The sequence below is a fragment of the Bordetella holmesii genome (assembly GCF_020735985.1).
GTDB classification, from domain to species: domain Bacteria; phylum Pseudomonadota; class Gammaproteobacteria; order Burkholderiales; family Burkholderiaceae_B; genus Bordetella; species Bordetella holmesii.
Map to the genome: position 1 here is coordinate 2,102,542 of NZ_CP085973.1, position 230,686 is coordinate 2,333,227.

At 61.9% G+C, this 230,686-nt stretch carries 193 protein-coding genes, 5 tRNA genes and 23 pseudogenes (2 of these 221 running past the window's edge); 95 read left to right on the forward strand and 126 right to left on the reverse strand.

The genetic code is table 11. The annotated features are described in order from the left end of the window. The 4 genes from cyoB to LK440_RS10125 all read right to left on the reverse strand — a co-directional run. Positions 1–705 carry the 5' portion of a cytochrome o ubiquinol oxidase subunit I gene (cyoB, locus tag LK440_RS10110; protein ID WP_005013059.1) on the reverse strand. It extends 1,272 nt beyond the left edge of the window, so only the first 705 of its 1,977 coding nucleotides appear in the window; the start codon lies at positions 703–705; its stop codon lies off the left edge, out of view. 3 nt (positions 706–708) lie between these two features. Beyond that, positions 709–1,617: a ubiquinol oxidase subunit II gene (gene cyoA, locus LK440_RS10115; protein WP_005013057.1), complete on the reverse strand. Its 909-nt coding sequence runs from the start codon at positions 1,615–1,617 to the stop codon at positions 709–711. A 265-nt stretch (positions 1,618–1,882) separates the two neighbouring features. Beyond that, the gene (locus LK440_RS10120) at positions 1,883–2,440 is read right to left on the reverse strand and encodes a response regulator transcription factor (protein WP_005013056.1); all 558 of its coding nucleotides are present in this window, start codon (positions 2,438–2,440) and stop codon (positions 1,883–1,885) included. Beyond that, positions 2,437–3,471: a sensor histidine kinase gene (locus LK440_RS10125; protein ID WP_005019158.1), complete on the reverse strand. Its 1,035-nt coding sequence runs from the start codon at positions 3,469–3,471 to the stop codon at positions 2,437–2,439. Before LK440_RS10125 ends, LK440_RS10120 begins: the two co-directional genes overlap by 4 nt. Before the next feature lie 203 nt (positions 3,472–3,674). Between LK440_RS10125 and LK440_RS10130 the strand changes: the two genes are divergently transcribed. Then, on the forward strand, positions 3,675–4,268 hold the full coding sequence (locus LK440_RS10130) for a DUF2325 domain-containing protein (RefSeq protein WP_005013053.1): 594 nt from the start codon (positions 3,675–3,677) through the stop codon (positions 4,266–4,268). Positions 4,269–4,402: 134 nt separating this feature from the next. Here LK440_RS10130 and LK440_RS10135 read toward each other — a convergent pair whose 3' ends face one another. After that, entirely contained in the window at positions 4,403–4,618 is a 216-nt protein-coding gene (locus tag LK440_RS10135; protein WP_005013050.1) for a hypothetical protein, read from the reverse strand. A 231-nt stretch (positions 4,619–4,849) separates the two neighbouring features. Here LK440_RS10135 and LK440_RS10140 point away from each other — a divergent pair, with 231 nt between their 5' ends. Together LK440_RS10140 and LK440_RS10145 are read left to right on the forward strand one after the other, a co-directional pair. Beyond that, complete coding sequence (locus tag LK440_RS10140) at positions 4,850–5,401, forward strand: Dps family protein (RefSeq protein WP_005013048.1); 552 nt, start codon at positions 4,850–4,852, stop codon at positions 5,399–5,401. A gap of 139 nt (positions 5,402–5,540) precedes the next feature. Further along, positions 5,541–6,302, forward strand: a complete 762-nt coding sequence (locus LK440_RS10145) for a 3-oxoacyl-ACP reductase (protein ID WP_005013046.1) — start codon at positions 5,541–5,543, stop codon at positions 6,300–6,302. Here the strand turns inward: LK440_RS10145 and LK440_RS10150 are convergent. Both LK440_RS10150 and LK440_RS10155 read right to left on the reverse strand, forming a co-directional pair. Further along, on the reverse strand, positions 6,299–6,772 hold the full coding sequence (locus tag LK440_RS10150; protein ID WP_227944725.1) for a hypothetical protein: 474 nt from the start codon (positions 6,770–6,772) through the stop codon (positions 6,299–6,301). The genes LK440_RS10145 and LK440_RS10150 overlap by 4 nt on opposite strands. A gap of 65 nt (positions 6,773–6,837) precedes the next feature. Beyond that, positions 6,838–7,785, reverse strand: a complete 948-nt coding sequence (locus tag LK440_RS10155; RefSeq protein WP_227944726.1) for an LrgB family protein — start codon at positions 7,783–7,785, stop codon at positions 6,838–6,840. A 124-nt stretch (positions 7,786–7,909) separates the two neighbouring features. Between LK440_RS10155 and LK440_RS10160 the strand changes: the two are divergent. The 3 genes and pseudogenes from LK440_RS10160 (at position 7,910) to LK440_RS10170 (ending at position 10,741) form a co-directional block, all read left to right on the forward strand. Beyond that, positions 7,910–8,803 (forward strand): annotated as a pseudogene (locus LK440_RS10160) (LysR family transcriptional regulator). Positions 8,804–8,835: 32 nt separating this feature from the next. Continuing rightward, positions 8,836–10,206 carry a GntT/GntP/DsdX family permease gene (locus LK440_RS10165; RefSeq protein ID WP_005013040.1) on the forward strand — a complete coding sequence of 457 codons (1,371 nt, stop codon included), beginning with the start codon at positions 8,836–8,838 and terminating at the stop codon, positions 10,204–10,206. A gap of 100 nt (positions 10,207–10,306) precedes the next feature. Next, positions 10,307–10,741 carry a GNAT family N-acetyltransferase gene (locus LK440_RS10170; RefSeq protein WP_005013038.1) on the forward strand — a complete coding sequence of 145 codons (435 nt, stop codon included), beginning with the start codon at positions 10,307–10,309 and terminating at the stop codon, positions 10,739–10,741. On the opposite strand, the gene LK440_RS10175 is transcribed toward LK440_RS10170, so the two are convergent. The 7 genes from LK440_RS10175 to LK440_RS10205 all read right to left on the reverse strand — a co-directional run bounded on the left by LK440_RS10175 (position 10,738) and on the right by LK440_RS10205 (position 21,002). Continuing rightward, a complete protein-coding gene (locus tag LK440_RS10175; protein WP_005013037.1) occupies positions 10,738–12,423 on the reverse strand; it encodes an ABC transporter ATP-binding protein in 1,686 nt (561 codons plus the stop codon). The two genes, LK440_RS10170 and LK440_RS10175, sit on opposite strands and share 4 nt — an antisense overlap. Beyond that, positions 12,420–13,874, reverse strand: coding sequence for an ABC transporter permease (locus LK440_RS10180; protein WP_025341383.1), 1,455 nt, complete (start codon positions 13,872–13,874; stop codon positions 12,420–12,422). Before LK440_RS10180 ends, LK440_RS10175 begins: the two co-directional genes overlap by 4 nt. A 5-nt stretch (positions 13,875–13,879) precedes the next feature. Next, positions 13,880–14,857 carry an ABC transporter permease gene (locus LK440_RS10185; protein WP_005013033.1) on the reverse strand — a complete coding sequence of 326 codons (978 nt, stop codon included), beginning with the start codon at positions 14,855–14,857 and terminating at the stop codon, positions 13,880–13,882. Beyond that, on the reverse strand, positions 14,854–17,043 hold the full coding sequence (locus tag LK440_RS10190; protein WP_370510765.1) for an ABC transporter substrate-binding protein: 2,190 nt from the start codon (positions 17,041–17,043) through the stop codon (positions 14,854–14,856). Before LK440_RS10190 ends, LK440_RS10185 begins: the two co-directional genes overlap by 4 nt. A gap of 152 nt (positions 17,044–17,195) precedes the next feature. Continuing rightward, the gene (locus LK440_RS10195; RefSeq protein ID WP_169510535.1) at positions 17,196–17,774 is read right to left on the reverse strand and encodes a thermonuclease family protein; all 579 of its coding nucleotides are present in this window, start codon (positions 17,772–17,774) and stop codon (positions 17,196–17,198) included. Positions 17,775–17,849: 75 nt separating this feature from the next. Continuing rightward, on the reverse strand, positions 17,850–18,854 hold the full coding sequence (locus LK440_RS10200; RefSeq protein ID WP_017685630.1) for a magnesium and cobalt transport protein CorA: 1,005 nt from the start codon (positions 18,852–18,854) through the stop codon (positions 17,850–17,852). A gap of 54 nt (positions 18,855–18,908) precedes the next feature. Next, positions 18,909–21,002 (reverse strand): ATP-dependent helicase, encoded by a 2,094-nt coding sequence (locus LK440_RS10205; RefSeq protein WP_005013017.1) that lies wholly within the window; start codon positions 21,000–21,002, stop codon positions 18,909–18,911. A gap of 45 nt (positions 21,003–21,047) precedes the next feature. On the opposite strand from LK440_RS10205, the gene LK440_RS10210 reads away from it, so the two are divergent. Beyond that, complete coding sequence (locus LK440_RS10210) at positions 21,048–21,938, forward strand: DUF72 domain-containing protein (RefSeq protein WP_005013013.1); 891 nt, start codon at positions 21,048–21,050, stop codon at positions 21,936–21,938. 63 nt (positions 21,939–22,001) lie between these two features. Here LK440_RS10210 and pdxR read toward each other — a convergent pair. Beyond that, a pseudogene (gene pdxR, locus LK440_RS10215) lies at positions 22,002–23,501 on the reverse strand (MocR-like pyridoxine biosynthesis transcription factor PdxR). Positions 23,502–23,643: 142 nt separating this feature from the next. On the opposite strand from pdxR, the gene LK440_RS10220 reads away from it, so the two are divergent. From LK440_RS10220 to LK440_RS10230, 3 genes are all read left to right on the forward strand, one after another. Then, on the forward strand, positions 23,644–24,909 hold the full coding sequence (locus LK440_RS10220) for a 4-aminobutyrate--2-oxoglutarate transaminase (protein ID WP_005013011.1): 1,266 nt from the start codon (positions 23,644–23,646) through the stop codon (positions 24,907–24,909). 70 nt (positions 24,910–24,979) lie between these two features. Beyond that, positions 24,980–26,443: an NAD-dependent succinate-semialdehyde dehydrogenase gene (locus tag LK440_RS10225; protein WP_005013009.1), complete on the forward strand. Its 1,464-nt coding sequence runs from the start codon at positions 24,980–24,982 to the stop codon at positions 26,441–26,443. 175 nt (positions 26,444–26,618) lie between these two features. Next, positions 26,619–27,494 (forward strand): inositol monophosphatase family protein, encoded by an 876-nt coding sequence (locus tag LK440_RS10230; protein WP_005013007.1) that lies wholly within the window; start codon positions 26,619–26,621, stop codon positions 27,492–27,494. Here LK440_RS10230 and LK440_RS10235 read toward each other — a convergent pair. The 3 genes from LK440_RS10235 to epsC form a co-directional block, all read right to left on the reverse strand. Further along, positions 27,478–28,311, reverse strand: coding sequence for an NAD-dependent protein deacetylase (locus LK440_RS10235; RefSeq protein ID WP_005013005.1), 834 nt, complete (start codon positions 28,309–28,311; stop codon positions 27,478–27,480). The two genes, LK440_RS10230 and LK440_RS10235, sit on opposite strands and share 17 nt — an antisense overlap. Positions 28,312–28,343: 32 nt before the next feature. Then, positions 28,344–29,294: an IS481-like element IS481 family transposase gene (locus tag LK440_RS10240; RefSeq protein WP_005013004.1), complete on the reverse strand. Its 951-nt coding sequence runs from the start codon at positions 29,292–29,294 to the stop codon at positions 28,344–28,346. 98 nt (positions 29,295–29,392) lie between these two features. Further along, positions 29,393–30,337 carry a serine O-acetyltransferase EpsC gene (gene epsC / locus LK440_RS10245; RefSeq protein WP_005013002.1) on the reverse strand — a complete coding sequence of 315 codons (945 nt, stop codon included), beginning with the start codon at positions 30,335–30,337 and terminating at the stop codon, positions 29,393–29,395. Between the two features lie 379 nt (positions 30,338–30,716). On the opposite strand from epsC, the gene LK440_RS10250 reads away from it, so the two are divergent. The 10 genes from LK440_RS10250 to LK440_RS10295 all read left to right on the forward strand — a co-directional run bounded on the left by LK440_RS10250 (position 30,717) and on the right by LK440_RS10295 (position 44,753). Further along, positions 30,717–31,385, forward strand: coding sequence for a TetR/AcrR family transcriptional regulator (locus LK440_RS10250; protein ID WP_017685824.1), 669 nt, complete (start codon positions 30,717–30,719; stop codon positions 31,383–31,385). Positions 31,386–31,455: 70 nt separating this feature from the next. Further along, the gene (locus LK440_RS10255) at positions 31,456–33,741 is read left to right on the forward strand and encodes an acyl-CoA dehydrogenase (RefSeq protein WP_101557918.1); all 2,286 of its coding nucleotides are present in this window, start codon (positions 31,456–31,458) and stop codon (positions 33,739–33,741) included. 10 nt (positions 33,742–33,751) lie between these two features. Beyond that, the gene (locus LK440_RS10260; RefSeq protein WP_005012998.1) at positions 33,752–35,044 is read left to right on the forward strand and encodes an acetyl-CoA C-acetyltransferase; all 1,293 of its coding nucleotides are present in this window, start codon (positions 33,752–33,754) and stop codon (positions 35,042–35,044) included. After that, positions 35,041–36,999 (forward strand): 3-hydroxyacyl-CoA dehydrogenase NAD-binding domain-containing protein, encoded by a 1,959-nt coding sequence (locus LK440_RS10265; RefSeq protein WP_005012991.1) that lies wholly within the window; start codon positions 35,041–35,043, stop codon positions 36,997–36,999. The genes LK440_RS10260 and LK440_RS10265 overlap by 4 nt, the downstream gene beginning before the upstream one ends. A 21-nt stretch (positions 37,000–37,020) precedes the next feature. Beyond that, positions 37,021–38,313, forward strand: coding sequence for an OmpP1/FadL family transporter (locus tag LK440_RS10270; protein WP_005012988.1), 1,293 nt, complete (start codon positions 37,021–37,023; stop codon positions 38,311–38,313). 59 nt (positions 38,314–38,372) lie between these two features. Further along, on the forward strand, positions 38,373–40,757 hold the full coding sequence (locus LK440_RS10275; protein ID WP_005012986.1) for a 3-hydroxyacyl-CoA dehydrogenase/enoyl-CoA hydratase family protein: 2,385 nt from the start codon (positions 38,373–38,375) through the stop codon (positions 40,755–40,757). Positions 40,758–40,766: 9 nt separating this feature from the next. Continuing rightward, complete coding sequence (locus LK440_RS10280; protein ID WP_005012984.1) at positions 40,767–41,960, forward strand: acetyl-CoA C-acyltransferase; 1,194 nt, start codon at positions 40,767–40,769, stop codon at positions 41,958–41,960. Continuing rightward, on the forward strand, positions 41,961–42,575 hold the full coding sequence (locus tag LK440_RS10285) for a PaaI family thioesterase (protein WP_005012980.1): 615 nt from the start codon (positions 41,961–41,963) through the stop codon (positions 42,573–42,575). It abuts the gene before it with no gap. Continuing rightward, positions 42,572–43,081 (forward strand): chalcone isomerase family protein, encoded by a 510-nt coding sequence (locus tag LK440_RS10290; RefSeq protein WP_005012977.1) that lies wholly within the window; start codon positions 42,572–42,574, stop codon positions 43,079–43,081. Before LK440_RS10285 ends, LK440_RS10290 begins: the two co-directional genes overlap by 4 nt. A 7-nt stretch (positions 43,082–43,088) precedes the next feature. After that, positions 43,089–44,753 (forward strand): long-chain-fatty-acid--CoA ligase, encoded by a 1,665-nt coding sequence (locus LK440_RS10295; RefSeq protein ID WP_005012976.1) that lies wholly within the window; start codon positions 43,089–43,091, stop codon positions 44,751–44,753. 7 nt (positions 44,754–44,760) lie between these two features. On the opposite strand, the gene LK440_RS10300 is transcribed toward LK440_RS10295, so the two are convergent. Then, on the reverse strand, positions 44,761–45,981 hold the full coding sequence (locus tag LK440_RS10300; RefSeq protein WP_005011985.1) for an ISL3 family transposase: 1,221 nt from the start codon (positions 45,979–45,981) through the stop codon (positions 44,761–44,763). An 83-nt stretch (positions 45,982–46,064) separates the two neighbouring features. Between LK440_RS10300 and LK440_RS10305 the strand changes: the two are divergent. Continuing rightward, positions 46,065–46,598 (forward strand): annotated as a pseudogene (locus LK440_RS10305) (3-hydroxyacyl-CoA dehydrogenase family protein); the annotation flags it as partial. Next, on the forward strand, positions 46,595–47,428 hold the full coding sequence (locus LK440_RS10310; protein WP_005019139.1) for a BKACE family enzyme: 834 nt from the start codon (positions 46,595–46,597) through the stop codon (positions 47,426–47,428). The pseudogene LK440_RS10305 and the gene LK440_RS10310, both read left to right, overlap by 4 nt. Before the next feature lie 7 nt (positions 47,429–47,435). Here LK440_RS10310 and LK440_RS10315 read toward each other — a convergent pair whose 3' ends face one another. From LK440_RS10315 to hmpA, 3 genes are all read right to left on the reverse strand, one after another. After that, positions 47,436–48,683 carry a D-amino acid dehydrogenase gene (locus LK440_RS10315; RefSeq protein ID WP_005012970.1) on the reverse strand — a complete coding sequence of 416 codons (1,248 nt, stop codon included), beginning with the start codon at positions 48,681–48,683 and terminating at the stop codon, positions 47,436–47,438. Between the two features lie 122 nt (positions 48,684–48,805). Next, a complete protein-coding gene (locus LK440_RS10320; RefSeq protein WP_005012967.1) occupies positions 48,806–49,243 on the reverse strand; it encodes an Rrf2 family transcriptional regulator in 438 nt (145 codons plus the stop codon). A gap of 21 nt (positions 49,244–49,264) precedes the next feature. Continuing rightward, positions 49,265–50,491 carry an NO-inducible flavohemoprotein gene (gene hmpA / locus LK440_RS10325; RefSeq protein WP_005012964.1) on the reverse strand — a complete coding sequence of 409 codons (1,227 nt, stop codon included), beginning with the start codon at positions 50,489–50,491 and terminating at the stop codon, positions 49,265–49,267. A gap of 138 nt (positions 50,492–50,629) precedes the next feature. On the opposite strand from hmpA, the gene LK440_RS10330 reads away from it, so the two are divergent. After that, positions 50,630–51,091 (forward strand): GatB/YqeY domain-containing protein, encoded by a 462-nt coding sequence (locus LK440_RS10330; RefSeq protein ID WP_005012947.1) that lies wholly within the window; start codon positions 50,630–50,632, stop codon positions 51,089–51,091. 11 nt (positions 51,092–51,102) lie between these two features. Here the strand turns inward: LK440_RS10330 and LK440_RS10335 are convergent. Then, a pseudogene (locus LK440_RS10335) lies at positions 51,103–51,744 on the reverse strand (DinB/UmuC family translesion DNA polymerase); the annotation flags it as partial. An 81-nt stretch (positions 51,745–51,825) separates the two neighbouring features. Between LK440_RS10335 and LK440_RS10340 the strand changes: the two are divergent. Then, entirely contained in the window at positions 51,826–53,046 is a 1,221-nt protein-coding gene (locus tag LK440_RS10340) for an ISL3 family transposase (RefSeq protein ID WP_005011985.1), read from the forward strand. On the opposite strand, the pseudogene LK440_RS10345 reads toward LK440_RS10340, so the two are convergent. Continuing rightward, positions 53,014–53,499: pseudogene (locus tag LK440_RS10345) on the reverse strand (DNA polymerase IV); the annotation flags it as partial. The gene LK440_RS10340 and the pseudogene LK440_RS10345 overlap by 33 nt on opposite strands. 174 nt (positions 53,500–53,673) lie before the next feature. Between LK440_RS10345 and LK440_RS10350 the strand changes: the two are divergent. Further along, positions 53,674–54,102 (forward strand): PaaI family thioesterase, encoded by a 429-nt coding sequence (locus tag LK440_RS10350; RefSeq protein WP_005012942.1) that lies wholly within the window; start codon positions 53,674–53,676, stop codon positions 54,100–54,102. Positions 54,103–54,130: 28 nt separating this feature from the next. On the opposite strand, the gene LK440_RS10355 is transcribed toward LK440_RS10350, so the two are convergent. Then, the gene (locus LK440_RS10355) at positions 54,131–54,577 is read right to left on the reverse strand and encodes a BPTD_2524 family lipoprotein (RefSeq protein WP_005012941.1); all 447 of its coding nucleotides are present in this window, start codon (positions 54,575–54,577) and stop codon (positions 54,131–54,133) included. A 132-nt stretch (positions 54,578–54,709) separates the two neighbouring features. On the opposite strand from LK440_RS10355, the gene LK440_RS10360 reads away from it, so the two are divergent. Both LK440_RS10360 and LK440_RS10365 read left to right on the forward strand, forming a co-directional pair. Then, a complete protein-coding gene (locus LK440_RS10360; RefSeq protein WP_005012939.1) occupies positions 54,710–56,626 on the forward strand; it encodes a S9 family peptidase in 1,917 nt (638 codons plus the stop codon). Positions 56,627–56,797: 171 nt separating this feature from the next. Continuing rightward, on the forward strand, positions 56,798–59,320 hold the full coding sequence (locus tag LK440_RS10365; protein ID WP_005012937.1) for a penicillin-binding protein 1A: 2,523 nt from the start codon (positions 56,798–56,800) through the stop codon (positions 59,318–59,320). Here LK440_RS10365 and LK440_RS10370 read toward each other — a convergent pair. Continuing rightward, the gene (locus tag LK440_RS10370; RefSeq protein ID WP_005012934.1) at positions 59,315–59,968 is read right to left on the reverse strand and encodes a metallophosphoesterase; all 654 of its coding nucleotides are present in this window, start codon (positions 59,966–59,968) and stop codon (positions 59,315–59,317) included. The two genes, LK440_RS10365 and LK440_RS10370, sit on opposite strands and share 6 nt — an antisense overlap. Positions 59,969–60,145: 177 nt before the next feature. On the opposite strand from LK440_RS10370, the gene LK440_RS10375 reads away from it, so the two are divergent. Then, positions 60,146–61,321, forward strand: coding sequence for a PepSY-associated TM helix domain-containing protein (locus tag LK440_RS10375; RefSeq protein ID WP_005012933.1), 1,176 nt, complete (start codon positions 60,146–60,148; stop codon positions 61,319–61,321). Next, on the forward strand, positions 61,318–61,524 hold the full coding sequence (locus tag LK440_RS10380; protein ID WP_005012931.1) for a hypothetical protein: 207 nt from the start codon (positions 61,318–61,320) through the stop codon (positions 61,522–61,524). The genes LK440_RS10375 and LK440_RS10380 overlap by 4 nt, the downstream gene beginning before the upstream one ends. Before the next feature lie 46 nt (positions 61,525–61,570). Here the strand turns inward: LK440_RS10380 and LK440_RS10385 are convergent, their stop codons facing one another. The 4 genes and pseudogenes from LK440_RS10385 to LK440_RS10400 all read right to left on the reverse strand — a co-directional run. Then, a complete protein-coding gene (locus LK440_RS10385; RefSeq protein WP_005012930.1) occupies positions 61,571–62,557 on the reverse strand; it encodes an aldo/keto reductase in 987 nt (328 codons plus the stop codon). A gap of 4 nt (positions 62,558–62,561) precedes the next feature. Then, positions 62,562–63,023: pseudogene (locus LK440_RS10390) on the reverse strand (aldo/keto reductase); the annotation flags it as partial. A 17-nt stretch (positions 63,024–63,040) separates the two neighbouring features. Beyond that, a protein-coding gene (locus LK440_RS10395) for an IS3 family transposase (RefSeq protein WP_370510763.1) occupies positions 63,041–64,161 on the reverse strand; the annotation gives its coding sequence in 2 pieces (ribosomal slippage) (positions 63,041–63,909 and positions 63,909–64,161; 1,122 coding nt in all). Between the two features lie 50 nt (positions 64,162–64,211). Continuing rightward, positions 64,212–64,586 (reverse strand): annotated as a pseudogene (locus tag LK440_RS10400) (aldo/keto reductase); the annotation flags it as partial. Between the two features lie 122 nt (positions 64,587–64,708). On the opposite strand from LK440_RS10400, the gene LK440_RS10405 reads away from it, so the two are divergent. Next, positions 64,709–66,508, forward strand: coding sequence for an ABCB family ABC transporter ATP-binding protein/permease (locus LK440_RS10405; protein WP_005012922.1), 1,800 nt, complete (start codon positions 64,709–64,711; stop codon positions 66,506–66,508). Positions 66,509–66,561: 53 nt separating this feature from the next. After that, complete coding sequence (locus tag LK440_RS10410; protein WP_005012921.1) at positions 66,562–66,927, forward strand: Rieske (2Fe-2S) protein; 366 nt, start codon at positions 66,562–66,564, stop codon at positions 66,925–66,927. 6 nt (positions 66,928–66,933) lie between these two features. On the opposite strand, the gene LK440_RS17965 is transcribed toward LK440_RS10410, so the two are convergent. From LK440_RS17965 to LK440_RS10435, 6 genes are all read right to left on the reverse strand, one after another. After that, a complete protein-coding gene (locus LK440_RS17965) occupies positions 66,934–67,149 on the reverse strand; it encodes a hypothetical protein (RefSeq protein ID WP_005012919.1) in 216 nt (71 codons plus the stop codon). A gap of 90 nt (positions 67,150–67,239) precedes the next feature. Beyond that, a complete protein-coding gene (locus tag LK440_RS10415) occupies positions 67,240–68,322 on the reverse strand; it encodes an AGE family epimerase/isomerase (RefSeq protein ID WP_005012916.1) in 1,083 nt (360 codons plus the stop codon). 127 nt (positions 68,323–68,449) lie between these two features. Next, on the reverse strand, positions 68,450–68,662 hold the full coding sequence (locus tag LK440_RS10420; RefSeq protein WP_005012915.1) for a hypothetical protein: 213 nt from the start codon (positions 68,660–68,662) through the stop codon (positions 68,450–68,452). A 147-nt stretch (positions 68,663–68,809) separates the two neighbouring features. Next, positions 68,810–69,052 (reverse strand): hypothetical protein, encoded by a 243-nt coding sequence (locus tag LK440_RS10425; RefSeq protein WP_005012914.1) that lies wholly within the window; start codon positions 69,050–69,052, stop codon positions 68,810–68,812. Positions 69,053–69,740: 688 nt separating this feature from the next. Beyond that, positions 69,741–70,025: a CsbD family protein gene (locus tag LK440_RS10430; protein ID WP_005012910.1), complete on the reverse strand. Its 285-nt coding sequence runs from the start codon at positions 70,023–70,025 to the stop codon at positions 69,741–69,743. 47 nt (positions 70,026–70,072) lie between these two features. Then, the gene (locus tag LK440_RS10435; protein WP_005012903.1) at positions 70,073–70,666 is read right to left on the reverse strand and encodes a BPSL1445 family SYLF domain-containing lipoprotein; all 594 of its coding nucleotides are present in this window, start codon (positions 70,664–70,666) and stop codon (positions 70,073–70,075) included. Between the two features lie 291 nt (positions 70,667–70,957). On the opposite strand from LK440_RS10435, the gene LK440_RS10440 reads away from it, so the two are divergent. Continuing rightward, positions 70,958–71,428: an Lrp/AsnC family transcriptional regulator gene (locus LK440_RS10440; RefSeq protein WP_005012901.1), complete on the forward strand. Its 471-nt coding sequence runs from the start codon at positions 70,958–70,960 to the stop codon at positions 71,426–71,428. On the opposite strand, the gene LK440_RS10445 is transcribed toward LK440_RS10440, so the two are convergent. Continuing rightward, positions 71,425–71,877: a low affinity iron permease family protein gene (locus LK440_RS10445; protein WP_005012900.1), complete on the reverse strand. Its 453-nt coding sequence runs from the start codon at positions 71,875–71,877 to the stop codon at positions 71,425–71,427. The genes LK440_RS10440 and LK440_RS10445 overlap by 4 nt on opposite strands. A 93-nt stretch (positions 71,878–71,970) precedes the next feature. Between LK440_RS10445 and LK440_RS10450 the strand changes: the two genes are divergently transcribed. The 3 genes from LK440_RS10450 to LK440_RS10460 all read left to right on the forward strand — a co-directional run bounded on the left by LK440_RS10450 (position 71,971) and on the right by LK440_RS10460 (position 74,717). Continuing rightward, entirely contained in the window at positions 71,971–72,249 is a 279-nt protein-coding gene (locus tag LK440_RS10450) for a hypothetical protein (RefSeq protein WP_005012896.1), read from the forward strand. Between the two features lie 129 nt (positions 72,250–72,378). Continuing rightward, on the forward strand, positions 72,379–72,627 hold the full coding sequence (locus LK440_RS10455) for a hypothetical protein (protein WP_005012894.1): 249 nt from the start codon (positions 72,379–72,381) through the stop codon (positions 72,625–72,627). A 128-nt stretch (positions 72,628–72,755) separates the two neighbouring features. Then, positions 72,756–74,717, forward strand: coding sequence for a BCCT family transporter (locus LK440_RS10460; RefSeq protein WP_005012893.1), 1,962 nt, complete (start codon positions 72,756–72,758; stop codon positions 74,715–74,717). A 34-nt stretch (positions 74,718–74,751) separates the two neighbouring features. On the opposite strand, the gene LK440_RS10465 is transcribed toward LK440_RS10460, so the two are convergent. The 11 genes and pseudogenes from LK440_RS10465 to LK440_RS10510 all read right to left on the reverse strand — a co-directional run bounded on the left by LK440_RS10465 (position 74,752) and on the right by LK440_RS10510 (position 81,574). After that, on the reverse strand, positions 74,752–75,498 hold the full coding sequence (locus LK440_RS10465) for a DNA/RNA non-specific endonuclease (RefSeq protein WP_005012891.1): 747 nt from the start codon (positions 75,496–75,498) through the stop codon (positions 74,752–74,754). A gap of 395 nt (positions 75,499–75,893) precedes the next feature. Next, positions 75,894–76,103, reverse strand: a complete 210-nt coding sequence (locus LK440_RS10470) for a cold-shock protein (RefSeq protein ID WP_005012888.1) — start codon at positions 76,101–76,103, stop codon at positions 75,894–75,896. Between the two features lie 448 nt (positions 76,104–76,551). Further along, a complete protein-coding gene (locus tag LK440_RS10475; RefSeq protein WP_250637135.1) occupies positions 76,552–77,136 on the reverse strand; it encodes an amidohydrolase family protein in 585 nt (194 codons plus the stop codon). A 94-nt stretch (positions 77,137–77,230) separates the two neighbouring features. After that, positions 77,231–77,419: pseudogene (locus LK440_RS17970) on the reverse strand (amidohydrolase family protein); the annotation flags it as partial. Positions 77,420–77,421: 2 nt separating this feature from the next. Beyond that, complete coding sequence (locus LK440_RS10480) at positions 77,422–77,619, reverse strand: hypothetical protein (protein ID WP_032826432.1); 198 nt, start codon at positions 77,617–77,619, stop codon at positions 77,422–77,424. Next, positions 77,616–77,951, reverse strand: coding sequence for an isocitrate/isopropylmalate family dehydrogenase (locus LK440_RS10485; protein WP_017685461.1), 336 nt, complete (start codon positions 77,949–77,951; stop codon positions 77,616–77,618). The genes LK440_RS10480 and LK440_RS10485 overlap by 4 nt, the downstream gene beginning before the upstream one ends. Before the next feature lie 32 nt (positions 77,952–77,983). Then, a complete protein-coding gene (locus LK440_RS10490) occupies positions 77,984–78,988 on the reverse strand; it encodes a Bug family tripartite tricarboxylate transporter substrate binding protein (RefSeq protein ID WP_005012887.1) in 1,005 nt (334 codons plus the stop codon). 30 nt (positions 78,989–79,018) lie between these two features. Then, the gene (locus tag LK440_RS10495; RefSeq protein ID WP_005012885.1) at positions 79,019–80,008 is read right to left on the reverse strand and encodes a tripartite tricarboxylate transporter substrate binding protein; all 990 of its coding nucleotides are present in this window, start codon (positions 80,006–80,008) and stop codon (positions 79,019–79,021) included. Positions 80,009–80,035: 27 nt separating this feature from the next. Continuing rightward, positions 80,036–80,668 carry a GntR family transcriptional regulator gene (locus LK440_RS10500; protein WP_370510749.1) on the reverse strand — a complete coding sequence of 211 codons (633 nt, stop codon included), beginning with the start codon at positions 80,666–80,668 and terminating at the stop codon, positions 80,036–80,038. A 397-nt stretch (positions 80,669–81,065) separates the two neighbouring features. Continuing rightward, complete coding sequence (locus LK440_RS10505; RefSeq protein WP_005012882.1) at positions 81,066–81,320, reverse strand: hypothetical protein; 255 nt, start codon at positions 81,318–81,320, stop codon at positions 81,066–81,068. 177 nt (positions 81,321–81,497) lie between these two features. Then, positions 81,498–81,574: transfer RNA gene (locus LK440_RS10510), tRNA-Pro, on the reverse strand. 127 nt (positions 81,575–81,701) lie between these two features. On the opposite strand from LK440_RS10510, the gene LK440_RS10515 reads away from it, so the two are divergent. From LK440_RS10515 to LK440_RS17890, 3 genes are read left to right on the forward strand one after another with little or no spacing between them, the layout of a single operon-like run. After that, positions 81,702–82,430 (forward strand): D-alanyl-lipoteichoic acid biosynthesis protein DltD, encoded by a 729-nt coding sequence (locus tag LK440_RS10515; protein ID WP_017685460.1) that lies wholly within the window; start codon positions 81,702–81,704, stop codon positions 82,428–82,430. Between the two features lie 30 nt (positions 82,431–82,460). Then, positions 82,461–83,027 carry a D-alanyl-lipoteichoic acid biosynthesis protein DltD gene (locus tag LK440_RS10520; protein WP_017685459.1) on the forward strand — a complete coding sequence of 189 codons (567 nt, stop codon included), beginning with the start codon at positions 82,461–82,463 and terminating at the stop codon, positions 83,025–83,027. Beyond that, the gene (locus LK440_RS17890) at positions 83,024–83,149 is read left to right on the forward strand and encodes a hypothetical protein (RefSeq protein ID WP_005012879.1); all 126 of its coding nucleotides are present in this window, start codon (positions 83,024–83,026) and stop codon (positions 83,147–83,149) included. Before LK440_RS10520 ends, LK440_RS17890 begins: the two co-directional genes overlap by 4 nt. 100 nt (positions 83,150–83,249) lie before the next feature. Here LK440_RS17890 and LK440_RS10525 read toward each other — a convergent pair whose 3' ends face one another. The 10 genes from LK440_RS10525 to LK440_RS10570 all read right to left on the reverse strand — a co-directional run bounded on the left by LK440_RS10525 (position 83,250) and on the right by LK440_RS10570 (position 93,061). Beyond that, positions 83,250–83,648 (reverse strand): MerR family transcriptional regulator, encoded by a 399-nt coding sequence (locus LK440_RS10525; RefSeq protein ID WP_005012873.1) that lies wholly within the window; start codon positions 83,646–83,648, stop codon positions 83,250–83,252. A 57-nt stretch (positions 83,649–83,705) separates the two neighbouring features. Beyond that, positions 83,706–84,047: an integration host factor subunit alpha gene (locus LK440_RS10530; RefSeq protein WP_005012872.1), complete on the reverse strand. Its 342-nt coding sequence runs from the start codon at positions 84,045–84,047 to the stop codon at positions 83,706–83,708. Positions 84,048–84,064: 17 nt separating this feature from the next. Beyond that, positions 84,065–86,482, reverse strand: coding sequence for a phenylalanine--tRNA ligase subunit beta (pheT, locus tag LK440_RS10535; protein WP_005012871.1), 2,418 nt, complete (start codon positions 86,480–86,482; stop codon positions 84,065–84,067). 12 nt (positions 86,483–86,494) lie between these two features. Then, entirely contained in the window at positions 86,495–87,517 is a 1,023-nt protein-coding gene (pheS, locus tag LK440_RS10540; protein ID WP_005012870.1) for a phenylalanine--tRNA ligase subunit alpha, read from the reverse strand. A 72-nt stretch (positions 87,518–87,589) separates the two neighbouring features. Beyond that, the gene (gene rplT, locus LK440_RS10545; RefSeq protein ID WP_005012869.1) at positions 87,590–87,949 is read right to left on the reverse strand and encodes a 50S ribosomal protein L20; all 360 of its coding nucleotides are present in this window, start codon (positions 87,947–87,949) and stop codon (positions 87,590–87,592) included. Positions 87,950–87,964: 15 nt separating this feature from the next. Next, on the reverse strand, positions 87,965–88,162 hold the full coding sequence (rpmI, locus tag LK440_RS10550; RefSeq protein ID WP_005012868.1) for a 50S ribosomal protein L35: 198 nt from the start codon (positions 88,160–88,162) through the stop codon (positions 87,965–87,967). Between the two features lie 420 nt (positions 88,163–88,582). Then, positions 88,583–90,082 carry a YifB family Mg chelatase-like AAA ATPase gene (locus tag LK440_RS10555; RefSeq protein WP_005012866.1) on the reverse strand — a complete coding sequence of 500 codons (1,500 nt, stop codon included), beginning with the start codon at positions 90,080–90,082 and terminating at the stop codon, positions 88,583–88,585. A gap of 121 nt (positions 90,083–90,203) precedes the next feature. Beyond that, complete coding sequence (locus tag LK440_RS10560) at positions 90,204–90,467, reverse strand: accessory factor UbiK family protein (RefSeq protein WP_005012863.1); 264 nt, start codon at positions 90,465–90,467, stop codon at positions 90,204–90,206. Positions 90,468–90,526: 59 nt separating this feature from the next. Beyond that, positions 90,527–91,747 carry an ISL3 family transposase gene (locus tag LK440_RS10565; protein WP_005012861.1) on the reverse strand — a complete coding sequence of 407 codons (1,221 nt, stop codon included), beginning with the start codon at positions 91,745–91,747 and terminating at the stop codon, positions 90,527–90,529. A 93-nt stretch (positions 91,748–91,840) separates the two neighbouring features. Further along, positions 91,841–93,061, reverse strand: a complete 1,221-nt coding sequence (locus tag LK440_RS10570) for an ISL3 family transposase (protein WP_005011985.1) — start codon at positions 93,059–93,061, stop codon at positions 91,841–91,843. Between the two features lie 566 nt (positions 93,062–93,627). On the opposite strand from LK440_RS10570, the gene LK440_RS10575 reads away from it, so the two are divergent. The 3 genes from LK440_RS10575 (at position 93,628) to amt (ending at position 96,450) form a co-directional block, all read left to right on the forward strand. After that, the gene (locus tag LK440_RS10575) at positions 93,628–94,578 is read left to right on the forward strand and encodes an IS481-like element IS481 family transposase (protein WP_005012067.1); all 951 of its coding nucleotides are present in this window, start codon (positions 93,628–93,630) and stop codon (positions 94,576–94,578) included. Positions 94,579–94,825: 247 nt separating this feature from the next. Then, a complete protein-coding gene (locus tag LK440_RS10580) occupies positions 94,826–95,164 on the forward strand; it encodes a P-II family nitrogen regulator (RefSeq protein WP_005012854.1) in 339 nt (112 codons plus the stop codon). A gap of 47 nt (positions 95,165–95,211) precedes the next feature. After that, positions 95,212–96,450 (forward strand): ammonium transporter, encoded by a 1,239-nt coding sequence (amt, locus tag LK440_RS10585; protein ID WP_005012853.1) that lies wholly within the window; start codon positions 95,212–95,214, stop codon positions 96,448–96,450. Positions 96,451–96,826: 376 nt separating this feature from the next. Here amt and LK440_RS10590 read toward each other — a convergent pair whose 3' ends face one another. From LK440_RS10590 to clpS, 13 genes and pseudogenes are all read right to left on the reverse strand, one after another. Then, positions 96,827–97,558, reverse strand: a complete 732-nt coding sequence (locus LK440_RS10590) for an ABC transporter ATP-binding protein (RefSeq protein WP_005012851.1) — start codon at positions 97,556–97,558, stop codon at positions 96,827–96,829. Continuing rightward, entirely contained in the window at positions 97,555–98,361 is an 807-nt protein-coding gene (locus LK440_RS10595; protein ID WP_005012850.1) for an ABC transporter ATP-binding protein, read from the reverse strand. The genes LK440_RS10590 and LK440_RS10595 overlap by 4 nt, the downstream gene beginning before the upstream one ends. Next, positions 98,358–99,434, reverse strand: a complete 1,077-nt coding sequence (locus LK440_RS10600) for an ABC transporter permease subunit (protein WP_005012848.1) — start codon at positions 99,432–99,434, stop codon at positions 98,358–98,360. Before LK440_RS10600 ends, LK440_RS10595 begins: the two co-directional genes overlap by 4 nt. Further along, positions 99,431–100,525 carry a branched-chain amino acid ABC transporter permease gene (locus tag LK440_RS10605; protein WP_406564572.1) on the reverse strand — a complete coding sequence of 365 codons (1,095 nt, stop codon included), beginning with the start codon at positions 100,523–100,525 and terminating at the stop codon, positions 99,431–99,433. The genes LK440_RS10600 and LK440_RS10605 overlap by 4 nt, the downstream gene beginning before the upstream one ends. Next, positions 100,479–101,624: a branched-chain amino acid ABC transporter substrate-binding protein gene (locus LK440_RS10610; protein ID WP_005012844.1), complete on the reverse strand. Its 1,146-nt coding sequence runs from the start codon at positions 101,622–101,624 to the stop codon at positions 100,479–100,481. Before LK440_RS10610 ends, LK440_RS10605 begins: the two co-directional genes overlap by 47 nt. A 225-nt stretch (positions 101,625–101,849) precedes the next feature. Next, positions 101,850–105,656 carry a trifunctional transcriptional regulator/proline dehydrogenase/L-glutamate gamma-semialdehyde dehydrogenase gene (putA, locus tag LK440_RS10615; RefSeq protein WP_005012843.1) on the reverse strand — a complete coding sequence of 1,269 codons (3,807 nt, stop codon included), beginning with the start codon at positions 105,654–105,656 and terminating at the stop codon, positions 101,850–101,852. Between the two features lie 132 nt (positions 105,657–105,788). Beyond that, on the reverse strand, positions 105,789–106,454 hold the full coding sequence (locus LK440_RS10620; protein WP_005012841.1) for a PqiC family protein: 666 nt from the start codon (positions 106,452–106,454) through the stop codon (positions 105,789–105,791). A gap of 2 nt (positions 106,455–106,456) precedes the next feature. Then, the gene (locus LK440_RS10625; protein ID WP_005012840.1) at positions 106,457–108,124 is read right to left on the reverse strand and encodes a PqiB family protein; all 1,668 of its coding nucleotides are present in this window, start codon (positions 108,122–108,124) and stop codon (positions 106,457–106,459) included. Positions 108,125–108,150: 26 nt separating this feature from the next. Then, a pseudogene (locus LK440_RS10630) lies at positions 108,151–109,455 on the reverse strand (paraquat-inducible protein A). A gap of 22 nt (positions 109,456–109,477) precedes the next feature. Further along, the gene (gene clpA, locus LK440_RS10635) at positions 109,478–111,787 is read right to left on the reverse strand and encodes an ATP-dependent Clp protease ATP-binding subunit ClpA (RefSeq protein ID WP_005012839.1); all 2,310 of its coding nucleotides are present in this window, start codon (positions 111,785–111,787) and stop codon (positions 109,478–109,480) included. Between the two features lie 53 nt (positions 111,788–111,840). Further along, positions 111,841–114,036, reverse strand: a complete 2,196-nt coding sequence (gene pbpC / locus LK440_RS10640) for a penicillin-binding protein 1C (RefSeq protein ID WP_101558028.1) — start codon at positions 114,034–114,036, stop codon at positions 111,841–111,843. Then, positions 113,994–119,095 (reverse strand): annotated as a pseudogene (locus LK440_RS10645) (alpha-2-macroglobulin family protein). The gene pbpC and the pseudogene LK440_RS10645 overlap by 43 nt, the downstream one beginning before the upstream one ends. 104 nt (positions 119,096–119,199) lie before the next feature. Then, a complete protein-coding gene (gene clpS / locus LK440_RS10650; RefSeq protein WP_005012835.1) occupies positions 119,200–119,514 on the reverse strand; it encodes an ATP-dependent Clp protease adapter ClpS in 315 nt (104 codons plus the stop codon). A gap of 224 nt (positions 119,515–119,738) precedes the next feature. On the opposite strand from clpS, the gene LK440_RS10655 reads away from it, so the two are divergent. Continuing rightward, complete coding sequence (locus LK440_RS10655) at positions 119,739–119,984, forward strand: cold-shock protein (RefSeq protein WP_005012834.1); 246 nt, start codon at positions 119,739–119,741, stop codon at positions 119,982–119,984. Between the two features lie 132 nt (positions 119,985–120,116). Then, positions 120,117–120,566 (forward strand): DUF192 domain-containing protein, encoded by a 450-nt coding sequence (locus tag LK440_RS10660; RefSeq protein ID WP_005012833.1) that lies wholly within the window; start codon positions 120,117–120,119, stop codon positions 120,564–120,566. Between the two features lie 63 nt (positions 120,567–120,629). Here the strand turns inward: LK440_RS10660 and pcaF are convergent, their stop codons facing one another. Beyond that, positions 120,630–121,835, reverse strand: a complete 1,206-nt coding sequence (gene pcaF / locus LK440_RS10665) for a 3-oxoadipyl-CoA thiolase (RefSeq protein ID WP_005019101.1) — start codon at positions 121,833–121,835, stop codon at positions 120,630–120,632. Positions 121,836–121,938: 103 nt separating this feature from the next. Beyond that, a complete protein-coding gene (locus tag LK440_RS10670; protein WP_032826976.1) occupies positions 121,939–123,240 on the reverse strand; it encodes a chloride channel protein in 1,302 nt (433 codons plus the stop codon). Positions 123,241–123,267: 27 nt separating this feature from the next. Here LK440_RS10670 and LK440_RS10675 point away from each other — a divergent pair. Next, a protein-coding gene (locus tag LK440_RS10675) for an IS3 family transposase (RefSeq protein ID WP_101557886.1) occupies positions 123,268–124,388 on the forward strand; the annotation gives its coding sequence in 2 pieces (ribosomal slippage) (positions 123,268–123,520 and positions 123,520–124,388; 1,122 coding nt in all). Positions 124,389–124,512: 124 nt separating this feature from the next. On the opposite strand, the gene sodB is transcribed toward LK440_RS10675, so the two are convergent. Both sodB and xseA read right to left on the reverse strand, forming a co-directional pair. Beyond that, positions 124,513–125,091: a superoxide dismutase [Fe] gene (gene sodB / locus LK440_RS10680; RefSeq protein ID WP_005012829.1), complete on the reverse strand. Its 579-nt coding sequence runs from the start codon at positions 125,089–125,091 to the stop codon at positions 124,513–124,515. 93 nt (positions 125,092–125,184) lie between these two features. Beyond that, entirely contained in the window at positions 125,185–126,543 is a 1,359-nt protein-coding gene (gene xseA, locus LK440_RS10685) for an exodeoxyribonuclease VII large subunit (protein ID WP_005012828.1), read from the reverse strand. A gap of 340 nt (positions 126,544–126,883) precedes the next feature. On the opposite strand from xseA, the gene LK440_RS10690 reads away from it, so the two are divergent. From LK440_RS10690 to rpsT, 17 genes and pseudogenes are all read left to right on the forward strand, one after another. Then, entirely contained in the window at positions 126,884–127,480 is a 597-nt protein-coding gene (locus LK440_RS10690; RefSeq protein ID WP_025341375.1) for a MotA/TolQ/ExbB proton channel family protein, read from the forward strand. Next, a complete protein-coding gene (locus LK440_RS10695; protein ID WP_005012826.1) occupies positions 127,477–127,890 on the forward strand; it encodes an ExbD/TolR family protein in 414 nt (137 codons plus the stop codon). The genes LK440_RS10690 and LK440_RS10695 overlap by 4 nt, the downstream gene beginning before the upstream one ends. Further along, positions 127,887–128,921, forward strand: a complete 1,035-nt coding sequence (lpxK, locus tag LK440_RS10700; RefSeq protein WP_005012823.1) for a tetraacyldisaccharide 4'-kinase — start codon at positions 127,887–127,889, stop codon at positions 128,919–128,921. Before LK440_RS10695 ends, lpxK begins: the two co-directional genes overlap by 4 nt. A gap of 25 nt (positions 128,922–128,946) precedes the next feature. After that, on the forward strand, positions 128,947–129,126 hold the full coding sequence (locus LK440_RS10705; protein ID WP_005012822.1) for a Trm112 family protein: 180 nt from the start codon (positions 128,947–128,949) through the stop codon (positions 129,124–129,126). Between the two features lie 14 nt (positions 129,127–129,140). Further along, on the forward strand, positions 129,141–129,905 hold the full coding sequence (kdsB, locus tag LK440_RS10710) for a 3-deoxy-manno-octulosonate cytidylyltransferase (protein ID WP_005012820.1): 765 nt from the start codon (positions 129,141–129,143) through the stop codon (positions 129,903–129,905). 153 nt (positions 129,906–130,058) lie between these two features. Then, a complete protein-coding gene (adk, locus tag LK440_RS10715; RefSeq protein WP_005019095.1) occupies positions 130,059–130,715 on the forward strand; it encodes an adenylate kinase in 657 nt (218 codons plus the stop codon). A gap of 96 nt (positions 130,716–130,811) precedes the next feature. After that, the gene (locus tag LK440_RS10720) at positions 130,812–131,570 is read left to right on the forward strand and encodes a 3-hydroxyacyl-CoA dehydrogenase (protein ID WP_005012817.1); all 759 of its coding nucleotides are present in this window, start codon (positions 130,812–130,814) and stop codon (positions 131,568–131,570) included. Between the two features lie 59 nt (positions 131,571–131,629). Continuing rightward, positions 131,630–133,189 (forward strand): murein biosynthesis integral membrane protein MurJ, encoded by a 1,560-nt coding sequence (murJ, locus tag LK440_RS10725; protein WP_005012815.1) that lies wholly within the window; start codon positions 131,630–131,632, stop codon positions 133,187–133,189. 245 nt (positions 133,190–133,434) lie between these two features. Continuing rightward, a complete protein-coding gene (locus tag LK440_RS10730; RefSeq protein ID WP_227944727.1) occupies positions 133,435–134,211 on the forward strand; it encodes a gluconate 2-dehydrogenase subunit 3 family protein in 777 nt (258 codons plus the stop codon). A gap of 8 nt (positions 134,212–134,219) precedes the next feature. Next, the gene (locus LK440_RS10735) at positions 134,220–136,001 is read left to right on the forward strand and encodes a GMC family oxidoreductase (protein WP_005012813.1); all 1,782 of its coding nucleotides are present in this window, start codon (positions 134,220–134,222) and stop codon (positions 135,999–136,001) included. Between the two features lie 23 nt (positions 136,002–136,024). After that, entirely contained in the window at positions 136,025–136,402 is a 378-nt protein-coding gene (locus LK440_RS10740) for a c-type cytochrome (protein WP_005012812.1), read from the forward strand. A 145-nt stretch (positions 136,403–136,547) separates the two neighbouring features. Then, positions 136,548–137,747 carry an ISL3 family transposase gene (locus LK440_RS10745; protein ID WP_005012811.1) on the forward strand — a complete coding sequence of 400 codons (1,200 nt, stop codon included), beginning with the start codon at positions 136,548–136,550 and terminating at the stop codon, positions 137,745–137,747. 57 nt (positions 137,748–137,804) lie between these two features. Continuing rightward, positions 137,805–138,927, forward strand: a pseudogene (locus LK440_RS10750) (IS3 family transposase). 7 nt (positions 138,928–138,934) lie between these two features. After that, positions 138,935–139,420 (forward strand): annotated as a pseudogene (locus LK440_RS10755) (FecR family protein); the annotation flags it as partial. A 99-nt stretch (positions 139,421–139,519) separates the two neighbouring features. Continuing rightward, complete coding sequence (locus LK440_RS10760; RefSeq protein ID WP_005012808.1) at positions 139,520–140,470, forward strand: IS481-like element IS481 family transposase; 951 nt, start codon at positions 139,520–139,522, stop codon at positions 140,468–140,470. A gap of 53 nt (positions 140,471–140,523) precedes the next feature. Then, the gene (locus LK440_RS10765) at positions 140,524–140,670 is read left to right on the forward strand and encodes a hypothetical protein (protein ID WP_005012807.1); all 147 of its coding nucleotides are present in this window, start codon (positions 140,524–140,526) and stop codon (positions 140,668–140,670) included. 201 nt (positions 140,671–140,871) lie between these two features. Next, positions 140,872–141,135 carry a 30S ribosomal protein S20 gene (rpsT, locus tag LK440_RS10770; protein ID WP_005012806.1) on the forward strand — a complete coding sequence of 88 codons (264 nt, stop codon included), beginning with the start codon at positions 140,872–140,874 and terminating at the stop codon, positions 141,133–141,135. Between the two features lie 125 nt (positions 141,136–141,260). Here rpsT and garL read toward each other — a convergent pair whose 3' ends face one another. The 4 genes and pseudogenes from garL to LK440_RS10790 form a co-directional block, all read right to left on the reverse strand. Continuing rightward, positions 141,261–142,031, reverse strand: a complete 771-nt coding sequence (gene garL, locus LK440_RS10775) for a 2-dehydro-3-deoxyglucarate aldolase (protein ID WP_005012805.1) — start codon at positions 142,029–142,031, stop codon at positions 141,261–141,263. A 42-nt stretch (positions 142,032–142,073) separates the two neighbouring features. After that, positions 142,074–143,069, reverse strand: coding sequence for a Bug family tripartite tricarboxylate transporter substrate binding protein (locus tag LK440_RS10780; RefSeq protein ID WP_005012804.1), 996 nt, complete (start codon positions 143,067–143,069; stop codon positions 142,074–142,076). A gap of 93 nt (positions 143,070–143,162) precedes the next feature. Next, positions 143,163–144,904, reverse strand: a pseudogene (gene araD, locus LK440_RS10785) (L-arabinonate dehydratase). After that, entirely contained in the window at positions 144,901–145,182 is a 282-nt protein-coding gene (locus tag LK440_RS10790) for an Ldh family oxidoreductase (protein WP_005012803.1), read from the reverse strand. Before LK440_RS10790 ends, araD begins: the two are co-directional and overlap by 4 nt. A 75-nt stretch (positions 145,183–145,257) precedes the next feature. Here LK440_RS10790 and LK440_RS10795 point away from each other — a divergent pair, with 75 nt between their 5' ends. Then, a complete protein-coding gene (locus LK440_RS10795) occupies positions 145,258–146,478 on the forward strand; it encodes an ISL3 family transposase (protein WP_005011985.1) in 1,221 nt (406 codons plus the stop codon). 3 nt (positions 146,479–146,481) lie between these two features. On the opposite strand, the pseudogene LK440_RS10800 reads toward LK440_RS10795, so the two are convergent. The 3 genes and pseudogenes from LK440_RS10800 to LK440_RS10810 all read right to left on the reverse strand — a co-directional run. Beyond that, positions 146,482–147,261: pseudogene (locus tag LK440_RS10800) on the reverse strand (Ldh family oxidoreductase); the annotation flags it as partial. A 132-nt stretch (positions 147,262–147,393) separates the two neighbouring features. After that, positions 147,394–148,128 carry a FadR/GntR family transcriptional regulator gene (locus LK440_RS10805; protein WP_005012801.1) on the reverse strand — a complete coding sequence of 245 codons (735 nt, stop codon included), beginning with the start codon at positions 148,126–148,128 and terminating at the stop codon, positions 147,394–147,396. Between the two features lie 32 nt (positions 148,129–148,160). Next, positions 148,161–149,094: pseudogene (locus tag LK440_RS10810) on the reverse strand (dihydrodipicolinate synthase family protein). Positions 149,095–149,328: 234 nt separating this feature from the next. On the opposite strand from LK440_RS10810, the pseudogene LK440_RS10815 reads away from it, so the two are divergent. Next, positions 149,329–150,281: pseudogene (locus LK440_RS10815) on the forward strand (2-hydroxyacid dehydrogenase). Positions 150,282–150,327: 46 nt separating this feature from the next. Here LK440_RS10815 and LK440_RS10820 read toward each other — a convergent pair. After that, positions 150,328–150,618 carry a DUF3579 domain-containing protein gene (locus LK440_RS10820; protein ID WP_005012796.1) on the reverse strand — a complete coding sequence of 97 codons (291 nt, stop codon included), beginning with the start codon at positions 150,616–150,618 and terminating at the stop codon, positions 150,328–150,330. Between the two features lie 158 nt (positions 150,619–150,776). On the opposite strand from LK440_RS10820, the gene LK440_RS10825 reads away from it, so the two are divergent. From LK440_RS10825 to argG, 3 genes are all read left to right on the forward strand, one after another. Beyond that, the gene (locus tag LK440_RS10825; protein ID WP_005012795.1) at positions 150,777–151,958 is read left to right on the forward strand and encodes an aspartate aminotransferase family protein; all 1,182 of its coding nucleotides are present in this window, start codon (positions 150,777–150,779) and stop codon (positions 151,956–151,958) included. A 55-nt stretch (positions 151,959–152,013) separates the two neighbouring features. Continuing rightward, entirely contained in the window at positions 152,014–152,955 is a 942-nt protein-coding gene (gene argF / locus LK440_RS10830; RefSeq protein WP_005012790.1) for an ornithine carbamoyltransferase, read from the forward strand. A gap of 109 nt (positions 152,956–153,064) precedes the next feature. Continuing rightward, positions 153,065–154,402 (forward strand): argininosuccinate synthase, encoded by a 1,338-nt coding sequence (argG, locus tag LK440_RS10835; protein ID WP_005012789.1) that lies wholly within the window; start codon positions 153,065–153,067, stop codon positions 154,400–154,402. 103 nt (positions 154,403–154,505) lie between these two features. On the opposite strand, the gene LK440_RS10840 is transcribed toward argG, so the two are convergent. The 14 genes from LK440_RS10840 to rnr form a co-directional block, all read right to left on the reverse strand. After that, positions 154,506–155,626, reverse strand: a protein-coding gene (locus LK440_RS10840; RefSeq protein ID WP_101557886.1) for an IS3 family transposase whose coding sequence is annotated in 2 segments (ribosomal slippage) — positions 154,506–155,374 and positions 155,374–155,626 — 1,122 coding nt in all. Because the reading frame shifts where the segments join, the coding sequence is not laid out codon by codon here. Positions 155,627–155,649: 23 nt separating this feature from the next. Continuing rightward, complete coding sequence (locus LK440_RS10845; protein ID WP_005012786.1) at positions 155,650–156,435, reverse strand: acyltransferase; 786 nt, start codon at positions 156,433–156,435, stop codon at positions 155,650–155,652. 300 nt (positions 156,436–156,735) lie between these two features. Then, positions 156,736–157,923: an FkbM family methyltransferase gene (locus LK440_RS10850; protein WP_005012784.1), complete on the reverse strand. Its 1,188-nt coding sequence runs from the start codon at positions 157,921–157,923 to the stop codon at positions 156,736–156,738. Positions 157,924–158,059: 136 nt separating this feature from the next. Continuing rightward, on the reverse strand, positions 158,060–159,940 hold the full coding sequence (locus LK440_RS10855) for a potassium transporter Kup (RefSeq protein ID WP_025341374.1): 1,881 nt from the start codon (positions 159,938–159,940) through the stop codon (positions 158,060–158,062). Next, positions 159,924–161,045, reverse strand: a complete 1,122-nt coding sequence (locus tag LK440_RS10860) for a sensor histidine kinase (RefSeq protein ID WP_100225809.1) — start codon at positions 161,043–161,045, stop codon at positions 159,924–159,926. The genes LK440_RS10855 and LK440_RS10860 overlap by 17 nt, the downstream gene beginning before the upstream one ends. Before the next feature lie 55 nt (positions 161,046–161,100). Then, a complete protein-coding gene (locus LK440_RS10865; RefSeq protein ID WP_005012777.1) occupies positions 161,101–161,772 on the reverse strand; it encodes a response regulator transcription factor in 672 nt (223 codons plus the stop codon). 116 nt (positions 161,773–161,888) lie between these two features. Continuing rightward, the gene (locus LK440_RS10870) at positions 161,889–162,398 is read right to left on the reverse strand and encodes an ExbD/TolR family protein (protein WP_005012775.1); all 510 of its coding nucleotides are present in this window, start codon (positions 162,396–162,398) and stop codon (positions 161,889–161,891) included. Next, positions 162,398–163,315, reverse strand: coding sequence for a MotA/TolQ/ExbB proton channel family protein (locus LK440_RS10875; protein ID WP_005012772.1), 918 nt, complete (start codon positions 163,313–163,315; stop codon positions 162,398–162,400). The genes LK440_RS10870 and LK440_RS10875 overlap by 1 nt, the downstream gene beginning before the upstream one ends. 21 nt (positions 163,316–163,336) lie before the next feature. Further along, on the reverse strand, positions 163,337–164,122 hold the full coding sequence (locus LK440_RS10880) for an energy transducer TonB (protein ID WP_025341373.1): 786 nt from the start codon (positions 164,120–164,122) through the stop codon (positions 163,337–163,339). Between the two features lie 334 nt (positions 164,123–164,456). After that, positions 164,457–164,532, reverse strand: a tRNA-Val gene (locus LK440_RS10885). 116 nt (positions 164,533–164,648) lie between these two features. After that, positions 164,649–164,921, reverse strand: coding sequence for an HU family DNA-binding protein (locus LK440_RS10890; RefSeq protein ID WP_005012769.1), 273 nt, complete (start codon positions 164,919–164,921; stop codon positions 164,649–164,651). A gap of 322 nt (positions 164,922–165,243) precedes the next feature. Continuing rightward, complete coding sequence (locus LK440_RS10895; RefSeq protein WP_005019089.1) at positions 165,244–166,488, reverse strand: cystathionine gamma-synthase family protein; 1,245 nt, start codon at positions 166,486–166,488, stop codon at positions 165,244–165,246. 46 nt (positions 166,489–166,534) lie between these two features. After that, entirely contained in the window at positions 166,535–167,272 is a 738-nt protein-coding gene (gene rlmB / locus LK440_RS10900) for a 23S rRNA (guanosine(2251)-2'-O)-methyltransferase RlmB (protein ID WP_005012762.1), read from the reverse strand. A gap of 107 nt (positions 167,273–167,379) precedes the next feature. Beyond that, positions 167,380–169,854, reverse strand: coding sequence for a ribonuclease R (rnr, locus tag LK440_RS10905; protein ID WP_025341372.1), 2,475 nt, complete (start codon positions 169,852–169,854; stop codon positions 167,380–167,382). Positions 169,855–169,983: 129 nt separating this feature from the next. Between rnr and LK440_RS10910 the strand changes: the two genes are divergently transcribed. Further along, a tRNA-Leu gene (locus LK440_RS10910) sits at positions 169,984–170,068 on the forward strand. Positions 170,069–170,207: 139 nt separating this feature from the next. Here LK440_RS10910 and LK440_RS10915 read toward each other — a convergent pair. Continuing rightward, positions 170,208–170,828: a tRNA-uridine aminocarboxypropyltransferase gene (locus LK440_RS10915; protein WP_026087875.1), complete on the reverse strand. Its 621-nt coding sequence runs from the start codon at positions 170,826–170,828 to the stop codon at positions 170,208–170,210. A gap of 153 nt (positions 170,829–170,981) precedes the next feature. Here LK440_RS10915 and LK440_RS10920 point away from each other — a divergent pair. Then, positions 170,982–171,066 (forward strand) — tRNA-Leu (locus LK440_RS10920). A gap of 142 nt (positions 171,067–171,208) precedes the next feature. Here the strand turns inward: LK440_RS10920 and LK440_RS10925 are convergent. Next, positions 171,209–171,667 (reverse strand): GNAT family N-acetyltransferase, encoded by a 459-nt coding sequence (locus tag LK440_RS10925; RefSeq protein WP_005012755.1) that lies wholly within the window; start codon positions 171,665–171,667, stop codon positions 171,209–171,211. Between the two features lie 109 nt (positions 171,668–171,776). Between LK440_RS10925 and LK440_RS10930 the strand changes: the two genes are divergently transcribed. From LK440_RS10930 to LK440_RS10945, 4 genes are all read left to right on the forward strand, one after another. After that, entirely contained in the window at positions 171,777–172,718 is a 942-nt protein-coding gene (locus LK440_RS10930; RefSeq protein WP_005012753.1) for an AEC family transporter, read from the forward strand. Positions 172,719–172,721: 3 nt separating this feature from the next. Continuing rightward, positions 172,722–174,005, forward strand: coding sequence for an arsenic transporter (locus LK440_RS10935; protein ID WP_005012751.1), 1,284 nt, complete (start codon positions 172,722–172,724; stop codon positions 174,003–174,005). A 117-nt stretch (positions 174,006–174,122) separates the two neighbouring features. Next, on the forward strand, positions 174,123–175,343 hold the full coding sequence (locus LK440_RS10940; protein WP_005012749.1) for a YeeE/YedE family protein: 1,221 nt from the start codon (positions 174,123–174,125) through the stop codon (positions 175,341–175,343). A gap of 148 nt (positions 175,344–175,491) precedes the next feature. Beyond that, complete coding sequence (locus tag LK440_RS10945; protein ID WP_005012747.1) at positions 175,492–177,150, forward strand: FMN-binding glutamate synthase family protein; 1,659 nt, start codon at positions 175,492–175,494, stop codon at positions 177,148–177,150. Here the strand turns inward: LK440_RS10945 and cls are convergent. The 3 genes and pseudogenes from cls to LK440_RS10960 all read right to left on the reverse strand — a co-directional run bounded on the left by cls (position 177,147) and on the right by LK440_RS10960 (position 179,841). Beyond that, positions 177,147–178,523 (reverse strand): annotated as a pseudogene (gene cls / locus LK440_RS10950) (cardiolipin synthase). The gene LK440_RS10945 and the pseudogene cls sit on opposite strands and share 4 nt — an antisense overlap. Beyond that, positions 178,511–178,819 carry a hypothetical protein gene (locus LK440_RS10955; protein WP_227944728.1) on the reverse strand — a complete coding sequence of 103 codons (309 nt, stop codon included), beginning with the start codon at positions 178,817–178,819 and terminating at the stop codon, positions 178,511–178,513. Before LK440_RS10955 ends, cls begins: the two are co-directional and overlap by 13 nt. A gap of 70 nt (positions 178,820–178,889) precedes the next feature. Continuing rightward, positions 178,890–179,841, reverse strand: a pseudogene (locus LK440_RS10960) (IS481-like element IS481 family transposase). A 546-nt stretch (positions 179,842–180,387) separates the two neighbouring features. Between LK440_RS10960 and egtD the strand changes: the two are divergent. The 3 genes from egtD (at position 180,388) to LK440_RS10975 (ending at position 182,922) form a co-directional block, all read left to right on the forward strand. Continuing rightward, positions 180,388–181,401 (forward strand): L-histidine N(alpha)-methyltransferase, encoded by a 1,014-nt coding sequence (gene egtD, locus LK440_RS10965; RefSeq protein ID WP_005019086.1) that lies wholly within the window; start codon positions 180,388–180,390, stop codon positions 181,399–181,401. Positions 181,402–181,413: 12 nt separating this feature from the next. Further along, positions 181,414–182,730 (forward strand): ergothioneine biosynthesis protein EgtB, encoded by a 1,317-nt coding sequence (gene egtB / locus LK440_RS10970; protein ID WP_005012730.1) that lies wholly within the window; start codon positions 181,414–181,416, stop codon positions 182,728–182,730. A 115-nt stretch (positions 182,731–182,845) separates the two neighbouring features. Further along, positions 182,846–182,922: transfer RNA gene (locus tag LK440_RS10975), tRNA-Met, on the forward strand. Positions 182,923–183,048: 126 nt separating this feature from the next. Here LK440_RS10975 and LK440_RS10980 read toward each other — a convergent pair. Together LK440_RS10980 and LK440_RS10985 are read right to left on the reverse strand one after the other, a co-directional pair. Next, positions 183,049–183,225, reverse strand: coding sequence for an integrase core domain-containing protein (locus LK440_RS10980; RefSeq protein WP_005012728.1), 177 nt, complete (start codon positions 183,223–183,225; stop codon positions 183,049–183,051). A 92-nt stretch (positions 183,226–183,317) separates the two neighbouring features. Next, positions 183,318–183,899 (reverse strand): annotated as a pseudogene (locus LK440_RS10985) (IS30 family transposase); the annotation flags it as partial. Between the two features lie 66 nt (positions 183,900–183,965). Here LK440_RS10985 and LK440_RS10990 point away from each other — a divergent pair. The 3 genes from LK440_RS10990 (at position 183,966) to LK440_RS11000 (ending at position 186,774) form a co-directional block, all read left to right on the forward strand. Beyond that, positions 183,966–185,086 (forward strand): IS3 family transposase gene (locus tag LK440_RS10990; RefSeq protein WP_101557886.1). Its coding sequence is split into 2 segments (ribosomal slippage): positions 183,966–184,218 and positions 184,218–185,086, totalling 1,122 coding nucleotides; the frame shifts between segments, so codons are not numbered across the junction. Between the two features lie 17 nt (positions 185,087–185,103). Next, positions 185,104–185,301: a hypothetical protein gene (locus LK440_RS10995; RefSeq protein ID WP_005012717.1), complete on the forward strand. Its 198-nt coding sequence runs from the start codon at positions 185,104–185,106 to the stop codon at positions 185,299–185,301. Between the two features lie 114 nt (positions 185,302–185,415). After that, positions 185,416–186,774: a GGDEF domain-containing protein gene (locus LK440_RS11000; RefSeq protein WP_005012715.1), complete on the forward strand. Its 1,359-nt coding sequence runs from the start codon at positions 185,416–185,418 to the stop codon at positions 186,772–186,774. Between the two features lie 30 nt (positions 186,775–186,804). Here LK440_RS11000 and speG read toward each other — a convergent pair. From speG to LK440_RS11015, 3 genes and pseudogenes are all read right to left on the reverse strand, one after another. Continuing rightward, positions 186,805–187,392: pseudogene (speG, locus tag LK440_RS11005) on the reverse strand (spermidine N1-acetyltransferase). 56 nt (positions 187,393–187,448) lie between these two features. Continuing rightward, positions 187,449–188,555, reverse strand: a complete 1,107-nt coding sequence (locus tag LK440_RS11010) for an AI-2E family transporter (RefSeq protein WP_005012713.1) — start codon at positions 188,553–188,555, stop codon at positions 187,449–187,451. Further along, positions 188,552–189,340 carry a DUF3053 family protein gene (locus LK440_RS11015; protein WP_005012711.1) on the reverse strand — a complete coding sequence of 263 codons (789 nt, stop codon included), beginning with the start codon at positions 189,338–189,340 and terminating at the stop codon, positions 188,552–188,554. The genes LK440_RS11010 and LK440_RS11015 overlap by 4 nt, the downstream gene beginning before the upstream one ends. A 710-nt stretch (positions 189,341–190,050) precedes the next feature. Here LK440_RS11015 and LK440_RS11020 point away from each other — a divergent pair. Beyond that, complete coding sequence (locus LK440_RS11020; RefSeq protein ID WP_005012709.1) at positions 190,051–190,332, forward strand: hypothetical protein; 282 nt, start codon at positions 190,051–190,053, stop codon at positions 190,330–190,332. Between the two features lie 168 nt (positions 190,333–190,500). Here the strand turns inward: LK440_RS11020 and LK440_RS11025 are convergent. Further along, positions 190,501–191,621, reverse strand: a protein-coding gene (locus tag LK440_RS11025; RefSeq protein WP_101557886.1) for an IS3 family transposase whose coding sequence is annotated in 2 segments (ribosomal slippage) — positions 190,501–191,369 and positions 191,369–191,621 — 1,122 coding nt in all. Because the reading frame shifts where the segments join, the coding sequence is not laid out codon by codon here. A gap of 81 nt (positions 191,622–191,702) precedes the next feature. Here LK440_RS11025 and LK440_RS11030 point away from each other — a divergent pair. Then, on the forward strand, positions 191,703–192,320 hold the full coding sequence (locus LK440_RS11030; protein ID WP_005012706.1) for a cytochrome b/b6 domain-containing protein: 618 nt from the start codon (positions 191,703–191,705) through the stop codon (positions 192,318–192,320). Positions 192,321–192,386: 66 nt separating this feature from the next. Here LK440_RS11030 and LK440_RS11035 read toward each other — a convergent pair whose 3' ends face one another. Further along, the gene (locus LK440_RS11035; RefSeq protein WP_005012704.1) at positions 192,387–192,830 is read right to left on the reverse strand and encodes a c-type cytochrome; all 444 of its coding nucleotides are present in this window, start codon (positions 192,828–192,830) and stop codon (positions 192,387–192,389) included. A gap of 61 nt (positions 192,831–192,891) precedes the next feature. Continuing rightward, entirely contained in the window at positions 192,892–194,268 is a 1,377-nt protein-coding gene (gene purB / locus LK440_RS11040; protein ID WP_005012700.1) for an adenylosuccinate lyase, read from the reverse strand. A gap of 137 nt (positions 194,269–194,405) precedes the next feature. Between purB and LK440_RS11045 the strand changes: the two genes are divergently transcribed. Further along, positions 194,406–195,014 carry a glutathione S-transferase N-terminal domain-containing protein gene (locus tag LK440_RS11045; RefSeq protein ID WP_005012698.1) on the forward strand — a complete coding sequence of 203 codons (609 nt, stop codon included), beginning with the start codon at positions 194,406–194,408 and terminating at the stop codon, positions 195,012–195,014. Between the two features lie 75 nt (positions 195,015–195,089). On the opposite strand, the gene LK440_RS11050 is transcribed toward LK440_RS11045, so the two are convergent. The 3 genes from LK440_RS11050 to gcvA all read right to left on the reverse strand — a co-directional run bounded on the left by LK440_RS11050 (position 195,090) and on the right by gcvA (position 198,034). Further along, positions 195,090–195,899, reverse strand: coding sequence for a sulfite exporter TauE/SafE family protein (locus LK440_RS11050; protein ID WP_242697855.1), 810 nt, complete (start codon positions 195,897–195,899; stop codon positions 195,090–195,092). Between the two features lie 93 nt (positions 195,900–195,992). Next, positions 195,993–197,105, reverse strand: a complete 1,113-nt coding sequence (mnmA, locus tag LK440_RS11055) for a tRNA 2-thiouridine(34) synthase MnmA (RefSeq protein WP_005012692.1) — start codon at positions 197,103–197,105, stop codon at positions 195,993–195,995. Between the two features lie 8 nt (positions 197,106–197,113). Continuing rightward, positions 197,114–198,034 (reverse strand): transcriptional regulator GcvA, encoded by a 921-nt coding sequence (gcvA, locus tag LK440_RS11060; RefSeq protein WP_005012689.1) that lies wholly within the window; start codon positions 198,032–198,034, stop codon positions 197,114–197,116. A gap of 146 nt (positions 198,035–198,180) precedes the next feature. Here gcvA and LK440_RS11065 point away from each other — a divergent pair, with 146 nt between their 5' ends. Together LK440_RS11065 and LK440_RS11070 are read left to right on the forward strand one after the other, a co-directional pair. Beyond that, positions 198,181–199,161, forward strand: coding sequence for a Bug family tripartite tricarboxylate transporter substrate binding protein (locus LK440_RS11065; RefSeq protein ID WP_005012688.1), 981 nt, complete (start codon positions 198,181–198,183; stop codon positions 199,159–199,161). Between the two features lie 60 nt (positions 199,162–199,221). Next, entirely contained in the window at positions 199,222–200,088 is an 867-nt protein-coding gene (locus LK440_RS11070; RefSeq protein WP_005012685.1) for an N-formylglutamate amidohydrolase, read from the forward strand. Positions 200,089–200,187: 99 nt separating this feature from the next. Here LK440_RS11070 and LK440_RS11075 read toward each other — a convergent pair whose 3' ends face one another. Further along, the gene (locus LK440_RS11075; protein ID WP_005012682.1) at positions 200,188–201,408 is read right to left on the reverse strand and encodes an ISL3 family transposase; all 1,221 of its coding nucleotides are present in this window, start codon (positions 201,406–201,408) and stop codon (positions 200,188–200,190) included. Positions 201,409–201,590: 182 nt separating this feature from the next. On the opposite strand from LK440_RS11075, the pseudogene LK440_RS11080 reads away from it, so the two are divergent. The 3 genes and pseudogenes from LK440_RS11080 (at position 201,591) to LK440_RS11090 (ending at position 204,466) form a co-directional block, all read left to right on the forward strand. After that, positions 201,591–202,708: pseudogene (locus LK440_RS11080) on the forward strand (Re/Si-specific NAD(P)(+) transhydrogenase subunit alpha). A 1-nt stretch (position 202,709) separates the two neighbouring features. After that, entirely contained in the window at positions 202,710–203,024 is a 315-nt protein-coding gene (locus LK440_RS11085; protein ID WP_005012678.1) for an NAD(P) transhydrogenase subunit alpha, read from the forward strand. Next, positions 203,021–204,466 (forward strand): NAD(P)(+) transhydrogenase (Re/Si-specific) subunit beta, encoded by a 1,446-nt coding sequence (locus LK440_RS11090; protein ID WP_005012676.1) that lies wholly within the window; start codon positions 203,021–203,023, stop codon positions 204,464–204,466. The genes LK440_RS11085 and LK440_RS11090 overlap by 4 nt, the downstream gene beginning before the upstream one ends. Here LK440_RS11090 and glcF read toward each other — a convergent pair. The 3 genes from glcF to LK440_RS11105 are packed head-to-tail and all read right to left on the reverse strand — an operon-like array spanning position 204,463 to position 208,280. Continuing rightward, positions 204,463–205,713, reverse strand: a complete 1,251-nt coding sequence (gene glcF / locus LK440_RS11095) for a glycolate oxidase subunit GlcF (protein ID WP_005012675.1) — start codon at positions 205,711–205,713, stop codon at positions 204,463–204,465. The genes LK440_RS11090 and glcF overlap by 4 nt on opposite strands. Positions 205,714–205,717: 4 nt before the next feature. Beyond that, on the reverse strand, positions 205,718–206,821 hold the full coding sequence (gene glcE / locus LK440_RS11100) for a glycolate oxidase subunit GlcE (protein WP_005012673.1): 1,104 nt from the start codon (positions 206,819–206,821) through the stop codon (positions 205,718–205,720). A gap of 13 nt (positions 206,822–206,834) precedes the next feature. Then, positions 206,835–208,280 carry an FAD-linked oxidase C-terminal domain-containing protein gene (locus LK440_RS11105; protein ID WP_050557405.1) on the reverse strand — a complete coding sequence of 482 codons (1,446 nt, stop codon included), beginning with the start codon at positions 208,278–208,280 and terminating at the stop codon, positions 206,835–206,837. 27 nt (positions 208,281–208,307) lie between these two features. Between LK440_RS11105 and LK440_RS11110 the strand changes: the two genes are divergently transcribed. Then, positions 208,308–209,428 (forward strand): IS3 family transposase gene (locus LK440_RS11110; protein WP_101557886.1). Its coding sequence is split into 2 segments (ribosomal slippage): positions 208,308–208,560 and positions 208,560–209,428, totalling 1,122 coding nucleotides; the frame shifts between segments, so codons are not numbered across the junction. A 230-nt stretch (positions 209,429–209,658) separates the two neighbouring features. Here LK440_RS11110 and LK440_RS11115 read toward each other — a convergent pair. From LK440_RS11115 to tldD, 4 genes and pseudogenes are all read right to left on the reverse strand, one after another. Then, positions 209,659–211,068: pseudogene (locus tag LK440_RS11115) on the reverse strand (FAD-binding oxidoreductase). A gap of 117 nt (positions 211,069–211,185) precedes the next feature. Continuing rightward, positions 211,186–212,406: an ISL3 family transposase gene (locus LK440_RS11120; RefSeq protein ID WP_005012670.1), complete on the reverse strand. Its 1,221-nt coding sequence runs from the start codon at positions 212,404–212,406 to the stop codon at positions 211,186–211,188. 84 nt (positions 212,407–212,490) lie between these two features. After that, positions 212,491–213,564 (reverse strand): 3-deoxy-7-phosphoheptulonate synthase AroG, encoded by a 1,074-nt coding sequence (gene aroG / locus LK440_RS11125; RefSeq protein WP_005012669.1) that lies wholly within the window; start codon positions 213,562–213,564, stop codon positions 212,491–212,493. A 262-nt stretch (positions 213,565–213,826) separates the two neighbouring features. Continuing rightward, entirely contained in the window at positions 213,827–215,287 is a 1,461-nt protein-coding gene (gene tldD / locus LK440_RS11130; RefSeq protein WP_005012668.1) for a metalloprotease TldD, read from the reverse strand. A gap of 566 nt (positions 215,288–215,853) precedes the next feature. On the opposite strand from tldD, the gene LK440_RS11135 reads away from it, so the two are divergent. Then, positions 215,854–216,216 carry an H-NS histone family protein gene (locus tag LK440_RS11135; protein WP_005012666.1) on the forward strand — a complete coding sequence of 121 codons (363 nt, stop codon included), beginning with the start codon at positions 215,854–215,856 and terminating at the stop codon, positions 216,214–216,216. A 62-nt stretch (positions 216,217–216,278) separates the two neighbouring features. Here the strand turns inward: LK440_RS11135 and LK440_RS11140 are convergent, their stop codons facing one another. Continuing rightward, positions 216,279–216,932, reverse strand: a complete 654-nt coding sequence (locus LK440_RS11140) for a DUF4136 domain-containing protein (RefSeq protein WP_005012664.1) — start codon at positions 216,930–216,932, stop codon at positions 216,279–216,281. Between the two features lie 139 nt (positions 216,933–217,071). Here LK440_RS11140 and pepN point away from each other — a divergent pair, with 139 nt between their 5' ends. Together pepN and LK440_RS11150 are read left to right on the forward strand one after the other, a co-directional pair. Beyond that, on the forward strand, positions 217,072–219,777 hold the full coding sequence (gene pepN, locus LK440_RS11145) for an aminopeptidase N (RefSeq protein ID WP_005012663.1): 2,706 nt from the start codon (positions 217,072–217,074) through the stop codon (positions 219,775–219,777). Positions 219,778–219,785: 8 nt separating this feature from the next. Further along, a complete protein-coding gene (locus LK440_RS11150) occupies positions 219,786–220,805 on the forward strand; it encodes a class 1 fructose-bisphosphatase (RefSeq protein WP_005012662.1) in 1,020 nt (339 codons plus the stop codon). Positions 220,806–220,939: 134 nt separating this feature from the next. Here LK440_RS11150 and LK440_RS11155 read toward each other — a convergent pair. From LK440_RS11155 to alaC, 4 genes are all read right to left on the reverse strand, one after another. Further along, positions 220,940–222,060 (reverse strand): IS3 family transposase gene (locus LK440_RS11155; RefSeq protein ID WP_370510777.1). Its coding sequence is split into 2 segments (ribosomal slippage): positions 220,940–221,820 and positions 221,820–222,060, totalling 1,122 coding nucleotides; the frame shifts between segments, so codons are not numbered across the junction. A 193-nt stretch (positions 222,061–222,253) separates the two neighbouring features. After that, positions 222,254–223,663: a threonine synthase gene (gene thrC, locus LK440_RS11160; RefSeq protein ID WP_005012661.1), complete on the reverse strand. Its 1,410-nt coding sequence runs from the start codon at positions 223,661–223,663 to the stop codon at positions 222,254–222,256. Then, positions 223,660–224,964, reverse strand: a complete 1,305-nt coding sequence (locus tag LK440_RS11165) for a homoserine dehydrogenase (protein ID WP_005012660.1) — start codon at positions 224,962–224,964, stop codon at positions 223,660–223,662. Before LK440_RS11165 ends, thrC begins: the two co-directional genes overlap by 4 nt. After that, on the reverse strand, positions 224,961–226,148 hold the full coding sequence (gene alaC / locus LK440_RS11170) for an alanine transaminase (RefSeq protein WP_005012659.1): 1,188 nt from the start codon (positions 226,146–226,148) through the stop codon (positions 224,961–224,963). The genes LK440_RS11165 and alaC overlap by 4 nt, the downstream gene beginning before the upstream one ends. A gap of 225 nt (positions 226,149–226,373) precedes the next feature. Here alaC and LK440_RS11175 point away from each other — a divergent pair, with 225 nt between their 5' ends. The 5 genes and pseudogenes from LK440_RS11175 to LK440_RS11195 form a co-directional block, all read left to right on the forward strand. After that, positions 226,374–226,835 (forward strand): Mth938-like domain-containing protein, encoded by a 462-nt coding sequence (locus LK440_RS11175; RefSeq protein ID WP_005012658.1) that lies wholly within the window; start codon positions 226,374–226,376, stop codon positions 226,833–226,835. Beyond that, a complete protein-coding gene (locus LK440_RS11180) occupies positions 226,832–227,296 on the forward strand; it encodes a peroxiredoxin (RefSeq protein WP_005012657.1) in 465 nt (154 codons plus the stop codon). The genes LK440_RS11175 and LK440_RS11180 overlap by 4 nt, the downstream gene beginning before the upstream one ends. 48 nt (positions 227,297–227,344) lie before the next feature. After that, positions 227,345–229,000 (forward strand): PhoH family protein, encoded by a 1,656-nt coding sequence (locus LK440_RS11185; RefSeq protein WP_005012656.1) that lies wholly within the window; start codon positions 227,345–227,347, stop codon positions 228,998–229,000. 124 nt (positions 229,001–229,124) lie between these two features. Next, positions 229,125–230,102: a 4-hydroxythreonine-4-phosphate dehydrogenase PdxA gene (gene pdxA, locus LK440_RS11190; RefSeq protein ID WP_005012655.1), complete on the forward strand. Its 978-nt coding sequence runs from the start codon at positions 229,125–229,127 to the stop codon at positions 230,100–230,102. A gap of 87 nt (positions 230,103–230,189) precedes the next feature. Then, positions 230,190–230,686 (forward strand): annotated as a pseudogene (locus LK440_RS11195) (bile acid:sodium symporter family protein); its annotated part runs 325 nt beyond the window's last position; the annotation flags it as partial.

A 230,686-nucleotide genomic window follows, 5' to 3' on the forward strand; every position in this document is an offset into this window, starting at 1 on the left:
GGTAACCAGGGCCGTCCAGGTGAACACCGGCATCTTCATCAGGTTCATGCCCGGCGCACGCATGCGCAGGATGGTGACCACGAAGTTGATGCCGCTTAGCGTCGTGCCCAAGCCGGATATCTGCAGTGCCCAGATGTAGTAATCCACCCCCACGCTCGGGCTGTAATCCAGACCCGACAACGGCGGATACGCCAGCCAGCCGGTCGCGGCGAATTCGCCCACGAACAGCGACATCATGATCAGCACAACGCCAGCGGAGAACAGCCAGAAGCTCAGCGAGTTCAGAAAGGGATAGGCCACGTCGCGCGCGCCGATCTGCAGCGGCACGATGAGGTTCATCAGGCCCGTAATAAAGGGCATCGCCATGAAGAAAATCATGATGACGCCGTGGGCGGTGAAGATCTGATCGTAGTGATGCGGCGGCAGAAAGCCGGTCGAGTCGCCCGAGGCGACCGCTAGTTGGGTGCGCATCATGATGGCGTCGGCAAAGCCGCGCAGCAGCATGATCAGGGCGACGATGATGTACATCACGCCAATGCGCTTGTGATCCACGGTGGTAAACCACTCGGTCCACAGATACTTCCACTTGCCCAGATAGGTTATCGCGCCCAGGAGCGCGAGGCCTCCCAGGGCGACAGCGGCCAGCGTAACCATGACGATAGGTTCATGGTACGGAACGGCCTCCAGAGTGAGTTTTCCGAACATCAATTACTCCGCAACAGCGATCAGATTCTTCGAGGCGGGCGTACACGTCGCAGGGTCGACACCGGCCATCTTGCTCATTTGGTTGTGCACGATGTAATCGAACATGCCGACAGGCACATCCGAGTACAGCGCCACCGGGTTGTGCTCGCTCGGCTTGATCAGCGCGGCATAGACCTCAGGCGTGAGCGCCTGGTTGGCGGCCTTGGCCTTCTGGATCCAGTCGTCGAAACCTTGCTGCGACATGGCCAGCGCACGGAAACGCATACCCGAGAAGCCACCGCCGCTGTAGTTCGCCGACAGGCCGGCGTAGTCGCCTTCCTCGAACGCGTTCAGGTGCAGCTTGGTCTCCATGCCCGCCATCGAGTAGATCTGGCTGCCCAGTTGCGGAATGAAGAAGGAATTCATCACCGACTGCGACGTGATGCGGAAGTTAACCGGGGTATTGACCGGGAAGGCGATCTGATTGACCGTGGCAATGCCGTATTCCGGGTAGATGAACAGCCACTTCCAGTCCAGCGACACCACCTCGATGGTCACCGGCTTGGCCGTCGACTCAAGCGGGCGATAGGGATCCAGCTCGTGCGAGGACTTCCAGGTCAGCACCGCCAGAATGACGATGATGATGCACGGGATCGTCCAGACCACGACTTCGATGCGGGTCGAGTGCGACCACTTCGGAAGGTACTCGGCGTTCGTGTTGGAGGCCCGGTACTTCCATGCGAAGTAGAGCGTCAAGAAAATGACGGGCACCACGATCAACAGCATCAAGCCGAGTGCGGTGAGGAGCAGGGTTTTTTCCTGGGCGCCGATGTCTCCCTTGGGAGAGAGAATTTCCATCGTGCAGCCGCCAAGCAGCAGGACAGCGCCGACAGCGAGCGTGCGCGCGATAGTCGCAAGGTGGGGGTGTTTCACGTACAGCCTTGGGATGGATGGAGAAAAGGTTTGACAGTCCGAGGTCAGACCGCAATACGCGGAATTTCACACAGAACCAGAACAGACTTGGACTTTAGCCAGTGCAGCGCCCACTGGGGGTGCGACAAAATGACGCAGGCTGAACGGCGTCAGGCTGGAATGTGCGGGCTTCAGGCTTATCAGCAGGGTCTGATGGCCGGTATCGCCGCCAGCAGGGGCTGCGACAATATGACGCAGCCAAAATTTGCCTCGTGGTGCGGATCCGCTACTCGATCATGGAATCGCGCTCCGGACCGGGCTTTTTCATGAGCTTGCGCTGCAGAGAGCGCCGGTGCATGCCCAACAGGCGGGCGGCGGCCGACACATTGCCACCCGTCTCATGCAAGGCCTGCTGGATGTGCTCCCATTCTAGGCGGTGCAACGGGGTCATGGTCGCTTCAATCGTAACCGTTTCCGGCTTCATCAGACCCAGCGTTCTCAATATCATGGGGGCGGTGGCCGGTTTCGGCAAGTAGTCGTCTGCGCCGCGCTTGATCGCCTCGACGGCCGTGGCCACACTGGCGTAACCCGTCACCAACAGGATGCGCATATCTTCGCGCAGGGCGCGCAAGGGACGGATCAAGGTAAGACCGGAGTCTTCGCCCAGGCGCAGATCGACCAGAGCGAACGCCGGCCGCACCTCCTCGGCTACGCGCAGCGCCTCGGCAATGTTACAGGCCACATGGGTTTGCAGTCCGCGGCGTGCCAGGCTGCGCTGCAACGTCTTTACATAGAGTTCGTCGTCGTCGATCAGCAGACCGACCGGGGAGTTGGATTCCGTCATAGTGGTGATGTCGTCCCGCCCAAAGGCAGATGGAAGCTGATGCGGGCACCGCCACCCTCGGCAGCAGAAATGGCCATTTCACCTCCTAATTGTTCCACCGTGGCATGCGAAAGCGCCAGGCCCACACCCAGCCCCCCCGGTTTGTCGCTATTGAAAAGCGCCGGCAGCACGGTGTGATCCGGATCGAAGCCGCGTCCATGGTCACGCACCTCGCCGCGCAACGCACCGCCGAGAAACTCCAGGTGCAAATCCACGCGTGGATCGCCCGCCTCCTCGCCCGCATCGGCCGCATTGTTCAGCAGCGCCTGCAAAAGGTGCGCGATGGAGGGCTCCACACGCAAGGACTCAGGCAGGCTGCCGGTGCGGCGCAGGTCGATAGTAGGCCGGATAAGACGCCACTGCCCCACTACGCGCACCAGATCGACCTCCGTGGGCACGGCCAGATTGCGAATGCGCTCACGGCACAACGCGAGTAGTTCGCGCAGCGTATCGATGTCGGCGCGCTGGTCCGGGTCGTCCTGCAGCTCTTCGCGCACCTCGTCGACCAGCAGCGTCATGGTGGCCAGCGGCGTGTTCAACTCATGCGCCATCGCTGCCGCATGGGTGGCCAGCGCGACGATACCCTCGTTGCGGGTGAAACGTTCGCGCAACAAGGCCAGCTCACGCTCCTGCGCTCGCATATCGGTGGCCAGGCGGGTCGAAAAATACAGCACCACACCTGCCGAAATCAGAAAATTCGCGCCCAGGCCCCAGAGCAGCAACAAATAAGTATTGTGGCTGCTGGCCAGGGGCTGCCCGAATACGGCCGCAGCGGTGTAACCCGCCAGACTGGCCAAGGCCGCAGCAAACGCCCAGCCGCCTGGCAGCACGAAAGCCGCCAGCGCCCCGACGCCGGCCCACAAGGGCTCCAGCGGCAAGGGCAAGCCCAACAAGCTGCTGGCCACCAGCACGGTAATGGCCTGCCCACCGATGGCTAACCAACGCAGGCTGCACAAGGTGCGCAGGAAAGAAATGGCGGAACTACCAGGCATGGGCAAGAAAAACCGCGAGGGCGGGATGAGATCAGGAAATGCCCCTGACCGAAGCCAAACCCCTAATTGTAGGAGGAATCTCCCTGGGATGCTCGGGCAGAGTCCGCCGCGCAGACGTATAAACTCAGGTCAACAAATAATAATGATTATCAATTATACTTTTGATCTGCGCGAATTCCGCCGCGTTCGTTCCAGGAGGCCGCATGACCACGCTATCCGACACTGAGCAGCTTCGCTCCGAGCACGCTGCCCTGCTGCAAGCCTACGGCCGCATCCAGGCCGATTGCTCCGTGCGCCTGCGCCGCCAGGCCGAACGTATCGACCACCTTGAAAATGCCCTGTTCCAGACCCGTCTAGCGGTCATTCTGCGCGACACGCGCATGGCCTGGGCCGAGGCGGATCAGCAGGCGTTGCGCGAGGCCGCGCAACTGCCGCGGCGCAAAACCCTGGCGCGACAAGTCGAACAACTCATGGAAAGAGTCCGCACACTGGCCCGCCAGCGCAACGGTGCAGGCACCCGGGCCGTGCTTTGTGTGGGCGGCGACGGCAACACCGCTGGCCTGGCCCGGCAACTGGTGGAAAGCACCGGCGGGCGGTTTCTCACCCATGAGGGCGAAGAAGAGGCCCTGGAGGCCAGTCTGCACGCAGCGGATCTGGTCATCTGCCAGACTGGCTGCATCAGTCACGACGCCTACTGGCGGGTACGTGACCACTGCAAGCGTACGGGCAAACAATGCGTTCTGGTGGACAGCCCCGAGGCCGTCATTCAGCCGCCGGCTTCACGCAAGCCGGGCTAAAACACGGCGTCTGGCAGACGCCAGTGCTTCGCCTCGGTCATGAGGCAGCCGCAGCACCGTGGGCGCGACGGACTGCTGCACTGCGCGGCACAAAACGGGTCGGGGGCTCAGGCAAGCATGAACCCCCCAAGGTCTTACTCGAAACGCGGCTCTTCGTCGAATTCCTGCGACAGGCGACGCAGCGCGCCCTTGAGCGCTAGCGCCTCGGTAGGATAGGGGGCATCGGCCACATCCAACGTCGGAAAACCATACACTTTTACGCGGGGCACGAAGCCGGCCGTTTCTTCGCTCATCTCGACATCGAAATTGCGGTCGCCCACCCAGCCGCTACGCACGATTTTCCATTCCATACCTGTCACTCCCGAATGCCGGCGGCGCCTGGCCGCACGAGGTTGGTTCAACGTATGCCATCCTCGCCCATCCGCACACGCAATGCAACCTCGCGGCATTGCGCCATGTCATGTCCTCGCACGATCACGGGTTGGCAAAGCAGGCCATGGGGTTTACGCTAGAGGCGAGCCGGCATGATTCACATCGCCGGAACTGACTCGGACATACCCTCAAAAAAGGAGTTGCTTGCTATGGTCAAGAAACTGGATCCGAAACAGAAGAGCGCCGCGGCACAACGCCGCAAGCGCCCCCTAGCCACCCCGACTGATCTGGCCGCGGCCGCGACCCGCGACATCTCTGCGGCCCTGAACCAGCTGCTGGCTGACGTCTTCGCCCTCTACCTCAAAACCAAGAACTTCCACTGGCACGTCAGCGGCCCGCACTTCCGTGACTACCATCTGATGCTCGACGAGCAAGGCGACGAACTGTTTGCCATGACCGACGCGCTGGCAGAACGCGTGCGCAAGATCGGTGGCACCACGCTGCGCTCCATCGGCCACATCGCCCGCATGCAACGCGTGCTGGATAACGATGCCGATTACGTCCAGCCGCTGGACATGCTGGCCGAGCTGCGCGATGACAACAAGACGCTGGCTGCGGCCCTGCGCGAAGCGCATGACGTGACCGACGAATACCACGACATCGCCAGTTCCAGTCTGCTCGAAAACTGGATCGACGAGACGGAAAAGCGTACCTGGTTCCTGTTCGAAGCCAGCCGCCAGGCCGACAGCACCGGGCATTAAGCCAGCGGTGGTCTGACTGCCCGACTGCCCCGGTGTGTCCGGGGCAGTTTCGTTTCCGCCCTGGTGCCGGCGCACGCCGCGCACTGTCGCGATGGCGGCCTCCTGCAGCAGGCATAATGCCCGCGTACAGGAGATTCATATGGACCTATCCGCACAAACCGTTCTGGTCACTGGCGCAGGCCGCGGTCTGGGTGCCGCGATCGCGCGTGCCCTCGCACAGGCCGGCGCCCGCGTCATCATCAACTATCGCCGCAGCCAGCGCCAGGCCCAGGCGTTGGCTGAAGAACTCGGCCCCCTTTCCATCGCGCTGCAGGCTGACGTCACGGATGCCGCCCAGGTACGCGCGATGCTGGCCGCGGCGGCCGACCACACGGGCCAGCCCGTCCTGTCGGTGGTCAACAATGCGCTGGCCGATTTCCGCTTTGATGGCGATGCCCGCCCCCTGCTGGGCGATATCACCTGGGACCGCTTTGAGGGTCAACTCAGCGGTGCCGTCAAAGGGGCACTGAACACCATGCAGGCCGCGCTGCCCGCCATGCGGCAGGCCGGGTTTGGACGCATCGTCAACATTGGCACCAACCTGGTACAGAACCCGGTCGTGCCGTACCACGACTACACGGCTTCCAAGGCTGCCTTGCTGTCGCTGACCCGCACCGCCGCGCAGGATCTTGGCCCCGATGGCATTACGGTCAATATGGTCTCAGGCGGACTGCTGCAAACCACCGATGCCAGCTCATCGACACCCGAAGCCGTCTTCGAGCTGATCGCCAGCCTGACCCCCTTGCGCCGTGTCACCACGCCGGCCGAATTTGCCGACGCGGTTCTGTTTTTCTTGTCGCCGTGGTCGCGCGCGGTGACGGGCCAGAATCTCGTGGTCGACAGCGGCCTGGTCAAGGACTAACCCGCACTGGCGCGTTTTTGCGCGCCGAGCAAGGCATCGGCCACATATTGGCTCAGCAGTGGCGCAGACAGCTGCATCATCGCCGCGCCAACCTGATTGGCCGCGCTTTGCATTTTGGCGGCCTCGGGCGCGGCATCGCCTTTTTCGGCTACCGAGTGCAGTTCGGCTGCCGTGAAGAACTGGCTATAGGCCTGGGCGAGGTTTTCTTCCCACTGGACGCGATAGGTAGGCGCCGCACGCTTGAGCTCTTCTTCGAGCAACATGTGGGCTTTATCAGCGCCCAGATGCTGAACCAAGCCGGCATACGTTTGCGTGCGCAACGCCGCGGCCATGCCCATGGGCAGCAAGGCCACGCCGAGGTCTTGGCGCGCCACCATCTCACGCGCGGCGTCCAACGGACCGGCCGCCTGCGCCGGGCCAGCCATGGTCCAGATCATGGCCAGCCCCCGCATCCCGTTTGCGATTTTCATGATGCCCTCCCCGGCAGTAGTCAAAGCCACTGTACACCCGGCACGAGCGCTCGGGTAGCAAGCGCTCAGCTGGCCAGCAGGTAGGCCACACCGGGAGTGATCAAGACATTGGACAGGCCCGCCAGCACCATCACCAACCCGGCAATCGAGCCCTCTTCGGCGGCCAGCTCGCGCGCCTTGGCCGCGCCGGCGCCGTGCGCGCCCATGCCAAAGAGCGCTCCGCGCGCCAGCGATGAGCGCAAGGGCAACCAACGGTGCAGGGTCTGTCCCATGAGCGCGCCCAATACGCCCGTGACAATGACGAACACCGCCGTCAGATCAGGGACTCCCCCAAGCTTGGACGACAGGGTCATGGCAAATGGCGTGGCGACAGAGCGCGGCACCAGACTCATGCGCACCTCGGCCGGCAGGTCCAGCCAACTGGCCAGCAGCCAGGCGCTGACCCCGGCGATGGTGCTACCCACCGTCACCCCCACCAACAGAATCGGCCAATAACGGCGAATGAGTGCGCGCTCCTGATACAGCGGCAAGGCAAAGGAAACAATGACTGGACTGAGCATGGCCATCAGCCAATGGCTGCCACGCATATAGTCGGCATAACCGGCGTGCAGACACAGCGCCAACGCCAGTAGCAAGGCCGGCGCCATGACCAAGGTGGAGCTCCACCAATAGCCGCGGCGGCGATATACCGCACGTGCGCAGACATAAGCCATGACCGTGGCCAACGGCCAGAACACCAGGGCGACGACATCAGCAAGCACGGCGGGAACGAAAAACAGCAGCATTTCGGCCAGAAGCCAGCTCGCGCCCCGGCGGATGTGATTCACGCGCATAACGCCGCTGGCCAGCAGCAGCAACACCATGGTCAAGCCGAGCACGCTGCCCGGAACGGGCAAATTGCCCCATTGCGCCAACGCCTGCCCAGCCCAGGCAAAGCTGGCGATCACCCCGATCTGCATCAATCGGCTGCGCCTCAGATAGCTGCGTCCGAGGGTCCAACTACGAGAAAACATGACAACACTCCCAATGCGCACTTCTCTGTCGACGGAAGCTTGGGCGCTGTAGATGTTGTACGCCTTTCCATGACATAGATAAAATGAATTCATTTCATCTGCACTATTCAAAATTGGAATATCCATGGACTTGCGTGCCCTGCGGGCGTTTTGTGAAGTCGTGCGACAAGGCGGCTTTTCTCAAGCCGCACGTACCATCCACGCTACGCAACCGACCGTCAGCAAAGCCGTGCGGCAACTGGAAGAAGAGATCGGCATGCCCTTGCTGGACCGCCAACGCCATCCTCCCCGCCTGACCCAGGCCGGGGATGTGGTGTTTCGGCGGCCTCAGGCAATGCTGGCGCAGCGCGACGACCTGGTCGCCGAGCTCGAGGAACTCCGCGGCCTGAAGCGGGGCATCTTGCGCCTGGGTCTGCCCACCCTGGGCAGCAGTGTGCTGTTTGCGCCGCTGTTCGCGCGGTTTCGCAGCCGGTATCCGGGCATCGAAATCAGCCTGGCCGAGCACGGCAGCAGGCGTCTGGAAGACATGGTGCTAAGCGGCGATATCGAATTGGGTGCAACGCTCACGCCTGTGCCGGACGCATTCGAGTAGCAGCCCGTCGCGCGCGAGCCCCTCATGGTCCTCATGCCGCCGGACCATCCGATGGCGCGATCGCGCCGCTTGCGGTTGGCCGAATTGCGCGAGACCCCCTTTCTGATGTTCGAAAGCGGGTTTGCTCTCAACCACGTGCTGATCTCGGCTTGCGAACGCGTCGGCTATACCCCGACCACGGCAGCGCGCAGTGGTCAGATCGATTTCATTGTGGCGCTGGTCGCCTCCGGCCTGGGCATCGGCTTTCTGCCTCGCCTGGTGGCCGAGCAGCGCCAGCAACCCGGCGTGCGGCTGGTGGAGCTCGATGATCGCGATGCCGTATGGGAAATGGCCTTGATCTGGCGCCGCGGCGGTTATCTCTCCCATGCGGCGCTCGCCTGGCTGGAGCTCAACCGTGACATCTATCCGTCAGCAAGCCTGAAGTAGGATAGAAAGAGCAAGAGAGACCGAGGACCCGCATGACTTCCATTGCTCAAGCCGCTTGGACGGCTTACGACACCCAGCTCGTCACCTACTGTGTTGTGGCCCTGCTGGCCATCGTGGTACTGATTAGCGCTCTGAGAATCGCACCATTTCTGGCCATTCTGCTTGGCGCCTTCGGGGTCGGCCTGGCCGTCGGCCTGCCGCTGGACAAACTGGGCCATAGCTTCAGCCAAGGCGCTGGCGGCATTCTGAGCGATGCCGGCCTGATCATCGCCCTGGGGGCAATGTTGGGGGCGCTGCTGGCCGAATCCGGTGGGGCGGACCGCATCGTCAACTCGCTGTTGGACAAGGCGCAGGGCCGGGCATTGCCCTGGGTGATGGCGGGCGTGGCCATGATCGTCGGTCTGCCGCTGTTCTTCGAGGTCGGGCTGGTGATGGTGGTGCCCATCATCTTTGTCATGGCTCGTCGCTCCGGCTTGCCGATTCTGGCGGTGGGCATCCCAGCCTTGGCGGGCATGACGACGCTGCACGCGCTGGTGCCCCCCCACCCCGGCCCGCTGATCGCGATCAGCGTCTTGCACGCCGACCTGGGCATGACCATGGCGCTGGGCCTGTTGACCGCCATTCCTGCCGTCATCCTCGCAGGCCCGATCTATGCCCGGTGGCTGGCACCACGCATGCCGGTCGCCGAGCCCGAGGAACTGGGCCAGCTGTTTACCAACAGCCGTGATGCGAACCGCCTGCCCAGCTTCGGCGTATCCCTCTTCATCATTCTGCTTCCGGTGGCGCTGATGCTGGGCCGCACGGTCGCGCGCATCAGCCTGACCAAGGACAGCTTGCCCTATGACGTGCTGGACTTCCTGGGCGAACCCATCGTGGCCTTGTCGGTGGCGGTACTGGCGGCCATTGTCCTGCTGGGCTGGGCACAAGGTACGAGCCGCGACGCCGTCGGCAAGACTCTGCGCCGCGCCTTGCCTCCGATCGCCGGACTGCTGCTCACGATCGGGGCAGGCGGCGGGCTGAAGCAGGTGCTTCTGAGCGCCGGCATGAGTGACACCATCAGCAAGATTGCCACCCAGAGCCAAATGCCCTTGCTTCTGCTGGCCTGGATCGTTGCCGTGGCGCTGCGCCAGGCCACCGGCTCGGCCACGGTCGCCACGACCACGACCGCTGGCATCATTGCACCACTGGCAGTCGGCCTGTCGACCACCCACGGCGCGCTGCTGGCACTGTCGATCGGCGCGGGCTCCGTCTTTTTCTGCCACGTCAACGATGCCGGATTCTGGATGGTCAAGGAGTATTTCGGCCTGACACTGAAACAGACCTTCGCGGTCTGGTCTGCCTTGCAGACCATTGTTTCGGTGGTTGGCCTGGCAGTGACGTTCGGGCTGTGGCAATTGCTCTGAGGCCGGAAATCGGCTGAAACAGTGCGCAAGGCCCGCCCTCGCCTGCCGTGCCGGGATTTGGCTATGCTGCACAGGTCGATGACACTGGAGGCAGCCGGCCATGATGCTGCACACCCCCATTGCCCGGGAATCCGATTTCGAGGGCCTGGCCATGCTCAGGCTCGCGGCCATACGTGCCAGCCTGCAAGCCCTGGGACGCTTTGATCCGCAGCGCTCCCACCAACGGCTACGCGCCGGCTTCATCCCGGCACTCACCCGGCACATCCTGGTCGACGGCGTACGCGCTGGCTTCTACATTCTCAATGATCGGCAGCCCGTCTGGCGGCTGACGCACTTCTACCTCGCCCCCGATTACAGTGGCCACGGAATAGGCTCACGTCTGCTGGCAGAACTTTGCGCGCGCGCGCGCACTCTGCGAGCCAGCATCGAATTGGCTGCACTGAAGGGCAGCCGTTCCAACGCGTTTTATCTGGCCCACGGCTTTGAAAAAATCGGCGAATCCCAATGGGATGTGGAGTACCGCTACCTGCCTTAACCGCCCTGAACCGGACCGAACACCAGCCTGGGGACCGCCTCGAGCAGCCGCTGGGTCAATTCGTGACCCGGCCGCTGCAACACCGTGGCAGCCTCATCGATCTCGACGATGCGCCCGCCTGCCATGACAGCAATGCGATCTGCCAGGTACTCGACGACTCCGAAGTTGTGAGTGATGAACAGATAGGCAATGCCGAGCTCGGCCTGGAGTTCGCGCAACAGGTCAAGGATCTGCGCCTGAACCGAGACATCCAGCGCGGACGTCGGTTCGTCGCAGATCAGCACACGCGGCTCCACGGCCAGCGCCCGCGCGATGGCGATGCGCTGCCGCTGTCCGCCAGAGAACTCGTGCGGGTAGCGCCGTACCGTGTCTGCAGGCAGGCCAACGCGTTGCAGCAGATCCTGGGCTCGGGCCTGCCACTGCGCGGCAGAAAGCTCCGGATGCAGCGACGCCACGCCTTCGTCGAGAATGTCGCCCACGCGCATACGCGGATCCAGCGAGGCATATGGATCCTGAAACACGATCTGGATCTCGCGCCGCAACGCTTGCATGGTCCGGCGGTCGGCAGTCAGCAGGTCTCGACCCGCCAGCAAAGCGCGGCCGGTGACGCGCGCGCCATCGATCAGCCGCAACAACGCCTTGCCGGTCGTGGTCTTGCCGCAACCCGACTCCCCCAGAAGCGCCAGCGTTTCGCCTTCCCGCAGCGAGAAGCTGACGCCGTCGGCCGCCTTGATCCATGACACCGGGCGGCGCAACACTCCCTCGCGCACCGGATAGTGCACCCGCAAATCCTGCACATCGAGCACGACCTGCCCGGGCGAAGCCGGCGATGGCCGGTTTGGCGCAGCGCCCAGCGCTGAGCCGACGGGCCGCACGGCCGACAGCGGGCGTCCGCGCTTCTCAAAGGTAGGAATAGCCTCGAACAACTGGCGCGCGTAAGGATGACGGGGAGCAGCGAAAAAGGTCGCGGCGTCGCCCGCCTCCACGATCTCTCCGCCGCGCATCAGAGCGACGTGATGCGCGGTCTGCCGCACGATGGCCAGGTCGTGCGTGATCAACAACACGGCCATGCCGATTTCGCGCTGGATATCGGCCAGTAACTCCAGCACCTGGGCCTGCACCGTCACATCCAAAGCTGTCGTGGGCTCGTCGGCGATCAGCAACCGGGGCTCGGCGGCCAGCGCAATAGCGATCATGATGCGCTGCTTCTGGCCGCCGGAAAACTGAAACGGATAGTCGTCGATGCGCCTGTCGGGTTCAGGGATGCCCACCCGCGTGAGCCACTCGATGGCTCGTCGTCTTGCGGCTGCCCCGCGCAAGGCCGTGTGCGCGATGAGGGTTTCGACGATCTGCTGCCCGATGCGCATGACCGGGTTAAGACTGGTGGCGGGCTCCTGGAAAATGATGCCGATCTGCCCGCCGCGCACATCGCGCATCTGACGCTCGCTCAGGCGGTTCAGATCCTGGGCCTGGAGATTGACTTGGCCACCCACGATGCGCCCCGCATCAGGCAGCAAACGCAGAAGAGCCAGCGCGGTCATGCTCTTGCCGCTGCCCGACTCACCCACCAGCGCGAATGTCTCGCCTCGCTCGATGGCAAAACTCAGGCGCTTGACGACGTGCGCCAGCCTGTCTTCGGAGGCGACGGCCACCTCCAGATCTTGAACATGAAGCAAGCTCATGGGGTGCCTCCGCTGACCGGCTTGAGTTTGAAACGGAAACGCCGGCTGCGAGGATCGAACGCGTCTCGCACGCCATCGGCAAACAAGTTGGCCGCCAGCACCAGCGCCAACAGAAAGACGAAGGCCGTCAGAAGATTCCACCAAATCATGGGGTCTCGCGACATCTCCAGTCGGGCCCCATCGATCATCGACCCAAAGGAGCTCATGCTCGGGTCGACGCCAATCCCGAGATACGAGAGCACGGCCTCATAAAGCACAAGCCCCGAAAACTCCAGCACGGCGGTGATCAACACAATGTGCATCACGTTAGGCAGCAGATGCCGCGCCATGATCCGCCAGTGCGATACACCGAATGCCCGTGCCGCCTGGATGTACTCCTGCTCGCGCAGCTTGAGCGTCTCGGCGCGCAGCAAGCGGCACAGTGCCGACCAGCCGGTCAGGCCGAGAATCATGCAAAGCAGAAACAGCCGGGCATCGGCACGCGCGGCCGACGTATTGAAGTACTCGGCGTGGTTTTCTATGTAGACCTGCATCATGAGCGAGCAGGCCGCCACCAGCAGCACGCCAGGAATCGAGGTCAACGTCGTATAGATGTACTGAATGACGTCATCGACCTTGCCTTTGAAATACCCCGCGGCAAGACCAAACACGATAGCCGGAGGCAGCATCGCCAGCGTGGTGAGCGTGCCTATCACCAGCGCAGTGCGTATGCTCTTGAGAGCCTGCCAGAGCACGTCATTGCCCGTGCGATCCGTACCCAGCACATGATATCCGGTAGACAGTGCGCCAATCGTCCCGGCCAGTACAACGATGCAGGCCAGCGTCATCAGCATGGCACGCCAGGGCACGACACTATTGCCGCGCAAGAGATCCGCAGCCCCCACCCTTGCGGCGCCGGTGCGCCGGCCCAGCCAGAAGGCCAGCGCACCGGCCAACAGCAGGGACACCGCCAGCCCGGCACCCAAGCCGCGCGCCAGCCGCAAGCGGATATCTGGCCACGACTCTGTTGCCGGATCCTGCAAATGCGCACCGCCATGCCGCAGCCGCGGGAAACCGCGGCTGACCGCCCCATCTTCGGCCACCATGCTCTCTTTGGAAAACTGATGCGACGCCAGGGGCGCGGAATAGGTTTTTTCCGGCTTGGCCAGCACCGATGGCGCCAACAGGCTATCGAGCAGCGACGTCACCACCGGCGCATAGGTCGGTGATGTCGCCGCCGTGGCGGCGGGCGCCGGCGGCAGGCGCAACTGAAAGTGCACCGAATCCAGCAGGCCGACGACGACAAAGCATGACAACACCACGGCCGAGCACATGGCCGGCGCATCGGCCGCCACTCTGCGCCAGGTCGCACGCAAAGCGGGGCTGCGCCGCACCCGGTATACATAGGCCAACACAGCCAGCACCATCAGATACAGAGCAACATCCGTCCAGAGGAATACGAAACGTGGCATGGCGGTCACTCGAATCGCACGCGGGGGTCGGCCAGCGTATAGGATATGTCGGCCAGAATGAGGCCGAGAATATAGAGCGCAGAGCCCAGAAACACCATGGCGCGCACGATGGAGAAGTCCTGCGCGCTGATGGCATCAATGGTGTAGCTGCCCAATCCGGGAATGCCGAAGAAGGACTCAGCGATCAGGCTGCCCATGAACAGCAGCGGAATGGCCGACACCGTGCTGGTCAGAATCGGCAACAAGGCATTGCGCAGCACATGTCGAAACAACACGACCGACTCCTTGAGCCCCTTGGCTCTTGCGGTACGCACATAGTCCTTGCCGATTTCCTCGAGAAAAATACTGCGATAGAAACGCGCCTCGGGCCCGAGGCGCGAGACAACCGCCACCAGGACCGGCAATGCCAGAAACTTGATACTGTCCAACCCGCCCGCATAGCCCGAATACGGCACGAGCTGCCAGAGTTTGGCAAACAGCCACTGCCCGGCAATGATGTAGAACAGGCTCGATATCGACAGAAGCACCACGCACAAGACCACACCCCAGAAGTCCAGCCGTGTCGCACGGAAAAACACCAGCGTCAGCGAAAACACGATACTGGCGAACAACCCGAGAAAGAACGACGGCAGCGCCAGCGCCAGGCTCGGCCACATGCGCGTTTTGATCTCTCGGCCGATGTCGCGGCCGGCGTCTGAAGCACCGAAATCCATGGTCAGCAGCGGCACGGAACGCTGATAGAACACCGTGTCGGTAAAGCGCTGCGCGCCGGCTTGCTGGTTATTGACGAACAGCGGCTTGTCGTAGCCGCGGTCAGCCTTCCATTTCTCGATGGCGTCCTGACTTGTCCGCTGCCCGCCGATCGCCAGCCGGGCCATGTCGTCAGGGGTGTTTACGGCGAAAAACAGCAGGAAGGTAAAGAGGTTGACACCGATGAGTATCAGCACCCCGTAGAGCAACCGGCGCAGCACATAACTGGTCATGATTGTCGCTCCCGGGTGCCGAAGGCCGTCTGGCGCTCGCGCCGCTTAAGGGTGATGTAGGAAGGGATAATGGCCAGGGCCAGAAGGAGTACCAGGACACCTAGCGGCCACCAGTGCGGAGAATTCCACTGGTCGGTCTTCTGGACTCGCAAGGCCGGATCGACCTTCATGTACTGCAAGGTATTGCGCACCATCTGCGTCGGTTTGGCGTTGCCCACCCATTGCTGGTAGGCGCCGCCCGACATGGGGAAGAACCCGAACATCCAGACGGCATCCCGCCGGACCACCTCGACCATGCGGGCAATGATGGCTTCTTTTTCAGGCCCGTCATCGAGGAATTTCATTTGCTCGAACAGGCGGTCGAACTCCGGGTTTTCGTAGTTGGCCGCGTTTTCTCCGCCGTTTTTGGCCTTGGCATTGGGCCCGTAGAGCAGAAACAGGAAGTTCTCCGCATCGGGATAGTCGGCGTTCCAGCCCCAGAGAAAAAGCTGGGCGCTGCCACGCCGCATCTTGTCCTGGAAACGGTTGTAGTCGGTAGAACGGATATCCATCTGAATGCCGATCTTGCCCAATTGCCGCCGCATCCAGTCGAATTGCGGGTTTGAGCCGGCGCCACTCATGGCATCGTAGTAAAGCACCAGCGGCGCCCCCGTCTCGGCGTTGCGTCCGTCCGGATAGCCGGCCTCCGCCAACAACCGGCGCGCCACGTCCAGTGATTTGCGCACCGGCTTGCCATCGACCAGATCGTAAACCTTGGGGTTATAGCCCTGCGGCAGCGGCTGGTATCCCAACACGCCCGGCGGCACCGGGCCATACGCCACGGCGGCCTGGCCGTTTTCAAAGATGTTGATGTACTCCTCCCAGTCAAAGGCAATGCTGATGGCCTGGCGCAGCTTGCGATTGCGCTCGGCCTGCTGGGGCGTGTCGCCCTTGCCTACGACCGGATCCAGCCAGTTAAAGCCCATATACCAGTTGGACGTCTCGACCGTGGTCGGCAGCCGGATGCCGCGTTCGCGGTACAGCGCGGCCTTGTCCTGAGAGTCTCCCGCGGCCACCAACATGGAAACCCCATACTCGCCGCGCTCGACCTGGGGCACATCGTAATAGCCCTGCAGAAACTTGCCGCTAAGCGGCAGGGCCTCTTTTTCGACGCTGAACACCACCTTGTCGATGAAGGGGGTGGGTTTGCCGCAATCGGCCAGCAACCCCGCTTCCTTGTCTCCGGGCTCGCCGTCGCAAGGATAGGCTTCGCCATGAAAATTGGGATTGCGGGCCAGCACGTGACGCCAATTGGGACGCGACTCGACCAGCATGTAGGGGCCCGTGCCCACCGGCCAGGTGTTGAGCGACAGGTCATGCTCGGCCATGCCGGGCTGGCTGTAGAAACGATCCGCCTCCCAGGGCACAGGTGCGGTAAACGTCATGGCCAGCCAATACTTGAACTGAGGGTACTTGCCCTTGACCCGTATGCGCAGCGTGTGATCATCAAGCGCCTGAACGCCATCGAAGCCGTCGGCCGGGCGTAGATCCAGCCAGGGAAGATCATGCTTGCCGGCCGCCAGTCCCTGGCGCTGCGCGCGATCGCGTTCGCGCAGGTGGTCGCCGTACTGCTGCATACCGACGACGTACTCCGCCATCAGCGAGTAGATGGGCGAGACGACTCTCGGGCTGGCCAGCCGGCGAAAGGCGTAGACGTAATCATGGGCCGTCAGCTCGCGGCTGCCTGTCTGCGCGAAGTCGGGAATGTAGAACTTGTCATCCAGCTCGCCTGCCGCCAGAGGATAGTAGGCGTAGCTGCCATCCTCCTTGCGCGCGAAAGACGGATGGGGCTGATAACGGATACCCGGGCGCAGCTTGATGTCATAAACACTTTCGGCGACACGATCGCCTGGCGTGTCATCCGGCAACGGCTGTCCTTGAGCATCCAGATAGACCGGATGCGAGATCTCGCTGGCCGCACGCGGGATAAGCTCGTAGGGCCGCTTGAGGTAGTGATACCCGTAGAGCGGCTCATAGATGTTATAGGTGTACGGCGTCTCGTCGGTCGAGTAGGAACTGGCCGGATCGAGATACTTCGGCGATCGCTTGACGAAGGCCGTATACAGCGTATTGTCGGCAAGCGCTCCGGACAGATAGGGGCTGTTGATCGGGCTTTCGCGCGAACAGCCCGCCAGAACGGCCACCATCGTGAAGAGGGCCAGCCCTCCGCGCAGCAAGCTGCCTGATATGCGTTGCAATGTCATCAAAACGTATCCCGTTTTCTGCGCCAGAAGAATAGCAAACACGGATCAAATACCCTACCAAGACCGGGCCGCTTTTCCCTGGCCGCTAGTCTTGGTCAGCAGCGCTTTTCTTTCCAGCAGTCGTAACGCCATTTCCAGGGTTCCATGGCACCTCCCTCGGCCCACAGGCCCAGGCGCGCCTCGCGCGCCCGGCGCTGCAGTTCGGGCATGGCCTTATCCCGGAGGTAATCCCCGCGCCTGGCGGTATAGGCCCAGGCGTTGCCCGCGGCGACCTGCTCCCGATTGACCGAGCGACCGTCGGGCAGCATCAGCGCGCATAGGTCGCGGCCGTATTGATCTTTCTCGTAACACTGCGCCGTCAGGTTCTTGCCCGTCACTAGGGCGGCGAGGTGCTGCCGCGAAGCTTCGGCATAAGGCTGCCCCGGTTCGTCGCGTCCATGACCGGCTTCAGGCGCATCGATGCTGTCGAGCCGGATACGCCGTTGGCCGCCGGCCGACCGCAGCGTGACCGTATCGCCATCGGCCACACTGACTACCGTGCCGTGTATCTCATAGCTGGCCACCGGCAACCCTGCCCCGGCACCCGCAGGGCCCGGCGTGGCAGGACGGCTGTGATCCACCTGGAACCAGGCCACCACCGCTCCCACCGCCAAGGCCGCAGCGAGGCTGGCCATGCGCCGCCCCAGCCGGCGCGCGGCGCGATTGGAAAAGCCGGTGTGGGGCAAGGCTACCTCGCTCGATGAGCCGGCTCAGAGCCAGCCTGACTTTCGGAACCGCCAATACAGAACGGCGCAAATTGTAACTATCACGCTCAAAGTGATTGGATAGCCCCAGTGGGCTTTGAGTTCCGGCATGTATTCAAAATTCATGCCGTAGATGCCGGCCACGGCAGTCGGCACCGCCAGAATGGCCGCCCATGACGTCAATTTCCGGGTCGTGTCGTTCTGTTGGCCTTGCCCGATCATGAGGCTGGCTTCGAAAGCGAAGGCCAATGCTTCGCGCAAGGCATTGATGAGCTCATCGACACGCACGACCCGGTCGGCAACCTCCGCGAAATAAGGTCTGGCCTGTGCATCGATGGCCGACATTTCGACCCGCGCCAGACGCCGGCAGATCTCGGCCATGGGCGCGATGGCGTTGTGGATACGCAAGAGATCTCGCCGCTGCCGATACAGCTTGCGGATGTCGGCGTCCTTGGCGCCTCGTATGAGCAGCTTCTGTTCGGCATGCTCGACCACGCTCTCGAGCTGGCCGGCTGCCGCCACATAGCGATCCACCAGCAGGTCGAGCAGTTCGGAGGTGATGTAGTCGCTGCCGCGTTTGAGCAAGTCCGGGGCGGACTCCAGCCGCTCTCGCAGCGTGCTGTGCGTGGACAACGCGCTGCGACGCACGGTGACCAGAAACCCCTCACCCACCAGATACTGGGTTTCGCCGAACACAGGCCGGCCGGCATCGATCTCCACGGTAATGGCCACGATGAGAACCATATTTCCGTAGTCGATGATCTTGGGCCGCCGATGCGTCTCGATCATTTTTTCGCGATTTTTGACGCTGGCGCCAAGTGCGTCGACCACCTGAGTGATGCACTCCACCGTCGGGTTGCGCAGCCCTATCCAGAGCATGCCCTTGTCGCCACCGACGTAGTCGCCCACCTCGGCAATGGGCACTTCGCGTGAGCGCCGGCCATTGATATAGGCGACCGATGCGACGACCTGGTTGACGGGCGGCTCGGCGGCCGTGGACTCCTGAGCCATGCGCTCTCCCTTGTGACCGAAGGCCGGCAACGCCCGGCCATCGGGCATGATAGCTCAGGAGAACAGCTTGCGTAGACGTTGACCGACGTCGATCACAGGAGCGCCCGAAGCGGCCTGCAGGCCCGCCGAACGTCCGAAGGGAAGCTCGGGCGGCTTGGGCAGATGCTCAAAAAGAGGCATGAGCGCATCGGGCAGAAACCGTGTGCGGGCAGCATACACATGTCGGTCGCCCAGTCCGCTTTGTTGATGCACATAAAACCGCTGCGGCACAATGACCTGCAGCCGCTCCTGCGCCCGGGTCATGGCCACATACAGCAGCCGCCGCTCTTCCTCGATTTCGTCGCTGCTGTCGGTAGCCATATCGGAAGGAATGCAACCGTCGACGGCATTGAGTACGTAGACCGTCTTCCATTCCTGGCCCTTGGCCGAGTGAATAGTGGAAAGAATCATGTAATCCTCATCCCGCAAAGGCGTCCCCGACTCGCCGCTGGTGGCGGAGGGAGGATCCAACGTCAGCTCGGTCAGAAACCGCTCGCGCGAAGGATAGCCGCCGGCCAGACGCGCCAGTTGCTCCAGATCGGTCTTGCGCACGGCGGCATCGTCATACAGCGTCTCTAGCAAAGGCGCATACCAGGTCAGAGCCAATTCCACGTCCGCCGGCCAGCGCACCTGGGACGCACGCAACTCGCCCAGGACACGGACAAGCCCGTCCCATTGCGGCCCGGCCACAGGGGGCTTGAAGGCCTGCAGACACGCTTGAGGATCCGCCGCAGCGGCCATGGCATCCATCAATTTTCCGGCCGTGGCCGGGCCGATACCGGCGACTAATTGCGCCACACGAAAGCCGGCCAGGCGCGAACGGGGGTTCTCGGCCCAGCGCAACACCGACATCAGATCCTTGATGTGCGCGGCCTCCAGAAAGCGTAACCCCCCGAACTTCACGAACGGAATGTTGCGCCGGGTCAATTCGAGTTCGAGCGCAGCGCTGTGGCTGGCTGTGCGGAAAAGCGCGGCCTGCGACGTCAGCCGGGCGCCCTCTTCCCGTTGCGCCAACACCTGGTCGGCGATCCAGCGCGCCTGCCCCGCCTCATCGCTGACGTTGACCAGTTGCGGCTTCTGCTGCGAGGCCCGGTCGGTCCACAATGCCTTGGCATAGCGCTCTTTGGCCTGGGCGATCATCGCGTTGGAAGCATCCAGTATGGGCTGAGTGCTGCGGTAATTGCGCTCCAGGGTCACCACATGCGCCTGGAACTGCTGCGGAAAATCCAGAATATTGCGCACGGTCGCTGCCCGAAAGGCGTAGATGGATTGCGCATCGTCGCCGACCACGGTCAGGCCACGCCCATCGGGTTTGAGGGCGTGCAGAATTCCGGCCTGCAGGCGATTGGTATCCTGGTACTCGTCGACCAGCACATGATCGAAACGCCCCGACAGGTCCGCGGCAATGCCGGGGTCGGCCATCATCTCGGCCCAATAAAGCAGCAGATCGTCGTAATCCAGAATCTGCTGGTCCTGCTTGGCGGCCATATACGCCTGAAACAGCCGTTTGAGTTCTGCTTCCCATTGGGCGCACCACGGAAACGTACTGGCCAGTACGTCGGCCAGCGGCTCCTGGCTGTTTACGACCCGGGAGTAGATGCTCAGGCAGGTGCCTTTCAGGGGAAAACGCGTCTGCGTGGCGGTCAGTCCCAACTCGTGACGCAGCAAGCCTATGAGGTCCTCGGCGTCGCCCCGGTCATGAACCGTGAAGGACTCGGACAGCCCGATACGATGGGCACAGTCGCGCAACAGGCGCGCACCGATGCTGTGAAAGGTTCCGGCCCACGGCAGCGACGCAGGCTGCTGGGCAGACCCCATGCGCAATACCTTGCGCAACACAGAGCCGACCCGGCGGTCCATTTCCTGTGCGGCACGGCGCGAAAACGTCAGCAGCAACAGGCGCTGTGGATCGGCGCCGTTGAGCAACAGGTGGGCGACGCGGTGCGCCAGGGTATTGGTTTTTCCGGAACCGGCGCCGGCAATCACGAGCAACGCTTGCCCGGGCGCAGCACCGGCGGCCACCCCAAAGGTGGCAGCCTCGCGCTGTTGCGCATTGAGTTCGGCCAGCGGATCGGTGGGGCAAGAAGAGTTGGAACTGTCGGACGCCATAGTCAAAACACTGTATATTTATCCAGAATATACCGCGTTCACCACATGAGTACCCTTATTGGCACGGCCTCCTGGACCGACCCTACCTTGTTGGCCTGCGGCCGGTTCTATCCGCCCCAGGCGCGAAACCCTGAATCACGGCTGCGCTTTTATGCCACACGCTTTGGCCTGGTCGAGGCCGACGCTGCCTACTACGCATTACCCAGCGCGAGCGTGACGCAACGCTGGGCCGAGCGCACGCCGCCCGGCTTCGTCTTCAACATCAAGGCTTTCCGGCTTTTTACCGGCCACCAGACACCCAAACGCGCCCTGCCGGCCGCGTTGCTGCGCGACATGGGCTGGGACCCCCACGATCCTCGGCCGTGTTTCGACAACGAGGTCGCGCCCGAATGGCGCGACGAACTATGGCGGCAGTATCTGATCGCGCTAGAGCCCTTGCGCATGGCCGGCAAACTGGGCCTGGTGCACTGCCAGTTTCCGCCCTGGATTCAGGCGGGCAAGCGGGCAATGGCGCAGATCGAGACGTGCGCGCGCCACCTCGACGAACTCGACGCTTCCATCGAGTTGCGGCACCGAAGCTGGTTTGCCGACCCCGCGGCCACCCGCTGCACGCTGGACATGCTGCGCGAGCGGCGCCTGATCCACACCGTGGCCGACACGCCGCAAGGCTTGGACAACAGCGTGCCCGCGGTGTGGGCAAGCACGAATACAGATCTGGCTTTGGTCCGGCTGCATGGCCGCAATGCACAGACCTGGAATGCCGCGGGCAAAGCCTCTTCCAGCCGCTTTCAATATGAGTACAGCGAAGCCGAGCTCAGCGAGCTGGCTGACGGCATCGCGCGCCTGCAGGCCCGCCGCGTGCATGTCGTGCTCAACACCAACTACCAGGATCAGGGCGTCAATAACGCAGCCAGGCTGTTGCGCGCACTGCGTTAAGGCTTGCGGCACTGGCGGGCCCGCAGACGTGCCAGGCTCGCCATCAGTGATCGCTGCGACGGCTCAACGCCGGCCTCGCCGCGCCACTTCGGCCAGGCTGTCCAGAATTACCTCGAATTTACGGGCAATCTGGCTTTCGGGCACACAGGCGTAACCCAGCAACAGGCCCTGCCGCGCAGGCTCGGTTCCAGTGTAGTAACGCGACAGGGGGCGGGTCAGCACGCCCCGCGCACGCGCTACGTCCACCACGACGGTGTCATCCAGATCGTCCGGCAGCGTCAGCACCAGATGCAAGCCGGCATCGCTGGAATCGCGGTGCAGCCAGCCGGCGCCAAGTCGGCGTTCGATGAGATTGGTCAATATGGCGCGGCGACGGCCATACAGCATGCGCATGCGGCGGATATGTGCCGAATAATGGCCATCGGCAATGAACGTCGCAAGCGCGGCGTGCATCATCAGATGCCCTTCGCGATACAGTTCCGCGTGCCCCGCTTGAAACGGTGCTGCCAGATTCTTGGGTAACACCAGGTAGCCCACCCGCAGGCCGGGATACAGCGTCTTGCTGAACGTGCCCAGATAAATGACCGGCGCGTCAGGCTCGAGCCCCTGCAGTGAAGAAATGGGCCGGCCCGAAAAGCGGAACTCGCTGTCGTAATCATCTTCGATGATCCAGCTGCCCCAGCGCCTGGCAAGCGCCAACAGTTGACGGCGGCGAGCCAGCGACATGACCGTGCCGAGCGGATACTAGTGCGAAGGTGTTACAAAAATGAATCGCGGGGGTGTGCCCACCTCCTCGGCCGCGGCGGGCAGCAACATGCCCTCTTCATCGACGGGCTGCGGCTCGACACGGATGCCGTTGGCGCTGAGCACTGTCCGTGCGCCCCAATAACCCGGGTTCTCGATCCAGGCAATGTCGCCACTGGCGCCAAGCATGCGGGTAGCCAGATCGATGGCCTGATGGGACCCCTCCGTGATGATGATCTGCTCGGGATCGCAATCGACGGAGCGGGTCAGCCCCAGATGCTCGGCCAGCGCCTCGCGCAACGCCGGCAGGCCGCCGCCATAGGAGTAAGTCAGCAACTCTGGCGCAGGATTGCGCCAGAGTGCGCTCTGAATCCGGCCGAACTTGCGATGGGGAAACTCCTTGACATCCGGCACCCCGGGCATGAACGCTCCCCATTGAAAGGGCGACGCGGAGGCTCGATCCACGATATGCGCGCCTCAGTCGGACAACACGGGACCGGATGGACCATTGGCTTGATGCCGCCGCGATCGTCCTGTGGCCAGATGGGCATCGGGCACACTTGCCGTTACAAAAGTGCCATTGCCTTGTCGGCTGCGGGTATAGCCTTCGGCCTGCAACTGCGCGTATACATGAACCACGGTATTGCGGGCGATACTCAGCTCGGCTGCCAAATCCCGGGTCGCAGGCAGCCGAGTATCCCCGGGCAACGTACCGTCCAGGATGGCCTCGCGGATCGCGCGATACAGGCGCTGATTCATGGGCCCGTCGGAAGCGTCTCCCAAGCGCAGTAGCAACAAGTCGCCGACGATGGACCTCAATTGGTTCTACCTAATATGTAAAAGTGGTTCTTACAGATAGGGCCATCTTAGCATTAAAGTAGTAGGGTGACGCCGCTGGCGATGACCCGCCGGGCCTGTCTTTCGCCGCGCAGCGGCTGACTATTGCCAACTCGAGACTTTGATGAAAAACCGTGATCTGAATACCCGCCGCGCCCTGGCCACGCCCCGTGGCGTGGGAGTCATGTGCGACTTCTATGCCGTGCGCGCTGAAAACGCCACACTCTGGGACGCTGAAGGCAAGGAATACATCGACTTCGCAGGCGGCATTGCCGTGCTGAACACCGGGCACCGCCATCCCAAGGTCATGGCTGCCGTGGCCGCACAGCTGGATAACTTCACCCACACCGCCTACCAGATCGTGCCTTACGAGGGCTATGTCGCCCTTGCTGAACGCATCAATGCTCTGGCTCCCATCGACGGGCTCAAGAAGAGCGCCTTCTTCACCACGGGCGTCGAAGCCGTCGAAAACGCCGTCAAGATCGCGCGCGCCGCCACGGGCCGTTCGGGCGTGATTGCCTTCTCCGGTTCCTTCCACGGCCGCACCCACCTCGGTATGGCGTTGACCGGCAAGGTCGCCCCCTACAAGCTGGCCTTCGGTGCGATGCCGGCCGACATCTACCACATCCCCTTCCCCAACAAGACGCAGGACATCTCGGTCGCCGACTCGCTGAAGTCACTGGACCTGCTCTTCAAGGTCGACATCGATCCCAAGCGCGTGGCGGCGATCATCCTCGAGCCGGTGCAGGGTGAAGGCGGTTTCAACGTAACCCCGCCCGAACTCATGGTCGCACTGCGCAAGCTTTGCGATGAGCATGGCATCTTGCTGATCGCCGACGAAGTGCAGACCGGTTTTGCCCGTACCGGCAAGCTGTTCGCCATGGAGCACCATTCGGTGCAGGCTGACATCATCACCATGGCCAAGAGCCTGGGCGGCGGCATGCCGATCTCCGGCGTCGTGGGGCGTGCCGACGTCATGGACGGCCCGGCTGCCGGTGGTCTGGGCGGCACGTATGCCGGCAACCCGTTGGCCGTGGCCGCGTCGCTGGCGGTGCTGGACGTGATTGCAGAAGAAAAACTGTGCGAACGCTCCCAGGCACTGGGTCAACGCCTGATGGACCGCCTCAACGGACTGCGCGGCAAGGTCCCGGCCATCGCGGATGTGCGCGGCCTGGGCTCCATGGTCGCGCTTGAACTGCATGATCCGGCCACCGGCAAACCGGATGCCGAGGCCGTCAAACGTGTCCAGCAAAAAGCCATCGAGAAAGGCCTGCTCTTGCTGAGCTGCGGCGTGTATGGCAACGTGTTGCGCTTCCTGTACCCGTTGACGATTCCCGATGCCCAGTTCGATCGTGCGCTGGACATCCTGACCGAAGCCCTGACCGCCTGAAATCTGGCTGTCTGATCCACGCGCGGGGTGGTGATCCACCCCGCGCGTGTCCATTCAGAAGGAAATACCTATGTCCTTGACCAAGACCCTGAGCCGTCCCGACCTGCTGCGCGACGCCTGCTTCATCGACGGCAAGTGGGTGGCCGCCACCGGGGCCAGCATTCCCGTCGATAACCCCGCCACCGGCAAGACCATCGTCTCGGTGCCCAAGCTGGGCCGCAAAGAGGCCGAAGCGGCCATTGCCAGTGCAGAAAAGGCGCTACCGGGTTGGGCTGCCAAGACCGGCAAGGAGCGCGGCGCCATTTTGCTCAAGTGGGCCAATCTCATGATGCAGCACCAGCAGGATCTGGCGACCATCATGACCTCCGAGCAGGGCAAGCCCCTGCCCGAGGCCGCCGGCGAAATCGCCTATGCCGCCTCGTTCCTGGAGTGGTTCGGCGAAGAAGCCAAGCGCATCGACGGTGATGTGCTGCAAAGCCCCAAGGCAGGCCAGCGCATCATGGTGCTCAAGCAGCCCATTGGCGTGACGGCCGCGATCACGCCCTGGAACTTCCCCGCCGCCATGATCACCCGCAAGGTGGGCCCGGCTCTGGCCGCGGGCTGCCCCATGGTCGTCAAACCCGCCCAGCAGACGCCGCTGACGGCACTGGCCTTGGCCGTGCTGGCCGAAGAGGCAGGCGTGCCAGCCGGCGTCTTCCATGTGATCACTGGCAGCTCGCGCGAAATCGGTGCGGCGCTGTGCGAAAGCGATGTGGTGCGCAAGCTCAGCTTCACAGGCTCGACCGAAGTCGGCCGCACCCTGATGGAACAGTGCGCACCGACCATCAAGAAGCTGTCGCTCGAACTGGGTGGCAACGCCCCTTTCATCGTCTTCGACGATGCCGACCTGGACCGTGCCGTCGATGGCATCCTGGCATCGAAGTACCGCAATGCCGGCCAGACCTGCGTCTGCGCCAACCGTATCTATATCCAGTCTGGCGTCTACGAAGAGGTCACCAAACGCCTGATCGCCAAGGTCCAGGCCATGAAGGTTGGCGACGGCTTCGACAAAGGCGTCACCCAGGGTCCGCTGATCGATGACGCCGCGGTGACCAAGGTCAAGGAACACATCGAGGATGCGGTGGGCAAGGGTGCCAAGGTGGTCGCTGGCGGCAAGGCTCATGCGCTGGGCGGCAACTTCTTCGAACCGACCGTAGTGCGCGATGTGACGCAATCCATGCTCTTTGCCGCCGAAGAAACCTTCGGCCCGGTAGCGCCGCTGTTCAAGTTCGAGACCGAAGAAGAAGTCATCAAGTACTCCAATGACACGATCTTCGGCCTGGCCGCCTATTTCTTCACGCGGGACTACGCACGCATCTGGCGTGTCTCCGAATCGCTGGAGTACGGCATCGTCGGCATCAACACCGGCCTGATCTCCAATGAAGTCGGTCCTTTCGGTGGCGTCAAGCAATCCGGTTTGGGCCGTGAAGGCTCCAAGTACGGCATCGAGGACTACCTCGAGCTCAAGTATCTCTGCGTGGATCTGGGTGCCTGAGCCCAGGCCCTGAGATCGAGCCGGCGCCTTCGTGGCGCCGGTTTTTTTGCCTGGGCGCGCCGCGGATTGTCCGGGCGCGGCCCGCGTCCCTCTGGCAGGCCTGCACGGTTTCTTTCGTCGCGGCGCCACACCGGCGTGCTAGATTCACACCTTATCCGCACCCGCACCGAACACCATGAGCCGCACACTGACCCGCGACGATCTGCGTCGCATCATGGCCATTCTGGCCGAGGCCACGCAGGTCGAGATCCTGCCGCGTTTTCGCAACCTGCCCGTGCAGGCCGTGCGGGGCAAGACGTCGCCGCGCGACCTGGTCACCGATGCCGACGAAGGCGCCGAACGCTTGATCTGCGCCCGCCTGGCAAAAATGTTCCCCGGGGCGGTGCTCATCGGAGAGGAAGCCAGCACGCTGAACCCGGCGTTGCTGAATATGCTGGTCGATGCGGATCTGGCGTTTCTCATCGACCCTATCGACGGGACACGCAATTATGTCGCAGGCCTGCCGCTGTTCGGCATGATGGTGGCAGCCTGCCACAAGGGTGATGTGATGGCCGGGATCATTTACGACCCCATCAATCGCGACGCGGCCATGGCCATACGCGGCGAAGGCGCCTGGTTCGAACACGAAAATGGCAGCCAGGAAGTCATGAAGGTCGCGCAGCCCGCGCCAACTGAAGACATGGATGGCATCATCGCCACGGGTTCGCTACCCGCCTCCCTGCGCCAGAAGGTCAATGGCAACCTGGCCCAACTGGCCAGCACGGCCTATTTGCGTTGCGCCGCGCACGAATACCGCATGGCCGCCTCGGGCCACGTCCATCTGCTCTTCTACAACAAACTCATGCCCTGGGACCATGCCGCAGGCTGGCTGCTGCATCGCGAAGCAGGCGGTTATTCCGCCCACTTCGACGGCAGCCCTTACAAGCCAACTCACCGCAGCGGTGGGCTGCTGTATGCGCCCGATGCAGGCAGTTGGCATGCCGCGCACCATCTGCTGTTCGGCAGCGACGAACCGCTGCTGGATCACCCTGCGACTACCCCTGCTGGCTGAACAGCGCCGCCAGCACCTGGTCACAGGGCTGGCGGATCTTAAGCGCCAGCAGACCATCGGCCCGGGTGCGGCCCAGATTGATGGCAGCGACCGGTTTGCCCTCGCGCGCGGCAGCCTGCACGTAACGAAACCCGGAGTGCACCATCAGCGAAGATCCCACCACCAGCACGGCATCTGACTCGGCCAGACCCGCATAGGTGCGTTCGGTACGCGCGCCAGGCACCAATTCACCAAAAAAAACCACGTCGGGCTTGACGATGCCGCCGCAGCGCGGACAGGCGGGCACCGTGAAAAAACTGAAATCCACGCCATCCAGATCAGCGTCGCCATCGGGTGCATCCTCGGCATCGAGAAACACCCAGGCGGGATTCATCGCTTCGAGCTGGTCCTGCCAGGCCTTGCGCGGCCCCGTCCAATCGCAGCGCGTACACCGCACCTCATCCAGGCGCCCGTGCAGATCCACCACGGCGCGGCTACCGGCGGCCTGATGCAGTCCATCGACGTTCTGCGTGACCAACAACGCGATATGCCCTTCGGCCTCGAGCCGCGCCAACGCCCTATGTGCCGCGTTGGGCTTGACCGAGCCGAAACGGCGCCACCCTATCATTCCCCGAGCCCAATACCGCGCACGCGCCAGATCGGTGCCCATGAAGGTCTGAAAATCGATGGGCGGCTTGCGCTTCCACTGGCCCTGTCCGTCGCGATAGTCCGGTATGCCCGAAGGGGTACTGCACCCGGCGCCGGTCAAGACGAACAGACGCCCGTGGCCGGCGACAAAAGCCCGCAAGGCGTCTCGCTGACTTGACAGCACATCCATGCGCAGTGCTCCTTCCTGCCCGCCGGGACTACCTAGCTGTGAACTGTCAATAGGTTGTATTCGTCCAGGTTGAGTCTGGAGATGGGTACAGCGCGCCCGATGCCTTGGTGGGGTCGATGCCAGTTGTAGTAGTGTAGCCAGGATTTCATGGCATCGGCTCGGTGTTGGGAGTTCTGGTAGGTGTGAGCGTAAGCCCACTCACGCAAGGCCGACTGGATGAAGCGTTCGGCCTTGCCATTGGTCTGTGGGCGGTAAGGTCGGGTAAAGCGGTGCTTGATGCCCAGCTCATGGCACAGCGCGGCGAAGGCGCGGCTGCGAAAGGCCGAGCCATTGTCGGTGAGCAAGCGCTGGATGGTCACGCCCAGGCGCTGGTAGTAGGCCACTGCGTCCTTGAGGAACTGGACGGCGCTGGGGAAGCGCTCGTCGGGGTGGATGTCGGTGAAGGCCACGCGGGCGTGGTCATCGATGGCCACGAAGACGAAGTCCCAGCCGGCCCCCTCAACGGTATCGCGTCGGTTGCCCGTGACCCGGTGGCCAGGGCGCTGGATACGTCCCAGCTTCTTGATGTCGATGTGCAGCAGATCGCCGGGGGCCTGATGCTCGTAGCGCACCACCGGCTCGGCCGGCTCCAGGTCGGCCAGGTGCGACAGACCGGCGCGGGCCAGGACGCGGCTGACGGTGCTGGCTGACACGCCCAGCGCCTGGGCGATGCGCGCTTGGGTCAGCCGCTTGCGGCGCAGCTCCACGATAGCCAGCGCCTTGGCCGGCGCAATCGCTCGGGGCGAGACCGTCGGGCGCGAGGACGCATCGGCCAAGCCCGCCTGGCCCTGAGCCAGGAAGCGGCCCAGCCATTTGCGCACAGTCGGCGCGGTGACCCCATAGGCGCGGGCCGCTTCAGGCACACAAACTTGATGGGTGATCAATTGCTGGACCATTTCGAGTCGACGTAGGAAGGTCAATCGGGCATGCTTATGGGTGTTCATCCGGCCGGGCTCCTTGAGTGAACTGGGGGGTTGGCGATTTCCAGTTTCTCAAATCCGGTTCGGATGAACCATGCATACAACCTATTGAATCTTCACACCTAGCCGCCCAAACCGCAATTGGGCATATCGCTGATCAAACCAGCCTGCGTCACATTGCTATGGGGCGCAATGCTGCGCGTGAGCCACACATTTCCGCCAATGGTCGAGCCCTTGCCTATGGTGATGCGGCCCAGGATGGTCGCACCCGCATAGATGACCACATCGTCTTCGATGATGGGATGCCGTGGCAGGCCTTTTTTTAGCTCGCCATTTTCCCCCGGCGGAAAGCGCTTGGCGCCCAGCGTCACCATCTGGTAGAGGCGCACCCGGTCGCCAATGATGGCCGTCTCGCCGATCACCACACCCGTGCCGTGATCGATGAAGAAACTGCGCCCTATCGTGGCGCCCGGATGGATATCAATGCCGGTGTCGGCGTGCGCGATTTCCGCCACAATGCGCGCCAGCATGGGCGCGCCGAGCCGATAAAGCACATTGGCCAGGCGGTGATGGATCATGGCCGTCACGCCGGGATAACACAGCAGAACCTCATCGACGCTGCGCGCGGCCGGGTCACCCTGGTAAGCCGCCGTGACATCCAGGTCCAGCGCGGCGCGCACCTCTGGCAGCGCCGCGCCAAAGGCGCGCACGATCTCCACGCCGCGGGCCAGTGTCTCGTCTCGCGGTCGGGGGTCATCCCGCCCCAGATGCTCCAGCTCCAGGCAGACCTGATGCAACAACGCGTCGAGCGCCGCACCTATGGTGTGCCCGACGTAAAAGTCTTCCACCTCTTCGCGCAGGTCCAGCGGCCCCAGGCGCATCGGAAACAGGGCGCCACTGAGCTGTTTGATGATTTCCTGCAGACTTTCCTGAGAGGGAAACTCGCGGCCGCCTGAGGCGGCCTCGCGCAAACGCCCACGCGGCCTGCGCCAGGCCACGCGAGCGGCTCTGAGCCCCGACACGATGCCATCCAGATTCCAGTGCGCCTGGGTCAGGTCCTTGCTCATTGCCGGGCTCCCCGGAATGCTTCGATACGCGAAAAAACCATAGCTCAACCTCGGAACGAGAAACGCGCCTGCGCGCGCTCATCTTCAAATAACAGCGGTGACTGTAACCGCAGGCGCGCTTCCGGGGGGTCCCGGCCGACTCGATGGCGGGGTTTTGCCCCCCGATGGATGTGACTCGCCCGCAACACCGCAACGCAGCACAATGGGCTGCCGGCACCCGCGCCACGCGGATGCCGCCCCGGAAAGGACGAATGCGGCGACGCAGCAAACAACCTTAACCGTCATTCAGGATTAACCCTGAGCAGGCCCCATGACACTCGCCGCAGGCCTTCGGAGCCCGTATAGTGGATTCAAACAAACGTTTGAATCAAGGCGGGCCATGCAAGATAACCGCGGCACCCAGCAGACCATTCTGGACAGCGCCGAGCGCCTTTTTGCCCGGCAGGGCTATGACGGCACCTCCATGCGCCAGATCACGCGCGAGGCTGCGGTCAATCTCGCTGCCGTGCACTACCACTTCGGCAGCAAGCAAGCCCTGGTTCAGGCCGTTCTCAAACGGCGGCTGGAAATCGTCAACCGTGAGCGATTGCGACTGCTCGATGACCTTGAGGCCGAGGCCGGCGGCTCGGCCCTGAAGCCATCACAAATTGTCGACGCTTTCTTCGGCACGCTGCTGCGGTTGGCTGCGCGCAGCGATCAGGACGACCAGGCGTTCATGCCGTTGCTCGAACGCACCATGACCGACCCTGCCGGCTTCATACGCACGTTATTCGCCGACGAGTACGCAGATGTCATGGAACGCTACAAAAATGCGTTATTCCGGGCATTGCCCGACGTGCCTCGCGCCGAAATCATGTGGCGGTTCCAGTTCATGCTGGGAGCCACCTCCTACGCCATCATCGGGACGGATACCTTGCGCATCGCGACGGGCTGGGCGGTTCAGGACGACGAGCAACCCGACAACCCGGCGCTGCTTCTGCCACGTTTGATGAGTTTTCTTCTGGGAGGTCTGCGCGCACCGCTGCCCCCCGCCCCCACCGGCGCCTGAGCGCATAAACCGGGAGACGTTGCGCATGACCGCTTTCGAGATCGTCCTGTGGGTGTTGCTGGCGCTGGTGATGCTGGTCACGCTGGTGCTGGCGTTGGCGCCCCTGCGGCGCGCCCTTCTGACGCGCCCCATATTCGACCTGTACCGCAAGGTGCTGCCTCGTATGTCGCAAACCGAGCGCGATGCACTGGAGGCCGGCACGGTGTGGTGGGAGGGAGAGCTGTTCCGTGGCCGCCCTGACTGGCAGCGCCTCCTGGCGCTGCCCACGCCGGCGCTGACCGCCGACGAGCAGGCATTTCTGGACGGGCCGACGGCACGGGTCTGCGCCATGGTGGACGATTGGCGTATCACTGAGCAGGACCGCGATCTTCCGGCACAGGTATGGGCCGCCCTCAAGCAGGAGGGATTTTTCGGCATGATCATCCCGAAGGAATATGGCGGACTCGGTTTTTCCGCCTTCGCCCACTCGGAAATCGTCACACGCCTATCGACCCGGTGCTCGGCGTTGGCCGTCTCGGTCATGGTGCCCAACTCACTCGGACCGGCCGAACTGCTGCTGCATTACGGCACCGATGCGCAAAAAAACCACTACCTCCCCAGACTGGCCCGCGGCGAGGAGATCCCCGCCTTCGCGTTGACCAGCCCATGGGCCGGCTCGGATGCGGCAGCCATCCCCGACCATGGCGTTGTCTGCCGGGGCCAATGGCAGGGCCAGGATGTGCTGGGCATGCGCGTAACCTGGGACAAGCGTTACATTACGCTGGCCCCGGTGTGCACCCTGCTCAGCTTGGCGTTCCGCCTGTACGATCCGGACGGGCTGCTGGGCCAGACCCGCGATATCGGTATCACCTGCGCCTTGGTACCGCACGACCATCCTGGCGTGCATACCGGCCGACGCCACTTCCCGCTCAACGCCATGTTCATGAACGGCCCGACGCGGGGCCAGGACGTCTTCATGCCACTGGAGTTCATCATTGGCGGCGCTGAAATGGCCGGTCAAGGATGGAGGATGCTCATGGAGTGCCTGGCGGCCGGACGGTCGATTTCGCTGCCCTCGTCAAACACCGGCATGTCTCAGTTGACCACGCGCACGGTCGGCGCTTATGCCCGGGTGCGCAGCCAGTTCCAGCTCGCCGTGGGGAAATTCGAAGGCGTGCAAGAAGCCCTGGCGCGCATCGGCGGCCACACCTATGCGATGGATGCGGCACGCGTGATGACCGCCGGCGCCATTGATCTGGGCGAACGGCCTTCCGTTGTCTCGGCCATCGTCAAATACCATGTCACCGAGCGCGCCCGTCAGGTGGTCAATGACGGCATGGACATCATCGGCGGCAAGGGCATTTGCCTGGGCCCGTCCAACTTTCTCGGCCGCGCCTACCAGCAACTCCCCATCGGCATCACGGTCGAAGGCGCCAACATCCTGACGCGCAGTCTCATCATCTTCGGCCAGGGTGCGATCCGCTGTCACCCATACGTTCTGGACGAAATGCGCGCCGCGCAACATCCCAAAGCGAAAGAGGGCCTGCTGGCTTTCGACAAGGCATTCTGGGCACATGTACGGTTTGTTTCGGCCAACACCGTGCGCGCCCTGAGCAGCGCGTTGACAGCCGGCCGGTTCAATCGCGCCCCCGGACAGGCTGACGCGGCCATGCACCCTTACTACCGCGCATTAGGGCGCTTGTCGGCGGGGTTCGCCTTGACCTGCGACGCGTGCATGCTGGCACTGGGCGGCAGCCTGAAGCGGCGCGAGAGCCTGTCGGCCCGCTTGGGCGATGTCCTGGCCCAGATGTATCTGGCCAGCGCAGTCCTCAAACGTTTTGAAGACCAGGGCCGGCAGGCCGAAGACCTGCCGCTGGCGCAATGGGCCCTGCAGGATGCGCTCTGGCGGGCTCAGGAAGCGTTGCTCGGCTTGCTGGAGAACCTGCCGCAACGCGCCGTCGCTGCGGGCTTGCGCGTGGTGATTTTCCCGTGGGGACGTCCCAGGAAGCCGCCTGCCGACCGCCTGGGCCAGCAGGTGGCCCAATTGCTGACCGCGCCTGGTGGCGCGCGCGATCGCCTCACCGCCAATTGCTTCATCCCGGCCGACGTCCGCGAGCCGGTCGCCGCCATCGAGGCGGCATTGTCGGCCACCTTGCAGGCCGAGGCCATCGAAGCCCGTCTGCGCGCATTGCAGAAAAGCGGCACGCTCGGCGACAACCCCAAGGTCAACGTGCGCGACCTGGCCACGGCGGCATTCGAGTCCGGAGCGCTGGGGCAAGAGGACTATGCCATCATGCAAAAGCGTAATGCCCTGCGCGATCAGGTCGTCAGCGTCGACGACTTTCCTGCTGACCTGAGCCGCCGGCCCACCGCTTGAGGAATTCGCCATGCCTTTCGAACCGATTTACGTCGTCGACGGTGCCCGCTCACCGTTTCTCAAAACCCGCACCGGGCCAGGGCCCTTTGCTGCCTCGGATCTGGCGCTGCAGGCAGGCCGTGCATTATTGTTGCGGCAACCCTTCACCCCCGCCGATCTGGACGAAGTCATCATCGGCTGCGCCGCGCCATCACCCGACGAGGTCAATATCGGCCGGGTCATCGGTCTGCGACTGGGCTGCGGGCATCGCGTGCCTGGCTGGACCGTGCAGCGCAATTGCGCCTCCGGAATGCAGGCCCTCGACAGCGCCATCGCCAACATTCAGTTAGGCCGCAGCCAATTGGTGCTGGCCGGCGGCACCGATGCCTTGTCGCGCTCCCCCGTGCTGTTTTCCAGCGAAATGGCGAGCTGGCTGGCCCGTTGGTTTGCCGCACGCAGCATGGGCGCACGCCTGTCCCTGCTGGGCAAGCTGCGCTTGCGCTATCTGGCACCGGTGATCGGACTGCTCAAGGGCCTGACCGATCCGGTCGTCGGACTATCCATGGGCCAGACTGCAGAAAATCTCGCCACACGCTTTGGCATCAGCCGCAGCATGATGGATGCCTATTCGGCGCGCAGCCATGAGCGGGCGCTCGCCGCGCAGCAGGCCGGGCGGCTGGAGGAAATCCAGCCCCTGGTCGACGACAGCGGCAAACTCTACCCGACCGACGATGGCGTGCGCGCGGACTCCAGTGTGGACAAGCTCGCCCGGCTCAAACCGGTCTTCGACAAACCGTTCGGCAACGTGACAGCAGGCAATAGTTCGCAGGTCAGCGATGGGGCGGCACTGGTTCTGCTGGCTTCCGAGGCTGCGGTACGGCGTTGGGATCTGCAGCCAATCGGGCGCATTCTGGACAGCCAATGGGCTGGCCTCGATCCAGCCCAGATGGGGCTGGGACCGGTACATGCCGCCACGCCCATCCTGCAACGTCATGGGCTGGGACTCAACGACCTGGACCTCTGGGAAATCAACGAAGCCTTCGCCGCCCAGGTGCTGGCGTGCCTGGCCGCATGGCAGGACGACATCTATTGCAATGAACACTTCGGCACGCCCGCCTGGGGCACGCTGGATCCGCAACGCCTGAATGTCGACGGTGGCGCCATCGCCATTGGTCACCCCGTCGGCGCATCGGGCGCGCGCATTGTGCTGCATCTTCTGCAGGCATTGCGCGCTCGCGGAAAAAAGCGTGGCATGGCGGCTATCTGCATAGGTGGCGGACAAGGCGGAGCCATGCTGGTTGAAACTCTGGAGGACGCACGATGAGCGCTGCAACACCCTGGCGACATTGGAGGCTGGAGCGCGAAAGCGACGGGCTGGCATGGCTGGTGCTCGACCGAGCCGACTCCAGCGTCAATGCGCTGTCGGCCGATGTCATGGCCGAGTTCGCTCACGTACTCGATCATCTCGACAGCGCGCCGCCGAAGGGCTTGATCATCCGCTCGGCCAAGCCGGGCGGGTTCGTGGTGGGCGCCGACATTGAGGAGTTCGCCCATCTGGCCACGCCCGAGGATGCCCGTGCGTTGGTCGAGCGCGGCTGGAATCTTTTCGCCCGCCTGGCCCGGGTGCATTATCCGACGCTGGCGCTGATTCATGGGCAGTGCCTGGGAGGCGGACTGGAATTGGCGCTGGCGTGCCGCTATCGGGTGGTAGCCGATGCGCCCTCCACCGCGTTGGCCTTGCCGGAAGTGATGCTCGGCATTTTCCCGGGATGGGGCGGCATGCTGCGCCTGCCGGCGCTCATCGGTGCTCCCGCGGCGCTGGACATGATGCTCACTGGCCGGCGTGTCGACGCGCGCCGAGCTGCCGCACTCGGTCTGGCCGATGCGCGCGTGCCTGAACGGCTGCTGCGCCAGGCGGCGCGCCAGATGGTCTTGTCCGCCAAGCCGGCCCGCCGCGCGCGAGCCCTGGCGGCACTGACCAATCGCTGGCCATTGCGCGGCATCATCGCCGCACGCGCACGCAAGACCATTGCGCAGAAGGATCCGCAAGGACACTACCCCGCCCCGGCGGCCATCGTTGAGATATGGGAGCGCCATCATGGCAACGCGCTGCGCGCTGCGCACCTGCTGGCGCGCATTATCCAATCTCCTACCGCACGCAATCTGCTGCGGGTATTCCGTCTGCAGGAAAGGCTCAAGGCCAACGCACGCGGCCAATCCGCCATCGATCACGTCCACGTGATAGGGGCGGGTGTCATGGGAGCCGACATTGCCGCGTGGTGCGCGTACAAAGGACTGACTGTGACCTTGCAGGATATGTCGATGGAGCGCATCGCCGCGGCGATCAAACGGGCCGGCACCCTGTTTTCCCGGCGCCTGAAAGATCGTCGTCAAGCGCGTGCGGCCTTCGACCGCCTCATTCCCGACCCTCAGGGCAACGGCGTCTCCCGCGCCGACCTGGTCATTGAGGCGATTTCCGAACAGGTGCAGGCCAAACAGGCGCTCTACCGGCAAATCGAGCCCCGTCTCAAGCCGGGGGCACTGCTGGCCACCAATACCTCCAGCCTGTCGCTGGCGACGCTGCTCGAAGGGCTACTCGATCCACAGCGCTTGGTGGGCGTGCACTTCTTCAATCCCGTCGCCAAAATGCCGCTGGTCGAGGTGATAGGCGCGGCCGGCAACGAGGCCGCGCAATCCCGCGCATGCGCTTTCGTCGGCCAGTTGGGGAAACTGCCGCTGCCGGTGCGCGATGCGCCCGGCTTTCTGGTCAACGCCGTGCTCGCGCCTTATATGCTGGAAGCGATGCGCTGCCTAGACGAAGGCATGACGCCAGAAACCGTCGATGCCGCCATGACGCGCTTCGGCATGCCTATGGGCCCGCTCGAACTGGCCGACACCGTGGGGCTGGACATCGTGTTGGCCGCAGGCAGCCAACTGGCCGGCCCGCAAGCGCCGCCGCGCTGCCTGGCCGAACGTATTGCGCGCGGCGATCTCGGCCGCAAGACTGGCCAGGGCTTTTACCGGTGGCAGAACGATCAGCCGCAACGCGGCACGCCCGGTCAGGCGCAGCCGGGGTTGGCGCAACGCCTGATCACACCGTTGATCGACCGCACCCAGGTCCTGGTCGACACCGGCGTGGTGGCCGACGCCGACCTCGCCGACGCCGGAGTGATCTTCGGCACAGGTTTTGCCCCCTTTACCGGCGGCCCCCTGCATTACCGCCAGTCCCAGACCGGAGCTCCGAGCCGGCCCGTCTCTTCGCAGCAGCACACAGAATAAACACCCCGGAGACTACCCAACATGACACGTCCCAAACTTGCCCTGAACACTTTGGCCATTGCCCTGGCCAGCCTGGGCGCGGCCCAATCCCATGCGGCCGGCTTCCAACTGCTCGAACAAAATGCCAGTGGTCTGGGCAACGCCTATGCCGGCTCGGCAGCCAATCCGGAAAATGCCAGCATCATGTACTACAACGCCGCTGGCATCACCTACCTGCCGGGCGTGTCGATCAGCGCCGGTATGAACGCCATCCGACCGTCCTTCAAGTTCAAGAACAACGGCGACAGCCGTAATCCGTCGGCGCTGGGTGGAGGTCTGCCGACGGGCGGCAATGGCGGAGACGCAGGCAGTTGGGGCTATGTCCCCAATGCCTATGTTTCCTGGCAACTCACGGAGAAGTGGTATGTGGGCCTGGGCCTGGGCGCGCCCTTCGGCCTGATGACCAAATACGACTCCGGCTGGGATGGCCAATACCACTCGAACAAGTTCGACATCAAGACCATCAACATCAACCCGACGGTGGCCTACAAGGTCAACGACATGCTGTCGCTGGGCGCCGGTCTGAACTGGCAGCACATCGACGCCGAATACAAGAAAAAGGCTGTCGTGCCGGTAGGCTCCCTGGTCACCACGGGCGACGCCACGCTCAACATGGATGGCGATGCCTGGGGCTGGAACCTCGGCATGATGCTGCAACCCACCGAAGACACGCGTATAGGCGTGTCCTATCGCTCCAAGATACGCCACACCGCCACGGGCACAACCGATATCGACAACATCCGGACCCCTCTGGGCATGGCCAGCGCCTCCTACGATGCCAAGGCCAAGGTCACCCTGCCCGATACGCTTATTTTCAGCGTCAACCACCAACTGAATGAAAAATGGCAGTTGTTGGGCGACGTCTCCTGGACCGGTTGGAGCAGTATCCCCCAGCTGCGCATTCAGAACGCTGGTGCCGGCACCGACGAACTGCCGCTGAACTTCCGCGACAGCTGGCGCGTCGCGCTCGGCGCCACCTACAAGCTGGCGTCCCAATGGAAATGGAAGTTCGGCGTGGCCTTTGACCAATCGCCGGTGTATAAGGCCAGCGACCGGCCTGCCTCGTTGCCCGATGCCGACCGCTGGTGGTTCTCGACCGGTCTCCAGTATGCGGTCACGAAAGACACGACGATCGATCTGGGCTATACCTATCTGTATGTGCGTGACTCCAGCATCGACTCCACGTCCGGCAATGCGCTGACCAAGGGCCGGCTGGCAGGCGACTACAGCAGCAAGGGCAATATCATCGGTCTGCAGGTTTCCACCCGCTTCTGATTGCCGCATCCGGCCCCGGCGGGCGCATGCCCCCGGCGGCCCAAGACAGGAGGTTTTCCGTGAGCACGTTCACCGTCAAGCATGCCGCCGTCCTCGGGGCGGGGGTCATGGGCGTACAGATCGCCGCCCATCTGGCCAACGCCGGGATACCCGTCACGCTCTACGACCTGACCGCCAAGGAGGGACCTCGCAATGGCGTGGTCGAGCGCGCGTTGGCTGGATTGAAGAAGCTCGAACCCGCCCCCCTCGCGCGGCCAGACCGCCTGGCTCTGATTTCCGCGGCCAACTACGACGACGATCTGCCGAGCCTGGCACAGTGCGATCTGGTCATCGAGGCGATTGCCGAGCGGCTGGACTGGAAGACCGAGCTCTACCATCGCATCGCCCCGCATGTCTCGCCCCAAGCCATTCTGGCTTCCAACACCTCCGGTCTGTCGATCAACTCGCTGGCAGATGCTCTTCCCGATGCCCTTCGCTCACGCTTTTGCGGGGTGCATTTTTTCAATCCACCACGCTATATGCGGCTGGTGGAGGTCATTGCCACGGCCCATACTCGGCCGGACGTTCTGGACCATCTCGAAACCTGGTTGACCTCGCGGCTGGGCAAAGGCGTCATCCGAGCCCTGGACACCCCGAACTTTGTCGCCAATCGCATCGGTGTGTTCTCCATTCTGGCCGCCATGCATCACACCCAGCGTCTTGGCCTGAGTTTCGATGAGGTCGATGCGCTGACTGGCCCACGCCTGGGCCGCCCAAAGAGCGCCACTTACCGTACCGCAGACGTGGTGGGTTTGGACACGCTGGCGCATGTCGTGGGCACCATGCGCGACCAACTCCCTCAAGATCCCTGGCATGCCTATTTCACCGTGCCGGCATGGCTGCAGACGCTGATAGAGCATGGCGCTCTGGGGCAAAAAACCGGCGCTGGCGTCTATAAAAAATCCGGTAAGGAAATCCAGGTTCTGGACAACACGAGCGGCCAATATCGCCCTGCTGCAGGCAAGATCGAACCGGAGGTCGACGCTATTCTCAAAGAGCGCGACCCGGCCAAGCCCCTCGCCGCGCTGCGCGCCAGCCCGCACCCCCAAGCCCAATTCATCTGGAGCCTGCTGCGCGACACCTTCCATTACAGCGCCGTGCACCTGGCCGATATGGCCGACAACGCACGGGATGTGGATCTGGCCATGCGCTGGGGCTTCGGCTGGGCGCAAGGCCCCTTTGAAACCTGGCAAGCCGCTGGCTGGCAAGCTCTGGCACAGGCCATTGCCGAAGACGTCACGGCGGGCCGCGCAATGAGCCCTGAGCCGCTACCGGCCTGGGTCCTCGATCGCGACGGCGTGCATAGCGCCGCAGGCTCCTGGTCGGCGCGCGCCGGGACGATCCGACCGCGCTCTACCTTGCCCGTCTACGACCGCCAACTGACCGCCGAGCGCCTGGTGGGCGAGCCGCCCGCGCCACGCGGCGAGACCCTCTGGGAAAACGAAGGCGTGCGCCTTTGGCGACTGCCCGAACAGGACCCCGGTCTGGCCATCCTGTCGCTGACCTCCAAGATGCACACGCTCGGCAGCGAGGTCCTGCACGGCATCCAGCACGCCGTGGCGTTGGCCGAACGCGATTTCGATGGTTTGGTCTTCTGGCACGACGCCCCCTTTGCCGTCGGCGCCAACCTCGAGCAGGTCTACCAGGCCTGCCAGACGGGCCACTTCGACATGCTGGAAGGCATGGTCGAGACATTCCAGAACACCTCGCTCTGCCTGCAGGATGCCAGCATTCCGGTGGTCGCCGCCGTTCAGGGTATGGCTCTGGGAGGCGGTTGCGAATTTCTGATGCGCGCCAGCCATCGTGTCCTAGCACTGGAGAGCTACATCGGTCTGGTCGAAGCTGGCGTGGGTCTCATCCCTGCCGGAGGCGGCAGCGCATTTCTGGCTGGCCGCGCCGCAGACCTGGCGCACACCACGGCAACGCCCGCCGAGGTCTTTCCGTATCTGCAACCGGTGTTCCAGAACATCGCCACCGCTCAGGTCAGCAAGAGCGCTCTGCAGGCGGTGTCGATGGGGTATGCGCAGGACCAGGACGTCATCGCTTTCCATCCTGACGAATTGCTGTGGCTGGGCTTACGCGTGGCGCGCGCGGCTGCCGACGCAGGCCATGTGCCACGCCCCCGACGTAAACGGTTGCCCGTTGCCGGACGTACCGGCATCGCCAACTTCGAAATGATCCTGGTCAACATGCATGCGGGCGGCATGATCAGCGACCACGATTTGCGTGTGGCGCGCAGCGCGGCCGAGGCATTGTGCGGCGGCGACGTGGATGCCGGCACTCAGGTCGACGAAGAATGGATGCTCGCCGTGGAGCGGCGCGCATTCGTTGCGCTCTTGCGCACGCCCGAGACCCAGGCGCGTATCCGCCACACGCTCGACACCGGCAAACCGCTGCGCAACTGAGGAAAAAGCATGAGCCACACTGAAGCGTATATCGTTGCCGCTACCCGCCTTCCCGTTGGCAAGCGCAATGGCATGTATGCCACCACCCGCCCCGATGACATGTTGGCTGCCGCACTGCAGGGCGCGCTGGCCCAGGTACCCTCACTGGACCCGGCGCTGATCGAAGACGTCATCGCCGGCTGCGCCATGCCGGAAGCCGAGCAGGGCATGAACGTCGCGCGCATGTCACTGCTTCTGGCGGGTCTGCCACAATCCGTGGCCGGCGTGACGGTCAACCGCTTCTGCGCATCAGGGCTGCAGGCCGTCGCCGATGCAGCCGCACGGATCCGCAATGGCGAGGCTGACGTCATGATCGGAGCCGGCACCGAATCCATGAGTGCCATGCCCCAGATCATGGGCAACAAGATCGCATTGAACCCGCGAATCTTCGCGCAGGCCGAAACGCTGGGGATGGCCTACGGCATGGGCCTGACCGGCGAAAAGGTTGCCGAACGCTGGAACGTCTCGCGTGCCGACCAGGATGCCTTTGCGTTGGCTTCGCACCAGAAAGCCTGCGCGGCCATCGCCGCCGGGCATTTCCGCGCCGAAATAACGCCCTACACCATCATCAAGCATCTGCCGGATGGTCGTAGCGGCGTCGCGCGTGCGACGGAGCAGTTGGTCGACACCGACGAAGGGCCTCGTCCGGACACGTCCCTCGAGGCCTTGGCTCGGCTCAAGCCCGTGTTCGCTGCCCGGGGCAGCGTCACGGCGGGCAACAGCTCGCAGATGTCCGACGGCGCAGGTGCAGTGATCCTGGTCTCCGAGCGCATGCTCAAGCAATTCCAGTTGCAACCGTTGGCGCGTTTTCTCAGTTTTTCGGTCGCAGGCGTTTCTCCCGAGATCATGGGCATCGGCCCGATCGCCGCCGTGCCCAAGGCTCTGGCGCGTGCCGGGCTCACGTTGGATGATATCGGCTGGATCGAGCTCAACGAAGCCTTCGCCGCGCAGTCCCTGGCCGTCATCCGCGACCTGGGCCTGGACCCGGCCCGTGTCAATCCGCTGGGAGGGGCGATCGCGTTGGGCCACCCCTTGGGTGCGACCGGGGCCTTGCGTACCGCCACCCTGCTGCATGGGCTGCGTCGCACGGGCACACGCTATGGCATGGTTACCATGTGCATCGGCACGGGCATGGGTGCGGCCGGTATTTTCGAGGCACTCTGAATGCGACTGGAGTGGCTGCGCCATATCCCAGTCCGCTGGCGTGCCGCAGCCCTGCGCCTGGGATTTAACCTGCATCCGGCCTTCCGCGCCACCGGCGGGCGCGTCATCGAGGTCGCGCGCGACTATCGCAGCCTAAGGCTGCGGCTACCCCTGAACCGCCACACCCGCAACCTGGTGGGCTCTATCTACGGCGGCGCGCTGTTTGCCGTCACCGATGGCGCGCATCCCACGCTGCTCATGCTCGCCCTGGGCCGCGAGGTCATCGTCTGGGACAAGGCTGCCAGCATCCGGTTTCGGCGCCCGGCCTATGAAACGCTGTATGCTGAGTTCCATCTGACGCGCGAAGAGATCGCCCAGATACGTACCCTGCTCGATAGCGAACACGAAACCACGCGCCTGTACACGGTGGAGCTCAAGGACGCCGCCGGCGAGGTCTACGCCGTGGTCGAACGCAGCGTCTATCTGGCAGACAAGGACTTCTATCGCCAGAAGACTTCAGGAGCCGTGCCATGGTCTACTCCGACAGACTCTCCTGCCTGCGCATCCTCGTCCGAGGAGGATTCTGCTGCCTCATCCTCTGGTGCCCACCCCCTGCCGGTGCCACCGGCCAGATGATCGACGTCGAAGGCGTGCCCGTCGCTCAGGAAATCAACCAGGCCGGCCAGACACTCAGACTGGTCGGCGCGGGGGTGCACACCAAGTTCGTATTCAGGATCTATCTGGCCGCGCTCTACGCCTCGGACCCCCATGCTGCCCCCAACCAGTTGATAGAAGGTCCAGGCGCGCGCCGCCTACACTTGCAGATGCTGCGCGATATCGACAGTGTCGCCTTGGGTGAGGCCATGCGTGGTGAGCTCGTCTCCACGGACGGCGCCAACGGCACGCGAGCGCTGGCGCCGTCCGTTGAACGGCTGTCCCATATGCTCAACACCATAGACCACCTGCGCGAAGGCGACACCATCGACCTCGAGCTCGAAGGTACGACAGTCGACATCGTTTACAACCGCCAGGATAAAGGGCGTATCCAGGATCCGCTGCTGCCAGCAGCACTGATGCGCGTCTGGCTGGGCGACACGCCAACGCAGGCCTCGCTCAAACAGGCCTTATTGGGTCTGCACTAGGAAGCCCATGGAAAGAATCTGGCTACGCAACTACCCACAAGGCGTGCCGGCCGACATACAGGCCACCGGCACCCTGCTCGACGTCCTGGAAGAAGCCTTTGAGCGCTTTGCCGACAAGACGGCTTATATGAGCATGGGCGCGGAGCTACGTTATGGGGACGTCGAACGCCTTTCGCGCAACCTGGCGAACTGGCTACGCGCTCAGGGCCTGGCGCCCGGCGACCGCGTGGCAGTGATGATGCCCAATATGCTCCAATACCCCTTGGCCGCCTTCGGCATTCTGCGTGCCGGCTGCGTGGTGGTTAATTGCAACCCGCTCTACACGGCGCGCGAGTTGCGCCACCAATTGGCCGACTCCGGCGCCCGCGCCATCATCATCGCGGAGAACTTCGCCGCCACGCTGCAGGCCGTCCTCCCCGACACGAAGATAAAGCACATCGTCGTCACCTCGGTGGGCGATATGTTGCGTCCGTTCAAGGCTCGGCTCGTCAATTTCATGCTCCGCCGCGTCCGAAAGCTCGTGCCGGCCTGGACGCTGCCAGGCCACACTACCTGGCACAGCGCGCTGCACCTGGGTAGCCAACACGTCTATGAGCGGCCCGATGTCGCCGGCGCCGATCTCGCCTTCCTGCAATACACAGGTGGCACCACAGGCACGGCCAAGGCCGCCATGTTGAGCCACCTCAATATGGTGGCAAACCTGAACCAGGCCCATGCGTGGATACGGCCACTGGCGACCGAAGGCAAAGAATGCGTGGTCACCGCGCTCCCCCTCTACCATATCTTTGCCCTCACGGCGAACTGCCTGACCTTTCTAAAGCTGGGCGCGCGCAATCTGCTCATCCTCAATCCGCGCGACATCCGCGCCATGGTTCGAGAACTGCGGCGTCACCCCTTTACGTGCTTTACCGGCGTCAATACGCTGTTCTACGCACTGCTCGACAGCAAGGATTTCCGGGCCCTGGACTTCAGCCCGCTACGCCTGACACTGGGAGGCTGCATGGCGGTACAGAAAACGGTGGCCGAGCGCTGGCGCGAGGTCACCGGCAAGCCGCTGGCGCAAGCCTATGGCCTGACCGAAGCGTCACCTGCCGTCGCGCTCAACCCGTTGGATCAGAAGGACTTCAACGGCTCGGTCGGCCTGCCGGTTCCCGCCACCGACATTTCGATCCGCGATGAACACGGCCAGGAAATCGCCCCCGGACAAAGCGGCGAAATCTGCGTGCGCGGGCCACAAGTCATGAGTGGCTATTGGCAGCAGGCGGCCGAAACCGCGCGCGCCTTCTATCCCCAAGGCTTCCTGCGCACGGGCGATATGGGTTACGTAGATCCGGAAGGCTATCTGTTTCTGGTCGATCGCAAGAAAGACCTGATCCTGGTCTCAGGCTTTAATGTCTATCCGAGCGAAGTCGAAGAAGTGGCCGCGACCTGCCCCGGCATCCGAGAGGCGGCCGCCGTGGGTTGGCCCGACGAACGCTCCGGCGAAGCCGTCAAGCTGTTTGTCATCGCCACTGATCCGGCACTGACAGAAAAAAGCGTGATCGACTATTGCAGGCGCTACCTGACAGGCTACAAAGTGCCGCGCCACGTGGTGTTTCGCAACGAGCTGCCAAGGAGCAACGTAGGCAAGATATTGCGGCGAAAGCTGCGCGAAGAAAGCCTCGCCCAATAAAAAAGGTTCATCGAGGAATACCGGGGAATGCAGACCGGATCTTGAGGAAGAAGTACTCCTGATCGCGGTAGCCGTAGGCGCGGCGCTTGATGACTTTGATGGTGTTGTTGATGCCCTCGACGATGCTGGTGTTGAGCCGGTGGCGACAGCGAGACAGAATCCCGTGCAGATAGGCTTTTAGCTTGAGCGCGAAGTGAGCCAAGGCGGCGATGCCGCTGCCCTGAGCCTGTTGCAGCCAGTGATCCCATGCCTGGCGGGCGTAGCCGGGGTGTTGGTAGAACCACAGCTGTTTGAGCTCATCGCGCATCAGATAAGCGGTGAGCAAGGGCTGGTTGGCCTGGAGCAACTCGTCCAACTTTACCGATTGGCACGGATCGAGGTTTTTGCGATTGCGCAGCAGTAGCCAGCGACTGGACTTGATCACCCGGCGGGCCGGCTTGTCGTGCCGCAACTGGTTCGCTTGGTCTACACGCACCCGGTCTATCACTTCACGGCCGTACTTGGCCACGACGTGGAACAGGTCGTAGACGATCTCGGCGTTGGGGCAGTTGGCCTGGATCTCCAGCTCATAGGCCGTCGTCATGTCGATCGCTACGGCCCGGATCTGCTGGGCAACCCCAGTTGGCAGTTGTTCGAAGAAGGCTCTGGCCGTCTCGCGCGAGCGGCCATCACCGATCCATAGCACCTGACGGCGGATCGGATCGACAACGACCGTGGCATAACGATGGCCCTTGTGTAGAGCGAACTCGTCCATCGCTAGGTAGTGGATCTGGCTCCAGTCCGGCTCTTGGATCGCCCGTCGCAGCAGGGCCTTGTCCAGCGCCTTGACCGTGTGCCAACCCAGTTGGAAGAAGCGCGCCACGGCCAGAATGTTGCTGGACTCAAGCAACTGGCTGACCGCCTCGGCCAGCCGGTCGGTCACTCGCTGGTAACGGCCCAGCCAGCTCAGCCTCTCCAGATGCGGTCCACCGCACTGCTCGCACCAGACCCGCCGACGCGGCACTACCAGCGTCACTCGCAGCGCCATTAGCGGCAGATCCCGCACCCGGCGCGTGGTCGTCTCATGCACCTGCCGACATCGGTTGCCGCAGTGCTCGCAGTGCATCGTTCGCGCTGAAGGCTTCAGGTAAATCGTGACCGTCCGGCTCTCACCTTCAGGCCACACGACCCGCTCCACCCGATAACCCTCCCACCCACCCAACCTCTCGATCGTCTTGCGGTCCAGCATGATCCCGGCCTTGATCCTTGAAAAATCAAGGATCAAGCGTAACGGCAATCAAGCACGGCTCCACGCTATTCCGCGATGAACCTTTTTTTATGCCGGCGCATCTGGTCCCCCTGGTGGAAGTCGTTCTTTGCGAGGCCAGCGACGCCGCAGCGGCCGACGCGCTCTTTGGCTTCATGCAGCGCTGCGGCATGGTGCCGGTGCGGGTCGCGCGCGACCTGCCAGGTTTCCTGGCCAACCGTCTGCAGCACGCGCTATCGCGCGAGGCCTTCGCCCTTATCGACCAGGGCATAGCCAGCCCTGAAGATGTCGACAACGCGGTACGATTCGGATTCGGTTTTCGCTTTCTGGCAGCCGGGCCCGTCTTGCAGCGCGACCACGCCGGCATAGACGTGCATGCAGCCGCTGGCGCCACGATGTACCCCACGTTCTGCAACGACGATCACCCGGCTCGTTGCCTGACCGAACGCGCTGCCGACGGGCGGCATGGCATGAAGGCGGGCGCAGGCTTTTATGACTGGACACCGGAGGCCATCGCCACGGAACGCCAACGTTATGACAAACTGTTGCGCGCAGGGTTGGCGTTGCTTTCGAACGAACTTCCGGAGATTGAACCGTGACGCTGCTGGCGGACTCGCCCCTGATCATTACCGTGGCGCCCAACGGCGCCTATAAAACCGAACGTGACCACCCGGCCGTGCCGATGACACCCGCGGCGCTGGCTACCGAGGCGCGCGCCTGCCTGGAAGCAGGCGCGGCGATGATGCACATGCATGTACGCACCCCCGAGGGCAAGCATTCGCTCGACGTGCAGGCGTACCGCGACGCGCTGGCCGCTGTTGAAGGCGCCGTAGGCAGCGAGATGCTGGTCCAGGTCACCAGTGAAGCGGCCGGCGTCTACCAGGCTGCCCAGCAGATGGCCATGGTCCGTGAGCTGCGGCCCGAGGCCGTTTCGATCGGATTGCGTGAAATTGCCGTGCCGCAGATCAGCGAGCAGGAGCTGGCGAGCTTTTTTGCCTGGATCGCGGCCGAGCGCATCATGACGCAGGTCATTCTCTACAGCGCCGACGATCTGGCCCGCTGGCAGGACTTCCGCGCACGCGGCCTGGTACCCGAAGGATGTTGGGCACTGCTGTATGTGCTGGGCCGCTACGTGGCCGGACAACAATCCTCGCCGCAGGACTTACTGCCATTTTTGCAGGTCGACGGGCAGACGCTTTCCTGGGCCATCTGCGCCTTTGGCCGCCAGGAAAACGCCTGCGTCACTACCGCAGCGGCCTTGGGAGGGCATATGCGGGTGGGGTTTGAGAACAATCTGCTGCTGCGCGACGGCAGCACGGCCCCCGGCAACAGCGCCCTGGTGGCGCAAGCCGCCGAAGGCGCACGCGTACTGGGGCGCCCCCTGGCCACCGCCGCGCAGGCGCGCGAGATCTACGCCGCGCTGGGCTGAAACCGCATCAAGGCTGAAATGGCAGGGGATCGATGGGTGGCGGTAAGCCGCTCATCAGGCTGCCCAATAGGGCGGCGCTGCCGCAAGCCAACGTAAAGCCCAAGGCGCCCTGCCCTATGTTGAGCCAGAGGTTGTCGGTGCCGCTTGCGCGCCCGATGAGTGGCTTGCCCGTAGGCGTGGCGGGCCGCAAACCGGCCCAGGCGTGCGCCTGGCTCAGGTCCAGGGCAGGAAACGCCTGCATGACCTGCTGCTTGAGCAGCGCGACACGGGCGGGATCAATACCACCGTCATGGCTGCCAATATCCACCATCGCAGCGACTCGCAGGGCACGGCCGACTCGGGCATAAACAATGCGACGCTCGTAATCGGTAACGCTGATGGCCGGCGCGTTCGCCTCACCTGACGCCAACGCAACGGTGAGGCTGTAGCCCTTGAGCGGATACAACGGCACGTCCTGCCCAAGAGGCTTGAGCAGTCCGCGTGTGCCCACGCCTGTGGCCAGAACCACGGCATCGGCGCCGATATCCCCCTGGTCGGTGCGCACCGCCACGACACGCCGGCCTTCGGTCCAAAGGCTGGTGACCGTCGTGTTCATCAGGCATTGCGTACGGCCAAGCGCTTTGAGGCGTTCGTATAGTGCCAGGATGAACTGGTGGCAATCACCCGCCTCTTCGCTGGGGGTGTAGATAGCACCGGCAAGATCGTTGCCCATCCCCGCCAGGGCGGGCTCCAGTGCCAGCGTCGCGGCCGCATCCAGCACCTGCTGCTCGGCGCCCAGACTGGCCTGGTAGCTCGCCAGCTTACGCGCTTTGTCCAGCAGCTCGGCACTGCGATAGACAATCAGTTTGCCATTGCGCAAATGCCCGAAATCGAGCGTCTCCTGCTCAAGTAACCTGTGCAGCACGTCGCGGCTGAGATACGACAGGCTCTGCAATTGCGCCGTAGAGCGGCGCGCCGCCGAGGCATTGCAGGCCAGAGCAAACTGCAGGCACCAGCGCCACTGATGCGGATCCAGACGCGGCCGAAAACGCAAGGGGGAATCGGCGCGCAGCAGCCAGCCCGGCACGCTGGCCAAGACCCCCGGGCCAGCCAGCGGCGCGACGTAGCTGTAGCTCAACTGCCCACCATTGGCATAGCTTGAGACTTCTGCGGGCTGAGCCTGGCTGTCGAGCAGGACGACCTCGTGGCCTTCGCGCGCCAGAAAATAGGCCGTCGTCACGCCTATGACACCCGCACCAATCACGCACACGCGCATATGCCCGCCGCCCGCAAGAGAATAGATAACCTTCCATTCTCCAAGCTCGCCGGCTCAGCGACAAATGCCTATCCAGCGGGCAACCATAACCAAAGGTTGGGTTGCGGCAGGATGGGCACTCCTCAGGCGGCGCGATGCAAACGGATGATGGCCGCGCCGGTGGGCGGGGCCACCAACTCGGCCAGTGTGTACCGATCCAGGCTCTCGTAAAAGCGCTGCAGACTCTCATTAAGAGCGCCCGCCAGTCGGCAGGCGCCCTCGAGTGCACAGGGAGGGTCACCACAATCGACCAACGCACCTTGATGCTCCAGCACCCGCAGCAACTGCCCCACTCGGTAGCTGTCGGCAGCACGCGCCAGCGCCAAACCGCCCCCCTTGCCACGTGTGGCGGCCACCCAGCCCTGCTGTGACATGAAGTGCACGACTTTGACCAGGTGATTGCGTGATATCCCGAAGCGCTCGGCAATCTCCGGGATGGTCACGGGTTTCGCACGATCTCGGCACTGAGTCAGATACATGAGAACGCGCAGGCCAAAATCAGAGAAGCGGGTCAGTTGCATGGAGTTGGAAAGAAAGCGGTGCTACCAGCCCGGGCCGCCGGTACCGAAGGCTTCGGCGTGGATACGGCCGACCGGCACCCCCAGAGCGGTCAGGGATTCGTGTTGAGCCCGCATGAACGGCAGCGGACCACAGAGATAGTAATCCGCCTCAGGCAACATCACCTCGGCCGCGATACGCTGCCAGTCGATTCGCCCCGCGTAGTCGTAATCCACGCCCTGCCGGTCGCTTGGGGCTACCTCTTCATAAAAGACATGCCGGCGCACATTGGCATGCCGGCTGGCAGCCTGCGCGACCGGCTCGCGCATGGCGTGCACGGCGCCGTTGCGGCAGGCGTGAACGAAGCGCAGTTCACGGGCCGGGCCGCCGGCCGCCTGGCGTTGCAACAAGGTGTTGAACATGGCCATCATGGGCGTGATGCCCACTCCGCCAGAAATCATCACCACGGGTGTGTCGGCCTGCACATCGAGTGCAAAATCGCCCTGCGGCGCGGCAACGTCCAGCACATGGCCCTCGTGTACGTGGTCATGCAAGCGGTTGGATACGCGCCCCGCCGGGCCGCTGCCCGCCGGTTCGCGCTTGACAGAAATCCGCAGGCTGTCCTTGCCGGGCGCATCCGACAAACTGTATTGCCTTGGTTGCATCAGACCGAGTTCTGGCACGTAAAGCCGCAGCGAAAGATACTGACCTGGCAGAAAGTCCGGCAGAGCGCCGCCATCGGCCGGTCGCAGGTAAAACGAGGTGATCTCCGCACTTTCGGGGACTTTGCCGACCACCCTGAAACCTCGCCAACCGGTCCAGCCGCCCGCTTGCGAAGCCGCGGCCGCGTACAGCTTCGACTCCATGCCGATGAGCACATCGGCCAACTGGCCATAGGCGGCTGCCCAGGCATGAATCAACGCATCGCTGGCCGCTTCGCCCAGGACCTCACGGATGGAGGCCAGCAAATGCTTGCCCACAACCGCATAGTGCTCGGGGCGTATCCCCAGGCTTACATGCTTGTGCGCGATACGGGTCAGCACGGGTGCCAGCACGGACGGGTCGTCGATATGCTCGGCGTAAGCGGCCACCGCCAGGGCCAGAGCCTGCTGCTGTTGACCGCTTTGTTGGTGCCCTTGATTGAAAACCTGTTTGAGTTCGGGGTTGCCCTCGAACATGCGCGCGTAAAAATGCCGCGTCAGGGCCTCGCCATGGGTTTTCAGTACCGGGGCGGTGGATTTGACCAGCTCACGAACGGTCGTGCTCAGCATGCAGTGCTCCTTGCAGATACCGGTTTTCCGGCTTAAAGATGTATTTATTTTATATCTTTAAGAAAACTATGCAACTTGCAGCCGCGGCCGGCGCGAGGTTAAAACACGGGCTTTGCTGCAACCCTGAAGGATTTCCCCATGAGCACCGATTCGCTCAAGACCACTCTCTCCGACGCCATGAAGCAAGCGATGCGCGACAAGGACGCCGCGCGCCTGGGCACGCTGCGCTTTTTGCTGGCCGCCATCAAGCAGAAGGAAGTCGACGAGCGTCGCGACGTCAGCGACGCCGAGATCACGGCCATCATCGAGAAGCAGGTCAAGCAGCGCCGTGAGTCCATAGCCGCCTTCGAAAACGCCGGGCGCACGCAAACCGCTGACCAGGAAAAAACCGAACTCCTCGTTCTGCAGGAATTCCTGCCACAGGCCGCCAGCGCGGAAGAGGTCGAAGCAGCCGTCGCCGCCGCCATTGCCGACGTACAGGCTCAGGGCGTGACAGGTCCGGCCGCCATGGGCAAGATCATGGCCATTCTTAAGCCGGCCCTGGCTGGCCGCGCCGACATGTCCCAGATCTCGCAACAGGTCAAGGCGCGTCTGGCCTGATCACGGCAGCCTCAGAAGGCGCCGCCAAACAAATCCGGTTGGCGCACGCTGTCCTGGGGGTCGGCAAAGTTGCTCATGCCCACCCCCGCGAGCCGGTAGCGGGTATGCGCGGGCAACTCCACCCGCGCGCACAAGCGCCGTGCAATGGCAGCCAGCTATTCGGCCGAAGACGGCGGCTGCAGCAGAGTATGACTGCGTGTCAGGATGCGGAATCGATCCGTTTTGAGTTTGAGCACTACCGTGCGGCCCAGCTGCCCTTTTTTGCGCGCCTGCTCCCAGACTCGCAGCGCCAGGGGCTGTAGCGTTTCTTCCAATTGCGGCAAATGCAGATCCCGCTCGAAGGTGGTCTCCGATGAAACCTGCTGCAAGGGTTGATCGGGCTGGACTTCGCGCTCATCCACGCCACGTGCCAGCTCATAGAGCCGGCGGCCATAACGCCCGAAATGATGCTCCAGATCAGCCAGACCATGAGCAGCCAGCTCACCCACCGTCTCGATGCCCAGTGCCTGCAGCCGTGCCTGCGTGACCTTGCCCACGTCCGGCACCTTGCGCACCGGCAGGGGTTGTAGAAAAGCCAGCACCTTGGATGGGCGCACCACGAACAGCCCGTCGGGTTTGTTCCAGTCGGAGGCAATCTTGGCCAAAAACTTGTGGTTCATCGCGGAATAGCGTGGAGCCGTGCTTGATTGCCGTTACGCTTGATCCTTGATTTTTCAAGGATCAAGGCCGGGATCATGCTGGACCGCAAGACGATCGAGAGGTTGGGTGGGTGGGAAGGTTATCGGGTGGAGCGGGTCGTGTGGCCTGAAGGTGAGAGCCGGACGGTCACGATTTACCTGAAGCCTTCAGCGCGAACGATGCACTGCGAGCACTGCGGCAACCGATGTCGGCAGGTGCATGAGACGACCACGCGCCGGGTGCGGGATCTGCCGCTAATGGCGCTGCGAGTGACGCTGGTAGTGCCGCGTCGGCGGGTCTGGTGCGAGCAGTGCGGTGGACCGCATCTGGAGAGGCTGAGCTGGCTGGGCCGTTACCAGCGAGTGACCGACCGGCTGGCCGAGGCGGTCAGCCAGTTGCTTGAGTCCAGCAACATTCTGGCCGTGGCGCGCTTCTTCCAACTGGGTTGGCACACGGTCAAGGCGCTGGACAAGGCCCTGCTGCGACGGGCGATCCAAGAGCCGGACTGGAGCCAGATCCACTACCTAGCGATGGACGAGTTCGCTCTACACAAGGGCCATCGTTATGCCACGGTCGTTGTCGATCCGATCCGCCGTCAGGTGCTATGGATCGGTGATGGCCGCTCGCGCGAGACGGCCAGAGCCTTCTTCGAACAACTGCCAACTGGGGTTGCCCAGCAGATCCGGGCCGTAGCGATCGACATGACGACGGCCTATGAGCTGGAGATCCAGGCCAACTGCCCCAACGCCGAGATCGTCTACGACCTGTTCCACGTCGTGGCCAAGTACGGCCGTGAAGTGATAGACCGGGTGCGTGTAGACCAAGCGAACCAGTTGCGGCACGACAAGCCGGCCCGCCGGGTGATCAAGTCCAGTCGCTGGCTACTGCTGCGCAATCGCAAAAACCTCGATCCGTGCCAATCGGTAAAGTTGGACGAGTTGCTCCAGGCCAACCAGCCCTTGCTCACCGCTTATCTGATGCGCGATGAGCTCAAACAGCTGTGGTTCTACCAACACCCCGGCTACGCCCGCCAGGCATGGGATCACTGGCTGCAACAGGCTCAGGGCAGCGGCATCGCCGCCTTGGCTCACTTCGCGCTCAAGCTAAAAGCCTATCTGCACGGGATTCTGTCTCGCTGTCGCCACCGGCTCAACACCAGCATCGTCGAGGGCATCAACAACACCATCAAAGTCATCAAGCGCCGCGCCTACGGCTACCGCGATCAGGAGTACTTCTTCCTCAAGATCCGGTCTGCATTCCCCGGTATTCCTCGATGAACCAAACTTGTTGGGTGCCACGCCTGCCGAGGCGGTCAACCCGGTTTCCTGGCGGATCTGACAGCGGATGGCCTCGGCCACCGCGGTGGCCGAGGCCAGACCCTGCTTGTTGACCGTCACATCCAGATAAGCCTCGTCCAACGACAGAGGCTCTATCAGGTCCGTGTGGCGAGCGAAGATTTCGCGGACTTGCCTGGAGACGGCGCGGTAGCGATTGAAATCGGGCGGAACGTAGATGGCATCCGGGCACAAACGCTGCGCGCGCGACACCGCCATGGCCGAATGCACGCCAAACGGCCTGGCCTCGTACGAGGCCGCACAGACCACCGAGCGGGCGCCGGTCCAGGCCACGATCACAGGCAGCCCTTTCAGCTCGGGACGGTCGCGTTGCTCGACGGACGCGTAGAAAGCGTCCATGTCGATATGCACGATTTTGCGTGTCGGGTCGGTCATGGCAAACACGGAAGCGCGGCCCCGGGGCCGCCAAAACCACTGGATAAATATACGGTAGCGCTATTATGACCGAGACTGACCACGCAGGGGACAGCGCCCTGGGTGCAGATTCGCTTTCGCGCTACAGTGCGGGGTTTTCCGGCACTTTCGGCCTTCCGGCCCCTCAATTTACCCATGACGCAACAGAACACGACAGACCGCGAGCCCACGGACTACTTCGGCCTGGATATCCCCTTGATGGACTACATGGGCCTGATCCCGGAATCCATCTCCGAAGGGGTGGCACGCTGCCGCCTGCCCTGCCGGCGCGAATTGACCAACAGCCGCGGCCACGTGCATGGCGGCACCATGATGAGTGTGCTGGATTTCACCCTGAGCGCGGCGGCACGCGGCAATCAGGTGCAGGTAGGCATGGCCACCATTGACATGACCACCAGTTTCCTGGCGCCCGGGCTGGGCGATCTGGTGGTCGAGGCACGCTGCCTGAGAAAAGGCGGCTCCATCGCCTTCTGCGAAGGCGAAATCCGTGACGAGAAAGGCCAGTTGGTGGCCAAGGCCTCGGCCACCTTCAAGCTGGTCATGCAGCGTCCGGGCAGCGACTGAAACCCGGCGGCACGGCCGGCTTGCCGCGTCAACGCGGCTGTGGCCGCTTCCAGACCTCTTCCTTGGGCTGCGGATCACCCGGCATGTACGCAACGCAGGACGGCACACCAAAGGTGATGGCCTCCTTCATGGCGCGCATGGCATCGGCATTCCAGATGCTGCGCCCCCACATATTGATGTGCACGGACGAGGTCGATGGCCCCGTGCCCGTGATCTGCACACGCGCCATTTCGTTGTCGCCGAAAGGCGCGAGCACGCGCATGATGGCCGAACCGCCGTCGAGGCGGCCGTCCACACGATAGCCGCCCTGGCCGACCAGGCAGCGTTCTGCCTGCGCCACGGCCGCATCATAGGCCGCCTTGACCGGTACCTGTGCCTGCATGTCCTGCGACAGCGCGCCGCCGTCAGGTCCGGATCCGACCGCACAACCGGCCAGGGCCAGAACCGCTGCGGCAAGAGGGATGGCTTTGTACATGATTCCTCCATAGACTGCGCGGAATTATCCCGCATTCGCGCCGGTTCGACACCTGAAGGACGCCTGTGGCATGATCGAAAACTCCAGACGCGGCATTCCTTAAGGCGGGCCGCGCGCATTCCGGAGGTCATCTTGTTCAACATTCTCTCCCGCACTCTTCTGGCCGCCGGCCTGATCGGCGCCAGCCTGGGCGCTGCGGCGCAACAGCCCCCGCACCAATACCCCCTGAAAGATTTCTTCCGCAACCCGGAAAAAGGCTTCTTCCGTTTGGCCGACGACGGCAAAACGCTGGGTTTCATGCAACCGGTCAGCATTGACGGCAGTCCCCCCCGCATGAATATCTACGTGCAGACGCTGGCTGCCGGTCAACCGCAGGGCCAGGCACGTAAGCTCACCAGCGAAAGCGCACGCGACATCAGCAATTTCTTCTGGAAGGGCTCGCACACCGTCCTCTATCAAAAAGATTTCGGCGGTGACGAGAATTTCCACGTGGTCGCCGTGGACATCCACAGCGGCAAAGTCACCAATCTGACTCCGTTCGAAGGCGTGCGAGCCGGCATCGAAGACGATCTGCCCGACGACCCCGATCACATCCTGATCTCGCACAACCAGCGCGATCCACAAATCTTCGACGTGTATCGGGTCAATGTACACACGGGCCAGGCGACACGTGTGGCGGAAAATCCCGGCAATGTGGTGGGTTGGCAGACCGATCACCAGGGCCGCGTGCGCGCAGCCGTCACCAGCGACGGACTCAACAGCACCCTGTTGTACCGCGACGACGAGCAATCGCCCTTCCGCCCCCTGATCACCACCGACTACCGCACCAGTGTCAGCCCGTCGTTCTTCACGTTTGACGGCAAAAAACTCTACGCGCTGTCCAATCGCGGCCGAGACCGACTGGCGCTGGTGGTCATCGACCCGGCCAGCCCTGACGCTGAAGAGAAAATCTTCGAAGCCGATACCGTCGATCTGGACGGCGCCGGATTTTCACGCAAGCGCAAGGTGCTCACGCTGGCGGCCTACCAAACGGACAAACCGCAGTACCGTTTCTTCGACGATGAAACCCGCCAACTTTTCGACAAGCTCAAGCGGCATCTGCCGGGCTACGAGTTCGCGCTGCAAAGCTGGAATCACGCCGAAGACACCTTCATCGTCGCGGCCTACAACGACCGCACGGCCGGTGTGCGCTACCTCTACGATGCCAACCACGACAAGCTGCACGAGCTGGCAGTCATCAACCCGGCGCTGCCCGAGGCCGACATGGCCACGGTCAAGCCCATTCAGTACACCTCGCGTGACGGGCTCACCATCCACGGCTACCTGACCCTGCCCAAAGGCCGCGATCCGAAAAATCTGGCCTGCATCGTCAATCCGCACGGTGGCCCTTGGGCCCGCGACGGCTGGGGCTACAACCCGGAAGTGCAGTTCCTGGCCAACCGGGGCTTTTGCATCCTGCAGATGAACTTCCGCGGATCGACCGGTTATGGCCGCAAGTTCTGGGAAGCCAGCTTCGGCCAATGGGGTCTTGCCATGCAGGACGATATTACCGACGGCGTTCGGTGGCTGATCGACCAGGGCATCGCCGATCCCAAGCGCATCGGTATCTACGGCGGCAGCTACGGCGGCTATGCCACGCTGGCTGGCATCACCTTCACGCCAGACCTGTATGCGGCAGCCGTGGACTATGTCGGCGTATCCAATCTGTTCACTTTCATGCAGACCATACCGCCCTACTGGAAGCCTATGCTGGCGAAGATGCAGGACATGGTGGGCGACCCCGAACGTGACAAAGCGCGTCTGACGGCGACCTCGCCAGCTCTGCACGTCGACCGCATCAAAACCCCGCTGTTCATTGCCCAAGGCGCAAAGGACCCGCGCGTCAACAAAGCCGAGAGCGACCAGGTCGTGCAGGCGTTGCGCGCCCGGGGCGTGGAAGTCGAATACATGGTCAAAGACAACGAAGGCCACGGTTTCCATAACGAAGAGAACAAATTCGAGTTCTATTCGGCCATGGAAAAATTCTTCGTCGACCACCTCAAACCGTAAACCGCCGCCCGCCGGCACGTAAACGATAGGGACGCTGCCTTCACCGGCAGTGTCCCTTTTTTTGATTGCCACGCACGCCCCCGTAGCCATCCGCCTGCTCGCCATGTTTGGTTACGGAAACCTTTGGCCCCTCGGGCCGGTCTATGCGGTTCTGCCCTAGAATCGGCTCCGATGAATCACGCACCGCACTCCAAGAACCGCTTGCCCAACGCTGGCGGCAAACGACGTCTTCTCCTTCAAGCAGGTATCGCCGCGGGCGGGCTGGCGCTTTGCGGCCTGATCACGCTGGGACTGGCGCTGGCCATGGCATGGCCTAGCCTGCCCGAGCTGCACGCCATGACGGATTACCGTCCTCGGGTGCCGCTGCGCGTCTATACGGCCGACAAGGTCCTCATCGGCGAATTCGGTGAAGAACACCGCAACGTGCTGCGCTTCGACGAAATTCCCGAAGTCATGCGTCATGCGGTGCTGGCCGCCGAAGACGACCGCTTCTATGAGCACAACGGCATCGACTGGACGGGCGTGCTGCGGGCGAGTCTGACGAATCTGGTGAAGATGTCCAAGACGCAAGGCGCCAGCACCATTACCATGCAGGTAGCTCGCAACTTCTACTTGTCGTCGGAAAAAACCTATTCGCGCAAGTTCTACGAGTTGCTGCTCACTTACAAGATCGAATCCGAGCTCACCAAGGATCAGATCCTGGAGCTCTACATGAACCAGATTTATCTGGGTCATCGGGTCTACGGGTTTGCTGCGGCAGCACGAACCTACTTCGGCAAACCCTTGGCCGATGTCACACCGGCCGAAGCCGCCATGCTCGCCGGCATTCCCAAAGCCCCCTCCCGCTCCAACCCGCTGTCCAACTTTGATCGCGCCAAGGCGCGTCAGGGCTATGTACTGAGCCGCATGCAGGCGCTGGGTTTTCTCACGCCCGAGCAAGTCACTGCCGCACGCGGCGAGAAAATCTCGGTACGCGGCTCTGAGGGCGGTGCCACACATGGCTACGCAGTGCGCGGCGAGTACCCCGCCGAGCTGGCGCGCCAACTGATGTATGGCGTCTTCAAGGAAGACGCTTACACACGCGGCATCGACGTCTACACCACGATCGATTCCAAGGCTCAACAGGCCGCCTATCGCGCAGTGCGTGACGGGGTGCTCGACTACACCCGCCGCGCACCCTATCCGGGTCCTGAAGGCCAGGTGGATCTGCCTGACGGCATCGAGCGTGACACCCAGGCGTTTGATGACATTCTCGACGGCGTGCAGGAAGAACATGCCGACAGCGACGGCCTGTATTCCGGTGTGGTGCTCTCTGCCAGCCCCAGCGAAGTCAAAGTGGCCCGAAGCAGCAATGACATCATCACCATCAACGACAAGAAGGCGCTGGCCGTCGTGGCACGCGCGCTCCATCCCAAAGCCGCGTCAGACCTGCGCCTGCAGCGCGGCTCGGTCGTTTATCTGCACAAGACCGACGATGGCTGGGAGATCATCAACATGCCGGCTCTGCAGGCGGCCTTGGTCTCGCTGCGTCCGCAGGATGGCGCCATTCGTGCCATGGTGGGCGGCTTTGACTATTTCCGAGGTTCCTTCAACCGCGTCACCCAGGCCTGGCGCCAGCCTGGCTCGACCATCAAGCCTTTCATCTATGCGGCCGCGCTCGAGCGCGGTTTCACCCCCGGCACGCAGATCTCCGACCAGCCCTTCATGCTGACGGCCGCGCAGACCGGATCACGCGACTGGCAGCCAAAGAACGACAACAACCAATACGAGCCTATGCTGACCCTGCGCGAAGGGCTCTATCGCTCCAAGAACATGGTGTCGATCCGGCTGCTGCAGGCCATCACGCCGCAATACGGGCAGGACTACCTGACGCGCTTCGGCTTTGATCGCGATCGCTGGCCAGCCGTCTTGCCCATCGCCCTGGGTGCGGGCGCGGCCACGCCGTTGCAAGTCGCCAATGCCTACAGCGTGTTCGCCAACGGCGGCTACCTGCTGACCCCGTTTCTGATCGATCACGTCACCGATCGCTCGGGCAAAGTATTGATGCAGGCCAAACCCGAGTCCGCGGGTGACGAATCCGTCCGCGCCATCGATCCGCGCACGGCCTGGGTGATGGACGACATCATGCACGACACCACCGTCAAGGGGACTGCGGCCAGGGTCTATCGCACCCTCAAACGCGGTGACCTGGCCGGCAAGACCGGCACCACCAACGGCTCGGTCGACGTGTGGTTCTCCGGTTACAACCGCGATATGGTCACAACCGTCTGGATGGGTTTTGACCAGCCTCGCAGCCTCGGCAGCAATGAGTTCGGCAGCGGCCTGGCGCTGACCACCTGGCTGGACTACGCCAGCCCCATGCTAAAAGGGGTCGCCGAAACGCCGCGCCCTGCCCGGCCGCAAGGGTTGATTGTCGACAACGGCAATTACTATTTCAGTGAGTTCCCGCCCGGACAGGCCATCGCCGCCCTGGATTTGAGCACGGGAGACTCTCTGTCAGACTTCCTGAACAATTACCGCCCGGCCGATGACAGCGACACGCGCGTGCGTCAGCCCGGTCAGTCCGCGCCGCCATTGAGCATCCCCGTCCCGGCAGCGCCGCCGGCAGCCCGCAGTACCTCGGACTCCGCGCCGACTGCCGGCCGGCTCGGCGCCATTCAGGCGCCGGGCGCCATTGCGACCCGCCCTTTATAGCGGCGTCGTGCGCGCCGGCTTAGGCCAGGCACTCAGGCTGCCCAGATCCAGCAGCGTGAAGTACCCATCCTCCTGCCAGCCTCCGGTGTCGATATGGTAGACATTGCCCAACACCACGGGTTGGGACAGCGGCGTGTGCCCGGCCACCACGGCCCGTACATTGGCCACGCCGCTGGCATCCGCCTGGGCCAAACGATCGCGCGACCATTGCGCCCTGCCGCGAGAACGCCGGCGATGCGTGCGCATCGCCCCGGCAAGCCTGGACCAGTCGCGCACCGGGCTGTCAGCATGTAACAAGCCGATTGCCCCCGCTGCCGTTTGCAGTTCGATCACCACGGGCAGCGCTTCGTAGCGCGCCGCCAACGCCTGCTGCCGGGCTGCGGGCAGATCCAGAAACCACCCCCCACCGTAGCGGCGCCAGTTATCGACATCGACCAGGCCGTTGCGGACATGACGCACGGCCAGATCCTCATGGTTACCCTGCACCGCGAAAAACCAGGGTTCATCCAGCCAATCGACTGCCGCCTCGCTGTGCGGGCCCCGGTCGATCATATCCCCCACCGAAAACAGGCGGTCACAGGCGGGATCGAAGCCAAAACGGTCGAGCACCTGCTTCAGCCGCGGAAAATGTCCGTGGATATCGCCCACGGCGAGGTCCCGGCCCCGGAATTGGCATCGATACGAAGAATCCCACTGGCGTCGGGAACATGGCTGGCAAGCATATCCAGGATTAAACCACCGCCACTGCCCATGGCGGAAATCTTGAACTATGATCCTGCAAATAACTATTATTCTTGATTGATTTTCGGAATTCCTGCTCGCGCCATGCTCGCCGCCGCAAAAATCAAAACCTGGTATCTGGTCCATAAATGGACCAGCCTGGTATGCACCATCTTTCTGTTCATCATCTGCGTGACCGGCCTGCCGCTCATATTCCATGAGGAAATCGAGCATCTGTTCGATGAAGGCAAGCCCATCGTCGAGATGCCGGCGGACACGCCCATGGCAAGCCTGGACAGAATCACAGCCATTGCTCGCGCACAATATCCGAATGAACTGATCGACTACGTCTATCTGGATCCTGACGCGCCGCAAGCCTATGTCGGCATGACGCCCGATCAGCGCAAATCCAGCGACCTGGGGCACGCCGTGCGCGTGGACGTGCGCAGCGCCGAACTCCTGCATGACGGCCCGCTCTACAGCACCGACCGCTTCTCGTTCATGGGTATCATGCTGGCGCTGCACATGGACTTGTACGCCGGCCTGGCCGGCGAACTGTTTCTCGGTTTGATGGGGTTGCTGTTCTGCGTGGCCATTGTTTCCGGCGTCGTGCTCTACGGCCCTTTCATGAAAAAGCTGGACTTCGGCACGGTGCGTGCTGCGCGCTCGACGCGCATCAAATGGCTGGACCTGCACAATTTGCTTGGTGTGGTGACCCTCGTGTGGGCCTTTGTCGTAGGGCTGACTGGCGTCATCAATGAACTGTCCACGCCACTGTTCCGCCTTTGGCAGGCGACCGAGCTGACCGCACTGCTCGAGCCCTACAAAGGCAAACCCGTCCCCCAGCAACTCGCCTCGCCTCAGCTCGTGGCCGACACTGCCCTGGCGGCGCTGCCGGGCACCAAAATCACCTCCATGGCTTACCCGGGCAATCTTTACGGCAGCCCGCAACACTTCACCGTCTGGATGCGCGGCGACACACCGCTGACCTCCAAACTGCACACCCCGGTGCTCGTCGACGGCTCGAGCGGCGAACTTGCCAAAGTGGCCCAGATGCCGTGGTACCTGACTGCCCTGGAAGTGTCCCGTCCGCTGCACTTTGGCGACTACGGCGGCTTGCCTTTGAAGATCATCTGGGCGCTACTGGATCTCATCACTATCGTAGTGCTGGCCAGCGGACTCTACCTCTGGATCGCACGCCGCAAAGCCACCGACGCACGCGTGGCCGAGCTGGTCCGCAAACATCAGCAGGCCGCCGCGCCGCAACGGAAGCCCGCATGAGCCCGCGTCAACAATTCTGGTTCGTATGGGGCGCGCCCATCTATCTTGGTCTGCTTGCCACCTTCGGGTTGCTGGCCGCCTTGCTGGGTACGGGCCTTTGGCATTGGGCATCCTGGGCGGCGTTGACCTGGCCCTTGCTGGTCATCGGCTGGTACTGGCTTCGGCCGCAAGACAGCAAACGCCGCGCCCGCGACGCCGGCTGAAAAACAGGCCCGCGCCGCTGATCCGGCCAGGCCTGTGGCGCGCCCGTCAGCGCCGCGCCTGCGTAAAGCCCGCCACAGGATGCGGGACATACGCGGACTCCAGCCGCGCGATTTCATCGGCATCGAGCCTGAGCGCCAGGGCGGCCTGTGCGTCCTCGAGGTGGCCCGGACGGCTGGCGCCGATGATAGGCGCGGTCACTTCCGGCTGGTGCAACAGCCAGGCCAAGGCCACCTGTGCACGGGACACGCCACGCGCGGCCGCGACCTCGGCCACCGCTTGCACGACCAGACGATCCGACTCCGCGGTAGCGCGATAAATGCTCTGCAACACCTCATCGCTGTCCGCACGCTGGCTGCTCTCATCCCAGTCCCGCGTGAGCTTGCCGCGTGCCAGCGGGCTCCACGGCAACACACCTATCTTCTGATCCGCACACAGCCCGAGCATCTCGCGCTCCTCTTCGCGGTACATCAGGTTGTAGTGGTTCTGCATGGTCACAAAGCGCGCCCAGCCTTTTTGCTCCGACAGCGACAGCGCGCGGGCAAACTGCCAGGCATGCATCGAGGAGGCGCCTATATACAGGGCCTTGCCCGCGCGCACCACGTCATTGAGCGCCTCCAGCGTCTCCTCAATAGGTGTAGCGTAATCCCAGCGATGGATCTGATACAGATCCACATAGTCCGTGCCCAGCCGCGCGAGGCTGGCGTCGATCTCACGCATGATCGCCTTGCGCGACAGGCCGCCGCGATGCTCGCCCACCGGGAAATACACCTTGGTGGCAATGACGACATCATCACGCTTGACGAAGTCGCGCAAGGCTCGTCCGACGATTTCTTCACTGGATCCATCCGAATAGCTGTTGGCCGTATCAAAGAAGTTGATCCCCATGTCCAGCGCCTGGCGCAGCAACGGTCGACTTTGCGTCTCATCCAAGGTCCAGGGATGCTTGCCCCGTTGCGGATCGCCATAGGTCATGCAGCCCAGGCACAGCCGCGACACCTTGACGCCGGTATTGCCCAATTTCACATATTGCATTCGCTTAACCCTTGTAGACGGCCGGGTCGGGCCCCAGCCGCTTGCCGTTGGACAGGCCATCAATAGCCTGCATGTCTGCGCTGCTTAGCTCGAAACCAAAGACGTCGATATTCGCTTTGATGCGCGCGGGCGTCACCGATTTTGGAATCACGATCAGACCGCTTTGCAGATGCCAGCGCAAGATCACCTGAGCCGCCGTCTTGCCCAGGCGTTGGGCAATGTCCGCGATCGTGGGATCGTGCGTCGCCCCGCCCTGTCCCAGCGGGCTCCACGACTCGGTCGCGATACCGTGATCGGCATGGAATGCTCGCAACTCTCGCTGGGCAAAATCCGGATGCAACTCGATCTGATTCACCGCTGGAATGACGCCGGTCTGCTCCATCAGCAGGGTCAGATTCTCGCGCGTGAAATTGGACACGCCGATGGAGCGCGTCAGGCCCGCCTCACGCAACTCGACCATGCTGCGCTGACCTGCCCCCAGATTTAGTACGGCACCGACATAGAGCCCAGGGGTAAAAGACCTTCTTTCTGATGAGCCTGCACGAATTGCGCCGGCGTTAAATATCCGAGCGCGCTGTGAGGCCGATCGGTGTTGTACTCGACTCGCCAGTTTTCGATCAAGCTTTTAGCCTGTCGCAGGGACAAGAACCAGTGCTCGTTAAGGCATTCGTCGCGGAACTTGCCGTTGAAACTTTCGATATAAGCGTTCTCCACCGGCTTACCCGGCCGAATAAACGACAGCTTTACGCCTGCTTGGTAGGCCCAGGCGTCCAAGGCTCTTCCGGCGAACTCTGGCCCGTTGTCCACGGTAATAGATCGCGGCAGGCCACGCATCTCCGCCAGCCGTTGCAGCACCATGGCAACACGCAGTCCCGGCAACGACGTATCGACCTCGATGGCCAGGCATTCGCGAGTGTAGTCATCGACGATAGTCAAACAGCGGAATCGGCGGCCATAGGCTAGGCCGTCGGCCACAAAGTCCATTGACCAACTCTGATTCGGCGCGATTGCCGCTGGGCGAACCACGCGCTCGGTCGCCGCGATTCGCTTACGCTTTCGTTTTCGCACGCTTAACCCTGCCAGACTGTACAGCCGCCAGATTCGCTTGTGATTTGCTTGCCAGCCTTCGCGACGTAAGAGCACATGGATCCTCCGATAGCCGTAGCGTCGTTTCTCCACTGCCATCTCTTTCATGCGCTCGGTCAGCGCAGCATCGCCTGAGCGTGTGCTCTCGTAGGCAAACAGCGACCGCGAAATTCCTACCAGCCCACAGGCCCGGGTAACACCCATGCTGCGCTCGGTCATTAATGTCCTGACCGCCTCGCGTTTGGCCTGCGGGCTGACTACTTTCGGCTTAGCAGATCCTGAAGCGCCGCCTTGTCCAGCATCGACTCGGCCAACAGCTTCTTGAGCTTGTTGTTCTCCTGCTCCAGCTCCTTGAGCCTCTGAGCGTCCGACACCGTCATGCCACCGAACTTCGCCTTCCAGTTGTAGTACGTTGCCTCGGAGATTCCGTGCTTGCGGCACAACTCTGCGGGCTTGGCACCTGCATCGGCTTCCTTGAGCACGCCGATGATTTGCTCTTCCGTAAATCGTTTCTTCATTGCCATTCCTTTGGGAACGGACTCTACATCGATTTCGTACTAATCACGGGGAGCAGGTCACGCCAGGCATCGAGAAACGACGTGCTGCCGGCAAGTGGCCAATGAATAAGATAGAGATCGACATAGGCCAATCCGAGCTTGCCTAGACTCTCCTCCAACGCCTTGCGAGCATCCTGGTGACGGTTATTCCAGAGTTTTGTCGTCACGAACAGTGCGTCGCGCGGTGAGCCCGCGGTCTTGAGCGCTTCGCCCACGCCGGCCTCGTTGCCGTAAATCGCCGCCGTGTCCACCGACCGGTAGCCCGCCTGCAGAGCCGCAGAGACAGCCGCGCTAGCCTCATCATTGGGCACCTGCCAGACGCCAAAGCCCAACTGCGGCATGGAATTGCCGTCATTCAAGGGCACGCTCGGAACACGTGTTGCCATACGACCTCCCAGAATCGTCCCATCCCCACGGTGGGTAACGGTATTGAGGGTCATCATAGCTGCGTGGAGGATAATTCGGACAGTTCCCCTAGCCGACGGCCTTATAAGCCGCCCTCCTTCGCATGCCCGCTCCTTTTGCTCACTCGCCGCGTGGCAGTCTGGCCACCATCCGCACACTGCTGCCTTATCTCTGGCCTGCCGGCCACCCAGGGCTCAAAGCACGCGTGGTGCTGGCCGTGCTCAGCCTGATCGTCGCCAAGGCAGCACTGGTCTACGTTCCCATCCTCTACAAACAAGCCATCGACGCATTGAGCCAGGGCACACCTGGCGCACTCGTCGTGCCCGTGGGCCTGATCCTGGCCTATGGCGGCGCACGAGTGCTGTCATTGCTGTTCTCGGAGCTGCGCGACGCCATCTTCGCGCGCGTGGCTCAACATGCCATCCGAGCCGTGGGGCTGCAGATCTTCCGGCATCTGCATGGCCTGGCATTGCGCTTCCATCTCGAGCGCCAGACGGGCGGGCTCACCAGGGCCATCGAACGTGGCACCAAGGGCATCCAGACCCTGCTTACCTTCCTGCTCTTCAATGTACTGCCTACCTTCTTCGAAATCGGTCTGGTCTGCGTGGTGTTATGGAAGATGTTCGATGGCTGGCTGGCGCTGGCCACGGGCCTGACCGTCACGCTCTATCTGACGTACACCCTCATCGTCACGGAATGGCGTGCCAAGTACCGCCGCCAGATGAATGAAACGGACTCGCAGGCCAACACCAAGGCCGTGGAAAGTCTGCTGAACTACGAAACCGTCAAATACTTCGGCAATGAAGCGCACGAAGCCCAGCGCTACGACGCCTCATTGCGCAGCTATGAACGTGCCGCCGTGCGCAGCCAGGTCAGCCTGTCGATCTTGAACATCGGTCAGGCCCTCATCATCTCCGCCGGATTGACCGTGGTGATGTGGATGGCCGCCCAAGGCATCGCCCAAGGTCGCTACACTCTGGGCGACTTCGTGCTGGTCAATACCTATCTGCTGCAGCTCTATGATCCCCTGAGCTTCTTCGGCTTCATTTACCGCGAAATCAAGCAGGCGCTGATCGATATGGAGCGCATGTTCGACCTTCTCGGGCAGGATCGCGAAGTGGCAGATGAGCCCGGCGCGCCCGAACTGCACCTGCGCGGTGGTGCCATCGAGTTTCGCGATGTGGTGTTTGGCTATGATGAGCGCCGCCCGATCCTCAAAGGCGTGAGTTTTCAGGTTCCCGCTGGCAAAACCGTAGCCGTCGTGGGCAGCTCAGGCGCGGGCAAATCCACGCTGGCACGGTTGCTGTTTCGCTTCTACGATGTCAAGCAAGGTGCTGTCCTGATCGATGGGCAGGACATCCGAGCGGTCACGCAGGCCAGCTTGCGCGCTGCCATTGGCGTGGTCCCCCAGGATACCGTGCTGTTTAACGACACCATCCGCTACAACATTGCCTATGGCCGGCCCGGGGCGACCCTGGCTCAGGTGCACGAGGCGGCCCGCCTGGCCCATATCCACGAACTCATCATGAGCATGCCCGAAGGCTATGACACCCTCGTCGGCGAGCGCGGCCTGAAATTGTCCGGCGGTGAAAAGCAGCGGGTGGCCATTGCTCGCACCATCCTGAAAAACCCCTGCATTTTTCTTTTTGACGAGGCCACCAGCGCCTTGGATTCGCACACCGAGCGGGAGATTCAGGATAATCTGCGCGACGTCAGCCAGGGCCGCAGTACGCTCATCATTGCCCACCGTCTCTCGACGGTGGCTGACGCCGACGACATCATCGTCCTGGGCGATGGCCTCGTGCTCGAGCGCGGACGCCACGCAGAGCTGCTGGCCCGCAAAGGGGTTTATGCCAGCATGTGGGCTCGGCAACAGGAGTCCGGCGCCCCCATCGCGATCTGACGGCGAGCGCGCTCATGGCAAAATGATCACCTTCATGGCTGCGGAAGAATGGTATGACTGAATCGTGTGCCGTGCGCGTGTGCGACGCGCAATCCCTGGTCAACGGCGGGCCAGGTGTGAAATTGCCCGTCACCGATGGCAGCGGCCAGACCACCGTCTTTTTTGTCCGCTACCAGGACAAGGTGTATGGCTACCTCAATCGCTGCACGCACGTCGGCGTGGAAATGGACTGGGAGAACAGTTTTTTCACGCGCGCAGGCGATCTGCTCATGTGTGCGCGGCATGGGGCGACATTTCAGCCGGATACGGGCGTGTGCGCGGGTGGCGCGGGCAGAAACAGCCGCCTGACGGCGCTGGAGGTCCAAGAGCGCGAGGGCGCCGTCTATTGGCTTCCCTCAGGCAAGATACAGCCGCTCTGACCTGGCTTACGGCGCAAGGCGGAACCCCAGGTCTATGCCCCACTTATCCGTCTCGCGCAGCCACCTGGCGCCGCACTCCATGCAGCGGAAATGATCCTCGCGGTTGGACTCCCGCCCACGTTGCGTCGCTTGCGTATACCCCTGGTGCCCCAACTGCTGATGAGGCATCACGCCCGAAAGCCCGGGTTGAATCGACTGACACGCAGGACACATCACACTCATGACTTCTCCCTTCAATAATTTCCAAACTGTAAGGGATAGCCGCAAGCCGGACGAATGGGCGCTGGACGGCATCAACCGACCTGCCGCCGGTCAGCCTCCTATCACGCTGACGTAACCCGTCCAAAGATGATAGGGCGTGGTGCTGGGCATGTCGCGGCGCAAGACCTCACCCTCCGGGCTGAGCACCTCATGCCAGCCGGCCGCGTGCAGGAAGCGGCCGCGCAGTGCCTGCAATTGGCGCAAGCGGTCTGGGCTGGCCACTAACGCCAGATAGCGCGCGTACTCGGTCTGAGCCCAGATGCGTTGCTGCCCATCGATAACCGAGCCGTCCAGCGCCAGGCAGGCATGCACACCGCAGGTGTGGGCGGCCACGCCGTGAGCCTCGGCCCAGGTAGCTGCCCGCCCCACCAGCGCCGCCAGATCCAGACCGTCGAAAACGTCTGGCGCACTGGCCAGCAGCGCGTACCATTCAAACTGATGACCTGGTTCGATGCGATTGTCCGGTTCATCGCGTGCAAGCTCGAGGATGCAGTGCGTATCGGCATCGACGTAAACATCGAACACCTGTTGCGCAAGCTCGCGCAGCTTCTGCGCAAACCACGCCGGCTCGGCCAACGCTGCCGCTGCCAGATAGGCTTCGGTCAAATGCATGACAGGATTCTGTTCGCGCCCGCGCACGATCTCGCCTTCGGACGAACGGGCGGCGATATAGCACCCCTGCTCGTCGCGAAAACGGGCTTCGATATCGCGCACCGTCGACAGCAGAACCTTGTGTGCTTCGCTATGCCGGGTGCGTTCGAAATACACCGCACATGCCAGCACAATGAAGGCGTGCGTGTAGAGATCCTGGGTAGTGTCCAACGGCTCGCCTGCCGCATCCACGCTGTAGTACCAGCCTCCGGCAGGATTGCGGAAGATTCGCAGCAAGGCATCGAACAGACGGCTTGCATGCGCGTGCCCATGCGGGTCGCGCGAGTAAATGAAAATCTGCCGCGCACAGGCCATGGCCCGGTAACGCGCCACCGGTAAGGGACGCGCCGAGGTGTCATCCACGGCTTCGTAGGGCAAACCCAGTTCGGGATTGAAACCGGCGCTCAGCCATAAGGGCAGCACCACGTTGCTGTAGTGCTGACGCAAAAGAGACTGGATGTCGGCGAAATCAGATTCAGACATGCTTGCTGGCAAAAGGAGTGCATCGCGGCCGACCCGCAGAATAACTCAACTCAGAGGTCAGCCCCAGAAACAGCACGGGCCGGCCTACGGAAGGTGGCCGGCCCTTGGTAACGATCAGGGTTGGAGGTTAACGATATATGTTTTCGCTCAGCCAATCCTGCGCGAACGACTCCGCTCTATCACGTGCCTCATCAAGCGACGCGCACGGGCCCAGGTAAGAAAACGCGGCGTCTATCTCGGTGCCGCCTTCGGCCGTCACGGTAAGCAATACCCCATAGCCGCCTGTGTCCATAGCGGCAGTAGACAGGTCTATCAGTACTTCCTGGTCGCGAAGCTGCATGGCGTCCTCCCAGTTTGCTTCAAGTCGGTCGGCTGACCGCCTTGTTGGAGGGCGGAAACTCCCGCCTGTAGTAATACGACTGTCCCAATGCCTGCAAGTTCAACCACCCTGCTAACCAACTACGCAACAGTTTGTTCCGCAATGGTCCTAAACGCGATGAATCGCGCCCAGCCCCTCCATATGAAGCGCCAGCCTGCCTTTCTCCGTGATCACCAACTGGCCCTCGGGGCCGCGCTCGACACAGCGCAACGTCACCAGCGCCTCGGCGAAGTTCTCCGGCACCTGCGCCTTGTCGCCTTGTTCGGCGACGATTTGCAGCCAATACGCCAATTCTCCTTGCTGAAACGAATGCCGTGCCATCTGAACCTCGAAACTGAAAGCGCAGAACATATCATGCCCGTTTCTGATGGATTGCGCGCGCCCAGGACAGGCTTTCGCTCACGGCAGCCGCCGGCGGGAAGCAAAGGCGCCCGCCGACTCCCTACTACGAGCAACTCTCGAGATTCTGCCGCCGCCGGGCAACACAAGCGGCGTTCTGCGACAACGCGAAATATTCGCGCAATGCATCAATGCGACGCAACAATTCTGCGCGGCCGCCGCCCCGGATCAGAGCTTCCACCCGCGTCGTCGGCACGCAATACGCCGCCAAACCCGATTTGATGCGTCGCAGCGCAAGCGTCTGCCGCACCGCAATCGCGCACCGTCCGTCAAGTAGATCCTCTGGAAAACCCTAGGGCACTTTCCAATTTAGCGGCGCAAAATGCAATCACAACAGCTTGAACAAGGCGTTGCGACCCCCGCAACGCCGTTGTACCCCTAGCGGGTGTGACGGAGGCAACATGACTTATGTAGCAGTCTGTTCGTTGTTGGTTATCCTGGCCATCGCTGGATTGGCGGTGAAAACGTGGCAATCCGCCGGGACAGGGATTGCGGCGAAAATGTCCGCCGCCCTGGCTGGGTCCACTTACGCGTTTCTTTTGATAATACCGCTGGGCTTCTTGCTCGTATCTTCTCTGGAATGAAGCGGCCATAAAAAATCCCGGTGCATAACCGGGATTTTTTTTGCCAGATACGCCGGTCAATGGCGACGGCGTATCGCGCCTGCGACGCGGCCCAGCAGATAAGCCGCCACGCCCACAGCCAGCAGCGACCCCATAGGATGGCGGCGCACCAGCGATTGCACGGTGTCAGCCACATCATCGATGCTGTCGGCCGCCGTGCCCATCGCGCCCTGCACTTTGCCTTCCATCTGCCGCGCAATACCGCGTGCCCGCAGCTTGGCGTCCTCGAACACTTCGCCAGCGGCTTCTTCACCGCGGCCCGCCAATTCCTTGGCCTTTCCTGTTACTGTATCGATCGACATATTGCAGCTCCTTTGATAGCGCCGCCTTGACGGGCGGCGCGTTTACCTTAGAGGTCCAGCTTGTTGATCTTGGCACCCTCGAGCGAAACGCCCGCCATCAGACCCGTATTGGTCAGAATGAAGCCGACCACCGGTTTCTGTGCCGAAATGGTGTCAATACGGCCATTCGCACCGATGTTGGCCACCGCCACCGACACATCGACCCCGGCAGTCCAGCCATTGCTGTTGCGGAATTTATCCAGCGCTTCCTGCGTCATGAAAAGCAGAATGACCGCTTTGGACTGCGCACCGGCCTGGAAGCCAACCGAACCCGCTGTGGTGCTGTAATAACCGACATCCTTGCCGCCGACGCGCAGCACGCCCTTGCCGTATTGGGCACCCACGATAAAGCTGGCGCTGACCACCGATGGGAATACCAGCACGCCCTTGGCCTTCTGGATCAGGGCCTGAGCATCCGGCGACGCCTGGTTCAGGCGCGACAGGGCGTTGTCGGCACCCGAGTTGATTTCCTGACGCTGGCTCGTCGCCGATCCACTGTCCTGCGCCTTGGTGGTGGTGCAACCCGTAAACACCAACCCTGCCAAAGCAACGGCTGCTGCGGCCATTCCCGCGCGCCGGGTACGACTATAGGCATTAAACATGGGACCCTCCTTCCGTGGTTGAGGTCGTCTTCAGCTTAGCAAAGCCATGCGCACTCATCGCAACAATTTGGCGACAGATGGCCCCAAAAGTGTTACGGAAAGAAACCACGCGTCCGTCTCGCCCCGAGATGGTAGGCCATGATGAACAAGAGGCTTTCATACTGACGGATCGACGTCAGTTGTCAGCGGAAACACCCTGACTCTCTCTGTCTCGCGGCCTGCCTTCAGGCGCCGTTATCCGCTAGCATGGCAGCAGATCCCAATGGTTAAATTCTGGAACACCATTCATTCATGCCAGCTTCCGACCTCGACGCCACGGACATCCGCATACTCAATGCGTTGCAACGCGACGCCCGGCTCTCCAATGTGGAGCTGGCGCAGCGTGTGAATCTTTCTCCGTCGCCGTGCCTGGCAAGAGTCCGGCGCCTCGAAGCCGAAGGACTTATCGATCGTCGCGTGACACTGCTCAACGCGCGCAAACTGGGCCTGAAGGTCAATGTGTTCATCCAGATATCCCTGGATAAACAGCGCAAGGAAGCGCTCGATGTGTTCGAGCGCGAAATCGCCGTCTTGCCCGAGATCATGGAGTGCTACCTCATGTCCGGCGACGCGGATTATCTGGTGCGCGCCCTGGTGGAGGACGTCGACGCGCTCGAGCAACTCATCGTCGAACGTATTACTCGTATTCCCGGCGTGGCCAGCATTCGATCCAGCTTTGCACTTAAACAGGTGCTCTACACCACCGCCGTACCCTTGCGCTAATGCGCGTCCCCATCCAGGCGATGCAGGTGTCCCTGCAGGGTTTTAGCTACCGCCGCATAGTGCTCGGCCAGCTTACGCAACTGAGCCTCGTCGAGATTTTCGGCGTCCACCAGCCCGTCGTTGGCGCCCTTGAGCGCCAGCAGCAGCTCATCGAGCTTCAAATGCACCGCCTGGCTGTCCTTGTTCTGGCTTTGCTGGATCAAAAACACCATCAGAAACGTAACGATCGTGGTACCGGTGTTGATGACCAACTGCCAAGTTTGCGAGTATCCGAATACCGGTCCGCTAACCGCCCAGCCGAGCACCAGTGCAAAGGCCGTCACAAAGGCCAGCGAACTGCCGGCCCAACGTGTGGCAAAACGGGCAAAACGATCAAAAGCGATAGCCGGACGCGACGCGTCGGGCGACGGGCAATGTTGGCTCGCAGCACTGGAGCGGGACTGTGTCATGGCCGATCTCCCTGATCTCATCTCACGCAAACCTTAGCCCAGGGGCCTGCCGCAGGCAATCGCCTACACTGGTGTTTTGCATCAGGAGTGAACATGGAAAACCAGGAAGTTCTCGTCGCCTTCGCCCAGGCCATCCAGGAGCTGGCCGCCAAAACTGCCACGGCAGAATCGGCCCTGCATTGCCTGATCCAAGCCCAGGACGAGCCGACGCGGGCCCGCTTTGGCGAAGCCTTCAACACTGTGGCCCGAGGCTTGATCCAGCCGCGCCCCGACCGCCCCCTCACCGGCCAGGCACTCGCCCAACTGGCGCTTGCCGTCAATGCCTACCTGGAGGCGGCTGGCCACCCGCCATTGCCGGCGCCAGCTGCCTGACAGAGCCGCCAACGCCCCTGGATGCATCGGGCTGCCCTCTTGCGGCATTTCGGGGTAGGATCACATAAGATTGCAGCGCCCCACACGTGGCCACCGATCAGGCGCTGCCCGCCACCTCAGGGGGACGATATGAGCAAGGCAAACGTACTGCGCCTGTTGCATCTTTCCGATACCGATCCAGCCCTGGCCGCAAGGCTGCACCCCTTGGAGCGCTGGGGAATCACGACCGCCGCCGAGGCACTGGCGGAAGTCTCACGAGACTTCCGCCTGCCGTTTTCGGCCGATGAGGCTCGTGCCGCACTGGCCAGCCATGAAGGCCTGCCCTTATACCTGCCGCAGGCCGGCAATTCGCGCGGTACCAAGCAAGATCCGGGCTAGCGCTGGCAATCGGGGCGGCGACCACGTCCCTTGCAGGATATCGACCCGTCGTTGCGGTTCATGGCATTATCTTGCGCCCTGCGGGCAGCAGTAATGTCCAAGACGCCATGACAACCTCCGAGCGCCCTATGACGCAACAGCCACGTATTCTGATCAATCGTCCCGTCTTTTTCATTTCGGGCGCCCTCATTCTTGCTCTGGCTTTATTCGCCGTGCTGGCTCCGGTCCGTGCCCAATGGCTTTTCGGCGCCGTGCAGGACTGGATCTTCCTGAACGCCAGCTGGTTCTATATGCTGGCCGTGGCCACTATTCTGGTGACCATGGTGCTGGTCGCATTCAGCCGCTATGGTGACATCAAGCTCGGCCCCGATCACAGTCAGCCTGACTACCGCGATCCCACCTGGTACGCCATGCTCTTTGCCGCGGGCATGGGCATAGGCCTGATGTTTTTCGGCGTGGCCGAGCCTGTCATGCATTTTCTGGACCCGCCGCTGGGCCAGGGCGGTACGCCAGAAGCCGCGCGCGAGGCGCTAAGCATCACTTTCTTTCATTGGGGCCTGCATGGCTGGGCGGTCTATGCCGCTGTCGCGCTCATCCTGGCGTACTTCTCTTTCCGTCACGGGCTGCCGCTGACGCTGCGCTCGGCGCTCTATCCCATTCTTGGCGACCGCATTTACGGCCCTATCGGCAATGCCGTCGATATCTTCGCCATCATAGGCACGGTGCTCGGCGTGGCCACGTCCCTGGGGCTGGGCGTGGCCCAGATGAACGCGGGTCTCAATTATCTCTTTGATGTGCCCATCAGCACCCCCGTGCAGATCGGGCTTATCGTGATTGCCTGCGGCCTGGCCACGCTTTCGGCAGCCAGCGGGCTGGACAAGGGCGTGCGCTACCTGTCAGAAGCCAATATGGTTCTGGCAGTGCTGCTGCTTCTGTTCGTGCTCTTTACCGGACCCACGGTTTTTCTGTTGCAAGCCTTTGTCGAAAACGTCGGCGTCTACCTTTCGGGTATCGTGGCCCGCACCTTCAACCTCTATGCCTATGACCAAACGGACTGGATCGGGGGATGGACGCTTTTTTACTGGGGTTGGTGGATCGCCTGGTCGCCTTTCGTGGGCGTGTTCATCGCACGCATCTCGCGCGGGCGCAGTATCCGCCAGTTCCTCGGTGGCATGCTGCTGGTGCCCACCGGCTTCACGTTCTTCTGGATGACGGTGTTTGGCGACTCCGCCATCTTCCACATCCTCACAGGGGGGATGTCTGACTTCGGTCAGGCCATACGTGCCGACAGCACGCTGGCATTGTTCGTATTTCTTGAACAGTTCCCATGGGCCACCGTGATGTCTTTCTTCTGCGTGGTGATGGTGTTGATCTTCTTCGTCACCTCAGCGGACACGGGCGCCTTGGTCGTAGACATGCTGGCCTCGGGCGTGGACAACGCGCCGGTCTGGCAGCGTGTCTTCTGGTCTATTCTGATGGGCGCCTTGGCCATTGCGCTATTGCTGGCCGATGGCCTGAAAGCGTTGCAGACGGCTACCGTGGCCAGCGCCCTGCCCTTCTCGATCGTCATTCTGATTTCCATCTATGGTCTGCTCAAGGCGCTGAAGCTCGACAGCGCCAAGCGCCAGCTGCGTTATCGCAGCACCAGCCGTGGAGCGGTACGCCCGCAATCCGAGACCTGGCAGCGGCGAATCCGCAACATGGTCATGATGCCGCGCCGCGCGCATGTGCAGCGCTTCATCGCCGATGTTGCCCGTCCCGCCATGGAAAACGTGGCCGAGGAGCTCTCCAAGGAAGGCTATGCCTGCCGGGTTGAAGAAGGCGACGATGGCAGCGTGGCCCTGCACGTCGCCCACCATGGGCAGTACCTGGACTTCAGCTACAGCGTCATGCCGATAGCCGAGATACGCCCCAGCCTCACTCCGGAAGACGCCCGCGACGAAGAAGAGCGCCGCTACTTCCGCGCCGAGGTCCATCTGGGCGAAGGGGGGCAGGACTACGACATCATGGGCTGGAGCCGCTCCGAAGTCATCGGCGACATCCTGGACCAGTATGAACGTCACCGCCATTACCTGCATGTGGTGAGCTGATCCGGCCGCCACCCGCGACCGTCCAGCGCCCGTCTTATCGGGCGCTGGACGGTAACAACTGCATGCCCGTGCGCTCGACGAACTCCGCATAGCTGATGGGCGCCTGCGCCTTGGTGGCCGAATTGTTGTCCTGCCAGTGCACCCAGGCGTGGTGCGTGGTCGCGTCGTAGACCACCTTGAACAGTGTCTGGGGAACGGCCACGCCGCGACCGATGTGTTCAGGCTTGGCGGAGTAAACCGGCCCGGTAAGCACATAGACATCGCCCGCAGCGCGCAACGCGTACTTGCGGGTATCTTGCTCGATGCGACTCCAGGCCCCCGCATTGTGCTTCTGGTCCTGCGGGACCATGTTGGCCAAGGAAAAACTCTGCGCCATGCCTTCTGCGCTTGCCATGTCGCCGGCCGGTGCCATGTGTCCGCGGGAGTATCCCGAACCGCGATAATCCGTCAGCTCCGCGCGCTCGCCAACCGGTAGACGCGCCTCGGCGTAGAACTTGTCCGTGCGCTGCAGACCCTGAGCCTGCGTGACATGAGCGCGATTCAAGCGTTCGGCGACGACGACCGGCGTTTTGGTCTGGCCATTATGCAAAATGGCAAATGACGAAAAACACAATTCCCGCAAGCCGCTGCGCGCGGGTACGGCAGGCATTCGACCCGGCGGGAAAAATTCTGGGCAGTCGCTAAACCTGGTCTGAACGACCTCTGCGGTATCTCCAGGCAGCGCCGCCACTTCCGTCTGATGGGGCCATCCCAGACGCCCCAGCGGATCCGCCGGCGACATGGAGAATTTCGGCCCCAGCGCAATGGTCGCCGCGCCGAAACTGACAATAGAAGAAACAAACAGGGCCCGAAAAAAACGATAAAGGCGGCTGGCGGGTCGCGCCGCCGGGGAGCGGCGCCGGGTTCTGGAAGCTGGTTTTCTGGTGCGAGTCATGCTGCGTAATGGCTGGCCGGCGTACATCTGAATAGCCGCGTTGAGGCAGCGATTGTAGATGAGCAAAAATGCCGGATCCGCCGATCAGCACATCAACCAAATGGGGACCGCGGCAACATACGGCCGGTCAAGCCCCCAAAGCCGGCGGCCGAACCCACCACGTCCGCCATGCAAAAGGGCCGACCTCAACTTACTCGAGGTCGGCCCAGGGCCTGCGATTCAAATCCGCGGGCTGTGATCGCTCAGATCACCTCAATCTTCGTCGCGCATGGCCCTTTGGGACCCATACCCTCGACGAACGAAACTCGTTGATTCTCTTCGAGCGACTTATAGCCGCTGCCAACGATTTCCGAGAAATGCGCAAAGAGGTCTTTACCGCCGGATTCCGGCATGATGAAACCAAAACCCTTTTCGCTGTTGAACCACTTTACGACGCCAATTTCTGTTTTCAATGTCTTTCCTTGTCATGAGGGAAACGTCCCTCATGGACACTATGGCCTGCCTGCGTCCATAAATACACCACTGTTACCAAATAGTGTGCAACAAGCAGAATAACCACACTTGACGGCCCGTCTTACCGGCCAATCGGGGCGGCAGCACCCATTCCTGGGGCCCGACGGCCCTTTGCCTGAGAACCGTTCATGGAAATAAAAAGCAACTTTCAACAAATAAAACAGAAACAAATATCTTCGTTTATTCAACAAAAACGGCCATATTTACGATTTTAATTCCGTAAACCAGAACAAATAAAAATTTTCGAGAAATGCATGTATCCGGAGAGTATTTCGCAACTGCACAGAACTACGGCTTACCCCCGCGCCTCGCAGAGCACAACCTCGCAGGCAAGCGCGCCGCGCGCGTCCCTGCAACGGATGCGCCAGGCGCCCCGGCCACCCGTGCCTACTGAAACCCGTAAAGGCGAGCCGGATTGCGCACCAATACCTGCTCCCGCGTCACCGCATCTGCCAGCCAGGCATGCAGTTCGGCACGCAGACGCGCCGCTGGCACATCGCGGTAGGCACTCACCTCAGTCGGCAGCAGGCCCGGCTGGCGATTGGTGTGCGGCCAATCGCTTGCCCACAGTGCGCGCTCCGGATTGCAGGCCACGATGGCCCGCGCCAGCGCTGCCAGGCGGCAGGCCTGCGCGTCGTTATCTGGATCCGGCGCCACCCGGTAGGAGGCCGACAGCTTTATGTACGCATCCCCGTCGGCCACCAGCCGCAGCACGCCTTGAATACGTGCATCCTGCAACGGCACCTGCACGGGAATCATAGCGAAGTGATCCAGAACGACCGGCACGGCCAGGCGAGCCAGTGTGGGAGCTGCCTGGGCAATGGCATCCAATGACGCATAGACCTGGATATGCCAGCCCTGCCCGGCCAGACGGGCGGCCCAGATCGCCAACGCCCGGCTGACAGCGGCCGCGTCGCTGGCACCGGTGCTTTCGAGATTGACTCGCAGGCCTCGAACTCCTGTCTCGTGCATGCGCGCAAGACAGGCATCGCTGACATCCGCATCGAGCAACCCCGCGCGCCGCCCCGCCCATCGCCGCAAGGCTCTCCAAGAGCAGGCGGTTGTCGTTGCCGTAGATGCTGGGCTGGACAATCACGGCTCGCGCCAGACCCAGCGCCCGCATGTGCGTGCGCAATCCTTCCACGCTGGCCGGGCCTGGCGTGTAGTGCCGCTGGGCCAGCATCGGATACTCAGCCTGCGGCCCCACCACATGGACATGGCAATCGCAGGCAAGCAAAGGCAGCCCTGCTGACATCGTCACGCCTGCGACAGCGCGGAAACGAACGCTGCGCCCGCTTCACGCGTACCCAGCGAGCCCCCAACATCGCGTGTGCATTGGCCGGCCGATATAGTGTTGGCAATCGTCTGTTCGATGGCCGCCGCGGCTTGCGAAAACTCCGGCTTGCCAGTCTTCTGGCCGTGCCAATTGAGCAGCATCGCCCCGGACAGAATCAACGAGATCGGATTGGCGATGTTCTGGCCCGCGATGTCTGGTGCAGATCGAGGCTCTTGCGAAAGTACATGGAAGGATTGATCTCTCCTCGCGCCTCATCCTTGAAATCATAGGTGGCCATGGGGCCCAACATCAGGCCGTCTGCCACCTTGACCTTGTCCAGCAGCGCGGGAGTGACCGTGGCGCCATGTTTCTTGAGGCTCTCATGGCCGGCAATATCGTGTTCAAACTGCAGGCCCAGCCCAAAGCGGCGCGACGCCGCCTCCAGCACATCGACGGCAACCGCCATGGTTTCGGGACCGATACCGTCGCCGGGAAGTACAACGATTTTCATGGGAATTATTCCTGTGTAATGAACGGCCGTACTTAATCGACCTGGACCCCGGTGCTTTTCACCAGGTTCTGATACTTGTCGGCTTCGCTGCGCACGAAGGCGGTAAATTCCTGCACCGTGTTCGGACGCACAGCCGCGCCGTCGCCTTCCAGTTTGGCCTTGATTGCAGGCTCCATAAGGATAGCGTTGAGCTTACTGTTGAGCTGTTCGATCACCGCGGCGGGTGTATGCGCGGGCGCGAATACGCCGCCCCACAGACTGAACTGGAAATCCGGTACGACGGTCTCGCTAATGGTGGGCACCGCAGGCAATATGGCCAATCGTTGCCGCGCCGACACGGCCAGCGCGCGCAGACGACCGCTAGCGATATGCGGCATCGCCGCCGATGCACTCGAGAAGAAGAAGCCCACGTGGCCACCGAGCAAGTCCGCCATGGCTTGGCCCGCGCCTTTGTAAGGTGCATGGATCATCTGTGTCTGCGTGCCCAGTGCCAGGGCCGCCGCAGCCAGATGGCCTGGCGTGGCTGTGCCCGAGGAAGCATAGGCCACGGTATCCGGCTTGGCTCGCGCGGCAGCGATCAGTGCACCCAGATCGGCATAGGGCGAATTGTCAGGCACGGCCAGCACCAAGGGAGAATCTCCCACGAGTATGACCGGCGCGAACTCGCGCAACGGATCGTAGCCCAGCGATTTCATGGCGTAAGGGTTGACCGCTATCTCACCGGTTTGACCCAACAGCAGCGTGTAGCCGTCTGCCGGCGCGCGCAACACCAGGCGCGACCCCAGCGCGCCCGAGGCGCCAGGGCGGTTTTCCACGATGAAGCTCTGCTTGAGCTCACTGCCCAGGCGCTCGGCCAGCAGCCGGGCAAAAACATCGCCCTGCCCGCCTGGGGCGTAGGGCACGATAATGCTCACCGGTCGTGACGGGTAGGCATCTGCGGCACGCACGGATGCGGTCAGCGCGCATGCCAGTCCGGCGCCCGCACCTTGCAACAGGCGGCGGCGCATGGGGCTGGCGGGAAATTGATTCTGCTGCATGTTGTCTCCTGTCGCTTGGGGCACGCCGTGTCAGTCCAACGCCATGCCCGATTGTTTGACCACGCCCTGCCACATCTGCAGCTCTGTTGCCAAGGCCTGACCAAAGTCGTCCGGTGTCCCCCGGATCGCTTGAGCACCCTCATGACGCAATCGGTCTGCGACCAGTTTGTCGGCCGCCGCGTCATTGATGGCCGCATTCAGCTTGCCGATGATGGCCGGCGGTGTGCCAGCCGGCGCGAGCACGCCCCACCAGGTCGTGATGTCGAAGTCGGCGATGCCGGATTCGGCCACCGTGGGCGTGTCCGGAAACAGCGGCGAACGCTCCTTGCCGGTGACGGCCAGCAGATCCATGCGCTGATCGCGGACTTGCGAAAGAATGGTCGGCACGGTAGCGAAGAACACTTGCACGCGACCAGCCAGCAAGTCGACCGTGGCCGGCCCGCTGCCCTTGTACGGCACATGCGTCATGGCCGCCTGCGTTTTCTGCTTGAACAACTCGCCGGCCAGGTGATTGATGCTGCCGTTGCCCGCCGAGCAGAAGTTCAGTTCGGCATCGGGCTTGGCCGCGAGCGTCCGCAAATCGGCAACGGATTTCAGTTTCAGATCCTTGGCGCTGACCACGAACAGCGGACCGCGGCCCAGCATCGCAATCGGTGTGAAGGACTTAATCACGTCATAGTTGGTACTGATTTCCGCCGCCGCATTGGTCACGAAGGTCGATGTCGCAAACAGCAGGGTATAACCATCGGGACGGGCATTGGCGACCAGCGTCGCGCCGATGGGGCCGCCTCCACAGCCCCGGTTCTCCACCACGACGGGCTGGCCCAATCTGTCCGACAGGGTCCGCGCTACATCGCGCGCAATACTGTCCGTTCCGCCTCCGGCAGAAAACGGGACCACCAACGTGATCGGGTGACTGGGGTAATCTTCCGCGCTGGCTGCGCCCGACACAAAAAACGTAGGCAATACCAAGGCCAGCCCCGCCAGCAAACGCTGCGGGCATATATTGAACTGCTTCATCGACTTGTCTCCGATCGATGGCTGCGCTTACCCCTGACGCAGCATCTTTAGGCGTTCCAGCAGGGCCTGGTGAATATGATGCCTTGCGGCATCCTGAGCACCCTGCACATCGCGAGCGCGTATGGCCTGCACGATGGCTTGGTGTTCATGGTGAGACCGGCTTGCCCGCTCAGGCGAGCTCAGCGTGCTGCGTCCGAGCAGGTAGGTGGTTTCCGTCAGAGACTGCAGTGAGCGCAACAGGTACCGGTTGTACGCCGCGCTATAGATCGCCTCGTGAAAACGCAGGTTCTGGGCGACAGGATCTCCGTGATCTCCCTCATCGAGCAAGGCCTGCATGTTGGCGATCTCGGCATCGGTGGCATGGCGCGCCGCGAAGGCAGCAGCGGCGCCTTCTAGTACCTCGCGCATGGAGTACAGCTCTCCGACCTCCTGCTGATCCATGGTCGTGACCACCAGCCCCCTGCCCGGCTCATGCGTGATCAAGCCCTCATCCTGGATGCGCTTGAGGGCTTCGCGTACGGGTGTTCGGCCGATGGCCAGCATATCGGCAACCTCTACCTCCCGCAGCCGATCGCTAGGCGTGAACATCCCGGCCAGGATGCGGCGCTTGATCTCGGTGTAGGCCGCGTGGGCCTGGGAATGACGCGCGGGAATAGGCATGGAGGTCTCGCTTGTTTTGTATATTTTTGCATACAAAAAAAGAACGCACAAGGAAACGCTGGCGATCCAAGTGGCGATGGGCCCGTGCCCATCGCCCGGTGCCGAGAGCATCGGAGCGACGCAATTCAGGCGCGACACACCAACCATTAACGTGAAAGGCTACCGTCACCAGCCCACAACTCGGCGCGGCAAACGCTATGCAGGATCACGGACACCAAAATAGGATAGGCGGGAGATCGCCGGCGATGGCCAAGCCAGACTGCATCAGCGCCCGTCCCGTGAGGGGCGCCGGATCAACATCGACACCCGCCCAGACCATACCGATCGGAAGCCCCCTCACGGCAACGCCTAAGAGGCGCTGCAGCACCGCCTTACGCTATCCGTGGCAGGCACCATGCTAGGCGCCGAACAAGTCTTCCACGAAGACACGGCTTCCCTGGCTGACGCTGATTTTCCGCTCAACGATGGCATGGATGCGGCAAAAGTGCTTCTCATAGGCCGCGAGCGCCTCGGACTGCGACAAATCCTTGCCCATCAGTTCGGCAAGCGCATCCACCGACACCCAGCCCACGCAGGGATCGCCCCCCCGATCGTCAAAGGCAAAAGCCACCCCTTTCGGGTTCGGACTGAACCGGGCGGTCTCATCAAACATTGGAAGGCTCCTTCACGGCGCGCCATGCCGGCGTGCGCAACCGCGGCACACCCGTTGCCGGGCATAACGTCATAGACCAGACAAACAGCGCCCCTGCCAATACCGTCTGCCTGAAAAGGCCGGCGCAACAAATAGGAAAGGGGCTAGTGAAATTTTCACTAGCCCCTTTTGTCTTTCTGGTCGGGACGGCGGGATTCGAACTCGCGACCCCTTGCACCCCATGCAAGTGCGCTACCAGGCTGCGCTACGCCCCGAAAGAGAACGAAACTATAGCAGAAAAAATTTGGCGATGCACGGATTACGTCACTTTTTTTCGAGGCAAGTGCATTTTTTTCTGAACTGCGTAATGAAGAAGCAGATTACACGCGACGAAACGTCAGATTGCTCAAGCGCTACGCATCTGCCCTGCTTGGCACGACCTCGCGCATGCGCCTGGCCATGTCGGTGTACCGCGGGAGTCTTCCTCCTGCACGTGTCGACGTGCGCGCAATCATGTTCCTGGCCAGGTTCGTTGCTACACTCGTGCGCTCGCACCGCCTGAGGTTCGAGCCCGTGTCCGCCGGGTCGAGCGACAAGGAGCGCCCGGAATTGGGAACGACGCAAATGGGACGTGGCCGTGCGCATGTGCTGGCCGTGCTGGCAGCAGTGGCCACCCTGGCCATGCTGCGGTGGCTGCTGCCTGAGGGCAGCATCGCGCCGCAGGCGATCGTCTCCGGTCATGTGAGCAATCTGGGGGCCAACTACCCGACCCAGTTGGGCACACTGCAGCGTCTGGGCCGAGCGCTCGAGCACGGCGAGGCGGTCGTGCTGCTGAGCTCGTCCGAGCTGACCAGCTCCGATCTGCGCTTCATACCCTACAACTTCCTCGGCAAGGAACTGGCCGCGCCTGTCACCGCCTACGGGCATGCCTACTTTCAATCGCTAGGCATGTACTTCCTGCTGGCGTCTCTGGAGGAAAAACTGTCTGCGCAATCGCGGGTCGTAATCATGGTCTCTCCAGGATGGTTCGATTCCCGCGGCCTGGATCGCGCAGCGTTCAAGGAACATGTACTGCCGTTACTGCCTCATCTTGTTCAGCGAGCAGATACGCGAGACGCCTTACTGCACTAGTGGCGCAAACGCGGCAATACAAATGTCGCAGTGGCGGCGGCAGTTGAGCTGGGCTATCAGGCGCGCAGCCGCGCCGAGCAGGCGCTGCACCATTGGATGGATCCGGTGCCAGCCGCCCCCTCGGCAGCACCCCAGGTCGGTTGGACACCTCAATCGGCCCACTGGCCGTCCCTGCACGAACAGGCTGAGAACACCGAGTTGGAGCTGATGGCGAATAACCCGTACGGGGTGCGCCAGGATTATCTCGACACCTTTCTACGGCACCTGACACCAGAGAGGATGAATGCCTACTCAACCGGCTATGATCCGGCTGCCGAACTGGCGGATCTCGAACGCCTGATGGCCTTGCTGGCACAACACCACGTTCGCAGCCTGTTGGTTCTGCAACCGCTCAATCCCCTGGTATATCGGGATCTGGACCGCTTCGAGCCTGCACGCCAGCATCTTCTGGCTCTTTGCACCCGCTATGCCATGCCTTGCATGGATATGTACGGTGCCCTGCCCTATGCCGTGGGCACGCTGCGTGATGGCCAGCATCTGGGTGAATTGGGCTGGCTGGCCGTGAGCCGGAAAATTACTGAGGTGATGGGCCAATGACTCGCTTACTGCGTCTTTATCTGCTCTATCTGGGAGTGGCGCTGACGCTGCTGCTGCTCAGCGACACCAATGCCAATCTCGGCCAGCCTGCCGCGATCGAATTCCAGTATCAACAGTTCTAGGCGGCGAATCCGCCAAAGAAAATCCCCGAAGCACGGATCGATATCCAGTCTTCGGGGATCGGCGCCACCCATCCGGCAACGCAGTGCCGCAAGGCACGGCTTAGTGCGCAGCCGGCTGATTGACTGCCAGACTCAAGCTTGCGGAAATATCATTCAACTCAGCACGCAAGGATTTCAGCTCGGTGGCTGACAGCCTTACTGCAGCTTCGGCGCTATCGTGCAACGCATCGCGCGTATCACCCAGGCGGTTACGTGCGCCGCTGATGGTAAAGCCCTGCTCATAAAGCAAAGAGCGGATACGGCGGATGAGCAGCACTTCATGGTGCTGGTAGTAGCGGCGGTTGCCGCGCCGCTTGACCGGTTTGAGCTGCGTGAACTCCTGCTCCCAGTACCGAAGCACGTGAGGCTTGACGCCACACAGATCGCTGACTTCCCCGATGGTGAAGTAGCGTTTGGCAGGGATGGGCGGTAGCGTGACAGTCGATTCAGGTTTCGTCATGGGTGAATTTTATGTCGCGTTACGTCAAAGGCCGTTAACAATTACCGACAAAGCGTATCACTCTGCCGAGTCATCATCATCGGAGACGTCCAAGGGGCCGCCACTTTGCTCGACGATGCTTTTCAGTTTCTGACTCGCATGAAACGTCACCACGCGCCGGGCGGCGATCGGGATGGTTTCTCCGGTCTTGGGATTGCGGCCGGGACGTGGCGGCTTATCCCGGACCTGGAAATTACCAAAGCCGGAGAGCTTGACCGAGTCGCCTCGCGCCAGCGCTTCGCGGATCTCTTCGAAGAAGGTGTCCACGATATCTTTGGCCTCGCGCTTATTAAGACCGACCCGCTCAAAGAGCAGTTCGGCCAGCTCGGCCTTGGTGAGCGTGCGCGGCTCGGCAAGCATAGCGGCGTTTCCCATGATCAAACCCGTTGACGCGCGCCGTGCGCGCTGACTAGGGCATCCTTGATGCGGCTGATGCACTCGGCGACCCGCGCCTCATCCAATGTAACCGCAGTGTCCTGGAGCCAGAAACGGAAAGCAAGGCTTTTCTCGGCCACCGGCTCTGCCTCGTGAGGCTTGTCGCGCCACACATCAAACAACTGGATATCCTGCACCACCGCCAGTTGCGGCTCGGCCTTGATCAGTGTGGCAACGGTATCCAGCATCGCCTGCAGTTGCACGGATTCGTCGACCCACAACGCCAGATCGCGCTGCACCACAGGCTGGCGCGAGAGCTCGCGCACCACCGGCAGCTCGCCCTGGGCCAGGGCCGTGACGTCCAGCTCGAAAACCACGGGCGCGTGAGCCAGATCGGCCTGGCGCGCCCACTGAGGATGCAACTCACCCACCCAGCCGACAAGCTGCCCGGCCAGTTCGATACGGGCGGCACGCCCCGGATGCATGGCCGGATGGCGCTCGGCGACAAAGCGCAGTTGGCTGGCTCGTTTGCCAAAGAGCGTCTCGACGTCCATTTTGACATCGAAGAAATCAACCTGACGGACAGGTTCACCCCATTGCTCTTCGCTGGCAGGACCCCAGGCCACGCCGGCCAGCTTCAACGGCTGCCGCACACCCGCCACTTCGAGCGGGCCGTCAGCCAATTGCGCGTCGCGCTGGAACACCCGCCCCAACTCGAACAGGCGCACACGCGATTGTTTACGATTGGCGTTGTGCCGCACGATGGCCACCAGGCCGGCGATCAGGCTCGAACGCATCACCGAAAGATGGCTGGCGATCGGATTGAGCAGGCGCACGGGGTTGTCATTGCCCGCGTAGTCACGCTCCCAGTCCGCTTGTACGAAACTGTAGTTGACCACTTCTTGATAGTCGCGCGCGGCCACGGCGCGCCGCATGGCATGCTGCCCATGGCGCACTTCCGGCTGTGCGTGCATCTTGGCACGCGCCACGGGCGGCACGCTGGGGATACGCTCGAAACCGTAGATGCGAGCGACTTCTTCGATCAGATCCTCTTCGATCTCGATATCAAAGCGATAGGAGGGCGGCGTGACAACGAAGTCATCTCCGTCGGCGGCAAACGCCAGGCCGAGGCGGCCAAAGATCTGTGCCACTTCTGCGTGCGAGACCGGCACGCCCAACACACGATGGCAGCGCGCCAGGCGCATGCGCACTGGCTCGCGCTTGGGCAGATTGATGATCTGATCGTCGACCGGTCCGGCCTGGCCGCCACAGATGTCCAGAATCAGCGCCGTGATGAGTTCGATATGCTCGGGGATGCTGCCGTAGTCGACACCACGCTCGAAGCGATGACTGGCCTCGGAGCTGAATTTGTAGCGACGCGCACGACCCGCGATGGCCCCCGGCCACCAGAACGCCGCCTCCAGATAGATATTGCGCGTATCGAGTGTTACTGCGGTGGCCTCGCCACCCATGATGCCAGCCATGCTCTCGACGATGGGACCGGCCGTGATCACGCCGACCTTTTCGTCCAATTCGACATGGGTGCCGCTGAGCAGCTCCAGGCGCTCGCCTTTCTTGGCCCAGCGCACGGTCAGATCGCCCTGAATCTTGTCCAGGTCAAAGACGTGCGAAGGACGCCCGACTTCGAGCATCACATAATTGGAAATATCCACCAGCGCCGAAACCGAGCGTTGACCGGCCCGTTCCAGGCGGGTCTTCATCCACTCCGGTGTCGCAGCGCGCGCATTCACACCTCGGATCACTCGGCCTGCGAAGCGGCCGCAGAGATCCGGCGCCTCGACATTCACGGCCAGCCGGTCGTCTATCGTAACGGCAACGGCAGCGGCCTGCGGCGCAGCCAGCGGCGCGCCAGTCAGCGCGGCCACTTCCCGCGCCACGCCCAGAATGGACAGACAATCCGCACGATTGGGCGTGAGCTTGAGCACGAACAGCGTGTCGTCCAGATCCAGGGCCTGGCGAATGTCCGTGCCGGGTTTGAGGTCAGCAGATAGTTCCAACAAACCGCCGTGGTCCTGCGACAGACCCAGCTCGCGCGCCGAGCACAGCATGCCCGAGGAGGCCACACCGCGCATCTTGGCCACGCCTATCTTCATGCCGCCAGGCAGTTCCGCACCCACGCGGGCCAGGGGCACCACGAGACCGGCGGCAGCGTTGGGTGCGCCGCAGACGATTTGCAGCAACGCGCCACTGCCGTCATCGACCTGGCACACGCGCAGTTTGTCAGCGTCCGGGTGCGGAGCGATTTCCGCGATACGGGCCACCACCACACCGCTGAATGCCGGCGCGGCGGAATGGGTCTCTTCGACTTCCAGCCCCGCCATGGTGAGCTGATGCGCGAGTTCTTCGGTGGCGATGGCCGGATTGACCAGCGTGCGCAGCCAGGATTCGGAAAATTGCATGATCAGCCGTATTTATTCGTTGAACTGGCGCAGGAAGCGCAAATCGCCTTCGTAGAACTGCCGCAGGTCATTGACGCCATAACGCAGCATGGTCAGGCGCTCCAGGCCGGAGCCGAAGGCAAAGCCGATGTAGCGTTCAGGGTCCAGACCGAAGTTGCGTACCACCTGCGGATGCACCTGGCCCGAACCGGATATTTCCAGCCACCGGCCACGATTCGGGCCGGAGGTGAACATCATGTCGATTTCGGCCGACGGTTCCGTGAACGGGAAGAAGGACGGCCTGAAGCGCACGACCAGATCATCGCTTTCGAAGAAGCACCGCAGGAAATCGGTATAGACGCCCTTGAGGTCGGCAAAGGAAATATCCTCTGCGATCCACAGCCCCTCGACCTGATGAAACATGGGAGAGTGGGTGGCATCGCTGTCGACCCGATAGGTACGCCCGGGAGCGATGACCTTGATTGGCGGCTTGTGCATGCGTGCATAACGCACCTGCATGGGGCTGGTGTGCGTACGCAGCAACAGCGGCAAACCGTCGACGTCCTGCATGTCGACGTAAAAGGTATCCTGCATGGACCGTGCGGGATGATCCAGGGGATTATTCAGCGCGGTGAAATTGGTCCAGTCGTTCTCGACCTCGGGGCCGTCGGCCACATCAAAGCCTATGGAGCGGAAGATCGCTTCCACGCGTTCCCAGGTGCGGATCACCGGATGAATGCCACCCACCGCACGGCCTCGGCCGGGCAAAGTGACATCGATGGTTTCCGAAGCAAGTCGAGCATCCAGCTCAGCCTGCGCCAGTTGAGCGCGGCGGGCATTGAGCAGTTCTTCGACCTTTTGCTTGGCCTGATTGATACGGGCGCCGGCTTCACGCTTGGCGGCAGGATCGAGTTGCGCCAGGAACTTGAGCAGCACGGTCAGCGCGCCCTCTTTGCCCAGAAAACGCGCTTTCGCGTTTTCGAGCGCGGCCGCGTCAGTGGCGGCAGCGAATCGTTCTTGCGCCTGGGAAACCAGGTCGTCAACCGGTAGAGTCATGAAAATTAGCCTTCAAAACGCAAACGGGGCCCATCGAGCCCCGTTTGCAGCGATCCGCGATGAATGACGCGATCAGGCAGCCAACGCAGCCTTGGCTTGTTGCACGATGGCGGCAAAGCCGGCCTTGTCGCGCACGGCCAGATCGGCCAGCACCTTGCGGTCGAGTTCGATCGCAGCCTTTTTCAGACCGGCGATGAACACGCTGTAGCTCAGACCCTGTTCACACACAGCGGCGTTGATACGGGTGATCCACAGAGCGCGGAAGGTACGCTTCTTGTTGCGACGGTCACGATAGGCGTATTGACCTGCACGCATGACCGCTTGCTTGGCAATGCGGAATACGTTGCCACGACGGCCGCGGTAACCCTTGGCGGCGGAGATGACTTTCTTGTGACGGGCACGGGCGGTAACGCCACGTTTAACGCGAGGCATAGTAGATCTCCCTTATCAAGCGAAAGGCATCATCGCCTTGACGGAGGCGATGTTGGTTTCATGGACCGCAGCCGAACCGCGCAGTTGGCGCTTGTTCTTGGTGGTCTTCTTGGTCAGGATGTGACGCTTGAATGCCTGACCGCGCTTGATGGAGCCGCTGCCGCGGACCTGAAAGCGCTTGGCAGCGCTTTTCTTGGTCTTCATCTTGGGCATGATGATTCCTAAAACAGTTTGTTGATGTACATGACAACAGGTGTTCGAGCCGCCCAAGAGGCTTCGACCCGACGCTTGGCAAACCTGCGCCACTTCTTTGTTTTCCGACGTATCCCTGCGGCCAGACATTGCTGCCCGTTTAGGGCTGCTGCCATTTTCATGGCAACGACCACGATTGCCGCTGGTTTTTTTACCCTGGGAAGCGTTTGTCGACACGTCGACAATCCACTGCCGCAAAGCGTTGCCACCCACACCAAAAACGGGCGACAACGCAACCCAGATCAAAAGTGCGCAAGGCAAATACCGGAAAGCCTTTGATTATATGGCGATTTCCCAGGACTTGTCGAGTTGCTTTGCCCAAATGCCACAATGAACGCAAGACTAGGGATGGCCGAGCGTCTTTTTATGCGCCCGCATTTGTCAGGCGGCCTTGCCCAGATCCCGAAACTGCAACGCTTCGGCCAGATGCCGCCGTCCTATCCGGCCGTCGCCAGCCAAGTCGGCCACGCTGCGAGCTACCCGCAACACCCTTTGACTGGCACGCGCCGAGCCGCCCAGACGTCGCATGGCCTGCACGAACCACTTTCGCGTACCGTCGTCCAGCCCGGCATGCCGGACCAGCGCCTCGCCTTGCAACTGTGCATTGAGGCAAGCCTGCCGCTGCCATTGCACACGGCGGCAAGCGTGCACCCGCTCGCGGATCACGCTGGAGGCCTCCCCGGACGGGCCACCCAGGCAATCCGGGTCGACCGCCGGCAACCAGAGATGCAAATCAATACGGTCACGCAGCGGCCCGCCTATGCGCTCGCCGTAGCGAGCAACCTGCTGCGGCGAACAGCGGCATGCCCGGGTCGGATGACCACGCCAGCCGCAGGGGCAAGGATTCATGGCCGCCACCAGTTGAAACCGCGCGGGAAAACACAATCGCCCCGACGCGCGCGATAGGCTGACCTCACCGGACTCCAGCGGCTCGCGCAGGGCTTGCAGGGCGCGGCGCTCGAATTCGGGCAGCTCATCCAGAAACAACACTCCTTGGTGAGCCAGCGAGATTTCTCCCGGCCTGGGTGGCGACCCCCCACCCACGAGCGCGGCAGCGGTGGCCCCGTGATGCGGCGACCGAAACGGCGGCAAGCCGAAAGGCGGATCCGCCAACCCCGCCAGACGGGCGATTGCCGCGGCCTCCAATGCCGCGGCATCGTCCAGCGCCGGCAACAACCCGGGCAGCCGTTGCGCCAGCATGCTTTTGCCCGCACCGGGCGGGCCGCACATCAGCAGGCTGTGCCCACCGGCAGCGGCGATCTCCAGAGCTCGGCGCGCGAGCGGCTGACCACGAACGTCGGACAGGCAAGGCCCGGCGACAAGCGGCGGGCGGGCGGCGGCCTGGGCCACGGGCAGCTCGGCCAGCCCAGCCAGATGCGCGGCAACCTCGGCGAGCCCTCTGGCCGCCAAAACCTTCAACCCTGGCACACGGGCCGCCTGCGCGGCGCTGGCCTCGGGCAAAATGAGCACCGCAGCCTCGGGGGCTCGTGCGACTCCGAGCGCGAGCGCAAGAGCATCGGCAACGGGCACCAGAGCACCTGATAAGGACAATTCGCCGACCAGCACCAGCCCATCGGTTGCCTGGGCGGGAGCGACCTGGCCGGACGCCATGAGGATGCACAAGGCAATTGGCAGATCGAAGCGTGACGACGCCTTGGGAAGATCGCCCGGCGACAGATTGATCGTCACCCGCCCCGCAGGAAACTCGAACCCGCTGTTGACGATGGCCGCCCGCACCCGCTCGCGGCTCTCGCGCACTTCGAGATCAGGCAGACCGACAATACTGAAAGCAGGCAGGCCGGCCCCCAGATGAGCCTCGACACGCACCGACGGCGTCTGCAGGCCAGCAAGGGCTCGGCTGTTGAGCATGGCGAGCGACATGAGGCAAACGGGCAAAACCACCAGTCTGCCGCGTGCTGGCGGAGTATGGCACCGCGCCGCGCTGCCGCTCTCCCTTGCGAGTTACCGCAAGACAGCGCCCTGCCCGCCCCCGCTCAGTGGTTTATTCGCGGGGCGCTTCGCCGGCCAGCGTATTGACCCGCGCCTCCAGTTGCTGGAGCTGGGCCGACAATTGGTCGATGCGCGTGCGGGCGCGCGCCAGCAACTCGGTCTGCACGTCGAACTCTTCACGCGTGATGAGGTCTAGGCGAGCAAACCCCTGGGTCAGCATTGCGCGCACATTTCGCTCCACGTCCGCAGCAGGGCTGCGGGCGATGAGGTCCGATACATTCTTCTGCAGGTCTTCCATCCATTGGGTACGGTTCATAGTGCCCTCATTGAAACAGTCATACCCGGAGTGTAAGACCTCCAGGCGAAAAAAATGGTTCATCGAGGAATACCGGGGAATGCAGACCGGATCTTGAGGAAGAAGTACTCCTGATCGCGGTAGCCGTAGGCGCGGCGCTTGATGACTTTGATGGTGTTGTTGATGCCCTCGACGATGCTGGTGTTGAGCCGGTGGCGACAGCGAGACAGAATCCCGTGCAGATAGGCTTTTAGCTTGAGCGCGAAGTGAGCCAAGGCGGCGATGCCGCTGCCCCGAGCCTGTTGCAGCCAGTGATCCCATGCCTGGCGGGCGTAGCCGGGGTGTTGGTAGAACCACAGCTGTTTGAGCTCATCGCGCATCAGATAAGCGGTGAGCAAGGGCTGGTTGGCCTGGAGCAACTCGTCCAACTTTACCGATTGGCACGGATCGAGGTTTTTGCGATTGCGCAGCAGTAGCCAGCGACTGGACTTGATCACCCGGCGGGCCGGCTTGTCGTGCCGCAACTGGTTCGCTTGGTCTACACGCACCCGGTCTATCACTTCACGGCCGTACTTGGCCACGACGTGGAACAGGTCGTAGACGATCTCGGCGTTGGGGCAGTTGGCCTGGATCTCCAGCTCATAGGCCGTCGTCATGTCGATCGCTACGGCCCGGATCTGCTGGGCAACCCCAGTTGGCAGTTGTTCGAAGAAGGCTCTGGCCGTCTCGCGCGAGCGGCCATCACCGATCCATAGCACCTGACGGCGGATCGGATCGACAACGACCGTGGCATAACGATGGCCCTTGTGTAGAGCGAACTCGTCCATCGCTAGGTAGTGGATCTGGCTCCAGTCCGGCTCTTGGATCGCCCGTCGCAGCAGGGCCTTGTCCAGCGCCTTGACCGTGTGCCAACCCAGTTGGAAGAAGCGCGCCACGGCCAGAATGTTGCTGGACTCAAGCAACTGGCTGACCGCCTCGGCCAGCCGGTCGGTCACTCGCTGGTAACGGCCCAGCCAGCTCAGCCTCTCCAGATGCGGTCCACCGCACTGCTCGCACCAGACCCGCCGACGCGGCACTACCAGCGTCACTCGCAGCGCCATTAGCGGCAGATCCCGCACCCGGCGCGTGGTCGTCTCATGCACCTGCCGACATCGGTTGCCGCAGTGCTCGCAGTGCATCGTTCGCGCTGAAGGCTTCAGGTAAATCGTGACCGTCCGGCTCTCACCTTCAGGCCACACGACCCGCTCCACCCGATAACCTTCCCACCCACCCAACCTCTCGATCGTCTTGCGGTCCAGCATGATCCCGGCCTTGATCCTTGAAAAATCAAGGATCAAGCGTAACGGCAATCAAGCACGGCTCCACGCTATTCCGCGATGAACCAAAAAAAAGGTTCATCGAGGAATACCGGGGAATGCAGACCGGATCTTGAGGAAGAAGTACTCCTGATCGCGGTAGCCGTAGGCGCGGCGCTTGATGACTTTGATGGTGTTGTTGATGCCCTCGACGATGCTGGTGTTGAGCCGGTGGCGACAGCGAGACAGAATCCCGTGCAGATAGGCTTTTAGCTTGAGCGCGAAGTGAGCCAAGGCGGCGATGCCGCTGCCCTGAGCCTGTTGCAGCCAGTGATCCCATGCCTGGCGGGCGTAGCCGGGGTGTTGGTAGAACCACAGCTGTTTGAGCTCATCGCGCATCAGATAAGCGGTGAGCAAGGGCTGGTTGGCCTGGAGCAACTCGTCCAACTTTACCGATTGGCACGGATCGAGGTTTTTGCGATTGCGCAGCAGTAGCCAGCGACTGGACTTGATCACCCGGCGGGCCGGCTTGTCGTGCCGCAACTGGTTCGCTTGGTCTACACGCACCCGGTCTATCACTTCACGGCCGTACTTGGCCACGACGTGGAACAGGTCGTAGACGATCTCGGCGTTGGGGCAGTTGGCCTGGATCTCCAGCTCATAGGCCGTCGTCATGTCGATCGCTACGGCCCGGATCTGCTGGGCAACCCCAGTTGGCAGTTGTTCGAAGAAGGCTCTGGCCGTCTCGCGCGAGCGGCCATCACCGATCCATAGCACCTGACGGCGGATCGGATCGACAACGACCGTGGCATAACGATGGCCCTTGTGTAGAGCGAACTCGTCCATCGCTAGGTAGTGGATCTGACTCCAGTCCGGCTCTTGGATCGCCCGTCGCAGCAGGGCCTTGTCCAGCGCCTTGACCGTGTGCCAACCCAGTTGGAAGAAGCGCGCCACGGCCAGAATGTTGCTGGACTCAAGCAACTGGCTGACCGCCTCGGCCAGCCGGTCGGTCACTCGCTGGTAACGGCCCAGCCAGCTCAGCCTCTCCAGATGCGGTCCACCGCACTGCTCGCACCAGACCCGCCGACGCGGCACTACCAGCGTCACTCGCAGCGCCATTAGCGGCAGATCCCGCACCCGGCGCGTGGTCGTCTCATGCACCTGCCGACATCGGTTGCCGCAGTGCTCGCAGTGCATCGTTCGCGCTGAAGGCTTCAGGTAAATCGTGACCGTCCGGCTCTCACCTTCAGGCCACACGACCCGCTCCACCCGATAACCTTCCCACCCACCCAACCTCTCGATCGTCTTGCGGTCCAGCATGATCCCGGCCTTGATCCTTGAAAAATCAAGGATCAAGCGTAACGGCAATCAAGCACGGCTCCACGCTATTCCGCGATGAACCAAAAAAAAGCGGCCCGGAGACGGCGCCGCCTTTCAAAGCACAGGAGAAAAACGGCATCGCCAAAGCGGCGACTCCGGGCCAGCCGCCCTAGACCGGCCCACATGACGGTGCGAAAACCGATTGCCGCGACCTTCACACCGAGGCGGGCCTGTTGCAGGGCCCGCACTGAATTGATTCTTCATTAGCTACGGCCCCGCAACAAGCGACTAGCTGTAATCCGGCGTTTCAAACATGACAAAGCATGCCGGCCGATGGGCATCTACGTGGTATCCGCTGCCATGCTGGCCACCACCCCGCCAAGGCGCCTGACCCGGCCAGCAAGGCTCCGGCAGGCCAACGCGGGGCGCCAGCCCGCCAGCCATCCACCGACGCGCTGCGCCATCTAGCTGTGAAGATTCAATAGGTTGTATGCATGGTTCATCCGAACCGGATTTGAGAAACTGGAAATCGCCAACCCCCCAGTTCACTCAAGGAGCCCGGCCGGATGAACACCCATAAGCATGCCCGATTGACCTTCCTACGTCGCCTCGAAATGGTCCAGCAATTGATCGCCCATCAAGTTTGTGTGCCTGAAGCGGCCCGCGCCTATGGGGTCACCGCGCCGACTGTGCGCAAATGGCTGGGCCGCTTTCTGGCTCAGGGCCAGGCGGGCTTGGCCGATGCGTCCTCGCGCCCGACGGTCTCGCCCCGAGCGATTGCGCCGGCCAAGGCGCTGGCTATCGTGGAGCTGCGCCGCAAGCGGCTGACCCAAGCGCGCATCGCCCAGGCGCTGGGCGTGTCAGCCAGCACCGTCAGCCGCGTCCTGGCCCGCGCCGGTCTGTCGCACCTGGCCGACCTGGAGCCGGCCGAGCCGGTGGTGCGCTACGAGCATCAGGCCCCCGGCGATCTGCTGCACATCGACATCAAGAAGCTGGGACGTATCCAGCGCCCTGGCCACCGGGTCACGGGCAACCGACGCGATACCGTTGAGGGGGCCGGCTGGGACTTCGTCTTCGTGGCCATCGATGACCACGCCCGCGTGGCCTTCACCGACATCCACCCCGACGAGCGCTTCCCCAGCGCCGTCCAGTTCCTCAAGGACGCAGTGGCCTACTACCAGCGCCTGGGCGTGACCATCCAGCGCTTGCTCACCGACAATGGCTCGGCCTTTCGCAGCCGCGCCTTCGCCGCGCTGTGCCATGAGCTGGGCATCAAGCACCGCTTTACCCGACCTTACCGCCCACAGACCAATGGCAAGGCCGAACGCTTCATCCAGTCGGCCTTGCGTGAGTGGGCTTACGCTCACACCTACCAGAACTCCCAACACCGAGCCGATGCCATGAAATCCTGGCTACACCACTACAACTGGCATCGACCCCACCAAGGCATCGGGCGCGCTGTACCCATCTCCAGACTCAACCTGGACGAATACAACCTATTGACAGTTCACAGCTAGCCCAGCAATTTGCAACACTTCTACGGCCCCCCCGGCACCGCATCACCCATCATCGCCGCATGCAAGGTGCGCAAAGCTTGCGCACTGCATTGATGCGAAATGCTCGCACATACGCACTGCTTTGGTGCCAACGCGCAACGGCGGTGCCTCCCAAAGCGGTTTCCTCGCCCAGGCACCGGGACAGAAAAGGTGGCATGGAACTTGCTTCAATCTCCATGCCCACGTGCAACCATGAGAGGAATAAGCCATGAAACTTGTCATCGCCATCATCAAGCCATTCAAGCTGGACGAAGTGCGGGTGGCGCTGTCCGGGATCGGTGTCCAGGGTCTGACTGTCACTGAAGTCAAGGGCTTCGGACGCCAGAAAGGTCACACCGAGCTCTACCGCGGCGCGGAGTACGCCGTTGATTTTCTGCCCAAGCTGCGGGTCGAGGCCGCAGTACCCGACCACCTCGTCGACCAGGTCGTCGAAGCGATCGAGCAAGCAGCCCGCACCGGCAAGATCGGGGACGGAAAGATCTTCACCGCTGCGCTGGAGCAAGTCATTCGCATCCGCACCGGTGAGGCCGGCGAAGCCGCCCTCTGAGAACGAACGCAAGAAAAAGAATCAAGACCCTATTGGAGCCATGAAAAATGGATAAAGCGGATATCTCCTGGTTGATGGTGTCGACCCTGCTCGTGCTGATGATGGCCGTGCCGGGTTTGGCCCTGTTCTACGGTGGCCTGGTGCGTAGCAAGAACGTGTTGTCGGTTCTCATGCAGGTGTTGTGCGCCTTCGTGCTGGCCGTCGTGCTGTGGTTCATTTACGGCTACTCCTTGGCCTTTACCGAAGGCAACGCCTTCTTCGGCGGACTGTCGCGGGCTTTCTTCTCCGGCATGTTCACTGTGACAGACGGCAAATATGCGATGTCGGCCACGCTGACCGAGCTGCTGTTCGCTTCCTTCCAGGCAACATTCGCGGGCATCACCTGCGCGCTGATCGTCGGCAGCTTTGCCGAACGCGCTCGCTTCTCGGCGGTGCTGCTGTTCACGGTGATCTGGTTCACGTTTGCCTACATCCCCATCGCACACATGGTCTGGTTTGCCTCCGAGACGGCCCCTGGTCTGCTCAATGCTCATGGGGCGCTAGACTTCGCAGGCGGTACCGTCGTGCACATCAACGCTGGCGTAGCCGGCCTGGTGGGTGCCCACGTGATCGGCAAGCGCGTGGGCTACGGCCGTGAAGCGATACAGCCGCACAACCTGCCCATGACCTATACCGGCGCGATGTTGCTGTGGGTGGGCTGGTTCGGCTTCAACGCCGGTTCGGCCTTGGCCGCCAACGAAACGGCCACCCTGGCCTTCTTCAACACCATGATCGCCACTGCTGCGGCCGTGTTGGCCTGGGTCGCTACGGAATGGTCCATCAAGGGCAAGCCTTCCGTTCTGGGCGCAGCCTCGGGTGCTGTCGCGGGCCTGGTCGGCATCACTCCCGCGGCCGGTCTGGTCGGTCCCATGGGCGCCTTCATCATCGGCGTGGTCGCCGGCGTGATCTGCGTCTGGGGCGTCAATGGCCTCAAGCGTATGCTGCGTGCCGACGATGCGCTGGACGTCTTTGGCGTACATGGAGTGGGCGGCATCATCGGCGCCCTGCTCACCGGTGTGTTCAACGCCAAGGCGCTCGGCGGCCCGGGCCTGGACAGCACGTCGCTCATTTTGGGCCAAGTTTGGGTCCAGCTCGAAAGCATCCTGCTGACCATCGTCTGGTCCGGTGTGGTTGCCTTCGTTGCCTACAAAATCGCCAATGCCGTGTTTGGTCTGCGCGTACCGGAAGATCAAGAGCGCGAAGGGCTGGATGTCACCAGCCACGGTGAATCGGCCTATCACAGCTGATCTACCTGCGCAGCCGGCCCCGTCGGCTGCCATGACACCACAACGGCGTCCTCCGGGACGCCGTTGTGCATTATCGAAAGCCAGCACGCATCCACGTTGCCCGACCCGCCCCCGCAATATTCTTTTTCGATCTCGAGGGGATAGCCTCGTCCTGCCCACGCCTCCGAAGTCATCGACGGACGTGATGTCCCGCTGGCATTGGCTGAATCATTGCCGATCACTCACTTGGGGCCGCTGCCGCCGCCTGGATGGCGGCTGCGGTATGCGAGATATCTGGCAGTTGCCAGCCTTCGTGCTGGCAACCCCGACCGGTCTGGCGGCAGCGCTAGGGGCTGCGCCACGATCGCCCACCGGCCGCACCGCCTGTGCAACAGGCTCAGGCCTGATCGTGCACTTCACCCAAGTAGGCAGCGCGCACCTTGGGGTCGTCCAGCATGCCACGCGCCGGACCTGTCAATGTGATCTCACCTGACTCCATCACGTAGCCGCGATCGGCGTGCTCCAACGCCAGCCGGGCGTTCTGCTCGATGAGCAAAATGGTCACGCCTTGCGCAGCAATGCTGCGCACCACTTCGAAGACCTTGTCCACCATGAGCGGTGCCAGCCCCATGGATGGCTCATCGAGCAAAAGCAGCTTGGGACGCGCAATCATTGCCCGTCCCATGGCCACCATCTGCTGCTCGCCGCCCGACAGCGTGCCGGCGGCCTGGCGACGGCGCTCAGCCAACCGCGGAAAGAGCGCAAACACTTTTTCCGTGTCCTCGCGCACCTGCTGGGCATCTCGACGCACATAAGCGCCCATGGCAAGATTTTCTTCGATAGTCAATTGCCCGAAAATGCCACGCCCTTCAGGGACCATCACCAGGCCGCGCCGCACGAGCTCAAAGGACTTTGCTCCCGTGATGGGCTGCCCCTCATAGTGAATCTCGCCAGCGGCAGCCGGCACCAGGCCGCAGATGGCCCGCAGCGTGGTGCTTTTTCCGGCGCCGTTGGCGCCAATCAGGCAGACCAGCTCGCCAGTCTGAACATGTAGATCAATACCGCGAACGGCACGAATGCCGCCATAAGCCACTTCCAGGCCGCGTAGTTCAAGCAAGGCCTGCGTCATGAAGGCTGCTCCGTTGAAAGATGCAACAAGGGATCCGTGGCCGCTCCCGCACCCAGGTAGGCTTCGATGACCTTGGGATCTCGCTGGACGTCGGCAGGCCGCCCCATCGACAACACCTTGCCGTACTCCAGCACGAGTACGCGATCGCACAACCCCATGACCAGCTTCATATCGTGCTCGATGAGCAGCACGGTGATGCCGTCGTCGCGGATTTTCTCGATCAGCTGGCGCAGCACCAACGTCTCGGAGGCGTTCATGCCGGCAGCCGGTTCGTCAAGGGCCAACAGTCTAGGATCGGTGGCCAGCGCGCGCGCGATCTCGAGTCGGCGCTGGTCTCCATAGGGAAGAGAGCGGGCGAGGTCATTGGCACGCGGGCCGATGCCGACGTAGTCGAGCAACTCATGCGCGCGCTGCTCAATGGCCGCCTCTTCGATGCGCTGCGCGCGGGACCGAAATACCGCTCCGAGCACGCCGCAGCGCGTGCGGGCATGCCTGCCAATCATCACGTTCTCGATCGCGCTCAGGTTCGCAAAGAGCCGGATATTCTGAAACGTGCGCGCCAATCCGGCCTGCGCGACTTGGTGCGGTTTGCTACCTACAATGGACAGTCCATTGAACTCGCAGCGGCCTTCCTCTGGCACATACAGCCCGGTGAGCACATTGAACAACGTCGTCTTGCCGGCGCCGTTGGGCCCGATCAAGCCGTAGATCTCACCCGCCTCGATATCGAAACTCACATCGGTCAGGGCGCGCAAACCACCGAACCGCTTGCCCAGGCCCTGAGCTTGCAACAGCTTGCTCATGCCGCACCTCCTCGCCCAGTGGAGGCGAGTTCACGCTTGCGTACCGCCGACGGCCATAGCCCCGCCGGCCGGAACAGCATCACGCACACCATGGCCAGACCGAAGAGCAACATGCGTATGCCCTCGGGGTCCAGCACCACCGAGCCAAACAGGAAATTCTGCGCAGGCTCGACCACCGCACGCAGAAACTCGGGCAACGCGGCCAGAATGATGGCCCCGAGAATGACGCCGGCGATATTGCCCATGCCGCCCAGCACCACCATGCAAAGGACGGAAATGGACTCCGTCAGGCTGAAACTCTCGGGACTGACAAAGCCCTGCATCGACGCGAACAGTGCACCGGCCACACCGCCGAAGGACGCGCCCATCGCGAAAGCCAGAAGCTTGATATTGCGTGTATTGATCCCCATGGCCTTGGCCGCGATTTCGTCCTCGCGGATGGCTTCCCATGCGCGCCCGATGCGTGAGTTCTGCAGGCGTGCGCAGACCAACACTATGATCAGCGTCAGCAGGACCAGCAAATAGTAGTATTTCTCAGGCCCAGTCAGGCGCAAGCCAAAAAGGGTCTCCGTCCGCCCGAAATTGAAATCACCGATTTTGAAAGGATCGATTCGGTTGATGCCCTGCGGACCATTGGTGATATTGATCGGTGCATTCAGGTTGTTGAGGAAGATGCGAATGATCTCGCCGAACCCCAAGGTCACGATAGCCAGGTAGTCCCCGCGCAGCTTCAGGGTGGGCGCGCCCAGCATTACCCCGAAGAGGCAGGCCAGCAGCAACGCGATGGGCAGAATGGCCCAAAACGGCAGATGCAGACCGAAGTGCGGTGAGGCCAGCAAAGCCCAGGTATAGGCACCCACGGCGTAAAACGCGATGTAACCCAAATCCAGCAGGCCGGCAAAACCCACTACGATGTTCAGACCCAGCGCCAGCATCACATACAGAAGCGCAAAGTTCAGAATACGCACCCAGCTCTGACCGGCCATGCCCAGTACGAAGGGCAGCACGGCCAGCACCACACCGATCAACACGATGCCCAGCAAGGTGGAGACAGGAATTTTTCTGGTGCTCATGCGCGGTCTCCCACACGTTCGCCCAGCAGACCCGAGGGACGGAAAATCAACACCAGCACCAGAACGATAAAGGCAAATACATCCTGATAGTGGCTGCCCAGGAAGCCGCCAGTCAGATCTCCGATGTAGCCCGAACCCAGCGCCTCGATCACACCCAGCAGCAGGCCTCCCGCCATGGCGCCAACCAGATTGCCAATGCCGCCCAGCACCGCTGCCGTGAACGCCTTGAGCCCAAGCATGAATCCCATGGTGTACTGCGACACGCCGTAATAGGTCGTGACCATCATGCCCGCCACGGCCGCGAGCGCCGAACCGATGAGGAAGGCCGCCGAGATCACGGTGTTGATATTCACCCCCATCAGGCCGGCGACCTCGCGGTTCTGTGCCGTGGCACGCATCGCCGTGCCCAGACGGGTTTTGTGCACGACAAGCAGCAAGGCGCCCATAATGAGCGCGGCGATCACGACGATGGCGATCTGCAGCGTGCTCATGCGCGCGCCAAAGATGTCGAGCACCTCAGGAGCAAGAATCTGGGGAAAATTGAGGTAATTGCGACCCCACACCATCATGGCCAGGTTCTGCAGGATGATGGACACCCCGATGGCCGTGATGAGCGCCGCCAGGCGCGGGGCGCGGCGCAGCGGCCGGTAGGCCACGCGCTCGGCGGTCCAGCCCACCGCCATGCAAAGCGGCACCGAAACCAGCAAGCCCAGCCCGAGTACGGCGAAGGCAGACATATTGGCGTCGGCGCCGACCAGGGAGGCAGCAATCATGGTGGCCGTCATCGCGCCGATCATGACCACATCACCATGCGCAAAATTGATCAAGCCAATGATGCCATACACCATCGTGTAGCCCAGCGCGACGAGAGCATAGACGCTACCCAGCGTCAGGCCATTGATGAGTTGTTGAATGAAGATATCCATACTACCCGCGGAAAAGAAGGGCGGAAAAGCCGTCACGGCAGGGACGGGCCTGGATGAGCCCCGCCGGGCGAGAAGCCGCGCCCGGCGGGCGACGCATCGAAGCGCCGCCTGATCAGGATTACTGTGCCTGGCTGACCATGGTCTCGACCATTTCCCACTTACCATTCTTGACCTGGTAGAGGGTGACCGAAATTTCCTTCAGATCGCCATTGGCGTCGTAGGCGATGTGCTCGCTGGTCGCGCCCTTGCGGTTGAGCTTGGCCAGTTCTGGCAGGTACTTCTCCGGCTTGGCCGAACCGGCATGTTCGATGGCGGTGATCATGTTCCACGCACCGTCATAGGCATACGGCGCATAGACACCAGGGGCCTTCTTGAAGCGCGTCTGGTAGCGCTGCGCAAAATCCTTGCCAGCGCTCATTTTGTCCAGCGGCACGCCCGCCAGCGATGCGTACGTACCTTCTGCCGCATCACCGGCCAGCTTGATGAAGGTATCGCTGCGCGTCATTTCACCGGAAACCAGCGGTGCCTTCAGGCCCAGCGTCTGCATTTGCCGCTTCATGGGGCCAGACTGCGCATCGAGGCCGCCGTAGAAAATCGCGTCCGGAGCGACACCCTTGATGTTGGTCAGAATGGAGGTGAAGTCGTTGGCCTTGTCCGTGGTGTACTCGCGGCGCACGATCTGGCCGCCGGCCGCTTTCACGGCCTTCTCGACCTCGTCAGCCAGACCCTGGCCATAAGCCGTGCGGTCGTCGATCAATGCCACCTTCTTGGCATGAAGCTTGTCCACCATGAATTTGCCCACCGCCCCACCCTGCTGGGTGTCGCTGGTCATCATGCGGAAAGTCGTCTCGTAACCCTGTTTGGTGTATTCGGGCGACGTGGCCATGGAAATCTGCGGCAGGCCGGCATCGTGATAAACGCGCGAGGCCGGAATGGTCGTGCCGGAATTGAAGTGCCCAAGAATGCCGTTGACGTCCTCGTCCACCAATTGTTGTGCAACCTGCACGGCCACACGCGCATCGGCCTGGTCGTCACGCGACACCAGCACGAATTTGACCGGCTTACCGTCAACCTTGACGCCCTTCTGGTTGGCTTCTTCGAGGGCTAGCGTCAGCCCGTTCTGCATGTCTTCGCCGTAGTGCGACTGCGGTCCGGTCAGTGGCGCGGCGAAGCCGAACTTGATATCAGCGGCCTGAGCCACGCTGGTGAGGCAGGCGGCGGCGATACCCGCGGCCAGCAGCTTGATGGGGGTGCGCAACGTCATGATTTCCTCCGTGATGACGACTGAATCTGGCTTTCTTCAACCACGCTTGTGACGCGGGTGAGCTTGTTGTCCCCACGAGCTTTGAGCCCCGGGGGTGAGTCGCTGGGCGGCGTGCAGCGTAACCGTTCAGCAGGTGCGACCGGATTTTCCTCGCAGTGCAACCCACACGCCTATTGGAGATAACCCGAGGCATCGCATCGGGCTAACCCGCTGTTTTTCGGACCGCTAACCAATCGTCATGAGACTGGCGTTACCTCCAGCCGCCGCGGTATTGACACTGATTGCCCGCTCATTGAGCAAGCGCTCGGGCGCATAGGCCACCCCTGCGGCCACTTCATCGGGACTCAGGCCATGGACGGCCAAAATTGGCCCTTCACGCGCGGCAATACGTTGATTGAGGTGGCGTAGCGTGTCGCCATCGCCTTCAAACAGGACTGCCTGAAAATCCGCCAGATCGACTTCGCTGTCGTCCAGTATGGCGACTTGCTCCTGCACAGTTGCCGGATCCATCGAATCAAGCCAGTCACGTGCAGCAGGCGTATCGGCAAACCAGGCGAGATTTCCGGTCAGGCGCGCCGCCTCCCATTGCGCGCGCGCGCCCGCGATCGTGGCTGCGACGCAGTACACGGCGCCGCGGGGCTCGACTCGATACGTATTGGTCTCTCCGGTGGGACCGGGCAGGGTCACGTCCAAAGGCATTCGGCCTGCACCGGCAAGCGATGGCGGCAAGCCGCCAGGCCGCAGCGACAAAAGGCGGTAGAGATAGAGCGGGCCGCCCGCTTTGGGCCCCGTGCCGGACAGATTTTCCCCTCCGAAGGGCTGTACCCCCACAACGGCACCCACGATATTGCGGTTGACGTAGATATTGCCCGCCTGAACCGACTCGGCAACGCGCACCACTGTCTCATCGATACGGGTATGCACGCCGAAAGTCAGCCCGTAACCCGTGGCATTGATACTGTTGAGCACACTATCCAAATCGCCGCGGGCATACCGCAATACGTGGAGCACCGGGCCGAACACTTCCCGCTTGAGCTCGGCAATATCTTTAATCTCTATGAGCGTGGGCGGCACGAAATTGCCAAACCGGCATTCCGGGGTACCTTCTATCTGCACCACATCGTGGCCGGCCGCTCGCATCTCGTCGATATGACGCAGGATGTTCTGCCTCGCCTCGGAATCGATCACCGGCCCGACATCGGTGCTGAGCCGGTCAGGATTGCCCATGCGTAACTCTCGCATCGCGCCACGCAGCATGGTCAAGACATGGTCGGCGCTATCCTCCTGCACGCACAGCACGCGCAACGCTGAACACCGCTGCCCGGCAGAGTCAAACGCCGAAATCAGCACGTCGGCCACCACTTGCTCGGCCAGGGCAGAAGAGTCCACCACCATGGCGTTCTGGCCGCCGGTTTCGGCAATGAGCGGAATGGTATGGCCACGGTCATCAAGCCGGTCGGCGAGTTGACGGGCGATCAGCCGCGCGACCTCGGTCGAACCCGTAAACATGATGCCGCGCACACCCGGATGCGCCACCAGGGCCGCACCGATGGTTTCTCCCTTCCCGGGCAGAAGTTGCACGGCTCCCGGCGGAATGCCGGCAGCGCGCAGAATGCCCACCGCCTGCGCCGCAATGAGCGGCGTCTGTTCGGCCGGCTTGGCCAACACCGTATTACCCGCGGCCAGCGCCGCAGCGACCTGTCCGGTGAAAATGGCCAAAGGGAAATTCCATGGGCTGATACACAGCACAGGACCCAGAGGCCGATGGGTATCGTTGTCGAATTCGCGCTCGACCTGGTCGGCGTAGTAACGCAGAAAATCTACGGCTTCGCGTACCTCGGCGATGGCGTTGGACAAGGTCTTACCCGCCTCGCGCACGATCAGACCAAGCAATGTCTGCATCTGCTCTTCGAGCAATCGGGCCGCACGCCGCAGGCACTGGGCCCGGGCCTGCACCGGAGTGGATTGCCAGATTGGCGCGGCATTACCTGCGGCACGCAGTGCGGCGTCGACGGCCTGTGCGTCGGCCTCCATGACGCGGCCAACGACATCGCGCTGGTCAGCCGGATTGAGCACGTCCATGGCGCGCGCCTCGTCCCAGGCGGATTCGGCGTCGCCTAGCATGGGCATCGCGCGCCAGGGCGTGGCGGCGCCGGCCTGTAACGCGGCCGACAGCGAACCCAGCCGGTGCTCGTTGGACAGATCCAGACCGGCGGAATTGGCTCGCGCGCTGCCATAAAGGTCCCGCGGCAGAGGGATTTTTTCGTGGGCAGCGCCCAGTGGCACGATACGGGCTGCCGCCTGAACGGGATCCGCGACCAATTGCTCGACCGAAATACTGTCATCGCCGATCAGATTGACGAAGGACGTGTTGGCGCCGTTTTCCAGCAGGCGGCGCACCAGATAAGCCAGCAGCGTTTCATGCGTCCCGACAGGGGCATAAATACGGCAAGGACGATTCAGCTTACCCTGCCCCGCGGCCCCCACCACTTCGTCATAGAGCGGCTCGCCCATGCCATGCAGGCACTGGAACTCATACTGGCCCGGGTAGTAGTTCTGCCCGGCCAGATGATAAATGGCCGCCACGGTGTAGGCGTTGTGCGTGGCGAACTGAGGATAGACGGCCTCGGGCGCGGCCAGGAGCTTGCGCGCGCAGGCCAGATACGCCACGTCGGTGTAAACCTTACGCGTGTAGACAGGGTAACCCTCCAGGCCGTCCACCTGGGCCCGCTTGATCTCGCTGTCCCAGTATGCGCCCTTGACCAGGCGGATCATCAGGCGATGACCGCTGCGCCGGGCAAGGTCAACGACATAGTCGATGACGAAAGGCGCGCGCTTCTGGTAGGCCTGAATGACGAACCCGATGCCGCTCCAGCCCTCGAGCTCGGGGGTAAAGCACAAGGACTCGAGCAGGTCGAGCGAGATTTCGAGTCGATCGGCTTCTTCGGCATCGATATTCAGGCCGATATCGTACTGGCGTGCCAGGATGGCCAGATGACGAATGCGCGGCAGCAATTCCCGGATCACTCGCTCGCGTTGCGCGCGGGCATAGCGAGGATGCAACGCCGAAAGCTTGATGGAAATGCCCGGGCCTTCGTAAATGCCCCGCCCGGCCGCGGCCTTGCCTATGGCATGGATGGCCTGCTCATAGGCCGCGTTGTAGCGGTCGGCGTCCTCGGCCGTGGTGGCTGCCTCGCCGAGCATATCGTAGGAATAGCGAACCCCCCTGGCTTCGAGCTTGCGGTTGTTGGCCAAGGCCTCCGAGATCGTCTGGCCCGACACGAACTGCTCGCCCATCATGCGCATGGCCATGTTCACGCCCTTGCGCACCAAGGGCTCGCCGCCCTTGCCTATCAAACGCGTCAGGGCTTTCGACAGGGATTGCTCGCTGCTTACCGCCACGAGCTTGCCGGTGATCATCAGCCCCCAGGTCGCGGCATTGACGAACAACGACTGCGCCCCCCCCATATGCGACTTCCAGTCGCCGCGGGCAACCTTGTCACGGATAAGCGCATCACGCGTGGCGCGATCCGGGATGCGCAACAAGGCCTCGGCAAGACACATTAATGCCACACCCTCCTGGCTGGAGAGCGAAAACTCCTGAATCAGCCCCTCGACACCGCCGCCGGTACGTTTATCGCGCAGCGTCTGCACGAGCCTGGCAGCCATGGTGTGGATTTTCTCCAGGTGCGGCATGCGGGCCTGGCCCAATAAAAGAGGCACACACTCGGGTTCCGGGCGTCGGTAGGCCGACGTGATCGCCGCGCGCAGGACCGACTGCGGCTGAACATCCTGGCCAAACTCGTAAAAAGGCGGCGTCGGGCCGGCATCGAACGCCTCTTCCGAGCTCTCGTCCTCTCGGGCCAGGTGTGCCATCTCGGGCGGCAGATGCCCGCGCTCGATTTTTTCCAGATAAGCGACCAGCGCCTGTTTGTGCAGCCAGTGGGGCGTGCACTGCAGCTTTTGGGCTGCCGCTTTCAAGCGATCTCGCAATGCGTCATCAACCTTGACGCCCAGGGTGGTGCTTGCCATAGCGTTTCGCGTCCTCGACACCACCGGATGGCAGCCGCGACTTCTCGCAGCTGTACCTGCCCGGCGGTAGAACCGAATGCTAAGTAAGTCGCACCTCGATAGGAATAATGGTTAACCCTGAAAAGACAGAGGTTAACCTTCTGGCAAAACTGCGGCCTCAGACAGGGTCGTGCACCCCTGCATGATGACCTGCGGGCCGGCCGGTTCGGCGTTCTGGCCAGCCTGCCGGATACCGGATGCGATGGTCCGAGCCAGCAGCGCGGCAGCCTGCTGTTGCGCCACAACCAGGTGCGGGATGTCGGTGCCGGGCGCGGTCAAGGCGATAATACTGCGGCAGATCAAGGCCTGCCCTTTCACGCTGATCGGACGAGCCCGCCATGTGACGTCCAGCACGGCCTGGCCTCGTTCGCTGACGTCGAAGCGCTGCACATCGGCCTGAACGCGCCAGACCGGCGTGCCAACGGGCGGGCGCACCACACGGACATCGAGTACGCCCAGATCCCGCGTCAGGCCATCGGACAGCGCCGCACGCAGTTCATCGCCCAGTGGCGCACTCCAGCGCTCCGAGTACAGCGGTACGATGCTGCCCTCGCCGGTGCGCAACATGATCTGCGGCTGATCGGCCTGCGCCGGAACAATGACAGGCAGGACTTCAATCATGAAGCCCGCATTGCCCGCACTCGCTGTCGCGCTGGGTGCCGGCGTCTGCAAGGTGTAGTAGCGCGCCGGCGGCGAGCTGCCGCACGCGGCCAGCAACGACAGCAGAATGAGCGAGGCGCTAAGACGTAAGGGTTTCATGGTCAGTTCCTGACGGAGCCGGAGCCGGGGATGGGGTCTGCACCCCGGCCCCGCAACAAGGATTGAGGATTGGCCTGCAGATAGTCCGCCAGATTGCGCAACGCACGCGCTGCACGCGACAACTCCTGCATGGAACGATCGGCGTTGAGCTGCAACGGCGAATCCGAAGACAGCAGCTCGTTGATCTGCTCCATGGAGCGGCGCGCCTCCTTCATCATGGCCGCGGCCCCCGGCGCCATATCCTTGTCCAGGCGCGTCATCGGTTTGGAGGTATTGGACAATGTCACGCGCAGCTCTTGGCCGATCTGATCGAAGGGTATTTTCTCGATCTTGGCCACAATGCTGCCGATCTGCTCCTGCAACTGATCGAATTGCCCCGGAATGGTCGGGATATTCGCGGGTTCCGTAAATTCGTAGTTGACCGGTTTTGCCGACGGGAAATTATCCAGAACCACGTACATCTGGCCCGTCAACAAATTCGCCGAGCGCAGTTGCGCGCGCAAACCATACTTGACGAGCACCGCCAACGTGCGGCCCGGTGCCAGGTCCTTGCTGCCCGTATCACGCTGCACGCTCTGCACGATTTCATCAAACAGGCTACCCAGCCGCTCCGGATAAATGGTCGCATCGACTACGCCGTAGAAGCGCTTCTTGCTGCCGTCGAAATCAATGGCCACACTGGTGACTTCGCCCAGCACGATGCCCTGGAAGTCCACGGGAGCACCCACAGACAGGCCGCGCACGGACTGATCAAACCGCATGCAGATCCGGTAGGGTGTGCCATCCGTATTGGCCTTGGCATTGGCTTCACTGCCGTAGAGCTGGAACTGCGTATCGGCCTTGGCCTCTTCGTCTTCGCCACTGACCACGTTATCGAAGGCCACGCCACCGACGGCAACGGACACCAGGGACTGCGTACGCACCTTCAGGCCCTCTGCGTTGACGGAAAAATCGACGCCGCTCGCGTTCCAGAACCTGGCACCTTCGGTGACATAGCGGTCGTTTGGAGCATCGACAAAAACCTCTACGTCAACGGCCCTGCCATCGTCGGTGAGTGAATAAGCAATGACCTGACCGACGCTGATACGCCGGTAATACACCGGCGAGCCGATATCGAGCGACCCCAGGTCGGACGCGCGCAGGGTAAAGCGCTTGCCGGGGCGGTCATGTTCGACCGGTGGCGGCGTCTCCAGACCCACGAAATGGAATTTGCTCGGTTTGCGCTCGAGTTCCTGCGGGTCGCCCGAGGCATCCAGGCCAATATAGGCACCGGATAGCAGCGTGCCCAAGCCGGAGACGCCGCTGATGCCCAGACGCGGGCGCACCACCCAGAAATTGGTGCCCTCACGGGCCATGTTCTGGACTTCCTTGGCCAGTTCGGCTTCAACCACCACTTTGCTGCGGTCTTCGTTGAAGTGGATCCCTTTGACCGTGCCTATGGTCACATCTTTATAACGGACCTGGGTCTTGCCGACCTCCAGCCCTTCTGCGGTATTGAATTCGATGGTGATGTCCGGACCGGATTGCATCCAGGTCCGCACCACCAGCGACAGGCCCGCCAGCGCAGCCACCAATGGCACCAGCCAGATCCAGGAAACACGCGAGCGCTGTTTCTTGGTTACTTTGACCTTGCCCAACGGAGTATCTGGCTTGTCGGTCGGCTCAGCCATATCGTGCGCTTCCTTGTGAGTGGAGCTTAATGTTCAGCAATTACCCGCTGGCGTTCTGCCGCGAGTTCGGGGTGATCGGCGTCCCACTCCGACTCAGTTTCGAGATCCCACGCACGGCGCAGATCGAAGCTCATGGCCGCCAGCATGGTCAGGACAACCACCATGCCAAACGAAGCGGCTCCGGCTCCCGCGCTGATTTCCATCAAACCTTGGAAATCCGCCAACGCCGCCAGAATGATAACCACGAAAACGTCGAGCATCGACCATTGGCCGATGAACTCAACCATTTGGTAGAGACGGGTGCGCTGCCGCAAATTGGTCGTGCTGCGCCACTACAATGTCAGCGCCAGAAAGCCGAGAGACAATAGTTTTGTCAATGGCACGACGACACTGGCCACAAAAACGATGAGCGCGATATCCCAGGAGCCCATTTCCCACAGCTCAATCACCCCACCCAGTATGGTATGGGCACTGTCGCCAGTAATGGAACTGACGCGCATCACTGGCAGCACGTTGGCGGGAATATAAAACACCACTGCAGCCAGCAGCAGTGCCCAGGTGCGCGCCAGCGTATCGGGCTTGCGATAATGCAGTACGGCATCGCATCGCTGACAATGGTGTGTGGTTTCGGGATCCGCAGCCTCGTCGATGGCCTGCACCTGACCACACACATGACAGCCGGCCAGAATCGTATCCGTATCCAGATCCGGAACATGCACTGGCACCACACCACGGCGCTCGGCCAGGCGCCAGATGGCAGCCGGTGCCAGGCGGCTCAGCATGGTCAGAAACACGGTCAGTGCACCAAACGCAAACAGGCCTACCCGCGGCTCGACGGCCGCCATGGCCGCCAACTTGACCACGGACACCAGCACACCCAGCAGGAACACCTGCACCATGCTCCAGGGTCGCAGCAGCCCCAGCAGCCGCACCACGGTGGTAAAGCCGAAAGGCAACTTGCCCACCGACAACGGGGCCAGCACAAATAGCAGCACGCATAGTTGCAGCAGCGGGATTACGAACCCCACCGTGCCTGTCATGAAGGCCACCACATAATGGCCCTGACGCCAGGTGATCCCGACGGCATCGAGCAGCGTAGCTTCGCTGGTCATGCCTTGAACCGATAAGGCTGCCACCGGAAACGTGTTGACCACGGCAAACAGGATCAGGCCGGTGATCGCCAGCGCCAGCCAGCTCGAGAGCGTCAAACCACTGTAGCGCCACAACGTGGAGCCACAGCGTTCGCACGCAGCCGCCTCACCCGGATCAAGACTGTGCCAGCGATAAACGCTGGCACAGTGCTCGCAGGCGATAAGAGAATGGTGTTCCAACTGGAACCCTAAGCCGAGGGCATCATTCGACCAACTCGACTTCCGGCTTGTCCTTGGAGCTGGAGGACGGCTTGCCCGAGTCGTCGAAGGACAACACGACCTTGTCGTCCCCGTCGAAATCCACGGTGACGTTGCCGCCGTCGACCAGGCGTCCGAACAGCAGTTCGTCGGCCAGGGCCCGACGGATGGTGTCCTGGATGAGCCGTTGCATGGGCCGCGCACCCATGAGCGGGTCGAAGCCATGTTTGGCCAGATAATCGCGCAGCTTCTCGGTGAACACCGCCTCGACGCGCCGCTCGTGCAACTGGTCTTCGAGCTGCATGAGGAACTTGTCGACCACGCGCAGGATGATCTCGCGATCCAGTGCCGCAAAGGGGATGATGGCATCCAGCCGGTTACGGAACTCCGGCGTGAACATCCGCCGGATTTCCGCCATCTCGTCGCCCACCACGCGTGTATTGGTAAAGCCGATGGCGGCTCGATTGAGCGTTTCGGCTCCGGCATTGGTCGTCATGATGAGGATGACGTTGCGGAAATCAGCCTTGCGGCCATTGTTGTCCGTCAACGTGCCATGATCCATCACATGCAGCAGGATATTGAAAATATCCGGATGGGCTTTTTCGATTTCATCGAGCAGCAGCACGCAGTGCGGCTGCTTGGTGATGGCTTCGGTCAAAAGGCCACCCTGGTCGAAGCCGACATAGCCCGGAGGCGCACCAATAAGGCGAGAGACCGCATGGCGCTCCATGTACTCGGACATGTCAAAGCGCAGCAACTCGATACCCAACGTGAACGCCAATTGGCGCGCAACCTCGGTCTTGCCCACTCCGGTGGGGCCAGAGAAAAGGAAAGCGCCAATGGGTTTGTCTGGTTTGCCCAGCCCCGAGCGCGCCATCTTGATGGCCGCGGCCAGCGCATCAATGGCCTGGTCCTGGCCGAAGACGACAGTCTTCAAATCGCGATCCAGTGTGGCCAGTTTGCTCCGATCGTCATTGGAGACCGACTGCGGCGGGATGCGCGCGATCTTCGAAACGATGGCTTCGATTTCGGCTTTGCCGATGACCTTTTTCTGCCGCGAACGGGGCAGCAGCCGCTGCGCTGCACCGGCTTCATCGATCACGTCGATGGCCTTGTCCGGCAGATGCCGGTCATTAATGTAACGCGCCGACAACTCCGCAGCCGCGGTCAAGGCGGCGGCCGAATAGCGCACGCTGTGATGTTCTTCGAAGCGGCTCTTCAGGCCGCGCAGAATCTGCACGGTCTGTTCGACGCTGGGTTCGGGGACATCGATTTTCTGAAAGCGGCGCGACAACGCGTGGTCTTTCTCGAAGACGCCGCGATACTCGGTATAGGTGGTCGCGCCAATGCACTTGAGCTGCCCGGACGACAACGCCGGTTTGAGCAGATTGGAGGCGTCCAACGTACCGCCCGATGCCGAACCGGCACCGATGAGGGTGTGGATTTCATCGATGAAGAGCACGGCATGGGGGTTGCCGCGGATCTGCTTGAGCACGCCCTTGAGCCGTTGCTCGAAATCGCCGCGGTACTTCGTGCCGGCAAGCAGCGCCCCCATGTCCAGGGAGTAGACCTGGGCGGCCTGAAGGATCTCGGGCACTTCACCCCGCGTGATGCGCCAGGCCAGGCCTTCGGCGATGGCCGTTTTGCCCACGCCTGCCTCGCCAACCAGCAAGGGATTGTTCTTGCGGCGGCGGCACAGCACCTGGATCACGCGCTCGACTTCGTGTTCGCGGCCGATGAGCGGATCGATGCGGCCAGCCAGCGCCGCAGCGTTCAGGTCGGTGGCATATTGGTCCAGCGGCGACTGACGGGCTTCCCCGCCCTCTTCTCCGGGACTTTGCTGTTCTTTCTGTACGGCCGAAGGTTCTTCCTGCGGCTGCTTGCTGATGCCATGCGACAGAAAATTGACCACATCCAACCGTGTCACGCCCTGCTGCTGCAGGTAGTAGACGGCGTGCGAATCCTTTTCACCGAAAATGGCCACCAGCACATTGGCGCCGGTAACAGGCTTTTTGCCCGTGCCGCCTGCCGAGACATGCATGATGGCGCGTTGAATCACGCGCTGGAAACCCAGGGTCGGCTGGGTATCCACCTCTGCGCCACTGGGAATCACAGGCGTGTTTTCAGTAACGAATTGGCGCAGATTACGGTGCAAATCGTCCAGGTTGGCCGCGCAGGCGCGCAACACCTCGACCGCCGAGGCGTTGTCCAGCAACGACAGCAATAAATGCTCGACAGTAATGAACTCATGCCGAGCCGAACGGGCCTCGACGAATGCCATATGCAGGCTGACTTCAAGCTCTTGGGAAATCACGCTTCCTCCGTAACGCACGAAGCGGCAGGTACACGCTTCGTATTCTATGCCGATCAGGGCGTAACGCCAGCGATTTCAAATTCCAGGTCAGTGTATCGCCCGGCGTCGTCCATCACGGTGAGGTGGTAGCGCCCATTGCGCTTCAGGGACAATCCCTGCCTTTCGGCCGCCCCGGCCTGTCGATATAACTTACCATCCAACATCCACCATACCTGGCCTTCAGCCCCCGAAAGGGCCAGATCCAGAATAACCTCGTGCGTGCCGGGCACGGGCCGAAGCACCGCCCCCTGGGCCACGCCCTCGATACGAATGGGGCCGCCTGCCAAACTGGCATATTCGGTAAATGAGGGCGGAACCGTATCATTCAAGGCCCAGGCCGCACGTTGTTGGGGACAAACGCCCTCTGGGGCATGTTCGCGCCGCCACCCCACGGGCCAACACGACACCACGGCAGTCACCGATGCTGGACGCACCCGCACGCGGGGTGCTCCGGCCGGCAGCGCCGCCACGACGTCCTGCAATAACGGGGCTGCGATATTGGCGCCAAAGAAACCGGGATTGGGCGTGCCATCCGGACGCCCAACCCAGACGCCGATCGTCCATCCATCTGTGACGCCAATAGCCCAGGCATCACGAAACCCGAAGCTGGTGCCGGTTTTCCAGGCCAGCGCCCATCCTGGCGAGGCGGACTGGAAAAAAGGCCGGTCAGGGTGACCTCCCCCTTCCAGAATATCGCGTACGATCCAGGCGGCACCGGCGCTCATGGCGCGGCTTTCGCGCCTGGGCTCGTCCGGGCGCAGGCGGGGCTGTCCCGCCAGTCCTTCGCGCGCCAGCGCACGATAAGCGCCCACCAACTCTTGCAGGCTAGTGCCTCCGCCCCCCAGAATCAGGCTCAAATTCGGAGCCGCGCCGGCGGGCATACGCAAATGAACACCGGCGTTGAGCATGGCCGAGGCAAAGCGCATCGGCCCTACACGGTCAAGAAGATCGACCGCCGGCACGTTCAACGAGCGCTGCAGCGCCTGAGACACACTGACGGGCCCGGAAAACGATGCCTGGAAATTACCCGGCGCATAACCGCCGAACGACATCGGCACGTCCATCAGCAGGCTCTCGGAATGCACCAGGCCGTCGTCGAGCGCCTGCGCGTACAGAAAGGGCTTGAGCGTGGAACCGGGAGAGCGTATTGCACGGACCATGTCGACATGCGCATACCGGCTGTCATCGGAAAAATCCGCCGAACCAGCATAAGCTTTTACGTCGAGGCTGTCGTTGTCCATCACCAGAACGGCCATGGACACCTTGGGAGGCAGGCTATCGACTCGGTCGAGCAACATGCGTTCGACCGTTGTCTGCATGTCGGCATCGAGCGTGCTGGCCACGACGGGCTGGCCACGGGCCTGACCTTGGAGTAAACGCTGGGCGGCCAACGGCGCGAGCCAACGCGCCCGCAGCGGCGGCGCCACCACATTTTCGATTCGTGCATCGGCCACCCGCGCCACGCTCCAGAGGCCGGCTGCCTGCATGCGCGACATGACTTTGTCACGCGCGGCCTGCGCCCGTTCCGGATGCCGGTCCGGCCGCAGACGTGACGGCGCCTGCGGCAGGGCCGTAAGCAACGCGGCTTCGGCATCGCTCAGGTCGCGCGCAGACTTGCCCAACCAAAGGCGCGCGCCCATTTCCACGCCCTCGACGATGCCCCCCATGGGCGCATGCGCGAGGTACATGCCCAGGATTTCATCCTTGCTGTAGTGCATCTCCAGTTGCACGGCACGCCAGACCTGTCGTCCTTTGGCCGCGAGACTGCGCGACGGCTGCCCTGCCAATGCCGGATCCAGCATGCGGGCGACCTGCATGGTCAAGGTGGACCCGCCTGAAACAATGCGTCCATGGCGGGCCCACTGCCACCCGGCCCGCAGCATAGCCCACGGATTAATGCCGGGATGCCAGTAAAACCAACGATCTTCGTAGGCCAGCAGCGTCTGCACATAACGTGGCGACACATCATCTGGCGCGACCGGATAGCGCCACACGCCATCTTCACTGGGGTAATTGTGCAAAGGGGTGCCATCGCTGGCGACCACCACCCGCGCGCCAGCCGCCCCCACGGGCGGCAAGGGCAACAGCAGATCCAGCACGAACAACGCGACCAAAGGCAAACCCAGTAGGACGCCGCCAGACAGAGCCAGCCGACGCCTTCGGCGCGTTACTTGCCCGGCTGTCGGTCGCGGATTTCGATGCTGCTCCATGTATCGCCCACACCGCGCAGTTCTGGCCGGTACATATCCTCAGCCACGACCGCAGGAACGCTGTAACGACCTGGCGTCACCACGCGCGCCAGATAAAAGATGTCGACCTTGCCGCGACCCAAGGTGGCCGCGGCCACATAGCGGTCGTCGCGAAACTCCCGGTGTTTGATATTGGGATTGGCCATGGCCTGCGCGACCTCGCGCCCGCCAATCTGCCAATCCTGCAGGGCCGGGCTTTGCGAAAGATTCAGGTTCTCCACCTCAAATCCTGCCGGTACGCGGTCGACGATAAGCGCGTCAGGTACATACTGGTTGGCATCAGCCTGTATCCGGACCACCAGCATGTCACCGGTCTGCAAAAGACCGCCATCCCAGGCAGTGCCATCCGGACGATACCAGCGTCTTTGCAACGTGATCACATCATTGCGGGCAACGGGAGCCGTCCTTGGCGTGCCCTGAACGTCAAATTCGACAAACAGGGCCTGGTTGCCGTTGTTGCGCACGCGCATGGCCCCAAACTCGGCGGCCTCGACTGCCAGCACCTGATCCTGCGCACCAGAGAGACTGCGGTTGCCGCCAGCCTGCTGCAGGCTGGCCTGCCACGGCGAGTTGCGGTCGCCGCCGGCAGCGCTGGCAGCCAAAAGCAGGGCCATACGCTCCTGTGTCGAGAGATAAGAGCGATTTCCCAATCGCGCTGCGGCCTCTTCCAGCAGGGTCTCCTGGCGGGGATGGTTCAACCCGTACTGGTTGACCAGCGCATAGGCCTGCGTGTAGTCACGCACACTGCTGCCGTAATCGCCCAACCATTCCTCATAGGCCGCAGCGCCACGACGCGTGATTCCGTAGGCTCGCGTCATGCCCTGCTCCAGCGCGGTCTTCATGCGCCCGTCATCACCCAACAGTTTGAACGCAACCGCAAGCTGGATGAGTGGCAGTGGCGAACGCGCTCTGTCACCATAGTTGTCGAACAACTGCCTGACGGTCGACAGCGGGGCCTTTCCATCGCGCGCCAACGCATACGCGGCGCTGGCCAGGCCAGCAAAACGGCGATGGTCGTTACGCAACACCTCGGCGCCGGCACTGTCAATGCGGCCGCTTTCCATGCCTTTGCGCAGGTTGGCCGACCAACTGCCGAAACTGTTAGGCGTCTGCTGCAACTGCTCCAGCAGCCATTGGCGTGTGCGCTGCAGACTGTCATCAGCGACCTTGAAACCCCGGTCGCGGGCATCTTGCATGAAACTCAAGGCATAGGCGGTCAGCCAGACGTCGCGCGAGCTGTAATCACCCCACAGCGAATAGGAACCGGTCGCCGCGCGCATGCCGGACAATCGCGCGAGGGCCCCGTCTATCCGGGACTGACGCTCGGCCGGGGTATGCGGCTGCAGGCCAAACCGTTGGGCCGCAGCGTCGTCGATAATGACCCAGGGGATGGTTGCGCTGATCGTCTGCTCCGTGCAGCCATAGGGGTAGTTGAGCAAACCCTGCACCAGAGCGCTGACGTTGAGGGGCGGACGGTTGGACAGCGTCATCGATGCCATGATCGAGTCGGCATGCCAATCCGCCAGCAAGTCGGCGGAGGGCGTCCACTCCTGACCCGGACTCAGACGGATACGGCGCACGCGGCGCTCGGCAGCATGGGCCGGCTGCACCTGCAACACCGATTCGCGCTCAATCCTCAGGCCGTCACCTTCGACCACCAGCCGCATGAGCTCCAGGCCATAAGAGCTGGTCGTGGTGGCAACAAAGCGCAGTGTCTTGCGCTCCTTATCCTTGAGGACTACGGTACGTGTGCTATCGGCGATGGCCAGCGGATCGAGAGCCTGTAGTTTGACGGAGACGCTGCGCGTCGCACCGCTGAGGTTGGTCAGATCGAGCGCTACGGCGGCCTGGTCGCCAGGCGTGATGAAGCGCGGCGTGCTTAATTCGGCTACCAAAGGCGCGGCAACGGTGACCTCCGCGTCGGCACTGCCATACCGGTCGGCAGAGAACGCCACGGCCATCAAACGCAAGGTGCCATTGAAATCCGGTACATCGAAATCGATGTCCGCCTGCCCGCTTTCATCCAGTTCGACCACCCCCGAAAAAAGGTCCACCAGTTTGACCTTCTTGGGCAGGCTGCGGCTATCACCCCTCATGGCCGCATCGCCGCCCCACTTCAGACGCCCCGGGGTGCCGTCCATTTTTTCGATCAGCTTGCCGTACATATCGAGCAGTTCAGGCCCGTAGCGGTGTTTACCGAAGAAGAAATCGAGGGGATCCGGTGTGGCGTACTGGTTGATATTGAGGATGCCAACATCAACCGCCGAGAGTGTCACATACGCCTTGCCGGCTGGCAGGTCACCGACGTTGACGCGCACGGTGGCCGGTTTTTCCGGCTCGATTTTGCCGGGAGCATCAAGGCTGACGGCGAGTTTGCGGCCCTTGCTGGCCAGGGGCAGATAAGCCAGCCCCAGCGCACGCGCCGGGGTGACCCGGTCACCCTCACTGCCCGGCCGGAACACGGTCGCCGACACGTACAGGTCGTGGCGTTTCCAATCTGCGCTGACCGGAATCTCGACCTCAGTTCCCGTCGTCTTGACCGGTAGCCACTGCGACCACAACATGCGATCGCCTTCCACCGTGATGAGCGCTTGCCCATCGTGCGGTGGTAGGACCGTCATGCGCACCTTGCCGCCAGGCTCCGCGGGCAGACCCTGCATCTGCAGTTGCACACGATCCGGGCGGTTGCCCACCGCATCGGCATCCTGCGCATTCCAGCCCGCATAGAACCGGTAACGCGCGACCTCACCGGTCTGAGGATCGGCGAGCTCGAGCCGGTATCTGCCCCAGTTGACATCCACAGTCAGTGCCGCACGCCCCTCGATATCCATCACGCGTGAATCAACGAGTTCCTCAGTCTCCGTATAGCCGTTGTTCCAGCCGCGCTGATCATCGAAACGCCAATAGTATTGGCGCTGCTCGCGATACAGCCGTAGCTGCGCGCCCTTGACCGGCTGCGGTTTGCCCTCGGCATCGACACGGATGACCTCGAAACCTGCCGGGGCGCCCTCTCGCGTCACGTCGCGGTCAAATAACGGGCGCAGCCCTATCAGGTTTTCGGCTGGCCATACGTTGCGCTCGATCGAGCGCACCACGGGCCGTCCGCCCGACTCCAGCAAGCTGACTGACAAACGCACCGTCATCGGAGAGTGCGCGTCAGCTGCCTGGGGGTCTACACGGATCTCGCCGCGCCCTTGCTCGTCCAACTCCGTGTCGGGCAACTCCTCGAAGCGGCGGCGGGTATCGTCGGCGACGTCACCAAAAATGAATCCCGGCCATTGCCGTGGCAAGGCCACCCGATCGCGCTTGACCTGGAAGCTGGCCAGCACCCGATTGCCGGCAGCCGGCGCTCCATAAAGGTAATCGCCTTGCAGATCCACACTCCAGGAATCCTGCGGATGGAGCACGGGTTGCTCCGTGTTCAGTGCCAGCTTCATGCGTTCGGGCAGAAATTCTTCGACCTGAAACTTCCAGCTCGCATCCGGCGTCCTCGCGGCTGGATCAACCCGCAACTCCAGCATCCATGTGCCGGTCGGCGCATCCTGCGCCAAGCTGACGACCTGTTCCAAATAGTTAGGCAACCGCTCTTTCGGGTGCCACAAGGTGTTGCTGACCACACGGCCGTCGGGACGCTTGAGCGTGGCGGTCAGGGGGCTGGCCGCCAAAGGCCGCCCATCCGGGTCACGTGCCAGAACCGAGACATTGAATTGCTCGCCGGGGCGATACAGGTTGCGTCCGGCATACACGAAAAGGTTGTTGTTGCGCGCCGGATAGCCACCTATGTCGTACTCGGACAGATCCAGCGCAGGCTCACCCAACGCCAACAGGGTCATTTCCTTGCCGCGCGTCGCGCGCATGACTCGGGCATTGGCGTGCGAACCATCAAACCGCACATGGCCCTGGGCGTCCGCGCTGGCCTGGGCCAGCGTTTTGCCGGCCCCGTCGACCAGCTCCACGCGCACTTCCGGCAACGGCTGCCCCGTCTTCAGGGACACGGCATAGGCCTCGCTGCGATCGGGGTACCGCCGGGCATGCAGACCAATGTCACTCACATAGAAATACGTGGTCTGGTACTCGTATCGAAAACGCCCCGGTTGGCTCATCACGGCAATATAGATGCCGGGATCCTGCAGTTCTTGGATGTGCTCGACCGGCAGGAAGGTCACATGACGCCGATTGGGCTTGTCATCGGTGAGGAAGCGGCCCTGGTAGACGCTGCTGGTGAGCGTATTCAAGCGGTCCAGATCCCAATTGCTCACCGAGCCTTTCATACTGCGGTTATCGGCATAACGCCAGCCATCCTCTTCCTCCTGGTCGCCATCCTGATCGTCAACCGCGGCGCCACGCCCGCGGCCCACGCCGAGCACGGTATCGAAAAACTCGGGCACGCGTTGCGGATCGACGCGCAGAAACTGCACGTCGACTTCCGGCATATTGACGGTGGCAACTGGCAATCCGCCGTTCTGGCCGGCGGGCAACACGACCCCACGGCCTGCGCACCAGGCAGGCCGCTGCGCACACTGATCGCATAGCGCTTGAGGGGTTGCACGTAGGGGAAATAGACCACCCGCGGATTGTCCCCCACCACCCAGCCCCCCTGCACTGCACGTCCCTGGGGCGCTGGCTGATCTGAGCGGGCAGCACTCGGCTTACTGGAAGAGGCCTCCTCACTGTCGGCATTGGCCAGCGGCCCCACTTCGGTGACCTGAAGATATCGCCCCAGATCGGCTTTGCGATCCACAGGCTGAGTGAAGGTCAGAGCCAGCGCCAGGCTCTCGTTGAACTGCCGGGGCTGGCAATTCAATGCCGAAAACGCATCCGGTTCCCCGATCTTGGCTTGGGCCGCCGGGAGGTCGGCGGTCGCTTTGGTGGGAGAGGCGGTTGGCGACGCAGACGTCACACCAGCCGGTGTCGCCTCGTGCGACGCGGGCGTCTTGCCTGCGAGCCACCCCAGCCCCACGGCGGTGGCAAGAACGATCGCCCCCGCCACACCCAGCCAGACCTTCTTGTTGTTCGTCAAGGCGCACCTCTAGCTGCTACGTCGTTGACAGCCGCCAGGATGCTGGCCGCAACGGCCTTACTTTTTTAGGACAGCCACCGGGCGGTGGGCCCCGCGATCGGTGACTAAACGGGTTCCATGATGCACTGCAGAGGATGCTGTTTGGCACGCGCATACTGCGCCACCTGCGCGATACGCGTAGCGGCCAAATCACGCGGATAGACGCCGCAGATGCCTCTGCCCTCGTGATGGACCTGGAGCATGATCCGTGTGGCTTCTTCCTGATTTTTGCCGAAAAACTTCTGCAAAACCTTCACCACGAACTCCATCGGGGTGTAATCGTCATTAAGCAGTACGACCTGGTACATCGGCGGCGGAGCAGTACGCGCCGGCTGCTTCTCGACTACCACATCGTGCTGCGAATCCAAGGTTGAACTCATAGGGCGGCTATTCTATTTAATCGGCCAAATATTCACGTCAGACTTACTCAAAATTACACGCAGACATGCGTAGTTTCCATACTTGACGCCAGAAAGAAAAGGGGCGCATTATCCATGCAATCGGAGGCCTTCATGCTTGTTTGTCAAGGCAACCGTTCCCGGATGGGCATCAGGTCAGGCCGAAGCCCCTTCGTCCAACATACGATTCAAAAGAGGCAGTCCGCATGTCTGACATGACCGCAACCGCCGTCCAAGGGGACAATCCAAAATCTACCGGAACCGTCAAATGGTTCAACGACGCGAAAGGTTTTGGCTTCATTACACCCGATGATGGCGGAGAAGATCTTTTCGCGCATTTTTCGTCTATCCAGATGAACGGTTTCAAAACCCTCAAGGAAGGCCAGAAAGTCGCTTTCGAGACTATCCAGGGTCCGAAAGGCAAGCAAGCACTCAATATTACGTCGGCCTGAGAAAGGCTGGCAGCCGATATTATGAAGGCGGAGCCATAGGGCTCCGTCTTTTCGTTTGCCGGCAGTGTCGCTGCCGGCGCGCTGCAGTTGGGGGTACCATAGCCGTCATCCGCCGCCCCTCTATTGCCGTACATGCAGATCTTCTCCGCCTTTCTTCGCCCCGCTGCGCTCGCCCTGGCCATCTCTCCCTTCATCGCCATGGCTGCCGGCCCCAAACAGGACACCCTGCCAACCACGCAGTTGTCGACTGGCATTCATGTCATCCAGGCCGAAGTTGCCGACACCGATGCCAAACGCCGCGTCGGGCTGATGAATCGCCAAGAGCTGCCTGGCAACAGCGCGATGCTGTTTGTCTTTGAAGAGCCAGACCTGCAGTGCTTCTGGATGCGCAACACACCGCTGCCGCTGTCGATTGCCTTCATCGCAGATGATGGCACGATTTCCAACATCGAAGACATGGCACCGCAGACCGATGATCCGCATTGCTCGCGCAAACCCGTGCGCTATGCGCTGGAAATGAGCCAGGGCTGGTTTGCCCAACGAGGCGTCAAAGCGGGCGCGAAGATCGACGGCTTGCCATGATCGTCCATGACAGCTGAAAAACAGGGGTTCAACGAATCCCTGTTTTCTGTGGCCGAGTCTACGTCAGACGCGCTCGATGATCAGCGCAATTCCTTGACCCACGCCAATGCACATGGTGCACAGGGCATAGCGGCCCCCGGTACGATGCAACTGATTGATGGCGGTCGTCGCCAAGCGGGCACCACTGGCGCCCAGAGGATGGCCCAGCGCAATGGCGCCCCCATTGGGGTTGACGCGAGCATCGTCATCGGCGATGCCCAGATCCCGCAACACGGCCAGACCTTGTGCGGCAAAAGCCTCATTCAGTTCGATGACATCCATCTGCGCCAGCGTCAGGCCGGTTTGCGCCAACACCTTGCGGGTGGCCGGCGCTGGCCCCATACCCATGATGCGCGGCGCCACACCGGCAGTAGCCATGCCCACGACACGAGCGCGCGGCGTCAGACCGTGGCGAGCGGCGGCCTTCTCGTCGGCCAGCAAGAGCGCAACGGCGCCGTCATTGACGCCGGAAGCGTTACCCGCGGTGACACTGCCACCCTCGCGCACCACGCCTTTTAGCTTGGCCAGCGACTCCAAGGTCGTTTCACGGGGGTGTTCATCCTTATCCACGATCAGGGCATCGCCCTTTTTCTGCGGAATGGATACCGGCGTGATCTCGGCGTCGAAATACCCTGCCTGTTGCGCACGAGCGGTCTTTTGCTGGCTGGCCAGCGCAAACTTATCCTGATCGGCGCGTGAAACCTTGTAATCATCGGCCACGTTCTCGGCCGTTTCGGGCATCGAGTCCACACCATATTGGGCTTTCATCAGTTTGTTGATGAAGCGCCAGCCAATGGTGGTGTCATAAATGGCGGCGCTGCGCGAAAACGCGCTGTCGGCCTTGCCCATGACAAACGGAGCTCGGCTCATGCTCTCCACCCCGCCGGCCAGCATAAGGCCAGCTTCACCGGCGCGGATGGCGCGCGAAGCAGTACCGATCGCATCCAGGCCCGATCCGCACAGGCGATTGATGGTCGCACCCGCCACTTCGATGGGCAGGCCGGCCAGCAACGAGGCCATGCGAGCCACGTTGCGGTTGTCTTCACCGGCCTGATTGGCGCAGCCGAAAATGATGTCGTCGATCTCTTCCCAACGCACATTGGGATTACGTGCCATCAATGCCTTGATCGGGATAGCAGCCAGGTCGTCGGCACGTACCGACGACAAAGCGCCACCATAGCGGCCAAAAGGAGTACGGATCGCATCGCAGATAAAAGCTTGCTGGGTCATGGCTCGTCAGAATTGGATGAGTGAAGAAGGTTACGGCCATGTTACCGCAGCGTCTCCTGCGCCATCCCGGTGCAGCCACAGGTGTCCAGGGAACGGACGCTGTCTAACCCCTGGACGAATCCGCTGAAGGCGCCGCGCGAGAGACCTCCTGCAGCGCAGCCCGGCGAAAGCGGCCTGCGGAAAAATGATAGAAAGGCTGCGGGCAGAACTGGCGGGAGACCACCGAGGCCAACAGCGAGCCGGCCAGCAACCAGAACAGCATGGGCTGGCTGCCGGTCATTTCCATCACGACCACACTGGCGGTCAGGGGGGCCTGCGTGGCGGCCGCCAGAAAGGCCGCCATCGAGATCAGCACCAGCACCCGGCCGTCGACCGAGCCACCCGTCCACAGCCACAATTGATGCCCCAGACCGGCACCGGTGGTCAGGGCGGGCGTGAAGATGCCGCCCGGAATGCCCGCCCAATAGGAAGCCACCGTGGCGGCCAGCTTGGACAGGCCAAAACCTGCCGGGGCCTGACCTTCGCCACCCAACAGCACTGCTGCCGTTTCGTAACCCGTGCCATAGGTGGCGCCGGCGCTGGTCACCCCGATCAGGGCGACGACCAAACCAAGCCCGAAGGCCGCCATCACCGGGCGGCGGCGCACGGACTCTCGCCAGTGCACAGGCAAGACGCCTGGCAGTCCCTTGCCGAGCAGGCGTGCGAAGATGCCACCCAGGCAACCATTCAAAAGCCCGCAGGCGACGACCCACCACACCATGTTTTCGGACAGCGACCCGGCGCCGAACACACCAAAATAGGGATTGTTGCCGGCCAGCGCCACCACCATGAAACCGCAGGCCAACACGCCCAGCAGCACGAGCCGCTGCCAGCGCAGCCCGGTGCCGCGGCCAAGTTCCTCGATGGCGAAAATCACCCCGGCCAAGGGCGCGTTGAACGCCGCAGCCAGCCCTCCTGCTGCCCCTGCTGCGATCAACTCCTGCGTGTGGAAACCACGCATGCGCAAGCCCAATCGCCGGCAGAGATTGCCCCACGCCAGCATCACCGCCGCGCCCACCTGCACGGAAGGCCCTTCGCGGCCCACGGAGGCGCCGGCCAACATGGCGCAGAAAGTGAGGGGGATCTTCCAGAGGGTTTGCCGCAGCGAAACCAGGCGGTGCTGGGCCGGCCCCGGAGGCATGGACAAGGCGGCAATAACCTGGGGAATCCCGCTGCCGGCCGCCTGAGGCGCAACGCGCAGGGTCAGCCAACGTAAGGCCGCGAGCGCGCAAGGCAGCACTACGAGAGCTAGCATTCCATGAGTGCTGGTCCAATGCCGGTTCCATTCCAGCGCCTTATCAGCCATAAGCGCGAATCCCATCGAAACCAGGGCTGACCTGCTCCCCGTGATTAGTACGAAATCGATGTAGAGTCCGTTCCCAAAGGAATGGCAATGAAGAAACGATTTACGGAAGAGCAAATCATCGGCGTGCTCAAGGAAGCCGATGCAGGTGCCAAGCCCGCAGAGTTGTGCCGCAAGCACGGAATCTCCGAGGCAACGTACTACAACTGGAAGGCGAAGTTCGGTGGCATGACGGTGTCGGACGCTCAGAGGCTCAAGGAGCTGGAGCAGGAGAACAACAAGCTCAAGAAGCTGTTGGCCGAGTCGATGCTGGACAAGGCGGCGCTTCAGGATCTGCTAAGCCGAAAGTAGTCAGCCCGCAGGCCAAACGCGAGGCGGTCAGGACATTAATGACCGAGCGCAGCATGGGTGTTACCCGGGCCTGTGGGCTGGTAGGAATTTCGCGGTCGCTGTTTGCCTACGAGAGCACACGCTCAGGCGATGCTGCGCTGACCGAGCGCATGAAAGAGATGGCAGTGGCGAAACGACGCTACGGCTATCGGAGGATCCATGTGCTCTTACGTCGCGAAGGCTGGCAAGCAAATCACAAGCGAATCTGGCGGCTGTACAGTCTGGCAGGGTTAAGCGTGCGAAAACGAAAGCGTAAGCGAATCGCGGCGACCGAGCGCGTGGTTCGCCCAGCGGCAATCGCGCCGAATCAGAGTTGGTCAATGGACTTTGTGGCCGACGGCCTAGCCTATGGCCGCCGATTCCGCTGTTTGACTATCGTCGATGACTACACTCGCGAATGCCTGGCCATCGAGGTCGATACGTCGTTGCCGGGACTGCGTGTTGCCATGGTGCTGCAACGGCTGGCGGAGATGCGTGGCCTGCCGCGATCTATTACCGTGGACAACGGGCCAGAGTTCGCCGGAAGAGCCTTGGACGCCTGGGCCTACCAAGCAGGCGTAAAGCTGTCGTTTATTCGGCCGGGTAAGCCGGTGGAGAACGCTTATATCGAAAGTTTCAACGGCAAGTTCCGCGACGAATGCCTTAACGAGCACTGGTTCTTGTCCCTGCGACAGGCTAAAAGCTTGATCGAAAACTGGCGAGTCGAGTACAACACCGATCGGCCTCACAGCGCGCTCGGATATTTAACGCCGGCGCAATTCGTGCAGGCTCATCAGAAAGAAGGTCTTTTACCCCTGGGCTCTATGTCGGTGCCGTACTAAATCTGGGGGCAGGTCAGCACCGCCAACGTAACACCAACCTGATAACCCACCGGCGCACAACAAAAAACCCGGCTTACAGCCGGGTCTCGATCGTGCAAGGCGCGCCAGGCGCGCCGTATGCCTCTCAGGCGAAGTTCTTCGCCGCAAATTCCCAGTTCACCAGTGCCCAGAAGTTCTCCAGGTACTTGGGACGAGCGTTGCGATAGTCGATGTAGTAGGCGTGTTCCCAGACATCACAGGTCAGCAACGGCTTGTCGGTCGTGGTCAAGGGCGTGGCGGCGTTGCTGGTGTTGACGATATCCAGCGAACCGTCGGCCTTCTTGACCAGCCAGGTCCAACCCGAACCGAAGTTGCCGGCAGCCGACTTATTGAAGGCTTCCTTGAACGCGTCGAGGCTGCCCCACTTGGCATTGATGGCCTCGGTCAGCGTGCTACAGGGTTCGCCGCCGCCGTTGGGCGAGAGGCTGTTCCAGTAGAACGTGTGATTCCAGACCTGGGCGGCGTTGTTGAAAATGCCACCAGACGACTTCTTGACGATGTCTTCGAGCGACGCGTTTTCAAACTCGGTGCCGGCGATCAGGTTGTTCAGATTGGTGACGTAAGTCTGATGGTGCTTGCCGTAGTGGTACTCCAGCGTTTCCTTGGAGATGCGCGGAGCCAGCGCGTCCATCGCGTAAGGCAGAGGGGGAAGAGTATGTGCCATAGTCGATTCCTTCTTTGTTGAATGCACGATCAAACCAGATGATTGTATCGGCTCTTCTCGGGGGTATCGCCTCAACCCGGGCAAAAGCCAGGGTTAACGGCTGGATTCAATGCTCGTGATGTCGGCGCCGACCCGGCCATGAGCCAGATCTATGCTCACAGCCGCACCCACCGCCAGCGCGCCGGCCTGGCTGATGACCTGACCCTGCGCATCACGCACTATCGCATAGCCACGAGCCAAGGTATTTTCAGGGTCAAGAGCGCGCAACTGCGCCGCCAAGGCCAGTAAACGTGCACGCCGCTCTGCCAGCAAAGCCTGCTGGCCGCGAGCCAGCCGTTGCGTCAGCCCTTGCACCCGATCGAGGCTGCGCGCCATCTGCGGCGCGCGCCGGGCCAGGCGCTGGGTAAGAATGCTCAGGCGGGCGTCGCTCAAGGACAGCGGACGCTTGGCAGCCGAGGCGAGCCTGTGCCGCAAGGTATTGAGACGCTCCCGCTGATTCGCCACGCGCTGCGCAGGCGAAATCAGTTGGGCACTCAATCGGTCAAGACGCTGCCCTGCCTGGTCCAGTCGGCGCTGTTGTGCGCGCGCCAGCCGCGTGGTCACGTGGCCCAGCGCAGCCAGCAGGTCAGCGCGGGGAACGCACGCCAGCTCGGCCGCCGCAGTGGGCGTGGGCGCCCTGACGTCGGCGACAAAGTCCGCGATCGTGAAGTCGGTTTCATGGCCAACGCCCGTGATTACTGGTATGGCGCACTCGGCCACGGCGCGGGCCAGGTCCTCATCGTTGAAGCTCCACAGATCCTCGATACTGCCTCCGCCACGCACCAGCAACAAGGTGTCGACTTCCCGGCGGGCGCTGGCCGCCCTGACCTGACTGGTCAGCCGCGCGGCAGCATCGGCGCCCTGCACCGGAGCCGGATAGACGATGACACCGACCTGCGGCGCGCGCCGCGCCAGCGCGGAGAGCACGTCACGCAATGCAGCCGCGTGCAAAGAGGTGACCACCCCGATGGCGCGCGGCAGCCGCAACGGGCTGCGCTTGCGCTGCGGGTCGAATAAACCTTCGGCAGCCAGCTTGTCCTTCAGGCGCAAAAACGCTTCATACAAATTGCCCACGCCGGCCCGACGCATGGCGTCGGCCTGAAGCTGAAAATCACCCCGCGGCTCGTAGAGCGACACGCGTGCGCGCACCTCCACCTCGTCTCCCGCGCGCGGCACGAACCCGACCGCTGCTGCCCGGCTGCGGAACATGACCGTACGCACGCCGGCGCGAGCGTCTTTGAGCGTGAAGTACCAATGCCCGGATGCGGCCTGGGTGAAGTTCGAGACCTCCCCGCGCACCCAGATCGGAGGGATCTCGCGCTCCAACAACTGCCCCACTGCTTGGTTTAGCTGGGCAACCGAGAAGATATCCCGCGCAAATACGTCATCTTTGACAGCAAATCCAATTGTCATGGGGCTTTGAGCGCCAAATGTGTCCACAGGGCTTGAAATTGCGGGCTCGCATGATAGCGCAATCCCGGTCTGCCTGCCGGCTGCCCGGAGCGCCTTACGCACCCGTACAAGCCTTTGATTTATATGGGTTTAACACCAACCCCACATTGCGCAAAAGGGGAGCAAACCACCCTAAACCCAAGGCCGGCGTGTGTTTCCTGGAAGTTTTGCACAGAATTATCCACAAAAACTGTGGATAGATTGGGCGCTCCTGAGACTTGCCACTCAGGCCAGCCGACCGTTACATTGCGGCCTTGAACGCCTTGCGGCGAGCTGGCCGCGACCACAGGAGCACTCCGTCTTGCTATCCCTTTTGCGCGATGCCGGCTGGCCGATCTGGCCCTTGCTGGCGACCTCCATCTTCGGGCTGGCCCTCATCCTCGAAAGGTTGCTGTCCTTGCGCCGCGCGCACGTGATGCCGCGCGGCCTGACCGAGCAGGTCAATGACATGCTGCGCAACCATGACGAAAGCCCGGAAGCCTTTGCACGCCTGGAGCGCAACTCCCCCTTTGGCCGTATTCTGGCCGAAGTGCTGCGCACCCGGCATGACTCTCGCGAGGCACAGCGCGATGCGGTGGAAGTCGTCGGGCAAGGCGTGGCCCAGGAACTCTATCGTTACATTCCGGCCATCGGCACCATCGCCATGGTCGCCCCGCTGATGGGTCTGTTCGGCACCGTAGTGGGCATGATAGAAATCTTCGGTGCTTACAACCCGGGCAGCGCCGACCCGGCGCAGTTGGCCCATGGCATTTCGGTCGCCTTATACAACACCGGCTTTGGCATTCTCATCGCGATTCCCACCATGATCGCCCACCGCTATTTTCGCAGTCGTGTGGACAACTACATGAATGCCATGGAGCAGGCGGCGGCCCGGCTGGCTCGCGGAGTTCGGTCATGAATTTCCGCCGCCGGGGCTCGCAAGATGAGCTAGACATAAATTTCATTCCGCTCATCGACGTTCTTCTGGTCATGCTGATCTTTCTGGCCGCGACGACCACCTTCGCCCGCTATAGCCAGTTACAAATCACCCTGCCCCAGGCCCAGGCCGACGTCATGCAGCCGCCTGCCATGCTGGAGGTCGCGGTCAGTCAGGACGGGCATTACGCGCTTGACGGCATCCTGCTCGACAGCAGCGATCCGGCCACCATGACGCAGGCCTTGCGCCAGGCAACCGGCGGCAATCCGGATGCGGTGGTGGTCATCAATGCCGACGCGCAGGCTGCCCACCAGTCTGTCGTCAACGTCATGCAGGCTGCTCGCGAAGCGGGCATAGGCCGCATCAATTTTGCTGCCCAGACCGCCCGGTGAAGACTCGCGACGTGCTCCATCGTTTCGTGCAGCGGCAATGGCGTCACGGCGGCTGGCTGGCTGCGCTTATGCGACCGCTGTCGGCGCTGGCGGCCATCGTTGTGCGCCGCAGGCGGCAGGCTTACCAGACTGGCCCCAGGACGGGATGGCGCGCTCCGGTGCCTGTGATCGTGATAGGCAACATTTACGTAGGTGGCACAGGCAAAACACCCGTGGTCATGGCCGTCCTTCAGGGCTTGCGCGACCGCGGGTATACGCCCGGCATGGTCAGCCGCGGCTATGGCGTGCGCATCGATGGCCCGCCCAGGGTTGGCCAAGGAGAGCTGTCGCCGGCGGCCTTCGGCGATGAGCCCACTCTCATCGCTGCGGTCACTGGCGCCGCGGTGGCCGTGCACCCACGGCGCGCCGATGCCGCCCAGGCCCTGTTGGCCGCCCACCCCGAGATCGATGTCATCGTCGCTGATGACGGCTTGCAGCACTTGGCCCTCGCGCGCGATATTGAAATCGTGGTGCAGGATGAACGGGGCTGCGGCAATGGACTGCTCTTACCCGCGGGGCCGCTACGCGAACCGGCCAGCCGGCTGGCGACCGTCGATGCCGTCATCACCAACATGAATACCGGGCCGGCGCGCGCGCCCGATCAGACAGCGGCGCCTCAGTGGGCGATGTGGCTGGAGCCTGAAGACGCGCGACGGGTCAGCGATGGCCTGCGACGCCCCTTGTCAGCATTTACGGGCCAGACAGTGGCGGCAGCGGCAGGCATTGGCAATCCAGACCGTTTTTTCCGCACTCTCGAAAGCGCGGGCCTGGTGCCCACCCCCCGGCTGGCCCTGCCTGACCACTACGACTATGCCCATTCGCCCTTTGGGGACCTGCACGCCGACGCCATCTTCATCACCACCAAGGACGCGGTCAAATGCGCCCGCTTCAATGACCCTCGTCTCTGGGCGGTTCAGGTCCGGGCACGGTTTTCCGGGCCGGACTTCCTGGACTGGCTCGCCGCCCGGCTGCAGGCCCTGCCCGCGCGCTAAGCACGTTCTGCTTTAGAATTCAATCATGGAATCCCGCCTCCTCGACATTCTCGTGTGCCCGCTTTGCAAGGGCCGTCTCGAATCTCTGCGTGCCGACGACGAGCTCGTCTGCCATGCCGACCGCCTCGCTTTTCCTGTGCGCGACGGAATACCCGTCATGCTCGAAAGCGAGGCCCGCCCGCTAGACCCTGTGGCCGACGCCTGAGCCGAGTCAAGACTTTGAGCTTCATCGCCCTCGTTCCTGCCCGCGCCGCCTCGACCCGGCTGCCCGACAAGCCCCTGGCCGACATTGGCGGCAAACCGATGGTCGTTCGCGTCGCCGAGCGTGCTGCCCTGTCGGGTGCCGCGCAGGTCTGCGTGGCCACCGATGATGCGCGCGTCGAACGCGTGGTCAACGACCATGGCTTCCGGGCCGTCATGACCCGCGCCGACCATCCCACCGGCACCGATCGCCTGGCCGAAGCCGTCAGCCTGCTTGGACTGTCCGACGACGCCATCGTGGTCAACGTGCAGGGCGATGAGCCGTTGATCGAACCCGGCCTTATCGACGCAGTCGCCCGACGCCTGGCCGCAACGCCGGGCGCTGACATCGCCACCTGTGCCTGTCCGCTGGCCGATGCCCAGGCCCTGTTCAATCCCAATGTGGTCAAGGTAGTGTGCGACACCCAGGATCGCGCCCTGTACTTTTCGCGCGCCCCCATTCCTTGGGCGCGCGATGCCCTGGCCGACGGACAACGCGTCATGGCCAGCGGCCTGCCCGCCCTGCACCATATCGGTCTGTACGCCTACCGTGTCGGCTTTCTGCACCGCTACCCCACTCTGCCTCAGGGGCAACTCGAACGCTTTGAATCGCTCGAACAGTTGCGCGCCATGGAGTATGGGCACAGTATCGTCGTGTATCGCAGCGAGACCGCTCCGGCGGCCGGCGTAGACACGCCCGCCGATCTGGAGCGGGTTCGCGCCATTTACGCCAGAGGCTTCTAGCGCATGGCCGGATCTGCCATTCGCGAAAATAGATCCAGATCAAGGAATCCCGCGCACTAAGGGTTAATTCCAATGGCGCTGCCCCACATGCACTGCTGCATTGCGGCATAATCGCCACCGACCACAAAAAAAACCACCTCTTCAGGAGCACTTATGCGTCTCATCTTGCTCGGCCCCCCGGGCGCTGGCAAAGGCACTCAGGCTGCCTTCATCACGCAGGCCTACGGTATCCCGCAAATATCCACTGGCGATATGCTCCGCGCGGCCGTCAAAGCCGGCACCCCCCTGGGTATCGAAGCCAAGAAGGTAATGGACGCGGGTGGCTTGGTGTCGGATGAGATCATCATCGGCCTGGTCAAAGACCGCCTCAGCCAGCCGGACTGCTCCAACGGCTACCTGTTCGACGGCTTTCCGCGCACCATTCCGCAAGCCGACGCGCTCAAGGAGGCTGGCGTCAAACTGGACTACGTGGTCGAAATCGCCGTGCCCGACGAAGATATCGTCCAGCGCATGAGCGGACGTTGGGTGCATATGGCCAGCGGCCGCACGTACAACGTCCAGTCCAACCCGCCCAAAGAGGCTGGCAAGGACGACGTCACGGGCGAACCCCTGACCCAGCGCGACGATGATCGCGAAGACACCGTGCGCAATCGCCTTGCCGTCTACCAGAAGCAGACCCGGCCGCTCGTCGACTATTACTCCGGCTGGGCGGCGCAAGACGCCGCCAGCGCCCCCCAGTATCGCAAGATCTCGGGCGTAGGTTCGGTCGAAGAAATCAAAGCCCGCCTGGCCGCCGCGCTGCACAACTAAGGCAAACCTCCGGCTGGCCGCTCACCTGAAACGCAGCCGGTTTTCTTTGCCCGCCGCCGAACGCTGGCCGGGCTTCTGACTTCTCTGAGATCCGACATGGAAATCGCCAACAAGGTATTCATCGTCACGGGCGGCGCATCCGGCCTGGGCGCAGGCACGGTTCGCATGCTGGTCGAAAATGGCGGCAAGGTCGTCATCGCCGATCTGCAGGACGAACCTGGCCAGGCCCTGGCCAAAGAACTGGGTCAGCGTTATGTGCATTGCGACGTAACGCAGGAAGCCGACGGCAAGGCTGCCGTGGCCGCGGCGCTCGCCATCGGTCCGCTGTTCGGCCTCGTCAACTGCGCCGGCGTAGCACCGGCGGCCAAGATCGTCGGCAAAAATGGCGCCCACCCGTTGGACCTGTTCCAGAAGGTTGTCTCCATCAACCTGATCGGCAGCTTCAACATGATGCGCCTGGCCGCCGAAGCCATGGGTCAGAACACCCCCGAGCCCACCGGCGAGCGCGGCGTTCTGATCAACACCGCTTCGGTCGCTGCCTTCGATGGTCAGATCGGTCAGGCCGCTTACGCCGCCTCGAAGGCCGGGGTGGCAGGCATGACCCTGCCCATCGCGCGCGACCTCGCCAAAACCGGTATCCGCTGCATGACCATTGCTCCGGGTATCTTCGGCACCCCCATGATCTTTGGCATGCCCCAGGAAGTGCAGGACTCGCTGGCCGCCAGTATCCCCTTCCCGGCGCGCCTGGGCCGTCCCGAAGACTATGCCAAGCTGGTCTACAGCATCGTCACCAACGACATGCTCAACGGTGAGACGATCCGCCTCGACGGCGCGATCCGCATGCCCCCGAAGTAAACTGCCTGGCAGTCCTGCGTGCCGGTACGGCCGGCACGCGCTTTCACTCAAGCATTCCCATGGCATTGTTTCGCTCGGCCGCAACGGTCAGCAGTTTCACGCTGCTTTCGCGCATTACAGGGTTGGTCCGTGACATCCTGATTGCGCGGGCCTTTGGCGCGGGCGCGTTGACCGATGCCTTCTGGGTGGCCTTCCGGATTCCAAACCTGTTGCGCCGCTTGTTTGCCGAAGGTGCTTTCGCACAGGCTTTCGTGCCCATTCTCGGCACGGCGCGCAGCCACCATGGCGAAGAGGGTGTGCGCGTACTGCTGGATCGCGTGGCGCTGGTCCTGACGCTGACCCTCATGACGGTCACGGCTATCGGCATCGTGGCCGCCCCCTGGATCGTCACGGCAATGGCCAGCGGCCTACGAGACAGTGCGCGCGACACCGAGTTCGGTGCAGCGGTCTGGATGACACGGGTGATGTTCCCCTACATCCTTTGCATGTCGCTGGTGGCCTTCGCCTCGGGCGTTCTCAACACGTGGCGCCGATTCGCCGTCCCGGCCTTCACGCCGGTGCTGCTCAATCTGTCCATGATCGTCGCCACCATCTGGCTGGCACCGCGTCTGGAGGTGCCCATCTACGCGTTGTCCGTCGGGGTGATGGCTGGCGGTGTCGCGCAGTTGGTCATCCAGTGGGCCGCCCTGGCTCATCTTGGCCTGACGCCCCGGCTGACCTTGCGCGTGCGCCAAGCCTGGACCGACCCCACCGTCAAGCACATCCTCAGGCAGATGGCGCCGGCCACCCTGGGGGTCTCGGTGGCCCAGATCTCGCTGCTCATCAACACCAATATCGCCACCTGGCTCACCCCCGGCAGCGTCACCTGGCTATCGTTTGCCGATCGCTTGATGGAATTCCCGACCGCGCTGCTGGGCGTGGCGCTGGGCACCGTGTTGCTGCCCACGCTGTCGGCCGCCAATGCACGCCAGGACCACGCCGGTTACAGCGCCCTGCTCGACTGGGGTTTGCGCATGGTGCTGCTGCTGGGACTGCCCGCTGCCCTCGGCATGATGCTGCTGGCCGATGGGCTGGTGGCCACGCTCTTTCACTACGGCGCGTTTCAGACGGGCGACGTCCAGCAAACCCGTCTGGCTGTCATCGCCTATTCCGTCGGCTTGATCGGATTGCTGTCGGTCAAAATCCTCGCGCCGGGCTTTTACGCCAAGCAGGATATTCGCACCCCTGTGAAGATCGCGATTCTGGTGCTGGTAATGACCCAACTCATGAATCTCATCTTCGTGCCCTTGATGGCGCACGCGGGGCTGGCTCTGGCCATTGGCCTGGGAGCCTGCCTCAATGCGCTGTTGCTGTTGGCCGGGTTGCGCCGCCGCGGGGTCTACCAGCCGGGAGGAAAATGGCTGCGCTTTGTTCTGCGCATGGTGCCCGCTCTGCTGGCGTTGGCGGCACTGCTGCTATGGGTCGACCAGCGCATTGACTGGATCGCCCTGCAGCACTGCCCCTGGCTGCGCGCAGCCTGGCTGGCAGGCGTGCTGGCCGCCAGCGGGGTGGTCTATTTCGGTGTCCTCTTTGCTCTGGGCATGCGCCCACGCGATTTCAATCGCCGCTCAGCCTCCTGACTCCGCATTTGTTCAGCTTAAATTCAGCGAAACAAGCCTAGGCTATGCGAGTCCTGCCAGAGCAAGTGTGATCCCGGGTTTTTAGCTGCGCCGTGTTTGCCACGTCCGAGACCTGAACCTTCGCTGTCCCTTGCCGCAGAACACCGCGGCGGCCGCACAGGCTCGTGTTTGTGCCCTGACCCCGTCGCCGCCAATTCCTCTCCGATGACACTCGCCCTCGCCTAGTCGCGCTGGCAGGTCATGACTTGTCTACTGATAACAGCAAGCACGAAACGGAGAGGTTCATGGAAGACTTCAAGGAGAGCCGCCGCGTCTTTCTGCGCGGCGCGGTGATCGGGGGCACGGCCGCGGCCGGTGCCAGCCTCCCGCTGGCCGGTCTGGCCCAGCAAGCCGCCACGCCTGCGGCCCCTGCCGCAGCACCGACGGCCGAAGATACGCCGGCCGGATATGTGTTTCTCATGCCAGATGAGGCGGCCTTCGTCGAAGCGCTTGTCATGCATATGGTGCCCGCTGCCGGCGGCCTGGGGGGCAGCGGAATGGATCTCGGGCTCAACACCTACATCGATCGAGCCTTGGCCGGCAATTGGGGCAAGGGCGACCGATTGTTCATGCAGGGGCCCTGGCAGTTGGGTACGCCCAATCAGGGCTATCAACTGGCGCTGTCGCCCGCCGAGCTCATGCGTACCGGGATCCTGCAAACCAACGCCTCCTGTAGCAAGAAGTACGAGGGCAAGTCATTCGACATGGTCACCGAGGATCAGCGCGAGGAGATTCTCAAAGGCCTGGAATCGGGGACGATCGCCTTCGAAGCCGGCCCCCCGTCCAAAGTCTTCTTCACGCTGCTCTATCAGCTCGTCGTCGAAGGCCTGTTCGCCGACCCGATCTACGGCGGCAACTACGACAAAGCGGTCTGGAAAGAAATTGGCTTTCCAGGCGTCGTCGCCACGAATGCACGCAACATCGTGGAGTTCAAGAACAAGCCCTTCCCGAACAAGCCGCTGAGCATCGCCGATCTGGCGTAGGAGGACATATGGCCAAGAAACTTCCCGAAGTCGACGTCGTGGTCATCGGTATGGGCTGGACCGGCGGCATTCTTTCCAAGGAACTCGCCGAGGCGGGCCTGAAAGTCGTGGCGTTGGAACGCGGTGAGCATCGCGCCCCTGCCGAAGACTTCTCGGTGCCGCACATTCGCGATGAGCTCAACTACAGCATGCGGCACGGCCTGATGATGGATACGCGCCGCGACACGCTGACCATACGCAACAACGTCAAGGAAACCGCATTGCCCATGCGTCGCCTTGGCTCCTTTCTGTCTGGCGACGGCCTGGGTGGCGCCGGTTCGCACTGGAATGGCCACACCTGGCGCTGGACCGACCACGAGTTCAAGGTCCGGTCGATGTACGAACAGAAGTACGGCAAGAAATTCATCCCGCCCGACATGACCGTGCAGGACTGGGGTATCACGTACGCCGAGCTCGAACCGTTCTATGACCGTTTCGAATACGTCGCAGGCATCTCCGGCACGGCCGGCAACGTCGACGGCAAACACATAGCCGGCGGCAATCCCTTCGAGGCCGAACGCAAACGCGGCTATCCCTTGCCCGCGCTGGACCGCAGCTATGCCTGTGAACTGTTCGAGGGCGCCACCAAGAAGGCGGGCTATCACCCCTTCCCTATGCCCACTTCCAACGCGTCCAAGCCATACACCAATCCGGACGGCTCGGAATTTGGACAATGCCAGTACTGTGGCTTCTGTGAGCGCTACGGCTGCGAATCCAACGCCAAAGGCAGCCCGCTCATTACGGTCATCCCCCTGGCCAAGAAACAGCCCACCTTCGAGCTGCGTACCCAGGCATGGGTCACCCGGATCGTGATGGATAAGCAGAAAAAGACGGCAACCGGGGTCGAGTACACCAATCTCACCAATGGCGAGCAGTTGTTCCAGCCAGCCAAACTGGTGATCCTGGCTGCTTATGCCCTGAACAATGTCCACCTTATGCTGCTGTCTGGCATCGGCAAGCCTTACGACCCGGCCACGGGCAAGGGGGTGGTCGGGCGCAACTATTGCTACCAGACCGGAGCGGGCGCGACGCTGTTCTTTGACGAAGGGCATATTTTCAACCCCTTCATGTCCACCGGCGGCCTGTCTACCGTCATCGACGACTTCAATGCCAACTGGGACTTCGATCGCGCCGAAGCCGGTGCGCGTTTCGTAGGCGGCTACACCGTCAGTGGCGGCATGTACCACGGCCGCCCCATCGAATACCACCCGGTGCCCGGTGGTACGCCCCGCTGGGGCAAGGCCTGGAAGGAGGCCGTGCAAAAGTGGTACCTGCGCGCCATGAGCATTGGCTCATCGGGCAGCGTGATGGCCAATCGTTACAACTTCCTCGACCTGGATCCCACCTACCGAAATGCCTTCGGGCAGCCACTGATGCGCATGACCTTCGACTACAAGGAAAACGAACAGCGCATCTCCGCGCACGCGGCCAAGATCATCAACGAGATTTCCAAGTCGATGAATCCGACCCACTTGAACGAGGCCAAGGCGCGCATGTCATGGTCAGTGGTCCCCTACCAGAGCACGCATAACACCGGCGGCACCATCATGGGCACAGACCCGTCCATGAGCGTGACCAACAAGTACGGGCAATGCTGGGATGCCCACAACCTGTTCATCTGCGGTGCCTCGTTGTTTGGCCATAACGCGGCCTACAACCCGACCGGTCCCGTGGGCGCGCTGGCTTACTTCACGGCAGACGCCATCAAGAACACCTACCTAAAGCATCCCGGTGCGCTGCTGCACGCCTGATCCATGAACCCAAGGAGTTGGTCATGACGAAGATATCGACGAGCCTCACCGCACTCACGCTGCTGCTGGCCTGTAGTCCGGTCGCCTGGGCGCAGGACAAAGTAATGGATCTAGGCAAGCAGGCTTATCAGGAATGCATCGCCTGCCATAGCGTAAAACCGGGCGAAAACGGCGTGGGTCCCAGTCTGGCCGGCGTGTACGGCACCAAGGCGGGCGAAGTTCCGGGGTTCCGCTTCTCAGGCCCCATGAAACGCAGTGGCCTGACCGGGAATGCCGAGACGCTGGATAAGTACCTGGAGAATCCCCAGGCACTGATCCCCGGCACGCGGATGCCCTACTCGGGTATGGCGGATGCCGAGAAACGGGCAGCGCTGGTCAAGTATATCGAAACCTTGAAGTAACATTCAACTTATTGTTGATATATTTCCTTTTATTGCTGGAAAGCAAAAAGACCACTAGAAATAGGTTCATCGCGGAATAGCGTGGAGCCGTGCTTGATTGCCGTTACGCTTGATCCTTGATTTTTCAAGGATCAAGGCCGGGATCATGCTGGACCGCAAGACGATCGAGAGGTTGGGTGGGTGGGAAGGTTATCGGGTGGAGCGGGTCGTGTGGCCTGAAGGTGAGAGCCGGACGGTCACGATTTACCTGAAGCCTTCAGCGCGAACGATGCACTGCGAGCACTGCGGCAACCGATGTCGGCAGGTGCATGAGACGACCACGCGCCGGGTGCGGGATCTGCCGCTAATGGCGCTGCGAGTGACGCTGGTAGTGCCGCGTCGGCGGGTCTGGTGCGAGCAGTGCGGTGGACCGCATCTGGAGAGGCTGAGCTGGCTGGGCCGTTACCAGCGAGTGACCGACCGGCTGGCCGAGGCGGTCAGCCAGTTGCTTGAGTCCAGCAACATTCTGGCCGTGGCGCGCTTCTTCCAACTGGGTTGGCACACGGTCAAGGCGCTGGACAAGGCCCTGCTGCGACGGGCGATCCAAGAGCCGGACTGGAGCCAGATCCACTACCTAGCGATGGACGAGTTCGCTCTACACAAGGGCCATCGTTATGCCACGGTCGTTGTCGATCCGATCCGCCGTCAGGTGCTATGGATCGGTGATGGCCGCTCGCGCGAGACGGCCAGAGCCTTCTTCGAACAACTGCCAACTGGGGTTGCCCAGCAGATCCGGGCCGTAGCGATCGACATGACGACGGCCTATGAGCTGGAGATCCAGGCCAACTGCCCCAACGCCGAGATCGTCTACGACCTGTTCCACGTCGTGGCCAAGTACGGCCGTGAAGTGATAGACCGGGTGCGTGTAGACCAAGCGAACCAGTTGCGGCACGACAAGCCGGCCCGCCGGGTGATCAAGTCCAGTCGCTGGCTACTGCTGCGCAATCGCAAAAACCTCGATCCGTGCCAATCGGTAAAGTTGGACGAGTTGCTCCAGGCCAACCAGCCCTTGCTCACCGCTTATCTGATGCGCGATGAGCTCAAACAGCTGTGGTTCTACCAACACCCCGGCTACGCCCGCCAGGCATGGGATCACTGGCTGCAACAGGCTCAGGGCAGCGGCATCGCCGCCTTGGCTCACTTCGCGCTCAAGCTAAAAGCCTATCTGCACGGGATTCTGTCTCGCTGTCGCCACCGGCTCAACACCAGCATCGTCGAGGGCATCAACAACACCATCAAAGTCATCAAGCGCCGCGCCTACGGCTACCGCGATCAGGAGTACTTCTTCCTCAAGATCCGGTCTTGACCTGCTCCCCGTGATTAGTACGAAATCGATGTAGAGTCCGTTCCCAAAGGAATGGCAATGAAGAAACGATTTACGGAAGAGCAAATCATCGGCGTGCTCAAGGAAGCCGATGCAGGTGCCAAGCCCGCAGAGTTGTGCCGCAAGCACGGAATCTCCGAGGCAACGTACTACAACTGGAAGGCGAAGTTCGGTGGCATGACGGTGTCGGACGCTCAGAGGCTCAAGGAGCTGGAGCAGGAGAACAACAAGCTCAAGAAGCTGTTGGCCGAGTCGATGCTGGACAAGGCGGCGCTTCAGGATCTGCTAAGCCGAAAGTAGTCAGCCCGCAGGCCAAACGCGAGGCGGTCAGGACATTAATGACCGAGCGCAGCATGGGTGTTACCCGGGCCTGTGGGCTGGTAGGAATTTCGCGGTCGCTGTTTGCCTACGAGAGCACACGCTCAGGCGATGCTGCGCTGACCGAGCGCATGAAAGAGATGGCAGTGGCGAAACGACGCTACGGCTATCGGAGGATCCATGTGCTCTTACGTCGCGAAGGCTGGCAAGCAAATCACAAGCGAATCTGGCGGCTGTACAGTCTGGCAGGGTTAAGCGTGCGAAAACGAAAGCGTAAGCGAATCGCGGCGACCGAGCGCGTGGTTCGCCCAGCGGCAATCGCGCCGAATCAGAGTTGGTCAATGGACTTTGTGGCCGACGGCCTAGCCTATGGCCGCCGATTCCGCTGTTTGACTATCGTCGATGACTACACTCGCGAATGCCTGGCCATCGAGGTCGATACGTCGTTGCCGGGACTGCGTGTTGCCATGGTGCTGCAACGGCTGGCGGAGATGCGTGGCCTGCCGCGATCTATTACCGTGGACAACGGGCCAGAGTTCGCCGGAAGAGCCTTGGACGCCTGGGGGCCTACCAAGCAGGCGTAAAGCTGTCGTTTATTCGGCCGGGTAAGCCGGTGGAGAACGCTTATATCGAAAGTTTCAACGGCAAGTTCCGCGACGAATGCCTTAACGAGCACTGGTTCTTGTCCCTGCGACAGGCTAAAAGCTTGATCGAAAACTGGCGAGTCGAGTACAACACCGATCGGCCTCACAGCGCGCTCGGATATTTAACGCCGGCGCAATTCGTGCAGGCTCATCAGAAAGAAGGTCTTTTACCCCTGGGCTCTATGTCGGTGCCGTACTAAATCTGGGGGCAGGTCAGGCGCGCTTGTCGCCGTGCGCGACTTCTACCCGCTATCCAGCGTGGCCGCGGACGCCGCCACCGCCACCGGTGAGCGCCGCCGATACCAACTGACCGATGGCACGGAGCTGCTGCTGGACGCGCGCAGCCGCGTCAACCTGGAGTTCACCGCCACATACCGGCGCCTGATGCTGCTCGAAGGTGCCGTGGCGATTACCACGCCCGATGACCCCAACCGCCCTTTTCTGGTGCAAACCGCAGAAGGGGCCATCCAATCCTCAGGCAAACGCTACATGGTGCGTCAGCAGGCGCGGCGCACTCTGGTCGTGGCCCAGGACGGTGATCTGGATATCGAAACCATCGGGGGCACGCGAGGCAGCATTCCCCAAGGCATGGGGGCCCGATTCGACGCCGCTCGCCTGGATGTCGCGCGCAGCGAGCTGTCCAGCGAAGCCGCCTGGGAAGGCGGCTGGATCAATGCCAATGGCCGCCCACTAGGTGTGAAGATTCAATAGGTTGTATGCATGGTTCATCCGAACCGGATTTGAGAAACTGGAAATCGCCAACCCCCCAGTTCACTCAAGGAGCCCGGCCGGATGAACACCCATAAGCATGCCCGATTGACCTTCCTACGTCGACTCGAAATGGTCCAGCAATTGATCGCCCATCAAGTTTGTGTACCTGAAGCGGCCCGCGCCTATGGGGTCACCGCGCCGACTGTGCGCAAATGGCTGGGCCGCTTCCTGGCTCAGGGCCAGGCGGGCTTGGCCGATGCGTCCTCGCGCCCGACGGTCTCGCCCCGAGCGATTGCGCCGGCCAAGGCGCTGGCTATCGTGGAGCTGCGCCGCAAGCGGCTGACCCAAGCGCGCATCGCCCAGGCGCTGGGCGTGTCAGCCAGCACCGTCAGCCGCGTCCTGGCCCGCGCCGGTCTGTCGCACCTGGCCGACCTGGAGCCGGCCGAGCCGGTGGTGCGCTACGAGCATCAGGCCCCCGGCGATCTGCTGCACATCGACATCAAGAAGCTGGGACGTATCCAGCGCCCTGGCCACCGGGTCACGGGCAACCGACGCGATACCGTTGAGGGGGCCGGCTGGGACTTCGTCTTCGTGGCCATCGATGACCACGCCCGCGTGGCCTTCACCGACATCCACCCCGACGAGCGCTTCCCCAGCGCCGTCCAGTTCCTCAAGGACGCAGTGGCCTACTACCAGCGCCTGGGCGTGACCATCCAGCGCTTGCTCACCGACAATGGCTCGGCCTTTCGCAGCCGCGCCTTCGCCGCGCTGTGCCATGAGCTGGGCATCAAGCACCGCTTTACCCGACCTTACCGCCCACAGACCAATGGCAAGGCCGAACGCTTCATCCAGTCGGCCTTGCGTGAGTGGGCTTACGCTCACACCTACCAGAACTCCCAACACCGAGCCGATGCCATGAAATCCTGGCTACACCACTACAACTGGCATCGACCCCACCAAGGCATCGGGCGCGCTGTACCCATCTCCAGACTCAACCTGGACGAATACAACCTATTGACAGTTCACAACTAGGCGAGATCGTCGCTGCCCTGCGGCCCTATCGCCACGGCACCCTGCGCGTGTCCATGGCCGCGGGCGGCCTGCCGGTCACAGGCATGTACCCGCTCGACGATCCTGAAGCCGCCCTGCAGGCACTCAGCGAACGCATGCCAATCGCCATCAAACGGTTGACGCCCTGGTTTGTGTCCATCAACGTGGAAACCACGATATAGCCGCCGCGCCTGCCGCTGCTGGCGGGCCTGCCGCCGGTATCCGGCCCACTCGGGTACACTAGCGCCAGTAAGACGTCGTCGGCAGACCACATTCTGGCTCTGCTGCCTGGTCAAAAACAGCTTTGTCTCAAAGGACTTGCATTATCCGGCAAGCCTGATACAATATCTGACTTTGCCGAATTCAGTAAACTCTTAAGCAACATGGCCAATACCGCCCAAGCCCGCAAGCGCGCTCGCCAATCGGTTGAGCGTAACAAGCACAATTCCAGCCTGCGCTCGATGCTGCGTACCGCGATCAAGCGCGTTCGCCAAGCCATCGCTACCGGCGACAAGGCTGTGGCTGGCGAGACGCTGCGTAAAGCAACCAGCGTGATCGACCGCGTGGCTGACAAAAACATCATCCACAAGAACAAGGCTGCTCGTCACAAGAGCCGCCTGGCTGCCGCCGTCAAGGCGCTCGCCTAAGCAGTTATGCCACTCCTGGCCCTGGCAGTCTGTCGGGGTACATGAGCAGCATAGGAATGCGGCAAAAAAAAGGATGCCTCGCGGCATCCTTTTTGTATTGGCGGCGTCAAGTCCGCCAATACGGTTTACCGACTCGGAAACGCTTCGCGAAGGCCAAATATGGCTTGCTTGAACACGCCCATGTCGGTGCCCACCGCCACGAAATGCATGCCCATGTCCAGATAACGCCTGGCATCGGCGGCTACCGGCGCCAGAATCCCCACGGCCTTGCCCGCCGCATTGACGCGCTCGTACAAATGGCGGATGGCCTCCTGCACTTCTGGATGCCCTGGGTTGCCCAAGTGCCCTAACGCCGCCGCAAGATCCGAGGGGCCGATAAATACTCCATCGACGCCATCGACCGCCGCGATCCGATCCACGGCCTCGAGACCTGCACGATTCTCGATCTGCAACAGCACGCAGATATTGTCGTTGATGGTATTCAGATAGTCCGGCACTGTGCCATAGCGGTTGCTGCGCTGAAGGCCGGCCACGCCCCGCACACCCTGCGGCGGATAGCGGGTCGCCGCCACGGCTTGCCGCGCCTGCTCCTCCGATTCGATAAACGGAATGAGCAGGTTGTAAAAGCCAATATCCAGCATGCGCTTGATCTCGACCGGATCATTCCACGATGGCCGCCCCACCGCCGCGCTCGAACTCCCCTGCAAGGACTGCAACTGCTGCACGAACGTCGGAATTTCATTGGGCGCATGTTCGCCGTCAAGCACCAGCCAGTCGAAGCCAGCCAACCCGATCATCTCGGAGGTGATATGACTGGTCACGGAAAGCCATAAGCCGATGACACGCTCGCGCGCAAGAATCCGTTGACGAAAAAGATTGGGCAAAGAAGAAGTCATTGAATCTGTCCGTTACTAAGAAAATGGCCGACTGGCCGATGATCAATCCATGCGCGCGCCGGAAGCCTTGGCGGCCTTGCCCCATTTCCCGATTTCTGCCGTGACGAAATCCGAGAACGCCTTGGGACTGCTGCCGACCACCACAAAACCGACTTTCTCCAGCTTTTCGCGTAACGCCGGATCTGCCATCGCCTTAACGGTGGCGGCATTCAGACGCTCGACCACCGCCGCTGGCGTGCCTGCCGGGGCCGACACGCCAAACCAAGACTCGGCAGCAAAGCCAGGATAGCCGGACTCGGCAATGGTGGGGATATCGGGATAGGCCGGATTGCGCTTCTCACTGGCCACCGCCAACGCGCGCAGCTTGCCTGCCTGAACCTGGGGCAATACGTTGTCTTGATTCAGGAACAACACGGAGACACGCCCGCCAATCGTGTCCGTGATAGCGGCTGCACCGCCCTTGTAAGGCACATGGACCAACTTGATGTCCGCCGCCTGCTTGAGCATTTCCATGGCCAGATGGCCGGACGAGCCACTGCCCGAACTGGCGTGGGTGTACTTATCCGGACTCGCCTTGGCCAAGCGGATGAAATCGGCGAAGGTATGCCCGGGAAACTCAGGGTTGGCCACCAGCACATTCGGACCTGTGGCCAGCAAAGCAATGTGGGCGAAATCCTTGTCCCGATAAGGCATGGACTGGTAGAGCGAGTAATTGATGGCGTTGGAACCCACACCGGACAGCAGCAAGGTGTAGCCATCGGGTTCGGCTTTGGCAACGGCGTCCGAACCGATATTGCCGTTGGCGCCGCCCTTGTTCTCGACGATCACCGTTTGACCCAACTCCTTGCCCAAGCCCACGGCCAACATCCTTCCGACGGCATCGGTACTGCCGCCTGGCGGAAACGGAACCACCAGCCGCACGGGCTTGTCCGGCCAAGTCGCCGCGCCCACGGGCGCGCCGCTGCAAAAACCTACCGAAGCAATGAGCGCCGCCAGAATTCGACGACGATTGGCAAACCAGGATCTACGGCACCACATGCTGTTGTCTCCTCGTGTCGGCTAAGCCGGCATCTCATGCGCTGAGCAAGTGTGAAACGTGCAGGCCGTCCGGCCCGCTTCCCCTTTTCGAGGTCAATGGATTTCTGGCTCTTCCTTGTGCTCCGCCTTGCGGGTCTGGAGAAAATCGAAATCGCACCCGCTATCGGCTTGGCCGACATGCTTGAGGTAAAGCACCCCGAAGCCTCGGTCGAACTTAGGCGCAGGCGCCTGCCAGGCCTGTTTGCGTGCCGCGAGTTCGGCCTCCGGCACCAACATGTCGATGCGTCTGGCCGGTACATTCAGAGAAACGAGATCGCCCGTGCGGATCAAGGCCAACGGGCCTCCCACATACGATTCCGGTGCGACATGCAGGACACAGGCACCGTAGCTCGTGCCGCTCATGCGGGCATCCGAGATACGCACCATGTCACGCACGCCTTGCTTGAGCAATTTTGCGGAATGGGCAGTTGGCCCCATTCAGGCATCCCAGGCGCACCTTGAGGCCCGGCATTCTGCAGCACGATCACGCTGTCGGCAGTGATGTCCAGATCAGGGTCATCAATGTGTTCGGCCATATCGTTGTAGTCTTTGAACACGACCGCCGGACCGGTATGCACTTGCAGGCTCGGCAGCATTGCCGCAGGCTTGATGACGGCACCGTCGGGCGCAAGATTGCCGCGCAGCACCGCCAGACCATCACATGGCACCAGGGCCTGATCAGGGCTGCGAATGACGTCGTCGTTGAACACGCGCGCTGCTGCAATGTTCTCGCCCAGCGTACGACCGTCGACCGACCCTTGAGTCAAGTCCAGCAGATCAGCCATCTGCACCAGCATCGCTCGCAGCCCCCCAGCGTAGAAGAAATCCTCCATCAGATACTTGCCGGCCGGCCTCAGATTGGCCAGCACGGGTGTGCTGCGCGCCAAGGCATCAAAACGCTCAAGATCGAGCGCGAAACCCGAGCGGCGCGCCATGGCGATCAGGTGCACCACCGCGTTGGTGGAGCCAGACAGTGCCAGAACGGTGCGCACCGCATTATCGAACGAGGCCTCAGTCAGAAAATCGCTGGGCTTGAGATCTTCCCAGACCATCTCGACGATGCGTTTTCCGGTCAGACTTGCCATCTGCGCGTGACGAGAATCCGGTGCCGGGATCGATGAATAGCCCGACAGGCAAAGCCCCAGCGCCTCGACGGCTGCCGTCATGGTCGAGGCGGTGCCCATCGTCATGCAATGACCCGGCGAACGCGCGATGCCGTCCTCCACACCCTGCCAGTCTTGCTCTGTGATGTTGCCGGCGCGCAGTTCTGCCCAGTACTTCCAGGTATCGGATCCGGAACCCAGTGTCACGCCGTTCCAATTGCCGCGCAGCATGGGGCCAGCCGGCACGAAAATCGTAGGCAGATCCATGGATATTGCGCCCATCAACAGCGCTGGCGTGGTCTTGTCGCAACCTCCCATCAGCACACAGCCATCGGCCGGATAGGAGCGCAGCAGCTCCTCGGTCTCCATCGCCAGCAAATTTCGATAGAGCATGGTCGTGGGCTTCTGAAAGGGCTCCGACAAGCTCATGGCCGGCATTTCCACCGGAAATCCGCCAGCCTGCCAAATGCCTCGCTTGACCTCTTCGACGCGTTGCTTGAAATGGCTGTGACAGGGATTGATGTCACTCCAGGTGTTGATGATGGCAATCACGGGTTTGCCCGCATAATCAGAGCGGTGATAACCCATCTGCGCCGTGCGGGAACGATGCCCGAATGAACGCAGATCCTTCACACCATACCAACGGTGGCTACGCAATTCCTCGGGCAGTTTGCGCTTGGGACTTTGACTCATGATGCATCCTTGTCATCTCGGAGACCCAACACATAGCGCGCGCCGCTGCGTTCGCAAATCATCCGCAGTTTGTCGTCCAACGCACGAGATATCGGTACGCCTTCAATATCGCGCCGCAACGCCTCGGCCGCCTCGAGGTCGCCAGGAACCAGCACCGGTGTTTGGGGATCGGCCGCCGGCGTCTCGTGCATGGTGTCGATCAATTCATCCATTTCGTCCTCGAATGAACCGGCATCACGAAACGCGGCAGGGTCGAGCGCAAGAAAAAAATGGTTCATCGCGGAATAGCGTGGAGCCGTGCTTGATTGCCGTTACGCTTGATCCTTGATTTTTCAAGGATCAAGGCCGGGATCATGCTGGACCGCAAGACGATCGAGAGGTTGGGTGGGTGGGAAGGTTATCGGGTGGAGCGGGTCGTGTGGCCTGAAGGTGAGAGCCGGACGGTCACGATTTACCTGAAGCCTTCAGCGCGAACGATGCACTGCGAGCACTGCGGCAACCGATGTCGGCAGGTGCATGAGACGACCACGCGCCGGGTGCGGGATCTGCCGCTAATGGCGCTGCGAGTGACGCTGGTAGTGCCGCGTCGGCGGGTCTGGTGCGAGCAGTGCGGTGGACCGCATCTGGAGAGGCTGAGCTGGCTGGGCCGTTACCAGCGAGTGACCGACCGGCTGGCCGAGGCGGTCAGCCAGTTGCTTGAGTCCAGCAACATTCTGGCCGTGGCGCGCTTCTTCCAACTGGGTTGGCACACGGTCAAGGCGCTGGACAAGGCCCTGCTGCGACGGGCGATCCAAGAGCCGGACTGGAGCCAGATCCACTACCTAGCGATGGACGAGTTCGCTCTACACAAGGGCCATCGTTATGCCACGGTCGTTGTCGATCCGATCCGCCGTCAGGTGCTATGGATCGGTGATGGCCGCTCGCGCGAGACGGCCAGAGCCTTCTTCGAACAACTGCCAACTGGGGTTGCCCAGCAGATCCGGGCCGTAGCGATCGACATGACGACGGCCTATGAGCTGGAGATCCAGGCCAACTGCCCCAACGCCGAGATCGTCTACGACCTGTTCCACGTCGTGGCCAAGTACGGCCGTGAAGTGATAGACCGGGTGCGTGTAGACCAAGCGAACCAGTTGCGGCACGACAAGCCGGCCCGCCGGGTGATCAAGTCCAGTCGCTGGCTACTGCTGCGCAATCGCAAAAACCTCGATCCGTGCCAATCGGTAAAGTTGGACGAGTTGCTCCAGGCCAACCAGCCCTTGCTCACCGCTTATCTGATGCGCGATGAGCTCAAACAGCTGTGGTTCTACCAACACCCCGGCTACGCCCGCCAGGCATGGGATCACTGGCTGCAACAGGCTCAGGGCAGCGGCATCGCCGCCTTGGCTCACTTCGCGCTCAAGCTAAAAGCCTATCTGCACGGGATTCTGTCTCGCTGTCGCCACCGGCTCAACACCAGCATCGTCGAGGGCATCAACAACACCATCAAAGTCATCAAGCGCCGCGCCTACGGCTACCGCGATCAGGAGTACTTCTTCCTCAAGATACGGTCTGCATTCCCCGGTATTCCTCGATGAACCAAAAAAATGCCCCACATCGTCACCTTGCCCTGGCCTTCGGCGGCGCGCATGCAAGGCGGCCAAGGCACTGCCACCCAGCGTGCCGCCCAGCGTCTGGGCCAGCAATGCCAGCCCATAGCCTTTATGGCTGCTCATGGCGGCTGTGCCTCCCAAAGGCGTCAGCCCGCCCTCGTCGCGCTTGAAGATGAACTCCATGGCCTCGCTGGCATCCGTGACGCTGCGCCCGTGGCCATCGACTGCCCAGCCTTGCGGCAAGGCTTTGCCGTAGTAGTCGTAGACCTTGACCTTGTTGCCTGCCACCGTCGTGGTTGCCATGTCCAGCACCAGACCGCAGTGGCGCGTCGCCGGCGCGGCAAATGCCAGAGGATTGGTGCCCAGACGCGGCATAGCGCCACGCGTCGGAACCATGATGAGCGTGATGGCACTGCTGGCGACCAGACCCACCAGCCCTCTTGCCAAAGCCAGCCTGGCATACACGCCAGCGGCACCGAAATGGTGGGAATTGCGCACTGACACTGCCCCGACGCCATGAGCCAAGGCCTTGTCGCAGGCCAGATCCATGGCTTGCCGAGAGACCGGGTGCCCCAGGCCGCCCCCGCCGTCGAGCAAGGCGCTGGCCGTCGTCTCGCGAACCAGGCGAGGTCGAGCCTGCAGATCGAGCGAGCCAGCGCGCCACTTCTGTTCGTACATGGGCAGCATCGAGATACCATGAGAGTCCACACCCAGGCGGTCCGTCTCCGCCATCAGGGACGCGCTGCTTGCCGCCAGGTCCTGCGGCATTCCCCAGGCGACCAGCACACGCTCTATCTGCTCACGGACCAGGGCCACCCCGGCACGCTGGCCTGACTTGTCCTCTCGCACACCTGTCTCCTTATGAATGCCGTCAGCGGGTCTGATGCCCGTTGGTCACGTTCAGTCGCGCTCCTTGTCCACCAGACGATGGCGCGCCTGCCCGAGATGGAATTGCATCGCCACGCGCGCGCGCTCGCTATCCTGCGCCCGGATGGCTGAAAGGATGGCGGCGTGTTCCTCCGCCACGCGCTCGGCGCGCTGACGCGACCCGGTGCGTGTCAGATTCAGCGCCAATCGCATGAATCCACTGACAGCCTCGTGAATATTTTCCAGCACGTCGAGGTAAAAATCATTGCCACTGGCCTCGGCAATACTGGCGTGAAACGCCAGATCCGCCTGCGGAGAAACCTTGCCGTCGGCCAGCCGGTCAAGGAAATCGGCGTGAGCTTGTTCCATGCGCTGCAACTGTGCATCGCTGCGTCGCAAGGCCGCCAGACGCGCCGCATCCCCCTCGAGCGCCACGCGCACCTCCTGCGCTCGCAGATAAGCGCTGACGTTCTGCACGTCGGGGAATGTCTTCAGCCGCGGTGCAGGCTGGTGGCTGACAAAGGTACCCAGCCCCTGGTGCGCAGTGATCAGGCCATCGGCACGCAGGCGCAGCAACGCCTCGCGCACCACAGGACGCGAGACGCCAAAACGCTCACAGATCTCGTGCTCGGACGGGAGTTTGTCACCTACGCTCAGACGTCCCGACGTTATCTGCTCAAAAATCTGTCCATAGAGTTGGTCGCCCAGCCGAACTCGCTGATGCCTCTCGAGCGGCACGGGTTCGTCCTCTGTATGTTTGCTGGCCACGCCGCACTCCGGAAGTTGAGAGGTGAAAGCCGCTATGGTAGCCGGGTCGCCTGGCCATCCTGCTCGCGCAGGGCTCTCGCCACCGGTGCCACCCGAGCGCGCTCGGCAGCATCGAGCCCGCTCAGAAGAGGCAACATCGGTCCCATGTCGGCCACCCCAGCCAACGTCACGGCCTCATGAAGCACTCGGATGGGACTGATCTCATCGCGGCAGTCTTCCAGCGGCATATAGGTCGCACGCAGACGCTCGGCCTGCTCAAACTGCCCGGCCTGCAAGCTGCGCAGCAACTGCATCGATCCACGAGGCGCCACGCACACCGAACCCGAGGTAAAGCTTTTCAGGCCAAAGCGGCGGAAATGCACGATGGCGGGCCGCTCGCCGATGCCACTGACCACGTGCTGCGCATCCACTTCCTGGAGCAAGGCCGCCAGATAATCATCCTGGGCGGGATCCGCACGGACCACCGCATACTTGACAGCGACTATGCGGCCTTCCTCGATCAGTTGCGCCAGCGTGGCCGGCGCAAGATAGTTGGCCGCCTTGATGTAAAGCACCGCCGGGCGCCCCAGCCTATCGGTGAAGCGCCTTACACCGTCGGTCAGGCCTGCATCGGTATAGGGAAACGCCATGGGCAAGAGCATGGCCGTCGGAAAGTCACGCGTGCGCAGGATGGCGGCCTGATCCATAAGCTTGCCATAGTCAGGGCCGACCGAAGGCAACACCCAGGTCTGGGCGCCGGCAGCTGCGGCCAACGCATCCACGACAGCGGCGTATTCGCTGACCTCGATGTTGTAGAAGTTGGCATTTCCCCCGTACATGACGTTGCGTACACCCCCCCTCTTCCAGATGTCGCAACACAGCCCGGTTGGCCACCCTATTGAGAGAAAGATCACCATGACGTGCCAGAGGTGGCACGGCGATCACGGACCGATGCAGATCGGCGGCAGTCACGGGGCTGGTCTTCACGAGCAAACCACTCCAGAAAAATTGGCGCGTGGACTACGCCCTTCTTGATTGACAGGCATACTATCAACACAGATAGTTGTTTTACAAGTAGAGCCTACCCTCGGACCCCCTCTTCGCCGCAGCCTCGAACCGCCACGAGCAAGCCAACCCGCGCTGCTGATCGCAGGCTGGCCGGCCCAGCCCGGAATCAAGTAGCATTTTCGTTTTAGCCATTTCCACCCAACGTTGGACGCCATGACAAGCAAGCATCGCATCATCCAGGTCGGCTCATTGGCCGGTTCGCCCACGGCCAATGCGCGCCTGGCCGCAAGCTACGACGTAATCGAACTCTGGAAGCACGAGAACCGCGCAGCAGCCCTGGCAGAGTTCGGTCCCGGCGTGACCGCACTGGTGACCTCGGCCAACCTGGGTGCCCGCGCCGACCTTATTGCGGCTCCGCCCGATCTGAAGGCGATCTGCAGCTGGGGCGTGGGCTATGAAACCATAGACGTGCAGGCGCCCAGGCGCGCGGCATTCAGGTGAGCAACACGCCGGATGTGCTCACGGATTGCGTGGCCGATCTAGCCTGGGGCCTGCTGATCAGCGCTGCCCGGCGCATGGGCCAGGGCGAACGCTTCGTGCGCGCAGGCCAATGGGGTCAGGTGCATGGCAGCATTCCGCTGGGCATGCGCGTGAGCGGCAAGAAACTGGGGGTAATCGGCCTGGGCCGCATCGGCGAAGCCATTGCCCGCCGAGGTCTGGGTTTTGACATGCAGGTGCGTTATCACAACCGCCGCGAGCGCAACGATGTCGAGTACGGCTATGCCGGGAGTCTGACCGAACTGGCGGAATGGGCCGACTTTCTGATCGTCGCCACGGTGGGCGGCCCCAGCACGCGCCATCTGGTCAGCCGCGAGGTGCTGCGCGCGCTCGGCCCCAAGGGCATCATCGTCAATATCGCTCGCGGTCCGGTGATAGACGAAGCAGCCATGGAGAGTCTGCTGGAGTCCGGCGAGCTGGGCTTCGCCGCCCTGGACGTATTCGAACACGAGCCCAACGTACCGGATTTTCTCAAAACCACGGATCAAGCCGTGGTGCTGCCGCATATCGGCAGCGCCACCACCGAAACCCGTCTGGACATGGAAAACCTGATGCTGGACAACCTGGCCGCCTACTTTGCTACAGGCAAAGTGACCACGCCGGTATAACCTCGTACGAACGAAGCCCCGACGGGGGCTTGCCCCTCGTCGACCTTTATACCTCGCGTTCTTCGGTCTTTAACCCGTTATCACGCGCAAAATCGACCACAAACTTGAACGCAAGCGGTTCAAGCTCGCGCAGGCGCTGATCGACCACGATACCCCGCACACCGTCGATCACGACGGGCAGGACGTAAGGCGAATAGGTGAGATGATTGCCGGCGCTGCCAGGCGGCCGGAACTGAGCCATGACGCCAGCGAGGCGCTCCGCCCAGTCGCTGGGGCGGAAACGCGCACCACTTTCGGTGACGCCGTGAATAATGAACTGTTTGACGCGAGTTGCCATGGGACCTTCACAACGGGCTGCGCGCGCGGACGCCAGATCGGCCGCGACTCAAACATGCGACCCGCGCCGCGAATTGTATATGATTGATCCTTTGGTCCGCTTCCGCCCTGGGGCATGAGAGGGCCGCATCCCTGGTTTTTCCCGTGGAGCACACCGCGATGAACTCGCCCTTGGCCAATATTTATTCCCGCCTGCCGGTCTCGTTTACCCACGGCAAAGGTGTCTGGCTATGGGACCCCCAAGGCCGAAAGTACCTCGATGCCCTGGCAGGCATCGGTGTCTCATGCCTCGGCCATGCTCACCCCCGGCTCGTGCGAGCCATCGCCGAGCAGGCCGCGCGGGTCATTCACACCTCCAACATCTACGAAGTGCCCCAGCAGACCGAGCTGGCCGCACGCTTGAATGCCCTGTCCGGCATGGAAGAAGTGGCCTTCAGCAACAGCGGCTCCGAGGCCAATGAAGCCGCCATCAAGCTGGCACGCTACTACGGCTATCAACGCGGCAACACCCACGCGCACGTCATCACGATGGAGTCGTCCTGGCACGGCCGCACGCTGGGTACCCTGGCGGCCACCGGCAGCGAGAAGGCCCGCAAAGGTTTCGAGCCCCTGCCCACCGGCTTCATACAAGTTGCCTACAACGATCTGCAGGCCGTGCGCCAAGCCGGCGACCGCGAGCCGCGCGTCACCGCCGTCCTCCTGGAAGTCCTGCAGGGAGAAGGCGGCATCCGCCCCTTCGACATTGCGTACTTGCAGACACTTCGCGAGTTGTGCACCGAACGCGGCTGGCTGCTGATGATCGATGAAGTCCAGTCCGGCGTCGGCCGCACCGGCAAATGGTTTGCCCACCAATGGGCAGGCATCCGGCCGGATGTGATGACCCTGGCCAAGGGGCTGGCTGGCGGCGTGCCGATCGGCGCCATGCTGGCCCGCGGCCCGGCCGCCGGGGTGCTGACGCCCGGCAGCCATGGCACCACTTTCGGCGGCGGCCCGCTAGCCTGCGCGGCTGGCCTGGCCGTGCTCGATACGCTCGAGCAAGACGGGTTGCTCGCCAATGCCGAACGCATCGGCAGCTATCTGCAGCACGCGCTTGGCCAGGCGCTGGATGGCGTGCAAGGCGTCAGGGAAGTGCGCGGACGCGGCCTGATGCTGGGCATCGAACTCGACCGCCCCTGTGGCGTGTTGGCCTTGCAGGCGTTGCAGGCCGGCCTGCTGATCAACGTCACGCGCGACCGTGTCATCCGGCTGCTGCCGCCGCTCATCCTCACCGAGGCCGAAGCTGATCAAATCGTCGCAATCCTCGTCCCCCTGATCAAGACCTTCCTGGCCGACCAAGCATAATCACAGGCGGCCGGGCCACGAGCCGGGCTGCCGTCTATCGACCTGTGACCTCACCATGACTCCCTCTACGACGCAAAACGGCCCCCTGCGGCATTTCCTGCAGTTCAAAGACCTCACCGCCGCCGAGATCGGCTATGTCCTGGACCGCGCCCGCATCATCAAAGATAAGTTCAAGCGCTACGAACCCCACATGCCGCTGCACGACCGCACGCTGGCGATGGTGTTCGAGAAGGCCAGCACGCGCACCCGCGTCTCCTTCGAAGCCGGCATGTACCAAATGGGTGGCTCGGTCATCAACCTGACCTCCAATGACTCGCAGCTAGGCCGCTCCGAGCCCATCGAAGACACGGCCCGCGTCATTTCGCGCATGGTCGACATCGTGATGATCCGCACCTTCGAGCAGACGCGCATCGAACGATTCGCTTCGCATTCGCGCGTGCCGGTCATCAACGGCCTGACCAACGAGTATCACCCCTGCCAGATTCTGGCCGACCTGTTCACCTTTATCGAACATCGCGGCCCCGTGGCCGGCAAGATCGTCGCCTGGGTAGGAGATGCCAACAACATGTCCTACACCTGGTTGCAAGCCGCCGAGATGCTGGGCTTCACCTTGCACGTGTCGACACCGGCCGGCTACGAACTCGAAGCCTCTCGTGTCGGCAACCCGCCCCCTGCGGTACTCAAACAGTTCAAGGACCCCATGCAGGCCTGCCAGGGCGCGCACCTGGTGACCACCGATGTCTGGACCAGCATGGGCTACGAAGCCGAAAACGAAGAGCGCCGTGCGGCCTTCGCCGATTGGTGCGTGGATGCCGAGATGATGGCAGCCGCCGACCCCAAGGCATTGTTCATGCATTGCCTGCCGGCCCACCGTGGCGAAGAAGTCACCGGCGACGTCATCGATGGCCCACAAAGCGTGGTCTGGGATGAAGCCGAGAACCGCATGCACGTGCAAAAGGCTCTGATGGAGTTCCTTTTGCTGGGCGAAATTCGCTGAACTACCGCTCCCCTACCCCTGACATGCCCCGGGCCGTCAGGGGGCAAACGCGCTAAAATAGCCAGTCTGAGCCCTCTGCCGTCAGCCCTTTGTCGCTTTCGATCACACAATGACTACCATTCTCCCGAACCTTCCCACCGGCCAGAAGGTCGGCATTGCCTTCTCTGGCGGCCTGGACACCAGTGCGGCCTTGCTGTGGATGCGTGAAAAAGGCGCCATCCCCTACGCCTACACCGCCAACCTTGGCCAACCCGACGAGCCCGACTACGAAGAGATCCCTCGCCGTGCCATGCAATACGGCGCCGAGAATGCCCGCCTGATCGACTGCCGTGCCCAACTCGTGGCCGAAGGACTTGCCGCGCTGCAAAGCGGCGCGTTCCACATCTCCACCGCGGGCTTGACGTACTTCAACACCACGCCCATCGGGCGTGCCGTGACCGGCACCATGCTCGTGGCCGCCATGAAAGAAGATGGCATCAACATCTGGGGCGACGGCAGCACGTTCAAAGGCAACGACATCGAGCGTTTCTACCGCTATGGCCTGCTCACCAACCCCGAGTTGAAGATCTACAAGCCCTGGCTGGATCAGACCTTCATCGACGAACTCGGCGGCCGCTCCGAGATGTCGGAATACATGCGCCGCTCCGGCTTCGACTACAAAATGTCGGCCGAGAAAGCGTACTCGACCGACTCCAACATGCTGGGCGCTACCCACGAAGCCAAGGATCTGGAATTCCTCAATTCAGGCATTCGCATCGTCAAGCCCATCATGGGCGTGGCTTTCTGGCGTGACGATGTCACCGTCAAAGCTGAAGAAGTCAGCGTGCGCTTCGAGGAAGGCCGTCCGGTGGCCCTCAATGGCGTGGAATACAACGACGTCGTCGCACTGCTGCTCGAAGCCAACCGCATCGGCGGCCGCCATGGCCTGGGCATGAGCGACCAGATCGAAAACCGCATCATCGAAGCCAAGAGCCGTGGTATCTACGAAGCTCCGGGCCTGGCGTTGCTGTTCATTGCTTACGAACGTCTGGTCACCGGCATTCACAACGAAGACACCATCGAGCAATACCGCGAAAATGGCCGCAAGTTGGGCCGCCTGCTGTACCAAGGCCGTTGGTTCGACCCGCAAGCCATCATGCTGCGTGAAACGGCTCAACGCTGGGTGGCACGTGCAATCACCGGCGAGGTCACCCTCGAACTGCGCCGTGGCAATGACTACTCGCTGCTGAACACCGACTCGCCCAACTTGACCTATGCTCCAGAGCGTCTGTCCATGGAAAAGGTCGAAAACGCACCGTTCACGCCTGCTGACCGCATCGGTCAACTGACCATGCGCAACCTGGACATCACCGACACGCGCGAAAAGCTCTTCACTTATGTGAAAGCCGGCCTACTCTCCTCGTCCGGTAACGCCGCGCTGCCGCAGATCAAAGACGACAAACAGTAAACGTCTCGGCTGCAGTACAAACCTGGGTCCTGGCCCAGGTTTTTTTTTGTCCACGGCCCGTCGGATGCCGCTGGCCTGATGCCCAGATGACCTGCCCCCAGATTTAGTACGGCACCGACATAGAGCCCAGGGGTAAAAGACCTTCTTTCTGATGAGCCTGCACGAATTGCGCCGGCGTTAAATATCCGAGCGCGCTGTGAGGCCGATCGGTGTTGTACTCGACTCGCCAGTTTTCGATCAAGCTTTTAGCCTGTCGCAGGGACAAGAACCAGTGCTCGTTAAGGCATTCGTCGCGGAACTTGCCGTTGAAACTTTCGATATAAGCGTTCTCCACCGGCTTACCCGGCCGAATAAACGACAGCTTTACGCCTGCTTGGTAGGCCCAGGCGTCCAAGGCTCTTCCGGCGAACTCTGGCCCGTTGTCCACGGTAATAGATCGCGGCAGGCCACGCATCTCCGCCAGCCGTTGCAGCACCATGGCAACACGCAGTCCCGGCAACGACGTATCGACCTCGATGGCCAGGCATTCGCGAGTGTAGTCATCGACGATAGTCAAACAGCGGAATCGGCGGCCATAGGCTAGGCCGTCGGCCACAAAGTCCATTGACCAACTCTGATTCGGCGCGATTGCCGCTGGGCGAACCACGCGCTCGGTCGCCGCGATTCGCTTACGCTTTCGTTTTCGCACGCTTAACCCTGCCAGACTGTACAGCCGCCAGATTCGCTTGTGATTTGCTTGCCAGCCTTCGCGACGTAAGAGCACATGGATCCTCCGATAGCCGTAGCGTCGTTTCGCCACTGCCATCTCTTTCATGCGCTCGGTCAGCGCAGCATCGCCTGAGCGTGTGCTCTCGTAGGCAAACAGCGACCGCGAAATTCCTACCAGCCCACAGGCCCGGGTAACACCCATGCTGCGCTCGGTCATTAATGTCCTGACCGCCTCGCGTTTGGCCTGCGGGCTGACTACTTTCGGCTTAGCAGATCCTGAAGCGCCGCCTTGTCCAGCATCGACTCGGCCAACAGCTTCTTGAGCTTGTTGTTCTCCTGCTCCAGCTCCTTGAGCCTCTGAGCGTCCGACACCGTCATGCCACCGAACTTCGCCTTCCAGTTGTAGTACGTTGCCTCGGAGATTCCGTGCTTGCGGCACAACTCTGCGGGCTTGGCACCTGCATCGGCTTCCTTGAGCACGCCGATGATTTGCTCTTCCGTAAATCGTTTCTTCATTGCCATTCCTTTGGGAACGGACTCTACATCGATTTCGTACTAATCACGGGGAGCAGGTCAGCCAGTCCATAATAACTACTCGGCCAGAGGGCACTAACCAATATGCTGACGTCGACTCTGCTCCACGTCGAATACAAACCGAACACGGTCACCAGCAAAATGCACAGTGCGACGATCAGCCATCGACAGGTAAGCACCACATCCTTGAGCGCCCAACCAAGAAGAAAATATCCCAGATAGGGAATCCACCATGTCCAGGGCGTATGCACGAAAACAGTGACACCCGGCCGAAACGGCGCCAGGGCCGTGGTAAACACCGGAATGCAGCATGCAACAAGTGCTGCCAATAATATTTTGTTGTTCTTTTCTCGAACGTAAGGAATCAAAATAGGGGTAAATACAGACAACCCCAATATAATCCAGAAATAGTAGAGCGCCGTATACAGCTTGCCATCAATGCTGTTGGAAATCGCCTGCGATACGGAAAGATTCCACTGTAGATAGCAGACGATGAAGAAATAATACGCAATGTGCCAGAACACCAACGGCACGGCAATTCTGCTCAGCCGTTTTTTGATGAAGTCACCAAGCGTGGTGAATTTCTCGGGGTCGAGCAACAGGACGCCGCTAATCATGACAAAGAGAGGCACGGCGCATAACCCAAGCGTTGCAATCAGGATGGCCAGCTTACCAACAAATACACTTCTGGCTCCCGTTGCCGCCGCGGTATAACCTGCAACATGTATGCCCACGACGCCCAGCATCGCCAAGGCTTTGGCAAATGAAACCCAGTAATAATTCTTGGCCACCCTTCCCCCACAGTTTTTGTGGTTTGGAAATCCAGCAAGGATTCTGCATTGCTGCAGATTTCATAGGGATGGTAGCAAGAAAGTAAAACAGGCCCCTGCGGCCCACACCGGCGCCACCTGCCAACCCTGTTTGTGCGAGCGGCTAATCCGCCTGAGCTGAGCCAAGTGCCGGCGAATCCTGGGGAAGGCGGCAAGCCGACGGCCCGTAGCGTCGTCCGCTTTTGGCAGAAAAAGGGGCCCGCTCACCGCCCGGCATCAGCAGGATGACTCGTCCGCGCCACCAGCGAACGCGGACAGCGCCTAGCGCGCGTCTTCGTGCACGTAAAGCACCAGGTCCCACACACTGGCGTGGTGGCCACGCACCGAATGACGTTTGCGCCCCAGCGACTGCATGAAACGACTCAGCGACAGCAGATCATTCGGATAATGATAGGCTGCGATACTCAGGCGGCACTGCGAATCGGCCAGGTGACGTGTGGCGCCTTCCAGGATACCGAGCTCCCCGCCCTCGACATCAGCCTTGATCATGGTGGCTTGGCCAGGGACAAGGCAATCCAGAGAAACCGCTGGCAAAGGCTCTATCCACTCTTTACGATCTTCGCGCCACTGCACGGAATCCGAAGGAAGCACGAAGCGCGACCCATGCGGGTAATCAGGGTCCGTGTAGAACTCCACGCTGCCACCATGGTGGGCGCCGGCAACGACCCGCTCGGCACGGATGGGCAACAGCCATGACAAGCTGCGCAAACTGACGAAATCCAGACGGTTGGGCTCCAGCCCCCAGAGTTCGGAGCCTGGCCCGACCAGCCCGGCCATGCGGCCCAGGCACTCGCCCTGACTGGCGCCCACATCGACATAAATCTCTTGCTCGCGCGGCACAAACGAGCATTGCGGACTGGCGCCATTGAAGTACTGATAATCGGCACTGATCATGTATCGCAGCAGGGGACCACGATCCAAGGCAAGATAAGCATGGATGCGCGCGGCCAGCGTCTGCTGCGACAGCAGGTCCATCCCAGCCATCATGGCCAGATAACTATCGATCTCGCGCAGGTAGTGGTCGCGCTCCTGTTCGACTGGCACATACGTATGTGCAGCCCCGCTTGCCGCCATATGGGCCAGATAATCAAACTGCCCCTGCACACCCCGCCATAGCGCCCATTCGCCGTGCGTGCCCGGAAAACACATCAGACCGATGCGCGGGTTGCGACTGTGGCGCCGCAGATATTCCATCATGGATATCGCCCCGTCCTGACTAGGGGGAACAGGGATCATCGCGTTGGGCAGCGTGGGTTTTTCTCCAACCTCACAGAAGCCCAGAAAACGCGGGTCAGCGCGATAGGTAGAGCCTTGGGCCACCTCATGCAGGTGCTGCGTCCAGGCACTGCAGTAACGCGGCCAGAGTACGTAAAAACCTTCCAGGGCGCGCACCCGGGCTATGCGTTCGTCACCAAGACGCTTGAGTTCGCGCCAGTCGTCAAGGACCATTCGCCGGCCTCCATAGAAGAGCCAGAAGTCAACAAGAGTCTAGGAGTATGGAGCCGCTGGATGGCCTGCCGCAATCAGGCGCTACAGCACAACGAGTAGGATAAAACCGAATAACACCGGGATTTACCTGTCCGCGTTACAGCTCAACCTGCATGCCCATTTCGACCACGCGATTGGGAGGAATCTTGAAAAACCGAGTGCTGCGCGTGGAATTGCGAGCCATGAAAGAGAACACGGCCCTGCGCCAGCGAGACATCGCAGAACGCTTACCCGACACGACGGTCTGGCGCGACAGGTAATAGGAGGTACGCATGGGTTCCAGATCGATCTCTGGATAAGCCTCAGCCACCTCACGCAGGGCTTCGGGCACGTCAGGATCTTCTTTGAAACCGTAATGAATGATGACCTGCCAGCTCGAGGCACTCACCTGCGTGACGTCGAAGCGCCCGTCATCCGCGACATACGGTACATCCGAAACGCGAATGGACAGAAACACGACGTGATCGTGCAGCACTTTGTTGTGCTTGAGGTTGTGCAATAGCGCCGGCGGCACATTGCCGCTGTTCATGGTCATAAAAATGGCGGTGCCCGGCACGCGTGCCGGCGGATAGGTTTCCAGTTGCTCCATGAACTCGTTGAGCGGCTGGCGGTCGCGCGCCTGCAGTTGGGCCAGCAACAGCCTGCCGCGCCGCCAGGTCATCATGAGCGTGAAAACGATGACACCAACCAATAGCGGCATCCAGCCACCCTCGTGAATCTTGAAAATATTGGCCCCAAAAAGCAGGATGTCGATGAGCAGCAATACGCCCAGCAACGCCATCCATGCCAATCGACGGCCACCCGTACTGCCCCGAGGCAGAACCGCAAAGGCCAGCACAGACGTCGTCAGCATGGTCCCGGTTACGGCAAAACCGTAGGCTGCAGCCAGATTTTCGGAATTGCGAAACGCCAGCACGAGCAACAGCACCGCACACAGGAGCAAAGCATTGACTTGGGGCAAATAAATCTGTCCTCTTTCCGCCGCAGACGTATGCAGAATCTGCATGCGGGGCCAGAACCCAAGCTGCACTGCCTGGCGAGTCACCGAAAACGCGCCCGAGATCACAGCCTGCGAGGCCACCACCGTCGCCACGGTGGCCAGGGCCACCAGAGCAACCAGGCCCCACTCCGGCGCCATCAGAAAAAACGGATTGCGGATCGCCGTCGGGTCGCGCAGGAGTAACGCCCCTTGCCCCAGATAGCACAACGTCAGCGACGGCAGCACCATGCTGAACCAGGCGCGCCGGATGGCCGGACGCCCGAAATGCCCCATGTCTGCATACAAGGCTTCTGCGCCGGTCAGCGCCAGAACCACGGCGCCCAGCAGCAAAAAGCTCATGAGGGGAAACTCCACGATGAAGCGCAACCCCCACATCGGGTTGAGCGCAGCCAGCACTTGCGGCGCCTGCCAGATCTGCCAGCCGCCCAACACCGCCAAGGTGCCAAACCACAGTGCCATCACCGGCCCGAAAAGCTTGCCCATTGCGCCGGTGCCGCGCGACTGTATGGCGAACAGAGCAACCAGCACCACGATAGCGGCCGGCACCACCCAGCGATCCATGGTGTGCGAGACCACACCTATGCCCTCGATGGCAGAGAGCACCGAAATGGCCGGCGTAATCATGCTGTCGCCGTAAAACAGCGCGGCGCCGAAGATGCCAAGTATCACCAGAAACATGCGCATCCTGCCGCTGCGCCCGCGCACGGCCAGCTCCAACAGCGCGAGCGTGCCGCCCTCGCCTTGATTGTCCGCCCGCAGAATGAGGGTCACATACTTGAGCGACACCACCACCATGAGCAGCCAGAACAGAATCGACAACACGCCCAGAATGTGAGCAGGCTCCAGATCGGCAAAGCCGGTCAGGCAGGCGCGAAGCGTGTACAGGGGGCTTGTGCCTATATCTCCATACACCACACCCAGCGCGCCCATCACCAGGGCCATGTGCCGGGATTTGCCTGTTTCAGAGAGCTGACTCATAGGGACGCTCATGGCGTGTAAGTTGCGCACCCTTGCGGGGTCCAGGGAAAACAACGGTAAGCCGCGTGCCGTCGAACTCCGGACGGCTGCTCAACTTCCACCATGCGCCATGCGCATGCGCGATCTCACGCACAATCGCCAGGCCCAGCCCTGAGCCATCCGCACTGGCCGACGGCGACCGGTAAAAAGCCTCGAAGACCCGTTCGCGCTCCTGGGGATCGATACCCGGACCATCGTCTTCGACCGTCAGCGACGGTGGATTCTCACCGATGGTCAGCGTCACAAGACCCGCACCATAGCGCAAGGCGTTGTCGATCATATTTCCCAGCAGCTCATCGAGCAGCAAGGGATCACCATCGATCCATATCGGGTGATCCGGAGCCAACAGGTCAAGCTCGACCTGCGAGGCTCGCGTGCGTGGAATCCATTCGGCGCCGCTGGCACGCACCCACTCGCACAGGTCCAGCCGCACAAAGCGATCCTGTGGCCGCGCATTGGGATCCGCTTTGGCCAGCACCAGCAACTGCTGCCCCAGACGTATCATGCGATCGCTGACGACCTTGATGCGCTCGGCGCGGGCACGCACGTCCTCGGGCAAGGGACGCGCCAGCATGAGTTCGGACTCCAGCCGCAGACCGCTGAGCGGTGTGCGCAACTGATGGGCGGCGTGCCCGATGAATCGCCGTTGCGCCGCAAGCGACGCATCCAGACGCAGCAGGAGATCATTGATATGCGTGACCAGCGGCGCAATTTCCGCGGGCAAACCCTGCACGGCCATCGGCTGCATATCGTCGATGGAACGCAGGCGAATCTCTTCCGAAAGGTGGTTGACCGACCGCAGACCGGATCGCACCCCCTGCACGATCACACCGGCAAACAGCACGATCAACAATATCTGGCCGGCCACCATCAGCCAGAAGAAGTCCTCCAGCATCCAGACGGACATGTCGATCTTGTGCGTCATGACCCATGTCGCTGCCAGATCCAGCAGAAACAGCAACAAGACGGGGGGCATGAGGCGCACGACGAGATGGCGCGCCAATGAGCCCACTGGCAGCTTCCAGCCCGGCTGTTGCGGCAAAGGTTCGGGGCGAGTGTCCGGCATGGAGGGAAAGCGGTGAGCACCGGGCCTTATGGCCCGGCGTGCGCCTCAGGCGAGGTCAGGCTGCCTCGACATCCAGCATATAACCAAAGCCGCGCACAGTCTGGATGCTGGCGCCCGTGCCTTCAAGGCGCTTGCGCAAGCGGTACACGTACACTTCGACGGCATTCTCGCTGAAGTCAGCATCCCAGGCGGAAAGCGAATTGACGATCTGGCGCTTGGTCACGACCCGGCCGACGCGGGCCATGAGCATTTCCAGCACGGAGAGCTCACGCACCGACAGGGCCAGACGCTGGCCGTTGGCCCGGACTTCGCGGCCGACGGTATCAAACACGAGAGGACCTACTTCGATCAACGGTTGAGCCTGGCCGGTACGGCGGCGGCCCAGCGCACGAACGCGGGCGGCGAGTTCGGGCAGGTCAAAGGGTTTGGTGACGTAGTCGTCCGCGCCGGCGTCCAGGCCGGCCACCCGGTCATCGAGACCATCGCGGGCTGTCAGGATAAGCACCGGTACCTGGCTGCCCTCCTGGCGCAACTGGCGCAAAACCTCCAGGCCACTTTGGCCGGGGAGATTCAGGTCCAGCAGAAGCAGATCGTAAGGCTGCCCCGCCAGCGCCCCCTGGACTTTGTCACCCTCGGTGAGCCAGTCCACGGCGTAGCCCTGGTCGGACAGGAATTCCTGGAGCGCATGGCCCAGGGTGGTGTCATCTTCGATTACGAGTACTCGCATGCCGCGATTCTAGCGCGAACCTGAGCCGCGCGCCCAGATCAAATATGCGTTCTACCCTACAACAGCGCGCGGGGAGACGTTTCGGCGCAGCCGCCGCTACCTCTCCCCTGCGTTGTTTAGCGTGCGGGTTGCGCCGCGGGCTTGGCCGCCGGCTGCGCGCCAGCGGCTGCAGGCTGGTCGCCGCCCTGTGCTCCGATAGCGGGCGCCGCCGGGGCCGGTGTGGTCACGAAGCCGATACGGCCCATCCCTGAGCGACGGGCCGAGGCCATGACCTTGGCCAGTGTTTCGTAGCGCGTGTTCTGGTCGGCACGGATACGGATTTCGGGTTGAGGCTTGTCGCCCGCCACTGCATGAAAGCGGAACGGCAAGTCTTCCAGCGTGATCGGCTGCTCGTCCCAGAAAATCTTGCCGCTGGCATCGATAGCCAGGTCGATCGTTTTCGGATCTTCCTGAAGCTGCTCGGCAGAGACCTGCGGCATGTTGATCTTGATCGAATGCGCCAGCAGCGGCGCCGTGATGATGAAGATCACCAGCAGCACCAGCATCACGTCGATGAGCGGCACCATGTTGATCTCGGACACGGTGTGGCCGCCCGACCCTTTATTGTCGAAGCTGCCAAAAGCCATTATTCGCTCCCTCGTGCATCGGCGGCCTGGCCACCCTGGCGACGCAGCGCACGCACCTTACCGTCGGACACCGCGACTTGCTGGCCGGTGGTCAGGAAGGCGAACAGATCATGCGCGAAAGCGTCCAGACGCGACAGGAAGACGCGGTTATTGCGCACAAACGCGTTATAGGCGAGCACCGCAGGAATGGCTACGGCCAGACCCAGACCGGTCATGATGAGCGCTTCGCCCACGGGGCCGGCGATACGGCTGATGGTCACACCGTCGGACAAGCCGATACCCACCAGAGCGTGGTACACGCCCCAAACCGTACCGAACAGACCAACGAACGGGGCCGTCGATCCCACCGAAGCGAGAATGGTCAGGCCGTTCTCGAGCTTGGCGGTCTCTTCGTCGATGACCTTACGCATGGTGCGAGTGACGAACTCGCCATTGCTGCCGGCCTCTTCGAGTTTGGTGGCACCGAACTTGGCGTGATGACTCTGAGCGTGAATGGCATGGCTGGCGAGATGTGAGAACGGATCGCGCGCGCCGTGCGTGACGATTTCGTTTTCGACCTGCTTGAGCGAACCGGCATTCCAGAAATGATTCAGGAAGACCGCAGCGCGGTTGCGCATACGCACGTTGCTGATGGCCTTGACGACGATGAGATACCAGGTCACCACCGACATCAGGATGAGGATGATGAACAGCGTCTTGCCGACGAAATCGCTCTGGGCGACAAAGTGCATGAAACCCATGTCGGGCACCGCAGGGGCCGGCGGCGGAGCCGAGGCGGCAGCAGCAGCGGCGGCGTTGAGCGCGTCGGCGGCCGGTTGCAGCGTCTGGGGCGCGGCGGGCGGCGTCGCAGCAGCGGGAGCTGCCGAGCCCGCTGCCTGGGCCACGACCATCATGGCATTTTGGAGTACGTTGAACATCTCAGTTCCCTTTTGCTTGTATCACTTAAGTCCGAAATCGAACGGAATCCTGGCCATGGCCGTTTGCGCAATCCCGTTACGAGTCAGTGGTTTGAATCGTGCTTTTCGCACCGCCTCGATCGCCGAGTCATCCAGTCGACGGAAACCAGAGGAGCTGTCGACGACGGCTTTGTCGACATAGCCCTGCGGATTGATCGTAACCAGCACAATCACCCGCCCTTGCTCGCGACGCCGGATCGATTCCGACGGATACCGGGGCGCCGGCCGGTCTCCCAGGTACTCGACGCTGGACATGAAGACCGGCTGGTCGGGTGCAGGACCTTGCTTGGGCGCTTGTGTGACTTGTTCGCCATCGGTCTCTCCAGCCGGTGGCTTGGGCGTAGGGTCGGCTTTGACCTCGGTTTTGGGCTGAGGCTTGGGCTGAGGTTTCGGCTTGGGCTTGGGTTTGGGCGGAGGCGGCGGCGCCGGAACGGGCGGCTTTTCTACGACGGGCTCGGGTTCGGGCTCTGGCTCGATTTCGGGCTCGGGGTCGGGTTCCGGCGTGGGATCGACCACTGACTCCGGCGGCGGAGTCTCTTGTACCGGGGGTTCGGGATTGGGCTCAGCCTTGGCGACCTGGGGCACGGGAGCTTCGATGACGCTCACCATGACAGGCTCTTGATCGAGCAAAACGGGAGCTTCAGTGTCATTGAAGAAAATGGCACCAATTACCGCTGCGTGCACAGCAAGCACGGCGATGCCGGCTCCCACGCGTAACCCCACCGACGCTTGCGGGGTAGAAGTCCAACCGTATTGAAGGCTAGGCATGAATCATGCCAGAAACATTAACGAGTACGCCAGCATGCAACCGAGAAACTTATCTCGGCCACCAGCTGGCGTTTCCAAGTCTACTACGATATATCAAATGCGAATGATTCGCAAGTTTACTCTGACCGATATTACGCGCTCAAAACGAGCCCCGCCCGCGGCATGCTGACGTGTGTTGCCGGTGGTACGAATCCGGATTGCGTGAGGCTGGAATCAGCGCGCGCTGCGCGCAAAACAGGCGAGCACCGAGCCGCAATAGATGGCGGGCGGCCGTGCAAAAACACAAAAGCCCTTGAACCAGGGGTCCAAGGGCCTTGAGCTTGATGCGCAGCTTTGGTGGGTGCTACAGGGGTCGAACCTGTGACCTACGCCTTGTAAGGGCGCCGCTCTACCAACTGAGCTAAGCACCCGTATGCGCGGGGCCACTCAAAGTCTTGCGCGGCCCGAAGTATAGCGAACCTTGCGCAAGTCGGCAAATCGATTGCTCGCGATACCCAACGAGCCTGCGATCGGCCACTACGGGCACTTAATTGACAGCGTCTTTCAGGGCCTTGCCGGGACGGAACTTCGGCACCTTGGCTTTCTTGATCTTGATCGTTTCACCGGTGCGCGGATTGCGGCCTGTGCGGGCCGCGCGCGAGGACACGGCAAAGGTGCCGAAACCTACCAGGGTGACTGTGCCCCCTTTCTTGAGCGTGGTCTTGACGGCACCGATCAAAGCGTCAAGCGTGCGACCGGCAGCCGCCTTGGAGATATCGGCTTTGCTGGCGATGTGATCGATGAGTTCGGTTTTGTTCATTCAGGATTACCCCTCACAAGGTATGAATTACGCGCCCCGCGCAGCGCGAAAGCGCCGATCTAGGGCTCGCGCCAGAACTGACGAGTGACGATTTAGTATTTCTTGCGCTGCAAAAGCACAACCTTTTAATTGCTGCGTCGCAGCTTCCTGGCAGGCTTTTTCAAGCTGTGGAAAGCTGCGACGCTGAGGCATATTAGGCCCGCCTCGTCTTCGACTGTCAAGCATTACCCATGCGAAAAACCGCGCCGATACTAGCTTTTAAAGCTTTGCGCAATAATCAAAAACGCCAAGCACGTCCGCAAGGTTGGCAGTAAACAAATGATCAGGCCATTGATTCCTTGAGCGCTTGATCAAAATCAAGCAACAGGTCGGCCTCGTCCTCTATACCCACGGAGACACGAATGAGACTGTCGGCTATACCCATTTGCGCCCGGCGCTCGGCGCCCATCTCGTAGTAAATCGTGTGCGCGGCCGGCAGGGCCAGGCTGCGCGTATCTCCCAGATGCGTGGCATTGAGCACGATGTTCAGCCGGTTCAGGAAGTCGAAACAATCGATGCCGTCGGCCAACTCGACACCCAGCAAGCCGCCATAACGCCCATCCCGGAAGAGACTGCCGGCGCGATCATGCTGCGGATGCGCGGCCAGCCCTGGGTAATGCACCTTGGCCACACCAGGGTGCGAGTCCAGCAACCGCGCCAGGGCCAGCGCATTGCTGCAGTGCCGGTCCATGCGCAACGCCAGTGTCTCGGCACCGATGGCAATGCGATGCGCGGGCTCGGCAGCCAGAGTGCCCCCCATGTCGCGCAAGCCTTTTTTCTTGATCTGGGTCAGCCCCCAACTTGTGGGCGCGCCTTTACGGTAGCTCTCGAAGATGTTGTCGTAGCCGGACCAGTCAAACAAGCCGGTGTCCGTCACCGAGCCACCCAAAGCATGGCCGTGGCCGCCGATGTACTTCGACAATGAGTTCATCACCAACGACGCACCGACCTCGCACGGCTGAAACAGCCAGGGCGAAGTCAGCGTATTGTCGACCACATACACCAGCCCCAGCTCGCGGCAAATCGTGCCGATGGCCGCCAGATCGGCAATCTGCGTGCCGGGGTTGGCAATGGTTTCCGTGAACACCATGCGGGTGTTGGGCCGCACGGCCGCGCGCACCTGCTCGGCGTCGGTGGCATCAACCGCGGTCACCTCGACGCCAAGCTCGACCAAAGTACCCAACAGACTGTTGGTATTACCGAAGATGTACTGGCTTGATATCAGATGATCACCACGGCGCAGCAGGGTCGTGAAAATGGCCGCCAGCGCCGCCATGCCGGTGGCAAAGCTCACCGTCCCTTTGCCGCGCTCCATCTGGCTGATCTTGGCTTCCAGCGCGGTGGTCGTCGGGGTGCCCTGGCGCGCGTACGTAAACCCGGCCTTGCCCTGAAACACGGCCGCGAGTTCGCGCGAGTCCTCATAGGCGAACTCCGAAGACGGATGCATGGGCTTGTGCACCGCGCCGTGCTCGACAGCCTGGGTGCGATCGGAATGGAGAATGGTGGTGGTAAAGCCGTTCTGGTGCATGGTGTACCCGGCGCCGGTTTTCCGGCATGTAGTAGCAAGAAAAGAATCAGTTGCGGCGTTGACGCACGGTCTCGTAGAGGCAAACCGCACTGGCAACGCTGACGTTGAGGCTTTCGACGGACCCCAGCATGGGGATGCTGACCAACTCATCGCAGGTCTCGCGTGTCAGGCGGCGTATACCCTCCCCCTCGGCGCCCATGACCCAAGCCATGGGCTGCCTGGCATCGACCGCATGCATGTCATGACTGGCCTGATCGTCGGTGCCTACCAGCCATACGCCGCGCTCTTTCAGCTCGCGCATGGTGCGAGCCAGATTGGTGACCATGATGTACGGGACGGTATCGGCCGCGCCGCAGGCCACGCGCTGCACCGTGGCGTTCAGGCCAACGGCACGATCCCGTGGTGCGATCACCGCGTGTACACCTGCGGCATCCGCCGTGCGCAGGCAGGCGCCGAGATTGTGCGGATCGGTCACACCGTCGAGGATGAGCAGAAAGGCAGGCCCGTCGATTTCGTCCAGGACCTCGCCCACGCCGACGGCCAACGGACGCTCGTCGGCCAATGCCAGCACGCCTTGGTGACGCGTACCGCGCGCCAGGCCGTCGAGCCGCTCGGCGGGCACCGGATGCACCCGGCACCCCGCACGCTCGGCCTGCTCGATGAGCGTCTGCATGCGCTTGTCGCGGCGGGATGCTTCGACATAGATTTCCTTGATGGACTCAGGTGCGTGACGTAAGCGCGCAACGACTGCGTGAAACCCCGCCAGGACTTGGGTCGACGCCATGGTGATGACTACCTTTGAAAACAGAAAAGCCCGTCGCGGCTGCGACGGGCCGGGGCACAGCCTTGCGACGCACCCCTGGATTCCCGCAATGTTAACGCGCCCGAATGCTAGCGTCGGCCACGCGGGGTCTTCTTGGCGGCTTCGGCGGGCCGCTGCGGCGGCGTGGGCGGCACTTTATTGGTTTTCTTGGCCTCGGCGCGGCGCTGTTTGGCCGTCTGCCCCTTCAGCGCAGCAGGCTTGGGCGCAGCGGCCTTCTTGACGCGGCGCGGCTCATCCGGATTACGCGTACTTTGCTTGCGCAAGGATTCGTAGCTCGTGCCCTTGACGAGGCGAAACTCGATCCTTCGGGCCTCAAGGTCGACCCGCGCCACCTGCACCTGCACCTTGTCCGTCAACCGATAACGCATGCCGGTGCGCTCTCCGCGCAACTCGTGCAGCGAGTCGTTGAACTGGAAGTACTCTCCACCCAGCTCAGAAACATGCACCAGACCCTCGACGTGCAAGGTATCCAATGTCACGAAAATACCAAAACTCGCCACGCCCGTGACCGTACCGCTGAAGTCTTCGCCGACGCGCTCCTTGACGAACCAGCACTTGAGCCAGGCCTCCACATCGCGCGATGCCTCGTCGGCGCGGCGTTCGCTGGCCGACAGCAGCAGGCCAAGCTTCTCCCAAATGGCATGCTCGTGATCGCGCTGGCTGCGTCCGATAACCAGCGGCTGTGACTGCAACTCGGGGATATATCGCTGCCCTTGCAACAGCGCCTTGATGACGCGATGCGTGAGCAGATCGGGATAGCGCCGGATGGGCGAAGTGAAATGGGAATACGCCGGATAGGCCAGACCGAAGTGGCCCATATTGTCCGGGCTATAGACCGCTTGTTGCATGGAGCGCAGGCTCATGGTCTGCAACAGCGGAAAGTCGGGCCGTCCACGCACCGTATCGAGAAACTCGCCGTAATCCTTGGCCGTGGGGGTGTCGCCGCCGCCGAGCGACAGCGCCTGGGTGCGCAGAAACTCACGCAACGCCTGCAGCCGCTCCGGCGTGGGGCCCTCATGGATTCGGTAAAGGCCCGGGTGCTTGCTGCGATGCATGAAGTCGGCCGAGCAAGTATTGGCCGCCAGCATGCACTCTTCGATGAGCTTGTGAGCGTCGTTACGCACCATAGGTACGATCTGCTCGATACGGCCGAGCTCATTGCAAACAATCCGCGTTTCGATGGTGTCGAAATCGATGGCGCCGCGCTTCTTACGCTGCTGCGACAGCAACTGATAGAGCTCGTACAGGTGCTGAACATCCGGCAGCAGCTTGCCCAGCGCCGCCGCGGCTGGCCCACCCGGCTGCTGCAGAGCCTCCCAGATGCTGGTGTAGGTGGTGCGCGCCTGCGAATGCATGACCGCGTTGTAGAACTGATAAGCGGTGACCGTGCCGGCCTTCGCGCCCGTGGCCGGAATCACCATATCGCAGACCAGCACCAGGCGATCGACGTTCGGATTGAGCGAGCACAGCCCATTGGACAGCGACTCGGGCAGCATGGGAATGACACGGCGCGGGAAATATACGCTGGTACCACGCTCGATGGCGTCATCATCGATGGCATCGCCCGGCTTCACATAGTGGCTGACATCGGCGATAGCCACCAACAGCCGCCAACCGGGACGCTTGCGCTGCCCCGTGCCCAGATCAACCGGCTGGCAATAGACAGCATCGTCGAAGTCGCGCGCGTCCTCACCATCGATGGTGATCAACGGCACATCGCGCAGATCCACACGGTGCTTGAGATCGCTTTTGCGAACAACGTCTGGCAGGCGCGCGGCCTGCTTGCGCGCCGCCTCCGAGAACTCCACCGGCACGTCGAACTTGCGCACGGCAATTTCGATTTCCATGCCAGGGTCATCAATCTCGCCCAGGACCTCGAACACCTTGCCCAGCGGCTGCGTGTGACGGGTCGGCTGTTCGATAATCTCGACCGACACCACCTGTCCATGCTGAGCTCCATTGGTATCGCCGGGAGGGATCAGAATGTCATGCTTGATGCGCTGATCTTCGGGCGCGACGATGGACAGGCCGTGCTCATGCAGGAAACGGCCCACCAACTTGTTGGTGCGGCGTTCTATCACCTCAACGATGGTACCTTCCGGCTTGCCACGGTATTCGCCAGCCGGCTTGACCAGGACACGGTCACCATGCAGCACTTTTAGCATTTCGCGCGGCGACAGAAAGATATCCTGCCCGCCGTCGTCGCGGACGAGAAAGCCAAAGCCATCCCGATGGCCCTGTACGCGACCGGCAACGAAATCCAATTTGGTGGCCAGCAACAGCACGCCCTTGCGATTAGGCAACAATTGGCCATCGCGCTCCATGGCGGCGAGCCGGCGCTCAAAGCCAACCAGGGTCGCCTCGCGCTCGACACCCATGCGCTGCGCCAGTTCGGCAGGCGCCAAAGGCGCGCCGGCCGTGCGCAAGGCATTCAGAATCTCTTCGCGAGAGGGGACGTCCGGATCAAAGTCCGGCGGAGCAGCGGGCACGACCGGAGTAGATCTATTATTTTTGTTTGCGTCGTTGTTCGATCGTTTTGCCAAAGCTGAGAATCCCGTATATAATGCGCAGCTTCTGTGGTCAGCCCAGTGCGACACTGAAAGTCAAACACAGCGATTTGCGGAGTAGCTAGTCTACGTGAAATTCAGCGCAAAAATGTTGTCAGACACAGTGCCCAGGTGGCGGAATTGGTAGACGCGCATGGTTCAGGTCCATGTGCCGCAAGGTATGGAGGTTCGAGTCCTCTCCTGGGCACCACAGTTTCTTTCTCTCAGTTTGAGCTCAAACTGAGAGATAAAAGGCAGAGTCATCAGACCTCTTGCCTGGTTGAAATTCAAAACCCCGGCTCGCCCAAGCGAGCCGGGGTTTTGTTTTGGTCTCGCCTAAAATACCTGCCTCAAGGATCGCGCCGGCCCGAACGACTGCCCTCACGGCGGACATGATGCGCCTCATAACGCGCCGCCCCCATTGCCTCGATCTGCCCTTGCACCAACCGTTCCAGCGGCTCGAGCAATGCATCAAAGCGATCCGTACTCTCCATGGCATTTAGGCCCGCCACCACCGCCTCGAGCGTTGACAGCGCCCCTGGCAGGTCTGCGTGCCGGACGCGATAGCGCCCCTGCCCTGCGCCGGCAATGGTGAGCCTGGGTAACGCCGCCAGAGAGGGATGGCGCGCAACCATGCTGCGGGCGCGCCGCCAGGTCGCGTCGGGCACCACCAGCAAGCGCGGCAACCCGCCGGGCACGGGCGGCGCGGCCACCGCAGCCGCGGGCCCCGGAAACAACAACAGCGCCTGTTGGCCGGGACGCATCCAGAGTCTTTCATCAAACTCATCGGCCACCACTCGGGCAGCCCGAGCCAACCCCAGCCAGGCGAGCCGGGCGGTATTCAGCGCATGCCCGGCCTCCCGTGGGTCCTGCAAAAAAAGCACTCGCGTCTGGGACGGCAACTTGGGCAACATCGGACACAAACAATGCGTAAGCGGTCGCTCGCAACGGCCACAATGCGGACGGGACATAAAGCAGTGATCCGAGAAACGCCACAGGTCGCGGCAAAACCTCAAGGATAGCGGCAACCCGCCGAAAATATCTTTTAGGGTGACTTGCACCCCCCTTAAAAAGGGGGCATAATTCGCGTCCTGCTGATTGCGCGGCAACGCAAAATCGACAGAGCCCAGGTGGCGGAATTGGTAGACGCGCATGGTTCAGGTCCATGTGCCGCAAGGTGTGGAGGTTCGAGTCCTCTCCTGGGCACCACCGCTTTTAAAAAAACCCGACCTTTTATCAGGTTGGTTTTTTTATACCCGTCGCGGCTTGGCCGGGCTTGCGCCCCCAGCGATAGGGCACCGCGCCCGCTCCTAGCAAGAGAAGATATGGCGGCGCGCAGCCAGCCACCTTCTCACGGAGTGCGCGTCAGCTCGCGGACCATGACAACGTGAGGAATCCCGGCCTCGACGAACTCATCGCCGTCGGCACGAAACCCGTGGGCCTCATAAAAGGCTTTGGCATGGGTCTGCGCATGCAGCACCAGCATGCGATGACCTTCCCCTTCCCCATGCCCTTGCTCGATAAGCGCGTCGAGCACACGCCCGCCCACGCCGGTGCCCCGCACCGATTTACGTACGGCCATGCGACCGATGTGGCCATCGAGCAGCAGCCGCCCCGTACCCACCGGCCTATCCTCGAGATCGTAAGCGACAGCATGGACCGAAACGGCATCCTCATCGCCGAGCTCGATTTCCGTAGGCACGTTTTGCTCGAGCACGAAAACCTCATGACGGACCGAGGTGGCGTGCTCGCGCAGACGATCCCAGGTACCAATGACGATGCGAACGGGTGAGGAAGACACAGTGCTCATGACGACGGTTCCAGCAAGTTGTGGTGCTGCGATTGTCTCAGGGAGCGGCAGCGCCTCCAAGTACCTGCGGCTTCAGTAGAATGGCTGCTTTCGAAATCCGCCTTGCGCCATGTCCGCCGTCGTCAATGCCACGCTGCCGGTCTTCGCCCTGATACTGACCGGCTGGCTCGCTGCTCGCGCGCGCGTCTTGGGCCCGGCCGCTACCGACGCGCTCAATCGCTATGTGGCTTATCTGTCCCTGCCGGCCCTGCTGTTTCGTGCCATGGCCCAAGCCAGGATGGACGATATGCTGCATTGGGGCTTCATTGCTGCGTTCTGGGGCGGCGTCTGCGTCACCTTCGGCCTGAACCTGATCACCATCGGGCCACGCCGGCCCCTGACGGATCGCACCATAGAAGGCCTTGCCGCGGCCTACTCCAACGCGGGGTACATGGGTATCCCGCTATGCCTGGCAGTGCTGGGACCGGCCGGTTTGCCAGCGGCGATCATCGCCACGCTACTGACGGCCTGCGCCTTGTTTGCGTGTGCTATCGCCCTCATCGAGTACGACCAGCGCCAGCAGCACCATTGGGCGAGCACGTTGCTTCACGTCGGGCGCGCTCTGGCCCGCAACCCTCTGCTCGTGGCCCCGATGGCCGGCGCGCTGTGGGCCGGTCTGGGGCTTACCTTGCCCGAAGGCATGGACCGATACGTCGAACTGTTGGGCGCCTCGGCCAGCCCTTGCGCACTCATTACCATCGGCCTGTTCCTGGCTCAGGCGCAGCCGGGCGGCGCAGGCCGTCCGGTGGCCCGGTTGGTTGCCGGCAAGTTGCTGCTTCAACCTACCGTCACGGCCATCCTCGCATTTTGGGTGTTTTCCATGCCCCCTTTATGGACCTGGTGCGCCGTGCTCATCAGCGCACTGCCTATCGGCACCGGGCCATTCATGCTCGCCCAACTCTATGGCCGTGCCGCCAACACGACGTCACGCGCTATCCTGCTGTCGACCGTTCTGTCTGTCATTACCATCTCGGCCCTGGTCGCCTGGATCCAACAATTCCATCCCATCTGAACCATGCTGGCGCTCGCCCTATTTGCCTTTACGCTTACTCTGATCATCTGGCAGCCGCGCGGTCTGAATGTCGGCTGGAGCGCTTGCATAGGCGCCGCACTGGCCTTGCTGACCGGGGTGGTGCAGCTAGCGGATATTGGCGCGGTCTGGCACATCGTATGGAATGCGACCGCCACCTTCATCGCCATCATCATCACCAGCCTGATTCTCGATGAGGCCGGTTTTTTCGAGTGGGCCACCTTGCACGTGGCGCGCTGGGGCCGCGGTAGCGGTCAGCGCCTGTTTGTGCTCATCGTGCTGCTGGGCGCTGCGGTCACTGCACTGTTCGCCAATGACGGTGCCGCGCTCATCCTCACTCCCATCGTGATGGAAATGCTCCTGGCGCTGGGTTTCGGCCCGGCAGCGACGCTGGCATTCGTCATGGCGGCCGGCTTCATTGCGGACACCGGCAGCATCCCGCTCATCGTCTCCAACCTGGTCAACATTGTCTCGGCCGATTTCTTCGGGCTGGGTTTCAGCCAATACGCTGCGATCATGGTGCCGGTCAACATCGTGGCCGTCGGATCGTCTCTTGCCATGCTGTGGCTCTTCTTCCGGCGCGACCTTCCCGCCCGCTACAACATCGCCGATCTACCTGCCCCACACACAGCCATACGCGACAGCCTGACGTTTCGTGCCGGCTGGGTGGTCCTGACCTTGCTGCTGGCGGGCTTTTTCCTGCTCGAACCGCTGGGAGTACCCGTCAGCGCGATTGCTGCGCTGGGTGCAGCAGGCCTGCTGCTGATCGCGGGGCGCCGCCATATCGTGGGTACGCGGCGCATCATGCGCGAAGCCCCCTGGCATATCGTGGTGTTCTCGCTCGGCATGTATCTGGTTGTCTACGGCTTGCGCAACGCCGGGCTGACTCAGGCCCTGACCCACTTGCTTGAGAGGTGCGCCGACGCCGGCATATGGGGTGCCTCGCTGGGCACGGGTATTGCCACCGCGTTGCTGTCTTCCGTCATGAACAATCTACCCACCGTTCTGATCGGAGCATTGTCTATTGCCGATGCGCAGGTTGCCCATGAGGGCACTCGCCTGGCCATGATTTACGCCAACGTGATCGGCAGCGATCTGGGGCCGAAGATCACGCCCATCGGCAGCCTCGCTACCCTGCTGTGGTTGCATGTGCTGGCGCGCAAGGGGCTGCACATCTCCTGGGGCTATTACTTCCGGGTAGGCCTTGTACTGACCCTGCCGGTTCTTCTGGCCACGCTTGCGGCCCTGGCATGGCGACTAAGCATGTAAATATACCAAGTAGAAATATTATAACAATAAACAATTATTTTTTGTTATTAAAGCTCTCTTCTATACTGCCACTCTTGGGGCGTCCGCACGCCTTCCTTCTGCCTTCTCGGTGCAACCATGAGCACACCCGCCTCGACCTTGCCCTTTCCCTCCGCAGTCATTCAGGTCAACCGCAAACCGCTGTTGATCGCGTTGCTGCTGGTTCTCGCCGGCGCGTTCTACCTGCTGCAAACGGTAAGCTGGCGCCAGAGTGCGCTGTGGATCGTCGGCGCGCTATTGGGCGTGACGCTCTATCACGCGTCCTTCGGGTTCACGCAAGCGTGGCGGGTCTTCGTCTCCGATCGGCGCGGCGCGGGCCTGCGCGGGCAGATGGTGATGCTGGCCTTCGGTGTCGTTCTGTTCTTCCCTTTCCTGGCCTCCGGCACATTGTTTGGAATGCCGGTCAATGGATTGGTGTCGCCGCCTGGCGTCTCCGTGCTCCTGGGTGCCTTCCTGTTTGGTATCGGCATGCAATTAGGCGGAGGCTGCGCCTCAGGCACGCTCTTTGCCGTGGGCGGCGGTAACACTCGGATGATCGTCACGCTGTTGTTCTTCATCGTCGGCTCGGTCATCGCGACAGCCAATTTCCCGTGGTGGTCGAGTCTTCCGGCGCTGCCGCCCACTTCGCTTATCAAGACCTGGGGGCTGCCTACGGCGCTAGTGGCCAATCTGGCCGTCTTTGCCTTTATTGCCTGGTTGACCACCGTGCTGGAGAAGCGTCGTCATGGCCACCTGATTTCTTCCGCGGCGCACACCAGCCGCCCAGCAACCCTGCTGCAAGGCCCTTGGCCGCTGATCTGGGGCGGGATTGCACTGGTGATTCTCAACTTTGCCACGCTCGCGCTGGCCGGCCGTCCGTGGGGAATTACCTCGGCCTTCGCGCTATGGGGAGCCAAAATTCTCGACGCCTTTGGCGGTGACGTTTCCACATGGGCATATTGGACCAAGCAGCAGGCCGCGCTGGCTGCCCCGATCAGCCGGGATGTCACGTCGGTCATGGATGTCGGGCTGATGCTTGGAGCGCTTGCTGCCGCCTCGGCAGCGGGCAAATTCGCACCAATCTGGAAGGTCCCGGCCCGATCGCTGGCAGGTGCCATCATCGGCGGACTCTTGCTGGGCTATGGGTCACGGCTGGCATTCGGCTGCAACATTGGCGCGTATTTCAGCGGCATTCTGTCAGGAAGCCTGCACGCATGGCTGTGGCTGCCTGCCGCCTTCCTGGGCAGCGCACTAGGCGTGCATCTGCGTCCGTACTTCGCGCTAGCCGTCGAAAAGACACCTGCCCCGTCAAGCTGCTAGCCACAGCGGCACCGCGCACCAGCCCCGCCATCCGGACTGCAATCCGGCTGGCGGGGCTTTTCCGTTGAGGCATGCCCGTGCCTCTCTTGAGAGAGCTGTCAGGCGATTCTGTTAAGGTTGGCAGCAAATCAGTACCTCGGAGAGGCATATGCACTGGATCGCTGGCCGCCACACGGCTTTTGCTCTCATCCTCATTGGCGCGGCCGCAAGTATCACGCTTGCCGAACTGCGCGGCCCGGTCTGGCTGTGGGCAGCCCTGCCGCTGGCGGCGTTGAGCCTGCTTGGCATCTACGACATCGTCCAGCCTCGGCACGCGATTCGGCGCAACTACCCGGTCATCGGCAACCTGCGCTTTCTGTTTGAATTCATCCGGCCGGAAATCCGGCAATACTTCCTTGAGGATGACACCAACGCCGCGCCGTTCTCGCGCGCACAGCGCTCGATCGTCTATCAACGCGCCAAGCAAGAAATCGACAAACGCCCTTTCAGCACTCAGGAAGACGTCTACGGAGACCGCTATGAGTGGATAAACCATTCCATGGCTCCCTCGCACATCACCGATTCCGATTTCCGGGTCCAGGTCGGCGGGGCGGACTGCACCCAACCGTATTCCATGTCGGCTTTCAACGTCTCGGCCATGAGCTTCGGCGCCTTGTCGGCCAATGCCGTGCTGGCTCTCAATGATGGCGCGCGCATCGGCAATTTTGCCCATGACACAGGCGAAGGTGGAATCAGCCGCTACCATCGCCAACCGGGTGGCGCGCTGGTCTGGAATATTGGTTCGGGCTATTTCGGTTGCCGCGACGAGCAAGGCAATTTTTCGGAAGAAGCGTTCGTTCGCAATGCCTGTACGCCGCAGGTCAAAATGATCGAGATCAAGCTTTCTCAGGGCGCCAAACCCGGACACGGGGGCATTTTGCCTGCGAGCAAAGTCACCCTGGAGATCGCCGAAGCACGCGGGGTGCCAGCTTGGCAGGACTGCAACTCGCCGTCGAGCCACAGCGCCTTTGACACGCCGGTGGGTCTCATGCACTTCGTGGCGCGTCTGCGTGCGCTCTCGGGCGGCAAACCGGTCGGCTTCAAGTTCTGCGTGGGTCACCCATGGGAGTGGTTCGCCATCGTCAAAGCCATGCTCAAAACGGGTATTACGCCAGACTTCATCGTGGTCGACGGCGCCGAAGGTGGCACGGGTGCGGCGCCAGTGGAATTCGTCGACCATGTCGGCACACCATTGCGCGAGGCCTTACGGCTGGTCCACAACACCCTGGTGGGCGTGAACCTGCGCGACCGCATCCGTATCGGCGCCTCGGGCAAGATCATCACGGCCTTTGATATGGCACGCGTCATGGCCATGGGCGCCGACTGGTGCAATGCGGCGCGCGGCTTCATGTTCGCCATTGGTTGCATCCAGGCCCAGGCCTGCCACACAGGCAAATGCCCCACGGGGGTGACCACCCAGGATCCCATGCGCCAACGCGCGCTGGTCGTACCCGACAAAGCCCAGCGTGTTGCACATTTTCATCAGAATACATTGCACGCGCTGGCAGAACTCCTGGAAGCTGCGGGCCTGACGCACCCCAACCAACTGCGCACGCACCATATTGCTCGGCGCATTTCTTCCAGCGAAGTGCGTCTGCTATCCGCGCTTTTTCCGGAACTCACTCCGGGAGAACTGCTGCGCGGAGAGTTTCGCCACAACGTGTTCAAGGTAGGTTGGAGCATGGCCACGGCCGATTCCTTCCAGCCTGTCACCGACATCACTACAGCCCTGGCCGAATTGCAACCCCAACAGTCCGAGCCAGCCTAGAGCCAACGCTCGAATAGCCGCGAGAATGTCTCCATGAAGCGCTCGTCCAATGAGCGCTTCAGCCACTGTTCGGACGTCACTTCAACCGAAGCCTGGCGGTCGAGCGCAAACAAGGCCTCCATCTCACTACCAAACGTCGGTCCCAAAACGACAGCATTGATCTCATAATTCAAGCCAAAGCTGCGCCAATCCATGTTGCTGGAACCCACGGTGGACCAGACCCCATCGACGACCATGGTTTTGGCGTGCAACAGCCTGTCGCGCCGCTCGTAGATCTTCACGCCGGCCTTGAGCAGCGCGGCATAATGTGACCTCCCGGCATGCCACACCACGGCACTGTCGCTAAAGCCCGGCAGCACCAGCACCACGTCCACGCCTCGCTCGGCGGCTTGCGCCAGAGACTGGACAAAGGCGGGGTCGGGCACGAAGTAAGCCATCGTGACGTGGATCGAGCGCTGCGCACTCTCGAAAGCCGACATCAACGTCAAGTAGACGGCGTAGCCGTCCTCGCTGTCAGGATCGTTGGCCACGATGCGCACCACGGTATCCCCCTGGCGCGGCACGACGCGCAAGAACCGCCCGCCCTGCATGGACGGCCCGTGCTGGGACTGCTAGCCAGCAAGCAACACGCCCTCGATCTGCGTGACGGCTGGCCCACGGATTTCCAGGTGCGTATCTCTCCACGGGGCCTGGCCTGGCTCGCCCTGCCCCAGCGAACTGCCCGAAGCGTACACATCGCTGACATTGATCCCGCCAAGAAACCCCACTTCGCCGTCGACCACCAGCAATTTGCGGTGATTGCGCTGATTGGGCGACCAACCCTTGCGCGAGTGACCCGGATTGACCGGATTGAAGACGAGCACTTGCACTCCGGCCGCACGCAGGCGGTCGAACAACGATTCCGGCGTATCGAGCGTGCCCACCGCATCCACCATGACCGCCACCGGAACGCCGCGCTGCCGAGCCGCAATCAGGGCTTCCGCAAATGCTTCGCCAGCCTCACCCTCATCGAAGATATAGGACTCCATGTGAATGTAAGCGCGGGCGCGGGAGATGGCGCGCAACATGGCCTCATACGTCGCCCTCCCATCCGCCAGCAACCTGACGTGGTTTCCAGCCACCAGCGCCGTGCCGGCAATCGCACCCTCGACGGCAAGATGGCGCCCCAGAAAATCGGCCTGTTCGCCGGTGTCAGTGACCCGAGCCACCACACGCCGGCCTTTCAGATAGCTGCTCTGCGCAGAAGCTGCCGACAGCGCTGCCTGTTGGCGGCGCTCCTGCAACGCCTGCGGGCCGGGCACTGTCGCACAGCCTGTCAGCCACAGCACGCCAACCACGCAGCAAAAGCGCGCAAAGCGCCTCAACTCTGCCACTGCGTGTGCCCGGCCCGATCCAGGCGGCGATCACGCGGCGCCCACGATGCCGGCGCACGGCCGACATGCTGCTGACGCTGTATATGCCGCCCACCCGCATCATTGAGCAGGCTCAGAACAGCACCCTCTTCATCAGGATGGATCTGCGCGGCCAGCACCACACCGCGGCTGGCCGCCTCATCCTCCGACTGCACCAGTCTGCGCTGCGTCTGTCGCAAAGCACGCAGTAAAAACATGGCGCCCGCCATGGCGCCGACATAGGCGCCGGCTGCCGCACCGACGAGCATACCCCCCATACCTTGGACATGCAGTGCGGCTGAAAAAACACCACCGACGATGGCCCCGACCGTCGCCAAGGCGGCGGCGCTAGCTGTGAACTGTCAATAGGTTGTATTCGTCCAGGTTGAGTCTGGAGATGGGTACAGCGCGCCCGATGCCGTGGTGGGGTCGATGCCAGTTGTAGTGGTGTAGCCAGGATTTCATGGCATCGGCTCGGTGTTGGGAGTTCTGGTAGGTGTGAGCGTAAGCCCACTCACGCAAGGCCGACTGGATGAAGCGTTCGGCCTTGCCATTGGTCTGTGGGCGGTAAGGTCGGGTAAAGCGGTGCTTGATGCCCAGCTCATGGCACAGCGCGGCGAAGGCGCGGCTGCGAAAGGCCGAGCCATTGTCGGTGAGCAAGCGCTGGATGGTCACGCCCAGGCGCTGGTAGTAGGCCACTGCGTCCTTGAGGAACTGGACGGCGCTGGGGAAGCGCTCGTCGGGGTGGATGTCGGTGAAGGCCACGCGGGCGTGGTCATCGATGGCCACGAAGACGAAGTCCCAGCCGGGCCCCCTCAACGGTATCGCGTCGGTTGCCCGTGACCCGGTGGCCAGGGCGCTGGATACGTCCCAGCTTCTTGATGTCGATGTGCAGCAGATCGCCGGGGGCCTGATGCTCGTAGCGCACCACCGGCTCGGCCGGCTCCAGGTCGGCCAGGTGCGACAGACCGGCGCGGGCCAGGACGCGGCTGACGGTGCTGGCTGACACGCCCAGCGCCTGGGCGATGCGCGCTTGGGTCAGCCGCTTGCGGCGCAGCTCCACGATAGCCAGCGCCTTGGCCGGCGCAATCGCTCGGGGCGAGACCGTCGGGCGCGAGGACGCATCGGCCAAGCCCGCCTGGCCCTGAGCCAGAAAGCGGCCCAGCCATTTGCGCACAGTCGGCGCGGTGACCCCATAGGCGCGGGCCGCTTCAGGCACACAAACTTGATGGGCGATCAATTGCTGGACCATTTCGAGGCGACGTAGGAAGGTCAATCGGGCATGCTTATGGGTGTTCATCCGGCCGGGCTCCTTGAGTGAACTGGGGGGTTGGCGATTTCCAGTTTCTCAAATCCGGTTCGGATGAACCATGCATACAACCTATTGAATCTTCACAGCTAGCCATGGCGGCATAACGGACAGAGGGCAAACGCAAATCCATGCCCCGGTGGCTGGGAGCCGGGTGGCAACCATCCTCCAGCAGAAGGCTTACGGCTTGCTCAGTGATGCCGTCGGCGATGAGAGCATGCGCCGCACTGCGAGCCGAAGCCATACTGTCAAAACGCGCAAGCACAATGCGAGTCATATGGCCTCCCTAGCGGAACTACCTGGCCCTTATTCTCCAGCGACGCTGGCCCGCAGTCCTCTGGTTTGGCAACTAGCCGTAAATCCATATTTCTGAAGCGGCAGATCCGCGCGCAGCAGCAAGACTGTGTTGCAGCATGCAACGTCTGCTCAAGCCCGGCATTTCGTAAAAAACCATTGCAACCCGGCCCGTGCTGTTGACAGCAACCGCCCCACCTCGCCCACAATGACATTTCAGCGCGACTTCAAAGGGAATCCATCATGGCCCCCCCACAGAAGCACCCGCAGCACTCAAGGCCGCCCCTGATCAAAACCGGCGGCACTCACTCAGCCCACCTGCGGCTGATCAATCAACGCGCCACCCAAGAGCCCGCCGACGGCCACCTCGCCCTGCAAGCCGGTCTGCTTGCTTGCCGCGCTTCCATCGAACCCAAGTATCTCTATGACGGGCTGGGCTCGACGTTGTTCAGCGCCATCACGCTACTGCCGGAGTATTACCCCACCCGCTGCGAGGCAGAAATATTGTCGGAGCATGGCGCAGCCATCGCGCAGCGGGCCGGCACCGTACGCACACTCATCGATCTTGGAGCGGGCGACTGCGCCAAGGCGGAGAAACTACTACCCGCCCTACAACCGCAGTGCTACATGCCGGTGGATATTTCTGTCGACTATCTACGTCAGGCCGTGCAGCGTCTGAAGCGTAGCCATCCCCGACTGGACATCCTGCCCATCGAGCAGGATTTCGCCGCCGGCCTGACGCTGCCCCCGCTCACCGCACGCGAGGGCCGACTGATTTTCTTTCCCGGATCCAGCATCGGCAATCTGGACCGCCCCCAAGCTCTTGGCCTGCTGCGCAGCATGGCCCGGCTTGGCGCCCAAGCGCTGATCGGCGTGGACCGTGTCAAGCCGCGTGACATCCTCGAGCAGGCTTATGACGATGCATTGCACCTGACCGCAGCGTTCAATCTGAACCTGTTGCGGCACGTCAATCACATCCTGCACAGCAATTTCGACGCCCGCGACTGGGAGCACATGGCGCGCTACGATGCTTCCCGGCAGCGGGTTGAAATGCATCTGCGCGCCCTGCACGACGTGAAGGTCGAGTGGCCCGGCGAACGCCGACAGTTCAATACCGGCGAAACCATACACACCGAAAGCTCCTACAAATACACCACGGAAGGCTTTGAAGCCTTGCTGCATGAGGCCGGCTTCCACGACGTGCAACACTGGTCAGATGCACGCGACTGGTTCACCGTCTATCACGCGCGCAGTTGAAAGGACCCCATGATGTCCGCCCGCCCCTTCGCCGCCAGCAACGTGACCTGTGCGCTGACCCATCCGCACTCGGTTGCCGCTCCTGCCGATGCCGCCGCGCGCCTGCTTCAGATGCGCGCAATGACCGAAGCTCTGGCCGCCCCGCTTACGGCGGAGGACTGCCAGGCGCAATCCATGCCGGACTGCAGCCCCGTCAAATGGCACCTTGCGCATACCACCTGGTTCTTCGAGACATTTGTCCTGGCCCGCCATGATCCCAGGTACCGGGCGCGCCACCCCCAATACCGTGTGCTGTTCAACTCTTACTACCAAGCCGTGGGAGACAGGCATCCCCGCCCGCAGCGGGGACTGCTTACTCGCCCCAGCCTCAAAGAGGTACTGGACTACCGTCACGAGGTCGAACACGCGGTGGCCAATCTATTGACCCAGCACCCCGGCGATGACGCGCTGCATCAAATCGTGGAGCTGGGCATCAACCATGAAGAGCAGCACCAAGAGCTCATCCTGACTGATCTGAAGCACTTGCTATCCTGCAACCCGGCGCTGCCCGCCTATTTGCCCGCGGCGGGGCTGACGCTGCCACCCGCCACCCCAACCGGATGGACCCGCTATGCCGGCGGCCAGACCCGTATCGGGCACTCTGGCGACGGTTTCGCGTTCGACAACGAATGCCCCGCGCATGACGTGCTGCTGCCATCCTTCCATTTGGCCAATCGTTTAGTCACTCAATACGAGTACCTTCAGTTCATGCTCGATGGCGGCTACCGCCGGCCCGACCTCTGGCTATCGCAGGGCTGGGACACCGTATGTGCCCAGGGCTGGCGCGCGCCCCTGTACTGGCAGGGCCAACAGGACGAGTGGCAGGCATTTACGCTGGCCGGCCTGCAGCCCCTCGATCTGCAAGCACCCGTCTGCCACGTGAGCTATTTTGAGGCCGACGCCTATGCCCGTTGGTCGCGGGTACGCCTGCCGCGCGAAGCCGAATGGGAACTCGCCGCGCTCCGCCATCCCGCAGCCACGGCCAACCTGCTTGAAAGCGGACACTACGCCCCCTGCCCCGCACCGCGGCCCGGTGTTGCGGGCGGGCCGGTGCAACTCATCGGCGACGTCTGGGAATGGACGGCCAGCGCCTATGACGCCTACCCCGGCTTTCACGCGGCCGCAGGCGCCATCGGCGAATACAACGGCAAGTTCATGTGCAACCAGTATGTCTTGCGAGGTGGATCCTGCGTGACCCCGCAACGCCACATCCGCAACACCTACCGCAACTTCTTCCCGCCCGAGGCGCGCTGGCAGTTCAGTGGCATCCGACTGGCACGCGATAACTGAACGGAAAAACGCAGCCGTCGCTTGCACGAAAAAAATTAGTTGTGCTAGAATTTCGTTCTTCGTTGATCGCGCAGATTTTGCGGGGTAGACGAGAAATGCAGCGACAAGCCGCATTGGCGCATTAGCTCAGCCGGTTAGAGCGACGGAATCATAATCCGCAGGTCCCCTGTTCGAATCAGGGATGCGCCACCAAGGAATATCAAGGCTCTCACTTCGGTGAGGGCCTTTTGTTTTGCTCCGCAAAACGCTATGCGCTCCGCAATCGCGTCTGACATTACCGTTGTTCAATGTGTAATGACCCAGCAGAACCTGCTCATGTTACGCGGCTAAAGCAAATGCCTGAGCCGGGGTCTTCATGCCGAGCGCCTGATGCCGGCGCCGGTAGTTGTAAAAGCGTATCCAGTCCCCTACGACACGGCTGGCATGCTGGATGGTCTCGAAGCGGCGCCGATGCGCGCATTGTTCTTTCAACGTGCGGATCACACGCTCGACCATGCCGTTTTGCTGTGGGCAGTGCGGCGTGATGAACTCCTGGCGCAGCCCGTATGGTAATCCCCCCGCAAAAGCGATGATGTGGATTCAGACGGTCAGTGCAACAGTTCGTCTAACGCTTCGGCCGGGGTTTTGAACCCTAACGTCTTTCTGGGGCGGTTGTTTAGCTTGGTGGCGACTTCGTTGAGGTCGTCCTGGGTATAGTTGGCCAAGCTGGTTTTTTTAGGGAAATATTGACGTAGCAAGCCGTTCGTATTTTCGTTGGTTCCTCGTTGCCAAGGGCAGCCCGGATCACAGAAGTAAACGGCCATATTAGTCTCCATACTAAAACGTCTGTGCGCTGACAACTCAGCTCCACGATCCCAGGTAAGGCTTTGCCTGAGTTGCGTGGGGAGCTGGCGCATCTGCTCGACAAGAGCTTGGGTGACGGTTTCGGCCCGCTTATCGTTGATCTTACAAAGCACGGTAAATCGTGTGCTTCGGTCTACGATCGTGGCAATAACACTTTTATTTGTTCCCGAAATGAGATCACCCTCCCAGTGTCCCGGCAATGCGCGGTCTGCAATCTCTGCTGGACGGGCGTGAATAGAAATGGATTCAGGAATGCCACCTGACACGGCAGCATGGTGCAGTCTGGCATGGCGGAACATACGCTGCGTTCGCAAGTGTTTTTTAATTCCTCTTGACCTGCTCCCCGTGATTAGTACGAAATCGATGTAGAGTCCGTTCCCAAAGGAATGGCAATGAAGAAACGATTTACGGAAGAGCAAATCATCGGCGTGCTCAAGGAAGCCGATGCAGGTGCCAAGCCCGCAGAGTTGTGCCGCAAGCACGGAATCTCCGAGGCAACGTACTACAACTGGAAGGCGAAGTTCGGTGGCATGACGGTGTCGGACGCTCAGAGGCTCAAGGAGCTGGAGCAGGAGAACAACAAGCTCAAGAAGCTGTTGGCCGAGTCGATGCTGGACAAGGCGGCGCTTCAGGATCTGCTAAGCCGAAAGTAGTCAGCCCGCAGGCCAAACGCGAGGCGGTCAGGACATTAATGACCGAGCGCAGCATGGGTGTTACCCGGGCCTGTGGGCTGGTAGGAATTTCGCGGTCGCTGTTTGCCTACGAGAGCACACGCTCAGGCGATGCTGCGCTGACCGAGCGCATGAAAGAGATGGCAGTGGCGAAACGACGCTACGGCTATCGGAGGATCCATGTGCTCTTACGTCGCGAAGGCTGGCAAGCAAATCACAAGCGAATCTGGCGGCTGTACAGTCTGGCAGGGTTAAGCGTGCGAAAACGAAAGCGTAAGCGAATCGCGGCGACCGAGCGCGTGGTTCGCCCAGCGGCAATCGCGCCGAATCAGAGTTGGTCAATGGACTTTGTGGCCGACGGCCTAGCCTATGGCCGCCGATTCCGCTGTTTGACTATCGTCGATGACTACACTCGCGAATGCCTGGCCATCGAGGTCGATACGTCGTTGCCGGGACTGCGTGTTGCCATGGTGCTGCAACGGCTGGCGGAGATGCGTGGCCTGCCGCGATCTATTACCGTGGACAACGGGCCAGAGTTCGCCGGAAGAGCCTTGGACGCCTGGGCCTACCAAGCAGGCGTAAAGCTGTCGTTTATTCGGCCGGGTAAGCCGGTGGAGAACGCTTATATCGAAAGTTTCAACGGCAAGTTCCGCGACGAATGCCTTAACGAGCACTGGTTCTTGTCCCTGCGACAGGCTAAAAGCTTGATCGAAAACTGGCGAGTCGAGTACAACACCGATCGGCCTCACAGCGCGCTCGGATATTTAACGCCGGCGCAATTCGTGCAGGCTCATCAGAAAGAAGGTCTTTTACCCCTGGGCTCTATGTCGGTGCCGTACTAAATCTGGGGGCAGGTCACGTGCGCACTACCCTGGCCGAACTGGGTGATGTCTTCCGGCAGCCTCAACCTGTCGATCCACGGCCCAACTACATCCACTTGAGCGATGCGCTCTTCTTCACCACAGATGGCGAGCCGATCAGCCTGCAACCGACGCTGTGGCGAGGCCGCCTGGCCCAGGTCGACGGCTTTATCCTGGGCAAACTACAGCCGCAGTAAGCCTCGATCGGCGATCGGCACATCATGTGGAGAAGCCCCGCGGCAGTCGCAACCGGGCTGCTCTGCTAGCCACGGCCTGAAAAGCGCCGTCTTTTCTTCTTTAAGTATCCTGTCTTGAAACTCCACACCGATATGTTCGTGGCGCGCTGGAAAAAAATCTGCGCGCCGTACCCCGCCGAAGTCATCCACCTGGCCCTTGAGCGCATCGACAGACAGGCTGGCGAGCTTGCCACTGCCTTCTACGAGACCATGCTGGCCGACGAGGCGGCCGCCTATTTTCTATCTGACCAACTCGTCCACCAGAAACTGCACGCCTCATTGCAAAGCTGGCTCCGAACGGTGTTCGGCGCAGCAGTTCATCATGACTATGCGAGTGCCGTCACGTTTCAGCAGCGCGTGGGTGAGGTGCACGCGCGCATAGACATCCCCTTCTATCTCGTGATGCAGGGCACCCGCATGCTGATCAATCACCTGCGGGCCGGCGTGGCTCACGACGACGATGTTCCGCAGACGTTGCGCTGGCCACTGGCTGACTATCTGGGCGAGATCATGCTGTTCTCCATCGAGATGATGTCGCTCGCCTACGCCAACTCGCACGATCGCAATGCGCGCGCCGAAGAAGGCTATCGTTTGCTCAGCCTGTCTCAAAATGTGGGCACAGAAAAGGAACGTCAACGCGCCGCCCTGCTGGATTGGGAGAACCAGTTGTTGTTCGGCCTGTCGGTCGGCGACAGCCGGGCAATGCTTCCCCGGCTGCGAAAATCCGAGTTTGGGCTATGGTTCACGCACAAGGCCGCACATGCTTTCGAAGGCGCCCAGGAGACCACGCAGGCACGGTTGCAGATCGAGGCGATCGACAGGCTGCTCGATGAGAGCGACGACCCACAGGACCGTCTGCGGCTATTGCACGCCGTACGTGAAGCCACCAGGACCCTGGCCTACCTCGTCGACGCCCTGTTCGAGAAAGCCAATCACCTGGACTCCGGCAGAGACACGCTGACCTACTTGCTGAACCGAAAATTCCTGCATGTCGTCATGAGCAAGGAGGTGTCTTATGCCCGCAAAACCGACTCGCCATTGTCGGTGCTGATGGTGGACATCGATTACTTCAAAACCGTCAATGATGAATATGGCCATGATGCCGGCGACGTCGTGTTGCAACAGGTCGCCGCGCTCGTATCCACGTACAGCCGCGGCGGCGACTACACATTCAGGCTGGGCGGGGAGGAATTCCTGGTGGTACTGGTGGACGCCGACTCGACACAGGCACAGCACGTAGCCGAGAATCTGCGCCAACGCCTGCAGGACAAGGCGCTTTTGCTGCCTGACGGCTCACAAAAGCGAGTCACAATGAGCGTGGGGGTGGCCACCCACGATGGCCATCCCGACTATCAGCGCCTGCTCAAGCGCGCCGACGATGCACTCTATGCAGCCAAAGCACGCGGGCGCAATACCTGTGTACTGGCCGATTAAACATGGCTGCGGCCAGCACGGCGCCAAACCTCACTCGCCGTCAATCTGGGGCTGCCAATCGCGCAGCACCGATGCATGCTCAGGAATGCTGCCATATGTACTCAGATACTCAGACTGCAGCAGACTCATCCGGTAAGCATCGCGATAACGTCCATTGGAAAAAAATTCCTCGCGCAGCTCACCTTCCACCGAGAAACCGCAGGCCTGATAGATGTGAACGGCGGCCTCATTCTGCTTGTCGACGACCAGATAAACCTTGTGCAAGTTCAGCACCCGGAAGGCCTACCCGATGGCAATCCGGGTGGCGGCCTTGGCATAGCCGTGCCCCTGAAAACCCGGTGCGATGATGATCTGGAACTCGGCGCGCCGGTGGATATGGTTGATTTCGACCAGTTCGACCAGACCCACCATCTGGCCGGCCTCACGCTGCACGATGAAACGGCGCTCGAACTGGTCGTGGATGTGCCTGTCATAGAGCGCCATCAGTTCGTCATAAGCCTCGTAGGGCTCCTCGAACCAGTAGCGCATGATCGCGTCGTTGTTGTTGAGCGCATGCACGAAATGCAGGTCACCGCGCTCCAAAGGGCGCAGTTGGATATCACTGGCAATGGCTGTCATGCGAGTCTCCTTGGCATGGCCGCGCCCCAAGCGGCCATGGCCCTGGCGCGGCCGATTCAGGGTTTGCCGCGGGGTTCGGCTGCGGGCAAACTGTCCGCGTCCTTGGGCAGGTTTTCGGGGTCGGGCGGAGAAAACAGATCCCAGCACGCCACGAACAACGCAGCAATCAACGGCCCGATGACAAAGCCGTTCAGGCCAAACAGGGCCATGCCGCCGAGCGTCGAAATCAGGATGACATAGTCAGGCAGTTTGGTGTCCTTGCCCACCAGGATCGGACGCAAAACATTGTCGACCATGCCGATGATCAGCACGCTGAAAAGAATCAGCACGACACCCTGCCAGATGGCGCCAGTCACCAGGAAATAGATCGCCACCGGCGCCCAGATGAGGCCCGCGCCGACGGCCGGCAGCAGGGACAGGAACCCCATGATGACGCCCCACAGCAATGCCCCTTGAATGCCTAGCACCCAGAAGATGATGCCGCCCAGCGCTCCCTGAGCCGCGGCCACCGCAATGTTGCCCTTGACGGTCGCACGCACCACGGTGGTGAACTTGCGGAACAGATGCTGCTTGTAGCCCTCATCCATCGGCACAGCACGCCGCAGTCGGCGCGAAAGTCGCGAGCCGTCGCGCAGAAGAAAAAACAGCAAATACAGCATTACGCCAAAGCTGATCAGAAATTGCGCCGTATCCTGACCAATATTGACCACTTGCGTCGCCACGAACTGGCTCAACTGCATCGCTCCCGCCGACAGTTTTTCCTGAATGCTGCCCAGGTCGTTCAGGTCGAAACGCGCCAATAGATCATGCACGATTGGCGGCATCGCATCCATGATCTGCTGAAAGTAAGTACCGAAATTCAGCGACCCGGAATGCATGCGCTCATAGAGGCTGGCCCCTTCCTGGACAAGGGATCCGGTGATGAGGATCAGAGGAATGATCACGACCAGCAGTACCAGCCCCAACGACAGCAGCGCGGCCAACGTCGTGCGTGGCGCCATCCGGCGCGCCAGCTTCCGATGCAAGGGGGAGAAAATAATGGCAAGAATCGTGCCCCAGAACACCGCGCCAAAAAATGGCCAGAGCAGCCAGAGAAAGGCAAGGGTCACGATGATCAACAGGGCGATAAACGTCCGATTATGCATGGGTGGCGATTGCGTCATAAGTCGTCCTGAAAACGCGGCGCGGGCGCCATTGAGGGTGAGGCCCCGCCGGGCCCGGTCGAACATAGCTCCAACTGCCTACAGAGCGCGGCGGCGCGCTGCAGAGCGCGCGACTGCGCGTTGAGCGTATCCAGTAATGCATTGAGCGCATCGCGCACCGTGGGGTCCATGACCTGTGTCACGGGCCCTGCCACGGTGATCTGATCCTGATGCAGAGCAACAAAATCGGCGACCTTCAACGACACCGAAAGCGGCTCTTCCAGTAGATCCATCAGAGACACCATGACGGCCTGCGGGTGGGTCACCAGCCGCTCAAAGGCCTGATCGTAAGCCACCTTGAGGTCCGGCGCCTGCATCAGATCTTTGCGCTGCGAAACGGCCTGACGATACGCCTGTTCGAGGTGCTGCTGTTCGCGATGAAGGCTGGCACGCAGAACCAGTAAACGCTCGCGACGGGAGGCGACCTCCTGCACACTGTGCGCAGGCAATTCGCTCAATGCCTGCTCGATGCTGTGCGAGGCGCCTGCCTGCACCTGCAGATAGGCACCGATGACCGCATGGTGCTGCCGATAGTCACCAAAGCGCCTGAGCGTCCCGGCGTCCGGCGCGGCATTGCTGTCTTGCTGCAGCCACGCAATGAGCGCGGCGCGCTCCTGGGGCTCATTCTGAGTGCAGCCCCCCACGGCCAATGCAACGGAGACGATAAGCGCAGCGCGCAGCCCATAGCTCCCGGCCAACATGCGGGCCAGACGGCGCACCAAAGGAGACAGGACCGAGATCAACAAACAGGCAGACCTATCAAATGACGAACTCAAAGCTTAGCCCAACCCGTCCCCATCTTTGGGCCGTGGGGGACTTTGTTGCGAACGTAAGCGCGATGTCACAACAATACTTGACAAAACAATTACTTAGATATAGCATCGATAAGGTTGGCTAGATTTCTGTGCAGCCGCAACGCGACCCAGGCGCCCGAGTGGCAGCCAATTTAGGGTAGCCGCGCGGCACCAACACGGCAATCAACCCAGGTGTGAAAGGTCCATTGTTTCGGCTTATCGAGTTGATCCTTTGGCACGCTTACACCTGACGGTAGCTCGGGCGCATTAGGCCTAAGTTTTCCGAAGCTGACGCCCCCAGCGGGCGCCAGCCGCCAATCCTGCATCGATGCCGCCTTCCCATGGGGCTGCCGCCACATCCAACATTTATTCAGGCGGCCGCGTCATCGATATCGTTCGGGATGTCTGTGCCAGGCACATTCTTCCTTTTTCGTTTTCCACCGCGCAACAGCTGAGCCTGCGGTTTGTCGGCCAGCAACCTTGTGCAGCCCATGACAGGCTGACAAGAAGCATCCAGGGACATTGTCGTTCCGCCACAGGCCATTGTGGCCACCGCCCACCAACGCCGGGCATCGGTGCATCTCCACGCACCACCATAGAAGTACGCAATCCGGTCAAGCCGGAGCCGTGTTTCCATAAAACAACTTTAACTAGGAAAACATATGAACAAGCAGCTCAACACCAATGATCTGGTGCGCCGCCCCAGCCAGTCCCAACTGAACGATACGCCCATCAATGTCGGTGACGTCGTTCACCTCAGACTTGCCGACGGCAAAGCCATTCGCGCCACAGTCATCTACAACGCGCCCATCAACGGCACGACCACTTACACCACAGAGCTGATCCAGCCCTGCGGCGCAAAACGCGGCCAGCGCATCCGCTTTCGCCACGAACACGTCCATCGCATCGAATCGGTGTCGCGCCAGCGCAGGCTGTCGGCCTGAACGGCGTCAAACGTGGCGTCGGCCCATGCTACATTGGCCGCCTCAAGCAAACACCAGGATCCAGCCTGATGTCCTCTACGCCGCGTATATGGAATCTTCCCACCCGGTTGACCTGCCCCCAGATTTAGTACGGCACCGACATAGAGCCCAGGTGACCTGCCCCCAGATTTAGTACGGCACCGACATAGAGCCCAGGGGTAAAAGACCTTCTTTCTGATGAGCCTGCACGAATTGCGCCGGCGTTAAATATCCGAGCGCGCTGTGAGGCCGATCGGTGTTGTACTCGACTCGCCAGTTTTCGATCAAGCTTTTAGCCTGTCGCAGGGACAAGAACCAGTGCTCGTTAAGGCATTCGTCGCGGAACTTGCCGTTGAAACTTTCGATATAAGCGTTCTCCACCGGCTTACCCGGCCGAATAAACGACAGCTTTACGCCTGCTTGGTAGGCCCAGGCGTCCAAGGCTCTTCCGGCGAACTCTGGCCCGTTGTCCACGGTAATAGATCGCGGCAGGCCACGCATCTCCGCCAGCCGTTGCAGCACCATGGCAACACGCAGTCCCGGCAACGACGTATCGACCTCGATGGCCAGGCATTCGCGAGTGTAGTCATCGACGATAGTCAAACAGCGGAATCGGCGGCCATAGGCTAGGCCGTCGGCCACAAAGTCCATTGACCAACTCTGATTCGGCGCGATTGCCGCTGGGCGAACCACGCGCTCGGTCGCCGCGATTCGCTTACGCTTTCGTTTTCGCACGCTTAACCCTGCCAGACTGTACAGCCGCCAGATTCGCTTGTGATTTGCTTGCCAGCCTTCGCGACGTAAGAGCACATGGATCCTCCGATAGCCGTAGCGTCGTTTCGCCACTGCCATCTCTTTCATGCGCTCGGTCAGCGCAGCATCGCCTGAGCGTGTGCTCTCGTAGGCAAACAGCGACCGCGAAATTCCTACCAGCCCACAGGCCCGGGTAACACCCATGCTGCGCTCGGTCATTAATGTCCTGACCGCCTCGCGTTTGGCCTGCGGGCTGACTACTTTCGGCTTAGCAGATCCTGAAGCGCCGCCTTGTCCAGCATCGACTCGGCCAACAGCTTCTTGAGCTTGTTGTTCTCCTGCTCCAGCTCCTTGAGCCTCTGAGCGTCCGACACCGTCATGCCACCGAACTTCGCCTTCCAGTTGTAGTACGTTGCCTCGGAGATTCCGTGCTTGCGGCACAACTCTGCGGGCTTGGCACCTGCATCGGCTTCCTTGAGCACGCCGATGATTTGCTCTTCCGTAAATCGTTTCTTCATTGCCATTCCTTTGGGAACGGACTCTACATCGATTTCGTACTAATCACGGGGAGCAGGTCACGGTTATTCCACTGGGCCCTGGTGGCCTGTGTTGCGGGTGCTTTCATCACGATCAAACTGGGCGGCCTGTACATGGACTGGCATGTACGCTTCGGGCTGGCCACACTGGGCCTCATCCTGTTTCGTGTGCTGTGGGGGCTGTTCGGCTCGCATTACGCCCGTTTTGCACAGTTTGTACGCGGACCGGCCGCGCTGGCCGCCTATCTTCGCGGCCGATTGCACGTTGCCGGCCACAATCCGCTCGGAGCGCTGTCCGTGCTGGCCATGCTGCTGGCGCTGGGATTTCAGGCTGTCAGCGGATTGTTTGTCAGCGATGACATCATGATCCAGGGTCCGCTCAACGGCTATATCGACGCCGATCTTGCTGCGACACTGACACGCCTGCACAAAGCCAATGAGTGGGTGCTGATTGCGCTGCTTGGCTTGCATGTGCTGGCGGTGCTGTGGCATACCCTGGTGCGCCGTGAGCCGCTGATAAAAACCATGATCACCGGCGACGCCTCGGAAGCGGCGGCGACCCGGGGATGCGTGCCTGCGCGCGACGACGCCGCCATGCGCCTGCGTGCGCTACTCATTGCCGCCTGTTGTGCCGGGGTGGTGCTGTGGGTAAACAGCCTGCAAACGCTACCCGCTTACTGAGAGGCCCCTGTTCGCCCAAAAGCATAACGCCCCGGATGGGGCGTTATGCTTTTGCACAAAGCGAACTTATTTTTTTCGGTAGGCGTCGTGACAGGCTTTGCAACTGGCCCCGACATCACCGAAAGCCGCACGTACCTTGGCCAGATCGCCGCTGTCAGCGGCCACGGATAGTTTGTCGACATTGTCGATGAAACGCTGCTGCTTCTCCTTGAAGCCGGCCGCGTCGCTCCAGACTTCCGGCTTGGCACCGCCACCTTCGGTGCCCGGACCAAAGCCCGCCCAAGGCAGTGCCGCCAGCGTCTTGAGAATATCCACATTGGCCTTGATCTGCGCGGCGTCATACGGCGCCTGACCGCGAACCACCGGCTGCATGCGGCTAAAGTGCGACGCCATCACGGTCAGGGCAGCCTGACGGTACTTGACGGCATCCTCGGGCTTGGCGAACTGCGCGGCAGCCGGAGCGGCCGCGGCCGTACAGGCCAGAACGACTATGGCGGTCAACTTCTTCACGGGATCTCCTGAGACGAGGCACAAAGCCGGCGGGCAGAAGGCCGCACCGGCTTGCGCCACACTATACCGTCTGAGCGAGCTCGACGGCCAGACCCAGATAGGAGCGCGGGGTCATGTCCAGCAGGCGCTGTTTGGCGTCGGACGGAAGCTCCAGGCCGGCGATAAATTCACGCAGCGCGGGCTCGGTGATGCCTTTGCCACGCGTCAGGGCCTTGAGTTGTTCGTAGGGCTGAGGCAGACCATAGCGACGCATTACGGTCTGTACCGGCTCGGCCAGCACCTCCCAGCAGGCGTCGATATCGGCATCGATGGCGGCGGTATTGACTTCCAGCTTGTTCAAGCCGCGCAGGCAGGCATCCCAAGCCACCAGGCAATAGCCGAAGCCCACCCCCAGATTGCGCAGCACGGTGGAGTCGGTCAGGTCACGCTGCCAGCGGGAAACAGGCAGTTTGTCGGCAAGATGCCGCAGCACGGCATTGGCCAACCCCAGATTACCTTCGGAGTTTTCAAAGTCGATGGGATTGACCTTGTGCGGCATGGTCGAGGAGCCGACTTCGCCTTCTTTGAGGCGCTGCTTGAAGTACCCCAGCGCGATATACCCCCAGATGTCACGGTCCAGATCAAGAACAATGATATTGGCACGCGCCACGGCATCAAACAGGGCCGACATCCAGTCGTGAGGTTCGATCTGAATGGTGTGGCGGTTTTGCGTCAACCCGAGACCCGCCAGCACCTTGCGGCTGAACTCCGGCCAATTGATTTCCGGACAGGCTGACAGGTGGGCGTTGTAATTACCCGTGGCACCATTTAGCTTGGCCAGAGGCTCGACCGCCTCGATGGCGGCAATGGCGCGGGCCAGGCGTGCGGCCACGTTGGCAAACTCTTTGCCCAGGGTCGTGGGGCTAGCCGGCTGACCGTGGGTGCGCGACAGCATGGGCTGCGCAGCATTGTCCAGTGCCAGGGTGTTGAGCTTGGCCAGCACATCGCGCAGGCGCGGCAGCACGACCTGATCGCGGGCACGGCTGAGCATCAGCGCGTGCGACGTGTTGTTGATGTCCTCGGAGGTGCAAGCGAAATGAATGAACTCCGCGGCACGGGCCAACTCGGCGTCATCCGCGACACGCTCCTTGAGCCAGTATTCGACCGCCTTGACATCGTGGTTGGTAACGCGCTCGATGTCCTTGATCCGCGCGGCATCCGCTTCGGAAAAGTTCTCGACCAGTTGCGCCAGCCGGCTGCGGGCTCCCGCGGAAAACACCGGTAATTCAGGCAGACCGGCATCGGACAGCGCAACCAGCCACGCCACTTCCACCTCGACCCGATGGGCCATGAAACCGGCTTCCGACAGCAGCCCCCTCAGGGCATCGCTGCGCGACGCATAGCGCCCATCCAGTGGCGAAAGAGCATTGAGTTGGGTAAGCTGGTCGGCAATCTGCATGATCGGAAAAAAATGGCGGTTGAAAGCGGTTCTCGATTTTATCACCCGTCGCCTAACGCCCTGCCCCACCCTCCTTAATCCGAGAGGCCGGTCCAGCCTGCTATACTGCGGCCGCTTCCGACTCCGCCCATAACTCCATGAAACTTATCGGTTCGCTTACCAGCCCGTACGTGCGTAAAGTCCGTGTCGTCATGGCCGAGAAAAAGCTGGACTACCAGCTCGAAATCGAAAACGTCTGGTCTCCCGATACACAAACCCAGCAATTCAATCCGCTCGGTAAGGTTCCTTGCCTGGTAATGGAAGATGGCGGTGCGCTGTTCGACTCGCGCGTCATCGTGGAGTATCTGGATACGCTGTCGCCGGTGGCACGCCTCATTCCGCAGCCCGGCCGTGAACGCGCCGCAGTCAAGTGCTGGGAAGCCATCGCTGATGGACTGCTCGACGCCTGCGTGACCATTGTCAAAGAAAATCAGCGCTCCGAAGCGCAACGCAGCACCGACTGGGTCGAACGCCAGTACGGCAAGATTCGCGCTGCGCTGCGTGCCATGGATGGCAGCTTGGGCGACAACGCACACTGCATGGGCGTGAACTACACCCTGGCAGATATCGCCGTTGGTTGCGCGCTGGGCTATCTCGATCTGCGCTTTGCCAGCCTGAACTGGCGTGCAGATCACGCCAATCTGGCGCGCCTGAACGAGAAGCTGTCGGCGCGAACGTCCTTCACCGACACACTGCCGCCGGCCTGATAGCTTCCGCGGCCTCCACAGCCCAAAGCCCCTGCCACACAATGTGCCAGGGGCTTTTTGTCAAGCGGCAACACCTCAGGCCAAGAACGCCTGGCAAGCCTTAAACAGCATGTAGGCGGCCAGACAGAACAACAGGCCTGAAAACACCCGCTTGAGCGTGGCCACGGGCAGGCGGTGCGCCAGGCGAGCCCCCATCGGGGCCGTCAGAACACTGGTGCAGATGAGCGCCAGCAGTGCCGGCCAATAGATGAAACCCAACATGCCCGGCCGGTGCACCCCTTCCGATAATCCAGAGACGACATAGCCTATGCTATTGGCCAGCGCGATGGGAAAACCCAGAGCGGCCGAGGTGGAAACGGCCACGAGCAAGGACACATTGCACCACACCATGAAGGGCACCGACAGGAAGCCGCCGCCGGCCCCCACCAGCCCCGATACAAACCCTATGCCCGCGCCAGCCGCCGTGGTTCCGACCATCCCCGGCATGTGGCGACTCGGCTTGGGTTTTTTGCTGCGCAGCATGCTCCAGGCCGAGTAGCCGACGAAGAGCGCGAAGAAAAGTGACAGCCAGGCCGTGTTGATCGCGGCAAACACTGCGCCTCCGGAGAGCAGGCCGCCAAGAATAATGCCGGGCGCCAACGCAAAGACGATCTTCCAATTGATCGTGCCTTTCTTCTGATGCGCCCGCACGCTGGAGATCGAGGTAAATAGAATCGACGTCATGGACGTGGCAATGGCGGCATGCACCACCAGATCTGGCGGCACATCGTTTTTCCAGCTAAAGAGCATGGTCAGGAAGGGCACCAGCAGCATGCCCCCTCCAATGCCCAGCAGGCCGGCTGCAAAACCCACTGCCCCTCCCAGAATGAGCAGGCAAACCACCATCGTCAGATCCACACTCGTCTCCTCTCGTCGTTTTGAATAGGGTGCAGGCAGACCGTCGGCGGCCCGCAGCGGCGTCCGAGCGCCGGGGAACAATCAGTTGATGATGCCGCCACCGAGACAGACATCGCCGTCATAGAGCACAGCGGACTGCCCAGGGGTGGCGGCCCATTGGTCCTGGTCGAACGACAAGGAAAAGCCTTGTGCCTCGAGGCTGAGGTGGCAGGCGGCGTCGGCCTGGCGATACCGGGTCTTGGCGGCATAAGCGCCGGGTTCGGGTGCATGGCCATCGATCCAACTGACGTCCTGCGCATGCAGGCGCCTGCTCAACAGCCAGGGATGCTCGTGCCCTTGCACGACATAAAGCGCATTTTTCTCAAGGTCCTTGCGCGCGGCGTACCAGGCATCCGCGGTGCCATCGTCGCGCTGCTGCCCTTTGACGCCACCTATCCCCAGGCCCTTGCGCTGGCCCAACGTATAGAAGGCCAGTCCATGATGCTGACCGAGGTGCTTGCCCTGCGGCGTCAAAATGGGCCCGGGTGCAGTCGGCAGATAGCGGTTGAGAAACTCACGAAATGGCCGTTCGCCGATGAAACAAATACCCGTGGAGTCTTTCTTGGCTGCATTAGGCAGCCCGATCTCATGCGCGATACGCCGCACTTCCGTCTTGTGCAGCTCTCCAAGCGGAAACAGCGTGCGCGCCAACTGTGCCTGATTCAAGCGGTGCAGGAAATAACTCTGATCCTTGGAGGCGTCGAACGCCTTGAGCAGTTGGAAACGACGTCCTCGATCATTATCGACGCCACGCACGCGCGCATAATGGCCCGTGGCGATATGCTCGGCGCCCCAAGCCATTGCGTGGTCCAGAAATGCCTTGAATTTGATTTCGGCATTACACAGGACGTCCGGATTGGGCGTGCGGCCAGCGGAATACTCACGCAGGAAATCGGCAAAGACCCGATCCTTGTATTCGGTGGCGAAATTGACGTATTCGAATTCCACCCCGACCAGATCGGCCACACTGGCCGCATCTAGTAGATCCTGCCGGGTGGAGCAGTACTCGGAGTCGTCGTCGTCTTCCCAGTTTTTCATGAACAGGCCGATGACTTCATAGCCTTGTTGCTTGAGCAGCCATGCGGTGACCGACGAATCGACTCCGCCAGACATGCCGACAACGACCCGGCCTTTCTTCTGTGATGTGTGAACCATGATGCAGCTTATTTTATAGGCAGGCCATTGTCGGGAGTCGGCTCGGCAGCCCGCGAGACTTCCATGAGCCAGGAACGGAAGGCCTGCAAGGTGGGCGAACTGGCCTTCTGCTCCGGATAACAGAGGTAATAGCCCTGCCGCGCTCGGATGGGCAACTGCAGCGGCACCACGAGCTTGCCGTCACGCAGTTCATCCTCGATCAGGCAACGTGGAATCAACGCGATCCCGAATCCTGCTGCCGCAGCCTGCGACAACAGCGAATACTGATCAAAACGGGCCCCCTCCAGAGCGCGCCGTGCGTCACACCCGGCCTGCTCGAACCAGTCGCGCCAGCCCTCGAGCGCCGAGGTGTGATGCAGCAACGGGTAGCGCAGCAGTTCCTCTGCCTCCCTACAGGCCTGAGGGATCAGACGCGGACTGCAAACGGGCACAATCTCGCGGCCGACAATATAGTCCGCCCCACTGCCGGGCCATACCCCTTCGCCGAAACGCACTGCCGCATCAAGTTCGGGCGTCGAAAAGTCGTACCCCTGCCGATGCGGCAGAAACTCCACATGAATGTCGGGCCGCAAGCGCCGGAAGGCCGTCAGACGCGGGATGAGCCACCGCGCCCCGAAAGTGGGCATCGAGGTCAGACGTACCGTCCCGCCCCTGCCCTGGTGCGCAATGAGCTCGACGGTGGCCGCTTCGATCTGGCTCAGACCGGCCTGGACCTGCGTGAGGTAACTGCGCCCGGCCTCGGTCAGAACCAGGCCTTGCCTGATCCGTAGGAATAATTCGACACCAACAAACTCTTCAAGATGTTTCACTTGTTTGCTGACCGCGCCTTGCGTGACGCAGAGTTCCTGGGCCGCGCGAGTAAAACTGCTATGCCGGGCAGCCACTTCGAATGCTTGCAGGTCGGTTAGCGAGGGACAGAATCGGCGCATGTGGGTAGCCCGGGCGGAAATGAAGATTTCCCTGGCATGAAAAAAAGTAATAGCTTACGGAGAATCTTTCGTTTGCGCAAACCTGCCGCTGGCTCTCAGAATCGCGCAGTAAGTCACAAAGACCCACACTCAATTCAGGGGAAATCATGCAACGTCGCCATCTCATCCTGGGCCTGTCCCTGGCCGCCACCCTGGCCGCGCCTTTGACCGCCGCGCACGCCGAAGACAACTATCCCAGCAAGACCATCCGCCTCGTCGTGCCCTTTCCTCCCGGAGGCACGACCGACATCGTCGGCCGCCTGTTCGCTGACAAGCTGGGCAAGGAGTTGGGCCAAACGGTCGTGGTGGAAAACCGTGGCGGCGCCGGCGGCTCGATCGGCTCGGCCTTCCTGGCCAACAGCGCTCCCGATGGCTACACGCTGGGTATCGCCACGGTGTCGACCCATGGCATCAATCCCGCCATTTACTCCAATCTGGCCTTCGACGCTGAAAAGGACTTCACCCCCATCTCGAATCTGGCCTCCGTGCCCAACGTGATGTCGGTCAACCCCAAGGTCCACGCCAAGAACATGGGCGATTTCGTCAAGCTGGCCAAGAGCCAACCCGGCAAGATCACCTACGCCTCGGCCGGCAACGGCTCGGTCTCGCACATGATGGGCGAACTGTTCAAGATGTCCGCTGGCGTGGATCTGATGCACGTGCCCTACCGTGGCGTGGGTCCGGCATTGAACGACACCCTGGCCGGCCAGGTCGACGTGCTGTTTGACAATCTGCCGTCGTCGCTGCCGCATATCCAGTCCGGCGCCCTGGTCGCATTGGCCGTGGCCTCGCCCCAGCGCGTGGCCAATCTGCCCAACGTGCCGACCTTCGCCGAAGTTGGCCTGGCCCCGGTCAACGACTCGTCCTGGTTTGGCCTTGTCGGCCCCGCCAAGCTGCCGCAAGCCGTGACCGACAAGGTGTACGCGGCCGTGGTCAAGGTTAGCGCCGATCCCGACGTCAAGAGCCGCCTGGAAGGTCTGGGCGCCGCGCCAGTGGGCAACAAGCCCGCCGAGTTCGCCAAGCAGATTTCCGAGGAAATCGCCAAGAACAAGCGCATTGCCAAAGAAGCCAACGTGAAGATCGACTAAACGATCTTCGGTCCCCGCGCGCTGCGGGGACCCATCCTACTTTCTGCCGCACCCTCTGTCATGCCTATCATCCATCCTTTGTCCTATCGCCTCGACCTGCCGCAGAGCTTTCCGCAAGCTGCTCCCCTCGTGCTTGACTCGCCGCACAGCGGCACGAGCTACCCGCCGGATTTCGCTGCATCGGTCGACTTTGGCGCCCTGCGCACGGCAGAGGACACCTGGGTGGACGATCTCTGGGGCGATGCGATCGACCTGGGCGTGCCACTGATTGCCGCCAGTTTCCCGCGCGCCTACATCGACGCCAACCGTTCGGCCGAAGAGGTCGACCCGCTGCTGCTCGATACCCCGTGGGACGGCCCAATGACCGATTCACCCAAGGTCAAGCTTGGCAAGGGACTGATCTGGCGCATGCTCGATGACGGCACGCCGCTCTACGATCGTAAGCTTTCGATCGATGAAGTCCGCCATCGCATCAACGCCTGCTGGAAGCCCTATCACGCCAAGCTCGCCGAGGTTCTGGACCAGACTCACGCCCACTTTGGCAAGGTCTGGCACATTAACTGCCACTCCATGCCCAGCGTCGCCGGCGCCTTCGCGACAGATCGCCCCGGCCTGGTGCATCCTGATTTTGTGCTCGGCGACCGCGATGGCTCGACCAGCGACCCGGCCTTCCGTGAATTCATCGCCAAGTGGCTGCGCCAGCGTGGCTACAACGTCACCGTCAACGATCCCTACAAAGGTGTCGAACTGGTACGCGCGTTCGGTAACCCGGCCCAAGGCCGCCATAGCCTGCAGATCGAGATCAATCGCAAGTTGTATATGGATGAGGTCAGCCTGCGCCCCACCGACGGTTATCCACGGCTCAAATCGGATCTGCGCGAACTGACCGCCGCGCTGATCGACTGGACGCGCGCGCAAACGGCCTAACGCCGGACGCTTGCGCGCACGGGATGGACCCGGCTGCCATTGCTGCGGCCATCCGTTCAACCCCTGGGATCCATAAGATCCCAGGGGTTTTTTTATGGTTCATCGAGGAATACCGGGGAATGCAGACCGGATCTTGAGGAAGAAGTACTCCTGATCGCGGTAGCCGTAGGCGCGGCGCTTGATGACTTTGATGGTGTTGTTGATGCCCTCGACGATGCTGGTGTTGAGCCGGTGGCGACAGCGAGACAGAATCCCGTGCAGATAGGCTTTTAGCTTGAACGCGAAGTGAGCCAAGGCGGCGATGCCGCTGCCCTGAGCCTGTTGCAGCCAGTGATCCCATGCCTGGCGGGCGTAGCCGGGGTGTTGGTAGAACCACAGCTGTTTGAGCTCATCGCGCATCAGATAAGCGGTGAGCAAGGGCTGGTTGGCCTGGAGCAACTCGTCCAACTTTACCGATTGGCACGGATCGAGGTTTTTGCGATTGCGCAGCAGTAGCCAGCGACTGGACTTGATCACCCGGCGGGCCGGCTTGTCGTGCCGCAACTGGTTCGCTTGGTCTACACGCACCCGGTCTATCACTTCACGGCCGTACTTGGCCACGACGTGGAACAGGTCGTAGACGATCTCGGCGTTGGGGCAGTTGGCCTGGATCTCCAGCTCATAGGCCGTCGTCATGTCGATCGCTACGGCCCGGATCTGCTGGGCAACCCCAGTTGGCAGTTGTTCGAAGAAGGCTCTGGCCGTCTCGCGCGAGCGGCCATCACCGATCCATAGCACCTGACGGCGGATCGGATCGACAACGACCGTGGCATAACGATGGCCCTTGTGTAGAGCGAACTCGTCCATCGCTAGGTAGTGGATCTGGCTCCAGTCCGGCTCTTGGATCGCCCGTCGCAGCAGGGCCTTGTCCAGCGCCTTGACCGTGTGCCAACCCAGTTGGAAGAAGCGCGCCACGGCCAGAATGTTGCTGGACTCAAGCAACTGGCTGACCGCCTCGGCCAGCCGGTCGGTCACTCGCTGGTAACGGCCCAGCCAGCTCAGCCTCTCCAGATGCGGTCCACCGCACTGCTCGCACCAGACCCGCCGACGCGGCACTACCAGCGTCACTCGCAGCGCCATTAGCGGCAGATCCCGCACCCGGCGCGCGGTCGTCTCATGCACCTGCCGACATCGGTTGCCGCAGTGCTCGCAGTGCATCGTTCGCGCTGAAGGCTTCAGGTAAATCGTGACCGTCCGGCTCTCACCTTCAGGCCACACGACCCGCTCCACCCGATAACCTTCCCACCCACCCAACCTCTCGATCGTCTTGCGGTCCAGCATGATCCCGGCCTTGATCCTTGAAAAATCAAGGATCAAGCGTAACGGCAATCAAGCACGGCTCCACGCTATTCCGCGATGAACCTTTTTTATCCTCCGACAGAATTGCCGGGCCGCGCCGCAGCTTGCGCGTAGGCGTGGAGCTTTCGTGTATAACTAGGCAAGCCCTCGGAGGAGAAGAGCCAATGCAGATCGGGATACCCAAAGAAACCCGAGACGGGGAGACGCGTGTTGCCGCCCCCCCGAGACGGTCAAGAAATGCGTGAGCGCCAGGCACTCGGTCATCGTGGAGCGCGGCGCGGGCGCCGCAGCCCGATACCCCGACGAGGCCTACCTCGCCGCGGGCGCCACACTGGCCAACACTGCCGACGCCCTGGGTGCGCCGGTGGTCTTCAAAGTCCGTGCTCCCGCGCCAGAAGAACTGCGACTCATGCGTGCCGGTAGCGTACTGGCCGGCATGCTGGACCCCTTTGACGCCGACAGCCTGGCCCAGATGGCCCAGGCCGGATTGACGGCTTTCGCACTGGAATCCGCCCCGCGCACTACGCGGGCACAAAGCCTGGATGTCCTGTCCTCGCAGGCCAATCTGGCCGGTTACAAAGCCGTCCTGCTGGCGGCCGACCACAGCGCGCGCCTTTTTCCAATGATGATGACCGCCGCCGGCACCGTGAAAGCGGCGCGAGTGGTGGTGCTGGGAGCCGGAGTGGCCGGCCTGCAGGCCATCGCCACGGCCCGGCGGCTGGGCGCAGTGGTCGAGGCGTCGGATGTACGACCGGCCGTCAGGGAACAGATTGAATCCCTGGGCGCCAAATTCATTGATGTCCCCTTCGAAACGGAAGAAGAGCGCGAGATTGCCCAGGGGGCAGGCGGCTATGCCCGGCCTATGCCTGCCGCGTGGATGGCGCGTCAGGCTGCCCTGGTAGCCCAGCGTTGCCAGCAGGCCGACGTGGTAATCGCAACGGCATTGATTCCGGGACGACCGGCCCCCGTACTCATCAGCGCAGAAACCGTCGCTGCAATGAAGCCCGGAGCCGTCGTGGTGGACCTGGCTGTCGAGCGCGGAGGCAATTGTCCTCTGAGCGAGAAAGGCAAAATCGTTGAAAAGCACGGCGTCACGCTCATCGGCCTGGTCAATCTGCCAGGCATGCTGGCTACCGATGCGTCAGCGCTCTATGCGCGCAACCTGCTGGATTTTCTCAAACTCATCACCGGCGACGGCGCAGCACTTAACATCCGGCGCGACGACGACATTGTCGCCGCCTGCCTGGTCTGCGAAAACGGCCAACTGACGCGGAGGTCTTAAGATGGAAGGCATCAGCCCCACCCTGATCAATCTGATCATCTTCGTGCTGGCCATCTATGTCGGCTACCACGTCGTCTGGAACGTCACTCCGGCGCTGCATACCCCGCTCATGGCCGTCACCAATGCGATCTCGGCCATCATCATCGTGGGTGCCATGCTGGCCGCGGCGCTGACCGAAGGCGGTCTGGCCCGAACCATGGGCGTGCTGGCGGTGGCCTTGGCCGCGGTCAACGTATTTGGCGGTTTTCTGGTAACCCGCCGCATGCTGGAGATGTTCCGCAAGAAGGAACGTCCCGCCAAGGAGCACAGCCAATGATCTCGCTCAACCTGGTCACGCTCTTCTATCTGGTCGCTTCGGTATGCTTCATCCAGGCGCTCAAGGGTCTGTCCCATCCCGCCACCTCGCGGATGGGCAATGCGTTCGGCATGGCCGGCATGGGTATCGCCGTGCTTACTACCGCCGCGCTCATCGTAAGCTTGGCCCGCCAGGACGGCGCCAGCCCCGCCATCGGTCTGGGATGGGTGCTACTGGGCTTGGTAATCGGCGGCAGCGTTGGCACGCTGATGGCCCGGCGCGTCGAGATGACCAAGATGCCTGAACTGGTCGCCTTCATGCACAGCATGATTGGCCTGGCAGCGGTGGCCATCGCCACCGCCGTTGTCGCCGAACCCCACGCCTTCGGCATCGCCGCAGCCGGCATGCCCATCCCCTCTGGCAACCGGCTAGAACTTTTCATCGGCACCTTTGTCGGAGCCATCACGTTCTCTGGCTCGGTCATCGCATTCGGAAAATTATCCGGTAAATACAAATTCCGTTTTTTTCAGGGTGCGCCGGTCACCTTCAAAGGCCAGCATGCGCTCAACCTGATGCTCGCCATCCTCATGCTGGCCTGCGGCCTCTGGTTCATGGCTACGCAATCGTGGACGCCATTTATCCTGATGACCGTGCTGGCCTTCGTGCTTGGCGTGCTCATCATCATTCCGATCGGCGGCGCCGACATGCCAGTGGTCGTATCCATGCTCAACAGCTACTCTGGCTGGGCAGCCGCAGGCATAGGATTTTCATTGAACAATCCCATGCTCATCATTGCCGGCTCGCTGGTGGGTTCATCCGGCGCCATCCTGTCATACATCATGTGCCGGGCCATGAACCGCTCTTTCTTCAACGTGATCCTGGGCGGCTTTGGCGGACAGCCGGCGGCCACGGGCAACACAGCCGAACAAGCCCAGCGGCCAGTGAAGTCGGGCAGCCCCGAAGATGCGGCCTTTTTGCTGGCCAACGCCGAGTCCGTGATCATCGTGCCCGGCTACGGCCTGGCAGTAGCGCGTGCGCAACACGCCCTCAAAGATCTGACCGACAAGCTCACTGCCCGAGGAGTCACCGTCAAGTACGCCATCAATCCGGTGGCCGGCCGCATGCCAGGTCACATGAACGTGCTGCTGGCCGAAGCAGAGGTACCTTACGACCAGGTCTTTGAAATGGATGAGATCAACGCCGAATTTGGCCAGACCGATGTGGTGCTCGTGCTCGGCGCCAATGACGTCGTCAATCCGGCCGCAAAAAACGACCCTGCCTCACCCATCGCCGGAATGCCCATTCTGGACGTCTACAAAGCGCGCAATATCATCGTCAACAAGCGATCGATGGCTGCAGGCTATGCCGGCCTGGACAACGAACTCTTCTACATGGATCGCACCATGATGGTTTTCGGCGACGCCAAGAAAGTGGTCGAAGAGATGGGCCGGGCCATCGATTAGACGAGCCTGGCAGCGGGCACGGCACCGGCGCGCAGCCGCTCGTCGACGACTTCCACCCAATGCCGCACAGGCATATCGGTTCCGCCCTGCAGGTGACCGATACAACCGACGTTCGACGAGAGAATGACCTGTGCATGCACGCTCGCCATGGCAGACAGCTTACGGTCGCGCAGCGAGCGTGACATGCCCGGATGCAGCAGCGAATAGGCGCCGGCCGAGCCGCAACACAGCTGCGCATCGGCAAAGGGTTGCAGCGCGAAACCCAGGTCAACCAGAAGCTTTTCGCTCAAAGGCCGCAGGCCCTGCCAATGCTGCAGTGTGCAGGGAGGATGGAACACGGCATCCGGGGCAGGACCAAGCTTGGCCGCCAACTCGCCGGCGTGCGGCGCAAGCAGCTCAGCGATATCCTTGACCCGCGCCACCACATCCGCAGCCTTGGCGGCGTAAAGCGGATCATGACGCAGATGATGGGCATAGTCCTTGATCATGGCCCCGCAACCGGATGCGTTCATGACGATGGCCTGCACACTGCCATCCATGAGCAAGGGCCACCATGCATCGATGTTGGCGCGCATCTGCGCCAACGCGTCCGATTGAGCATCGAGATGAAAATTAACCGCCCCACAGCAGCCCGCCCCCGCGATCTGGCGCACCCCGATACCCACGGCATCGAGTACCCGCAGCGTTGCTGCGTCGATGGCCGGCATCATGCTGGGCTGCACACAGCCCAGCGGCATGAGGACTTGGCGCGGATGACGTGTCGGATCGGGCAGCAGCCCAGGCGCCCGCCATGTCGGAACCTTCAGCTTGAGCGCGTGAGGCAGCAACGGCCGGAAGGTCTGCGCCAGACGCATGGCCGGAGCAAAGAGAGCCGAATTCATTCCTTTGCGCAGCAGCCAGCGTCGCAAACGGTCTGGCCACCTGCGAGCGACCCTCTCGTCGACCGCCTTGCGTCCCAGATCTATCAAATGGCCATACTCGACGCCGGACGGACAGGTGGATTCGCAGTTGCGGCAGGTCAGGCAACGATCCAGATGCAACTGCGTGGCCTGCGTGGGCAGCGCACCTTCCAGAACCTGCTTGATCAGATAGATGCGCCCGCGGGGGCTGTCACGTTCGTCGCCCAGCACTTGATAGGTGGGGCACGTTGCGGTGCAGAACCCGCAGTGCACGCAACGGCGCAGGATGGCGTCGGCCTCTTGGCCAAGATCGGTACCGCGGGCCCAGGAAGCGAGATTTGTCTGCATTGGCCTATAGCTCCAGCACCATGCGGCCCGGGTTGAACAATCCCGCAGGGTCGAGCTCCTGCTTGAGCCGACGGGTGATCTGGGCCACGCCCGGGCTCAGCGGATGAAAGACACCGTCGGCAGGCACTGGACCGCCATGGGCGCGAAACAAGGTCGCATGGCCACCCGCTTCCTGGGCCGCGGCACGCACTGCCTGCGCATCGGCACGGGCGCTCAACCAACGTTGCCCGCCACCCCACTCCAGCAGCATGGGGCCCAAGCGTAATGGCGGGGCGGTGGGCGAGACGGCCAGGCGCCACAGCGGAACGCCCCCTTGAAAGAACGCATGGGTCTGCTCTCGCAACGCCTGCCAAGCCGAACATGCCACAGCGGGTTCCAGTTCTTTGCCGCCGACCTGCGCGCGCGCCGCACGCAGGGCTGGCGCGGAACCCGACAGACGCGCCAGCCATCCACCGCCGTCGCTGCCACCTCCGTCGGGCACCCAGGCCGTGGCCGAGACCGGCAGAGGCAATCTGCGCCATCGTGCGAAAAGCGCGAGCGCGTCCTGCTGCGTGGATTGGCCGTGCACGGTGAGCTCGCAAACGGGCTTGGGCACCACTTTGAGTGACACGTCAATCAAGGCACCGAACATGCCCAGCGAGCCACTCATCAGGCGCGAAACATCGTAGCCGGCGACGTTCTTCATGACCTCGCCGCCAAACGACAGCAGGTGACCTTGGGAATCCAGCAGACGCACGCCCAACACATAATCGCGCACGCCGCCACAGGCCTGACGCCGTGGCCCGGCCAGTCCAGCTGCCACGCAGCCGCCCACGGTCGCACCCGAATCGAAATGGGGCGGCTCAAACGCCAGCATCTGCCCCTGCTCGGCCAACACCGCCTCCAACTCGGCCAGTGGCGTACCTGCGCGAGCCGTGACGACCAGCTCCGAAGGCTGGTAGTTCACAATGCCACGATACGCTGTCATGTCCAGCACATAATGCGCCGAGCCGGGCTGGCGCGTATTGCCATAGAAGCGCTTGCTTCCTCCTCCGGCAATGATGAGCTGCTTGTGGCCGGCGTGGGCGGTCATGACCTGGTCGCATAAGTCCGACAGGACGAATTCCATCGGGATCCGCCTTTCAGAATCGAGCCAAGTCAGGGAATCGCATCTCCCCGGCATGCACATACATCTTGCCGTATTCGGCGCAGCGTGCCAGGGTCGATATCACTTTCTCAGGATTCAGCAAGCCCGGCGGGTCGAATGCCCGCTTGACCGCCAGAAATGCGTCAAGCTCGTCACGCGAAAATTGCACGCACATTTGGTTTATCTTCTCCATTCCTACCCCGTGCTCTCCGGTCACGGTGCCTCCGACTTGCACACACAGTTCGAGGATGGCTGCGCCGAACTTCTCGGCACGCTCCACCTCGTCTGGCTTGTTTGAATCGAACAGAATCAGGGGATGCAAATTACCGTCCCCGGCATGAAACACATTTGCGCACCGCAGCCCGAACTCATCCTCCATCTGCTCGATGGCATTGAGCACGCGAGCCAGATGACGGCGCGGAATCGTGCCATCCATGCAGTAGTAATCCGGCGAGACCCGCCCTGCCGCCGGAAAGGCATTCTTGCGGCCGGCCCAGAAACGCAAGCGCTCGGCCTCCGATGACGAAACCTGGCAGCGAGTGGACCCGGCCGCACGAAAGATCGCCTCCATGCGCTCGATCTCGTGCGCGACTTCCTCAGGGGTGCCATCCGACTCACACAACAAGATAGCCTGGGCATCCAGGTCGTAGCCTGCCTGCACGAAGGGCTCGACCATGCGGGTAGCCTGCCGGTCCATCATCTCGAGCCCGGCAGGAATGATGCCGGCCGCAATGATCTGCGTCACGGCGTGACCTGCAGCCTCGACGCTGGAGAAACTCGCCATCACCACCTGCGCGCAGGCCGGCTTCGGAATGAGTTTGACCGTGACTTCGCTCACCACGCCCAGCATGCCCTCAGAGCCGATGAATAACGGCAACAACTCAGGTCCGGGTGCATCCGGCGCCTCGCTGCCTAGCTCGACCACGTCGCCATCGATAGTGATGATGCGCACCTTGAGTACGTTGTGCACGGTCAAACCGTATTTCAGACAGTGCACGCCCCCCGAGTTCTCGGCCACATTACCGCCTATCGAGCAAGCGATCTGGCTCGAAGGGTCCGGCGCATAGTAAAGACCGTAGGCAGATGCGGCCTCCGAGATGGCCAGATTGCGCACCCCGGGCTCGACGACCACCAATCCCGCTGCCGGATCGAGACGCTTGATACGGTTGAACTTGGATAAACCCAGTAGCACGCCCTGGGCATGTGGCAGCGAGCCGCCTGACAAGCCCGTGCCGGCACCGCGAGCCACAACCGGCACGTTCAGCCGCTTGCACAGCCGCAGCACGGCCTGCAATTGCGCTTCGGTTTCTGGCAAGACCACCGCGGCGGGCAATGCACGGAACAGGGACAGGCCATCGCACTCATAGGGGCGTGTATCTTCCTCCCGATACAGCACGCAATGTGCCGGTGACCTGCTCCCCGTGATTAGTACGAAATCGATGTAGAGTCCGTTCCCAAAGGAATGGCAATGAAGAAACGATTTACGGAAGAGCAAATCATCGGCGTGCTCAAGGAAGCCGATGCAGGTGCCAAGCCCGCAGAGTTGTGCCGCAAGCACGGAATCTCCGAGGCAACGTACTACAACTGGAAGGCGAAGTTCGGTGGCATGACGGTGTCGGACGCTCAGAGGCTCAAGGAGCTGGAGCAGGAGAACAACAAGCTCAAGAAGCTGTTGGCCGAGTCGATGCTGGATAAGGCGGCGCTTCAGGATCTGCTAAGCCGAAAGTAGTCAGCCCGCAGGCCAAACGCGAGGCGGTCAGGACATTAATGACCGAGCGCAGCATGGGTGTTACCCGGGCCTGTGGGCTGGTAGGAATTTCGCGGTCGCTGTTTGCCTACGAGAGCACACGCTCAGGCGATGCTGCGCTGACCGAGCGCATGAAAGAGATGGCAGTGGCGAAACGACGCTACGGCTATCGGAGGATCCATGTGCTCTTACGTCGCGAAGGCTGGCAAGCAAATCACAAGCGAATCTGGCGGCTGTACAGTCTGGCAGGGTTAAGCGTGCGAAAACGAAAGCGTAAGCGAATCGCGGCGACCGAGCGCGTGGTTCGCCCAGCGGCAATCGCGCCGAATCAGAGTTGGTCAATGGACTTTGTGGCCGACGGCCTAGCCTATGGCCGCCGATTCCGCTGTTTGACTATCGTCGATGACTACACTCGCGAATGCCTGGCCATCGAGGTCGATACGTCGTTGCCGGGACTGCGTGTTGCCATGGTGCTGCAACGGCTGGCGGAGATGCGTGGCCTGCCGCGATCTATTACCGTGGACAACGGGCCAGAGTTCGCCGGAAGAGCCTTGGACGCCTGGGCCTACCAAGCAGGCGTAAAGCTGTCGTTTATTCGGCCGGGTAAGCCGGTGGAGAACGCTTATATCGAAAGTTTCAACGGCAAGTTCCGCGACGAATGCCTTAACGAGCACTGGTTCTTGTCCCTGCGACAGGCTAAAAGCTTGATCGAAAACTGGCGAGTCGAGTACAACACCGATCGGCCTCACAGCGCGCTCGGATATTTAACGCCGGCGCAATTCGTGCAGGCTCATCAGAAAGAAGGTCTTTTACCCCTGGGCTCTATGTCGGTGCCGTACTAAATCTGGGGGCAGGTCACCGGCACGACAGTCAATAATGACTGCACCAGGGTACGCGGAGAAAATGACGCCTGGGTGTGGCTCAGGCCGGCTTCGACAAGTGAAGTCATGAATGGAAAGATAGCGCGCACAAACACTTTGTTCATGCCGGTATTTACCCGCAGAGCGGGTTTTCCACCATCCAAAGCAAAGGCGCCCCTCGAGGGGCGCCTTTGCTTGCCGCACGCAACTCACTACCAGGCGAAGATTTTTCCCGGATTGAGGATATTGTTGGGGTCGAAGGCATGCTTGAGACTGCGCATGAGCGCCAAGGCATCTTCGCCGTGCTCTTCCTCCATGAACTGCATCTTATGCAGCCCTACCCCGTGCTCTCCGGTGCATGTGCCGTCGGCGGCAATCGCGCGCCGCACCAAACTGTGATTGATGGCTTCCGACTATTGCCACTCGGTCTCGTTCTCTCCGTCGAGCAACATCAATACGTGAAAATTTCCATCGCCCACGTGCCCCACGATGGTATACGGAAAGCTGGCGCGGTCCAGTTCGTCGACTGTTTCGCGCACGCAGTCCGCCAAGCGAGAAATCGGCACACACACATCGGTGGTGCTGGCGCGGCAGCCCGGCCGCAATTGCAGCCCGGCAAAATACGCATTGTGACGCGCAGTCCACAGGCGATTGCGGTCCTCCGGGCGCTCGGCCCATTCGAAGTCCATGCCACTGTGCTCGGCCGTAATGGCCTGCACCGTCTCGGCTTGCTCTTGTACACCAGCGGGGCTGCCGTGGAACTCAAACACCAGCATGGGGGTCTCGCGCAGCGACAGTTTGCTGTGCAGATTGACGGCTTTGACCGCCGCCGCGTCCATGAACTCGACTCGCGCAACCGGCACCCCCATCTGGATGATCTCGATGACGCTTTGGACGGCGTCATCCAGGGTCGGGAAGTTACAGATGGCGGCCGACACGGCTTCCGGCTGGGGATAGAGCCGGATGGTGACTTCGGTAATGATGCCCAACGTGCCCTCGCTGCCGACGAAGATGTGCGTCAGGTCATAACCCGCCGACGACTTGCGCGCCCGGCCCGCGGTGCGCACGATGCGCCCGTCGGCCGTCACGACGGTCAGCGACATCACGTTCTCGCGCATCGTCCCGTACCGGACGGCGTTGGTGCCCGAAGCCCGAGTCGCCGCCATCCCCCCCAGGCTCGCGTCAGCTCCCGGGTCAATCGGAAAAAACAGGCCAGTGCTGCGGATTTCTTCATTGAGTTGCTTGCGCGTCACGCCGGCCTTCACCGTGGCGGCGAGGTCTTCAGCGTTGACGGCGAGCAACTGATTCATCTGCGACAGGTCCAGGTTTATCCCACCCTGCACTGCCAGCAGATGCCCCTCCAGCGAAGAACCGGCGCCATAGGGTATCAACGGTACGCGGTGCGCATTGCACAGCCGAGCCACCTGCGCGACTTCTTCGGTGGAGTGCGCAAACACGACGGCGTCGGGCAGCATGGGCGGATACGGCGACTCGTCCCTGCCATGATGCTCTCGAACAGCCGCCGCAAGCGACAAACGATCGCCAAAGATTGCCTTCAGGCCATCCAGGCAGGCAGCGGGTACGGGACGGCGCAAGGTTTCAGAGTGCAGAGGTGCGTTCATGGCAAGTAACAGGATGGGGTTGGCACCCGGCCATTCTACGCCGTAGCGTGCCGCTGCAGGCCTGCCCGTCAGCCGGGAAAAGCCCGCATCGCGGGCCCGCCTGGCATTTTATTTGGTTCATCGAGGAATACCGGGGAATGCAGACCGGATCTTGAGGAAGAAGTACTCCTGATCGCGGTAGCCGTAGGAGCGGCGCTTGATGACTTTGATGGTGTTGTTGATGCCCTCGACGATGCTGGTGTTGAGCCGGTGGCGACAGCGAGACAGAATCCCGTGCAGATAGGCTTTTAGCTTGAGCGCGAAGTGAGCCAAGGCGGCGATGCCGCTGCCCTGAGCCTGTTGCAGCCAGTGATCCCATGCCTGGCGGGCGTAGCCGGGGTGTTGGTAGAACCACAGCTGTTTGAGCTCATCGCGCATCAGATAAGCGGTGAGCAAGGGCTGGTTGGCCTGGAGCAACTCGTCCAACTTTACCGATTGGCACGGATCGAGGTTTTTGCGATTGCGCAGCAGTAGCCAGCGACTGGACTTGATCACCCGGCGGGCCGGCTTGTCGTGCCGCAACTGGTTCGCTTGGTCTACACGCACCCGGTCTATCACTTCACGGCCGTACTTGGCCACGACGTGGAACAGGTCGTAGACGATCTCGGCGTTGGGGCAGTTGGCCTGGATCTCCAGCTCATAGGCCGTCGTCATGTCGATCGCTACGGCCCGGATCTGCTGGGCAACCCCAGTTGGCAGTTGTTCGAAGAAGGCTCTGGCCGTCTCGCGCGAGCGGCCATCACCGATCCATAGCACCTGACGGCGGATCGGATCGACAACGACCGTGGCATAACGATGGCCCTTGTGTAGAGCGAACTCGTCCATCGCTAGGTAGTGGATCTGGCTCCAGTCCGGCTCTTGGATCGCCCGTCGCAGCAGGGCCTTGTCCAGCGCCTTGACCGTGTGCCAACCCAGTTGGAAGAAGCGCGCCACGGCCAGAATGTTGCTGGACTCAAGCAACTGGCTGACCGCCTCGGCCAGCCGGTCGGTCACTCGCTGGTAACGGCCCAGCCAGCTCAGCCTCTCCAGATGCGGTCCACCGCACTGCTCGCACCAGACCCGCCGACGCGGCACTACCAGCGTCACTCGCAGCGCCATTAGCGGCAGATCCCGCACCCGGCGCGTGGTCGTCTCATGCACCTGCCGACATCGGTTGCCGCAGTGCTCGCAGTGCATCGTTCGCGCTGAAGGCTTCAGGTAAATCGTGACCGTCCGGCTCTCACCTTCAGGCCACACGACCCGCTCCACCCGATAACCTTCCCACCCACCCAACCTCTCGATCGTCTTGCGGTCCAGCATGATCCCGGCCTTGATCCTTGAAAAATCAAGGATCAAGCGTAACGGCAATCAAGCACGGCTCCACGCTATTCCGCGATGAACCTTTTATTTACCACTGACCTGCGTGGCACGGCGGCGCTCGCGCACCCCCAGCGCCAGCCGCTCCAGCGTCTGCACCGACGCATCCCAGTCGATGCAACCATCGGTGATGCTCTGGCCGTAGGTCAGCGGCTGCCCCGCCACGAGATCCTGGCGCCCGCCCACGAGGTGACTTTCGATCATGATGCCGACGATGCGCGAATCGCCGCATGCCATCTGACGCGCGATGTCGTCGGCCACCCGCGGCTGGTTCTCGGGGTTCTTGCTGCTGTTGGCGTGGCTGGCGTCGACCATCACCCGTTGGGCCAGGCCTGCTTTGGACAGGTCCTGACAAGCTGCCTCGATGCTGGCAGCGTCGTAATTGGGCGCCTTGCCACCCCGCAAGATGACGTGACAGTCTTCATTACCGGCGGTCGACACAATCGCCGAATGCCCGCCCTTGGTCACGGACAGAAAATGATGCGGCTGCGAGGCGGCCTTGAGGGCATCGACCGCTATTTTTACATTGCCGTCGGTGCCATTTTTGAAGCCCACCGGGCAGGACAGACCGGAGGCCAGTTCACGATGCACCTGACTCTCGGTGGTACGCGCACCAATGGCGCCCCAGGCCACCAGATCCGCAATGTACTGCGGCGTGATCATGTCGAGAAACTCACATCCCGCCGGCAATCCCAGGCTGTTGATCTCCAGCAACAGTTCGCGCGCTACGCGCACACCCTTGTTGATGTCGAAGCTGCCATCCAGGTTCGGGTCGTTGATCAACCCCTTCCAGCCCACAGTGGTGCGCGGCTTCTCGAAGTAGACGCGCATGACGATCTCCAGATCGGCCGACAACTGGTCACGCAGGGGCTTGAGTCGGCGGGCATACTCGAGAGCCGCCTCGGTGTCATGAATGGAACATGGACCAATGACCACGATCAGGCGATCGTCCATGCCGTGCAGAATGCGGTGCATGGCATTGCGCGCGGCAAATACCGTTTCCGACACTTCCTTGGTGCATTGGAACTCCCGCATCACGTGCGCGGGCGGGTTGAGCTCTTTGATTTCACGAATGCGAAGGTCGTCGGTATTGTGTGACACGGTGTACTCCTGCGGTGGGATCGGTATGGATGGTTTGGTCGTTCCCGCAAACCCACCAGGCTGACGGCAACAAAAAAGCCGCCAGTGACGCTGGCGGCTTTTTCGGGGGGATTCTGTACTAGGTTGAGCGCGTCCCTTCCTCCGCCAGCGGCTTCAGAAAACCAAAAAAATAAAAATAAAAGGTGGTGGACGCGAAATTCATAGGGAAAAACTCTAGCACAAAAAAACCGCACCGTCATCCGGAATTCTGGCCCAGCCCGGCTCAGGCAGTCCCGCCAACGGTCAGTCCATCCATGCGCAGCGTAGGCATACCCACACCCACCGGCACGCTCTGCCCTTCCTTGCCGCAGGTACCCACGCCCGAATCCAGGCGCATGTCATTGCCTATCATGCTCACGCGGTTCATCGCGTCCGGACCGTTGCCGATCAGCGTCGCCCCCTTGACCGGATAGGTCACCTTGCCGTTTTCGATCATATAGGCTTCGGAGGCGGAAAAAACAAACTTGCCGCTGGTGATATCCACCTGTCCGCCTCCGAAATTGACGGCGTACAAGCCCTTTTTGACCGACGCAATGATCTCTTCGGGCACCTTGTCACCGCTCAACATATAGGTGTTGGTCATACGCGGCATAGGCAAATGCGCGAAGGACTCGCGCCGACCGTTGCCGGTGGCCTGGGTCTTCATCAAACGGGCATTGAGCGTGTCCTGCATATAGCCGCGCAGAATGCCATCCTCGATCAGGACATTGCGCTGAGAGGCATTGCCCTCGTCATCGATGTTCAACGAGCCGCGCCGGCCCAGCAGCGTGCCGTCATCGATGACGGTCACCCCCTTTGAGGCCACGCGCTGGCCAATCCGGCCGGAAAACACGCTGGACCCTTTGCGGTTGAAATCTCCCTCAAGACCATGACCGACGGCTTCATGCAACAGAATCCCGGGCCACCCCGACCCCAGCACCACTGGCATTTCGCCTGCCGGCGCCGCACGCGCCTCGAGGTTGACCATCGCTTCGTGGACCGCGCGTTCGACGTAGTCACGCAGGATTTCATCCGAAAAATACTCCAGGCCGCTACGCCCGCCACCGCCTGCATGGCCCATCTCGCGGCGGCCGTTACGCTCGGCGATCACCGTCAGGGACAACCGCACCAGAGGTCGCACATCGGCCGCCAGCCGGCCGTCGCTACCCGCAACAAGTATGACGTCATACTCCGCATCCAATCCGGCCATCACTTGAATGACATGTGGATCCCGCACCCGAGCCATGCGTTCGAGGCGCTCCAGCAAGGCAACCTTATCCGGCGCACTGAGCGTGGCAAGCGGATCGATATCGGCATACAGACTGCGGCTGTCCTGAACGGGCCGATGCGCGGCAACCTTGACCTTGCCTGCGCCCTGACGCGCAATGCCGCGCACGGTGTGCGCCGAGGACAGCAATGCTTCGGGCGAAAGCGAGTCGGAATAAGCGAAGGCGGTTTTCTCGCCACTGATGGCCCGCACCCCGACGCCCTGTCCGATCGAGAAACTTCCCGTCTTGACTATGCCCTCTTCCAGGCTCCATCCCTCACTGCGCGTGTACTGGAAATACAGATCCGCATAATCGACCTTGTGAGCGAAGATTTCGCCCAACGCCCGCGCCAGATCGGCCTCGGTGAGACCCCAAGGGTCGAGCAGCAGGGATTTGGCGGTTGCCAGGGATTGAATCGCAGGATCGATCAGTTTCATGGAATTCCGTATATAAGACCCGTGCAGCGCGCGGCGGGCGGTCCGCCTAGCCATGGGCGGACATGCAGGCTCTATCGTACCGCCGATCCAGACCAGCCAGTGCAGCCAAAGCTCATGCGCCAAAATGGTGCAGCAAAAGTTTTCACTTTTTAAAACACAATTTGTCAGCGGGACTCATCATACGACTACTTAATTCAGTATTGCCACGTTACGGATTTTTAACCGGCATAACGGGCAAACCACACCAGACTTGTCCGCACTCATTCTGTTCTACGCGAAGTCGCAATGCCTCATCGCTTAACCATGCACCGCCCAAAGGTACGGATAATTCAGAACAAGCTGATTTTAGGTATTTGATGCGGACACCCGACAATCGATGTCTGCCCGAGAGCCCAACGAGGATTCTTTCAGGAAGCTGTCGGCTTTTCCGATCATCCGAAACACTTATCTGGAGATAAACTTAAAGACTGCCGTAGACAAATTATGTATTATTGAAAAACAAGAACTATATATACAAGCAAGCCGGCGAATCGAAGTCCAAAGAAGTCCAAAACTAGGAAAGAAACATGCCCCGTGAGACTTACGCAGCACAGCAAGCCAAGATCGAGAAAGAAATCACCCGTCTTCAAAAGCGCGCCGAAGCGCTGCAGACGCGCCGTCGCAAACCGGTCATTGCGTCCATCGTGAAGTCGATGCGTGAATACAATATCACCCCCGAAGAGATCGTCGCCGCGTTGGGCAGCGCCAAGTCTCCGCGCGCATCTTCACCGCGCCGCAAGGCTGCGGCTGACGGTGCCAAACGCGCCGTGGCTCCCAAGTATCATCATCCGGTTTCTGGCGATACCTGGAGTGGCCGCGGAAAAGCTCCCCGTTGGCTGGTAGCAGAAGAAAGCAACGGCGCAAGCCGTGATAGCTTTCTCATCAAATGATAATTATTATTTAATGAGAAACGGCGCCCAAGGGCGCCGTTATTTTTTTGGGGGCGGAACCTTCAGCGGTTTAGTGGAAACTCGACCTCGCGCTCGCTTCCGTTATTCCCGGGGAAGTTATCGAAAATTGCCCGCACCAGATATGGCATAGCCCGCAGGATATCTTCCCGCTGACTGACAATATAGGCCGACGAGCGGTAAACCTCAGCGTTACCACGAGTCGTGTCGTAAATCTGCAGATTCAGGCCGTTGCGGAACGCGACCGCCGGGACCTCCACCCAATCCTGGCCCCAGAAGGGTGCCGGCCCCCAAGGCCCTCCCCATACCCGTGGGCCGAAATACGGTCCGCCATAACCCCCATAAAAATAGGGGTCATATGCACGACGCACCATAATCTGGGTCTGCGTTGCACCATAGGTGAAACTCACCAAGAAGCGGGCATTCTGCCCGGCCTGCGCCTCGACCAAGCCAGTCGGCCCGATACCGGCTCGCACCATATCCTGGAACGCCTGGTATTCGAGATTATCTTTCTGGCCGGCATTGGCCGGTTGGAAACGATAGGTCTGCCCTTGAACGCCTTGCGGCCATTGCTGAAAAGATGTCACGCGCGCGGCGACGGTAGGCGTCGCGCATCCACTGACCACTCCCGCCACAGCCAAAACCAGCGACACTGCCGCCAGGCGGCTCCAACGCACCGGACCCCGGGAACTGAACATTTCATTACTCCTCGAACATGCGCAGCAATCATAATTCGACCTGCCCTGACAAGAAAAGGTTGCATCGCCACCGGAAGGGCCAGCCGTTGCCCGCCACCTACTACAATAGTGAGGTTGTCTACCGACCATAAGGGATTTCATGCGCACCGATACGCCCGTCACCGTATATCGCAAGGATTATCAACCCTATCCTTACGCGATTCCCGAGGTCGCGCTGCGTTTCGAGCTCGATCCCGAATGCACACGGGTTACCGCCACTTTACAGTTGCAACGCAAGCCCGAAGCGCAGGCCGATGCCGCGCTCGAGCTCGATGGCGAAGAGTTGGAACTGGTATCGCTTCGCGTCAACGGCCAGGACTGGCCCACCCGGCATTATCAGCTCGGCGAGCATCAGCTCCACGTTCATGGACTGCCGGCGGCGTGCACCCTGGAAATCACCAGCCGCTGCCGCCCCGCTGTCAATTCGACGTTGATGGGCTTGTATGTGTCTGGCGGCAATTTCTTTACGCAATGCGAGGCCGAAGGCTTCCGTCGTATTACCTGGTTTGCGGACCGGCCTGACGTCATGTCGCGCTACCACGTCACCCTGCTTGCGGACTCCCGCTACCCCGTTTTGCTGTCTAACGGCAATCTGCTGGCCACGCGGCAACTGCCCGACGGGCGCCAGGAGGCGGAATGGGAAGATCCCTTCCCAAAGCCCTGCTACCTGTTCGCCCTGGTCGCAGGCAATCTCACCCACCGGGAAAAAAGGGTGGAAACCTGCCGGGGAAGAAACGTCCTCCTTCAGGTCTACAGCGATCCCGGCTCTGAGGATCGCACTGAATGGGCGCTCGAATCACTGGAACGTGCCCTGCGTTGGGATGAAACCCGATTTGGCCTGGAACTTGACCTGGACCGCTTCATGGTCGTCGCCGTACGCGACTTCAATATGGGTGCCATGGAGAACAAGGGACTGAATATTTTCAACGCCGCCTATGTGCTGGCCGACCCGCAGACCGCAACCGACGTCAATTACGAAGGCATCGAATCGGTCATCGGCCATGAGTACTTTCATAATTGGACCGGTAACCGGGTAACCTGCCGCGACTGGTTTCAGTTAAGTCTTAAGGAAGGCCTGACAGTATTCCGCGATCAGGAGTTCAGTGCCGACATGATGGCGCGCGACATGACTGCGCTTGCCGCGGCCAGCGCCCGAGCCGTCAAGCGCATCGACGACGTCGTCACCCTGCGCGCGGCCCAGTTCCCGGAAGATGCCGGCCCCATGGCGCATCCCATCCGTCCAGACAGCTATCAGGAGATCGGCAACTTCTACACCGCCACTGTCTATGAAAAAGGCGCTGAAGTCATTCGCATGCAGCACACCCTGCTGGGCGAAGCCGGGTTTCGCGCTGGCATGGACGAATACTTCCGCCGTCATGATGGTCAGGCGGTGACCTGCGACGATTTCGTCGATGCGATGGACTCGGTCTACCGCGAACAATACCCCGGACGCGACCTGAGTGTGTTCCGCAACTGGTATCGCCAGGCGGGCACGCCGTGCGTGGCGGTGAGACTGGCGCACGAGGCTGCAACAGGCCGGCTGACGGTCACCCTGAGCCAGCGCTGCGCCCCGGTCGGGGTGGAGCGTCGCGCGGGCGCGGCGGCCAAACAGGCTTTTCATATCCCATTTGCCATGGGACTGCTGGACCGCCAAGGTAAGGCGGTGCCTGTGATGCTATCCGGGGCGCCCGCCCGCGAAACCGTACTGCTTGAGTTGCGTCAAGAGACGGAAAGCTGGGTTTTCGACGGCATCACGGTGCCGGTGGTGCCGTCGTTGCTGCGCGGTTTTTCCGCTCCGGTGATCGTCGAGTATGACTGGAGCGATGCCGAACTGGCGTTGCTCTCGGCGCATGACAAGGATCCCTTTGCCCGATGGGAGGCAGGCCAAGAGTTGGCCAGCCGCCAATTGCTTGCTTTGGCCGCCCGCCAACAGGCGGGTCAACCGCTGCAGGCCGACCCGGCCTTCATTGCCGCCTGGCGCGCCCTCCTGATCGATCCGTCGATTGACGCAGCCTATCGCGCCCGAGTCCTGGCATTACCGTCCGAGAAAACCCTGGCCGAGCGGATGCAGGCGATCGACCCTCCTGCCTTGACGGTAGCGCGGGATTTCCTGCGTGCCGAACTCGGCCGGCAGTTGGCGGGCGAATGGGTCGCGGCCTTCGAGGCCAATCAGGTCGCAGGGCCCTACAGCCCCGCTCCCGGGCCGGCGGGCCAGCGCGCCTTGAAAAATCAAGCGCTGGCGCATTTGATGGCTGCCGGTGTGGACGATGCGCAAACGCGCGCCCAACGGCAGTATGAGCAGGCCGACAACATGACAGACAGCCTGGCTGCACTGGGTTGCCTGGTCAATTTTGCGCCAGGGCCCGTCGCCCAGGCTGCGTTGACGCGCTTTTACGAGCGTTGGCAGGATGATCCGCTGGTCATCGACAAGTGGTTCAGCCTGCAGGCTACCGCGCGTTCCACGGGCGTGACCGAGGTGCTCGCGCTGATGCGACATCCGGCATTTACCTTGCGCAATCCCAATCGCGCACGTGCCCTGGTGTTCCAGTTCTGCCTGACCAACGCCCGCGGCATGCACGTCCCCGACGGTTCGGGTCACGCCTTCTGGGCCGACCAGGTACTCGCGCTGGACGCCTTGAACCCGGAAATTGCCGCGCGCCTGGCTCGCGCCATGGATAACTGGTCGCGCTTTACGCCCGCGCTGCGCAAAAGCATGCACACCGCGCTCGAGCGCGTCCGCAGCCAGCAAGGCCTGTCGCGTAATGTCGCCGAGATCGTCTCCAAATCTCTTGAATTCTCCGCTTAGGAAGGTCGATGAAACGTAAAACCCTCACTCAATATCTGGTCGAACAGCAACGTTCGGCCGAGGCGCTCGCGCCCGAAGTGCGATTGCTGATCGAAGTCGTGGCCCGTGCCTGCAAGGCCATCAGCCATGCCGTCAGCAAAGGGGCACTGGGTGGCGTACTGGGCAGTCTGGACAGCGAAAATGTCCAGGGCGAGGTGCAGAAAAAGCTGGATGTGCTGTCCAACGAGATCCTGCTCGAAGCCAACGAATGGGGCGGTCATCTGGCCGCAATGGCCTCGGAAGAAATGGAGACCATCCATCGCATCCCGAACCGCTATCCCAAAGGTGAGTATCTGTTGCTGTTCGATCCGCTGGACGGATCGTCGAATATCGATGTCAACGTCTCGATCGGGACGATCTTCTCGGTACTGCGCGCGCCCCATCATGTGTCCGGCGCCGACGTCTCCGAAGCCGACTTCCTTCAGCCGGGCCGAGACCAGGTCGCCGCCGGCTATGCCGTCTACGGACCGCAAACCATGCTGGTGCTCACCATCGGCCGTGGTGTCGTAGGCTTTACCCTGGATCGCGAAATGGGCTCCTGGGTTCTGACGCACGAGTCGATGAGCATCCCTGCGAACACCAAAGAGTTCGCCATCAACATGTCCAACATGCGGCACTGGGCAGCACCGGTCAAACGTTACATCGACGAATGCCTCGCTGGCAAAACAGGCCCCCGCGGCAAAGACTTCAATATGCGCTGGATCGCCTCCATGGTGGCCGACGTGCATCGCATTCTGACCCGCGGCGGGATCTTCATGTACCCCTGGGATGCCCGTGAGCCCGGCAAGGCAGGCAAGCTGAGGCTGATGTATGAAGCCAATCCCATGAGCTTTATCGTTGAACAGGCCGGCGGCGCCTCCATCAACGGCACGCAACGCATCCTCGATATCCAGCCCGACCAGCTCCATCAACGCGTAAGCGTCGTGCTCGGCTCCAAAAATGAAGTGGAACTCGTGGGTAAATACCACACAGAGACTGACGCCAAATAAACCACGGCGCAAAACTCGGCAGAATCAAAAAACCCCCGCCAGTACCGGATCAATAATCCGGCACTGGCGGGGTTTTTAATGTCTGCTACTCAATTAAGCAGAAATTACTTCACCTCTTTGACCTGCCCCCAGATTTAGTACGGCACCGACATAGAGCCCAGGGGTAAAAGACCTTCTTTCTGATGAGCCTGCACGAATTGCGCCGGCGTTAAATATCCGAGCGCGCTGTGAGGCCGATCGGTGTTGTACTCGACTCGCCAGTTTTCGATCAAGCTTTTAGCCTGTCGCAGGGACAAGAACCAGTGCTCGTTAAGGCATTCGTCGCGGAACTTGCCGTTGAAACTTTCGATATAAGCGTTCTCCACCGGCTTACCCGGCCGAATAAACGACAGCTTTACGCCTGCTTGGTAGGCCCAGGCGTCCAAGGCTCTTCCGGCGAACTCTGGCCCGTTGTCCACGGTAATAGATCGCGGCAGGCCACGCATCTCCGCCAGCCGTTGCAGCACCATGGCAACACGCAGTCCCGGCAACGACGTATCGACCTCGATGGCCAGGCATTCGTGAGTGTAGTCATCGACGATAGTCAAACAGCGGAATCGGCGGCCATAGGCTAGGCCGTCGGCCACAAAGTCCATTGACCAACTCTGATTCGGCGCGATTGCCGCTGGGCGAACCACGCGCTCGGTCGCCGCGATTCGCTTACGCTTTCGTTTTCGCACGCTTAACCCTGCCAGACTGTACAGCCGCCAGATTCGCTTGTGATTTGCTTGCCAGCCTTCGCGACGTAAGAGCACATGGATCCTCCGATAGCCGTAGCGTCGTTTCGCCACTGCCATCTCTTTCATGCGCTCGGTCAGCGCAGCATCGCCTGAGCGTGTGCTCTCGTAGGCAAACAGCGACCGCGAAATTCCTACCAGCCCACAGGCCCGGGTAACACCCATGCTGCGCTCGGTCATTAATGTCCTGACCGCCTCGCGTTTGGCCTGCGGGCTGACTACTTTCGGCTTAGCAGATCCTGAAGCGCCGCCTTGTCCAGCATCGACTCGGCCAACAGCTTCTTGAGCTTGTTGTTCTCCTGCTCCAGCTCCTTGAGCCTCTGAGCGTCCGACACCGTCATGCCACCGAACTTCGCCTTCCAGTTGTAGTACGTTGCCTCGGAGATTCCGTGCTTGCGGCACAACTCTGCGGGCTTGGCACCTGCATCGGCTTCCTTGAGCACGCCGATGATTTGCTCTTCCGTAAATCGTTTCTTCATTGCCATTCCTTTGGGAACGGACTCTACATCGATTTCGTACTAATCACGGGGAGCAGGTCAATGTGGAAAAAGTGCGTGAGACTGTAAATAGAGCAACCATGCGCGCGCCAATATGTAACTTTATTGAAAAATCCCCCTCTGCCATACAAGACAAAGGGGGATCAACTGCGGGTCTCGAAACGCCGCAATAAAATCACACTTGCGCGTGAGCCTCGATGAATGCACGCACCTGCCCGGCGTCGCAGTCCATTACCGTCACACGTTGCGGCAGCGACTCAAGCCCGGCGAGTTCGGCAGGAGGCGGAACCGCGCGGCCCAGAGCTTCCTCTATCGTGTCGGAAAACTTCGCGGGCAGCGCCGTCTCCAGCACCAGCATGGGAACGCCGTCCTCGACAAAGCGGCGAGCCACGTGCACACCATCGGCGGTGTGCGGATCGATCAGTACGCCCGTCTCGTCGAACACGGCACGTATGGTGCTCAAGCGGCCATCATGGGTACTGGCGCCGGCCGCAAAGCCATAATCCAGCGCCAGGCAGTTACGCTGCGCCGACAGGTCGAAACTGCCTTTCTCGGCCAGCTCCTGCCACAGCGCCCGTACACGCTCCCCATCACCGCCCATCAGATCGTAGATGAAGCGTTCGAAGTTGGACGCTCGCGAAATATCCATGGACGGACTGGACGTCGCATAGGTATTTTCGGGCGCGCGCGGCCGGTAAACGCCAGTGCGGAAAAACTCTTCCAGCACATTGTTCTCGTTGGTCGCCAGAACCAAACGGCGCACAGGCAAGCCCATGCGTCGAGCAATATGGCCGGAGAGAATGTTGCCGAAGTTGCCCGACGGCACGGCAAAGGAAACCTCCTGCCCGGCCCCGGAGGTTGCACGCAACCAGCCGTGGAAGTAATACACCACCTGCGAGGCGATGCGAGCCCAGTTGATGGAATTCACTGCGCCAATGCGATAGCGGGTCTTGAAGGCCAGATCCGCCGACAACGCCTTGACGATGTCCTGGGCTTGATCGAACACGCCCTTGACTGCGATATTGTGGATGTTTTCGTCTTGCAACGAATACATCTGGGCACGCTGAAAGGAACTCATCCGGCCATGAGGCGAGAGCATGAAAACGCTCACGCCGTGCTTGCCGCGCAGGGCGTACTCGGCCGCCGAACCGGTATCGCCCGACGTGGCCCCCACGATGTTCAAGGTGGTGCCGCGCTTGGTCAATACATACTCGAAGACCTGACCCAGAAACTGCATGGCCATGTCCTTGAAGGCCAGCGTCGGCCCTTCGGACAGGCCCAGCAATTGCAGCCCGCCGGCCAGCGGCCGCAAAGGAACAATCTGTTCGCTGGAGAAAACCTGTTCGTTGTATGCCGCGTGCGCCAGGCGGCTCAGGTCTTCACGCGGGATGTCCGTCGCAAACAGCGACAGCACTTCGACGGCCAGATCCGCATAGGACAGCGCACGCCAGGACTCCAGCGTGGCCGTACCCACCTTGGGCAATTGCTGCGGAACCGCCAACCCGCCATCGGGGGCCAGGCCCTCGAGCAGGGTATCGGAGAACTCCTGGGGGGCCATACCGCCCCGGGTCGACACATACTTCATGTGAGGTTCTCCACGCGCAGGCGAGTCACCTTGGAGCGCACGAACGCCAGCGATTCGATTTCCGCGATTGCTCGATTGACATCGCCTTCGAGCGATTCATGAGTCAGGAAGATGATATCCGCGCCGCCAATATGCGAGGGCTGCTGGATCATCGAACCAATCGATATGGTGCGATCGGCCAGGATGCGGGCAATGTCCGCCAGCACGCCAGGCTGGTCATCTACGCGCAGGCGCAGGTAGTAAGACGTGCTGATTTGATCAATGGGCAGTATCGGCGTGTCCGCCATGGCGTCGGGCTGGAAGGCCAGATGCGGCACGCGATTGCCCGGGTCCGCCGTATGCAAGCGCGTGACGTCCACCAGATCAGCCACCACCGCCGAGGCCGTCGGCTCTTCGCCGGCGCCCTGGCCGTAATACAACGTCGGGCCGACAGCATCGCCGCGCACCAGCACGGCATTCATGGCGCCTTCAACGTTGGCCAACAGACGTTGAGCCGGCACCAGGGCAGGATGCACGCGAAGCTCAATGCCTTCGGCGCGTCGTTTGGTGATACCCAAAAGCTTGATCCGATAACCCAGACGCTCGGCATGCGCAATGTCTTCCTGCGCCAGCTGCGAAATGCCTTCGATGTGAGCCCGGTCGAACTGCACCGGGATACCAAAGGCCAACGAAGCCAGCAACGTCAGCTTGTGCGCGGCGTCCACGCCTTCGACATCGAAGGTCGGGTCCGCCTCGGCATAGCCGAGTCGCTGAGCTTCGGCAAGCACCTCGGCAAAGGGCAGCCCGCGCGAGCGTATCTCCGAAAGAATGAAGTTGGTCGTGCCGTTGATGATGCCCGCGACCCACTGGATACGGTTGGCCGTGAGCCCCTCGCGGATGGCTTTGATGATAGGGATCCCACCGGCCACGGCAGCTTCGAAGGCCACCATCACCCCCCGCGCGGAAGCCGCAGCGAAGATTTCATTGCCGTGCTTGGCCAATAACGCCTTGTTGGCCGTGACCACGTGCTTGCCTTGTGCAATCGCCTGCAGCACCAGCTCGCGAGCCAGGGTGTCTCCGCCGATCAGCTCGACGACAATATCGATCTCAGGGTCGTGGACCAGAGCCTGCACATCGGTCGTGACCTCAATGGCGTCTCCGACGCGCGCGCGCGCTTTTTCAACGTCGAGCACCGCAATGCGGCTGACCTCGATACGCCGCCCGGCGCGGCGCGCAATTTCCTCCGCGTTGCGGGTCAGCACGCTCCACGTGCCGCCTCCGACCACACCCAGGCCCAACAGGCCTACCTTCATAGGATTCATTTCAACAAACCGTCCTTGCGGAACATATCTTTGATGCCTCGCACCGCTTGGCGGGTGCGCTGCTCGTTCTCGATAAGAGCGAAGCGGACATAATCGTCGCCGTACTCGCCGAAGCCGATCCCGGGGGACACGGCCACCTTCGCATCCGAAAGGACACGCTTGGCGAATTCCAAAGAGCCCATTGCCCGGTAGGGTTCGGGGATCTGCGCCCATATGTACATGGACGCCTTTGGAATCTCCACATTCCAACCTGCTTCATGCAGACCGCGCACCAGCACATCGCGTCGGCTCTGGTACTGCTGCACGATTTCCGACACGTAATCCTGGGGACCATCCAGAGCGGCGATAGACGCCACCTGAATGGGTGTGAAGGTGCCGTAATCGTGATAACTCTTGATGCGTGCCAGTGCGTTGACCAGCTCGCGGTTGCCGACCATGTAACCGATACGCCAGCCCGCCATGTTGTAGCTCTTGCTCATGGTGAAAAACTCGACGGCCACGTCTCGAGCGCCAGGCACCTGCATGATCGACGGCGCCACATAACCGTCAAAGCAGATATCGGCGTACGCCAGGTCATGCACCACCAGAATGTCATGTTCCTTGGCCAGAGCGACCACGCGCTCGAAGAAAGACAGATCGACGCATTGGGCGGTCGGATTGCTCGGAAAACCCAGAATCATCATCTTGGGTTTGGGAATGGATTCGCGCACCGCGCGCTCCAGCTCCTCGAAAAAATCGATGCCCGGCGTCATGCGCACCGAGCGGATGTTGGCACCGGCAATGACCGCGCCGTAAATATGAATCGGGTAGCTGGGATTGGGCACGAGCACGGTGTCGCCGCGGTCCAGCGTGGCCAGCATGAGGTGGGCCAGGCCTTCCTTCGAGCCGATCGTGACAATGGCCTCGGAGTCCGGGTCGAACTCCACCGCGTAACGGCGCTGATACCAGTCACAGATGGCCTTACGCAAACGCGGGATACCCTTGGAAACCGAGTAGCCGTGGGTGGTCGGGCGGGCCGAAGCCTCGATCAGCTTGTCGACGATATGCTGCGGCGTGGCACCATCCGGATTACCCATCGACATGTCGATGATGTCCTCTCCCCGACGACGCGCCGCCATCTTGAGCTCACAGGTGATGTTGAAAACGTAGGGCGGCAAACGCTCGATACGCGAGAACTTCCTCATGATGGGACAGATCCTAAATTGGCGAGGGGGCAGGGTCGCAGGGACGCGGCCAAGCGCCATAGAAATGGCGCAGCAGCTTTGCGATGCAACAAAACCTTGTAATCTATCGCAAGCACGCCTGCCGGGCAAATGATGGGCACTCCTTCCCCGCCCATTCAGTGGATACCCTGCAACATGGGTAAAGTCCGATGAGCTATCATCGCAGGTGTATAGCCGGAGTGTTTATTGAAGCTGCATACTGATCCTGCGACGGCCCTCAATACCGTCACCGCCTACGGCGAAGGCTACATTGAGGTCAATCAGGTTAGATTTTCCCACGCGGTCGCCTTCGGCCCCGAAGGCGCTGTCACCGAATGGCCCGTGCTTGCACCGGCCCATATCTCCTCCGCTCACCTGCAGCAAGCCGCCGGTCTGGTGGCCGCCAAGCGGGATCCGCTGGCGTTTCTCGATGAGCCGGAGTCCGGCCTGCTGCAACGTTCCGCAGATACCCCGGAAGTACTGATCGTCGGCACCGGCCTGAAGCAGCGCCTGTTACCGGCCGAAGTGTTGCGTCCCTTATTGATGGCAGGGGTGGGCGTCGAGGTCATGGACACGCAGGCTGCCGCACGTACCTACAACATTCTGATGGCAGAAGGCCGGCGCGTGGTCGTCGCCCTGCTGCCCACCGACGGAGATACCCCCGCATGACCGCCACCATCGGCAAGCCCGCCCCTCAGTTCACGGCGGAAAGCACCATCGGCCCGATCAATCTCGAGCAATGCCAGGGCCGTGCGGTAATTCTCTACTTCTATCCCAAAGACAGCACGCCGGGCTGCACCACCGAAAGCCAGGACTTCCGCGATCTGCATGCGGACTTTCTGGCCGCCAGCGCCATCGTGATCGGAATTTCGCGCGACTCCATCAAGTCCCACGAGAACTTCAAGGCCAAGTACGCGCTTCCCTTCCCCTTAATCTCCGACGCCGACGAAACCGTGTGCAATCTGTACGGTGTCATCAAGCAGAAGAATATGTATGGCAAACAGGTGCGTGGCATTGAACGCAGCACCTTTCTCATCGATGCCTATGGCGTCCTGGTGCAGGAATGGCGCGGGGTGAAAGTGCCCGGCCACGCCAAAGAAGTGCTTCAGGCTGCAAAGAGCATCGGTTGACCTTCGGGCAACCGTAATAGGTACCGGCTTACACAGGAGATTGCCCTTATGCCGCTTCCGAAGATGCCGACCCGACCGGCAGCTATCCTCAGTTTCCCGACCGGCGAATCCGCCACCGCGCACGCCACGCGAGACGACGACGAGGATGTCGCGCCGGTACAACCCGAACTCGACGGGATGAAACCCGCGGCCGTGCTCGTGCCACAAGCCAAAGCCCCGGTGCAGGCACCGGCTCAGAAACCCGTGGCGGCCAAGCCGGCTCGCGCACCCAAGCCGGCCGCCAAGCCTGCTGCCAAGCGCGGCGGCAAGGCGGCTGCTGGCGAACCCAGCAAACTCTTTGTGCTGGACACCAACGTCCTGCTGCACGACCCGTCCTCGCTCTTTCGCTTCGAAGAGCACGACATCTTCCTGCCCATGATGACGCTGGAAGAACTGGATCACCAGAAGAAAGGCATGTCTGAAGTGGCGCGTAATGCCCGCCAGGTCAGCCGTTCGCTGGACGCCCTGGTGCAGGACACGACGCAGCTCGATGAAGGCATTATCCTGAACAAGCTCGGCAACAAGGACGCCACCGGCCGGTTGCTCTTGCAGACCACTGCCATCCACAGCACCCTGCCGTCAGACCTGCCCATGGGCAAGGCCGACAACCAGATTCTGGGGGTGGTGCGCGCCTTAGCCGAAAAGTACCCGCAGCGCGAGGTCGTGCTGGTGTCCAAAGACATCAACATGCGCCTGAAGGCCCGGGCGCTTGGCCTGGCCGCCGAAGACTACTACAACGATCACGTCCTCGAAGACTCGGATCTCCTGTACTCGGGCGTGATGCCCTTGCCCGACGACTTCTGGAACCGCCACGGCAAAGATGTCGAGTCCTGGCAGCAGGGTGGCACGACCTTCTACCGCATCCGCGGCCCATTGTGTTCACAGTTTGTCGTCAACCAGTTCGTCTACTTCGAAGGCCAGATGCCGCTGTACGCGCAGGTGCGCGAAGTCAGTGGCAAGACCGCAGTGCTCGCCACGCTGCGCGACTACACCCACGGCAAGAACAACGTCTGGGGCATCACGGCCCGTAACCGTGAACAGAACTTCGCCTTGAATCTGCTGATGAATCCCGAATGCGACTTCGTGTCGCTGCTCGGGCAGGCAGGCACCGGCAAGACCCTGCTGGCCTTGGCTGCGGGCATCACCCAGGTCCTGGAAACCAAGCGCTACACCGAGATCATCATGACGCGCGTCACGGTGCCGGTCGGCGAGGACATCGGCTTCCTGCCTGGCACCGAAGAGGAAAAGATGTTGCCCTGGATGGGTGCGCTCGAAGACAATCTCGATGTGTTGAATATGGGTGACGGCGAAGGTGGCGCCGACTGGGGCCGCGCGGCAACCATGGACCTGATCCGCTCACGCATCAAGGTCAAATCGCTAAACTTCATGCGGGGCCGCACCTTCCTGAACAAATATCTCATCATCGACGAGGCGCAAAACCTCACGCCCAAGCAGATGAAGACCCTGGTGACCCGGGCCGGTCCGGGCACCAAGGTCGTCTGCCTGGGCAACGTGGCTCAGATCGACACGCCTTATCTCACCGAAGGCAGCTCCGGCTTGACCTTCGTGGTCGATCGCTTCAAGGGCTGGCCGCACTCCGGCCATGTCACCCTGCAGCGCGGCGAACGCTCACGCCTAGCCGACTACGCCGGCGACGTACTCTGAGCGTCGTCCAATCCCTGCAAGGCTCCGCTTAGGCGGAGCCTTTTTTATGCTGGCCTCCTGCGCGCAGCCTTGGCGGCGCGGTGTAGGATGAAGGTTTGCAGTCCACTCAGGCTTCACCAGCTTCATGATCCAACCTGTCGGCTTCACCATGGGCGATGCAGCGGGCATCGGCCCGGAAATCATCGTCAAGGCTTTTACTCACGGATTGAGCGTACCGGCCATCGTTTTCGGCGATGTCGGCGCGATGGAGCGCGCCGCTCGACAGGTCGGCACCCCTTTGCCGGTGCAGCAGATCGGCTCTGCGCTTCAGGCCAGCGGCAGGCGTGACGTCATCGAAGTCGTGCAAGCCAGCGCCCCGCTGCCCACCGATCTGCCGCTGGGCCAGGTCAGTGCCGCGGCAGGTCGAGGCGCCTATGACTGCCTCTGCCGCGCCATCGATGCCGCGATGGCCGGCGAGATCCACGCCATCGTCACAGCGCCGCTGAACAAGCATTCCATGCATCTGGCCGGCATCGACCAACCCGGTCACACCGAGATCCTCGCTGAGCGTTCGGGCACGAAGCACTACGCTATGATGCTGGCCAACGATGAACTCCGCGTGTTGCTGGTTACCATCCACATGGCATTGGCCGACGTGCCAGCTCACATCACGCGCGAGGCCGAATTGCGAGCCATCCGTCTGGCCGAACGCGCCTGTCGCCAGATGGGTATCGCCCATCCACGCATCGCAGTCGCCGGCCTTAACCCGCATGCCGGCGAAGACGGCAAATTTGGCTGCCAAGACCGCGATGAGATCGCTCCGGCCGTGGCCGAGGCGCGTACGTGCGGCATCGATGCATCTGGACCCTGGCCAGGCGACACCATATTCATGCGGGCACGCCGCGGTGAGTTCGATATCGTCGTGGCCCAATATCATGACCAGGGGCTTATCCCTGTGAAGTATCTGGGCATCGATCACGGCGTGAACGTGACGGTAGGGCTGCCGTTCGTGCGCACCAGCGTCGACCACGGCACCGCCTTCGATATTGCTGGTCAAGGCGTAGCGGATGCGCGCTCGCTGCTCGTGGCGTTCGACCTGGCGCTGGCGATGACACCTGGCTGACAATGCACTGACAATATCGGGGCGAGAAAACTGGATCCAGTCCGACTACAATAGGCGCGCTGTCCTGTTCCTACATTTGTCCTATCTATGCGCTTCTTGCCCGATCGCTTTACCCTGCTGCTGATCACGACCGTCATCATTGCAAGTCTTTTACCCGCGCACGGCCAGGGTATCGAGATTTTCGGGTGGATCACGAATATCGCAGTCGCCCTGCTCTTCTTTCTGCATGGCGCCCGTCTGTCACGCGAGGCCATCGTGGCCGGTGTCACGCATTGGCGTTTGCACCTGACGATTTTCTCGGTGACGTTTCTGATCTTTCCCCTTCTGGGTGTGATCTTCAAGCCGGTACTCGAACCGCTGGTCACTCCCGAACTCTATCTGGGCATTCTCTTCCTATGCTGCCTGCCCGCCACCGTGCAATCGGCCATCGCCTTTACCTCGATGGCACGCGGCAACGTGCCGGCCGCAGTATGTAGTGCCTCGGCCTCCAGCCTGTTCGGTATTTTTCTTACCCCGCTGCTGGTAGGAACGGTCGTGGCCAGCGCGGCCGCCGCTCCGATCTCGTTCGATGCAGTGGGCAAAAT

Bases quoted from the DNA above. Each gene is read 5' to 3' on its own strand.
- LK440_RS10120 (WP_005013056.1), bottom strand. From the start codon at position 2,440: ATGACGGAATCCAACTCCCCGGTCGGTCTGCTGATCGACGACGACGAA.
- LK440_RS10125 (WP_005019158.1), bottom strand. From the start codon at position 3,471: ATGCCTGGTAGTTCCGCCATTTCTTTCCTGCGCACCTTGTGCAGCCTG.
- LK440_RS10130 (WP_005013053.1), top strand. From the start codon at position 3,675: ATGACCACGCTATCCGACACTGAGCAGCTTCGCTCCGAGCACGCTGCC.
- LK440_RS10135 (WP_005013050.1), bottom strand. From the start codon at position 4,618: ATGGAATGGAAAATCGTGCGTAGCGGCTGGGTGGGCGACCGCAATTTC.
- LK440_RS10140 (WP_005013048.1), top strand. From the start codon at position 4,850: ATGGTCAAGAAACTGGATCCGAAACAGAAGAGCGCCGCGGCACAACGC.
- LK440_RS10145 (WP_005013046.1), top strand. From the start codon at position 5,541: ATGGACCTATCCGCACAAACCGTTCTGGTCACTGGCGCAGGCCGCGGT.
- LK440_RS10150 (WP_227944725.1), bottom strand. From the start codon at position 6,772: ATGAAAATCGCAAACGGGATGCGGGGGCTGGCCATGATCTGGACCATG.
- LK440_RS10155 (WP_227944726.1), bottom strand. From the start codon at position 7,785: ATGTTTTCTCGTAGTTGGACCCTCGGACGCAGCTATCTGAGGCGCAGC.
- LK440_RS10165 (WP_005013040.1), top strand. From the start codon at position 8,836: ATGACTTCCATTGCTCAAGCCGCTTGGACGGCTTACGACACCCAGCTC.
- LK440_RS10170 (WP_005013038.1), top strand. From the start codon at position 10,307: ATGATGCTGCACACCCCCATTGCCCGGGAATCCGATTTCGAGGGCCTG.
- LK440_RS10175 (WP_005013037.1), bottom strand. From the start codon at position 12,423: ATGAGCTTGCTTCATGTTCAAGATCTGGAGGTGGCCGTCGCCTCCGAA.
- LK440_RS10180 (WP_025341383.1), bottom strand. From the start codon at position 13,874: ATGCCACGTTTCGTATTCCTCTGGACGGATGTTGCTCTGTATCTGATG.
- LK440_RS10185 (WP_005013033.1), bottom strand. From the start codon at position 14,857: ATGACCAGTTATGTGCTGCGCCGGTTGCTCTACGGGGTGCTGATACTC.
- LK440_RS10190 (WP_370510765.1), bottom strand. From the start codon at position 17,043: ATGGTGGCCGTTCTGGCGGGCTGTTCGCGCGAAAGCCCGATCAACAGC.
- LK440_RS10195 (WP_169510535.1), bottom strand. From the start codon at position 17,774: ATGGCCAGCCTCGCTGCGGCCTTGGCGGTGGGAGCGGTGGTGGCCTGG.
- LK440_RS10200 (WP_017685630.1), bottom strand. From the start codon at position 18,854: ATGGCTCAGGAGTCCACGGCCGCCGAGCCGCCCGTCAACCAGGTCGTC.
- LK440_RS10205 (WP_005013017.1), bottom strand. From the start codon at position 21,002: ATGGCGTCCGACAGTTCCAACTCTTCTTGCCCCACCGATCCGCTGGCC.
- LK440_RS10210 (WP_005013013.1), top strand. From the start codon at position 21,048: ATGAGTACCCTTATTGGCACGGCCTCCTGGACCGACCCTACCTTGTTG.
- LK440_RS10220 (WP_005013011.1), top strand. From the start codon at position 23,644: ATGAAAAACCGTGATCTGAATACCCGCCGCGCCCTGGCCACGCCCCGT.
- LK440_RS10225 (WP_005013009.1), top strand. From the start codon at position 24,980: ATGTCCTTGACCAAGACCCTGAGCCGTCCCGACCTGCTGCGCGACGCC.
- LK440_RS10230 (WP_005013007.1), top strand. From the start codon at position 26,619: ATGAGCCGCACACTGACCCGCGACGATCTGCGTCGCATCATGGCCATT.
- LK440_RS10235 (WP_005013005.1), bottom strand. From the start codon at position 28,311: ATGGATGTGCTGTCAAGTCAGCGAGACGCCTTGCGGGCTTTTGTCGCC.
- LK440_RS10240 (WP_005013004.1), bottom strand. From the start codon at position 29,294: ATGAACACCCATAAGCATGCCCGATTGACCTTCCTACGTCGACTCGAA.
- epsC (WP_005013002.1), bottom strand. From the start codon at position 30,337: ATGAGCAAGGACCTGACCCAGGCGCACTGGAATCTGGATGGCATCGTG.
- LK440_RS10250 (WP_017685824.1), top strand. From the start codon at position 30,717: ATGCAAGATAACCGCGGCACCCAGCAGACCATTCTGGACAGCGCCGAG.
- LK440_RS10255 (WP_101557918.1), top strand. From the start codon at position 31,456: ATGCTGGTCACGCTGGTGCTGGCGTTGGCGCCCCTGCGGCGCGCCCTT.
- LK440_RS10260 (WP_005012998.1), top strand. From the start codon at position 33,752: ATGCCTTTCGAACCGATTTACGTCGTCGACGGTGCCCGCTCACCGTTT.
- LK440_RS10265 (WP_005012991.1), top strand. From the start codon at position 35,041: ATGAGCGCTGCAACACCCTGGCGACATTGGAGGCTGGAGCGCGAAAGC.
- LK440_RS10270 (WP_005012988.1), top strand. From the start codon at position 37,021: ATGACACGTCCCAAACTTGCCCTGAACACTTTGGCCATTGCCCTGGCC.
- LK440_RS10280 (WP_005012984.1), top strand. From the start codon at position 40,767: ATGAGCCACACTGAAGCGTATATCGTTGCCGCTACCCGCCTTCCCGTT.
- LK440_RS10285 (WP_005012980.1), top strand. From the start codon at position 41,961: ATGCGACTGGAGTGGCTGCGCCATATCCCAGTCCGCTGGCGTGCCGCA.
- LK440_RS10290 (WP_005012977.1), top strand. From the start codon at position 42,572: ATGATCGACGTCGAAGGCGTGCCCGTCGCTCAGGAAATCAACCAGGCC.
- LK440_RS10295 (WP_005012976.1), top strand. From the start codon at position 43,089: ATGGAAAGAATCTGGCTACGCAACTACCCACAAGGCGTGCCGGCCGAC.
- LK440_RS10300 (WP_005011985.1), bottom strand. From the start codon at position 45,981: ATGCTGGACCGCAAGACGATCGAGAGGTTGGGTGGGTGGGAGGGTTAT.
- LK440_RS10315 (WP_005012970.1), bottom strand. From the start codon at position 48,683: ATGCGCGTGTGCGTGATTGGTGCGGGTGTCATAGGCGTGACGACGGCC.
- LK440_RS10320 (WP_005012967.1), bottom strand. From the start codon at position 49,243: ATGCAACTGACCCGCTTCTCTGATTTTGGCCTGCGCGTTCTCATGTAT.
- hmpA (WP_005012964.1), bottom strand. From the start codon at position 50,491: ATGCTGAGCACGACCGTTCGTGAGCTGGTCAAATCCACCGCCCCGGTA.
- LK440_RS10330 (WP_005012947.1), top strand. From the start codon at position 50,630: ATGAGCACCGATTCGCTCAAGACCACTCTCTCCGACGCCATGAAGCAA.
- LK440_RS10340 (WP_005011985.1), top strand. From the start codon at position 51,826: ATGCTGGACCGCAAGACGATCGAGAGGTTGGGTGGGTGGGAAGGTTAT.
- LK440_RS10350 (WP_005012942.1), top strand. From the start codon at position 53,674: ATGACGCAACAGAACACGACAGACCGCGAGCCCACGGACTACTTCGGC.
- LK440_RS10355 (WP_005012941.1), bottom strand. From the start codon at position 54,577: ATGTACAAAGCCATCCCTCTTGCCGCAGCGGTTCTGGCCCTGGCCGGT.
- LK440_RS10365 (WP_005012937.1), top strand. From the start codon at position 56,798: ATGAATCACGCACCGCACTCCAAGAACCGCTTGCCCAACGCTGGCGGC.
- LK440_RS10375 (WP_005012933.1), top strand. From the start codon at position 60,146: ATGCTCGCCGCCGCAAAAATCAAAACCTGGTATCTGGTCCATAAATGG.
- LK440_RS10380 (WP_005012931.1), top strand. From the start codon at position 61,318: ATGAGCCCGCGTCAACAATTCTGGTTCGTATGGGGCGCGCCCATCTAT.
- LK440_RS10385 (WP_005012930.1), bottom strand. From the start codon at position 62,557: ATGCAATATGTGAAATTGGGCAATACCGGCGTCAAGGTGTCGCGGCTG.
- LK440_RS10405 (WP_005012922.1), top strand. From the start codon at position 64,709: ATGCCCGCTCCTTTTGCTCACTCGCCGCGTGGCAGTCTGGCCACCATC.
- LK440_RS10410 (WP_005012921.1), top strand. From the start codon at position 66,562: ATGACTGAATCGTGTGCCGTGCGCGTGTGCGACGCGCAATCCCTGGTC.
- LK440_RS17965 (WP_005012919.1), bottom strand. From the start codon at position 67,149: ATGAGTGTGATGTGTCCTGCGTGTCAGTCGATTCAACCCGGGCTTTCG.
- LK440_RS10415 (WP_005012916.1), bottom strand. From the start codon at position 68,322: ATGTCTGAATCTGATTTCGCCGACATCCAGTCTCTTTTGCGTCAGCAC.
- LK440_RS10420 (WP_005012915.1), bottom strand. From the start codon at position 68,662: ATGCAGCTTCGCGACCAGGAAGTACTGATAGACCTGTCTACTGCCGCT.
- LK440_RS10425 (WP_005012914.1), bottom strand. From the start codon at position 69,052: ATGTTCTGCGCTTTCAGTTTCGAGGTTCAGATGGCACGGCATTCGTTT.
- LK440_RS10430 (WP_005012910.1), bottom strand. From the start codon at position 70,025: ATGTCGATCGATACAGTAACAGGAAAGGCCAAGGAATTGGCGGGCCGC.
- LK440_RS10435 (WP_005012903.1), bottom strand. From the start codon at position 70,666: ATGTTTAATGCCTATAGTCGTACCCGGCGCGCGGGAATGGCCGCAGCA.
- LK440_RS10440 (WP_005012901.1), top strand. From the start codon at position 70,958: ATGCCAGCTTCCGACCTCGACGCCACGGACATCCGCATACTCAATGCG.
- LK440_RS10445 (WP_005012900.1), bottom strand. From the start codon at position 71,877: ATGACACAGTCCCGCTCCAGTGCTGCGAGCCAACATTGCCCGTCGCCC.
- LK440_RS10450 (WP_005012896.1), top strand. From the start codon at position 71,971: ATGGAAAACCAGGAAGTTCTCGTCGCCTTCGCCCAGGCCATCCAGGAG.
- LK440_RS10455 (WP_005012894.1), top strand. From the start codon at position 72,379: ATGAGCAAGGCAAACGTACTGCGCCTGTTGCATCTTTCCGATACCGAT.
- LK440_RS10460 (WP_005012893.1), top strand. From the start codon at position 72,756: ATGACGCAACAGCCACGTATTCTGATCAATCGTCCCGTCTTTTTCATT.
- LK440_RS10465 (WP_005012891.1), bottom strand. From the start codon at position 75,498: ATGTCGCCGGCGGATCCGCTGGGGCGTCTGGGATGGCCCCATCAGACG.
- LK440_RS10475 (WP_250637135.1), bottom strand. From the start codon at position 77,136: ATGCACGAGACAGGAGTTCGAGGCCTGCGAGTCAATCTCGAAAGCACC.
- LK440_RS10485 (WP_017685461.1), bottom strand. From the start codon at position 77,951: ATGAAAATCGTTGTACTTCCCGGCGACGGTATCGGTCCCGAAACCATG.
- LK440_RS10490 (WP_005012887.1), bottom strand. From the start codon at position 78,988: ATGCAGCAGAATCAATTTCCCGCCAGCCCCATGCGCCGCCGCCTGTTG.
- LK440_RS10495 (WP_005012885.1), bottom strand. From the start codon at position 80,008: ATGAAGCAGTTCAATATATGCCCGCAGCGTTTGCTGGCGGGGCTGGCC.
- LK440_RS10500 (WP_370510749.1), bottom strand. From the start codon at position 80,668: ATGCCTATTCCCGCGCGTCATTCCCAGGCCCACGCGGCCTACACCGAG.
- LK440_RS10505 (WP_005012882.1), bottom strand. From the start codon at position 81,320: ATGTTTGATGAGACCGCCCGGTTCAGTCCGAACCCGAAAGGGGTGGCT.
- LK440_RS17890 (WP_005012879.1), top strand. From the start codon at position 83,024: ATGACTCGCTTACTGCGTCTTTATCTGCTCTATCTGGGAGTGGCGCTG.
- LK440_RS10525 (WP_005012873.1), bottom strand. From the start codon at position 83,648: ATGACGAAACCTGAATCGACTGTCACGCTACCGCCCATCCCTGCCAAA.
- LK440_RS10530 (WP_005012872.1), bottom strand. From the start codon at position 84,047: ATGCTTGCCGAGCCGCGCACGCTCACCAAGGCCGAGCTGGCCGAACTG.
- pheT (WP_005012871.1), bottom strand. From the start codon at position 86,482: ATGCAATTTTCCGAATCCTGGCTGCGCACGCTGGTCAATCCGGCCATC.
- pheS (WP_005012870.1), bottom strand. From the start codon at position 87,517: ATGACTCTACCGGTTGACGACCTGGTTTCCCAGGCGCAAGAACGATTC.
- rplT (WP_005012869.1), bottom strand. From the start codon at position 87,949: ATGCCTCGCGTTAAACGTGGCGTTACCGCCCGTGCCCGTCACAAGAAA.
- rpmI (WP_005012868.1), bottom strand. From the start codon at position 88,162: ATGCCCAAGATGAAGACCAAGAAAAGCGCTGCCAAGCGCTTTCAGGTC.
- LK440_RS10555 (WP_005012866.1), bottom strand. From the start codon at position 90,082: ATGTCGCTCGCCATGCTCAACAGCCGAGCCCTTGCTGGCCTGCAGACG.
- LK440_RS10560 (WP_005012863.1), bottom strand. From the start codon at position 90,467: ATGAACCGTACCCAATGGATGGAAGACCTGCAGAAGAATGTATCGGAC.
- LK440_RS10565 (WP_005012861.1), bottom strand. From the start codon at position 91,747: ATGCTGGACCGCAAGACGATCGAGAGGTTGGGTGGGTGGGAAGGTTAT.
- LK440_RS10570 (WP_005011985.1), bottom strand. From the start codon at position 93,061: ATGCTGGACCGCAAGACGATCGAGAGGTTGGGTGGGTGGGAAGGTTAT.
- LK440_RS10575 (WP_005012067.1), top strand. From the start codon at position 93,628: ATGAACACCCATAAGCATGCCCGATTGACCTTCCTACGTCGCCTCGAA.
- LK440_RS10580 (WP_005012854.1), top strand. From the start codon at position 94,826: ATGAAACTTGTCATCGCCATCATCAAGCCATTCAAGCTGGACGAAGTG.
- amt (WP_005012853.1), top strand. From the start codon at position 95,212: ATGGATAAAGCGGATATCTCCTGGTTGATGGTGTCGACCCTGCTCGTG.
- LK440_RS10590 (WP_005012851.1), bottom strand. From the start codon at position 97,558: ATGACGCAGGCCTTGCTTGAACTACGCGGCCTGGAAGTGGCTTATGGC.
- LK440_RS10595 (WP_005012850.1), bottom strand. From the start codon at position 98,361: ATGAGCAAGCTGTTGCAAGCTCAGGGCCTGGGCAAGCGGTTCGGTGGT.
- LK440_RS10600 (WP_005012848.1), bottom strand. From the start codon at position 99,434: ATGAGCACCAGAAAAATTCCTGTCTCCACCTTGCTGGGCATCGTGTTG.
- LK440_RS10605 (WP_406564572.1), bottom strand. From the start codon at position 100,525: ATGGTAAGTGGGAAATGGTCGAGACCATGGTCAGCCAGGCACAGTAAT.
- LK440_RS10610 (WP_005012844.1), bottom strand. From the start codon at position 101,624: ATGACGTTGCGCACCCCCATCAAGCTGCTGGCCGCGGGTATCGCCGCC.
- putA (WP_005012843.1), bottom strand. From the start codon at position 105,656: ATGGCAAGCACCACCCTGGGCGTCAAGGTTGATGACGCATTGCGAGAT.
- LK440_RS10620 (WP_005012841.1), bottom strand. From the start codon at position 106,454: ATGAAACCCTTACGTCTTAGCGCCTCGCTCATTCTGCTGTCGTTGCTG.
- LK440_RS10625 (WP_005012840.1), bottom strand. From the start codon at position 108,124: ATGGCTGAGCCGACCGACAAGCCAGATACTCCGTTGGGCAAGGTCAAA.
- pbpC (WP_101558028.1), bottom strand. From the start codon at position 114,036: ATGGAGCAGCATCGAAATCCGCGACCGACAGCCGGGCAAGTAACGCGC.
- clpS (WP_005012835.1), bottom strand. From the start codon at position 119,514: ATGAGTTCAACCTTGGATTCGCAGCACGATGTGGTAGTCGAGAAGCAG.
- LK440_RS10655 (WP_005012834.1), top strand. From the start codon at position 119,739: ATGTCTGACATGACCGCAACCGCCGTCCAAGGGGACAATCCAAAATCT.
- LK440_RS10660 (WP_005012833.1), top strand. From the start codon at position 120,117: ATGCAGATCTTCTCCGCCTTTCTTCGCCCCGCTGCGCTCGCCCTGGCC.
- pcaF (WP_005019101.1), bottom strand. From the start codon at position 121,835: ATGACCCAGCAAGCTTTTATCTGCGATGCGATCCGTACTCCTTTTGGC.
- sodB (WP_005012829.1), bottom strand. From the start codon at position 125,091: ATGGCACATACTCTTCCCCCTCTGCCTTACGCGATGGACGCGCTGGCT.
- xseA (WP_005012828.1), bottom strand. From the start codon at position 126,543: ATGACAATTGGATTTGCTGTCAAAGATGACGTATTTGCGCGGGATATC.
- LK440_RS10695 (WP_005012826.1), top strand. From the start codon at position 127,477: ATGAATTTCCGCCGCCGGGGCTCGCAAGATGAGCTAGACATAAATTTC.
- LK440_RS10705 (WP_005012822.1), top strand. From the start codon at position 128,947: ATGGAATCCCGCCTCCTCGACATTCTCGTGTGCCCGCTTTGCAAGGGC.
- adk (WP_005019095.1), top strand. From the start codon at position 130,059: ATGCGTCTCATCTTGCTCGGCCCCCCGGGCGCTGGCAAAGGCACTCAG.
- LK440_RS10720 (WP_005012817.1), top strand. From the start codon at position 130,812: ATGGAAATCGCCAACAAGGTATTCATCGTCACGGGCGGCGCATCCGGC.
- murJ (WP_005012815.1), top strand. From the start codon at position 131,630: ATGGCATTGTTTCGCTCGGCCGCAACGGTCAGCAGTTTCACGCTGCTT.
- LK440_RS10735 (WP_005012813.1), top strand. From the start codon at position 134,220: ATGGCCAAGAAACTTCCCGAAGTCGACGTCGTGGTCATCGGTATGGGC.
- LK440_RS10740 (WP_005012812.1), top strand. From the start codon at position 136,025: ATGACGAAGATATCGACGAGCCTCACCGCACTCACGCTGCTGCTGGCC.
- LK440_RS10745 (WP_005012811.1), top strand. From the start codon at position 136,548: ATGCTGGACCGCAAGACGATCGAGAGGTTGGGTGGGTGGGAAGGTTAT.
- LK440_RS10760 (WP_005012808.1), top strand. From the start codon at position 139,520: ATGAACACCCATAAGCATGCCCGATTGACCTTCCTACGTCGACTCGAA.
- LK440_RS10765 (WP_005012807.1), top strand. From the start codon at position 140,524: ATGGCCGCGGGCGGCCTGCCGGTCACAGGCATGTACCCGCTCGACGAT.
- rpsT (WP_005012806.1), top strand. From the start codon at position 140,872: ATGGCCAATACCGCCCAAGCCCGCAAGCGCGCTCGCCAATCGGTTGAG.
- garL (WP_005012805.1), bottom strand. From the start codon at position 142,031: ATGACTTCTTCTTTGCCCAATCTTTTTCGTCAACGGATTCTTGCGCGC.
- LK440_RS10780 (WP_005012804.1), bottom strand. From the start codon at position 143,069: ATGTGGTGCCGTAGATCCTGGTTTGCCAATCGTCGTCGAATTCTGGCG.
- LK440_RS10790 (WP_005012803.1), bottom strand. From the start codon at position 145,182: ATGAACCATTTTTTTCTTGCGCTCGACCCTGCCGCGTTTCGTGATGCC.
- LK440_RS10795 (WP_005011985.1), top strand. From the start codon at position 145,258: ATGCTGGACCGCAAGACGATCGAGAGGTTGGGTGGGTGGGAAGGTTAT.
- LK440_RS10820 (WP_005012796.1), bottom strand. From the start codon at position 150,618: ATGGCAACTCGCGTCAAACAGTTCATTATTCACGGCGTCACCGAAAGT.
- LK440_RS10825 (WP_005012795.1), top strand. From the start codon at position 150,777: ATGAACTCGCCCTTGGCCAATATTTATTCCCGCCTGCCGGTCTCGTTT.
- argF (WP_005012790.1), top strand. From the start codon at position 152,014: ATGACTCCCTCTACGACGCAAAACGGCCCCCTGCGGCATTTCCTGCAG.
- argG (WP_005012789.1), top strand. From the start codon at position 153,065: ATGACTACCATTCTCCCGAACCTTCCCACCGGCCAGAAGGTCGGCATT.
- LK440_RS10850 (WP_005012784.1), bottom strand. From the start codon at position 157,923: ATGGTCCTTGACGACTGGCGCGAACTCAAGCGTCTTGGTGACGAACGC.
- LK440_RS10855 (WP_025341374.1), bottom strand. From the start codon at position 159,940: ATGAGTCAGCTCTCTGAAACAGGCAAATCCCGGCACATGGCCCTGGTG.
- LK440_RS10860 (WP_100225809.1), bottom strand. From the start codon at position 161,045: ATGCCGGACACTCGCCCCGAACCTTTGCCGCAACAGCCGGGCTGGAAG.
- LK440_RS10865 (WP_005012777.1), bottom strand. From the start codon at position 161,772: ATGCGAGTACTCGTAATCGAAGATGACACCACCCTGGGCCATGCGCTC.
- LK440_RS10870 (WP_005012775.1), bottom strand. From the start codon at position 162,398: ATGGCTTTTGGCAGCTTCGACAATAAAGGGTCGGGCGGCCACACCGTG.
- LK440_RS10875 (WP_005012772.1), bottom strand. From the start codon at position 163,315: ATGTTCAACGTACTCCAAAATGCCATGATGGTCGTGGCCCAGGCAGCG.
- LK440_RS10880 (WP_025341373.1), bottom strand. From the start codon at position 164,122: ATGCCTAGCCTTCAATACGGTTGGACTTCTACCCCGCAAGCGTCGGTG.
- LK440_RS10890 (WP_005012769.1), bottom strand. From the start codon at position 164,921: ATGAACAAAACCGAACTCATCGATCACATCGCCAGCAAAGCCGATATC.
- LK440_RS10895 (WP_005019089.1), bottom strand. From the start codon at position 166,488: ATGCACCAGAACGGCTTTACCACCACCATTCTCCATTCCGATCGCACC.
- rlmB (WP_005012762.1), bottom strand. From the start codon at position 167,272: ATGGCGTCGACCCAAGTCCTGGCGGGGTTTCACGCAGTCGTTGCGCGC.
- LK440_RS10915 (WP_026087875.1), bottom strand. From the start codon at position 170,828: ATGTCCCGTCCGCATTGTGGCCGTTGCGAGCGACCGCTTACGCATTGT.
- LK440_RS10925 (WP_005012755.1), bottom strand. From the start codon at position 171,667: ATGAGCACTGTGTCTTCCTCACCCGTTCGCATCGTCATTGGTACCTGG.
- LK440_RS10930 (WP_005012753.1), top strand. From the start codon at position 171,777: ATGTCCGCCGTCGTCAATGCCACGCTGCCGGTCTTCGCCCTGATACTG.
- LK440_RS10935 (WP_005012751.1), top strand. From the start codon at position 172,722: ATGCTGGCGCTCGCCCTATTTGCCTTTACGCTTACTCTGATCATCTGG.
- LK440_RS10940 (WP_005012749.1), top strand. From the start codon at position 174,123: ATGAGCACACCCGCCTCGACCTTGCCCTTTCCCTCCGCAGTCATTCAG.
- LK440_RS10945 (WP_005012747.1), top strand. From the start codon at position 175,492: ATGCACTGGATCGCTGGCCGCCACACGGCTTTTGCTCTCATCCTCATT.
- LK440_RS10955 (WP_227944728.1), bottom strand. From the start codon at position 178,819: ATGGGGGGTATGCTCGTCGGTGCGGCAGCCGGCGCCTATGTCGGCGCC.
- egtD (WP_005019086.1), top strand. From the start codon at position 180,388: ATGGCCCCCCCACAGAAGCACCCGCAGCACTCAAGGCCGCCCCTGATC.
- egtB (WP_005012730.1), top strand. From the start codon at position 181,414: ATGTCCGCCCGCCCCTTCGCCGCCAGCAACGTGACCTGTGCGCTGACC.
- LK440_RS10980 (WP_005012728.1), bottom strand. From the start codon at position 183,225: ATGGTCGAGCGTGTGATCCGCACGTTGAAAGAACAATGCGCGCATCGG.
- LK440_RS11010 (WP_005012713.1), bottom strand. From the start codon at position 188,555: ATGACGCAATCGCCACCCATGCATAATCGGACGTTTATCGCCCTGTTG.
- LK440_RS11020 (WP_005012709.1), top strand. From the start codon at position 190,051: ATGAACAAGCAGCTCAACACCAATGATCTGGTGCGCCGCCCCAGCCAG.
- purB (WP_005012700.1), bottom strand. From the start codon at position 194,268: ATGCAGATTGCCGACCAGCTTACCCAACTCAATGCTCTTTCGCCACTG.
- LK440_RS11045 (WP_005012698.1), top strand. From the start codon at position 194,406: ATGAAACTTATCGGTTCGCTTACCAGCCCGTACGTGCGTAAAGTCCGT.
- LK440_RS11050 (WP_242697855.1), bottom strand. From the start codon at position 195,899: ATGGTGGTTTGCCTGCTCATTCTGGGAGGGGCAGTGGGTTTTGCAGCC.
- mnmA (WP_005012692.1), bottom strand. From the start codon at position 197,105: ATGGTTCACACATCACAGAAGAAAGGCCGGGTCGTTGTCGGCATGTCT.
- gcvA (WP_005012689.1), bottom strand. From the start codon at position 198,034: ATGCGCCGATTCTGTCCCTCGCTAACCGACCTGCAAGCATTCGAAGTG.
- LK440_RS11065 (WP_005012688.1), top strand. From the start codon at position 198,181: ATGCAACGTCGCCATCTCATCCTGGGCCTGTCCCTGGCCGCCACCCTG.
- LK440_RS11070 (WP_005012685.1), top strand. From the start codon at position 199,222: ATGCCTATCATCCATCCTTTGTCCTATCGCCTCGACCTGCCGCAGAGC.
- LK440_RS11075 (WP_005012682.1), bottom strand. From the start codon at position 201,408: ATGCTGGACCGCAAGACGATCGAGAGGTTGGGTGGGTGGGAAGGTTAT.
- LK440_RS11085 (WP_005012678.1), top strand. From the start codon at position 202,710: ATGGAAGGCATCAGCCCCACCCTGATCAATCTGATCATCTTCGTGCTG.
- LK440_RS11090 (WP_005012676.1), top strand. From the start codon at position 203,021: ATGATCTCGCTCAACCTGGTCACGCTCTTCTATCTGGTCGCTTCGGTA.
- glcF (WP_005012675.1), bottom strand. From the start codon at position 205,713: ATGCAGACAAATCTCGCTTCCTGGGCCCGCGGTACCGATCTTGGCCAA.
- glcE (WP_005012673.1), bottom strand. From the start codon at position 206,821: ATGGAATTCGTCCTGTCGGACTTATGCGACCAGGTCATGACCGCCCAC.
- LK440_RS11120 (WP_005012670.1), bottom strand. From the start codon at position 212,406: ATGCTGGACCGCAAGACGATCGAGAGGTTGGGTGGGTGGGAAGGTTAT.
- tldD (WP_005012668.1), bottom strand. From the start codon at position 215,287: ATGAAACTGATCGATCCTGCGATTCAATCCCTGGCAACCGCCAAATCC.
- LK440_RS11135 (WP_005012666.1), top strand. From the start codon at position 215,854: ATGCCCCGTGAGACTTACGCAGCACAGCAAGCCAAGATCGAGAAAGAA.
- LK440_RS11140 (WP_005012664.1), bottom strand. From the start codon at position 216,932: ATGTTCAGTTCCCGGGGTCCGGTGCGTTGGAGCCGCCTGGCGGCAGTG.
- pepN (WP_005012663.1), top strand. From the start codon at position 217,072: ATGCGCACCGATACGCCCGTCACCGTATATCGCAAGGATTATCAACCC.
- LK440_RS11150 (WP_005012662.1), top strand. From the start codon at position 219,786: ATGAAACGTAAAACCCTCACTCAATATCTGGTCGAACAGCAACGTTCG.
- thrC (WP_005012661.1), bottom strand. From the start codon at position 223,663: ATGAAGTATGTGTCGACCCGGGGCGGTATGGCCCCCCAGGAGTTCTCC.
- LK440_RS11165 (WP_005012660.1), bottom strand. From the start codon at position 224,964: ATGAATCCTATGAAGGTAGGCCTGTTGGGCCTGGGTGTGGTCGGAGGC.
- alaC (WP_005012659.1), bottom strand. From the start codon at position 226,148: ATGAGGAAGTTCTCGCGTATCGAGCGTTTGCCGCCCTACGTTTTCAAC.
- LK440_RS11180 (WP_005012657.1), top strand. From the start codon at position 226,832: ATGACCGCCACCATCGGCAAGCCCGCCCCTCAGTTCACGGCGGAAAGC.
- LK440_RS11185 (WP_005012656.1), top strand. From the start codon at position 227,345: ATGCCGCTTCCGAAGATGCCGACCCGACCGGCAGCTATCCTCAGTTTC.
- pdxA (WP_005012655.1), top strand. From the start codon at position 229,125: ATGATCCAACCTGTCGGCTTCACCATGGGCGATGCAGCGGGCATCGGC.